The sequence below is a fragment of the Chryseobacterium sp. DZ-32 genome, from assembly GCF_059587025.1.
In genome coordinates this window covers 115,343-313,054 of the sequence record NZ_JCAIOM010000004.1, presented here as the reverse complement: position 1 = coordinate 313,054, position 197,712 = coordinate 115,343, and the positions used below count along the sequence as shown (strand labels likewise).

The 197,712-nt window shown below is 37.0% G+C and carries 173 protein-coding genes, 1 tRNA gene and 2 pseudogenes (1 of these 176 running past the window's edge); 49 read left to right on the top strand and 127 right to left on the bottom strand.

Annotated features, from left to right (window positions below):
- Positions 1-175 precede the first annotated feature (175 nt).
- The 5 genes from AC59HC_RS06620 to AC59HC_RS06600 all read right to left on the bottom strand — a co-directional run bounded on the left by AC59HC_RS06620 (position 176) and on the right by AC59HC_RS06600 (position 3,418).
- Complete coding sequence (locus AC59HC_RS06620; RefSeq protein ID WP_110011071.1) at positions 176-469, bottom strand: hypothetical protein; 294 nt, start codon at positions 467-469, stop codon at positions 176-178.
- Between the two features lie 49 nt (positions 470-518).
- Positions 519-1,505 (bottom strand): 2-hydroxyacid dehydrogenase, encoded by a 987-nt coding sequence (locus AC59HC_RS06615; RefSeq protein WP_496558274.1) that lies wholly within the window; start codon positions 1,503-1,505, stop codon positions 519-521.
- 77 nt (positions 1,506-1,582) lie between these two features.
- Positions 1,583-1,846 (bottom strand): prevent-host-death protein, encoded by a 264-nt coding sequence (locus tag AC59HC_RS06610; protein ID WP_110011069.1) that lies wholly within the window; start codon positions 1,844-1,846, stop codon positions 1,583-1,585.
- Between the two features lie 176 nt (positions 1,847-2,022).
- Complete coding sequence (locus AC59HC_RS06605; RefSeq protein WP_110011068.1) at positions 2,023-2,673, bottom strand: protein-L-isoaspartate(D-aspartate) O-methyltransferase; 651 nt, start codon at positions 2,671-2,673, stop codon at positions 2,023-2,025.
- Between the two features lie 97 nt (positions 2,674-2,770).
- Entirely contained in the window at positions 2,771-3,418 is a 648-nt protein-coding gene (locus AC59HC_RS06600) for a hypothetical protein (protein ID WP_411412891.1), read from the bottom strand.
- Positions 3,419-3,552: 134 nt separating this feature from the next.
- Here AC59HC_RS06600 and AC59HC_RS06595 point away from each other — a divergent pair, with 134 nt between their 5' ends.
- The 6 genes from AC59HC_RS06595 (at position 3,553) to AC59HC_RS06570 (ending at position 9,270) form a co-directional block, all read left to right on the top strand.
- Positions 3,553-4,515 (top strand): Gfo/Idh/MocA family protein, encoded by a 963-nt coding sequence (locus tag AC59HC_RS06595; RefSeq protein ID WP_330746879.1) that lies wholly within the window; start codon positions 3,553-3,555, stop codon positions 4,513-4,515.
- 445 nt (positions 4,516-4,960) lie between these two features.
- Entirely contained in the window at positions 4,961-6,691 is a 1,731-nt protein-coding gene (locus AC59HC_RS06590; protein WP_496558273.1) for a cellulase family glycosylhydrolase, read from the top strand.
- Between the two features lie 66 nt (positions 6,692-6,757).
- Positions 6,758-7,636 carry a CGA/CIA family class A beta-lactamase gene (gene bla-A, locus AC59HC_RS06585; protein WP_496558272.1) on the top strand — a complete coding sequence of 293 codons (879 nt, stop codon included), beginning with the start codon at positions 6,758-6,760 and terminating at the stop codon, positions 7,634-7,636.
- 31 nt (positions 7,637-7,667) lie between these two features.
- Positions 7,668-8,078, top strand: a complete 411-nt coding sequence (locus AC59HC_RS06580) for a hypothetical protein (protein ID WP_496558271.1) — start codon at positions 7,668-7,670, stop codon at positions 8,076-8,078.
- Between the two features lie 10 nt (positions 8,079-8,088).
- The gene (locus tag AC59HC_RS06575) at positions 8,089-8,985 is read left to right on the top strand and encodes a 3-hydroxybutyryl-CoA dehydrogenase (RefSeq protein ID WP_170872097.1); all 897 of its coding nucleotides are present in this window, start codon (positions 8,089-8,091) and stop codon (positions 8,983-8,985) included.
- 45 nt (positions 8,986-9,030) lie between these two features.
- The gene (locus AC59HC_RS06570; RefSeq protein WP_002977986.1) at positions 9,031-9,270 is read left to right on the top strand and encodes a DUF8828 family protein; all 240 of its coding nucleotides are present in this window, start codon (positions 9,031-9,033) and stop codon (positions 9,268-9,270) included.
- A gap of 49 nt (positions 9,271-9,319) precedes the next feature.
- Here AC59HC_RS06570 and AC59HC_RS06565 read toward each other — a convergent pair whose 3' ends face one another.
- The 5 genes from AC59HC_RS06565 to dnaN all read right to left on the bottom strand — a co-directional run bounded on the left by AC59HC_RS06565 (position 9,320) and on the right by dnaN (position 15,859).
- The gene (locus AC59HC_RS06565) at positions 9,320-9,730 is read right to left on the bottom strand and encodes an META domain-containing protein (RefSeq protein WP_047433591.1); all 411 of its coding nucleotides are present in this window, start codon (positions 9,728-9,730) and stop codon (positions 9,320-9,322) included.
- Between the two features lie 528 nt (positions 9,731-10,258).
- The gene (pheT, locus tag AC59HC_RS06560) at positions 10,259-12,661 is read right to left on the bottom strand and encodes a phenylalanine--tRNA ligase subunit beta (protein WP_496558270.1); all 2,403 of its coding nucleotides are present in this window, start codon (positions 12,659-12,661) and stop codon (positions 10,259-10,261) included.
- 205 nt (positions 12,662-12,866) lie between these two features.
- A complete protein-coding gene (locus tag AC59HC_RS06555) occupies positions 12,867-13,484 on the bottom strand; it encodes a DUF417 family protein (RefSeq protein ID WP_411412887.1) in 618 nt (205 codons plus the stop codon).
- Positions 13,485-13,547: 63 nt separating this feature from the next.
- Complete coding sequence (locus AC59HC_RS06550; RefSeq protein WP_496558269.1) at positions 13,548-14,378, bottom strand: AraC family transcriptional regulator; 831 nt, start codon at positions 14,376-14,378, stop codon at positions 13,548-13,550.
- Positions 14,379-14,728: 350 nt separating this feature from the next.
- The gene (dnaN, locus tag AC59HC_RS06545; protein ID WP_034699704.1) at positions 14,729-15,859 is read right to left on the bottom strand and encodes a DNA polymerase III subunit beta; all 1,131 of its coding nucleotides are present in this window, start codon (positions 15,857-15,859) and stop codon (positions 14,729-14,731) included.
- Positions 15,860-16,042: 183 nt separating this feature from the next.
- Between dnaN and AC59HC_RS06540 the strand changes: the two genes are divergently transcribed.
- Complete coding sequence (locus tag AC59HC_RS06540) at positions 16,043-16,399, top strand: diacylglycerol kinase family protein (RefSeq protein ID WP_110011060.1); 357 nt, start codon at positions 16,043-16,045, stop codon at positions 16,397-16,399.
- Between the two features lie 133 nt (positions 16,400-16,532).
- On the opposite strand, the gene AC59HC_RS06535 is transcribed toward AC59HC_RS06540, so the two are convergent.
- The 22 genes and pseudogenes from AC59HC_RS06535 to AC59HC_RS06430 form a co-directional block, all read right to left on the bottom strand.
- A complete protein-coding gene (locus AC59HC_RS06535; protein ID WP_110011059.1) occupies positions 16,533-16,991 on the bottom strand; it encodes a GyrI-like domain-containing protein in 459 nt (152 codons plus the stop codon).
- Positions 16,992-17,323: 332 nt separating this feature from the next.
- Entirely contained in the window at positions 17,324-17,656 is a 333-nt protein-coding gene (locus AC59HC_RS06530) for a gamma-glutamylcyclotransferase family protein (protein WP_110011058.1), read from the bottom strand.
- On the bottom strand, positions 17,656-18,285 hold the full coding sequence (locus AC59HC_RS06525; RefSeq protein ID WP_496558268.1) for an SGNH/GDSL hydrolase family protein: 630 nt from the start codon (positions 18,283-18,285) through the stop codon (positions 17,656-17,658). The genes AC59HC_RS06530 and AC59HC_RS06525 overlap by 1 nt, the downstream gene beginning before the upstream one ends.
- A 434-nt stretch (positions 18,286-18,719) precedes the next feature.
- A complete protein-coding gene (locus tag AC59HC_RS06520) occupies positions 18,720-19,133 on the bottom strand; it encodes a barstar family protein (RefSeq protein ID WP_343638932.1) in 414 nt (137 codons plus the stop codon).
- Entirely contained in the window at positions 19,114-22,809 is a 3,696-nt protein-coding gene (locus tag AC59HC_RS06515; RefSeq protein WP_496558267.1) for a phosphoribosylformylglycinamidine synthase, read from the bottom strand. The genes AC59HC_RS06520 and AC59HC_RS06515 overlap by 20 nt, the downstream gene beginning before the upstream one ends.
- Positions 22,810-22,835: 26 nt before the next feature.
- Entirely contained in the window at positions 22,836-23,837 is a 1,002-nt protein-coding gene (locus tag AC59HC_RS06510) for a PDDEXK nuclease domain-containing protein (protein ID WP_342215196.1), read from the bottom strand.
- Positions 23,838-24,067: 230 nt separating this feature from the next.
- Positions 24,068-25,039, bottom strand: a complete 972-nt coding sequence (locus AC59HC_RS06505; RefSeq protein ID WP_496558266.1) for a WG repeat-containing protein — start codon at positions 25,037-25,039, stop codon at positions 24,068-24,070.
- Positions 25,040-25,067: 28 nt separating this feature from the next.
- Positions 25,068-26,093, bottom strand: a complete 1,026-nt coding sequence (locus AC59HC_RS06500; protein ID WP_496558265.1) for a hypothetical protein — start codon at positions 26,091-26,093, stop codon at positions 25,068-25,070.
- A 43-nt stretch (positions 26,094-26,136) separates the two neighbouring features.
- On the bottom strand, positions 26,137-27,564 hold the full coding sequence (gene purB, locus AC59HC_RS06495; protein WP_002977968.1) for an adenylosuccinate lyase: 1,428 nt from the start codon (positions 27,562-27,564) through the stop codon (positions 26,137-26,139).
- Between the two features lie 2,095 nt (positions 27,565-29,659).
- On the bottom strand, positions 29,660-29,803 hold the full coding sequence (locus AC59HC_RS06490) for a bacteriocin-like protein (protein WP_156121528.1): 144 nt from the start codon (positions 29,801-29,803) through the stop codon (positions 29,660-29,662).
- A 250-nt stretch (positions 29,804-30,053) separates the two neighbouring features.
- Positions 30,054-31,718 (bottom strand): annotated as a pseudogene (locus AC59HC_RS06485) (RHS repeat domain-containing protein); the annotation flags it as partial.
- Positions 31,719-31,977: 259 nt separating this feature from the next.
- Entirely contained in the window at positions 31,978-32,430 is a 453-nt protein-coding gene (locus AC59HC_RS06480) for a hypothetical protein (protein WP_202839420.1), read from the bottom strand.
- Complete coding sequence (locus AC59HC_RS06475; RefSeq protein WP_496558264.1) at positions 32,430-35,828, bottom strand: DUF6443 domain-containing protein; 3,399 nt, start codon at positions 35,826-35,828, stop codon at positions 32,430-32,432. The genes AC59HC_RS06480 and AC59HC_RS06475 overlap by 1 nt, the downstream gene beginning before the upstream one ends.
- 5 nt (positions 35,829-35,833) lie before the next feature.
- Positions 35,834-39,088, bottom strand: coding sequence for a hypothetical protein (locus AC59HC_RS06470; RefSeq protein ID WP_496558263.1), 3,255 nt, complete (start codon positions 39,086-39,088; stop codon positions 35,834-35,836).
- A 2-nt stretch (positions 39,089-39,090) separates the two neighbouring features.
- Positions 39,091-40,665 (bottom strand): T9SS type A sorting domain-containing protein, encoded by a 1,575-nt coding sequence (locus tag AC59HC_RS06465; protein WP_496558262.1) that lies wholly within the window; start codon positions 40,663-40,665, stop codon positions 39,091-39,093.
- A gap of 264 nt (positions 40,666-40,929) precedes the next feature.
- Entirely contained in the window at positions 40,930-41,340 is a 411-nt protein-coding gene (locus AC59HC_RS06460; RefSeq protein ID WP_062671818.1) for a hypothetical protein, read from the bottom strand.
- Between the two features lie 112 nt (positions 41,341-41,452).
- On the bottom strand, positions 41,453-41,851 hold the full coding sequence (locus AC59HC_RS06455) for a hypothetical protein (RefSeq protein WP_496558261.1): 399 nt from the start codon (positions 41,849-41,851) through the stop codon (positions 41,453-41,455).
- A 93-nt stretch (positions 41,852-41,944) separates the two neighbouring features.
- A complete protein-coding gene (gene bglX / locus AC59HC_RS06450) occupies positions 41,945-44,272 on the bottom strand; it encodes a beta-glucosidase BglX (protein WP_496558260.1) in 2,328 nt (775 codons plus the stop codon).
- Positions 44,273-44,352: 80 nt separating this feature from the next.
- A complete protein-coding gene (locus tag AC59HC_RS06445) occupies positions 44,353-45,060 on the bottom strand; it encodes a carboxylesterase family protein (protein ID WP_482399229.1) in 708 nt (235 codons plus the stop codon).
- Positions 45,061-45,160: 100 nt separating this feature from the next.
- The gene (locus tag AC59HC_RS06440) at positions 45,161-46,552 is read right to left on the bottom strand and encodes a glucoamylase family protein (RefSeq protein ID WP_496558259.1); all 1,392 of its coding nucleotides are present in this window, start codon (positions 46,550-46,552) and stop codon (positions 45,161-45,163) included.
- Between the two features lie 78 nt (positions 46,553-46,630).
- The gene (locus tag AC59HC_RS06435; RefSeq protein WP_411412881.1) at positions 46,631-48,082 is read right to left on the bottom strand and encodes a RagB/SusD family nutrient uptake outer membrane protein; all 1,452 of its coding nucleotides are present in this window, start codon (positions 48,080-48,082) and stop codon (positions 46,631-46,633) included.
- Between the two features lie 4 nt (positions 48,083-48,086).
- Complete coding sequence (locus AC59HC_RS06430; protein ID WP_496558258.1) at positions 48,087-50,936, bottom strand: SusC/RagA family TonB-linked outer membrane protein; 2,850 nt, start codon at positions 50,934-50,936, stop codon at positions 48,087-48,089.
- A 366-nt stretch (positions 50,937-51,302) separates the two neighbouring features.
- Here AC59HC_RS06430 and AC59HC_RS06425 point away from each other — a divergent pair, with 366 nt between their 5' ends.
- The 3 genes from AC59HC_RS06425 to AC59HC_RS06415 all read left to right on the top strand — a co-directional run bounded on the left by AC59HC_RS06425 (position 51,303) and on the right by AC59HC_RS06415 (position 52,855).
- Positions 51,303-51,974, top strand: a complete 672-nt coding sequence (locus tag AC59HC_RS06425; RefSeq protein WP_110011034.1) for a DUF4197 family protein — start codon at positions 51,303-51,305, stop codon at positions 51,972-51,974.
- Positions 51,975-52,014: 40 nt separating this feature from the next.
- On the top strand, positions 52,015-52,320 hold the full coding sequence (locus AC59HC_RS06420; RefSeq protein WP_047433612.1) for a DUF493 family protein: 306 nt from the start codon (positions 52,015-52,017) through the stop codon (positions 52,318-52,320).
- 61 nt (positions 52,321-52,381) lie between these two features.
- Positions 52,382-52,855: a hypothetical protein gene (locus tag AC59HC_RS06415; protein ID WP_411412879.1), complete on the top strand. Its 474-nt coding sequence runs from the start codon at positions 52,382-52,384 to the stop codon at positions 52,853-52,855.
- 100 nt (positions 52,856-52,955) lie between these two features.
- On the opposite strand, the gene AC59HC_RS06410 is transcribed toward AC59HC_RS06415, so the two are convergent.
- The 15 genes and pseudogenes from AC59HC_RS06410 to AC59HC_RS06340 all read right to left on the bottom strand — a co-directional run bounded on the left by AC59HC_RS06410 (position 52,956) and on the right by AC59HC_RS06340 (position 64,307).
- A complete protein-coding gene (locus AC59HC_RS06410; protein WP_110011032.1) occupies positions 52,956-53,306 on the bottom strand; it encodes an arsenate reductase family protein in 351 nt (116 codons plus the stop codon).
- An 86-nt stretch (positions 53,307-53,392) separates the two neighbouring features.
- Entirely contained in the window at positions 53,393-54,007 is a 615-nt protein-coding gene (locus tag AC59HC_RS06405; protein WP_002977952.1) for a deoxynucleoside kinase, read from the bottom strand.
- 27 nt (positions 54,008-54,034) lie between these two features.
- Positions 54,035-54,997, bottom strand: a complete 963-nt coding sequence (locus AC59HC_RS06400) for a hypothetical protein (protein ID WP_343638975.1) — start codon at positions 54,995-54,997, stop codon at positions 54,035-54,037.
- An 89-nt stretch (positions 54,998-55,086) separates the two neighbouring features.
- Entirely contained in the window at positions 55,087-56,109 is a 1,023-nt protein-coding gene (locus tag AC59HC_RS06395; protein WP_202839397.1) for a glutaminyl-peptide cyclotransferase, read from the bottom strand.
- A gap of 35 nt (positions 56,110-56,144) precedes the next feature.
- On the bottom strand, positions 56,145-56,528 hold the full coding sequence (locus tag AC59HC_RS06390) for a VOC family protein (RefSeq protein ID WP_395974153.1): 384 nt from the start codon (positions 56,526-56,528) through the stop codon (positions 56,145-56,147).
- Positions 56,525-57,031 carry a GNAT family N-acetyltransferase gene (locus AC59HC_RS06385; protein WP_202839393.1) on the bottom strand — a complete coding sequence of 169 codons (507 nt, stop codon included), beginning with the start codon at positions 57,029-57,031 and terminating at the stop codon, positions 56,525-56,527. Before AC59HC_RS06385 ends, AC59HC_RS06390 begins: the two co-directional genes overlap by 4 nt.
- A gap of 3 nt (positions 57,032-57,034) precedes the next feature.
- Complete coding sequence (locus AC59HC_RS06380; RefSeq protein WP_395974156.1) at positions 57,035-57,460, bottom strand: SRPBCC family protein; 426 nt, start codon at positions 57,458-57,460, stop codon at positions 57,035-57,037.
- A 221-nt stretch (positions 57,461-57,681) separates the two neighbouring features.
- On the bottom strand, positions 57,682-59,295 hold the full coding sequence (locus AC59HC_RS06375; protein ID WP_202839391.1) for a Na+/H+ antiporter: 1,614 nt from the start codon (positions 59,293-59,295) through the stop codon (positions 57,682-57,684).
- Positions 59,296-59,415: 120 nt separating this feature from the next.
- Complete coding sequence (locus tag AC59HC_RS06370; RefSeq protein ID WP_496558257.1) at positions 59,416-60,420, bottom strand: bestrophin family protein; 1,005 nt, start codon at positions 60,418-60,420, stop codon at positions 59,416-59,418.
- Positions 60,421-60,496: 76 nt separating this feature from the next.
- Positions 60,497-61,174, bottom strand: coding sequence for a DUF2490 domain-containing protein (locus AC59HC_RS06365; RefSeq protein WP_411412873.1), 678 nt, complete (start codon positions 61,172-61,174; stop codon positions 60,497-60,499).
- A gap of 131 nt (positions 61,175-61,305) precedes the next feature.
- Positions 61,306-61,647 (bottom strand): annotated as a pseudogene (locus AC59HC_RS06360) (DUF1398 domain-containing protein); the annotation flags it as partial.
- 190 nt (positions 61,648-61,837) lie between these two features.
- Positions 61,838-62,527, bottom strand: a complete 690-nt coding sequence (locus tag AC59HC_RS06355) for a response regulator transcription factor (RefSeq protein WP_062671771.1) — start codon at positions 62,525-62,527, stop codon at positions 61,838-61,840.
- 11 nt (positions 62,528-62,538) lie between these two features.
- On the bottom strand, positions 62,539-63,315 hold the full coding sequence (locus tag AC59HC_RS06350) for a sensor histidine kinase (protein WP_496558256.1): 777 nt from the start codon (positions 63,313-63,315) through the stop codon (positions 62,539-62,541).
- A 21-nt stretch (positions 63,316-63,336) separates the two neighbouring features.
- Positions 63,337-63,969 (bottom strand): hypothetical protein, encoded by a 633-nt coding sequence (locus AC59HC_RS06345; RefSeq protein ID WP_496558255.1) that lies wholly within the window; start codon positions 63,967-63,969, stop codon positions 63,337-63,339.
- A gap of 11 nt (positions 63,970-63,980) precedes the next feature.
- Positions 63,981-64,307, bottom strand: coding sequence for a hypothetical protein (locus AC59HC_RS06340; RefSeq protein ID WP_395974165.1), 327 nt, complete (start codon positions 64,305-64,307; stop codon positions 63,981-63,983).
- A gap of 315 nt (positions 64,308-64,622) precedes the next feature.
- Between AC59HC_RS06340 and AC59HC_RS06335 the strand changes: the two genes are divergently transcribed.
- Positions 64,623-65,468: a T9SS type A sorting domain-containing protein gene (locus AC59HC_RS06335; protein WP_202839376.1), complete on the top strand. Its 846-nt coding sequence runs from the start codon at positions 64,623-64,625 to the stop codon at positions 65,466-65,468.
- 77 nt (positions 65,469-65,545) lie between these two features.
- Here the strand turns inward: AC59HC_RS06335 and AC59HC_RS06330 are convergent, their stop codons facing one another.
- The 10 genes from AC59HC_RS06330 to AC59HC_RS06285 all read right to left on the bottom strand — a co-directional run bounded on the left by AC59HC_RS06330 (position 65,546) and on the right by AC59HC_RS06285 (position 79,064).
- Positions 65,546-65,992: a VOC family protein gene (locus AC59HC_RS06330; protein WP_110011019.1), complete on the bottom strand. Its 447-nt coding sequence runs from the start codon at positions 65,990-65,992 to the stop codon at positions 65,546-65,548.
- A gap of 32 nt (positions 65,993-66,024) precedes the next feature.
- Positions 66,025-66,573 carry an SRPBCC family protein gene (locus AC59HC_RS06325; protein ID WP_238349601.1) on the bottom strand — a complete coding sequence of 183 codons (549 nt, stop codon included), beginning with the start codon at positions 66,571-66,573 and terminating at the stop codon, positions 66,025-66,027.
- Between the two features lie 17 nt (positions 66,574-66,590).
- Complete coding sequence (locus AC59HC_RS06320; protein WP_202839374.1) at positions 66,591-66,962, bottom strand: VOC family protein; 372 nt, start codon at positions 66,960-66,962, stop codon at positions 66,591-66,593.
- 69 nt (positions 66,963-67,031) lie between these two features.
- A complete protein-coding gene (locus AC59HC_RS06315) occupies positions 67,032-67,502 on the bottom strand; it encodes a hypothetical protein (RefSeq protein WP_411412867.1) in 471 nt (156 codons plus the stop codon).
- Between the two features lie 11 nt (positions 67,503-67,513).
- Positions 67,514-67,969: a DUF1569 domain-containing protein gene (locus AC59HC_RS06310; protein WP_110011016.1), complete on the bottom strand. Its 456-nt coding sequence runs from the start codon at positions 67,967-67,969 to the stop codon at positions 67,514-67,516.
- A gap of 291 nt (positions 67,970-68,260) precedes the next feature.
- On the bottom strand, positions 68,261-69,469 hold the full coding sequence (locus AC59HC_RS06305) for an ABC transporter permease (protein ID WP_202839370.1): 1,209 nt from the start codon (positions 69,467-69,469) through the stop codon (positions 68,261-68,263).
- A gap of 66 nt (positions 69,470-69,535) precedes the next feature.
- Positions 69,536-70,492 (bottom strand): HlyD family secretion protein, encoded by a 957-nt coding sequence (locus AC59HC_RS06300; RefSeq protein WP_343639013.1) that lies wholly within the window; start codon positions 70,490-70,492, stop codon positions 69,536-69,538.
- A gap of 11 nt (positions 70,493-70,503) precedes the next feature.
- Positions 70,504-71,922 (bottom strand): TolC family protein, encoded by a 1,419-nt coding sequence (locus tag AC59HC_RS06295; protein WP_202839369.1) that lies wholly within the window; start codon positions 71,920-71,922, stop codon positions 70,504-70,506.
- A gap of 583 nt (positions 71,923-72,505) precedes the next feature.
- Complete coding sequence (eco, locus tag AC59HC_RS06290) at positions 72,506-72,994, bottom strand: serine protease inhibitor ecotin (protein WP_110010523.1); 489 nt, start codon at positions 72,992-72,994, stop codon at positions 72,506-72,508.
- Positions 72,995-73,139: 145 nt separating this feature from the next.
- Positions 73,140-79,064: an alpha-2-macroglobulin family protein gene (locus AC59HC_RS06285; protein ID WP_429813731.1), complete on the bottom strand. Its 5,925-nt coding sequence runs from the start codon at positions 79,062-79,064 to the stop codon at positions 73,140-73,142.
- An 18-nt stretch (positions 79,065-79,082) separates the two neighbouring features.
- Between AC59HC_RS06285 and AC59HC_RS06280 the strand changes: the two genes are divergently transcribed.
- From AC59HC_RS06280 to AC59HC_RS06265, 4 genes are all read left to right on the top strand, one after another.
- Entirely contained in the window at positions 79,083-79,838 is a 756-nt protein-coding gene (locus tag AC59HC_RS06280; protein WP_202839367.1) for a UbiA prenyltransferase family protein, read from the top strand.
- Between the two features lie 3 nt (positions 79,839-79,841).
- Positions 79,842-80,921, top strand: coding sequence for a DNA replication/repair protein RecF (recF, locus tag AC59HC_RS06275; RefSeq protein WP_110010520.1), 1,080 nt, complete (start codon positions 79,842-79,844; stop codon positions 80,919-80,921).
- A gap of 122 nt (positions 80,922-81,043) precedes the next feature.
- Positions 81,044-81,337 (top strand): hypothetical protein, encoded by a 294-nt coding sequence (locus AC59HC_RS06270; RefSeq protein WP_202839365.1) that lies wholly within the window; start codon positions 81,044-81,046, stop codon positions 81,335-81,337.
- A gap of 71 nt (positions 81,338-81,408) precedes the next feature.
- Complete coding sequence (locus tag AC59HC_RS06265; protein ID WP_157885754.1) at positions 81,409-81,576, top strand: hypothetical protein; 168 nt, start codon at positions 81,409-81,411, stop codon at positions 81,574-81,576.
- A 50-nt stretch (positions 81,577-81,626) separates the two neighbouring features.
- On the opposite strand, the gene AC59HC_RS06260 is transcribed toward AC59HC_RS06265, so the two are convergent.
- From AC59HC_RS06260 to AC59HC_RS06250, 3 genes are read right to left on the bottom strand one after another with little or no spacing between them, the layout of a single operon-like run.
- On the bottom strand, positions 81,627-83,657 hold the full coding sequence (locus AC59HC_RS06260) for a transporter-like protein (protein ID WP_496558254.1): 2,031 nt from the start codon (positions 83,655-83,657) through the stop codon (positions 81,627-81,629).
- 13 nt (positions 83,658-83,670) lie between these two features.
- Positions 83,671-84,315 carry a monofunctional biosynthetic peptidoglycan transglycosylase gene (gene mtgA, locus AC59HC_RS06255; protein WP_110010517.1) on the bottom strand — a complete coding sequence of 215 codons (645 nt, stop codon included), beginning with the start codon at positions 84,313-84,315 and terminating at the stop codon, positions 83,671-83,673.
- 43 nt (positions 84,316-84,358) lie between these two features.
- The gene (locus AC59HC_RS06250; protein WP_496558253.1) at positions 84,359-85,405 is read right to left on the bottom strand and encodes an ABC transporter substrate-binding protein; all 1,047 of its coding nucleotides are present in this window, start codon (positions 85,403-85,405) and stop codon (positions 84,359-84,361) included.
- Positions 85,406-85,464: 59 nt separating this feature from the next.
- On the opposite strand from AC59HC_RS06250, the gene AC59HC_RS06245 reads away from it, so the two are divergent.
- Positions 85,465-85,538, top strand: a tRNA-Arg gene (locus AC59HC_RS06245).
- Here AC59HC_RS06245 and AC59HC_RS06240 read toward each other — a convergent pair.
- From AC59HC_RS06240 to AC59HC_RS06095, 30 genes are all read right to left on the bottom strand, one after another.
- A complete protein-coding gene (locus AC59HC_RS06240) occupies positions 85,504-87,078 on the bottom strand; it encodes a recombinase family protein (protein WP_496558252.1) in 1,575 nt (524 codons plus the stop codon). The two genes, AC59HC_RS06245 and AC59HC_RS06240, sit on opposite strands and share 35 nt — an antisense overlap.
- 81 nt (positions 87,079-87,159) lie before the next feature.
- On the bottom strand, positions 87,160-87,312 hold the full coding sequence (locus AC59HC_RS06235; RefSeq protein ID WP_172617134.1) for a hypothetical protein: 153 nt from the start codon (positions 87,310-87,312) through the stop codon (positions 87,160-87,162).
- Positions 87,313-87,748: 436 nt separating this feature from the next.
- Positions 87,749-88,981, bottom strand: coding sequence for a type II toxin-antitoxin system HipA family toxin (locus tag AC59HC_RS06230; protein WP_496558251.1), 1,233 nt, complete (start codon positions 88,979-88,981; stop codon positions 87,749-87,751).
- The gene (locus AC59HC_RS06225; protein ID WP_419486640.1) at positions 88,978-89,250 is read right to left on the bottom strand and encodes a helix-turn-helix domain-containing protein; all 273 of its coding nucleotides are present in this window, start codon (positions 89,248-89,250) and stop codon (positions 88,978-88,980) included. The genes AC59HC_RS06230 and AC59HC_RS06225 overlap by 4 nt, the downstream gene beginning before the upstream one ends.
- Positions 89,251-89,381: 131 nt before the next feature.
- A complete protein-coding gene (locus AC59HC_RS06220) occupies positions 89,382-93,833 on the bottom strand; it encodes a helicase-like domain-containing protein (RefSeq protein WP_496558250.1) in 4,452 nt (1,483 codons plus the stop codon).
- A complete protein-coding gene (locus AC59HC_RS06215; RefSeq protein WP_496558249.1) occupies positions 93,773-94,105 on the bottom strand; it encodes a hypothetical protein in 333 nt (110 codons plus the stop codon). The genes AC59HC_RS06220 and AC59HC_RS06215 overlap by 61 nt, the downstream gene beginning before the upstream one ends.
- Positions 94,106-94,163: 58 nt before the next feature.
- Positions 94,164-94,520 (bottom strand): toprim domain-containing protein, encoded by a 357-nt coding sequence (locus AC59HC_RS06210; RefSeq protein ID WP_496558248.1) that lies wholly within the window; start codon positions 94,518-94,520, stop codon positions 94,164-94,166.
- A complete protein-coding gene (locus AC59HC_RS06205; protein WP_496558247.1) occupies positions 94,513-95,196 on the bottom strand; it encodes a hypothetical protein in 684 nt (227 codons plus the stop codon). The genes AC59HC_RS06210 and AC59HC_RS06205 overlap by 8 nt, the downstream gene beginning before the upstream one ends.
- A 65-nt stretch (positions 95,197-95,261) precedes the next feature.
- Positions 95,262-96,779 (bottom strand): hypothetical protein, encoded by a 1,518-nt coding sequence (locus tag AC59HC_RS06200; RefSeq protein ID WP_496558246.1) that lies wholly within the window; start codon positions 96,777-96,779, stop codon positions 95,262-95,264.
- A complete protein-coding gene (locus AC59HC_RS06195; protein ID WP_343658783.1) occupies positions 96,779-97,312 on the bottom strand; it encodes a tRNA (adenine-N(6)-)-methyltransferase in 534 nt (177 codons plus the stop codon). Before AC59HC_RS06195 ends, AC59HC_RS06200 begins: the two co-directional genes overlap by 1 nt.
- A 20-nt stretch (positions 97,313-97,332) precedes the next feature.
- Positions 97,333-98,034 carry a hypothetical protein gene (locus AC59HC_RS06190; RefSeq protein WP_496558245.1) on the bottom strand — a complete coding sequence of 234 codons (702 nt, stop codon included), beginning with the start codon at positions 98,032-98,034 and terminating at the stop codon, positions 97,333-97,335.
- Positions 98,035-98,045: 11 nt separating this feature from the next.
- On the bottom strand, positions 98,046-98,888 hold the full coding sequence (locus AC59HC_RS06185; protein ID WP_496558244.1) for a M23 family metallopeptidase: 843 nt from the start codon (positions 98,886-98,888) through the stop codon (positions 98,046-98,048).
- The gene (locus tag AC59HC_RS06180; protein WP_496558243.1) at positions 98,885-100,879 is read right to left on the bottom strand and encodes a type IV secretion system DNA-binding domain-containing protein; all 1,995 of its coding nucleotides are present in this window, start codon (positions 100,877-100,879) and stop codon (positions 98,885-98,887) included. Before AC59HC_RS06180 ends, AC59HC_RS06185 begins: the two co-directional genes overlap by 4 nt.
- A 43-nt stretch (positions 100,880-100,922) precedes the next feature.
- On the bottom strand, positions 100,923-101,789 hold the full coding sequence (traN, locus tag AC59HC_RS06175) for a conjugative transposon protein TraN (protein WP_496558276.1): 867 nt from the start codon (positions 101,787-101,789) through the stop codon (positions 100,923-100,925).
- A gap of 4 nt (positions 101,790-101,793) precedes the next feature.
- On the bottom strand, positions 101,794-102,996 hold the full coding sequence (traM, locus tag AC59HC_RS06170) for a conjugative transposon protein TraM (protein WP_496558242.1): 1,203 nt from the start codon (positions 102,994-102,996) through the stop codon (positions 101,794-101,796).
- A 31-nt stretch (positions 102,997-103,027) separates the two neighbouring features.
- Complete coding sequence (locus AC59HC_RS06165; RefSeq protein WP_496558241.1) at positions 103,028-103,381, bottom strand: hypothetical protein; 354 nt, start codon at positions 103,379-103,381, stop codon at positions 103,028-103,030.
- 1 nt (position 103,382) lies between these two features.
- Positions 103,383-103,997: a conjugative transposon protein TraK gene (traK, locus tag AC59HC_RS06160; RefSeq protein WP_496558240.1), complete on the bottom strand. Its 615-nt coding sequence runs from the start codon at positions 103,995-103,997 to the stop codon at positions 103,383-103,385.
- A gap of 3 nt (positions 103,998-104,000) precedes the next feature.
- Positions 104,001-105,245: a TraJ family protein gene (locus tag AC59HC_RS06155; RefSeq protein ID WP_496558239.1), complete on the bottom strand. Its 1,245-nt coding sequence runs from the start codon at positions 105,243-105,245 to the stop codon at positions 104,001-104,003.
- A 2-nt stretch (positions 105,246-105,247) separates the two neighbouring features.
- Entirely contained in the window at positions 105,248-106,078 is an 831-nt protein-coding gene (locus AC59HC_RS06150; RefSeq protein ID WP_496558238.1) for a hypothetical protein, read from the bottom strand.
- A 5-nt stretch (positions 106,079-106,083) separates the two neighbouring features.
- Positions 106,084-106,749 carry a hypothetical protein gene (locus tag AC59HC_RS06145; RefSeq protein ID WP_142726032.1) on the bottom strand — a complete coding sequence of 222 codons (666 nt, stop codon included), beginning with the start codon at positions 106,747-106,749 and terminating at the stop codon, positions 106,084-106,086.
- Positions 106,750-106,751: 2 nt separating this feature from the next.
- Positions 106,752-107,438 carry a hypothetical protein gene (locus AC59HC_RS06140; protein WP_496558237.1) on the bottom strand — a complete coding sequence of 229 codons (687 nt, stop codon included), beginning with the start codon at positions 107,436-107,438 and terminating at the stop codon, positions 106,752-106,754.
- A 10-nt stretch (positions 107,439-107,448) separates the two neighbouring features.
- The gene (locus AC59HC_RS06135) at positions 107,449-108,102 is read right to left on the bottom strand and encodes a hypothetical protein (RefSeq protein ID WP_343658795.1); all 654 of its coding nucleotides are present in this window, start codon (positions 108,100-108,102) and stop codon (positions 107,449-107,451) included.
- Complete coding sequence (locus AC59HC_RS06130) at positions 108,089-111,166, bottom strand: TraG family conjugative transposon ATPase (protein WP_496558236.1); 3,078 nt, start codon at positions 111,164-111,166, stop codon at positions 108,089-108,091. Before AC59HC_RS06130 ends, AC59HC_RS06135 begins: the two co-directional genes overlap by 14 nt.
- Complete coding sequence (locus tag AC59HC_RS06125; RefSeq protein ID WP_496558235.1) at positions 111,138-111,449, bottom strand: DUF4133 domain-containing protein; 312 nt, start codon at positions 111,447-111,449, stop codon at positions 111,138-111,140. Before AC59HC_RS06125 ends, AC59HC_RS06130 begins: the two co-directional genes overlap by 29 nt.
- A 3-nt stretch (positions 111,450-111,452) precedes the next feature.
- A complete protein-coding gene (locus tag AC59HC_RS06120) occupies positions 111,453-111,773 on the bottom strand; it encodes a DUF4134 domain-containing protein (RefSeq protein ID WP_496558234.1) in 321 nt (106 codons plus the stop codon).
- A gap of 113 nt (positions 111,774-111,886) precedes the next feature.
- Complete coding sequence (locus AC59HC_RS06115) at positions 111,887-112,471, bottom strand: hypothetical protein (RefSeq protein ID WP_496558233.1); 585 nt, start codon at positions 112,469-112,471, stop codon at positions 111,887-111,889.
- A gap of 20 nt (positions 112,472-112,491) precedes the next feature.
- Positions 112,492-113,142, bottom strand: a complete 651-nt coding sequence (locus AC59HC_RS06110) for a ParA family protein (RefSeq protein WP_433985729.1) — start codon at positions 113,140-113,142, stop codon at positions 112,492-112,494.
- 14 nt (positions 113,143-113,156) lie between these two features.
- Positions 113,157-114,596, bottom strand: a complete 1,440-nt coding sequence (locus tag AC59HC_RS06105) for a relaxase/mobilization nuclease domain-containing protein (protein ID WP_496558232.1) — start codon at positions 114,594-114,596, stop codon at positions 113,157-113,159.
- 11 nt (positions 114,597-114,607) lie between these two features.
- On the bottom strand, positions 114,608-114,973 hold the full coding sequence (locus tag AC59HC_RS06100; RefSeq protein WP_433985731.1) for a hypothetical protein: 366 nt from the start codon (positions 114,971-114,973) through the stop codon (positions 114,608-114,610).
- On the bottom strand, positions 114,970-116,061 hold the full coding sequence (locus AC59HC_RS06095; RefSeq protein WP_496558231.1) for a phage tail-like protein: 1,092 nt from the start codon (positions 116,059-116,061) through the stop codon (positions 114,970-114,972). Before AC59HC_RS06095 ends, AC59HC_RS06100 begins: the two co-directional genes overlap by 4 nt.
- Positions 116,062-116,826: 765 nt before the next feature.
- On the opposite strand from AC59HC_RS06095, the gene AC59HC_RS06090 reads away from it, so the two are divergent.
- Together AC59HC_RS06090 and AC59HC_RS06085 are read left to right on the top strand one after the other, a co-directional pair.
- Complete coding sequence (locus AC59HC_RS06090; RefSeq protein ID WP_496558230.1) at positions 116,827-117,693, top strand: DUF6597 domain-containing transcriptional factor; 867 nt, start codon at positions 116,827-116,829, stop codon at positions 117,691-117,693.
- Between the two features lie 80 nt (positions 117,694-117,773).
- A complete protein-coding gene (locus tag AC59HC_RS06085) occupies positions 117,774-118,256 on the top strand; it encodes a DUF6265 family protein (protein ID WP_496558229.1) in 483 nt (160 codons plus the stop codon).
- A gap of 53 nt (positions 118,257-118,309) precedes the next feature.
- Here the strand turns inward: AC59HC_RS06085 and AC59HC_RS06080 are convergent, their stop codons facing one another.
- From AC59HC_RS06080 to AC59HC_RS06050, 7 genes are all read right to left on the bottom strand, one after another.
- Positions 118,310-118,852, bottom strand: a complete 543-nt coding sequence (locus AC59HC_RS06080) for a DUF421 domain-containing protein (protein ID WP_496558228.1) — start codon at positions 118,850-118,852, stop codon at positions 118,310-118,312.
- 109 nt (positions 118,853-118,961) lie between these two features.
- Positions 118,962-119,315 carry a bleomycin resistance protein gene (locus tag AC59HC_RS06075; protein WP_496558227.1) on the bottom strand — a complete coding sequence of 118 codons (354 nt, stop codon included), beginning with the start codon at positions 119,313-119,315 and terminating at the stop codon, positions 118,962-118,964.
- 52 nt (positions 119,316-119,367) lie between these two features.
- Entirely contained in the window at positions 119,368-119,907 is a 540-nt protein-coding gene (locus AC59HC_RS06070) for a Crp/Fnr family transcriptional regulator (RefSeq protein ID WP_496558226.1), read from the bottom strand.
- Between the two features lie 191 nt (positions 119,908-120,098).
- Positions 120,099-121,013, bottom strand: coding sequence for an alpha/beta fold hydrolase (locus tag AC59HC_RS06065; RefSeq protein ID WP_496558225.1), 915 nt, complete (start codon positions 121,011-121,013; stop codon positions 120,099-120,101).
- A 10-nt stretch (positions 121,014-121,023) separates the two neighbouring features.
- Positions 121,024-121,446 carry a DUF1330 domain-containing protein gene (locus AC59HC_RS06060; protein WP_496558224.1) on the bottom strand — a complete coding sequence of 141 codons (423 nt, stop codon included), beginning with the start codon at positions 121,444-121,446 and terminating at the stop codon, positions 121,024-121,026.
- 1 nt (position 121,447) lies between these two features.
- Positions 121,448-121,792, bottom strand: a complete 345-nt coding sequence (locus tag AC59HC_RS06055; RefSeq protein WP_496558223.1) for a GIY-YIG nuclease family protein — start codon at positions 121,790-121,792, stop codon at positions 121,448-121,450.
- Between the two features lie 15 nt (positions 121,793-121,807).
- Positions 121,808-122,224, bottom strand: coding sequence for a MarR family winged helix-turn-helix transcriptional regulator (locus tag AC59HC_RS06050; protein ID WP_496558222.1), 417 nt, complete (start codon positions 122,222-122,224; stop codon positions 121,808-121,810).
- 185 nt (positions 122,225-122,409) lie between these two features.
- On the opposite strand from AC59HC_RS06050, the gene AC59HC_RS06045 reads away from it, so the two are divergent.
- On the top strand, positions 122,410-123,567 hold the full coding sequence (locus tag AC59HC_RS06045) for a serine hydrolase domain-containing protein (RefSeq protein ID WP_496558221.1): 1,158 nt from the start codon (positions 122,410-122,412) through the stop codon (positions 123,565-123,567).
- Here AC59HC_RS06045 and AC59HC_RS06040 read toward each other — a convergent pair.
- Entirely contained in the window at positions 123,539-124,153 is a 615-nt protein-coding gene (locus AC59HC_RS06040) for an alpha-ketoglutarate-dependent dioxygenase AlkB family protein (protein ID WP_496558220.1), read from the bottom strand. The genes AC59HC_RS06045 and AC59HC_RS06040 overlap by 29 nt on opposite strands.
- 39 nt (positions 124,154-124,192) lie before the next feature.
- The gene (locus AC59HC_RS06035) at positions 124,193-124,969 is read right to left on the bottom strand and encodes an XRE family transcriptional regulator (RefSeq protein WP_496558219.1); all 777 of its coding nucleotides are present in this window, start codon (positions 124,967-124,969) and stop codon (positions 124,193-124,195) included.
- Between the two features lie 61 nt (positions 124,970-125,030).
- On the opposite strand from AC59HC_RS06035, the gene dinB reads away from it, so the two are divergent.
- Positions 125,031-126,176: a DNA polymerase IV gene (gene dinB, locus AC59HC_RS06030; RefSeq protein WP_496558218.1), complete on the top strand. Its 1,146-nt coding sequence runs from the start codon at positions 125,031-125,033 to the stop codon at positions 126,174-126,176.
- Positions 126,177-126,182: 6 nt separating this feature from the next.
- Positions 126,183-129,236, top strand: coding sequence for a DNA polymerase III subunit alpha (locus AC59HC_RS06025; RefSeq protein ID WP_496558217.1), 3,054 nt, complete (start codon positions 126,183-126,185; stop codon positions 129,234-129,236).
- Positions 129,237-129,258: 22 nt separating this feature from the next.
- Here AC59HC_RS06025 and AC59HC_RS06020 read toward each other — a convergent pair whose 3' ends face one another.
- The 12 genes from AC59HC_RS06020 to AC59HC_RS05965 form a co-directional block, all read right to left on the bottom strand.
- Positions 129,259-130,794 carry a SulP family inorganic anion transporter gene (locus AC59HC_RS06020; protein ID WP_496558216.1) on the bottom strand — a complete coding sequence of 512 codons (1,536 nt, stop codon included), beginning with the start codon at positions 130,792-130,794 and terminating at the stop codon, positions 129,259-129,261.
- Positions 130,795-131,032: 238 nt separating this feature from the next.
- Complete coding sequence (arsB, locus tag AC59HC_RS06015; RefSeq protein ID WP_496558215.1) at positions 131,033-132,070, bottom strand: ACR3 family arsenite efflux transporter; 1,038 nt, start codon at positions 132,068-132,070, stop codon at positions 131,033-131,035.
- 5 nt (positions 132,071-132,075) lie between these two features.
- The gene (locus AC59HC_RS06010) at positions 132,076-132,567 is read right to left on the bottom strand and encodes a GNAT family N-acetyltransferase (RefSeq protein WP_496558214.1); all 492 of its coding nucleotides are present in this window, start codon (positions 132,565-132,567) and stop codon (positions 132,076-132,078) included.
- 1 nt (position 132,568) lies between these two features.
- A complete protein-coding gene (locus tag AC59HC_RS06005; protein ID WP_496558213.1) occupies positions 132,569-133,180 on the bottom strand; it encodes an arsenate-mycothiol transferase ArsC in 612 nt (203 codons plus the stop codon).
- Positions 133,181-133,286: 106 nt separating this feature from the next.
- Positions 133,287-133,760, bottom strand: a complete 474-nt coding sequence (locus AC59HC_RS06000) for a DUF6428 family protein (protein ID WP_496558212.1) — start codon at positions 133,758-133,760, stop codon at positions 133,287-133,289.
- 61 nt (positions 133,761-133,821) lie between these two features.
- Positions 133,822-134,151 (bottom strand): ArsR/SmtB family transcription factor, encoded by a 330-nt coding sequence (locus AC59HC_RS05995; RefSeq protein WP_496558211.1) that lies wholly within the window; start codon positions 134,149-134,151, stop codon positions 133,822-133,824.
- A gap of 389 nt (positions 134,152-134,540) precedes the next feature.
- Positions 134,541-135,395: a DUF8464 domain-containing protein gene (locus AC59HC_RS05990; protein ID WP_496558210.1), complete on the bottom strand. Its 855-nt coding sequence runs from the start codon at positions 135,393-135,395 to the stop codon at positions 134,541-134,543.
- Between the two features lie 442 nt (positions 135,396-135,837).
- Positions 135,838-136,932, bottom strand: a complete 1,095-nt coding sequence (locus AC59HC_RS05985) for a hypothetical protein (RefSeq protein WP_496558209.1) — start codon at positions 136,930-136,932, stop codon at positions 135,838-135,840.
- Between the two features lie 41 nt (positions 136,933-136,973).
- Positions 136,974-137,678: a hypothetical protein gene (locus AC59HC_RS05980; protein WP_496558208.1), complete on the bottom strand. Its 705-nt coding sequence runs from the start codon at positions 137,676-137,678 to the stop codon at positions 136,974-136,976.
- A 2-nt stretch (positions 137,679-137,680) separates the two neighbouring features.
- Entirely contained in the window at positions 137,681-137,938 is a 258-nt protein-coding gene (locus AC59HC_RS05975; protein WP_346985976.1) for a DUF3853 family protein, read from the bottom strand.
- A 251-nt stretch (positions 137,939-138,189) separates the two neighbouring features.
- Positions 138,190-139,035 (bottom strand): RteC domain-containing protein, encoded by an 846-nt coding sequence (locus AC59HC_RS05970; RefSeq protein WP_496558207.1) that lies wholly within the window; start codon positions 139,033-139,035, stop codon positions 138,190-138,192.
- Between the two features lie 49 nt (positions 139,036-139,084).
- Positions 139,085-140,794, bottom strand: a complete 1,710-nt coding sequence (locus AC59HC_RS05965) for a helix-turn-helix domain-containing protein (protein WP_496558206.1) — start codon at positions 140,792-140,794, stop codon at positions 139,085-139,087.
- Positions 140,795-141,062: 268 nt separating this feature from the next.
- Here AC59HC_RS05965 and AC59HC_RS05960 point away from each other — a divergent pair, with 268 nt between their 5' ends.
- The 4 genes from AC59HC_RS05960 to AC59HC_RS05945 are packed head-to-tail and all read left to right on the top strand — an operon-like array spanning position 141,063 to position 143,324.
- Positions 141,063-141,314, top strand: a complete 252-nt coding sequence (locus tag AC59HC_RS05960; RefSeq protein ID WP_496558205.1) for a hypothetical protein — start codon at positions 141,063-141,065, stop codon at positions 141,312-141,314.
- A gap of 31 nt (positions 141,315-141,345) precedes the next feature.
- The gene (locus tag AC59HC_RS05955; RefSeq protein ID WP_496558204.1) at positions 141,346-141,510 is read left to right on the top strand and encodes a hypothetical protein; all 165 of its coding nucleotides are present in this window, start codon (positions 141,346-141,348) and stop codon (positions 141,508-141,510) included.
- A 21-nt stretch (positions 141,511-141,531) separates the two neighbouring features.
- Positions 141,532-143,040, top strand: a complete 1,509-nt coding sequence (locus AC59HC_RS05950; protein WP_496558203.1) for a MauE/DoxX family redox-associated membrane protein — start codon at positions 141,532-141,534, stop codon at positions 143,038-143,040.
- A 23-nt stretch (positions 143,041-143,063) separates the two neighbouring features.
- Complete coding sequence (locus AC59HC_RS05945) at positions 143,064-143,324, top strand: hypothetical protein (RefSeq protein ID WP_496558202.1); 261 nt, start codon at positions 143,064-143,066, stop codon at positions 143,322-143,324.
- A 51-nt stretch (positions 143,325-143,375) separates the two neighbouring features.
- Here AC59HC_RS05945 and AC59HC_RS05940 read toward each other — a convergent pair whose 3' ends face one another.
- From AC59HC_RS05940 to AC59HC_RS05930, 3 genes are read right to left on the bottom strand one after another with little or no spacing between them, the layout of a single operon-like run.
- Entirely contained in the window at positions 143,376-145,784 is a 2,409-nt protein-coding gene (locus AC59HC_RS05940) for an alpha/beta hydrolase family protein (protein ID WP_496558201.1), read from the bottom strand.
- Between the two features lie 46 nt (positions 145,785-145,830).
- Positions 145,831-147,228 carry a RagB/SusD family nutrient uptake outer membrane protein gene (locus AC59HC_RS05935; RefSeq protein ID WP_496558200.1) on the bottom strand — a complete coding sequence of 466 codons (1,398 nt, stop codon included), beginning with the start codon at positions 147,226-147,228 and terminating at the stop codon, positions 145,831-145,833.
- Between the two features lie 4 nt (positions 147,229-147,232).
- The gene (locus AC59HC_RS05930) at positions 147,233-150,226 is read right to left on the bottom strand and encodes a SusC/RagA family TonB-linked outer membrane protein (protein WP_496558199.1); all 2,994 of its coding nucleotides are present in this window, start codon (positions 150,224-150,226) and stop codon (positions 147,233-147,235) included.
- Positions 150,227-150,908: 682 nt separating this feature from the next.
- Between AC59HC_RS05930 and AC59HC_RS05925 the strand changes: the two genes are divergently transcribed.
- The 12 genes from AC59HC_RS05925 to AC59HC_RS05870 all read left to right on the top strand — a co-directional run bounded on the left by AC59HC_RS05925 (position 150,909) and on the right by AC59HC_RS05870 (position 164,320).
- Complete coding sequence (locus AC59HC_RS05925; RefSeq protein ID WP_496558198.1) at positions 150,909-151,166, top strand: helix-turn-helix domain-containing protein; 258 nt, start codon at positions 150,909-150,911, stop codon at positions 151,164-151,166.
- Positions 151,167-151,203: 37 nt separating this feature from the next.
- A complete protein-coding gene (locus AC59HC_RS05920) occupies positions 151,204-152,232 on the top strand; it encodes an HNH endonuclease family protein (protein WP_496558197.1) in 1,029 nt (342 codons plus the stop codon).
- Entirely contained in the window at positions 152,232-152,597 is a 366-nt protein-coding gene (locus tag AC59HC_RS05915; protein WP_496558196.1) for an HIT family protein, read from the top strand. The genes AC59HC_RS05920 and AC59HC_RS05915 overlap by 1 nt, the downstream gene beginning before the upstream one ends.
- Before the next feature lie 179 nt (positions 152,598-152,776).
- On the top strand, positions 152,777-153,115 hold the full coding sequence (locus AC59HC_RS05910) for a hypothetical protein (RefSeq protein ID WP_496558195.1): 339 nt from the start codon (positions 152,777-152,779) through the stop codon (positions 153,113-153,115).
- Between the two features lie 305 nt (positions 153,116-153,420).
- Positions 153,421-154,050, top strand: coding sequence for a hypothetical protein (locus AC59HC_RS05905; RefSeq protein WP_496558194.1), 630 nt, complete (start codon positions 153,421-153,423; stop codon positions 154,048-154,050).
- A 176-nt stretch (positions 154,051-154,226) separates the two neighbouring features.
- The gene (locus AC59HC_RS05900; protein ID WP_496558193.1) at positions 154,227-156,428 is read left to right on the top strand and encodes a CHAT domain-containing protein; all 2,202 of its coding nucleotides are present in this window, start codon (positions 154,227-154,229) and stop codon (positions 156,426-156,428) included.
- 319 nt (positions 156,429-156,747) lie between these two features.
- Positions 156,748-157,692, top strand: a complete 945-nt coding sequence (locus AC59HC_RS05895) for a hypothetical protein (protein WP_496558192.1) — start codon at positions 156,748-156,750, stop codon at positions 157,690-157,692.
- A 346-nt stretch (positions 157,693-158,038) separates the two neighbouring features.
- Positions 158,039-159,226 (top strand): AAA family ATPase, encoded by a 1,188-nt coding sequence (locus tag AC59HC_RS05890; protein ID WP_496558191.1) that lies wholly within the window; start codon positions 158,039-158,041, stop codon positions 159,224-159,226.
- 3 nt (positions 159,227-159,229) lie between these two features.
- Positions 159,230-161,716 (top strand): S8 family peptidase, encoded by a 2,487-nt coding sequence (locus AC59HC_RS05885; protein ID WP_496558190.1) that lies wholly within the window; start codon positions 159,230-159,232, stop codon positions 161,714-161,716.
- A gap of 343 nt (positions 161,717-162,059) precedes the next feature.
- Positions 162,060-162,761, top strand: a complete 702-nt coding sequence (locus tag AC59HC_RS05880) for a multiubiquitin domain-containing protein (protein ID WP_496558189.1) — start codon at positions 162,060-162,062, stop codon at positions 162,759-162,761.
- Positions 162,736-163,917 carry a ThiF family adenylyltransferase gene (locus AC59HC_RS05875; RefSeq protein ID WP_496558188.1) on the top strand — a complete coding sequence of 394 codons (1,182 nt, stop codon included), beginning with the start codon at positions 162,736-162,738 and terminating at the stop codon, positions 163,915-163,917. Before AC59HC_RS05880 ends, AC59HC_RS05875 begins: the two co-directional genes overlap by 26 nt.
- A complete protein-coding gene (locus tag AC59HC_RS05870; protein ID WP_496558187.1) occupies positions 163,895-164,320 on the top strand; it encodes a ubiquitination-like system serine protease family protein in 426 nt (141 codons plus the stop codon). Before AC59HC_RS05875 ends, AC59HC_RS05870 begins: the two co-directional genes overlap by 23 nt.
- 319 nt (positions 164,321-164,639) lie before the next feature.
- Here AC59HC_RS05870 and AC59HC_RS05865 read toward each other — a convergent pair whose 3' ends face one another.
- Complete coding sequence (locus AC59HC_RS05865; protein ID WP_496558186.1) at positions 164,640-165,896, bottom strand: DUF3945 domain-containing protein; 1,257 nt, start codon at positions 165,894-165,896, stop codon at positions 164,640-164,642.
- Between the two features lie 259 nt (positions 165,897-166,155).
- Positions 166,156-166,599: a JAB domain-containing protein gene (locus AC59HC_RS05860; protein ID WP_496558185.1), complete on the bottom strand. Its 444-nt coding sequence runs from the start codon at positions 166,597-166,599 to the stop codon at positions 166,156-166,158.
- Between the two features lie 747 nt (positions 166,600-167,346).
- Between AC59HC_RS05860 and AC59HC_RS05855 the strand changes: the two genes are divergently transcribed.
- Together AC59HC_RS05855 and AC59HC_RS05850 are read left to right on the top strand one after the other, a co-directional pair.
- On the top strand, positions 167,347-171,906 hold the full coding sequence (locus AC59HC_RS05855) for a sacsin N-terminal ATP-binding-like domain-containing protein (RefSeq protein ID WP_496558184.1): 4,560 nt from the start codon (positions 167,347-167,349) through the stop codon (positions 171,904-171,906).
- Positions 171,907-172,163: 257 nt separating this feature from the next.
- On the top strand, positions 172,164-172,505 hold the full coding sequence (locus AC59HC_RS05850) for a DUF2511 domain-containing protein (RefSeq protein ID WP_496558183.1): 342 nt from the start codon (positions 172,164-172,166) through the stop codon (positions 172,503-172,505).
- A gap of 75 nt (positions 172,506-172,580) precedes the next feature.
- Here the strand turns inward: AC59HC_RS05850 and AC59HC_RS05845 are convergent, their stop codons facing one another.
- A complete protein-coding gene (locus AC59HC_RS05845; RefSeq protein ID WP_496558182.1) occupies positions 172,581-173,837 on the bottom strand; it encodes an exodeoxyribonuclease VII large subunit in 1,257 nt (418 codons plus the stop codon).
- A gap of 394 nt (positions 173,838-174,231) precedes the next feature.
- Here AC59HC_RS05845 and AC59HC_RS05840 point away from each other — a divergent pair, with 394 nt between their 5' ends.
- The gene (locus tag AC59HC_RS05840) at positions 174,232-175,242 is read left to right on the top strand and encodes a S41 family peptidase (protein ID WP_496558181.1); all 1,011 of its coding nucleotides are present in this window, start codon (positions 174,232-174,234) and stop codon (positions 175,240-175,242) included.
- A 411-nt stretch (positions 175,243-175,653) separates the two neighbouring features.
- On the opposite strand, the gene AC59HC_RS05835 is transcribed toward AC59HC_RS05840, so the two are convergent.
- Positions 175,654-176,655, bottom strand: coding sequence for a hypothetical protein (locus AC59HC_RS05835; protein ID WP_496558180.1), 1,002 nt, complete (start codon positions 176,653-176,655; stop codon positions 175,654-175,656).
- Positions 176,656-176,831: 176 nt separating this feature from the next.
- A complete protein-coding gene (locus AC59HC_RS05830) occupies positions 176,832-177,518 on the bottom strand; it encodes a hypothetical protein (RefSeq protein ID WP_139297281.1) in 687 nt (228 codons plus the stop codon).
- 1,482 nt (positions 177,519-179,000) lie between these two features.
- On the opposite strand from AC59HC_RS05830, the gene AC59HC_RS05825 reads away from it, so the two are divergent.
- From AC59HC_RS05825 to AC59HC_RS05805, 5 genes are all read left to right on the top strand, one after another.
- Positions 179,001-179,945, top strand: a complete 945-nt coding sequence (locus AC59HC_RS05825) for a T9SS type A sorting domain-containing protein (RefSeq protein WP_496558179.1) — start codon at positions 179,001-179,003, stop codon at positions 179,943-179,945.
- A 223-nt stretch (positions 179,946-180,168) separates the two neighbouring features.
- The gene (locus AC59HC_RS05820; protein WP_496558178.1) at positions 180,169-180,390 is read left to right on the top strand and encodes a YodC family protein; all 222 of its coding nucleotides are present in this window, start codon (positions 180,169-180,171) and stop codon (positions 180,388-180,390) included.
- Between the two features lie 379 nt (positions 180,391-180,769).
- Entirely contained in the window at positions 180,770-182,206 is a 1,437-nt protein-coding gene (locus AC59HC_RS05815) for a serine hydrolase (RefSeq protein ID WP_496558177.1), read from the top strand.
- Positions 182,207-182,307: 101 nt separating this feature from the next.
- A complete protein-coding gene (locus AC59HC_RS05810) occupies positions 182,308-183,117 on the top strand; it encodes a helix-turn-helix domain-containing protein (protein WP_496558176.1) in 810 nt (269 codons plus the stop codon).
- A gap of 70 nt (positions 183,118-183,187) precedes the next feature.
- Positions 183,188-185,305, top strand: a complete 2,118-nt coding sequence (locus tag AC59HC_RS05805; RefSeq protein ID WP_496558175.1) for a M13 family metallopeptidase — start codon at positions 183,188-183,190, stop codon at positions 185,303-185,305.
- Between the two features lie 319 nt (positions 185,306-185,624).
- On the opposite strand, the gene AC59HC_RS05800 is transcribed toward AC59HC_RS05805, so the two are convergent.
- The 3 genes from AC59HC_RS05800 to AC59HC_RS05790 form a co-directional block, all read right to left on the bottom strand.
- Positions 185,625-186,527: a helix-turn-helix domain-containing protein gene (locus AC59HC_RS05800; protein ID WP_496558174.1), complete on the bottom strand. Its 903-nt coding sequence runs from the start codon at positions 186,525-186,527 to the stop codon at positions 185,625-185,627.
- Positions 186,528-186,613: 86 nt separating this feature from the next.
- On the bottom strand, positions 186,614-187,450 hold the full coding sequence (locus tag AC59HC_RS05795; protein ID WP_496558173.1) for an SDR family oxidoreductase: 837 nt from the start codon (positions 187,448-187,450) through the stop codon (positions 186,614-186,616).
- A 294-nt stretch (positions 187,451-187,744) separates the two neighbouring features.
- Positions 187,745-188,086: a winged helix-turn-helix transcriptional regulator gene (locus AC59HC_RS05790; protein WP_074234333.1), complete on the bottom strand. Its 342-nt coding sequence runs from the start codon at positions 188,084-188,086 to the stop codon at positions 187,745-187,747.
- A gap of 88 nt (positions 188,087-188,174) precedes the next feature.
- Between AC59HC_RS05790 and AC59HC_RS05785 the strand changes: the two genes are divergently transcribed.
- On the top strand, positions 188,175-188,969 hold the full coding sequence (locus AC59HC_RS05785) for an SDR family oxidoreductase (RefSeq protein WP_496558172.1): 795 nt from the start codon (positions 188,175-188,177) through the stop codon (positions 188,967-188,969).
- Positions 188,970-189,371: 402 nt separating this feature from the next.
- Here the strand turns inward: AC59HC_RS05785 and AC59HC_RS05780 are convergent, their stop codons facing one another.
- A complete protein-coding gene (locus tag AC59HC_RS05780) occupies positions 189,372-189,713 on the bottom strand; it encodes a winged helix-turn-helix transcriptional regulator (protein ID WP_496558171.1) in 342 nt (113 codons plus the stop codon).
- A gap of 81 nt (positions 189,714-189,794) precedes the next feature.
- On the opposite strand from AC59HC_RS05780, the gene AC59HC_RS05775 reads away from it, so the two are divergent.
- A complete protein-coding gene (locus AC59HC_RS05775) occupies positions 189,795-190,604 on the top strand; it encodes an SDR family oxidoreductase (protein ID WP_496558170.1) in 810 nt (269 codons plus the stop codon).
- A gap of 638 nt (positions 190,605-191,242) precedes the next feature.
- Here AC59HC_RS05775 and AC59HC_RS05770 read toward each other — a convergent pair.
- The 4 genes from AC59HC_RS05770 to AC59HC_RS05755 all read right to left on the bottom strand — a co-directional run bounded on the left by AC59HC_RS05770 (position 191,243) and on the right by AC59HC_RS05755 (position 196,771).
- Positions 191,243-194,203 carry a glycoside hydrolase family 98 domain-containing protein gene (locus tag AC59HC_RS05770; protein WP_496558169.1) on the bottom strand — a complete coding sequence of 987 codons (2,961 nt, stop codon included), beginning with the start codon at positions 194,201-194,203 and terminating at the stop codon, positions 191,243-191,245.
- A gap of 302 nt (positions 194,204-194,505) precedes the next feature.
- Positions 194,506-194,988, bottom strand: a complete 483-nt coding sequence (locus AC59HC_RS05765; protein ID WP_496558168.1) for a cupin domain-containing protein — start codon at positions 194,986-194,988, stop codon at positions 194,506-194,508.
- 24 nt (positions 194,989-195,012) lie between these two features.
- Positions 195,013-195,432 (bottom strand): Dabb family protein, encoded by a 420-nt coding sequence (locus AC59HC_RS05760; protein WP_496558167.1) that lies wholly within the window; start codon positions 195,430-195,432, stop codon positions 195,013-195,015.
- 10 nt (positions 195,433-195,442) lie between these two features.
- Positions 195,443-196,771 carry a hypothetical protein gene (locus tag AC59HC_RS05755; protein ID WP_496558166.1) on the bottom strand — a complete coding sequence of 443 codons (1,329 nt, stop codon included), beginning with the start codon at positions 196,769-196,771 and terminating at the stop codon, positions 195,443-195,445.
- 212 nt (positions 196,772-196,983) lie between these two features.
- Here AC59HC_RS05755 and AC59HC_RS05750 point away from each other — a divergent pair, with 212 nt between their 5' ends.
- On the top strand, positions 196,984-197,673 hold the full coding sequence (locus AC59HC_RS05750; RefSeq protein ID WP_496558165.1) for a response regulator transcription factor: 690 nt from the start codon (positions 196,984-196,986) through the stop codon (positions 197,671-197,673).
- A 1-nt stretch (position 197,674) separates the two neighbouring features.
- Positions 197,675-197,712: the 5' end (the start) of a HAMP domain-containing sensor histidine kinase gene (locus tag AC59HC_RS05745; protein ID WP_496558164.1), read on the top strand. The gene runs 1,354 nt beyond the window's last position; 38 of the gene's 1,392 nt are visible here — the first part of the coding sequence; its start codon is at positions 197,675-197,677; the stop codon falls past the right edge of the window.

Here is a 197,712-nt window from a genome sequence, read left to right as displayed (position 1 = left end):
GGACGTAAACCCTTGATTATTTCAAAATCTTTCACAAAACAAATTTAAGCTTATTTGAAAACTCCTACAAGATTAGCTCCGAGGGAGGGGAATTGCCCTTACCCATATTAGTCGTTATTCAGCATAAAAAAACCTTACTGAAATTCAATAAGGCTGGTTTTTGTATCGTTAAAATTTAAGTTAAAACATCATCGTTTTCTTCTTCATGGTCATCTTCATTATCGCTGAGACTCCAGTAATTATTTTCTTCATCTTCTGCACCTATTTCTTCCATTTCATCATCATCCTCGGCTCCAGGGATATCCAGGCCTTTATCGATTTTATCTTCATCAAAGTCTTCATCCAGAATAGGATTTCCGTCGCCATCGAGCGAAATATGTTTTTCTCTCTTAAATATATCTTCATTAGGGCTATAATCCATCTGTTCTAATCTCTTGTTTTGCTCATTAATATTTTTCTCTGGTGCCATAGTATTTAAGATTTTAGGTTTATATCATCAGAACAAAAATAATTCCAAGTTATGATGATTGATGAGAATAAACGTCAGGATTTGCACAATTCGGCATTTTTTCATTTTTTGAAAAAGCGATAATATTTCCTGCAGCCAGTCTGGCCATTCCATTTCGGGCTTCCAAAGTCGCAGAACCGATATGTGGCAGAATACAGACACTTGAAAGTCCCAGAATAGGATCATCTGCAGACATTGGTTCCGGATTGGTAACATCCAGACCCGCTCCCCAGATTTTTTTGTCAACAAGTGCCTGATAAAGATCTTTTTGACTATGAAAACCTCCTCTGGCTGTATTGATGAAAATCGAGTCTGGCTTCATTTGTTCAAATATTGAATAATTAAACAATTCTTTCTGTTCAGGGGTAAAATTAGCATGTACACTCAATACATCTGAGTTTCTGATCAATTCTTCAAAAGAAACATAAGCTGCCCCCAGCTCTTTTTCTGCTTTTTCATTCTGATGGCGGTTGTGGTAAATGATGTTCATACCAAAAGCCTTTTTTGATTTTTCAGCCATTTCATACCCGATTCGGCCCAATCCAAAAATCCCCAGTGTTTTTCCATATAATTCCTGGCCCAGGACGTGTAGAGGATCAAATGCTCCCCAGTTATCATCTTTTACTTTCTGAAAATTATAGCTTGCTCTTCTGGCAACAGACTGCATCAGTAAAAAAGCAACATCTGAAGTAGCTCTGCTCAAAACATCAGGAGTATTCCCTATCGGAATATTTCTTTGCGTAGCTTCTTTAATGTCAACGTGATCAAATCCTACAGAATATAAGGCAATGGCTTTGACATTCGGGCAGGCATCAAAAAAATTCTTATCATATTTGAAATCTCCGCCCACATTGAGTATGGTGTCAGTGTTTTTACAGTAATGAATCCATTCTTCGTAAGAAAGGGTTTCCTTTTCCGGAAATATAAGTTCCAGACCGGCCTCATTCAGCATTTCAATTCCTGTTTCGGGAATTCTTTTATTGATAAAAACTTTCATTGTACTGTGGTTTGATTATTTTAAATAAAAAACCTCACTCGCAAAAAGTAAGGTTATTGAACTTTAATATTAAAAAATTATTTCTCTTCATCCGAATGGTCTTTGTTTTTCTCCCAGGCTTCAGAAGCAATTTCCTGAATTTCTGTCCAAACTTCTTTTGCAGATTTCTGAGCCTGCGCCATAAATCCTTGTTTGGTAGCTTCCTGATTCCTGCTTTTCATGTCATGAAGGTAATCTTTCACCTGCTGGGAATAGCTTTCTATACTGTATCCCGGATTATTGTGCAGATTTTTCTGAAGATTACTAAAATCATGTGACGCCTTGAATCTGTTCGTGTCCATAATATTAAGATTTTAGTGATTGGGTTCTCATGTGAATCCAATTTTTATTCCGAAACAGATTTAAAATGTATTAAAAAAAATTAAATCTTATTAATTATCGAATTTCAAAAACACAAACTATGGCTAAGAACAGGTATTTGAAACCAGCAGGTTGACCAGTCCTTGTCTGTAATACATTATTGATTTGTATTTCCAAGCATCGGAACAAATTTATAAGCTCCGAATTCTTCTTTTTCAAATTCTGTAGGGCCTACTTTTGTAAATCTGTATAAAACCTGTTCATCCGTTGGACCTAATGGGATCACCATTATTCCACCGATGTTCAGTTGTTTTAAAAGCTCTGTGGGTAATGTAGAAGCGCCACAGGTTACGATGATTTTGTCAAAAGGAGCAAAAGTTGGAAGCCCGGCAAAACCATCTCCAAAACTCTGAAATTTTGGAAACAGATGAAGTTCTCTGAGTTTCTTTTTGGAAAAATCAAAAAGGTCTTTCTGCCTTTCCACCGTATAGACATGAGCTTTCATCGCCATTAAAACTGCGGTCTGGTATCCACATCCTGTTCCGATCTCCAAAACTTTTTCACCTGGTTTTACCTTCAGCAATTCAGACTGTTCCGCTACCGTGGACGGATGGGAAATGGTCTGATGGGCGAGAATAGGAAATGCCCTGTCTTCATAGGCAAAATCTTCAAAAATACTTTCGATAAAAAGGTGTCTTGGAACTTCATTCATTGCCGAAAGTACATTTTCATCCGAAATACCAATTCTGTTTCGAAGGTAGTCTACTAAAATCTTTCTTTTTCCTTTATGTACAAACGAATCCTGCATTTGACAAAAGTAAGAAATTAGAAATTAGATTTCAAATCGGAACAAAGAATATCCCAAAAATAAAGCAGCCATTATTTTGACTGCTGTGTTTTTATTTTTAATTCCATTGTATCGGATAAGGACCATAAAAATCACTGAAGGTATTATCAGCACATCTTTTTCTCACAAAAAAGTTATAATTCACTGTTTTACTTAATCCTACATAAACAGCTTTTTGGCCTGCAAACACCAAATCTCCACTTGCAGGAGGAGCAAAACTAGTTGTCAGAACAGTTTCATATGCAGAAACTCCATCATTTTCCCAGGATACTGTAGCATCAAAAATAGAAGAATTCGCAGAAGAGGTTGTTTTCGAATAGGTTGCATATTCTGGTTTTACGCAGGTGGTAGTAGTGCCGGCCAATACGGTGACAGGTCCTGCCCAGTTGCTCCGGCCGTTGTCAATTCCGCAGTTTTTTCTTACATAAAGATCATATTTGTTATCTTTATATAGAGGGAGATTATAGAAGTTCTTATTGGTGACCACTGTGATTCCCTTTCCTAAAGAGAAACCCTGTTCCCCATACTGTACTTCATAATAGCCTTCTCCCATACTGATAAAGCTCCAGGAAAGTCGATTATTTGTTTTCTCAAATATCAGATTTGTAGGAGTACCACATTTGGCCTGCGGGTCATATGGGCTATCTCCTATACATCCGGCAGTGCATAATCCAGAGATGATTACAATCGAAATTATTCTTTTCATAGCTATTTTTCTAACCGTGAATTTAGTATAATTTCTTTAATGAATGAAGACTTTCATTCCTGACTATCACCAAGTGAAAAGTCATGTATTTTATAAATGTACATTCACTATCTTTACAAAAATTTAATACAGCTATGTTAAAAGCAGGTTTGGTAGGTGCCGGACACTTGGGAAAAATACATTTAAAACTTCTTAATCAGTCAGATAGATATGAATTTGTAGGTTTCCATGATAAAGATGTTGAAAACGGAAAAAAATTAGAAGCCGAATTCGGATATAAATATTTTGAAAATTTTGATGAATTGCTTGAGCAGATTGACATGCTTGATATTGTCACTCCAACTGTTTATCATTATGATTATGCTTTAAAAGCTATTGAAAAAGGCCTTCATTTCTTTATTGAAAAGCCGGTAACCCAAACTCTTGAGCAGGCAGAAGAAATTCTTCGTTTGTGCCAGGAAAAAGGAATCAAAGCACAGGTAGGACACGTTGAGCGATACAACCCAGCGTTTATTGCTACGAAGGAATACATCAGTACTCCGATGTTCATTGAAATCCACAGGCTGGCTGAATTTAATCCCCGTGGTACAGATGTTTCTGTGGTATTGGATCTTATGATTCACGATCTTGATATCTTATTAAGCATTGCGAAATCCAAAGTGAAAAATATCCACGCAAGTGGTGTTTGTGTAGTCAGCAAAACTCCGGATATTGCCAACGCAAGAATAGAGTTCGAAAACGGATGTGTGGCCAACCTTACGACTTCCAGAATTTCTATGAAGGCGATGAGAAAAAGCAGATTCTTCCAGAAAGATGCTTATATTTCCGTTGACTTCCTTGAGAAAAAGGCTGAAGTGATCAGAATGAAAGATGCTCCCGAAAACCCTACTCCATTTGATATGATCATTGAAAATGCAGAAGGAGAAAAGAACCAGATCCTGTTTGAGTATCCGAATATCCAGCCCAACAATGCTATTCTGGACGAATTAAATTCTTTCGCTGACGCCATTACTGACGACAAAAATGTAGAAGTTTCTCTTGAAGATGGTACCGAAGCGTTGAAAGTGGCTTTAGAGATTATGAAACTGATCAGTTAAAAATACGCTGACTCTTAATCAGCAATAGTACAAAGCTATCTTATAATCAGAATAATTGGTTATGAGATAGCATTTTTTTTTATTATTAACGCAAAGGTTCATTCTCAGCTCTGCATTGTATTGAGTGAGCAAAGGTTGAATCGATTAAAAATCGATTTGATGAAGCGATATTATTTATTCTGTTAATTTCTGCTTTGTATTTTTTAAAACTTTTAATGAAATAAAAACTTTTCATCAATAATTACTGATTTATCAATAAAAAAATCCTTTTCAAAACAAAAAAACAATATATTTGAAGAATAATTCAATAAAGCATTGAAAAATTTTGTTTTACATATATGGATATCCGGCAAACGCGAAGATGTGAACTTTGATTCATCTCGTTTGACCACCATTCCGTATTATTTCTAATATTTTTCCTATTATTTTAAACATTGCAATTACTATGAAAAGAGCCATTCTATTATCCGCACTTTTATTGTCTCAATTTGGGACATCACAATTACTGAAGACTTCAGGACAGAAAATCGTTAATGATAAAGGTGAAAATATTCAATTGAAAGGCCTTGGGCTGGGCGGTTGGATGCTACAGGAAGGTTATATGCTGAAAACTGCCGATTTTGCAGGCCCTCAGTATAAGATTAAGGAGAAAATTGCAGAACTGATTGGTGAAGACGGAATGAATGAGTTCTACAAAGCGTACCTGAAAAACGGAATCACAAAACAGGATATTGACTTTCTTGCCAAGGCAGGATTCAATTCTATAAGGCTGCCCATGCATTATAATCTTTATATGCTACCGATTGAAAAGGAACCTGCCAAAGGAAAAGATACGTGGCTGGATGAAGGTTTTAAAATGACTGATGATCTTCTTCAATGGTGTACCGATAACAAAATATACCTGATTCTCGATCTGCATGCAGCACCAGGAGGCCAGGGAAATGATGCGAATATATCTGATAATGACAAATCTAAGCCTTCACTTTGGGCCAGTGAAGAAAATCAGAGAAAAACAATTGCCCTCTGGAAAAAACTGGCTGAGAGGTATAAAGATAATCCATGGATCGGAGGCTATGATCTGATTAATGAACCCAATATCAACTTCACAGGTAAAAACGCGAATGGTACAGATGAAATGTCCAATGCTCCGCTCTGGAAACTTCAGAAAGATATTACAGCAGCCATCAGAGAGGTGGACAAAAAGCATATTATTTTTATTGAAGGAAACGGATGGGGAAATAATTATAACGGGCTTCCGGAGATCTGGGATAATAATATGGCCTTCAGTTTTCATAAATACTGGAATTACAATGATGATCAAACCATTCAATTCGCGCTGGATCTCAGAGAGAAACACAATATGCCGATATGGCTTGGAGAAACGGGAGAAAACTCTAATGTATGGTTTACTGAGTTGATTCAGCTTTTAGGCAAGCATAATATAGGATACGCCTTCTGGCCGATGAAAAAGATTGATAATATCGCGGGAATTACCAATGTAAAAATCACTCCTGAATATGAAAAGCTGTTGGATTACTGGAAAAACGGAGGTGAAAAGCCTTCTAAAGAGTATGCAAGAAAAGCTCTATTACAGATTGCCGACAATTATAAGCTGAACAACACGGAAATTAAAAGGGATGTGATTGATGCGATGTTCAGACAGATTACAGATGCTTCTACAAAACCTTTCAGAAATCACCAGGCTCCGGGAAGAATATTTGCTTCAGAATATGATTTGGGAAGAATGGGTGCTGCCTATCTGGATAAGGATTTTATCAATCTCTGGGTAAGTGATCCGGCAAAAAGATCGGAATGGAACTCCGGACAGCAGATGAGAAATGACGGGGTGGATATTTATCAATGTAATGATAAAGTTACCAATCAGTATTATGTAGGAAAAACAGAAACCGGAGAATGGCTTCAGTACACAGTTCAGTCCAAAGGAGACAAAAGTTATTCGATGGATATCAGATATTCTGCGGCCAACGATTCTAAAATAAGAATTGAAACGGCTTCAGGAAAAGTTTTAGCTACAGTATCATTGGCATCCACGGGTGGAAATGAAAACTGGAAAACGGTATCAGCAAAAAACATCAGCCTTCAAAAAGGGGAAAACAAGATCAGAATTGTCTTTGAAAATGATGGTGTTAATCTGAATTATTTTGAATTAAAATAGTAATAATTGTCTTAAATTGCAGCTCTCTTCCGGTCTTTGGAAGAGGGCTTTTTTAATGATCATATTATGAAAAAAACAGCGCTCTTTTTCCTTCTGATTTCAGCATTTACCTTTGCTCAGACTTCTCTGCTGGAACAAAAAATAAACTCAATTCTCAAAAACAAAAAAGCGACGGTAGGCGTTTCTGTTTTAGGTTTTGAAAATGGTTTTACATACAATAAAAATGCAGATAAAAAGCTGCCAATGCAAAGTGTATTCAAGTTTCACATTGCCGCAGCGGTTCTGAATGCTGTAGACCACGGAAAGCTTTCTCTGGATCAGAAAATCAAACTGGATCAGTCAAATTTACTAGAGAATACGTGGTCGCCGCTTCGTGATCAATATGCAGGAAAAGATGTTGAAGTTCCGTTAAGTGAAGTGATTGAATATACCGTTGCCAAAAGTGATAATAACGGCTGTGATATTCTTCTCAGATTATTGGGAGGAACTCAGACTGTTCAAAAATTCATGGATTCCAAAGGAGTAAAAGGTTTTCAGATCAAATATAATGAAGAGGATATGCATAAAGACTGGAATGTTCAATATGAAAATTACAGCACGACAAAATCAGCAGTCGATGTCCTTAAAAAATTCTATGACGGGAAAATACTTTCCAAAAAATCTACAGATTATCTGATGAAAGTACTATGGTCTACTTCCACAGGATTGAATAAAATGGTGGAACAACTTCCCAAAAACACTCCCGTGGCAAGAAAAACGGGAGCTTCCGGGAAAAATAAAGCAGGTTTGACAGGTGCGGAAAATGAAATAGGAATCATTACTTTACCGAATGGAAAACATTATGCATTAGCCGTATTTGTCAGTAATTCAACGGAAACGGATGCAGTCAACTGCAGGATGATTTCAGATATTTCCAGGGAGGTTTGGGAATATTTTAATAAGTAAAATTTTAAGCTTATTTTTAAAGCGATTTAACATGAAAAAAATAATACTAACAACGGCTCTGTTTGCTTTCACGCTCTTTTACGCACAGAAGAATCAGAATTATTTAGAGATCAGCTACGGAAGTGTATGCTGTGGCCCTGCCTCTGATAAGCCTGTGATGAGCTTTCTGAAAGAATTTAAGAACAAAAGCCAGATCAAAAGCCTGGAAGTCCTGATCCAAAAAGGGATGGGAAGAGAAGGCGAATATACATTGTATGTTGGCACCGATTTTCTTACAAAGAATCAGAAAAAACGATTGATAAGAGGTTTAACGGCTACTGTTTCCAATCAGAATAACAGTAAAAAAAGCCAGAGTGTAGGAAATGTTACCTTTGACTCTACAGCTGTTGTCACACAATCGGATCTTACAGACGCAAAAAATTTAACTATCTATAAAAAATAAAGGAAAAATGATTAAAAACATTGTAGTTATCGGAGCGGGAACCATGGGGAATGGTATTGCACATACTTTCGCACAAAGCGGTTTTAAAGTAAATCTTGTAGATGTATCCCAGGAAGCTTTGGACAGAGGTTTAAAAACCATTACTACGAATCTTGACAGAATCATTGCAAAAGGAAACCTTACAGAGGAGCAAAAAGCTGAAACTTTAGGTAACATCACTACTTTTACAGCATTGAATGATGCTGCAGGTTCTGCAGATCTTATTGTAGAGGCAGCTACAGAAAACCTGGATCTTAAATTAAAGATCTTTGGTCAGATGGATGAACTGGCTCCTGCCAACTGTATCCTTGCAACTAATACTTCTTCTATTTCTATCACAAAAATTGCTGCGGCTACCAAAAGAGCTGATAAAGTAATCGGAATGCACTTTATGAATCCGGTTCCTATCATGAAACTGGTAGAAATTATCAAGGGATACTCTACTTCCAAAGAGACTTTTGATGCCATTTATGAAATGAGTAAAACTTTGGGTAAAGTTCCTGTAGAGGTAAATGATTATCCAGGTTTTGTGGCCAACAGAATTCTAATGCCAATGATCAATGAGTCTATCGAAACCCTTTATAACGGAGTGGCTGGTGTAGAAGAAATTGATACGGTAATGAAACTGGGAATGGCTCATCCAATGGGTCCGCTTCAGCTGGCAGACTTTATTGGTCTTGATGTATGCCTTGCTATTCTGAACGTTATGTATGACGGTTTCAAAAATCCTAAGTACGCTCCGAACCCACTGCTTGTGAATATGGTGACAGCCGGAAAACTGGGTGTAAAATCAGGAGAAGGGTTCTACGATTATTCTGAAAGCAAAAAAGCTGAAAAAGTTTCAAAAATGTTTTTGAAGTCATCTTAAATCAATAATTTTATTTATCTTTGAGAAAGTTAAAACATTAAAAAAATGAAATTACCAAAGTTTTTATTAGCAGATAATTCGGAATTTCCAGAGGATCTATTCGTAGTTCATACAGAATATCCAAGATTTATCTTAAACGTTGAGGAAGAAGAAGTTGAGTGGTTAGATGATCTTGAAGGTGATGATGAAGAAACGATGGCAGACGAGGCTACTAAAGTAGTAGAAGCAGCATTCAAATGGTGCGATGAAGAGTTGGCTAAGTACGACGAAGAAGAGGAAGATTAATAACACTCTAAACATAAAAAAGGAACTCAATTGAGTTCCTTTTGTTTTTTTATTCTGATTTAGTGAATTTCAATAGCAAAAGATTGTCTTTGTACAATTCTAAAGTATTTCCGGAAACCACATATTTGTTAGCTTTCCCCATCATATCCATAAAGTTCTGTTCTACCCCGATGTTGCTGCACATCATTTTTGTAGATCCCATCTGTCCGGCTGTAAAACTTCCTGTAGACGGATCTATGGTAGCCGTTCCGAAATAGTTGTTACATCCTGCATTTCCGGTGATCTTTTCTCCTTCAATATTCAATGTAGGAACTTTACCTTTTACCGTTTCAGCCAATGTCCATTTTGTGCTGGCAAGAGCAGGCTGAGCTTTTCCTACTTTAGATGCAGACGGGCTTGTCATAGATCCACATGAAGCCAATACTGCAGCTGTACATATACTTAAAAAAAGATTTTTCATTTTTTTCTTTTTGAATTAACCCAAATTTACGGAAATTATATTATTTAAACGGGCTGCCGTGAATTTTATTATTCTTTAACATTTGATATTTTGAATATTTTTCAGAGCAAAAGATCTTATTATACAGTCATAAGTTGGAAAACGCAAAGGCACAAATTTCTTAATATACAGCAGGTTTAAGACGCAAAGATTTTATCTCCGATAAAATTTTAATACTATACCCTTGTCATTCCGAGCAAAGCAAGGAATCTATACTATAATTGGTTTATAAAATATATTGAGACTCTTACGGAGTGATAAAGACTGTGGATAGATTGTTTTTATACAAAATTTCCATTTTAAACACGAATAACATTAATATTTTCACTAATATCACTAATGCAATTCAATAGGAACGGGCTTTAGCCCGTTTTTCTATCCACAAAAATTCATTTGGCTTTAGCCCAAGCCTAACAACAACGCAATAAAACAAAAAAACGGACTTAAACAAGTCCGTTTCTATTATGTTGAAATATATATTTTCAATGATTAAGATCTCAACTCAGCGTTGAATTCTTTCTGGAAAGCTTTGATCAGAGAATCCATTACCTCTGTAATCTCTTTTTCTTCCAGTGTTTTTTCTTCGTTTAACAGTTCGAAGCTCATTGCATAAGACTTCTTACCTTCAGGAAGATTTTTACCTTCATACACATCGAACAGATTAATGTTTTTAATGAATGGAGATTTGTTCTTCTTAGCCGTCTGATATAGATCCTGATAGTTAACTGTTTTATCAATCAATAAAGCTAAGTCTCTTCTGATTTTGTTAAACTTCGGAATATCTTTGAATTTCAATTCATTTTTAGAACGTAACTCCTGAGCAAATTCCAGTTCAATTTCTGCATAGAAACATTCCTGATCAATATCAAAGTCTTTCAATAAGGCAGGCGCTACTTTTCCGATTCTTACCAATGCTTTACCATCCGCTTCATATACCAATGCATCAGAGAATCTGTCATCAGTTAGAGCTACTTCTTTGTAATCTACAGCCAATCTTTCCAATAAAACTTTTACATACGCTTTAAGGTTATAGAAGCTTACCGCAGATTTTGGCTGAAGCCAGTTTTCTGCAACGTCTCTTCCGGAAACCAGTAATGCCAGTTGTTTTCTTTCTTCGTATTTATCTTTTTTGTGATAAATTTTTCCTAATTCGAAGAATTTGATATCCTGATTTTTTCTGTTGATATTGTATACTGTATTCTGAAGAAGTCCTTCCAATAAAGACTTTCTCATGAATGCTAAATCTCCGCTTAAAGGATTCAATAGTTTTACAGCATCTGTTTCATCTTTTACAGAAGTTAAAGAGTTGTTCATTACTTCATTGAAACCAAGGCCTTGTAAAGTTCTTGCCCAGCTGTTTTCCAGTTCATCCTGATCGTTAGCACTTAGCTTAACAGGAGTAAATGAAATCTTCTGTGGAGCATCAATTTTATTGTATCCGTAGATTCTTAAAATCTCTTCAATCACGTCAATTTCTCTTGTTACATCTGCTCTGTATGCAGGAACTGAGATTTCGAAACCGTTTGGAATTTCATTTAAAACCTGAATTTCCAATGCTTTTAAGATTTCCTTTACTTTTTCTCTGTGGATTTTTGTTCCTAAAATCTGCTCAATTTTAGAGAATCTAAGGATCACGTAATTGTCCTCTATTTTCTTAGGATATTCTTCCAATAAGTCACCTACCAATTTACCTTCAGCAATTTCCTGAATCATTTTAATAGCGTGAGTGATGGCTGTTCTGGTAAGATTCGGGTCTACTCCTCTCTCAAATCTGAAAGAAGCATCTGTATTCAAGCTGTGCGCTTTTGCTCCTTTTCTCACTGCAATCGGGTTGAAGTAAGCACTTTCAAGGAATATTGTTTTTGTAGTTTCAGATACTCCTGAATTCTCACCTCCGAATACTCCGGCAATACACATCGGTTTATCTTTACCGTCTTTGATCATGATTTCAGAACCATTCAATGTTCTTTCAACACCATCTAAAGTTGTAAATTTTGTTCCCGGTTTTACTACACCTACTTTCACTTTTTTATCTGCAATTTTATCTGCATCAAATGCGTGAAGCGGCTGTCCGTATCCGTGAAGAATATAGTTGGTAATATCTACAACGTTATTAATCGGGCTTAGTCCGATCGCTCTCAGTCTGTCTTTCAACCAGGATGGTGATTCTGCAACTTTTACATCTTCAATCACAGCGCCGATATATCTTGGACACAATTCTGCATCTTCAATTTCCAGTTTGAAATCATGAGTTCCTTCATTATTCAAAACTTCAGAGGCTACTTTATTAAATTGTGACTTCAGTTGGTTCGTAGAAAGATAAGCGTGTAAATCTCTGGCAACACCATAGTGAGACATAGCATCTGTTCTGTTCGGTGTCAATCCGATTTCAAAAACCTCATCATTGGTCAACTCAAAATAGTCTGCAAAGTTTTTCCCTACTTCATATTTTGTTTCATCCAGCACCATAATTCCTCCGTGATCATCGCTAAGACCTAATTCGTCTTCTGCGCAGATCATCCCCTGAGAAACCTCACCTCTGATTTTTGCTTCTTTAATTTCAAAAAAGTTTCCGGTCTTGTCATAGATTTTTGTTCCGACAACGGCTACAGGAACAGTTTGCCCCGCTTCTACGTTAGGAGCTCCGCAAACAATGTTCAACACTTTTCCGTTTCCTACGTCTACAGTTGTCTTCTTCAGTTTGTCAGCATTAGGATGCTTTTCGCAGGTAAGTACTTTACCTACAACAATTCCTTCCAGGCTGCCTCTTACACTTTCAAATTTATCTATCCCTTCAACCTCTAGACCTATATCTGTAAGGAATTCACCGATTCTTTCAGTTTTTGATTCCGTTTTTACAAAGTCCTTCAGCCAGTTGTTTGATATTTTCATTTGTTAATCTATCTACTTATTTAATTCGTCAGATGAGTTCTAGATTCCACCTGCTCTATTTTGAAACTTTTATTTGAAATCCCACTCCTTTTCCGGTGTGATTTTTCGAGCTACAAATGTCGTGTTTTTTTGAGAAATAGAGAAATTTACAAGCGATTTTAAGATAATAAATTTTCGTTAATCTTTGTGCTGCTGATTCATGAAACTATTGGTCCAATGGTTTCACCAGCTTCTTCAGGCTATCAGAAAATAATACCAACCCTCCGGCCATCATGATAATATCCTTCAATACGAGACGTCCTGCTCCTGACAGATACGGAAATCCATATTGAGGTGTCACTCCATCTCCGCCCAGATTGGGGACGTAAACTTCAGGAGTAGTGATCAGGAATGACAGGGTAACCAATGACATTAAAAATGTTAAAGCACCTCCAATTGTTCCAATTTTAGGAAACCAAATCCCCAGTAATACCATAACTCCTATTACAACGATCATTGTCCCTAAACCGTAGGAAAAGGCATATGTTCCGTTTTCCTGATGCCAGTCAATATTTTTCTGAACCACTTTTCCTTCAGGATTTTTATACAAAGTGTATTCTGCAACCCGTTTTTTATCTTCCTTAATAACTTTATGGTCTGCATTTTTGTAGAAAAAACTCATCAAAGGGCTGTTGGCAACGAAAGGCACAATTCCATCAGCTTCATAATGAAAGGCTTTCAAGCCTCCAATCCAGGCCATAACGATGAAAATTGAAATTCTGAGAAAATTGAAAAAGTACGTATCCCATTGTAATAATTGGTGATAAAGTCTGCTGTTTTTCATGTGATTTATTTTTTACCAAAGGTATTCACATGCCTGCAGCACCAACATAGACATTTCAGGACATTACATGGACATTTTCGCCACCACGGAGATCCCCACTTTTTCTCTGTAATTTTTAGGAGAGCAGCCTACTGACTTTTTGAAATACCTGCTGAAATAAAATTCATCTTCAAATCCCAGTTCAGAAGCAATCTCCTTTACAGATCTGTAAGTTAAATGCAACAATTTTTTGGCTTCCAGAATAATTCTCTCATTGATAAGCTGATTGGGTGTTTTGGAGAATTCTTTCTTTACTGCCTTGCTTAATGTACTATTGGTAATGTTCAGTTTATCGCTGTAAAATGACAGTTCTTTTTCTGTTTTAAAATACGTTTCCAGAAGTTTCTGAAATTCTGCAGCATTTTTATTAGAAAGCTTTTCATTAGAAATTATGCTGTTTTCAATACTGCTTTTCTGTTTGCTTCCAATGGCAAGAATGAGCTGGATATAGGTTTTGATAATGGATTCCGAAAGCGGATGCTTTTCACGTTCTTCTTTTTTAATATGATTAAAAAGCTCAAGAATATAATGATAACTCTCTTCCGAAAGCTCAACACTCGGATTCAGATAAATATTATTGAAAAGAAGTCCGTTACAAGCCACTTCTTTTTTATGATATTCTATACAGTAATAATCTCCGTGAAAGAAAAGCACGTGGATATTTTCATCAGATTCCGAAACCAGTTTCACCTTTTGATAAGGAGAAAGAAAGAGAATATTGTATCCGCTGTAAGAATAATTAATACCATCTACTGAGAAAACACCGGAACCTTTCCATAGAAACACGCTGTAATTTTCAGTTGTGAACTCTGCGGAAAAATCTGAGGTTTGGGAAGACTGTATTTTTATTTCCATGATGAGTTGATTTAAACACTAATGACGCTAATGATTCACAAATAACACTATTGATTTAATATTCTTTTGAATACGCCTTTCTCTTATTATACTTTTGCCTTGAAGCAAAAGTATACAAAAGTTCAAGACGGGAATCATCCGCTAAAAATTTGAATGTACTCCTAAAATTTCCAAACTCGCATGGATCATCTGGTTCTTCTTCGGTTCAATAGTATATCCCATGCTCAGACAATGGAATTTTTTTGGCGGATTACATTTAAATTTTCTTAACGCTCCTGATTCCTAAGTCGATTAGACCCTACAAAAAAAGCCGGAAAATTCCGGCTTTTTATTTGTATACTAAATCAATATTACAATCCGATTACCGGCATTGATAACATTAAGATATTTTCATTTTCTTCAAGACCATCAAGAGGTTCAATGATTCCTGGTCTGTTAGGCTGGGACATTTTCATGGTAATATCATCAGATCCTAAAATCGTAAGCATTTCTGTTAAGAATTTTGAACTGAATCCGATATTGATATCTTCTCCGTTGTAGTCGCAAGGAATCTGCATGTCAGCTTTATTTGCATATTCAGTATCTTCTGCATGAAGGTGAAGAATATTTCCGGAAAGCTTGAATCTCACCTGATTGGTAGATTTGTTGGACATGATAGACGCTCTTTTGATTGCTCCCAGCAACAGGTTTCTATTGATGGTCAATACATTTGGATTTTCTTTTGGAATTACCGCAGTATAGTTCGGATATTTTCCGTCAATCAGTCTACAGATCCAGATATGCTTACCAAAAGTAAATTTAGCCATATTCTCATTGAAGTCAATGGTAACGTCTTCATTGGAACTTGCCAGGATATTTTTGAAAATGTTAAGAGGCTTTTTAGGCATGATAAACTCCATCGGCTCAGCATTCATCAGGTCTGCTCTTTTGTACACCACCAATCTGTGGGAGTCTGTAGAAACGAAATTGGTTTCATTTTCTCCAAACTGGAAAAGCACTCCTGTCATTACCGGACGAAGAGAGTCGTTACTTGTAGCAAATAGTGTGTTTGTCAAAGCTTCAGACAAAACTCCTGCCGGCATCGTTACACTTTGGGAAGCGTCAAATTCCGGTAATTCAGGATAGTCATCAGCATTGTCTAATGCTACTGCGAAATTATCTTTTTCATCTAAAATCTCAAGCTGGCTTCCGGTACCTTCGGCATTGTCTTTTACAACAAATGTCAGAGGCTGTTCACCATATGTCTTGATAAAATCCTGAAAAATTTTAGCAGGAACAGCAAATTTACCTGTATCATCAGACTTTACTTCCAGGGAAGTAACAAGAGTTGTCTCGCCGTCAGATGCTGTAATGGTAACATTATTTCCGTCTAATTCAAAAAGATAGTTTTCTAAAATCGGTCTCGATTGAGAGCTTGATATTACGCCACTTACAGTTTGCAAAGCCTTCTGCAGTTCACCACTTGAAATAATAAATTTCATAGATTTATAAAATAAGTTTCTACAAATATAATAAATACATACAACAAAGAAAAGAATAATATGGAGGAGTTTTTAACAAAGATCCTTAATTTGTTTTGAGCCTTGATATTATGCTTATATTTCTTCGGGGAACTCTATTTTATCAAAATACAAAGACTATCTTTGTCTCAAAAGTTTAAATTTATGCAAAAACCTCCCATCCATAAAAGTTTTCTCAATGCTTTCCGGGGTGTTTTTATGATGATTAAAACAGAAAGAAATTTCCAGATTGAACTTCTGGTATTCTTTGTCAATCTCTTCCTTATTTTTTATTTCAACCTGAGCAACACAGACACCGCTTTGGTTCTTATTGCCTCATTCGCTGTTTTAAGTGCTGAAATTTTTAATACCGCTATTGAAAAGATCTGTGATATCATTCAACCTGATTTCGACAAAAGAATTGGCTTTATTAAGGACATTGCAGCCGGAGCTGTATTGCTGACAGCCATTGCATCTGTGATTGTCGGAGTCTTGGTGTATGGGAAATATGTTTTCAATTAAAATTAGGGAATTGTTGACAAATATTGTTTAACCACCCCGTCAAAAATTCTTTGAATTTTTGACACCCCTCCGAAGGAGGGGAATATCACGTCTTCAGTTCAAAGGTTGTGAAGGCAGGTTCTTTCACTTTTTGTTATTTTACAGCGATGAAAATATCTACTTCGGCATCTGAAGGATTTTGTGCTTTTTCTCCATACACTTCAAAATCGGCGGTAAATGTTCTGTTCAAACCCATTTGCCAGATTTTTATCCATTCGTTGATAACCAACCCTTTTGAAAGGTCTCCTTTTGGGACAAATTTCAGATAATCTCCTCCATCAAAAGAATAGCCAACCATTCCTTCCGGGATGTTATCAAGGTTTTCGACTTTACATCCAAGAACCGTTGTATAAGGTTTTGTATGGTCTTTTTCGTAATCTGTATAGATGGAATAAATGGTATTGTCTATTTTATTTGGAATTGAATTGACAATATTCTCGCTGATCATTTTCTCCCATAATACCGGAATATCTTTTCCTGCCTGTCCATTTTCATTGGTTGTTCTTACAGAGATCCCGATCACCTTAAAAGGTTCTATTTTTACGTTATTCATTTATTGATTTTTTGTTAGCACAAAGATAAAAACAGGTTGTGACAAGGGTATGTCAGTAGTTTTTTAAATTTAGGCTAAAGCCAATGGATTTATTTATAAGATAAGTGGGCTAAAGCCCAATTCCATTGAATATTAAATTGGTCATATTAGTAGAAAAGCACCTATTAAGTCTAAAAGTTACTTCATTTGCGAAATCTGCGAGAGAACATTCAAGCTTAGATTCCTTGCTTTGCCCGGAATGACAAAGACCTCGTTGAAACTTTATATGAGACAGTGGGATTGCTTCGCTTTGCTCGCAATGGCAGTATGGGGATGTTTTAAAAGATGAGAAACTATTTTCCGACATAGATAAATCCTTTTTTCCCGGATTTAAAGACTGTTTCTATTCTTTTATAATCATCTACTTCGTATTCATCTGCCTGAAGAATTTCTTCTTCTCTCACCTCAAAAAGTACTCCTTCTACCTGATCATTATCATTCCCTGAAAATTCAAGTACAGGATGGTATTTCTGACCGCTTTTCCGAAGTACTTCAGGATCTGTAATTTCAAGCATACTTAATTTATAGCCTGATAAGATATCTTTTTCACCTTGTAAAATTCTTCCAAAAGTTTCAAGCTGTACCTGCTCTTTCTGCAGGGTTCCATAAGAAAATAAATTAGGCATTACAGATACTTTTCAATGATTGGAATTGCGATTTCGGCCATCATTCCATAGCCTTTTTCATTAGGATGCACACCGTCTGCAGAAAGCAGAATTTCTTTATCATCCAGGAAAGCAGAATAAAAATCTATATATCCCAATGAGTCTTCTGCTGCAATATTTTTCAAAATTTGATTGTAAACAACCACATCCTCGTTGATTCTTTTCTTCCCGGAGCTGACTACTACTCCATCTATTTTTTGAGAGAAAGGGAGAATGCTTACAAGATAAATGGTATTGGAAAACTGCCCGGCATGTGCGACAGCTTCTTTGATATTGGTTTTAAATTTGTCAGGATCTACAATCTGTACTCCATCTTTTACTGCAAGATCATTGGCTCCATAGCTTAGAAAAACGATATTTCCATCAGCAGAATTTCTTGCAGCCAGTTCATGAGGAATTCTTTTGAGCAATCCTTCTGTGGTTTCTCCTCCTATTCCGAGATTGAACAGGATCAGTTCATCTCCGTTTCCTTCATGAAATTTCTGCAGGGCATATCTTTTCAGAATATCTACCCAGCCGCCAAAAACGCCGTCATATTCTCCATAGGTAATGCTGTCACCGAAGAACAGCCCGTAAATAATTTTCTTCATTGAACTTTATTGTTTCCTGTTTTGTTGAAGTAAAAGTATTAAGAAAAAATCGTTTAAGGGAAATAATTCTCCTCAATTTTATGTGATTTTTAACGCAAAAGACGCTCATGGTTTAACTTTTATGTTTTCGTTCGCAAGGGCGTTTCACTTAGCTATAGACCAATTTGTACCCTGGTTGAATAAACTTAGTTGAACCATTAAGATTTTTGAAGGAATAAAGAATTATTAAGGCAACAGCTAAAGCTATTATGAAGCAGAATTCCCTATTCATCGGCGATGAATCTTAACTTTTCTTACAATCTTTATTATTCTTAATGGTTAAATTTTTGACGCAAAGGTTTTATTGTGAGTATGTTTATCCAAGGAAGCAAAGAATGAATCAACAAGTTGATTGGATGAAGCTGATATAACAAAATTACTTATTACTCATTACATCATTCTAATGTCAGCGTAATATTCGTATGTGATTCTATAATTTCCACCAGAATTTCAAAAAGCGTCTGGCCTTTCCCTTCAGTCAATTCATCTAATTTTCGCTGAATTAATTCTATATTGAAGGGTTTTCCCTGTCGGATTTTGTTTTCGTAGAATTCACGGGTAGCCTTAAAGCCTAAGTCTTCTTTTGACTTTTCTGCTTCTTTCCAGATGATTTCAATTTTTTCTTTGCCTTCAATCACTCCGAAACCTCCGTAGAGAATATCATCAAAGCCATCTAGTGTTCCTACTTTCCAGTCTGTATCCTTCATGAGAACGTTGGAAGCTTCTTCGTAGAAACCTCCTAAAGACGAAAAATGACCGCCATGGATGACGATCATTTTTCTTGTATTGTTATTTGAAGTATTCAACACCGTTTTTGAATATATTGTGATAATTCGCGGTTGGTATATTCTTCATGAGACCTTCTGCAAAACGTTCCGGGTGCCCCATTCTTCCGTAGATTTTTCCACATGGACTAGTGATTCCTTCGATTCCGAATAAAGAGTTATTAGGATTGAATGGCATTCCGTGAGCAATGTTTCCATCAAGATCAATATATTGAGTAGCAATCTGCCCGTTTTCATACAATTTCTTAATCTCTTCTTCTGAAGCCATGAAACGTCCTTCTCCGTGGGAAATCGGAATTGTGAAAGTTTGTCCTTTCATTCCTTTTAACCAAGGGCTTTCGTCATTCACTACTTGTACTGTAACCATCTGAGAGATGTGTCTTCTGATGGCATTATGAGCTAACGTTGGAGAGTTTTCATCCAGATCTTTGATTCTTCCGTAAGGTAACAATCCTGATTTCACCAATGCCTGGAATCCGTTACAGATCCCGATAATCATCCCGTCTCTGTCTAATAATTCGTGTACTGCATTTTTCATTTTTTCGTTTTTCAGAACGTTGACAATGAATTTTGCAGAACCATCCGGTTCATCACCCGCAGAGAAACCTCCTGAGAAGGCCAGAATCTGAGAAGTTCTGATCTCTTCTACCCAGGCATCAATGCTTTCATCCAATAACTGGTGATTGATATTGATTAAAGGCAAGCTGCTAACTACGGCACCTTCTTTCTGGAATGCATTCAGTGTGTCATACTCACAGTTAGTTCCCGGGAATACAGGAGCAAATACTTTCGGCTGTGCAATTCCGTGTTTTTTAATGATGATATTTCTTGGATGGATTGAGTTTGATTTTTCATCAATTTCAACCGTGATCTTTTCTTTTTCTAGTGTTGGGAAGAGATTCTCAAATGTATTGGTATATGCGGCTTCGAGGTTCGTGATTCGGGTTTCGAGATTATTAATCTTTAAAATCCCTGAATCTTTTACTTCTCCGATCAACTGAAGAGCAGCTGAGCTTAATTCTTCTTTAGCTTCAATGATCAGGCTACCGATATTTTTAGCCAATAAAACAGCTTCGTCAGCATTGATTTCAGCTCCTAATCTGTTACCGAAGCTCATTTTTGCTAAAGCTACTGCCAAACCTCCTTCTTTCACTGTTTTTACAGAAACAATTTTTCCTGCTTTGATGTTTTCGAAAATGAATTCAAAAGCTTCTTTTAAAGCATCATAGTTTGGAAGTCCGCTTTCCTGAGCAACGTGATTGAAGAAATACAGTTTGTTCCCTGCACTTTTCAATTCAGGAGAGATGATATTTTCTTTATCTCCGTTGGCACATGCAAAAGAAATCAAGGTCGGCGGAACATTCAGATCCTGGTAGGTTCCACTCATGGAATCTTTTCCTCCAATGGCTGCAAGACCTAAATTGATCTGCGCATTGTAAGCTCCTAAAAGTGAAGCTAGAGGTTTACCCCATTTTTCAGGATTTTGCCCTAATTTTTCGAAGTATTCCTGAAAGCTTAGTCTGATGTTTTTATAATCACCTCCCATCGCCACAATCTTCGCCACACTCTCTACGACAGCATAAGATGCTCCTAACAGTGAGTTTTGTTTTGAGATTTCAGCATCGAATCCCCAGCTTGCCAAAGAAACGGTTTTAATATCTTTTGCACCTAAGATCGGTAGTGTCTGTACACTTCCTTCCATAAGGGTCTGCTGGTATTTACCACCTAAAGGCATTGCTACCGTGGTTGCTCCAATTGAAGAGTCGAACATTTCAAGCAGTCCTTTCTGGGAAGCTACATTTTTATCTTTTAAGATGTTCAGGAAGTTTTCTGCTGTGAAAGCTTTTGTTTCTTCTTTTACTTCTTCAAGGTGAGTGATTTTCACTTCCTGAGATTTTGAACATCCATTGGTATCTAAGAAAGCTCTTGAAAGGTCCACAATTTTATCTCCTTTCCAGAACATCTGCATTCTTCCTGAATCTGTCACTTTTGCTACTTCTACCGCAACAATGTTTTCAGCTTCACAGAATTTAATGAATTTTTCTTTATCCTGAGGATCCACAACTACCGCCATTCTTTCCTGAGATTCGGAAATAGCCAGCTCGGTTCCGTTTAATCCTTCATATTTTAATGGTAATACATCAAGGTTTACTTCTAAAGAGTCTGCAATTTCACCGATTGCTACAGAAACTCCTCCTGCTCCGAAGTCGTTTGATTTTTTGATCAGCTTTGTTACCTCAGGATTTCTGAATAATCTCTGGATTTTACGCTCTTCTACAGCATTTCCTTTCTGAACTTCCGAACTCATGGTGTGGATAGAAGTTTCGTCCTGCTCTTTTGAACTTCCGCTTGCTCCTCCTACTCCGTCACGACCTGTTGCTCCTCCTAAAATGATGATTGAATCACCGTTAGCAGGTTTCTCACGTCTTACCCAATCTACAGGAACGGCTCCGGTTACGAAACCAACTTCCATTCTTTTAGCTTTATAGCCTTCGTCATAGATTTCAGAAACCATTGTGGTAGCAAGACCAATCTGGTTACCGTAAGAAGAATATCCGTTGGCAGCCTGCTTTGTAATCGTTTTCTGAGGTAATTTTCCTGGTAATGTCTTATCTACAGATTCCAAAACATCTGCAGCACCCGTTAATCTCATGGCCTGGAAAACAAAAGATCTTCCGGATAACGGATCTCTGATTGCCCCTCCCAAACAAGTAGATGCCCCACCGAAAGGTTCAATTTCAGTTGGGTGATTGTGCGTTTCGTTTTTGAATAGTAAATACCAAGGTTCTTTTTTACCGTCGTATTCTGCTTCGATCTGAATGGTACATGCATTGATCTCATCAGAAATAACAAGGTTATCAAGATTCCCTGTTTTATGGAAATATTTACCGCATACTGTTGCCAGGTCCATTAAGGAAATTGGCTTCAGCTCACGGCCTAAGAATTTTCTTTTTTCGATATAATCATTGAAAATAGTTTCCAATGTGTGTTTGAACTGACCTTCAAACTGAATGTCTGACAATTCTGTCTCGAAAGTAGTGTGACGACAGTGGTCGCTCCAATACGTGTCTAATACTTTTAATTCTGTTTCCGTAGGATTTCTTTCTTCAGTTTTGAAGTATTCCTGAATGAATTTCAGGTCATCCAACCCTAATGCAAAGCCGTGGTTGTTATAGAAGTTCTCAAGTTCTGCATCATTGAAATTGATAAAATTTTCGTGGATGATTACTTTTGACGGGGTTTCATCTGCAGGAATATCCAGAATGGATAAGTCTTTTTCCTGAGATTCTACTTTGTTGATCAGAAGGTCTTTGATTTTAATCAAATCAGCTTCAGAAACTCCTTCAAATTCGATTAATTTTCCACTTCTTACTTTTGATTTTTCATTTTCAGTCAGCAAAGCGATACACTGCTGCGCAGAGTCTGCTCTCTGATCATACTGTCCCGGCAAAAATTCCATTCCGAAATGAATAGCCTTTGCAGGGTTTTCTGTATGTAAAATATCAGTAACAGGGTCTACGAAAGTGTTGTTTACCACTTTTTCAAATTCTCCGTCGTTCAGATTGAAAATATCATATACATTGTATACTTTCACACTTTGAACTGCCGGGACAACCGCTTTTACTTCATCAAAAATTTTTGGACTTTCAACATCGAAAATTCCTCTTTTTTCTACGAAAATTCTTTTGTTATTAGACATTAGATGTCAGATTTTTAATATTAGATTTATTTTTTATTTTCAAATTTATTTCTTGCTATCTCTATTGAACGATGCAATTTTTCAAGCAAAACTTTTTCTGAAGGTAAGATAAGTAAATATTCTGCTACTTTTATATTATCCCCTTCCAGATTCATGAGTTCTATATGTTCGGAATTTTTCCCGGAACAAAGGATTAAACCAATGGGAGGGTTTTCACCTTCTACTTTTTCATATTTATTAAGGTATGAGAGATAAAGCTCCATCTGCCCTTTATGGCTGGCTTCAAATTCACCTAATTTCAGTTCGATAACGACTAAAGATTTTAGTTTCCTATGATAGAAAAGCAAATCCAGGTAGTAGTCTCTATTATCTATTGTGATTCTTTTTTGTCTTGAAAGAAATGCAAAATCACTTCCCAACTCAGAAATGAATTTTTGAAGTTCCACGATAATGGCTTCTTCTAAATCTTTTTCAGAAAATGTATCTTTCAATTCCAAAAAATCAAGAAAATAGGGATCTTTAAAAACCAAATCAGGGTTTAAAATATTATTTTCAGACCATTTTTTCAGTTCTTTATCTATTATTTCCTCAGGCTTTTTGCTTATTGCTGTTCGTTCAAAAAGCAGAGAATTGATTTTTTCTCTCAAGACTCTGACACTCCAATTTTCAATTTTACAAACTTCAAGATAAAAGTTTCTTTTAGTATCTTGCGAAATAGGAATAAGAAGCAGAAAGTGAGTCCATGATAATTGTCGCATCGCTGATGCGACAATATTAAAATCACTAAAAACAGACGCAAACTGCATCATTTTTCGGATATTTTTTTCAGAAAATGAATTTCCAAATTCTAACGTAAGTTGTTGAGAGATTTGTACAATAACTTCTTTACCATACTCTGCCCTCTTATTATCTAAAACATCTTCATTTATTCTTTTTCCTATTTCCCAGTACAAAACCACCATTGCCGAGTTTACCTGAGCAGCGACCTGACTTCTTGTCTTGTCTACCAGCTCCTTAAGATCGGCCATTAATTGTTGATGATTTTGATTCTGTAACATTATTAAAAATTAGATGTCAGATTTTTAATATTAGATTTATTTTTATTTTTTACTTTTTCTGAGTTAAAGTTTTTTTCTTTAAACCCATCTATATTGGAAATTTTTGAAAGAGATTTTCTCCCCAATCATTATTCTGTACAAATTTAAAGGAATAAGTCATATGTTCTTCAAATTTGAACTGCCGAATTTCCAATTTTATATTATTTATTGATAAATTTATTCGGATTATCCTTATGTTCTTTCTGAAAGTCTTCTGCATTTTTTATTTCTTCTTTCAGCCAGTTTTCAAAAGGAACTTTCTTTTCATTAAAATCCTCAATGGCATAAAATGTTTTTCCATCTTCTGAAACCAGGAATTTGAAACGGTACAGCATATCCAAATCTTTCTTCTTGTGATTATAGGTATTCACCTGATAATACGGAAAGTTTTCTTTTGGTCTTTCTACGATTTCAAAAAAAAGATTCTTTTCTTTTTCAGACAGTTTACTGTAAAAATTTACATAATAAAGATCTGATAATTTTTTCTTCTGCTTTTCAAAGAACTGAAGGATATTCTTCTCCTTTTCATTATACTGAAACTGATTAGGATAATATTTACCATCTATTTCAACATCCTTTTCTGATGGTTTTGCCAATGGCTGAACCGTTTCTCCTTTGACATTCATCACGCCCCATTTTCCGCCTACAATGGATCTGTGCTCGTCATTTGTTTTTTCCCAGTCGCAGCCGTCACAAAATGCAGCATATCCATAATTAAAAGGAAATGCAAAATCGTGCTTAGCTACAATAACAGTATTCCCGTTTCGGTCTGCAAATCCTACTTTACCATTTTTAACCAATCTTCTCAGTCCTTCAGAGAAATAATCTGCTCCATTGTCATAAAGGAAAGGCTGATACAGGAATTTCCCATTTCTGTCATACACATAGCCCCATGCATTTTTCTCCGGTTTTTCACCTTCTTTACTGCCATCAAAAAGAATGGTTTCCCCTTCTACAGGATCTCCATCTTTTAGAAATGAAAAGATTTTGAACTGTGCAGGAACAATTATTTTTCCTGCTTTATCTTTTACTCCTACTAAAGAATCTTTGGATTTGAAATAATGTAAATCTTCTTTAGCCTGAGAAAAAGAAATGATTGGTATCAGTATGATGGTTAAAAGTATTTTTTTCATTGAATTGGAGATGGTTTCAAAGCTTAATTTACTCGTCTTTAGTGAGATCTGTTTTCTTACGCGAATTTACAATAATATAATACTTATTAGCAACATCATAGTCTATAGAATTGTTTAGCTTCCACTTTTGATAACCTTCATAATCAAACTGATGATTTTCTGGCGGACTTAATAAATAGTTATACTGCTCCATTAAATATTCGTCTGTGAAACCATCATTTCTAAGTTTTGTGAAGAACGAAATCAATTTATCTACTGTGAAATTACCTTCTTTAATTGGTGTGGAATTTTTTTTCGTCTTATAATCTATAAAACCATTAATTCCCGCCATGTGAAAATCTAAAAGGGTTCCAGGAATTCCTGAAGCTCTTTCATATTTATCAATATTCTCATATATCCATTTCATCTTATTTGTAGCACTACTCATGGTGATTCTTAATAATACCGTGTCACGAGCAGCAACAGGTGCATAAATAATATTCGAATATCTTGTTAAAGGATTATTTTGTACAATTTGTGCTGGTTGTAAATTCTTTAAAAATTCGTCATGCATTTTATCCAGAACTAAAGTATCATTCCCTTTTTGGCTTATTTCTGAAATAAAAACCCAAAAACCTGCATCATAAACTCTTACATTAATCAATCTGTTAAGATGGTGAAAATAGCTGCTGATTCCGTGAAGCTTGAACTTTCCTTCTTTAAGGGTTACTCCTTTATTTACTTTTTCATTTTCTTTAGGAGTATATTTTCTTTCAGCTAAATCTCTATAATAATGATTTAAAAGTCTTTCTTCATCAAGAAAAGCCGGAATAATTTTGAATTTAAATAACGCATCGTTACTCTTATTTTCATATTCTGCAGCAAAAACACTATCATTTTTAGAGTTTGTAAACAATGCCGTCCTGGAAAAGTCACCTAAACTAACAGGAGCGGTCATCCCTGAAACCATATGGCTAAAATCGGCATCGGATCTGATTTTTTTATTCGGTTTTAAATCCTGAGAAAATATCATCACAGGAAATAAAGATAAAATAAAAAACAGGTAAATCTTCATACGAATTAAATAAAATATGCAGCCCAAAAGACTGCATATTGTTTTATACTTTAAGATCAGCTTCCAATCCTATTAAGTCCTTGTTTTGGTCTATAATCGGCTGCACTTCATTTTTGATGAATTCCTCCGTCTGGATCGGCGCGAAACCAATAAAGTTTTTAGGATCTAAAACTTCTTTCAGTTTTGATTTGTCTAGTTTTAAAGAATTATCATTCAGGATTCTTTCAATAAGGTCGTTTTCTTTTCCTTCCTCTTTCACTTTCTTGGAAGCTTCCATAGAGTGAACTCTGATCACCTCGTGGATTTCCTGACGGTCACCACCTGCTTTTACTTCTTCCATGATGATATATTCTGTCGCCATGAAAGGAAGCTCTTCCATAATGTGCTTGTTGATTCTGTTTGGATATACTACAATTCCGTTCAGAATGTTGTTCCAGATCAAAAGAATAGCATCCACGGCTAAAAACGCCTGAGGAATGGTTAATCTCTTGTTGGCAGAGTCATCCAATGTTCTTTCAAACCATTGTGTAGAGGCCACCATTGCAGAACTTGTCGTCAGAGACATTACATATTTTGCCAATGCTCCGATTCTTTCGCTTCTCATTGGATTACGCTTGTAAGCCATCGCCGATGAACCAATCTGGTTTTTCTCGAATGGTTCTTCAATTTCCTTAAGGTTTTGAAGTAGACGTAAATCGTTTGTGAATTTATGCGCAGATTGTGCAATATTTCCTAATAAAGCAACTACTTTCGCATCGATTTTTCTATCGTAAGTCTGTCCGGAAACTCCGAACACTTTATCGAAGCCGAATCTTTTTGAAAGTTCTTTATCTAGGTGTTTTACTTTGGAATAATCACCGTTGAAAAGCTCAAGGAAACTGGCAGCTGTTCCTGTTGTTCCTTTTACTCCTCTGAAACGAAGGGTTTCAAGGAAGAAATCCAGTTCTTCGATGTCAAGAACCAAACTCTGTAACCAAAGTGTAGCTCTTTTCCCAACTGTTGTCAGCTGAGCCGGCTGGAAGTGTGTAAACCCTAAAGTGGGAAGGTCTTTATACTGAATAGCAAAGTCTGCTAAGTTCTTCATTACGTTAACCAACTTTTTCTTTAAGATTAAAAGTCCGTCACGGATTTGGATTAAGTCTGTATTGTCTCCTACAAAAGCCGAAGTAGCTCCCAGGTGGATAATTCCTTTTGCTGAAGGCGCCACATCCCCATAAGCGTGAACGTGAGCCATTACATCATGACGGAATTTTTTTTCATACTCTGCTGCTTTCTCATAATCGATGTTTTCAGCATTAGCTTTTAACTCAGCGATCTGCTCGTCTGTAATTTCAAGTCCAAGGTCTTTTTCGATTTCAGCAAGAGCTATCCAAAGCTTTCTCCAATTCTGGAATTTGTTATTGTGTGAGAAGTTAAATAACATTTCTTCACTGGAGTAGCGCTCTTCCAATGGATTTTTGTAGGAATTCATTCGTTCTTTTACTTTTTAGATGTACAAAAATACGGTTTTTCATTGAGAGTTGAAAATCCAGATCTGATGATTTTCATTCATAATTTATACTTATACTTTTGTCTTGAAATCGAAGATTCGACATAGCCAAACAAAAGTATACAAAAGTTCAAGACTGGAATTATCCGCTAAAAATTTAAATGGAATCCTAAAATTTCCAAACTCGCATGGATCATCTGGTTCTGCTTCGGATCTGAGCAAGTCCCATGCTTAAACAGTGGAAATTTTTTAACGGATTACATTCAAATTTTCTTAACGCTCCTGATTCCTAAGTCAGATATTATTGCAATAATCTACCTTTAGCATTGAATTGTCATCATCAGAAAAACCAGAAAAGTTCCTAAAACAGCGACAACCATTCCTAATATGTTCAGTGCTAACATTATAAATTTACTTCTTAAGTTTTTGAAAAATGTTGCAGCTGCAGGAAAGATAAAAACATTTGAAATCATTAACAGGGTAGAAAAATTTAAGCCTCCTTCAAAGAGACGAAAACCATTTCTTATTATGTATATATTTACCAGTAATATTATAACATTCAAAAAAATGATACCAACAGCAAGAATATAATTTGTTCTGGATCGCACGAAAGTTCTGTAATTAAGACTGCAAAATAACATTTTTTTCATTTATACTTTTGTCTTGAAACAAAAGTATACAAAAGTTCAAGACTGGAATCATCCGCTAAAAATTTAAATGGAATCCTAAAATTTCCAAACTCGCATGGATCATCCGGTTCTGCTTCGGTTCTGAGCAAGTCCCATGCTCAGACAGTGGAAATTTTTTAACGGATTACATTGAAATTTTCTTAACGCTCCTGATTCCTAAGTCGTACATTAGTACATACTACTTTTTAAATGACTGGCGGTTAATACCATGAATAAATAAGTGACATATACAAAAAAGAAGTAAAACAATAACTTGGGAAATATTTAATATGATTTTCATTTATACTTTTGTCTTGAAACAAAAGTATGCAAAAGTTCAAGACGGGAATCATCCGCTAAAAATTTAAATGGAATCCTAAAATTTCCAAACTCGCATGGATCATTCGGTTCTGCTTCGGTTCTGAGTAAGTCCCATGCTCAGACAGTGGAAATTTTTTAACGGATTACATTCAAATTTTCTTAACGCTCCTGATTCCTAAGTCAGATATTAATAAGTAGCATGTTAATTTTTAATACTAGAAACTAATACTATCTCTTGTTCTATTTATAACCATGCTCTAGGTGAGACTAGCTGCCGAACCTTTTCTTTTTAATATATCGCAGATAGAAATATAGGATTATAGAAATTAGAATTGCAATGACTATTTTCAGATATACACGAAGAGGAATGTTGTGACTGCTGGCTAATACCATTAATAAATAAAAGACACAGATTAAAAAAGAAGTAAAACAAATAATTTGTAAAATATTTAATATGATTTTCATTTATACTTTTGCCTTGAAGCAAAAGTATGCAAAAGTTCAAGATGGGGAATCATCCGCTAAAAATTTAAATGGAATCCTAAAATTTCCAAACTCGCATGGATCATTCGGTTCTGCTTCGGTTCTGAGTAAGTCCCATGCTCAGACAGTGGAAATTTTTTAATGGATTACATTGAAATTTTCTTTACGCTACTGATTCCTAAGTCGGACATTAATGAGTAATATACTACTTTTTAAATGACTGCTGGCTAATACCATCAAATACACAGATTAAAAAAGAACTAAAACAAATACCCTGTGAAATATTTATTATGATTTTCATTCATAATTTATACTTATACTTTTGCCTTGAAATCGAAGATTCGAAGTAGTCAAACAAAAGTATACAAAAGTTCAAGACGGGAATCGTCCGCTAAAAATTGGAATGTACTCCTAAAATTTCCAAACTCGCATGGATTATCCGGTTCTGCTTCGGTTCTGAGTAAGTCCCATGCTCAGACAGTGGAAATTTTTTAACGGATTACATTGAAATTTTCTTTACGCTACTGATTCCTAGGTCAATTGGTGAGAGCACATAAAAAGCTGTCCCATTTCTGAGACAGCCTGTTTTTACTATTTTTAATTAGTTAATCGATAATAAGTCCGCATGGTGACCCTACCGGAATACATTTTCTTTCCAATGAGCACCAGAAGTATCCTGCAAGACACATTGGGATACCTCCCTGAACTGTTTTCAATTCTCTTTTTGAAAGTTTTCTTAAATTTTTCATAGTAACGTTTTTTTGATTTTTCTCCTACTCTACATGCTTTTCGGATTGCGCTTTAATTTGGTAATACCAATATACAGATTTTTGGAATACAAAAACATAACCTGTTCATTTTATATAATTTACAAAGACAGTTGTTTATTAACTTTTGATGATCATTATATATATCAATAGAGCTTCTTAAGACAAAATAAATCAAAACCTCCGCTGTTGCGGAGGTTTCGTTTTATTTGTGGAGGTTTGTTATAGATTTTTAAAATCCTGAAGTCCATAAAAGATCATTTAATTCTACCGTGTCAATAATAAAATCGTCTGGATATTCTTTAAATCCAGGTTGCTTTTTTAATTGCTCAATAACTTTTTCAACTTTTCTCAAATCTGAAAAAACACCTATTATTCTTTCATCATCCAAAAAAGGGTTAATAGTATACACATGGCTAATATTGTAAACAAGTTTTAAATTTTGTATTAAACAAGCTTCTTCACTTATTATATCTATCTCAGGTAAATAATCTCTCCCTATCTCACCTACTTCTGTATTAAATCCTGTCTCCCAATGTATTTTATCTAATTCTTTTTTTTTAATTATAAAACCATCTGGATAATCTTTAAATCCAGAAAACTTAGATACAACATCTATAGTTTTTTCTAATTCTTTTAAATTATCAAAAAAACCTAAAAGTTTACAATCTGTATGTGATTCATCTGTATAGACATGTTCTAAACTATATAAGAAATATTTCATCAAAAATTTATTTTTTAGGTTTAGGTTTTTCAAAGCCTCTATCTCCCCATTTTTTATTTTGTTAAAGTCGGAACCTGGACCTTTACTCGCTTTTCCTTTATTCCAAACTCCTTTTCCATATTGTTGATCCAATACCCTCTCTGCAAAAGTTTTACCATCTTCATCCACATAAGGAGCTTCTCCTTGTTCTTTCACCCACGAAGGGACATCCTTGGCTGCTTCTTTTCCAGTTTTACCACTAACAGGAACTTTTTTTTCTTTTGGAACATCAACCCCATTCACATCTTTATCCTTATCCGCTGCATCTTCCGCTTTCAGATTCCTCATTCCTGCACCAGGATCTGCAATAGTTGTATAGCCTGTACTTGGTGTGGCAAAGTAATCATATGTCCACCAAACTCCTGCTCCTATCAACATCAACCCACCAATAACATCTCCAGGACCAGGCACAGGAGAATCTGCCTGAGAAACAATGAATGCTGACATTGCCAAACTTCCCGGACCAAAACTTTTATCTGCTGCTTTCCCGGTAAGGGTAATTTCCTGTATTGATGTTTCTGTCTGACCACTTGGAAGTATATTTATCGCAGACACACCACTTGGGCAATTCGGAGGACATTTTCCTTCCTCTCCTTCCATTCCTGTAGGATCATTAAATTGTACCGGATTATTCCAAACATAGCTATAAGCTTCATGAGTATATTGACTTCTAGGATCTACTGTTCCAAACCGCCCTATATCTGGCATATAAAATCTCGCTCCATAATCATACATTCCAGTCTCTTGGAGTTCCTTACTATTATATTTGTACTTATAACTTGGATTTCCTGTTAATACATTATATCCCTCATGCTTCAGTCCAAAAGGATAATAATTACTTTCTTCAATGATCTCTAATCCTGCTCCATTTTTAGCATAGCTTACTCTAACATTTCCAAGGTGGTCAGTATAATTGTACACGTACTTTCCAGTTTCAACATTAAAATATCCTTCTGCGGTTGGGAAAAACTTTAATATCGAATTGGTATACTGAAAACCATCCAGATAATCGGTTGTTTCTGTTCCGAAAACCTTTTTTTGTTTCACTCCGTCTGCTCTGTAAATATAATCCATTACTTTTGAGTTCTGGGTAATCTTTCGTGGTAAATTTAGATAATTATATTGAATGGAGGAATATAATTATTTGAACCTGTTTATAAACACAAAAACCACTGCAAAAGCAGTGATTTTTATTACTTCCCACACGATGCAATCGTGCGGCAGCGAGGGTTTTTATATCCCTCTAAATCATTATTCTTAATAGCAGTCCAATATTCTCTTATTGTATTTTTAATTTGCTCTTCATCTTTTTGTTTCTGATTGACACAGCAACTTATACTTAATAACATTAAGATTAATGAAATATATTTAATTATTTTCATTGAAATCATTATTATTTATCCCAACCAATGTGATTATCTAAAATTACTGGATCTGAAATTTTATCAAAACCTATTGGCTTATAAAAAATTAATGTTATAGTCAAAGGTTTTTTTATGTTGTTAGAATCTCCCTTTTTTTTAAATGTATATTGTACATATTTCATCTTTATATCTGGTGATAAACCTATTGTATCTTTAATTTTTATTTCGCCTTTTAGTCTTTCTTGTATATTTAAGGCTTTGTAATGCTTGTGTAAAAAGTATAAATCACCTGCTGTGACACCTGGAAAATTTTCAGATTCGTAGATTAAACCATTATATGCTTGTAAATCATTATTTTTAACTGATTTCCAAAAATTCTGAACCGTTGCTTTGATTTGCTTTTCATCTTTTTGTTTCTGATTGACACAGCAACTTATACTTAATAATATTAAGATTAATGAGATATATTTAATTGTTTTCATTACGGTAAAACTTTTTTATTGGTGTTTAATTGCTGGTTAAGAGGCTGTACAGGCAAATTGTTATTCCTAAGAATCTGGGTTCCGTTTTGGATGATTAAAGAATTGGGCATCAATCCTGCTCCAGGATTTGGTAAAGTTCCATCAAATACAAAATTGATAACATCATTTTTCGTTTGTTGGTTCATTTCAATTCCACTTTCATTTACCAAATCTATAACTCTATCCATTGTTTTAGCTTGAGAATTAATAAGTTTTACATCTTTAGCAGCTTGTGTATATGCTTTTGTACTTTTTATGGCATCAGGAATGTTAGAAGCTAAATCCATTAAGCCAACCAACTCTTGCGCTCCTCCTGCAGCAGTATTGAGTTTATCATAATTCTTGATCATTTTGTTGGTCATTTCCAAACCTCTTTTTGTAGTGGTAAACTTTTGGCTATCCATACTTTCCGGCGTTTCCTGTACATTTTCCATTGTTGCGCCATTTGGTGTAGGACCGCTATAAGCATGAGATTTTAATCTTAAACCTGATGAACCATCCGATATTCTTGCGCCACCTGGATTATATCCTTTTGTGGTCAATCCAATACCGGCAGCAGTAAAGGTTGCTTGTCCGTTACTCATCTGTGATCCCGGAGCTCGGACAACTCTCATTGCGTTCCCATGAATTGCAAAAAATCCGGTATGATTTTTCAGTAATTCCAATCCTTCCAATTCAACACCCATTCCCAATTTATTTTCCTGGAATGCATAGGTAGAATTATATGTGAATTTTTCAGCCAAAGGATCAATATTAAAGAACCTTCCTACATCGGGCATATAATTTCTCCACTTAAAACTGTAAAAACCAGTCTCCTGCAACTCTTGTCCTTGGTACTTATACTTATATGCAGGATTTCCTACCAATCCATTATACCCCTCATGCTTCAATCCAAACGGGTAATAGTTACTTTCTTCAATGATCTCTGTTCCTGCTCCATTTTTAGCATAGCTTAATCTTGTATTTCCAAGGTGGTCCGTATAATTGTACACGTACTTTCCAGTTTCAACATTAAAATATCCTTCTGATGTTGGGAAAAACTTTAATACTGAATTGGTATACTGAAAGCCATCCAGATAATCGGTTGTTTCTGTTCCGAAAACCTTTCTTACCTTCACTCCGTCTGCTCTGTAAATATAATTCATTACTTTTGAGTTCTGGGTAATCTTTCGTGGTAAATTTAGATAATTATATTGAATGGAGGAAATTCCTTTATCCAATTGGGTGGTCATATTTCCGTTATCGTCATAGCCTATTTCATTTCCTCCTACAGGATATCCTAAACTGTTAAGATAGGCATCGGATACTTTGGTAAGCCTGTTTCCCGTGTAGCTGTAGATCAGATTATCGATCACCATGGCCTCAGTACTTCCCGGGAGAAGTCCCTGGGTTCTTACCAGATTCAGAATATTCCCGTTCAGGTCATAAGCAAAGAGTTCATTGTATTCTTTCCCGGAAGGATTAGTGTCTTTTTGATAGAAACCTGCTGTAAGCCTGTTCAACGGGTCATAAACATATCCGTATCTTCTCACATTATCATTCGCTCCTGTAGAGGTTTTCCAATCAACTTCAGCGATATTGCCGTTGTATTTCGGTTTTACTTTGTGGTTTGGGTAATTGGTATTGGGGACTTCCAGACCTTGTACTTCATTATATTTTATTTTATATCCAAACAGGTCATTTCCAAGGTTGGCAGGATCGTTAATCTGGGTCAGCCACCCACGGATATTATATTGGTAATCTATCTGCTGAAGCGGAGAAGAAGCTGTAACTCCTCCCACTTTTTTATTCGTAACCTGGGAAATTTCATTATAGGTATTATGAGCCAGGATTTCTTCAGCATTATTATCAATCTTATGTTTATGGGTAACCAAGCGGTTCTGACTGTCATAATCAAAGGTTTCCGTAATGACCCTTTCGGTATCCGTACTCAGTCTCTTATGCCTTGTTACAGTCTGTTTCGTGATTCCTGCAAAATCCAGTTTGGATTCTGTTCTTGTATATCCTCCCAAATGATTCACAGAATGACTGCCAATAGCTCTTCCTTTCTGATCGTAATAGGTATAGTTCCTGGTCCAGTTGTCATCCTCAATATTCTTTACAAAACTCATTACAGGTAGTCCTTTGGTACTTCTTCCGTCAGCTGCAGGAGTTTCAGTCAATACAGGTTCTCCCTGAATTGTTGAAGGGAAGGCCGGATTAAAACTGTAAGCAGGATAAGAGTCGTAATAATTAACCGACAAAATACTTTCAGGGATAAAATAGACAGCCGTATAATAAATATTCATTCCATTTCTTACAATACCTGTAGAATGGCGCGCATCATAAATAACCAAATCCTTGATCTGATCCTGTATTGTCGCCCTACTGTCATTTGAACTGAATATTCCTGTATAGGCAACTCTTCCAAACTGGTCATACTTGGTCATCAGCCATTTTCCAGATCCTTTCATATTGGCATCCTGGCTAAGCATCAGCCTGTCGGCTTTATCATACACCATAAACTCCCAGCCTTTGCCGGGAAGCTTTTTTTCCACAAGTCTTCCCCTGCCGTCATAATGGTACTGATAGCATAAGGTATTGAGAAGATCATCCGTAATAGGCTTATGAACAGCCAGAGGAGAAATGACAAAAGCCAGCTGGTCATATTCATTGTAAACATAATAGGTATCCACATTTTCTGCGGGGCTCATGACTTTCCTTACCAACACAACCTGTCCTCTACCGTTTTTAAATTCTATGGTTTCATTACCATCCTCATCTTTGACAGAGTTTTTATAAAGCTGGTTAGGGGCATAAACTGTGGCAGGCGATAAGCTCAGTACACTTTTTGTCGCTCCATCTACCCAGCTTGTGCTCGTGGTAAACTGATAGACTTCATTCAATCCGTTGGTGTCATAGCTGAACTTTACAGATTTTCCGTTCCAGTCATTACCTACCTGTTTCTGTTCCAGAACCCTGTCCAATGGTGAGCTTTCCAAAACTTTTTCAGAATAGATCTTTTCATTACCATACGTGTTAGGATAAACACCCAAGGGTCCTGAATAATAGTTTCCATTGCTGGTAGAAAGCTGGGGAACAGGTAAATAATCTTTTACCTGTCTTCCGAAAGGATCATATTCTATATGAGTAACTACATCACGTCCCAGTGGTGATGCTTTGACATTCACTACCTGTTTTGGTCTTCCCAACCCGTCAAAATACTGTACGGTTTCTGAGGATTTGGTAGCAGATGTTCCATTATAATCCAGATACGTTTTGGACTGAATATAGTTTTCATTGCTTGAAATCGTGGAAAGCTGCGCATAGGCTATATTGGATAAGAGCAACGCTCCTATTGGTATTATTATCTTTTTCATCAGTTTTAGTTTTTATAGTTGTATTTCATTTCCTCCAACACTTTACCATTCACATCGATCACTTTCTGAAGCCTGTTTGCGGAATCATACACATAGCTTTCTCTGATTCCGGATGGCGGCGTGATGCTTCTTACTCCAATTAATGGGTCATAAGTATAGGTGGTAATCTGATAGTTTGGCAAACTGTTTCTAAAGGTATTTAGTACAGATAAAAATGAAGTTTCATCATTATTAGCTGCAGCAGATGCATCCGTATTAGAAGCATTAATAATGGAATCAATCAGTGACTGCTGGATATCTGATAATTTAGCTCCTTCTATTTTGGCAATGGGCTGGGTCTGGTTGTAACCCCAGATGATTACTGTGGAAACACCTGATTTTGTAGTGTACTGCTGTAAGTTTCCTTTGTTGTCATATTTATCATAAGTCACTTTAGTAGAAACAGCATTTTGTAAATCAGTAGACACAACAGAGCTGGGAAGTAAGTTCAAGGGATTATCATATTTAGTTTCGGATCTTGAAATTGTTTTACTATTTTTCTTAACCTCACTCTCCAAAGGAATACCAATCATATTGGCGTTAATTAACTTCTGGTTAGCCTTTTCATGGGCATAGCTATAGATCGTTTCATTTACCGTTAAATCTGGATGCGTAATTTTTTGTAGTGTGGGTTGTAAGTGCTGAAGGTTTCCATAGGTTGTATTGGACTTTGTTTCCAATATATTTCCATTAATATATTCTTTTAAAATAGTTTCAATTAATTTAGAATATCCATAATAATTTTGATAAAACGTATATGATATATTAGGAATTGGTCCATCATTAGGATTATAAAGATAACCAGTATTTAATGAAAAATTCTGTCTGAAAATAAATGAGGTTATGGCATTTTGTGCAAAACTATATTTGTTATAAGTTTCCTTAAAAATACTAAAATCATTATTTCTAAAGCTATATTGCTTTTCATTCTGTAACAAACCTCTTTCTAATTGGCCGATATTACTGTGGGGTGCATCAAAAATTGGTGGATCATATGCATATGAATCTAAATCAGATTCGTATAAATAATTTCTTTCAATAGCTTTATTCCCATCAACTAATTCTGTTATTGATTGATAGAATATTTTATTCGATCTATCATTGAAATCACTCAAAATATTATCTTTATAAAAACGATATACAGGAATTGGAGTTACTGATATTAATTCGCCTCCCTGACTGGTAGAGTTACATTCTAATTGACAATTTCTTTTTGTCATTATATAATCAAATGATTTGAAGGTGGGTGCATTTACTATAGTTGTTCGCCCTGATAATCGATTTTCTAGTTTACTGTAATAAAAGAGACGGCTGTATGATCCATTTTCAGTATTATTTTCTTCAATTTTTTTTACTCTACTTCCTCCAAAATGCTTTAATACATCTTCCATTTCAATTCGGGAATTATAGCTTACAGATGCATATCCGTCTATTCTTCCAAAATAAGATGTTACTGAGTATTTTACCTCATACTGATGACCTGATGTTGTTTGAACGGGACAAGTTAGATCGGTAGGAAGTGCCGTTGGGCATAAATCTTTGCTTGCTCTAATACTCTCATAATATTTTCTATTTTCACCTCTTACTACTGTTCCAGTTGTTATATCTCTAATTTGTATACCATGGATCTCATGAAGATTATCAGGCTCTCCACAATTAGAATAATCTGTTGAAGCATATGCAGCATAACTGATTGGAGAACCATTGGAAATAAAAGTAAATGAATCACTTACTGTTTTAGCTCCTGAACAATTTCTCGATACCTCAAGTCCTGTACCACTAGATTTCTCAACAGGAACTGTTGCTATTGAACTATTAGATTCGTAAGTTATCTCAGAATATCCACCCGTAGGATAATAGATCCTCTTAAGATTTCCCAGATAAGTTTTTGCTGGATCGACTTCTTTATCTGCAGAAGCATAGCCAGATGTTTTAGTGAAAATGTAATTAGGAACCTGTCCTGATATATTTGCAAAAGGAGTCTGATTAATCTTACCATTCGAGTATCCATAGAAATCTGTTCCGAGACTGAATCTTGCCGGAATACTTTCTTTTGAATAGTACTCGAATCTGAATTTTTGATTGGAAACAATATCATTAATACTATTTAAGAAATGACGGTTAACCGTACTTTGTTCTGTTGAAGACAAACCATAAAAAGTTACAGAGGATCCAGCATTAACATCGTCATAGCTTAGCTGATAGTTTTTAATTTGTTGATTATTTTGCTTAGCAAGAATGATAACAGAAGTAAGGAGTTTTCCACCATCGTTAATTAGATCTTTTCTTTGTTTATCATAATTGAAATTAATTTTAATTTTATCATCATCAATAGCTAAAAGTCTGGGTTTCAAAGAAACCATTATAGTTTTGCTTTTTGTAAGACCGCTGTTTTCATATGTATTAGGCACACAGCAGCTTTCCGAAACGGTAAAAGAAGCACTCATTGAAGAGTAATAACTTAGTGTTTCAATAGAATAATCATAATTTATGATCTCATTTTTATTAGTTATTATTTTAGCTAAATACCATCCTGAAGTATAAAACTTATTAGGTCCTTTATAATTAATTTGGTTTCTCTCCATAAATTTTTCTTCACCTCCGAAATAATATTTATTTCCTTGATTATCTACAAGTACAAATTCTAAATTTTTACCATATTGGGTGACCATAATAGTTTTATCAGTTATTGATAATTTTGAGCCATCACCGCTATTATAATGAACATTTAGGTTTTTATCAATATAGAATTGCCCTGAAAGCCCATTTGAAAGGGAAAAACTAAACCAGTCATATTCTGTATCAATTGAATTATCGGGATGTGCTGCTCCTTTTATCTGATCTGCATTGGCTGTTTCATCTATGGTCTGAGGAAACCAAACTGAAGATGATGTTTCATCCTGTTCGTCTCTTACTATTCTTGAAATTGCTCCTCCAGCAACCAATTGCCAAGACATTCCTGTATTCCCTCCTATATCGTCAACTTTAATACTGCTATTATATGCCAAACTTACAGGCATACTAATAGTATTTCCTACACTGTAAAAAGGAAAACTATAATTAAATTCTCCTGAAGGAGAATTGTTGAAATCTAAACCATATAAACTGAATTTATATGTTTCTGCCGAAGGAGGCTTAATATTGGGTAAGGATTTATCGACGTCACTCTGCCCTTGAACAGATATCGATATTAGAGTAAAAAGAAATAATATTTTTTTCATGATTATTTTTTTATGATTTTGACATTCGCTGTTTTGCTGGTATCAGTTTTTATAGTGATCAAATAAGCTCCCTGCACCAAAGCCTGGGTATTGATCTTAGTCACTTTGTTTTTGGTTTTTATACTTTGAAGCTGTCTTCCGCTCATATCATATAACAGAATATCTGCATCCTTAAAACCCTGTCCTGAGCCTGTCGAAAGATCAAAACCGATTTCTACGTAAGCATAGTCTGAAACAGGATTCGGATAAATTTTGATGTCATATTTTTCAATGAGCTGATCAACCTGCTTGTCTCCCAGTTTCACAATCTTCCAGTTTTCTTTGCCCAACTCTTCCGCACTGGTTCCTGCTAAAACAATAGAACCGTCTCTGTTCAGCTTTAAATCAGAAAGTCTTTCTTCTTTCTTTCGTGATTCTCCTTTCACATGCTTTCTCCACTGTTCATTTCCGTCTTGGTCCAGATATAGCATCCAGAAGGTTTCATCATCAGTTTCTATTCTTCCTTCTGCCTGGGTATAGCCCCCCAATAAGATTCCTTTTGAAGATTTATCATCTGCTGAATGAAGAACGCTCATTCCCATCAGGATATCACGGTTTTTAAAATTGTAAGATTTCTGCCACTGTTCATCTCCTCTTTCATTTAAAGAAATCAGCCAAAGATCTGTTCCTTCCTCTAATCCGACGGTTTTGTTTCCTGACCTTTCTGATCTTGATTCCCCGCCAATGATAAAACCATTTGAAGTTAAGGCCAGAGTTCTCAAATGATCATCTCCTTTGCCTCCGAAGTTCTTTTCCCATTCTACTTTTCCGTTTTTGTCCAATTTGATAATGTAAAAATCTCCTTCACCATAGTTCTCTGTCTGTTTTGATCCTCCAATACCACTTCTGGAATAAATTCCCAGTAATGCCCCACCATCTTTCGTCGGAATCATCTTCTCTACTTCGTCTAATCCTTTTCCACCTAAAATTAATTGGGAAAGTTCTTTTCCGTCTTTATCCAGTTTTGTGATCAAAACATCTTTAGATCCATAACCTTTTGCAGCGTTCTGTAAGTTACCGGCCATAAAGAATCCTAAATCTGTCGTTTGAATCACAGCTCTGGCTTCTTCATCGGAAGAACTTCCTAAGGTTTTCTGCCATAGTTCATCCCCAAATTCATTGATTCTGATCAGCCAGATATCTGAGCCTCCTTTAGAATCCTCTTTTTTATCGAGTCCTTTTCCTGAATGAGATGTTCCGGCTAAAAGAAATCCGCCATCCTGCGTGGTAACAGTAGCAGACAGATAATCGTGGTTTTGCCCTGAGAAATATTTCTCCCATGATTCTTTCCCTTGCTGGTCAAGTTTAATTAAGTGAAAATCGTAGCCGTTATTCTGCTTTTGGCCGCTGGCTGCTGGCGACTGGCTTTTAGACTGTATAGAGCTTCCCGAGATCAGGTATTGCTGATCAATGGTTGTGGTGACCTGGCTTAGAAAATCCTGGGTAGAAGATTGTATATCTTTCTGCCATATCACTTCCTGAGCAGATACACCCAGGGCTGTGCATAAAGTAAATGCACCGAAGTAGAATTTTTTCATCCTATGTTTTTTTGAGTTAGTAATTAGTTTCTTAAAACTTCGCGAATTTAACACTTTTTAAGATATGGAAATCATTTTTGTGTGGTATCCTGTAAATCATACTATTTTTAATTAGATTCTCTCTATTTATACCAGTTTTTATTTTATTATGATGTAAAAATATTTATCCACAACGTCAAAACATGTCGTATTAAACCGAATTAATTTTAATTATTGACATAAAAAAACCACTCTTGCGAGTGGTCTGTTATTTGTGGTTTTATTTTACTGATAAATGACTTCATCATTCTTCTTGATCTGATAGCTTTTTTTATAGGGAGTTAAAACATAGCTGTCTTTCACGTGAGCTCCGCTTTTCCATATTTTTGCTTTTCCCTGCTTATCCAAAATAATGCTTTTTGCAGCTCCATCCGGAATAAATACTTCAGCTTTAGTCATACTTTTATTAAAAATAACTGCCGTCATTGAAGTATAGCTTTTGTCTGAATTTACTTCTTTGAGTTTTATTTTCTGATTGAAAGTCTGTATACAATTATTTCTTAATTGTGAATACGTATATCCTGCTGAACCAATACAACCGTGAACATCTCTGTCACCTCCCAGAACAGGAGTACTTTTTTGCGCAAAAACGAATGAACCAAGGAACATGGTACTGAGTAAAATTATTTTTTTCATAGGTAAAATATTTGTTTTTTTGACTGGTTACAATATCCCAGAAATGTGATATTAATTAATTTCTCTAAGGTACAAAAAACCACTCTTTCGAGCGGTTTTTTTTAACCGGATCTTACTGATAGATCACGATATTATCCTTTTTAAGCTGATATCCGTGCTTTTTGTAAGGAACCAATACATAACCATCCTTTTTCCATGCTTTGGCTTTACCTCCTGCTCTGGTAAGGATAATGCTTCTTTCACCGGCATCTTTTACAAAAACCTCAGCTTGTTTCATGTCTTTACTGAAAATAACTGCAGCTATTGAAGTATAGCTGTCTTTCGGAGCTACTTCTGTTAACTTGATTTTCTGCTCAAACGTTCTTATACAGTCTTTCTTAATTTGAGAATAAGTATATCCTGCAGAACCAATACATCCGTGTGCATCTTTGTCTCCACCTTTTACTGTTCCTTTTTGTGCAAACAGTAAAGAACCCAGGAACATTGTGCTTAATAAAATTGTTTTTTTCATGTCGATTTGTATACTAATAATTACCCGAGGTATTATTAAAAATCGTGCCAAAAAAACATCATAACACAATCCGGTGAATTACTTTTCCGGATATTACTTAGTCCAGTTAATCTTTGAATGCTGAACATTGTCAGAACTGGTTCCGATCATAATATCAAATTCACCTGATTCCCAGTCATATTTCAAATCTCCGTTATAGAACTTAAGGCTTTCAGGAGTGATATCGAAAGTTACTTTTTTAGATTCTCCTTTTTTCAGAAATACTTTCTGGAAGCCTTTCAACTCTTTTACCGGTCTTGTAATACTTCCCACCATATCTCTGATATACAACTGAACCACTTCAGCTCCGTCATAATTTCCTGTATTTGTTACAGTAACGGATGCCTGAACCGTCTGATTTCCTTTTGCAGTAGTAGTGGAAACTGCCATATCAGAATAATTGAATTTCGTATAGCTCAATCCATATCCGAAAGCATATAAAGGAGTATTGCACTCGTCCATATAGTTTGAACGGAATCTTTCATAAGTACATTTATCTACTTTATCCTGGCTTAGCGGACGACCTGTATTTTTAGCATTATAATAGATTGGCACTTGCCCAAGGCTTCTTGGGAAAGTCATCGGAAGTTTTCCGGACGGGTTTACTTTTCCGAACAGAACATCTGCAATGGCATTTCCTGCTTCAGATCCTGCAAACCAGGCATTCAATATAGAATCCGGAGTATCTTTTACATTGGTTAAAGCTAAAGGACGTCCTGTGAAAAGAATCATTGCAATTGGTTTTCCCGTCTTCTTTAACTCGTTTAGCAGATCAACCTGAGACTGAGGAATGGTAATTTCTGTTCTTGAAGAAGATTCTCCGCTCATTTCAGCAGATTCTCCGATAGCCAGAACAATCACATCTGCTTTGTTGGCAACCTCTACAGCTTCTTTTAACAATTCTTCTTTCGAGCGGTTGTCTCTGTCTGTTTTTTTACCATGAGCTGCATAGATTTCTTCTAATTTGGCATCGTAATCTATATTGGCTCCTTTTGCTGATAAAAACTTAACTTCTTTTCCATAGTTTGACTGTAATCCCTGCATCAAAGAAACTGAAGCAGCATGTTTTGTAGCAACACTCCATGTTCCGGCCATATTCATTGAGTTATTCACCAATGGGCCGATTACAGCCACTGTTCCTGATTTCTTTAAAGGCAATACCTGATTGTCATTTTTCAATAACACCATGGATTGAGCAGCTGTATTTCTTGCTATATTACGGTTTTCCATATTATAGACTTCTTTTGCCGCTAACTTCGCATCTCCATGTTTGTATGGATTATCAAATAAACCAAGATCATATTTTGCTTCAAGAATTCTCCTTGCTGCCATATCAATTTCAGCTTGCGTAACTTTTCCTTCCTGAAGGGATTTTTTTAATGTTGTTAAAAAACCTTCTCCCACCATATCCATATCAACCCCAGCTTTTAAAGCCAAAGCAGATACCTGCTGAAGATCTCCCATACCGTGGTCTACCATTTCATTGATACCGGTATAGTCTGTTACTACGAAGCCTTTGAACTTCCATAGATTTCTTAAAACTTCTGTCTGAAGCCATCTGTTTCCTGTCGCCGGTACTCCGTCCACTTCATTGAAAGAGGCCATTACAGAAGCCACACCAGCATCCACTGCAGCTTTGTAAGGAGGAAAATATTCGTTGAACATCCTTACATGGCTCATATCAACCGTATTGTAATCTCTTCCGGATTCCCCTGCTCCATATAAGGCAAAGTGTTTCACGCAAGCTAAGATATTGGTTCCATTAGCCAGGTCTTTCCCCTGATAGCCATACACCATATTTTTAGAAATTTCACTTCCTAAATATGGGTCTTCACCAGAACCTTCTGATACTCTACCCCATCTTGGTTCACGGGAAATATCTACCATGGGAGAGAATGTCCAGTTGATCCCGTCGGAAGCAGCTTCTCTGGCAGCTACTTTTGCTGACTGCTGGATAAGGTTCATATCCCATGAAGCGGCTAACCCTAAAGGAATCGGGAAAGTAGTTTCATAGCCATGAATAACATCCATTCCGAAAATCATAGGAATCTTCAGACGGCTTTTTTCTACTGCCACTTTCTGAACTGCCTTGATCTTATCTGCTCCTTTTATATTGAATAATCCGCCGACTAATCCCTGCTCTACTTTCTTTCCGATATCAGAGCTCTGTGCCTGTCCTGTAGTGAAATCTCCGGAAGTCGGAAGGTTCATCTGGCCAATTTTTTCATCCAATGTCATTTTAGATAAAAGATTGTCTACAAAAGCTTTCTTCTTAGCCTGATACTGAGCTGTCTGGTAAGACTGAACGGGCTTCGTTACCATTTCCTGTGCGGAAAATACAGGTGCCAATGCTAAAGTGGCGATTACAATTAACTTTTTCATAAATCTATCTTCTTAAATTATTGTTTTATATTTTTTGCTTTAATTTGATGGGTTTATTTTTCAATCATTGGTTTCTTGGATTACTTTTCTTTCTTTTTGGACAGCATCCATTCATACAAAGCGGGATTTGAGTATGCCGAATCCCATGAATTATGATTATCATTCGGGAAAATAACCAACTCTGCTGAAGGGTTTACAGGATGCAGCTTCTGATAAAAATTAAAAGCATTGGCCGGTAATACAATATCATCCATTCCGCCATGAAAAATCCTCATATTCAGATCTTTAAACCGATGAATATTGGCGGTCATAACCTGATCTGTAGGGGCACACACTGAAGCCACTGCAGCAAACATTTCCGGATGCTCCATGGCCAGCTTTAAGGTTCCCCATCCTCCCATAGAAAGCCCTGTAAGATAAATACGGGAAGCATCAATTTTATATTTCTTCTGAATTTCCTTGATCAGATGATATACGGTAACCGTATCCCACCAAGTTCCTTCCGGGCATTGGGGTGCGAGAATAGCTACAGGTCCTTTGATCAGGTTTTTATAGGTAAACGGACTGTGAGCCTTTACCAGATCAAGATTGGTTCCCCGTTCTCCTGAGCCATGAAGGAAAACAATTAATGGTACATTTCCTTTAACATCCTGTGGGTAATCCAGAATGTATGACATTTTCTCCTGTCTTTTAATTTCTTTATTGAGTTCCCCTTTTATCTCCTGCGCATTCATTGGTATTGAAAACGGCAGCAATAAAAGAGGAATATGTTTCAGTTTTAGTTTCATATTGTTATTTAGGTTTTAGCTAGAGCCAACGGATTTGATCATTTTTATGTAAACGGGCTGCCTTCGGATAAGCTCAGGATAATGGCCCGTTCCTGTTGAGTTATTTTATTCCATATTTGGCTGACCGGAAGCTTAGTTTTTTTAATCCCTGCTGAATTTCCGGTGCATTCATAAATAACTTCCACAGGAATCCTGATCTGTAATTTTCAATCATAGGTGCTATCGTTCCCTGATCTATCGCCAGATATCTTGGGCTAAACCAATTATTATAATTAATGGAGGTCGCATCATAAGGTCCTGCAGATCCTATGAATTCAGGTTTTTGGATATACATGAATCTCAGGAAAGCCATTGATTCTTTTGGTGTATAGGGAAAACTGCTCAAGGCAGCTGTAGGAGTAATCACTCCATTATCATTGCCAGGCATATGGGCGGTATATCCTGTGCTTCCATCTTCATTTCTGGTATATCCGGCTGTAAGCCCCCAATAGTTGGGGCCATACCCTTTCCATTGTTTTGGATTTTCAACACAGTATTTGTAATCGATAAGGGTTTGATTTTTATTGATGTCAAAGTAGTTTTTGACAAGCTTATCGGATAATCCCGTAGGATCAAGCCCGATATATGAATATTGTGCCCAGAAAAGCGGGCCGCCGTATTCTTCGGCATAGTTGTGTTTTACATAAAGGGGTAACCCGTATTTTGTTTTATCTGTAAGGTAAGTTCCGTTTCTGGTCCATCCTTTATAATAGGTTTCTGCATCAATGGAATAAGTAGGTGAAGAGGCTGCTAAAATATAAGTGATCAGGCATTCATTATATCCCTCAAGAGGAAAATTCATTTCCCATTGGTAATCCGGTGACCAGTGCCAGTATAGAACTTTCTCACCTCCTTTGGTATACCAATTCCATTGGATTCCTTTCCACAGTTCATCACATTTTGCTGCCAGGGCTTTTTCTTCTGCATTTCCGTTTTTAAAATATTCACGGACCATCAGTATTCCTGAGGTAAGAAATGCCGTTTCTACAAGATCACCGCCATTATCCTTTTTTCCGAACGGGACTGTTTTTCCGGTTTCTCCATTGATCCAATGTGACCATGCTCCTTTATGGCGGTCTGCTTTAGCCAGGAAATCCATGATGTGAGTAAGCCTTTTTACCGCTTCTTTTCTTGGAACAAATCCTCTTTCTACCCCTACCAGAATAGTTGCCAACCCGAATCCTGAGCCTCCTGTAGTAATCACGTGTTTATCATTATCAGGATAGATATTATCTTCATGGTAACGTTCTCTTCCCAGCATTGAGTTAGGTTCTGCATAGTCCCAGAAGTACTTTAAAGCATCTTTCTGCACTCTGTCCATCAGTTGTTCATCCGTGATATTGCTTTTTACTGCTTCAGTTTTTCCGGTCTCCTGTTTGGCAACGGGCGCATTTTTACAGGAATACACAAAGAATAATGAAGTAATAGCTATTGATAATACGTTCCTTTTCATGAGCTCTCTTTTTATAGGGTTTCTTACTAAAAGAAGAGGAGAACTTTCATTCTCCTCTAAAGTTTTTATTGATTAAATTTAATAGCCGGGGTTTTGTGCTGACAATCCACCTGCTTCCATTATAAAGTCTTGTGGAAGTGGGAATAGTTCATGTTTTCCAACGATGAATTTTTTACCACCATCAGCCGCCATGGCTGCCTGGGCTTGTCCGGTTCTTACAAGATCAAACCATCTGTCATGTTCGAAAGCAAGCTCTAATCTTCTTTGTTTCCAGATATCCAATCTTACGTCTGCTTGAGAAGAAGCAGTCGTGTTTCCGATGTTTGCTCTGTTTCTTACCTGATTCAGGAAAGGAATAGCTGCAGATGTTTGTCCGAGCTCATTCATTGCTTCAGCTCTGATTAATAGTACTTCAGCATATCTCAGATAACGAATGTTTACGTCTGTTGAAGCCTGATCTCTATAATTGGAAGAATAAGCTTTATAATTATAGAATTTATTTTCTGTATTTGGACCTACGTAATATCCATCATATAAAGTCATATCTCTGTGGATAATCGTAGCATCTCTTCTTGAATCTGTTGCAGAATAAGCATCATACAATCCTTGGGTTGGCGTAGCAAATCCCCAACCCCAGCCTGTAGTACCTCTGGCTCCCTGAACCTGGCTGTACTGTTGGATTGCTCTTCCTGCTGTTCCTCCACTACCATTAATTTCGAAGATAGATTCAGCATTATTTTCTCCGGAAACTTTATAAATATCCTGGAAATTAGTTGTCAATGAATAACCTGTCACCAAATTAGTCTCATCTACTGCCAGCTGCCATTTCTTCTGATATAAATACACCTTAGCTAAAAGTGCATGGGCTGCACCTTTTGTAGCTCTTTGTCCCCCGGTTCCAGAAGGCAAAACTGCTGCTGCATCTTTAAGATCTTTTTCTATAAATGCATAAATCTCTTCTTTGCTTTTTCTGGTTAGTGTCATTTGCTTGTCAGCTTCAACTCCTGTAACGGGAACATGATCTACTAACGGAACACCTCCAAAAGATCTAACTAAAGTAAAGTACATAAATGCTCTCAAAAACTTTGCCTCTCCCGCTAATCTCTCACGTAATTGCGGGTCTGCTTTATCCAACTGAGGAAGATATTTCAACGCCTGATTACATCTGTTAATACCTTGATAATTAGAAGCAAACAATTCTTTAAATGACGGTGTTGATGCTGTAAATGTCAAAGCATCTAAAATATCTTTATCTGAACCTGAATCACTTGCACTTGAACCTTTATCAGCATCATCAGAGACAATTGATGTAACCCCAATCCATGCAAATGTACTCATATTCCAGTCTAAAAACTTAGCATAAATAGCCGTAACTAAACTATTGGCTCCTGCATCATTATTGTATATTTCACCCAATGCACTCTCAGGAATTGCTTCCGTAGGTGACACGTCGATAAAGTCATTACTACAACTTTGGTTAACAGCTCCTAAAATCAAAAATGCCGCTGCTATGATATATTTTTTGTTCATTTTTTTAAAAATTTAGGTTAACACCAAATACAAAAGATCTTAATGTAGGGTAAGCATCTAATTCTACCCCTGCACGTTTGTAAGGATCTCCTTCTGCAGTAGGATCCGTAGGGTTGTATCCTGATAATTCTGAGGAATATCCTGAGTATTTCTGGAAAACAAAAGGATTAATTGCACTTACATAAAGCTTAATTGATTTCATATAATCCGTTACATTTTTAAATGTATATCCTACTGAAATATTATTGATTCTGAAATAATCTCCGCTTTCCAAATAGAATGTAGATGCAATTGGAATATTTGCAGGATTTACAGGATTTGCTGCATTAGTGTTTGTAGGAGTCCAAAAATCATTCGCTACAGAGGCTTCGACATTTTCTCCGCCATTTCTTTGTGCTTTTTTACCGTTGTACACTTTGAATCCGAAAGCTCCATAACCACTTAGGGCAAAATCCCAATTTTTATAGGACATTGAAACATTAACACCTAATGTTGACTTTGGTATGTAAGAGTCGAAGAATCTTCTGTCTCCAGGATCTGCACTTCCTGTAATTCCGTTACCATTCAAGTCTTTAAACTTCAGGTTACCATTTGCATCATAACCATCAGCTTCCCATAAATAGAAACTTCCTAATGCGTAACCAACTGCATTAGCGTTAAAAAGTTTTGTATCTTGTCCGTTTCCAAGATTTCCCCCAACAATTTGAGAAACAGGCTTAGAAAGATTAATGCTGGCAAGCTTGTTCTTATTATAAGAATAATTGGCACCAATTGAATAGGTAAAATCCTCGCCTACTTTATCAGCCCAGTTTAGGCTTACCTCAGCACCTTTATTAACAACACTTCCCATATGAGAATAATTCAAATCAGAAATTCCAGTTGCCATATATGGAACAACTCCCAAAATAAGATTTTTGGTTTTTCTGTTATAAATATCAAACGTACCTGTCAATCTTTTATCCAGGATTCCAAAATCTAATCCTAAAGAAGATTCTTCTGTAACTTCCCATCCTAAGTCCGGATCGTAACCTTTATTAACAGTAACTCCATTGCTTACCGGCGAACTTCCAAACGCATAATTATAAGTTGCTCCCATTGAAAGTGGTAGATAATTCAAAGGAACATTTTGGTTTCCGATTTTACCCCATCCACCTCTAAGCTTCAAAAGGTCAAAGAAGCCATCTTTCATGAAGTTTTCTTCGGAAATAATCCAACCTGCCCCAAATGACGGGAATGTACCCCACTTATTACCAGCAGCAAACTGAGAAGAACCGTCTCTTCTGATCGTTCCACTTAATAAGTAACGATTCATAAATTTATATTGGAATCTTCCGAAATAAGAAATTGTAGTATTTCTGTTTCCTTTTATTGATTCAAGGGCTTTTGTATCACTATCACTATACAGATTACCATAGTAATCAACTCCGCTAAGATTCCAGTAATCTTTTGCAATAGGAACATCTTTTCTGTTAATAATTAAAGTCTCAAGCCCATTCTTTACTGAAGCTTCTGTACCTACAACAACTTCAATATCATGGTTTTCAATTTTCTTTGTATAGGTTAAATAATTATTAAGTAACCAGTTGAAATAGTTCTGACTTTTATTGGTTAACCTTGTTAGTGGTGACGTAGCTGAGTATTGGTTTTCCGTTCTCATAGGATCACTATCTAACCAGAAAGATTTTGAATTTACAAAATTATAGTATTTATAGTTACCATATTCTCCACTAAATTGAGAGGTAAATTTTAAATCTTTATAGATATCTATATCCAATTTTAATCCACCTTGTAATAAGAAATTTCTACCTCTTTGATTGTCATAAGCAAGCTGCATCACCGGGTTGCCTACGTTATTAAATCGTCCTCCTTCATAATCGATATTCCCGTTGGTCTTATTATAAATAGGCTGACCATATTTTCCATTCGGATAATATACAGGGACTAATGGTGATTGTTTATAAGCATTTGTAAAAGCACCATACGATTTAGGAGTATCATTAGTAAATGTTGCGCTTAAAGTCTGCGCCAATCTGATTCCTTTGGTAATTCTGAACTCGTTATTGGTTCTTACTGTAGTCCTGTTATAATTTGTTCCTTTAAGGATAGACTGCTCATCATAATTACTTAAACTTAAAAAGTACTTTGCAGCTTCTGAAGATCCTGAAATTGATAAGTTATGCTGGTTGTAAATTCCCGTTCTTGTAATTTCTTTGAACCAATCTGTATTATAGGGTTGATTAGGATTCAAATAATTACTTGCTTTACCAGCATTATTATAATTTGCAAATTCAGACCCGTTAGCCATTTTAATGGTTTTTAAAGGGGTTCTAAATCCAACCAGTCCATCATAGGAAACGCTTAATTTTCCTCTACCTGACTTTGTCGTAATGATGATTACTCCATTAGCAGCTCTGTTACCATAGATAGCCAATGCTGCAGCATCTTTCAATACATCATAAGTAAGAATATCATTAGAGTTGATATTATTAATGTTATCAGTAAACATTCCATCAACTACATATAAAGGTGTTCTTCCACCCAATACAGTACCAAGTCCCCTGATCATCACTGTCGGAGTAGATCCTGGTGCATCGGAAGCTATTACCTGTACACCGGCTGCTTTACCCTGAATGGCTTGTGATGCATTCAACACTTTAGTTTTAGTTACTTCTTCCGCACTGATAGAACTAATAGAAGTAGTGTTGTCTACTTTTTTACGGCTACCATATCCAATCATAACGACTTCGTCAATCTTCTGGACTTTAGCAGAATCCTGCGTAACCTGTGCATTCACGTTCATCCCGAAATATAACACGGCAATGAGACCTGAATACTTTAAATTACTTTGTTTCATATAGTTTCAATTTTATTCAAATAAATTCAAATTTGCACCTGTCTCTAAATAGTGGAGTTATTTAAAATCTCAAAAAAAGACATTAGCCAAAAATATAAAAAATATCCAACACTGTTAAACTATCTTAAATATTTAAAAATAACTATACTTTATTAAATGAAAAATGCCAAAAATATAGATTTTATAATTTTTAATTTAAAATCAAGATCCTTTATTCATCATATTTACAAATGAAATTTTAACATTTTTGACACAATATTCACCAAAACATGTACTCAATTTAATATTTTGTTAAATTGGGAATAGTAATTACCTTTGGTGCAGTTTTTGACAAATGCATCTTAGAAATACATAATAAAAAAATCAATGAAAAAATATATCATTGCAGCCGCTCTTCTGATTGGAACCGGTGCTGTTATTACCACCACTGTACAATCCTGCACTTCATTGGCAACATCAGACATGGGGCTTTCTATTATCAAAAGAATTCTGCTCAATGGTATTGATAAGGGAATGAGTATCTATGGCAACAAAGAAGCGTTCCTGCAGAATAATATGGTTGATAAAGCCCTTCCCAAAGAGTTGAGAGATATCAATTCCACACTGGAGAAAATTGCTCCTTCACTGGTAGCCAAAGAACGAGATTATATAGCACAGGCAGCAGCTTACACAGTGAATACATCAAAACCTATTTTGCAGGATGCCGTAAACAGCCTGAATGCTCAGGATGTAACGCGAATTATGCAGGGAACCACTGCTACACAGATTCTGAAGGAAAAAACATCCCAACAGCTTATTGCGGCCATTGCTCCTAAAGTAGATGAAAAACTGAATGAATATGGAATTGTAAAAACCATTAATACAGCGCTATCAGGCAGTAATTTTTTGGGCAGTCTTTTAGGGGGAAATAACAACACTGTCAATTCAGGAGGATTGAGTAAACTTGCTTCTGAACAGCTGGTGAATGGATTATTCAATATCATTGAAGATTATGAACATCAGAACTCCAAGTCCCTGCTGGGACCGTTTGGAAAATAGGAAAATTTTCGCTATTTTTATATTATATTAACAATTGCAGATGGATATATTACAAGGAAATCAACACGCAAGCCCTGAAGACTTTTATCAGTCTTTGAGGGAGAAACTGGAGGATCATCATGATTTTCCGGAGGATTATTTATTTAAATTTATTATTCCTACAGACCAGGCAAAACTTACTGAAATTTACAGAGTTTTTGATGGTATTAAATTTACACTGGGAAACCGCGAAAGTAAAAATGGAAAATACACGGCCTGCAATATCAATGCATTTGTTCTGGATGCCAATCAGGTAGTGAATATTTATAAAGAAGTAGCAAAAATAGAAGGCGTTATTCTATTGTAAAAACAAAGGCCGTTTCATCATGATGAAGCGGTTTTTTATTATTAATACATAAAAACAGAATATGATGAACATCCAACTGATCCTATTTAATGTCATTTTAGCAACCTCTGCTACAAACTGTATGCACAAAAATAACAGCGAAAATAATACCCCAAATATCTCTTCTGCAGTTCAGCAACAAAAGATTGAACAGATCCGGTTAACAGAAAGAACAAGAGGGTTCAGCAGAGATATTGTTTTCACTCCTTCCTCAAAAGAATCCAATATCAATGAAGAGATTATAAATACCAAAATCTCCACCGCCGAATGGCTGGCAGTTTCCAGGCTGGCTCAGAACATTGACCTACCGAAGATATCTGAACTCAAATCTCCAACTACAGGCAGATATTCTGACCAGGCAATGATATCATCTATGATCATTACCGCTGGCGGAAAAGAGTATACCTCCTCAGAATTTGATTCCGGACGTCCTCCAAAAGAACTGGAAGCTTTATATAAGGCGATAAATGGCCCGGTTACTACAAAAACCCCATAACATAAAAGATCCGCTCTTTCATGGACTGCCCCTAAAAAGTGTCTAAACTTTTGGGTGTAGTCTACAACAGAACGGATCTTTTTTATTTATTAAATTTCGTTTATTTTTCAATAAAGAATTTTACATTTTCAATAGGTCTTCCCAGCATTGCTACTGAACCTTTTACCAGAATGGGTCTTTGTATTAAAGATGGGTTTTCGGAAAGGATCTTTATCCATTCCTCTTCCGAATAGTTTTTATCTGCATAGTTCTCAACGTAAAGCTTATCGGTTTTACGGATAATATGAAAAACACTCTGATTCAGTTTCTTCAGCACCGTTCTTATTTCAAGAGGACTTAAAGGATCTTCAACAATATTAATGATCTCAAAAGGCACTCCGTTTTCGTCAAGATACTCCAGTACAGCGTTTGACTTTGAACAGTTTCCGTTATGTAAAACTTTAACTACCATGATATATTTTTCAAAAATTAAACTTGGTCTTAACAAATTTAAAAAGATTTACCCTGAGTCTGTCTTAATGTTCTGATAAAAATATGTTAAAACAATCCGTGTAGCTCTGCTTCAATCTTCTCCAGAATAAACCCGAAATCTTCAGGTTTTTCAACGAAATCAAGATCATCCACTTCTACAATCAGAAGTTTTCCTTCTGTATAGTTGGAGATCCATTTTTCATATTTCTGATTCAGTTTGGAAAGGTATTCAATACTGATGGATGCTTCATATTCACGGCCTCTTTTATAGATTTTTTTAACCAGGTTAGGAACATCAGATTTCAAATAGATTAAAAGATCCGGAGCAGATACGAAAGACTTCATCAGATCAAATACTGATGAGTAGTTATTAAAATCCCTGTCTGAAAGAAGGTTCATATCATTCAGGTTTTCCGCAAAAATATGGGCATCTTCATAGATCGTACGATCCTGAATAATGTTTTTCCCGCTTTCCCTGATCTCCTTTACCTGACGGAATCTGCTCCCCAGGAAATACACCTGCAGTGCGAAACTCCACTTGCTCATGTCTGAATAAAAATCTTCCAGATAAGGATTATGATCTACATCTTCAAATTGTGCATCCCATCCGTAATGCTTGGAAAGCATCGTTGTCAAAGTTGTTTTTCCGGCTCCGATGTTTCCTGTAACTGCAATATGCATAATATTCTTTTTCCTTGTATTTACCGATTAGTTGATAAGTTTTTCGACAGCCTCAGTCTGAACCTGAGAAATATCTTCAATCAATTTCTGTAAAGTATTGTCTGAAGGTTTCTCTACTGTATTCTCATCTGGCTTTTCTTCCGTCTTTTCTACTGGTTTTTCTGTAGATGGCGGAGGAGATTCCGGCTGAGCTTCGAGCTGTTTTTGCTGTTGGGCTTTCTTTACTTTTTCAAGGCTGTAAAGATAGAGTTTGTTCCCTTTGATTGCAAAATAAGAGAGGATGTTTTTATCCACAATTTGCGCTTCCTGATCTTCGAAAACAGTTGCCATACCTTTTTCAGGGATGTATTGTGAAATGAAATTACCCGCGATAACCATGATCACATCATTTTCTCTTCGAAACCGTTTTCCGTTTTCCAACGGGGCTTCAAAAAGTTTTTCAAATTTCAGACTATAGATTCTGATATGTTTTCTCGTTAAAATATAGACCTTATTTTCATAGACCAGCATGTCCATTAAATCTTCAAAACTGATGTCAAAAGGATATGAATTGATGGTGGTATCATTCCTGAAATTATACTGTATCAAACGTTTTGTACTGTCGTCCAAAAGCCAGAGCTGCTGCAGATCTTCTGCATAAGCCATTCTGATAAAACCAAATTTTTGTTTAAAATCCAATCGTTGAATCTCATTCATATTCTGGTCTACAAATTTCATTTCCTGGGCATTTTCTGAAAATAATGGCACATTCAGAGGATTTTGTACGGTCTGTACTTTGTACGGAACAGTGAGCATCATTTTTCCGATCTGTTTTCCAAGGGAATCATATTTGGTAAAACTAAAATCTTTGTTTTTATAGATATACAGATTTCCGTAGTCATCGGCAAGCATATCTTTTGCCTCCTTCAGTTTTAAAGTATCTAAAGGAAGCACATCCTGCGCAGAGACTGAGCAGAAAACTAAAAGCAGTATCAGATATAATAATCTCAAATTCTTTTTTACTAAGATAGCGCTCCTGAGGGAACGCTACCAATTTACATACTTTATTTTATTCAGAAAGAAATTGTTATTAACTTTTCTTATTTAATAACAACTTCATAAATCTTCGACCAGTTTTTTCCTGTCACCAGCATATTATCCCCTTTGAAGGCAATTCCGTTCAGTACATCATCACTTCCTTTGGTATTCTGTTTTGCGATTTCAGTAAAGTCAAAAGTTCCCACAACTTCTCCATTGGCTGGATTGATCTTTAAAATAATCGGCTTCTGCCATACGTTGGCATAAATAAATCCGTTGTGGTATTCCAGTTCGTTCAACTGGTCGTATGCCTGAGAACTTCCTGCAACGGCAATATACTTAATCAGTTTTGAAGGATCGTTTGCATCAAGGAAATATAACAGCTTACTTCCGTCAGAAGCGATCAGGTTCTTCCCGTCATACGTTAATCCCCAACCTTCACCTAATACATTTGGATAAGCAAATTCTGAAAGCAGCTTTAAAGAACTTTTATCATAAACATATCCTTTTTTACTCTGCCACGTCAACTGATAAACTTTATCACCTACGATGGTGCTCCCTTCAGAAAAATCTTCCTGAGCCTGTTTCGTAGAAGCCAGCGGAGTTGTTGTTCCCAGCGTATATTTTAAAATCTGTGAAGATCCGTTCTGCCCGTCACTTTCATAAATCGTGTTTCCTTCAATCTGGAAGCCCTGTACAAAGTTTTTAGGATCGTGAGGATATTCGGCTACAATCTGATAAGGAATATTCTTTTCAGGATTTTTTGCAAATACATTGATCGTTGCATCCTGGTTCAGAACTTCACCTCCCTTAGTTTTAATATTGAATGTAACGGCATTGTCACCTAATGTGAAAAATTTAGGATCAATTGTTAAATCTGTTGTTTCTTTATCTCCAAAGCTGATTGTTACGCTTTCTGCATTTTCCGTTACCTCTTTCGGAAGCTCAAGCTTATCTCCGAAATGGTATCCCTTCGCCTCCATTGAAGTATTATAAGTGTTTAATGTATTAAGAATTTCTTTATCCTTATTACAAGACGCCAATAATAAAATCGCTGCGAAACCCGCTATTATACTTTTTTTCATTGAATTTCTAAATATTTCTCCAAAAATAGCAAATTTTATTCCGTATTCCCAATATTATCTGCAGGTTCACCAAATTGTAATAGGTAACCATTATTGTCATATATCGCAAATTCTCTCATTCCCCACTCAAAAGTTTCGATTTCATAGCAGACTTTGGCTTTCGTTTTAAGGTCTTCCCAAAGATCATTCACTTTATTTACATTGAAATAAAACGAACCGGAAAAACCAATGGAAGTATTTTTTTCATGTTCGTTAGGCTGAGACAGCATGATGTATATGTCATCTTTACGAAGGGAAGCCCATTGCCATTCGTTATTCCTGTCCATAAGGCTAAACCCAAGAACACGCATATAGAATCCTATGGTTTCATCAAGATTTTCAGTCCATAAAACAGGGCGAAGTGCGGTAAATTGTGTCATGATTCCTGTAATTCAAAACTATTTCTGTGAATTTTCATATTCAGGGAAACCCATGTTTCCTGATCAATCTTTGCTTCGCTTTTAACGTATGGGTCAAAAGCAAAACCTACTTTTCTGTAACATTCAATAGCTCCGGTATTCCAGTCGTAGACATTCAGCTCTGCTGTTTCTTTATCAAAATGACTGAAGCCATATTTCAAAAGCTCCTGCATCACCTTCTTTCCATAACCTTTTCCCCTGTTGTTCTCATCCCAGATCAGAATTCTTCCCAACAGGAATGTTTTTTCTTTCAGAAATATCTGGGCATGCCCGATTGTACGTCCTGTCTCATCTGTAATTTTAAAAAGAGTTCTGTTTTCATTGAACAGATCAGTTTCCAGCTGTTCTTCTGTGAGAGGAAAACGATATGCCGGACCGGCAAACTGAAGAAGCATTCTTTCGTCTTTTATCTTTGAAATCAGTTGTGGAGCATCTTCTATCGTAAAAGGGTGTAATGTGATCATGATTTATTTTTCTAAATATTCTTTTAAGCTTTGTCCCAAAATCGTATTCCAGCCCTTTACAAAATTTTCTCTTGAAAAGCCTTCTCCTAAGTCTTTAAAGTTTTCAATATCTTCATGGGTCAGCTTTACTAAAGTTTGACCGTCTTCTGGCAGCAGTTCCCAGGTTACAATGGTCTTCATGGCTGAAAAATCAGGATAAGACCATGTATGCTTTAATTTTTCATTGGGTATTATTTCTAAAATCTGTGCGTGGTGATGGTATTTATTCTCACCTCCCGGTTCATAGAAGTTGAATTCCTTACCTGTTTCCAAAACAAAATCCTGGATATCAAAATACCAGGATTTCATCTCATTTTTATCGGTTAATGCTTTCCAGACTTTTTCAGCCGGAGCATTTATGGTGTACTGAACAGTGATGGGTGTACTCATATTATAGGTTTAATATGTTTAAATGTACACATTTTACCTATAATCTTTAACCACAAAAGTCACAAAAGTTTTTATCTACTAAATTATTTAAGTTTAAATTTCTACTCATGAGAAGTACACGTAAGCCTTCAAAATTTCAGAATTTTCCTTTTGTGAACTTTTTATTCCTGCAAGTTCATTTTAACTTTTATCTTTTGTGACTTTTGTGATTTATTTTGTAATTACCCATGTGAAAAACCTGTGATCTTGGCTTCGTCAAAATCCAGCTGCATTTCAATGGTTCTCATCACATGATCATCAAAGATCTTTTCTCTTTTCATTCTGTGCAACTCATTTCTCTGTGCCTGAATGATCTGTCTCAAAACATCTTTGTTTTCGTTGATTGCGGACACATAATCTCCTGTGGAAGCCATGCATTGGGCTTTGTCTGCCATCAGCATCATTTCATTTTCCAGCTTGTGTTTTTGATGACGTACAAGGCTGTTCGTTACGGCTAATTCAGAAAAATCGTTATCCAGTTTGTGCAATGCTGTTTCCTTCAGTTTACGCATAAGGATTACCTCCTGTTTTTCTTCCGGCAATTCGCTTCCGGCATCCTGAATATTTAATAATTTCAAGATGGGCGCCAACAATAAACCTTGCCCTACCAGGGTGATCAATATGATCACGAAGGTTACAAACAAAATAATATTCCTGTGTGGAAACGCTTCTCCGTTAGGTAAAAAAGCAGGGATCGATAATGCTGCAGCCAGTGAAACCACTCCTCTCATTGCTGCAAAACTGATGATAAAAGGCTCTCTCCAATCCGGTTTGGGAACTTTTAACCTTAATTCTTTAGAGCAGATTCTTGGGAAGTACATTAATGCGTAACTATACAAAATTCTTGTTCCGATAATAGCTCCACCAATCACTACACTGTAGAAAATACCTTCAGAAATGGTATATTCTTTCATCCCTTCCACTACAATGGGAAGTTCAAGACCAATCAGGATAAAGATGATGGTATTCATCAGGAATATCAGTACACTCCATACATTCCCCGACTGAATCCTGGAGGTATGGCTTAAATAGCAATGTGAATTATAAGACATCAATAAACCTCCGGCAACTACAGCCAATACTCCCGAAAAATGGAAATGTTCTGCTCCCACATACATAATGTAAGGTACGATAAGGGTAATAATGGTATCGATATTGGAATTGGTCGGAATAACTTTTAATAAAGCACCAAACAGAAACCCAACCGCCACTCCTACGGCAATTCCACCGATGGCCATGGTAAAGAAATCCTGAACGGCATCTCTCCAGATAAACTGTCCTGAAATAACGGCGGCCAGTGCAAATTTAAATACAATTAAACTGGAAGCATCGTTGATCAAACTTTCTCCTTCCAGAATATTAGTGATCTTTTTAGGAATTTTCATATGCTTCAGAACCGAAGTAGCAGCTACCGCATCCGGCGGTGAATTGACGCCTCCCAACAGGAAACCCATTGCGACTGTAAGTCCGGGAATGATAGAAGATGAAAGATAAGCAACGACTATGGAGGTTAAGAATACCAATCCAAAGGCCATTGAAAAAATCTGTTTTCTCCATTTATGAAAATCCTGCCATGAAGTAAACCATGCGGCCTCAAACAAAATTGGCGGAAGGAAAATCAGAAAGACAAGGTCAGGTTCTATTTCAATACGCGGCATTCCCGGCACAAAGCTTATCAGTAATCCTGCAATGACAAGAAAAATCGGGTAAGCTACTTTTAATTTCTGACCGATCATTACCAATATCATCACAGACAGCAGGACTGCAATGGATATTATAACATAGCTGTGAATCATTTTGAGTTCGTTTTTTTAAGTATTATTTTTATTTTTGGGTATCTATTTCCCAAACCTGATAGGTTTAGATATATTCGAAGTCTGTCATTAATCAATATCTGAGATCATAAAAAGATCAATCTAAAGCACGATATTATTCTTCGGAGTAATGGCTGGCGGAAGATCAGATTCATCCAGCATATCTCTCATATCGATTTCAATTGTACGGCTGATCTGGGTGATGGGAACGTCATTGGGACTTCCTTCAAAAGGATTTACCGAAGCCTCCCCCACGCTGTCCAAGGTATGGAAGCACCATGTTACCAGTAAAGAAAACGGAATATTGAACCACAATGTCCAGCCTTCTACCGATGTTCCTTCACCTAATTTATCAAACTCCTTCAATAATCCAAAAGGCACAAAAACAATGAATAAAAGCAATAGATATGTTGTAATTGAAGAGAAATTTCTCGGATAGGGAAAGTTTTTAATTCTTTCAGCTTTTCCCTGATTATCGGTAAACTTCACCAATTGCTGGTTGATCTGTGTCCATTGAAAATCATTGATTTCTCCTTTTTCGTAAGCTTCGGATAAAACTTTACTCTGGCTGGCTATGAGTTGAGTCGCTCTGTTTTTTTTGCTTACAGTGTACTGGAGCTCAGATTCAGAAAGATATTTTTTCAGTTCTTCGTCCAGTGTGGTCAGTCTTTCCGGAATGTCATATTTTTTAGCATATTCATCAAACTGATCTGACCCCATATTTTCCCATGCTCGCGGTTCACGAAGCTGAAATCTCAATGCAGTAAGCCATGCATAATGACGAAGGAACATTTCTTTTACTTTACCGGAGTCTTTGGAAAGAAGTGCATCTCTCAGAATATACCCAAAACTGCGGCTGTCATTAATAATGGCTCCGTAAATCTGTCTTGCTTCCCAGAGTCTGCTGTAGCTGGCATTGTTTTTAAATCCAACAATAAAGGCAACCGCTGTTCCCATGATCGCAATCGGCTGCCATGGAACGGAAAGGAACTTCCAGCCTAAAAAGTACAGGACTGTAGGAATAGCTGATAATATAACCAAAGCGTAAATGCTCCGTCTGGTCCAGATAATGAACTCCCGGGCTCCGAATCTTTTTCCTGAATGCATAAGTGTTTATTTTATAGTGTTTATTATAATCTATTTTCAAATAATGGTTTTCCTCACAGCATTCAGAATAATTTTATTAGTTCTTAGTGAACGGGATATTATTATAAAATCCAATCTGAATCTGTCCGCGGTTTCTGTTCTCCTGAATCTGGTTCATATAGCCTGCTTCAATCCTCATATTTTTGTTGATGACATATCCTAAGGCTCCATAGACTCTGTTTCTGTCGAAAACCGGATTGTCAAAATGCAGAAAAATTTCGTTATATACTGATGCGTAAAGGGTTTTCGGAAGTAATTCTTTTTGAGTAATCGGAATATTGACTCCCAGCATATAACGGAATCTCATTTTGAAATCATCCTCAAGAAAACGTTCTTCCAAACGGTAACGGTGCTGAAGATAAAAACGTCCGAATTTCTGCTTGGTAATATACTGCTGGAAAATCCTATGTTCAATATTTTCTTTTTTTTCACCGTTTACATAAGGCTGGCTGAGAATGAAGCCGTATCCCAATAAAACATTATTGTTATTTTCAGTAAGATCGTACCCGACCCCCGTACGGATCAGTAACTGCTCGAGATCTCCCAGGGCATCGAAATTACGGTATTGAATTTCATTGTGCCAGTTCAGTTTCTTGCTGATCTTATTATTTCCAAAATACATATACCATGCTCCAAGATCATTTTTTTGAGCAAATGTCAAAATGGATCCCAAACCTAATACTGTGAATGCCAACTTCGTAAAAACCTTTCTCATATTTACCAATTACTATTATCTATCGTTTTAAACAAAATTAATATTTTAAATCAATAATAACAAACAATATTTTATAAGTTAGTTTAAAGAAGTACGGATGCAAAATATCTGAAGCCGTTTTTTGTAAAAGATTATCCTGGAATCTGTTCAGTCAGCACATTAGTTTCGTTCCGGTCAAAATAAACACAGGTCATCGTCTGTAGATCCATCGTCCAACCTTTGATTCCGTTTTCGGCACAGTCTTTACAGAAAGTTATATAATCTGTTCCTCCCTGTTGATGAAGCTTCAGTTTTATTTTAAAATTTTCGAGCTTCAAAACATCGGAAACAGGAAGAGAATCATATTTGCTTCCGGTATGTACAGATTGTTTTTCATGATTAAAGTATTCGGTATTTCCATCCGTGACATATGCTTTGTAGTGAGAAACACCCAGTGTTTTCAGCGCCTGGATATATTGCGGAAAATCGGCCCCGCTTTTTACTTTTTAGTGCTCTGCTTTAATGTTTTCAATAGTAAATTTCATCTTTTGTATTTTCTGTTTTAACTATAAATTATTGTTTTTCAGAAGCAAACCATCGGGCTCTGCTTATCAAAACAAAGGCTAATTTAATCAGAAAATATAAATTTTATTTAATTTTTAATAAAAACAGTTGTAGGGATAGTTATTCAAATCTGTCTTTTAAATAATTCATATCTGCAATTTTACTTTCTATGGCATAGACTACCAGGCCTGCAGTATTTTTAGCTCCTGTTTTAAGCAGAAGGCTGTTACGGTGTCCTTCAACCGTTCTGGAGCTTATAAAAAGCTGATCTGCAATCTCAGAAGTGTTGTATTGTTTGCAGATGAGTTCCAATACTTCTTTTTCTCTTTTGGAAATGTGATTGGCATCAAAAATACTGGAAACTTTCTTTTTAGGTTCTGTAAGGTTTTGATGTAAAGCTTCCATGACCTCATTGTTATAAAAGAAACCTTTGCTGTGCACTTCCCTTATTGCCGTGAGCAATTCTGCAGGGCTTGAGTTTTTTTTAAGAAAGGAGCAGGCCCCGGACTGTATCATATTGACAATAAATGCTTTCGTGTTATAGCTCGTTAAGGCAATAATTTTAATCTGGGGATATTTGATATGGATCTGTTTGGTAGCTTCTACTCCGTTAATTTCCGGCATATTGAGGTCCATCAGGATAATATCAGGCAGTTTTTCCAGGGTTACAAGCTCATCCAGCAGCTCTTTACCGTTGCTGAAATCACTTACCAGTTCAATATCTTTTTCTCTCTGTATCAACAATGAAATTCCCTGGCGAAAGAGTGCTTCATCGTCTACAATTATGACACGAATTATATCCTTTTCCATTTTATAATGATTTAAAATGTAAATTCTACAGTGATTCCTTTATTGTTTTCACTTTCAATTTTCAGTGTTCCATTGATCAGTTCTACCCGGCTCCTGATATTTCTTAAGCCTAATCCTTCTTTCAAAGTATTTTCATTCAGATCAAATCCTTTACCATCATCTTTGTAGAGACAGGTATTTTTTCCGTCTTTCCCAAAAAATTCTATATCAATATGCGTACTTTCTCCGTGTTTTATGGAATTGTTAATGAGCTCCTGAAGTATTCTAAAGATATGTAAATTTTTTTCTTCTTCTGTTTTTGCAAAGTATAAACTGTTGGAATAAGTAACCTGCAGGGTTTTGGATAAGTTGATTTCTGAACACAATGCATCTATTGCAGCATGAAGCCCAAACTTTTCTAATATCGGAGGAAGGAGATCATGCGAGATCTGTCTGGCACTTTCTGCAGTTTTATTAACCAGATGTATGATTTTATTTTTCAGATCGTTGTATTCTTCCCTGGCCAGATTATCAAAATCCAGAAGGTGGATATTTAAAGAAACCACACTGAGTTTTGAACTGATGTCATCATGCAGATCCTGGGCAATTCTCAGTCTTTCTTTTTCCTGGGCACTGATAATGGCGTGGGTAAGCTCTTTCTCGTATCTGACCTCCAGCTCCTTTTTCTGAATAAGGTTTCTTGTTATCTTCTTATTAGAAAAATAATAAAATATAATCAGGGTAACGGCCAGTAAGGTAAATGCCAGAAAGGTATAAACGATAGTGGAAATAATTGTATTCTCATTCATTTTGTAAAGTCATAACAGTGATTACACATTTTTTTTGCGGGAAGACAGATAGTCTGTCAGAATAAAAATCTGATACACAATAAACATAACAACATTGAAAACCCATATCTCTTTATGCAGTTTTCTGTTCATCACCGTATACAGGTTTCCCGACAAAAATATTACGGTACTGCTTATCAGATAAAGTAAAAGTCCCAGGCTTATATAATTGTATTTCTTTTGGGTATCCAGTATATTATATAAATGAAATAATGCCAGAATTATGATTGAATAAGATGTGACAAAAATTTCAAAAAGATTAAAAACATAATACTTTTCGGGGTATATGATATACTGTATAACAAGAGCTACGGGAATGATAATTAAAAGTGTACGTGCTGTTTTTTTCTGGTATTTTTCCGTTACAATTTCATGGAAGAATAACCCCAGTAACAAAAACTGACCTATCAGATAATAATGTGAGAAAAACAGATTATTGATCTTCTGTGAGTTCAATACATAAAAAACAATTTCACACAGTAATATCCAGGCCAGATAACCAATGAAGAATGTATAGGCTTTTCCGGCTCCGGAAAAACCTATACAGTATACTGCCAGGTTAATCAGCAGAATGCCTTTTCCAATTAATGACAATATTTCAATCCAGTGATCCAATGATCTCTAGTTTACAGGTTCCACCATTTTGCAGCAGAGCATACGCTCGGGCAGGGTGTTGTCATGTCATATACATAATACCCTTTATCATAATCCACAATATCATTGTTATCTGCATCTACTCCTACCAGAAGAAATTTAAATTCTCCTTCATCGGTAATGGCATTATAACCCCGGTATCTCTCAAATCCTTTGTCATTAATAAAAATATCATGAACGTCCTTTGCCGGGATAAGGTGGGCCCGGATAGATGTTCCATCGATAATTTTTGTATTCTGCCAATTGCTGATCCATTTTTTAGCGTCATCTAATAAGACTGCATGTTTAGGTAATTCCATAGTTTTTCTCGTTTTAAATTATATAATAGGTTTAGAATAAGTGACTTCAGCTACACATTACAAGTTATGAAAAAAAACTAACCATACTGTGAAATACATTCATTTTAATTAACATAATATCCTTTTTTCAAAATTATAATAATAAAAACCACCAAAATTGCGTATTTCTACCTGTTTTTCAATTCGGCATTTAATACGCTGTTGTCACTTTGTATTTCTCGGTTACTTTGTGGTATCCTTTACAGAAAAAACTCATGAGCACATCAACAGTACGGGAAGCTTATGATCTTCTTTAAACATTAAAAAATCTGTATCATGAAAAAAATTATCTTTTTTGGAATCTTTGCTTTCTTAAGCAATATTACAATGACCAGTGCACAGACAACTACTGTGACTTTTGAAACTTCATCTGGCGGCAGCACAAGCTTTACCAGCAACGGATATACTTTCAATATCATATCACAGGCCGGAACTTTCAGAATTCAGGGCAATTATCCAAACACCGGCTGGAACGGAACAGCTAATGATAATTTCTATATCGACAATACAGGTACAACCAATATCAGCTCTCCCTCTTTCAGTGTTAAAAGCAATTCTGCATTCACTGTATCAAAGTTTTGGGTATTTTTAAGCAATACTGCTTTAAACCAGTCTACCTCATCAGGAACACTTATTATTACGGGAAAATTAGGGGGAGTTACAAAGTTCACCACCACAAAAACATCCGGATTTAATACTACATTTAATGCAACTACGGGAACGACAGGTATCAACAACGGATTTACCCTGATTGATCTTTCCTCCCTAAATAATCAGAATAACAGCAATACTACCATTGATGAAATCCAGCTGCAATCCACCGGAGGATATGTCTATATGTGCCTGGACGCATTTACATGGACAAAAATTTCTACGCTGGGCACTTCAGAAAAATCTATCAAAGACAAAAAGAATATTTATCCTAACCCAACTTCCGGTATCTTCTATATGGATGACCTGAAGAAAAATGAAAATGTTTCTTTATATGATCAGTCCGGAAAACTTATGAAATCCACAACAGCTGAAAAAGATAAAAATAAGTTTGATATAAGTGAGTTCCCTGATGGTATCTACCTCATCACAACAGCATCAGGAAGCTACAAAATCATTAAAAAGAAATAATAGCTCAGCAACTTATCAGTAAAAAAACCGACAGGCTCCTGTCGGTTTTTTTATTATTTTGAGTGCAAAGATAAATTTTATGAGTGCTGCATTTTAGCTGGATCGTCATAATTTACCATCCAGTTGATTCCGAATTTATCGCTGAACATTCCGAAATAAGCTCCCCAGAAGGTATCAGCCATTGGCATTGTTACCTGTCCGCCTGCAGAAAGACCACCGAATAATTTGTCTGCTTCTTCTTTAGATTCAGCGTTCACAGAAATAGAGAAGTTGTTTCCTGCCTTGAAGTTGGAAGACCACTCTCCTCCTGTATCGCTTCCCATCAAAATCGTTTCTTTAGAGATCGGAAGAGAAACGTGCATGATTTTGTTTTTGTCTTCTTCAGGCATTTCTTTTCCTTCCATTGGAGGCATTTCGCCAAATGTTCCGATATAAGGATATTCTCCTCCGAAAACAGATTTATAAAAATCGAATGCTTCTCTGCAGTTTCCGTTGAATGTCAGGTAAACGTTTACTGTTGCCATAATTGTTTTGTTTTTTTAAGTTCAATTTGTTTTTATTGAGGTTTTTCAGACAGTGCTTTTAATCGTGAAAGCCCTTTCTGATAATCTTTTCCGATAGCATTCTCCATATTCATAAATAACTTCATCAAGGTAAACGGATAAGGAATCTCAGAAGTAAATCCCCATGTTGCCCTACTTCCGTTTCCTTCCGGAACTACTGTTACGTAAGCATTTGCTTCACTTTCATAAGGGGTAAGAAATTTGATTGCCGTATCTATTCTTTTACCAGCTTCATCTACTTTTTCCAATTCCTGGCAGCCTTTTCCTGCCTGTTTATTTTTACTATCCCAGCAAACTTTTTCTCCGTGCTGGCCAGTTGTTCCCGTCCACTCTTTTTTCATACCCGGATCAAGATCATTCCATGGACTCCATTGATCCATTGCTTTGAGGGTATTGGTATTCTGCCATACTTTTTCCACCGGTGCATTAATGGAAATCGATTTTTCATATTGACAGTCACCCGGAATAAAAGCAGCCCAAATCAGCAAAATGATTAGTAATGTGGCTAATAGTAAAAAAATACGTTTAAATGTTCTCATCATCAATGTGTTTTTAATTATTATCTGTGTTGATCTATAAGAATCATATTTCCATCCGGATCTTTCAGATAGATATGTTCTGGCCCGGAGGTGGTTTCATCGGCTTCTCTACTGATTTCAACTCCGTTTTCTTTTAATCTTTTCTGAATTTCACGCACATCATCAAAAGATTCCAGATTCTGTGCATTTTCGTCCCATCCCGGATTGAAGGTAAGCATATTCCCATCAAACATTGCCTGAAAAAGTCCTATCAGCGTAGAACCGTTTTTCATGATCAGGTAGTTTTGTGCTTCTGTTCCTGCCATAGTTGTAAACCCAAGCTTCTCATAAAAGTCTTTTGATTTCTGAAGATCTTTTACGCTTAAGCTGATTGAAAATGCGCCTAGTTTCATAATGTTGGTAAGTTTTTAAAGTAAGCCCCCGAGGTCTGGGGTATTGTTAAGTCGAATAATGAGGTTGTTTTACTGATTTTTAAGATGGGTCTTAAATTCAATGGTTCCGTCATAACTTTTCCAATCGCCTGTAAGTTCGATGTGCTGCTCTTCAATTTTCTCTGTCTTTCTATTCCATTTGAAATTGTAGACAAACTTCCCTTTGAAAAGTCCGGAATGTTTTCCTTTATTCTCTTCCGCCAGCTCATACTCCCCGTATACGGTTCCCTGTTTTTTGGAATCTTTATATTTTAAAATGGTAATTTTGCCTTCAAATTTCGTGTAATTGGTATCCACAAGGGAATATCCTGAAACAAAATATTCCTGATCATTTTTTTTATTCTGCTCAGAGATATTGATCTTCAGTTTCAGTTCCTGACCTTTATTTCCAATGGTTCCTATATAAGGTTTACTGTTATTCAGCCATGTATTGGAAATATCAGGCATCTGACCCCATACAAAATTGGCAGCCAGAATGAAAAGTAATAAAAGTTTTTTCATACAAAGTGTGTTTAAACGCCAAATTGTGCCAGGTGATGGTTCAGGTGCTTGGCAAACATATTGTTCCATTCCTGGGAATTCAGTTTACCAAAAGAAAAAGATTCTTTACCATCGAACGCATCTGCTCCCAGCTGCTGAGTCTTCTGGATAAAACCAATCAGTCTTGTTTTTTCTTCATGAAAATTCTTTCTGGTGGTAATCAAAAACTGTGGAGCGGTAGGTGAATCTCTTGGATATGCTTTTTCTCCCACTACTTTAGGTTTTACAAAAGTTTTTAATATAAATTTTGCAATCGCTCCCGGTTTTTTGTGTTTTTCCGGTTCATATACCATTTCATAGGTAATACAGCAGTGTGCCAGCATCTGGTCTACTGTCATTTTTCCCCACAGACCGTGTGTATCTTCCACCAACTTATTTATTCTATCAATATAGTTTTGAGCATCTTTTGCATCAAATACATTTTCCATATAATTTCTATTTTACTATGGACAAATATATCAGTTTTTTTGTTTGATTTTATCGTTGGCTGAAAAAATTGAGGGGTGCTTGTTATGAGATACGAGTTACGGGGTACGGGATTCGAGTTCGAAAGTTTTTCGGCTATTTTTCGATTATTTTTTACGTATTTTTCCCTGCTCTTTAATTTGTCGTCGGGTATAGATACTGATCATCTGCCAGCCTATATACTACAAAAGTAACCAGCAAACCAGCATCATATCAACCTCTAACTTAAAAACCAGCAACAAATTAACCAAAAACTACTCTATCTCTTCCCGAGAAGTATCCTCAATTGTAATTTCCTGGGGTGCAGATTTTTTGAAAATAAACCATAGTTTGATCTTTAAAGCAATCCAGCCGATAACAGCATATATTACTAAAAGGATACTTAGATGTTTCAGATACGGGAAAGTAAGCTCTACCGAACCTTTTTGAATCAATAAGATCTTGAAAGCCTGTAAAAAGGGAGTCAACGGAATAATATTCGCGATAAACTGTACAAAAGCAGGCATTGCATTCAAAGGCCATGTAAAACCACTGATAATGAAAGCCGGCGAAGCAATGACCATCAGGATTTGTGTCGCCTTCAAAGCATCCGGAATCAGAATACTGATGAATACTCCCAGAAATGAAACCGATCCTACAAAAACAGCGGTCAAAAGAATAAAATTAAAAATTCCTTCCGGCATCGGAACATGGAAAATCATGTGCATAAAGTAATAAATACCTACAATAAGAACAGAAAACACCCAGATCGGAATGACTTTTATCAACATGGTCGGGAAAGCCCATTTTTTCATTTTAAGATATTCTTTCACAAAAGATCCTCTTTCAAATTCAGAGGCAAAACTCACTGCCATTGCCAGCAGAATGACCTGCTGTAATACCACTGCCAGCATTGCGGGCCACATGAAAATCAGATAATTTCCGGTAGTGTTAAAGAGGGTGATATAATTGGCTTTGAAAGGTTCATATTGTGTTGCAGCCTTTGCAGCAGGCATTCCTGCTTTCTGAAGTGCTTTAATGGAAGCTCCGGCAGAAAACGTTCCTATGGTCAGCTGAAGTGCTTTTGATGCAAAATTTGCCGTTAAAACATTTCCTGTATTGATATACACATTCAGTTCAGGATATTTTTTCTGCAGCATATCTCCTTCAAATCTTGAGGGAATAATAACCACAGCAGCTGCCTCATGCCTGATTACCTCATCTTTTATGCTTAAAGGTTCCTGCAGATATCTGATAATTTTGATGCTTTTATTATCATCCAACATTTCCGTCAGTTGGTTGGATAACGGTGTATTGTCTCTATCAACAACCAAAACAGGAGTATTTTCAACTTTTCCGCTTTTGTAGACAAACCCCAGCAAGGTGGCATAGAAAACCGGTGCCAAAAAGAACACCGTCCTTAAGGTGGAATTGCCGATAAAAAGTTTGAACTCACGTTTCAAAAGACGGAAAAATTCTTTCATCTGTATATTTTTATAAGTGGAAGAACGAAATGAAATTTTATAGAAGCTTCATCTGTCCTTTTCAATTTATTTCAGGATTACGTTGGCATTGACTAAAATATTTTTAGCCTTATTCATGTCTTTGGGTTTTACTTTGATCTCGTAGATAGCGTCTTGTAACTGATAGTCCGGGTAAGCCGTGGTGATATCCGCATACTTTGTCAGCTGTTTAATATACACGATAGTTCCCGTAAGGTTTTCTTTGTTATAGACTACCTGCATGGTGACCTCCTGTCCTTTTTTATATTTTGAAATAGCACTTTCCGGGATGGTAAATCTGAAAAAAGTACTCTCAGGAATATATCCGTTGAACAGAGCAAAACCAGCGGTTGCCAACTCGCCAGTATTCAGGCTGATGGTTTCGATCTCCATATCATTGGTGGCAATAATATATCTTTCGGAATAGGCTACATTTGCTTCCTGCAAAGCGCCTTTAGCCTGTGATGCCTGTCCGGCCGCCATTTCTACTTTTTCGAAACGGGTTCCTCTTTTCACATCATCAAGTTCCGCCACTACAGCATCATATTGTGCCTTTGCTCCCTGCAATTTTGCGTAGATTTCGTCATGAGCCTGTGGAGACATTAAACTGTCGCGGAACATATTATTGGCTCTTCTGTATGATTTCTGAGCAAATTCATATTGTTCCTTCAATCCTTTATATTTGGCCTGAAGCTGTCTCATCTGATCGGCTGTTGCTCCGTTTTTTGCCATTTGCTCCTGAGCCGTAGCCGCACTTACTGCTCCTTGCGCCTGTGCAATTTTTGCAGAAACTTCCGGTACATCAAGCTGTGCCAGGGTATCTCCTTTTTTCACAGTCTGACCTTCGGAAACATATATTTTCAGAATCCTTCCGGTAACTTTAGGGGCAAAAGAGATCACATCCTTTTTGGTTTTTCCTTCCGGTTCTTTGATTTTCTCGTTTTTTTTGTCACAGCTCCCCAATAAAAACAGAGCAGCGAAGAGTATAGATATATTTTTATGCATCATTTAAATTTTTAAGGGATTAAATAAAATTTGGTGATATCCAGTTCCTGGGTAGATCTCATCAGTTCTATCCCCGCTCTTCTCTGGTTGAAAATGGCATTCTGATATTCCAGTTCTGCAACTTCAAGATCATTTTCGGCATCAATAAGCTGTGAAGATTTGCTCATTCCGTACCTGAATTCTTTTTCTGCCTGTACGAGTGCATTTTTTGCCAGTTCTTTTTCTTTGGCTTTCAGGGCAATTTGTGCAGAAGCAATATCATAATTGGTTTGATTATTGGCAAGATTCAATGTCAGCTTTTTCAAAGCGTCATCTTTCTGATTTTGCAATACTTCTTTTCCGACTTTGGCGGTTTCTTCAGCATGTTTTCCTTCTTTCCCGTCAAAAATTTCCCATTTAAAACCAACCCCTGCAGTAATCAATGGAAATACATTGATGTTATTCGGTCTCCAGTCTAGTTTTTTCCCTTCATATCCAAGAATTGGCACAGCAGGAATGATATTTTCGGATGACTTTATTCTGTTTCCGTATAATCCGATATAATAGGCGGAAGCCATCAGTTGTACTTTTGGAATCATCCACGTTCTTTCCGCTTTTATTTTATAGTCCGCCGCACTGATTCCATGTTCCAGTGCACGGATTTCTGCTCTCTGTTCAATCCCTTTTTCTGCAGCCAGCAATTCTACAGGAGATAATACAGGATCAATCATTCTGAGCCTTTCTCTTTGAATCCCTGTCAAAATATAAAGCTGGGTAAGAAGAAGTTCTTTTTTCCCTTCATATTCTACCATTTTAGCATCCAGAGTAGCCTGGGCGAGTTCAATTTTCTTATGGTCATAAGGCGTTATCAAACCATAGCCAAGCGCTTTATCAGCTGTTTTTCGGTTGATATCCAATCTTTTTTTACTTTCATCCAGAACCTTTTTAGACTGATGAATCAATGCTAACTGATCATAGGCTTTGGAAATGGTGGCAATCACCTCATCTTTTGTTTTTTCCAGAAGGATATCTTCAGACTTTTTCTTTTCTTCCACCGCTTTTTTCATGTACTTCACCTTTCCTCCTGAATACAGCAGCATTTTGGCATCTGCCTTGGCAATACCTGAAAATCCGGATACATTGAAATTATTGTTGAAAGTCCCTTCGGGAATATTGATAAAGGGAGCGAGATTGAATTCCGGGGACGTCAGTCTTGCTGTTCCGTTAAGATAACCGGCCTGACCGCTCAATTCCAGGGTTGGAAGAAAGATATCCTTCAGTTTGTGCTCGTCAAGATCGGTAAGCTTATTTTGGGTAATCTGCATTTTAAGGTTCGAGTCCCGAACCATAGCACTATCCAGAAGTTCTTTAAAATCCGGCGCAGACTGTGCCCAGCCAAAAGCGGGGAAAGCAAAAAAACTAAACGTAAAAATCAATAAATTGTTTTTCATGGTTTATGTTTACAACAAATATAATGCAAAAATTATTAAAATCTTTAAAGATAATTCTACAAGATGGTGAATTTAAAGTAAGTTTAAAATATGTTTAAGTTTAAAACCTTATAAAATAAAGTTTTGTCGGAGTCGTTTAAATATTAATTAAATACTAGAAAACCTGAAAAAAATTTTAACTCTACTTTTTCTGTATTATTTTTACGACACTTTTTTCAGGAAACAAAGGAAGAAAAGAACATTTTCTGAAAAAAATCATTCTGAATTTGGAATTTGGATTCCTTCGGAATGACAAACTGGATGGATAGGCTTGTATAATAAATTTCTTAATCTATAAAATCTGTGAAAAACAATATTTAATAGGAACGGGCTTTAGCCCGTTTAATAAAAAACAAAACTTCAATTGGCTTCAGCCGAAACCAAAAGTACAACGCAGTCTTCGCAAAAGCATTGTTGATAGCTTTGAATTCGTTCGCAAGGGCGTTTCACTTAGCAAAGACATGACGAATTATTTTACCCTGAAAAAAACGAAAACTCCCCACATCGCTGTGAGGAGTTTTCTATATAATTATAATAAGCTGATTTATTTTTGAACTGCTTTTTTCATGGCAGCATCAGGACGTAAAATTCTGTAACGGACTTCAATGTCTTTCGGTACATAGAATACCAATGGAAGTTTACTGTTGTATCTTACAATTTCAGGCTTTAGGGTAACAAACTTTTTAGTCAGTTTTTTATCCAGACAAGCCATCAGCGTTCCCGCTGTTTCTCCTTTGGATTCTACTTCATAATAGTTGTATCCCCATCCCTGAAGATCCTGGGTTTTCATTTCTCCCATTAAGAAATAATTGTTACAGTCTAACATTTTTTCAGCACCTACAAAAAGCTCAACTTTTAAATCGTTTTCGTTTTTTGCTACAGGAAGCTGAATATATACTTGTTTATAACCTTCTTTTGCTTTCGGGAACATTTCAATCTGTAGTTTTTCAAACTTTTCTGCTTTCTTTTGTGCAAAAGCATTTACTCCGGCCATCAATACCAATCCTGTAATTAAAGTTTTAGAGAATTTCATCTTTTAATAATTTTTTTAATTGATATTACCTTAATTCCAAAAACCATTCCAAATTAAACAATTGTTTGATTTTTCGATTTTATTCTATTTTGCTTGAAATTATAAACAAAAAACTGCAGTAACAATTACTGCAGTTTTTTATAATTTAGTCTGAAATCGCCACATTAGTTCCTTTTGTATGGGCATTCATCTGTGGTGCGTAATAATTCTGCATGGTGGTAATTCCGTTGGAGAACCTACCAGATGCATTGGCAACGACGTCATATTCAAATACATATTTTCCTTTCGGCATATACTGAATATAGAAATTGGTAGAAGCATCTTTGGTTGACTGATAGTAGCCCACATTATTTTTCCATTGATATCCGGATAATACATCTGCAGGTTCGAACCCTGCTGCACGCATATCTTTAATATGAATAAATTCCATGGCTCTGTCTGTATTCAGAATCATCCTTACGGTTACTTTATCTCCTACTTTCAGTGGGGTTTCTGTTGAAATTTTCTGAAGCTCTTCTCCGTTTACCGTTTTCACTTTTTTATACAGTTCTTTCGTTACAGAAATATAATTTTCAGAAGATTTGATTTTATCGAGATCTTCGTAATACTGCCAGAACAATCCTCCCTGAACAATTCCGGGACCAGGTTTTGTAACCGTTACGGTCGCTAAATTTTTATCTATAGCTTCCGGTTTCACGGTTGATTTTACATAACCAGTTGCCTGTGTCTGAGGAGCCAGTTCTTTTCCTCCCCAAACAATTGTTGCTTTATCACTTTCAGCCCCAGTCCATGATTTTCCTGAATTCAAAATGGTAAAGATCACCTCAGCTGTTCCTCTTGAGCTTCCCCATGAGTTGACTTCTTTTTGGGTTACCAGCCATATCTTGATATCTTCAATAAAAGATTGATCATTAGCTTTCAATTTGTTGAAAGCTTCCAGTGCTCCGGCATGGTTAACTACTTTTGAACCAAACCATCCCCAATCATTCAGGTTTTGTTTCCAGTAGACTCCTTGTGTTTTGGTATCTGTGGAAGTTTCTTTAAAGTAAGTCATTAACTTATCTGACACCTCTTTCAGACCATAATCGTTCATCAATAATGCCGCACGGTGAAGTCCGAAGAATGTAAAATCTGTGATCTTAGCTGTCTTGGCTTTTTGCTTTACCAGCGTTTTCAGGGTAGCTCCTTTTCCTTTTAAAGGATATTGCTGCTCCCAGTAGTTTCTGGTATCAAGATAATCCATCGTCCAGTTGTTCCAGACATTTCCTTTTTTTGCATCAAAATATTTATTCACCTCATTATCTACATACTGGATCAATTTAGCAACAAGTACTTTTTGATCTACATTTTGATAATCCTTCACATTATCTTTTAACCATGAATTAATTTTTCCTAAGTTTTTAAGGATATACAATGACGTTCCGTAAGAACTTGGATAGCCGGGATACCATGAGAAGCCACCATCAGGATTCTGTAGTTTTTTGAAATCATCCCAATCCTGATTGATAGAATTTTTCATCGTATTGACATCAAATAACAACGCTAATTTCTGCATCTGCTCACCCTCATTTTTACTTTCCAGCACCCACGGAGTTTCTTCAAGCAGCAACTGTTTCAACTCCTGATTTTTTTCCAGATTTGATTGTAATAGCCCTTTGTTCTGATATTCTTCAAAAACTGTTTTCATTTTCGGATTGGCTTTGAAAATTTCCGAAGCCAAAACATCTGCAAACCATTTGTTAAAGATTACGTCTGCAGAGTTATTCTGGTCATTTTTCAGACTTGGAAGGGCAAACATGATCTCCCAGATCGGATTGGTTGTCAGTTCCAACGTATTGGAAACATTGGAAGCCGTTGTGGATCTATTATTTTTAAGATTATCTAATACAAATGTTTTGGTTTCGCCTTCTTTCACAAAAACCGGAACAGCATCCGTCACAAGCATTCTGTTAGGCAATACAGCAATGGCTTGCTGTTCTCCGTCAGAATAAGCTCCCGCTTTGGCCACCACTTTGAAAATAACAGAAGAAACATCATCCGGAACCTTTAATTTCCATGTTAACGCACTGCTTCCGTTTTCATTAAGATTGAAGTTTTGTACTCCGGAAGTGACCCCAAACTTCGAAGAAATATTTTCATTGGTAAAGGCATCCAGAATCTGTAATTCGGCAGAACCATTCAATTTTTTATCGGTAAGATTGGATAACTTCGACTGTAGATTCAACTCGTCTCCTTCTCTCAGGAATCTAGGATAGTTTGGCGTTACTGAGAATTCTTTCTGCGTTACCACTTCTTTTTCCAACGTAGCTGCTCTTGCATCTTTGGTGTGGGCAAGGAACATCAGTTTCCACTTGGTCAATGCTTCCGGAGAGGTGAACACGAAGTTGACATTTCCTTCTGAATCGGTTTTCAAATCCGGATAGAAGAATGCAGTTTCATTCAGATTCTGGCGGACAGCTACTTTATCCAAGTCTTTCTCTACATCAACAGAGCCAGGAACGTCTGTATATCTTTTTCTCTCCTCTTCCGTCAATTGTCTTCCTGAATCAAGGAGATCAATCGCACTATCATTCAATACCACAGCTTCTTTTGCCACGGCAGATCTTGCTGTTTTAAATTTGGCACCAGCAATTGGTGATGGGGGTAGTGCAATTCCTTCCTGATTGCTAACTCCTACAATGGTTTCTCTTGAAATTGAATAATAATTTCCATCAAACCAATTAAACTGTGGCATCTGCACATATCTGTCTTCAAAATATCTTAATCTTTTATAATAGCTTTGCTGTTCCAGAAAATTTCTTATTCCATAAGAAGTTACCATTACAAATGGTGTATACAATTTCCTCCAGCTGTAACTGTTCGCTGCAAACTGATCCAGAGACATGTCATACATATTGGCCAATACTTCAGCATTGATCTTTTCCTTGTCATTTCCGGTTACTTTTACCGTCCATTTTTCTTTAACGTTAGGTTCCAGCTTATCTCTGAAAGTAATGGTTTCTATTTTCAAAGGTTTTTCTGTGTCTTTTATTTTTAAAGAAACAGATTGTGTATTCACATCATTAAATGCTACCAGCTGAAACTGAAGGTTAAGATCCGAAACACTTTTATCTTTAGGAATTTCAGCCGTGTATTCTAATATTCCCTTTTTCATCTGATGAACTTCGGAAACGGTTTTTCCGGATCCATCCTGCACAAAAACATTCACCAGTGCATCAGGAATTGCCGAGAACACATAAACTTTAGCTTTTTCACCTCTTGGCAATTCTTCTTTCGGAGCAATCACTGTAAGGAAAGTTTTCTGATTGGGTTTTAAAGCTGTTTTATCCCAGACACTGAAATACTGTGAAGTTTTGATAGTATCTTTTCCTTCAATATTGAAAAGTTCAAGTTGATAATCCCCTGCTTCCAGTTTTCCTAAATCAAGACTGGTTGCTGCCTGAGAATTATCAGCGGAAGGCTGCTGCTGTCTTTCAATCAGTACTTTTTCGGTTTTCCAGTTTTTCATCTCATCGTTTTTATCAAAAAGATCATGTGGAAATTTGCTGATAAATTCTTCTTTTGAATATTTCGGAAGATTCTGAATATCAGATTTGAAATTATCTCTGAAGATCCTGTCCGGAGCAGTCAGCTTCGATAACTTAACCTGATAAGGTTTCTTTAGATTCTGATCGTTATAATTTTTGGTTTCCACCTTTACTTTTACATTTTCGTCTGTAAAAGTATTGCTGATATTTTCTGCCTGAATGTAATGAGAAACAGAAGCCACTTTCAATTGGGTATCAGCCGTCTGTGTTTCTCCATTGATATCTGTAACAGATGCATTCACTGCATAGTTATCAATCTGTATTCCTTCCAGCTTTTCATCTTTTTTAAGTTCCAAACGAATCGTAAACTCTCCTTTTTCATTGGTTTTTGCTTCGCCCAGAATCGAGTTTTCATTATCATCATTCTGCGGATACCAGCTGAAATATCTCCATCGGATATTCTGTTTTTTGATTTCATAGTTTACGGCCGTATTACTCAGCGGAACACCGGAAAACATAACAGCTTTTCCTTTCAGTTCTATTGTCTGGCCATATTTGTATTCCTCTTTAACAGGAGCAAAGGTTACTTCAAATTTTGGTCTTTTGTATTCTTCTACCCTGAAATTTTTATATCCCGTGCTTTCCCCTTCTATTCTCAGATAAAAGTTACCGTTCAGTTTTCCTTTCGGAAGAATGAAACTTCCGTGATAAGAACCGAATTCATTGGTGGTAAATTCCTGGGAAGAAACCTCTTCACTATTGGTGTTCAATAACGTTATTTTTTGTTTCAATCCTGAAAGAACAGCTTCAACTTCCTTATTCATTCTGGTATTCACCACCTTAAAATAAACAGTCTGTCCGGGACGGTAGATTCCTCGGTCAATAAAGATCTGGGCAGTTGAACGGGTTTGTTTGTTAGGATTGTAATCTTCAACAAATCCTCTGTTTCCATACACCTGCATGATCTGGAAATCATTGGTTTTAGGCTGCTGGATCAGGAAAGTTCTGTAATATTCTTTACTGTCTGTGGAAGGAAACTTAAATACTCCGTTGGCATTGGTTGTTCCTTCAATCTTATTTAATGTTGTATTAGAAACAAATTCATAAAACCGAAGACTTTCATTAGCCAAAGGCTTACCATTCTCGCTATTAACCAGTTTCAATTCATCCGAAAGAGGGTTTCTGTCTGTTTTGGACTGATAAATAATTCTGTTTCCGGAAACCAGAAAATATAAATTATGTCTGGAGTCTGTATCTTTCATATCTGCTCCCGCCACCGTAAATTCTGCTACATATATTCCTGATGGAAAAGGTTTTACTTCGAGTGAAGTGGTATGATTCTGATAATCCTTTGGATCCGGAAGCTGGAATGTTTCTTTTCTTACCAGATTCTTTTTCAGATTTCCGAAAGTATTGGAATAAGAATTCTGAACGTATTGAAGGAGTGATGTAAAATCATCCTTTACTTCGTAAATATTCAGGGTAAATTCTGATACATTCTTATACTGCGCAACAAAATGAACCGGCAGATCATTCTGGGTCTGGGATTCATATTTTAAAGTCAGATAAGGATTGACAATCTGGGCTTCTTTACTTTTAATATTCTCCAGGAAAGCAGATTTCGGATAATCACTTTTTGCCTGTGCCGCTAATGCAAGAGCTTCTTTAGGCTTCTTACCCACAAGCTCATCCATGATGTCTCCCATAATAACCACTTTATAATCTCCCTCTACATTGGATTTCAAAAGATTCTGAAGCTGCTGAAGTTTATCCTTGCAATGATTGAAATTACAGTTTTCCGTTATCTTTTCTTTCATGAAATACAACTTTGGATTTCCCGTATTCTGTTCGATCAGTTCATCATACATTGCATTGATTGCTGTACGGTTGGCTGTCAACTCATTTTTGGTAAAAATGTTGTTTTCAGATAGAAACGTTATTTTTTTAACGGCATACCAATCCGCCAATGTCGGAAAATAGGCAAAGTCTCCTGTCTCTGAAAAGATATTCTTATACTTTTCCAACGAGATCTTTCTCATTTCAGGTTTTTCCTGATCAAGCTCCTGAAAATTTTTAGTCAGGTAATTTTTAAAATCAAGTTTACTCCAGGTTTCAATCTGCGAAACATCCTGAGAGTTGATATTGGTTCTTCCGTTTATTTTCCATGAATTCTGTTGATAATAATCCATAAAAAAGCCATTCAGCAGAACTTTGTACACCAGTTTACCTTCTCCGTTTATTTTTCCTTCTGCCTCTTTAAGTTTTTTAAAAAACTGAGAAGCAGCATCATTCTGGTCATCGTCAACAGTTTGGTTTACAATACTGAATTCCGCTTTCAGAGAACGGATCAGCTCGAAGGCATTATTTTCTTTCATGGCTTGTTTTTGTATGTCTAAAATAATGGGAAGATTAGATTTATAAGCTCCTTTTGAACTATTTTCAGCCACTTTTTTCCATTGGGTATCGTAATATTTCTGTGCGGATACCGTTGAAAAGCTCAGCATTACAAGCAAAAGCAGAAAAATCTTGGAAAATCTTTTCATATATATTAATTTTGATAAATGAACATCTTAAAAATACTGAAAAAAACCGTTATAGACAGCCAGCTTTATGTCTCTCTTATGGGAACTCTTTTTGCAGTATTTTTCATGAAAGAGCAAAACACATTCCGTTTCCCTACCTTTGCACTTATTTTCATCACTTATTTCAGTGGTTATCTGTATACTAAATACCAATATACCAGGCACTTTTTAAAAATACTTGTTCTCAATGCAGCAGCAGGAATTGTCTGTGCTTTTTTAATCATTCATAATCACAATGAAATAAGACTGCTTAAATGGTTTATCATTGTCATATTGGGATTGCTTTACAATAGTTTTTTTCTTGATGTTTATATCCGGAAAATTCCCTTACTGAAAGTTTTTTACGTAGGATTAGTATGGGCATTGGTTAATTGCTGGCTTACCCTTCCTGAATTTAGTATTCCTATTTTTCTGATCAGCTTTTTCTTTATCACCGCACTTGTTCTTCCTTTTGATATCCGTGATATGAACAGCGATACCGTAAAAACCTTTCCTATGCTGATTGGGGTACAAAATACCAAGTACATTGCTTATGCACTTGTTTTCATCAGCAGTATCATTTCTGCTTTTTATCTTGATTTGGAATATGCGCTTGCTTTTTTTATGGCCAGTATCACAACTTATATTCTCATCTATTTCTCTGAAAATAAAAGAGATGACGCTTATTATTCTTTCGGGGTGGAAACTTGTTCGGCACTTCCCTTTTTATTTTTACTAATAATGAAGTATTTTTGACGAATGATTATCAAAAAGCTTTCCCTCTATAATTTCAAAAACCACTCTGAGAAAAAATTTGAATTCTCTCCGCAAATCAACTGTTTTGTAGGTAATAACGGCGTTGGGAAAACTAATATTCTGGATGCTTTGCATTATTTATCCGTAGGAAAAAGCTTTTTAGGAAATACGGACCTTAACAATATTAAACAGGAGGAAGACTTTTTTACCATTGACGCGGAAATTCAGAATGACGACAGCGAAGATATCATCAGAATTACCCAGCCTAAGGAAGCTAAAAAGGTCATCAAAAAGAATGATAAAAACTACGACAGGCTTGCTGATCATATCGGTTATCTTCCAAGTGTTATGATCTCGCCTTATGATTCTAATCTTATTTCGGATTCCGGGGAAAGCAGACGAAAGTTTCTGGATGCAATGATCTCTCAGACGGATTCTGAATATCTTTTTGATCTTATTCAGTATCAGAAGACCATTCAGCAGCGAAATGCGTTACTGAAATATTTTGCAAAAAACAGAACCTGGGACAAAGATTCTCTGGAAATCTATGATGATCCGATCACCAGATCCGGAACAAAAATATTTAAGAAAAGAAAAGAATTTGTAGAACAGCTCAATCCAATTGTTCAGAATTTCTATCGTATTATTTCCGGTGGCAAAGAAACGGTATCTGTTATTTACGAATCTCACCTATTGGAGGATTCTTTTGACAATCTTTTAAGGGAAAGCCTTGAGAGAGACCGTATGCTCACGTATACTTCAAAAGGAATCCATAAGGATGATCTTCTTTTTGAAATGGATGATGTGTTAATCAAAAAAATCGGATCTCAGGGACAGCAGAAATCGTTCCTGATCTCTTTAAAACTGGCTCAGATGAGTCTTGTAAAAGAGCTCACCAAAAAGACTCCTATCCTGTTGCTTGATGATATTTTCGATAAGCTTGATGATACCAGAGTTTCGCAATTGATTGAACTTGTCAACAAGGAAAGTTTCGGACAGATTTTCATTACAGATACTCACAGAGAGCGTACGGAAAGTGTTGTGAAGAAAATTAATGAGGAAAGTATCATTTTTGAAGTTTAGTTAAAAAAATATTTAAGCCGATTTATATATATCATAGTATTTTTTATCTTAACTTATCATTCTAAACTCCATCCTGAATCCCGAAACACCAAACCCGAATCACGCAATCCCGAGCCCCAACTATGAAGAAGAAAAAACGTGAATATCAATCCTCCGAACTGGTAAAATCTTTTGCCAGGATTTATGGTTTTGAACATAAACTTGTTGCTTTTGACATCAAGGACTTCCTTGAAGAGTATCTTGATGAAAGTCTTTTCAATGAAATCAGAAGTGTCAATATAGAAAAAGAATGTATTATCATTAAAATTGATTCTCCTTTACTGAAACATGATTTTACGATGCGTAAAAGCTTTTATCTTAAAAAGTTCCAGGACAAATTTGGGGCAGATAAATTTAAAGATTTACAGATTTTATAGTTTTTTTGATATCGTTTTACATTATCATTCAATATTATTGATATATTTATCATACAAAAAAAATTAATCTCATGAAAAAATCAATTGCATCAAAAAAACTGACAAGAAAAACTTTAAAAACAATACAGGGAGGAGGCGTTGGACAGATCTGCTGTGCTGTAAGCTGCGCTAATGAAAACGAATGTGCTTATTGGACAACATTGCCGACAAAATGCCCATTACTTCCTATTTGTCTTTAATAGCTATAACAATAGAAAAATGCTACCCTGGGGTAGCATTTTTTATGATATTAATGTTCTTCTGATTTATTAGAAATGGTACTGCTCATCAAATCGTCTGCTTTCTTGTCCAGACCTGAGCTAAGCGGCAGGAAGAATTTCAGCGGATGTTTCGTAAAGTATCTGAAAATCTCTTTATAGATTTCACTTACCTGCCCAAAGTTCATTTTTCTTGACCTGAAGGCCAAAAACATGGATAAACTAAAACTTACCAGGAAGTTGAAGAATCCGATTAAAAAGACGGTAAAAAAGGATATCCAGAATGTATAGGAATCTACTGAAAAATCTTTTCCGTACAGTCCTAATGCAAAGTTTCCGGCGGCAAAGGTAATGTGTCTGATATCCAGATCCAGCCCGAAAAACATTCCGACAGGTGCAGTTGCTCCAAGGAAAACTCCAAACCAGAAATTGGAAATAATTCCCGGCCAGTTTTTAGCATAATATTTTGAAAGTCCTTTTGCGAATTTCTTTCCGAAAAAGCTTCTGATTGAAAGGTTTTTGGCAATTCTTTCCGGGATCTGATAAAATACCGAGTTGTTCCCGATATTTCCCGAAATAATTCCGGAAATAAAGAGATAGAATCCGGCAATACTTGCGTGCAGGATAGCTTTTGATTTAAAAGGATCGAGGTCTTTTAACAATTTATCAGAACGTTCAACGGCAAGATTTTGTGAGAAAAAGACATCCAGTCCATAAATAATGGCAAGCGCTACCGGAAAAGCAAGCAACACATTCCCTACAAAGGCAATGAACTGACTTCTGAATAATTTAGATACCAAATGGGCAAATTCTGTATTATTTCTTTGGGCATTCCCCTCTTCGGATAATACTTTTGTCATCGTAGCGGCAGTCATGGCCGGCTGTTTTGTAGCAAGGGTAAAACCCATCAGATAGATCATCACGAATCCCATTGCATAGTTCATGGAGTATAGGAAAGCGTGTGAAAAATCACTTCCGGGAATATATCCATACAGCATTTTCAGAACACAGAGCGCTCCTACAATTATTCCACCGCCGCTTGCCTTGTAGAACATGGTCATATACTCTTTCCGGTTAGAAGTTATATAGTGAGTTCCGGCTTCTGCAGTATGGTTGGTAATAAGATGGGAGATCAGCCTTGTACTGTCGTTGATAAGATCTGAAATGTTATTTTTATGGGATTTATAGCTCAGGATATTAAAGATCAGCTGTTTTGATTTGATCTGAACATCTTCTTCGGAATCAATTACCAGTAATTGTACGATCTCATAAATTCTTTCTGTCTGCTGACGGATTTTTAACAGGGATTGATTAATCTTTCCTGAAATACCATATTTAGCGGAATTTTTAAAAGAAATATTCACAAACTCCTGGCATTGTTCTGCGTAGATTTTTATCTGCTTATATCTGCTGTCTTTTGAATGCAGCTGTACTTCCGGATCTTTTACAAGATCATCTGCCAATGTCTCCAGCTCATTCTGTAGAGCCAGAAAGGGATTGTCTAAATTTCTGTATTGAGGTGCCATTCTCACTACTTCCACTTCCATCGCCATTCCGGTTACCCTCCAGGAAAGGATGTTCATAGAGAATATAAGTTCTTTTTTCACATTAGGACGGATAATAAAATCCGATGCTCCCAATAAATGTAAAAATTCATTGATCTCGTTTTCAGGAAGATTATGGAGATATTTCAAATCTTTTTTCGGCCACATACTGACATTATCGATCATGTACCAAACCGTATTTTCGTTTTCAACGGGTGGCAGAACCTTGTTCAGTATTCTTTTTTTAAGCTCAGGTAAAAAGGCATTTTCTGAAAGAATATTCGCTTCTGTAAGGGAAAGGTTGAAAGGTCTTCCTCTAAAAATATTATGAATGTAATATTTAAAGTTCTGAGCAAAATCAGGATTGCTTCTGAAGAAATTAAGCACATCTGTAAAGTCCGCCTCTTTTATGGTCTCCAGAAACTCTGCAAAGGGTTCTAAAGAAAGAGTTTCGTTCTTAAAAGAAAAATATTTTTTAAGAACTGACTCAAAATTTGTGCTGGAATTAAAGAATTTCATTAGTACAAAGATACTATTTCAAACTCACATTCCTCATCTGTCTCATAATCCAATTATGTTTCTTTCTCAGATATGGGGATGGATTTTTAGGATCATACTTCTTTGGATTAGGCAATACAGCAGCAATCCACGCTGCATCTGAGACACTTAAATCTTTGGATGATTTGCCAAAATAATATTGTGCCGCAGCTTCCACTCCAAATACTCCCTGCCCCATTTCTATGGAATTCAGGTATCTTTCAAGGATAATATCTTTTGTCCATACTTTTTCGATGATGAAAGTATACACCGCTTCCAGTCCTTTTCTTACCCAGCTTCTGCCCTGCCAGAGAAATACATTCTTTGCCGTCTGCTGGGAAATGGTGCTTCCACCTCTTATTTTTTTGCCTTTCTCATTATATTTCATCGCCTTTTCAATGGCTGTATAATCGAAACCGTCATGAACAAAAAATTTCTGATCTTCTGAGGCAATTACGGCTTTTTTCACATTGTTTCCCATTTCGTCATAGGAAATGTAATCCCTGTGCAGTTTTCCATATTCAAAAAGTCCTCCAATCTGGGTAAGAGTGATGGGAGGATTAAAAAATCTACCCCAGATGATAAAAACTACATTCAGAACAAGAATGATGAAGATAAGCTGTTTAATTTTTTTCCACATAACTTGATAAAAAGGAAAGGCAAAAATAAGCAAATAGTACGAGTTACTGCAATTCTTTCATATAAGTAAGCTGATAATCCGGTAAAAGTTCCGGATGGAAGATCTTAATATAATCTTTAAGGATCAGATCTGCCCTTATCACACCGCTTTCAAAAAAATCATTGGCTTTCAGTTTTTCTTTTCCGGCAATGGTATATATTTTCCCTTTATTGAATACATCCAGTTTCCCATAGAAAGGATTCATGCCAAGCATTTCTTTTTTCGAAGCATGGCTTCCTGCATTTACCCAGTACTGAACACCACCGGCTTTGGCATATACTTCCTCAAAACTCATTGTCAATGCTTTTTCGTCTTTATTATCCTTCATGATATAATTCGCATGGGCATCTGAAATATAATGAGCCACGGAAGTATTTCCTCCCGGAAGATACCAAACGTCTCCATACATCTCATTGGCAAGTACAACAGGTTTTTCTTTTGCTTTTGATGCAAGCTGCTTCAGATCGTTATAGTTTTTCTCCACTTCCTGATATTTGGTTGCTGCTTCTTTTTCTTTTCCTAAAAACTCTCCGAAAATCTTGATGTAAGCCGTTTTTTCCAAAGGTTTCTGTTCCATATATTCATCCAGAAATATTACCTGGATACCGTTATTCTTTAAAAGCTCATAAGTATTATCAAAACTGGCAATATGATTGGTAAAAATAGCATCCGGTTTCATAGAGATGATCTTTTCCACATCATACTTTTGTTCGCTTCCTACATTCTGAATTTTTCCTTCTTTAATCAGATTCTGAATTTTTTCTGAATAAATATACTCCGGACTGGAAACTCCTATGATTACATTTTCCGCTCCAAGCTCCGAAATATATCCGGTCATACTTGCATTCAGCAGGATTATTTTCTTGAAAGGAGTCTGATTTTGCTTAAAATTATAAGTAAAATTCCCCGATTTTAGCTCCAGGACACCATCATGTTCCTTAAATTGGGTGCGGTTTGAGATATTTGTCCAATCTGAGGACGAAATTTTTGATTCTCTTTTACAGGCAATTAGCGAGAAGACCGTAAATAAAAGTAAAATTTTCTGTTTCATGTTTCAAAGAACGGAAAAAAGTGGTATATTTGCAACCGTTAAACAACAAGATAACAAAAGGCCTCGTGGCGCAACTGAATAGCGCATCTGATTACGGCTCAGAAGGTTACAGGTTTGAATCCTGTCGAGGTCACAAAACCGACATTTGAAGATTTTTCACTTCTTTGTCGGTTTTTTTTATTTCCTAATTCCTTCTTTATCAGAAAGATAGTATGTACAAAAGTATTGATTTTTGCGGTTTGAAAATTCTCTCCGTCAAAGGTTAACTTTTCAGGATATATCAAACCAATTATAGCTCTTTTGTCTACTGAATCTGCTTTTTTATATCTCTCAGAAATTTTCGTAACAGCCTTCAAAGCCGCGTCCAGCTTAAGTTCTACGTTATTATCCTTCTTGGTTTGCTTTATCGAATTGAGTTTGAATAAGAGTCGGTCAAGTTCATCCTTATTTTTTGTCTTCACTGCTCTAAAATCCTCTTCATCTAATTTATCTTCCAGATATAAATCTCTTGCTTTTGCTATCTTTTGTTCAATTCTGGTGACTTGCTCGGTCAGTATTTTTCGCTCATCATCAAGGCCGTCCGAAACACTTGAAAAATTTTTCATCATTATAGTTTTTAACAAACTTGCAAATGCTGGAATAAACTCAAATTTTGAAAGTTCTGCCTCAAATAGTTCATTAACTATTTCAGAGTTGTGACGGAAGCCACACGCTAAAGTACAATGGTAATAGTAATAATGCTTTGACCTTCCTTTAGCACTACTTGCAGTTAAATTTTTTCCACATTTTGGGCATAGCAGTAATCCGCGCAGAGGATACCTATCTTCATTGATCACCCTACCTCCCGGTAAAAAAATATCTTTATTGCTTTTCCTTCTGAGTATATGTTGAACTTTCATAAAAAGCTCTTCTGAGATTAAAGGCTCATGTTTGCCTTTAATAACTCTCTCTTCTTCATCACCATGGGCTTTTAGCACAATATTACCACAATAAACCACATTGCGAAGAGCCTCAAGAAAAGAATTACGTGTGAGTTTCCTACCCTCCCTTTTATTCATTAGCTCTCTAACTTTTGCACTTGGCAGATGTCCTTTCGCTACTTCCTTAAAGGCCCAGATGATGTTAGAGGCCTCAGGTTCTTTTACTGCCACATATTTTCTGCCATCTTCCGTGCACTTATTGATATATCCGTAAGGCGCAGTTCCCATCATTCTGCCTTCTTTAATGGCTCTGCGCATTCCATAAATAACATTCAATGCACGACGATCATTTTCTACTTCAGGAGTTGAAAGATATATAGCCAATAAAAGTTTATTTTCAGGAACTCTCAAGTCTAAAGGCTGCTCAATAGCCTGAGGAGAAATATTTAACTTAGTAAGTTTAGAGATCATCTGGTAAGCTTCGCTTGTATTACGGCTAAACCTATCCCATTTCGTAAACAAAAGAAGTCTAACTTCTTTAGCAGGCTTGCCTCTTCTGAAGCTAAACATATATTTCTGCCACTCTGGTCTGTCGAAAGTTTTTGCAGAATGATCCTCAAAAATTACCCGATCGATTTGAATATTTTGACTATTGCAATGTTTGCGAAGGCGCTCTTCCTGATCGCGCTGTGAATAACCTTTATCAGCTTGTTCATCCGTTGAAACTCGGATATATAAATCGGCGATTTGCATAAAGTTTTCATTAGTATGTTAGAAGGTGACTAATATTGAGATCAATTTGATTATCAATATTATATTCACTAAAATACGAAATTAATTTTTAGCAGAGATGAGCTCTTTGAGGGTCATCTTTACTAGAGTATGGAGTAAAGCCAGCACATCTGAAATTTCTTTTTCAGACATATTGATGTTTGATCTTTTCAATATTTTATCGGCCTCACTTACCGACATTTCGTTAAACTTCATAAGCGGTTCGAGCTCGAATTCCTTCAAATCTCTAAGTTGAGAATCTTTTTGTTTTCTTTTGCTACGCATCGCCCCTGAATACTTATCGCGTTAACTTATAGATTAATTGATCATTTTGACTCAGTATATTTTTTACAATAACTGTTATTTTAATAATCAAATATTATCAGCTAAAATCGCAATAAATATGGTAGAATATGGCATCATAAATTGATCAAAGTCTATTTAACCACTCAATGGGTTACTAACGAATTTTGATTTGTAATAAAGGATTAAAATAGAATAAACTACAAGAGCAAATCTTATAGTTCTTATCATTTAAATTGTCTAGCCAGTAAAACATTATATAAAACGAAAGCAGATATTTGGAAAAGCTTTCTGCTAAACATCTCCAGTCCAAAAAATACCCAATCAATCTTTATTCACCGGATAATAGCTAGAGCTTTGTAATCATACGATTGATTACTTCTGCATTACGCTTGTCTACATCGAACTCTTTTGACAAATCTTTCCATTGGTTTAATGCATATTTAGTCTGTTCAATAACATTATCGATTAGACTCTGTGGGAGTTTAGCTTCCTGACCTAACTTTGCCAAATGTTTTATGCTTACATTTCTGCCCTCTCCTAGGACCATTGTACTCTGCTGTCCACCAGGACCTGTCGAAAATGTTAAATCGTATGCAGGCGAAAGTTTCCAGTTACCTGTTTCGTCCATTAAAAAGCTAAAGTTCTTTGCATGGTCATCCCTATTGTGAGCCATAACATTGAAAACCGCCAATCGATACATTTTTTCGACTTCACGAATATCTTTTGTCAGGGTCGCAGTCAAATTCAGTAAATCTTCGTAATCAAGCGAAGGTAACCTGAAATTGCTATGCAACAATCCGCTTACGGTATGCATATGTATTCTCCTATTACCGTCCCTGTCGAATCTCTTCACTGCGAAATAACCGCTCCCACCATTTTGAGAAGGAAATAAATGCACATCCGGCATTGCGATACCCGCTTCTGCAGCCATCAGTGCATAGACATATTCAATAGCTCCGGAATCCGGACCGTCCTGTGAATTGGAAAACTTAACCAACCAATGTTCAAAAGTTTCGTCTAAGTTCTGGGCTCCGTATAAAATATTTTTACGTTCGCTATCTACGCCAATAAGTGCTTTAGGCCTGGCACCTGCTGATGAACCATTTAAAGCTAACAGCTCAGTAATTACCTCTTCCGAACTTCCTTCCAGGACTTTTTCAGTTTGTACAGCCAGCACGTCCAGGTCAACTTTATCTTGCGGCACTTCAGGACTATTATCCGGCTCGTAGACTAATGCTCCCATTCCGTGCATACCTACGTGAGCAAGGCGGTCCAGTGACGAAACATCTGAAGGCATCAATCCAAAGGTTCTGATCATTCTGTCAAACAGCAATCTTCCCCAGCCATCCGGCAAGCTGTCGCTGAATACTCCTGCCAATCCGTCAAATGGATGCAGAGGCAATTCACTAACGCCCCTTTTCAGAGGCAGCCTGAAAGGAGATATTTCGATTCCTGCGTCAAAAAAATTGTCATCGTATTGGAAGTAGATGACACCATCACGTATTGCAAGACGTCCAACAGGCTGGACTGCCAAGCCAAAATCTAACCCCACTTTTATTTCTGCAACAGGCTTAATCATTTTCTTCTACCTCTTTTTTTAATTATACTATCATCTTGTTTTAAAACATCATCTATTGAATTGAAAGCTGGCTTATCTGGCTTAAGAGCATCTAGCAATTCTTCCAATCCTCCAACCACCATCAAGATCTTTAGAAAAGAGTCCAGAGAAATCAATCCTTTTTGCTCAAACTTCCTAAGGGTGGAAAGTGCTACACCTGAACGTTCAGCAAGACCTTCCTGAGTAAGCTCCATCAGAAGCCTACGGTCACGAACGTGAGTAGCAATCATCTTTTGCGTCTTAGACAATGACATAAGTAACATAACTGTATTATTTAAATATCTTTACAAGCAATAATTATCATTATTGTATTACAAATATATAAAATTATAAGCGATCCAATCAGTTAAGGTAAGATATATTATCTTTTTCTTTTCATTTCGATTTGTACATTAGTTTCATTTTGATATTTCATTCCAGACGTCAAACTTTTTTCAACAAAATCTGTTGTGAATATAGATCTGAATAAATATTTATTTTCATCTGCTCGCTCTTGTATAATATTAAATGCTTTATAAGTTTTCATTTGTTCATCTTTCTCCTGCTTATATTGCAGAATCAGCTGTATTTTGGTTTCTGAAAGTTGTTCTAATCTTTTATCCAGTTCAGCAATTTTCGCTTCTGTATCCTGTGTCTGTCTTTCGATTTCATTCACATTAACACCTTTCATTGCCAAATCTTCTATTGCTTGAGAGACCAATATCTTTGCCGCATCAATGGTTTTTTGATAATTGGGAATCTGACCTGACCAGTACTCCGCATTCTCTCCTTCTTCTTTAGCATAACCCTCAATTCTTTTATAGCTCTGCTGTGCTTTAACTACCTCCTGCTGAACCTTTAAGAAACCCTCGTATTTTCTCAATATAAAAGCAGAATCTGCCAAATGCTTATTTTTTTCACTTTCAATTCTTTTTTTCAACAACTCGATTTCGATATTAGCCCTAGTTTCCGGATTTGTAATGATCGAGGTCTTTAGTTCCTGCGTACTGATATCGGATATGTCCAGTACATCCGCTCCTTTCTTCATCGCTTCCAGGTATCTCGCCTGTTTCGATTGTAACTTTTGCAGCATAAATACATCAATACTGTCATTGGTGAGCATAAAGTTTATCCTGACGTTTTCGTGCTTATTTCCCTGCCGCCAGGCACGACCTTCCACCTGTCTCAATGTTGTAAAGTTGTATGGCAGTGAAAGAAGGTACAAATCTGTAGTATTCTCCTGGAGGTTCATTCCCTCCTGAATGGCTTCACTGCCGATAATGATTTTAATTTCCCCGGAATTAAAGTTGTTTTGAATGGATATCCTTTGAGCCTTGGATGTTGCACCAGTGATGATCCCAATTTCATTAGGATTGTAACCAATGTTTGTCACAAGGTATTCTTTGATCCTTGGAAATTCCGAAACAGCTAATTCGGAATAAATAATCTGCCCTGCTTCCGGGATGTCTTTTTTATTCTGCCTAATGAGGTTCATCGTCTCGTTCAGCTTCGGGGAGTTCTCAATAAATTCATCTAAGGATGGAAACTCCCCGTCGTAATAAGGCGACAAATACGGAGAAATAGCAATTAACCTTGCATTTAGAATATGGGTGAGAATTGCCCCTTTCTCTGTTTCGCTGAAGTTTTCCGTCAATACATCATATTGCTCGCGCGTCAGATCATTTTGCTCAATCTTGAACTCTTTGTTGATCTTATTAGGACGGATGAGTTGAGGATTATCCTCTTCGCCTTTGATGTCAATAAATTCTGATAATAGCTGCTGAAACAGAGAATTGTTCTTGAACCGACGAACATTGGCTTTGAACTTCACATCCCCTTTCGCATCAATTTCCATATCTGTATCCGCTTCCATAAAAGTCTCAAAGAATGTATTGACATTGAAATAGCCGGATTCTTCCAGCCGTTTATTGGCGATCAGGGACAATATGGAATAATATTCCAGCGGTTTGTTGGTGAATGGTGTTGCGGAAAGCAGGGTAACATTTCTACCGTCATATTTTTTCTGAATGTACTGCGCCGCCATCCAGGTATTGATTCCCAGCTTGGATGTCTGTTGATTCTGGCTTCTGAAATCTGAAGAAAATCTTCGGTCTTCAATTCTGACCTTACCCACAATATGATTGGCATTATGCACTTCGTCAAAGGTCATATGGTCAAAACCGAAATCTTCCCAGTCGTAGATTTTACCACGCTTCATTTTACCCTCCAACTCTTTGGTTTTTTCCAAATCTTTCTGGAAGTCCCTTTCACTGATGGAGTTCACGCTGCGCAGTTCGCTTTCGGAGATGTAAGAGAACTTTGCGGCCAGATCCTGGGTAATATTTTCAGAAAAACCAATGTTATTAAATCCTTCATAGGTAACAATGGTAATTTCTCCATCCTTGTTGTCGAATTTTGAAAGGTCATAATCTTTGCCCAAATTGCCCAGCACATTGACTTTAGCATCGGGAATGGTTTCAAAGATGGTTTCTACCCACTGCCTGAGGATACTGTCATTGGGAACGACAACCAGTGGCCTCTTGGAATTTCCCCGCTCCATTGCTTCGTGCATTGAGAGGATTCCGGATAAGGTTTTTCCGAAGCCGACCTCGTGCGCCAGCAAGCCGACACCTTTCGTCGTCAGTCTTCCGATTCCCGCTTTCTGAACCTCGGTTAATCTTAACTCCTGTCCTTTGAAATTTCTATAAATTTTAGAGAACAGCGGAAACCTGGAATAATCCGGAACATGGATATTGTTGTACTTTCTGTTAAAGTCGTTAACAAAACGTTCCCGGAGTTCAACCGATAATTCTTCTCGGATAAATTTTTGAAAAAGATCACTGGCAGCGGCCTTTCTCCTGTCACGAACCAAGGCATTTCTTTCTTTATCACTTCCCGTCACGGTCTCATTATCCACAAACTGTCGGACCTCCCAGGCTGAAGAACCCTGAAAGGCATCACTCGATAAAGTCCCCACAAAATCTTTGAATTTTTCAGCCAGGTTATAATCAACTAGAACGACTTCGCTTAGTTTTGTGTTATAGTTGTACCTTTCTTTTTCCACTTGCCCCAATGCGAACTTATGAACGAACTCGTGGTTAGGACTTATAAAAATTTCATCAAAAGTTTTTGGTTTGGGAAGCGCATTAAGAAGGAGATTCAGCTGCTTGTTATATTGTTCTTCAGTTCCCCCGACAGCAAATTTATCCTTAAAATCTATTTCGAGCTGTTCCAGCTTGGCATATATATTTCCCTCCGTATAATAAAAGTCGTGTACCCATCTTCCATCTATAAAATTGGCAAATTCGTAATGTTTCCCGTAGTTGTTCAAGGTGCCATTATAAGACGTATCCCGAAATGCTTCTATCTGCGGTTCTAAAATACCTGAACTATTCTGTAGCGAAGAGTTGACAATATCATCAGGTTTGGAGAACCGATATTTTAAAATTCCTTTTTTAAGCTCCGGTTTGACCAGAAGCCTGTACTCACTATTTTTACCTTTGTGAGTAAGGATAATCTTTTCTGCTTTTTCCAGAATTTCATCGATTCTGTCTTTTGAAAATTTCTTCGGTTTATCTGATATCTCGGCCTGAAGCTTTTTGTATTTATTAATTTCTTTAAGAACCGAAGGTGATTTGAATTTAATGGCCTTCAGCATTATGAGCACCGTTTCAATTTTTTCCCGTGCTTCCTTATAATTAACCGCATTACTTTCTTTCCCATCAATTTTATCCCTTTCGTTTTTAGCCAAAGCTTTCGGTTGTAACGATGACGTTTTATTTGTGGCCAATGATTCTTCAATTTCAAGAGACAAATCTTCAAAAAGATTTCCTATCCTTTCAGTTTCTTTCCTGTTTTTTAATTGTTCGATCTTATGCAGGGCTTCATCTAAATTGCCGTATACATATTTTTCCAAACGTCCGAAACGATTGGTTTTTTCCTTTATTTCACCAAGAATTTTCGTAGGATTGATCTCAAAATAGTTGGAGATGTCCGTTGAAATATTACGGCTGCTTTTTTCCAGAATGATGATATCGGTTCCGATTTTCGTCCCGGCAAAAGAGCCGACCGGCAAACGGAAAGCTTCAGCAAGCACAGCATTGTCAAGATTTTTCTGCCGGTTCAGCCAGCCGGACGGAAGGACCATCGCCAGGATTCCATCGTCTTTCAAAACATCCAGGCTACGCTTGACAAAATAATCTTCGTACTTTGATAATTTTGGTTCTTCTCCCAAACCTTTATAAAAACCACGATGCTCCCCGTAAGGCGGGTTTCCGATGACAAGGTCATATTTTTCAGAATAATTCTTTTTAATACCTTTATCGTCGATGAACTCAGTTTCAAAAGAGCGGAGATTGACCTCGACGTCAGGATATAAGATCTTAGCAATTTTTGCAGTCGTATCATTGATCTCAAATGCCGTTATAATAGACTTTATTCCAAGTTCTTTTGCGGCGGACAGAAAATTACCTGTACCTGCACTGGGTTCCAAAACCGAAATATCATTATTGCCTTTAAATCGGTCTTTGATAAGATTTCGGACAGCACCCACAATTCTGGGATCGGTATAGTATTCATCTAAAATCCCTCTGCCTTCCTTTGCCATTCCGCCACTCCTGAACTGATCGCAGATGTTTTTCAGATCATCTGAGATGTTAAGATCTTCCTTAAGAACTATCTTGTTATCACCTGAAACAAAACAAGCTGCTGAAACGACTTCTGCAACTTGCTCGTTGGTCAGCTTGTGACCTTTATATTGTTCGATAAGGTTTTCTACATCGGAAACCGCTCTTCCCCGATCGGATCTATTTCCCCGGGGTAAGATTCTGCCCACGGAATGTTTTCCTCCCTCATTCTTTTCATCATCTTGCGGTTGTGCTCTGTCATAGGGTCTTTTTCCTCGCTCTCCAGTTCCCAAATTGCTCCGTTCTGCTCCTTCAGGTCCATTTCGAACATCGTTGCCGCCCATAGCTTGTCCTCTATCGTAATCTCTGTGTTGTTTGGATTGGCTTCTCTGGAAAGGGTCTCCAGAACTTCGTTCAGAAAATCCTGGTCCCAAGTACTGAGTGTCGGAAAATCGATTTTGTCCAGGTGTAGTGTCTTCATCTTCCGGATATTTTTGCTGGTCTAAATTACTATTTTTATTGAGATGATTTAGTTTGTTCTAAAGATATTGGTTGAGATCTTTATTTCCGTTCCTATCTATCTTGTACATTGGCCGGATGTCTTTGATATTCTTTTCCTTAAGATCCATCATAATTTTAAGCGTTATGGCATCGCCTGCTCTGTTTCCTTCAAGACACAGAAACATTTTGCCATTATAATACTGAAAGCGATTGATGAATTTCTTTGTGTTAGTAGCAGAATTTAAGCTAACAATGGTCCTGCTATTGTTCTGTTGGCTTTGCCTAACAAGTTCAAAAAATGAATCCACATCCTCCTTTTTAGAAAAGACAATCAATTCCATTTTATTCCCATCGATAATTGAGATGTCATCTGCGTTGTATAACGGGTCACTCATCTTTTCTGCTTTTTACGAAATGATTAAACTCAAATAATTCCTTAGCCAGTTGATCCCAGTTTTTTCTGGGAATCAATTGAAGGGTAACGAAAATGTCATCTTTCTTATTGTAGGAGTCAATACGTTCCAGTCTGCCTTGATAATCGGTTTCAGCGTGTTTATATAGAGAATAAGGAAGAATAGTATCTGTGGGGAAGATATAAAACCGGTTATAGTTCCAGGGCGAATTGATTTCGAAGCGTTTGAATTGTTTTCCAAACAGAACGGTATCGGAAAGATTTTTTCTGTTCCTGTAATTGGGAATCAATTCCTTTGAAAAGACGGCACCTTCACGCTTCGCCCACACCAATAGTGGCTTTTGTTTTAGAACAATATCAGAAAGCAGGAAGGTTTTCCTTTGGAAACCCAATGGATAGCAAAGAGAATCGGTCATATAGTAAAGCTGCTTGTTCATTTCCGGGAAGCTTCGGTCGGGAATGATCTCGATCAACTCATCTCCGGAATAGCTTATTTTAGAAATATGGAAACTCTGCATCTGCTCCAATCCTTTAGAAGCGTTGAAATATACATTTGAAACGAGATCGATCCCCCCTTTTTCGGATTTGATTTCCTTATTGCAGGAACTTAAACCGAAAGTCATTGCAAAGGATAATAATGTGAATTTTAATTTCATCATGTTGGTTTTTAAGAAAAGCGGTAAATCGTTAGACCTACCGCCTTGGAATAATAGTCAGGTAAAATTTATCGTTTGATACTCTGTTCTTTCACGTTATTTTTTTCGTGCTTGTTATCCTGTTCCAGCCCTTCCAATGGTTTATTGCTGTTCAGCCTGTTCATCTCGTTGTCATAGAGTTTAAGGTTTCTGTTCTGTGGGTCCAGAACTGCTCTTCCTTCGATAATGGAATCGTCCTGTTTAAATTTTACTTTAACGATATTTCCTTTTTCCAAAGATTTTATAGCATTATCCTTCCATTCTGGTTTATCGAAGACCAAATTTGCTTTCTCAACGATCTTATCCGTGTCGACACCGTAATTTTTGTAGAAGTTTTGAAACATATAGTTTCCTTTTTCTGTTTTAGGCTCATTGAAATCAAATTGCGCAAAGGCATTTTCCCGCTGCCCGCTTTTCGGATTATCGAATTCAATCTTTACACTGCGTCCTTCCAGAAGATTGATGGCCTCTTTTGCGGTAAAACTGTTATCCCTGCTGACAGGAAAATTATGGGAACGTTCCTCATTTTTTTCATTAGTCAGTTTTGCATTGAATGAATTGAGAAAAACGCCGCCGCTATCGGTTTTGTTGAATTTTAGCGTAAAATCAGCTTTGTTTCCGGGTAAAGCTTTATCGGAACCCGTCTGAATTTCAAAATGTTGCTCTGTAGATTGAAGGCCCTTTTCTAAATCTCTGTGAAGTTGTTCACTTTCGCCGAAGCCAAGATATTTCATCTGGTCTTTCAGGTATTGTACCCTGTCGAATTCTTTTTCTGTTTCCATAATTTGTGGATTTTGATTGTTAAACTTTATATCATTGTTTGTTAGTGTTTTATATGAGGGCAAATTATTTTCATCCAAATAAGTTTTTAATATTTCACCATTATTTAAGACGGTGTAAAACTCACCATATTCGCGTTTTTCCAAATAACCAAACGCCAATGCATATTTATCACTTGGTGTTAAAGAATGACCGTCGAGGATATCAGGGATGGTGTCCATTTGCTTTGCTGTCAGTGAATAATCGCCGTTAGTTGTTCCAAATTCCATTTCTTCCGCAAAAGCCTTTCTTTGGCTCGCTGTAATCATTAAATCTTTCAGTTTATATTCGTTTTCTTTTTTCAAGATTCTGTAATCTAGTAGCCCCTTTATCTCTTCTTCAGATAGTTTTGGATAAAGATTATTTTGTGCCGCTGATTCTTTTAAGGCTTCTTCAGAATCGCTTTTAAATTCATCCAAACTTTTAAAATCACCCATATTTTTCCATTCATTTTTTCCATAAGGTGATCGGTACTCCTGGGTTTGCAGATCATAGCTGTAATAGGAATGACCATCCGGGCTTCTCAAAGAACCGCTTCCATCGTCATAATCATACCACACCCACCCCTCCGGAAGGCCGGACGCAGCAACCAAATTCTCTTTTTCGTCATATCGAAAAAATAATTCAGATGATATGCTTTCCAGTTCATTTATAAAATCTTTATAGGCTGTGGTTCTGGAACTAATCATTCTTTCGAACCAAGATAATTCCTTTCCATTGCGTTTCATTATTTCTTGTGACAGTTATTTATCGTTCGATTAATTTTTTCCATAACTATTTGCTTTGGCAGGAAATTCCAGCAATAATAACTGCTGCTGTAAGTAATCTTATTATTGACGAGTCCATTACATTTAAATTTGATTCTTTGATCGAACATCAGTAATTGTAACTCTTTTTGCATAAAAAGTTGTTTCGGTGCGGCATCATTTAACCAGGTATTGGACATTAACAATGCAAAAGGCTTATTGAAATTCAGACATCTTTCAAAAATTTTTCTTTTATTGGTAAAAGGAGGATTTGATATGATGATATCCCAGCTTTCAGGTTCGTACCTGTAAAAATCCTTACCATCGTCGATATGCGAAAACACAACTTTATTTGTTTTGCTGATTTCTCCTACAAATTCGCTTTTTTGTGTATCAAAGGGGCACCAGACAATAGCATTTTCCGGTATATATCCAAGGATTGGTATTACTGCGTATTTAGGAGTGTGACATTCATCATTATTGCCAGCGGAATATAAAATTTCATGACTTTTCATAATCGTTGATATATAAAAAATTATCTTCCTCTAAGTTTTGCCTTTTGTAACTCTTCTTCCTGTCCTTCATATTCCTCGCTCATTCTGCTAGCCTGGTCGTATAGATCTGAATTGATCACATCAAACAAAATATTAGAATCACCATTCCGAAACCTTTCATCTTCGATGGAGATTCTCGCAACGGCATCGAGTTCCCTGGAAACTATTGTGATATCATTTGAGATTTCTTTAGCAATTTCCGGGTATTGGTCGATTTTGTCATAGATATAATTTTTCAGCTTTTGTAGTTCAGCTTTGTAGCGGTTTAGTTCCTGCAGATTCTTTTGATCGGCTATAATAGCGGTAAGCTCAGTAGCATTTTTAATAAAGTCAAATTCAACTACTTTTCCATTTTGCTTATCAAAAATGAAGGCTTTCTTTTCGATACCCCAATCTTGTTGAGATTTTGAAAGATCTTTAATGTCCGTATACTGGAATTTTTCTTTGCTTTGTTCAAGAATTTCTGTAAGGTTCTTGTCCCTCTCAAGAAATATGACTTTCAGCTGGGTGTTATTATCAGTAAGTTGGAAGGTTGCCCTGTTTCTCTCATTATCTGCAACAATTGTATAACCCTGAAGAAATTTCTTAATATCGTCAGAACTTAATTTTTTGGAAAAAGTTAGATCATCATTAATAATTCCATAGTTTTTCAAATCTTCTGTAGGTAAATTTTGATGTTTCATAATTGTATTTTTTATTTTTGGAAATAAGAAGTTGGTTCGTTACCATAAGATGCTATTAGCAAATGATTCGCTCTGATCAGGTCATTAAGAAAATGCATAGGATCGATAAATTTTTCATTCTTCTTCACCGCAAAGTGCAGGTGAGGTCCGGTAGAGTTCCCGGTATTGCCACTTTTTGCAATGATGTATCCCGTTCTTACCAACTCTCCCACTTTGTAATAGCTTTCTGAAAGATGTAGGTAAGCCGTTTCAAAACGGTTGAAATGTTTTACTTTAATATAATTTCCGCCACCTTTGGGATCCCAGCCACTGGCTGTAACTATCCCGTCCATTACAGCATACACATTCTCAAAGTAGGCTTTAAGGTCAATGCCATTATGCATTCTCACTGTTCCGGTAATGGGATGTATTCTTTTTCCGTAGGAAGAAGATATTTTAAAAGCATTGCTCAAGGGCATTGCGATCTTTGAGAACTTTACTTGATCATTCATATTCTCAAAGTCTCTCTTTTGTTGATGGATAAGTCGTCGGCTCTGTAAGTCTAAAATCAGTGAATCCTTAACTTCTTTCACATCCCATTTTTTGTCTTTTTTATCTGAATTCTCCATAATCCATCTTTTCAAAGAGTCCAATTCTTTTTTCAGCTCAGCTTTGGATGTCGCATTAAAAATGTCTTTCCAGAATTTTTTATCCGTTTTCTTTTTAAGATCCTTGGCCTCTTCAGTTTTTTCCAAGATTCGAACGTTTTCTGTTTTCTTTGGCATTGCAGGTGTAAGCGTATTAAATTGTCCATAAAGCGACGAATGAAAAGAAAAGAGCAATCCGATCAGAAAGTATGTTTTAAGTGACTTCATGATGCTGATTTTATAAATTCATTCACAATGAGTTCGACTTCCTTGTTGATCTTCCGGAAATTGCTCATCAGTATTTCTTCTTTTCGGTTAATTCCCCGTTTGTCAATAAATGAATAATAGACCGGCATCTGAGGGTATTGCTTCTCTTCTTCCTTTAGGACTTTCATATCCAAATTGATCTTTCCATGAATTGCAGATGTTTTATATTCATCTGCGTCGTTTTCTTCTCCTTGTGCAATCATTCCAACCATTTCACCTGTCCTCAATGCTGCTATTTTTCCAGCCGGGATCATATAATCCATTTTTTCATTGATGCTCGTTGTCGTTCCTTGCTGTGATATGGATTGGGAATAGGATTTCTGCTTGATCTTTCCGAACAGTTTTTCCAGCCATTCTAGTGTATTTTTATCCCTTGCCGAACCGGAAAGAATATTTCCGACAATGGCAGAAATGGTATCTGCCACCTCCTTTTTATAAAACTGCCGAAGCTGAGGAATCTCCTGAAGGCCAAGCAACACGGCAACCTTGTTGCTCCTTGCTGTGGCGACTACATTGTCAATCTTATGGATATAAATAGTTGGAAACTCATCCGCAATAATACCACCCGGCAGATTGTGCTTGGAATTGATCAGTCGTAGGGTTCGGTTTAACACGGACGAATACAAAGCTGAATTAATATCCTGTGTTCCCGGATCTGAGGCTAAGATCAGGATTGACGGATTTTCCCTGTCGGTAATCTTTAGTTCAACTTCATTGCCGGAAAACACCCAGAAACTTTCTTTGGTTGCTAACCTGGACAGAAATATCTTTAATGTTCCGATCTGCCCTTCCAATTGGTCAAAAGCTCTGTTGTCATAGGCCGTTTTGAATGGTGATAGAAGGGAGCCTATCTCCTCATTAGTAAACAACGTATCAAAGATCTCCTGGTAGCTACGGTTCATAAAGGAAAGGATATGCGGCAGGTCTGAGTATTTTCCGTTTTCCAGGGTGGCAAAGAAGTAGATACAGGATGAGAGGAAGTTGATTGCGGATTGGGTAAAGAACGCATCCGATCCTCCCCCTGAACTACTTCCGCCTTTCTGTAGTGAGGATACCATCGATTCCGCCATTTCCTGTGCTTCTGCTAGTGTTTGGACATACTTTTTATGAAAGGGATTGACCCGCTTTGATCTTTCAACCTCATTGAGGTTGATCACATAGAAGCTGTAATTATATTCAGACGCTTTACTTTTTTTCAGTAGATAATGATAATAGGCGATCTGCGCCAAATCCGGAAACTTAAAATCATAAATGCATAAACAGAAGCCTTTTGCGATCATCTGGCGGATAGCCGGATTGATTACACCGAATGATTTTCCGCTTCCAGGCGTTCCGATCACCGTTGTTCCTCGGAAGGGATTGATGTTGATCCATCCTTTGTTGATCTTGCCATTATAACGAAACAGGTAGGGAATATTAATGCTGGTGTCGGTATTGACAAGCTCTTTGTTCTGGTCAAAGGATTCTTCCTCCACGTTCCATCGGTCTTTCCCCATTTTCTGCTGCATCAGCTTAGAGATGCTGTCTGCACCCATCTGAAGAATTACAGCACCCAGAAAAGAGAGAACCGCATAAATGACCTGGTACAGGTTCATCCCAGGGAAGACTTTTGGAAGTTCCGTGTTTCCAGCCTCATTCTGCCATAATAGGGAACAGAACATCATTACCAGTCCCAGAACCATTGGAACAATGATCTCCTTTGCTACATTAAGGTCTTTCTTTTTCTTAGCCTTCGTGCCGATAGCAACCAACCCGATCAAAAGGAGTGTGGCAAACTTGGCATTAATGGGTGGATAAATAAAGCTCATCTTCGAGAAGTTCTTTAATAGATTGGAGATTACCGGAACTTGAGCATTCAGGTAAAAAAGAGCAGCACAATCCAATGCAACCACACCATAGACTGCCTTTTGCAGGAATCCATAGATCTTTATCTGATGTTGTTGTTCTTGCATTTCTTTTTATTTAAAGTTTAGAAAAATGGAAGCGGAACTTCCGCTAGAAGGTATCTGCTCTAAGGATATCCGAATAGTTCACTTTCATTTCGATGGTCCTTCCTGAAAGCTGTTCCTCGATTAGCCGTATCATCATCACCTTGGAATTCGGATAGGTAAATTTTTTGAACACGTAAATATTTCTGAAGTTTTTTCTGAAGTGCTTTTGAGGGTTCAGCTGGAACACCGGTGTCATTTCAATACTTTGATTGTTGGTTGCTTTATAGATCTTCTTATCCTCAATTGAAAACTTGAGGGCTTCCAGGCCGTAGCTCAGGTGAGACGCATTTTTAAAAGTAAGATCCAGAAAAATGTAATCACCCATCACATATACATTGTTAAGCTGCATACTGAGATTGAGGTTGTTTTCCGTTCTGACCGGCTTTTTATCGGCTTTATTCTCAATAATTCGCAAGGCGAATTGTCTGAGTTCACGGTTGGAGAAGCCCATCTTATCAAACTCGATGGGCTGCATCGCTTCGGGTTGAATATGGATATTGGTAACCGTATTGAGATTGTCCGGGTTTCTGTAGACCGCTTTGTACTGCGCAATGAAAGATTGCCCGACAACCGTGATGATACCCACTGTATCTCCGGTGAAAAAAGGCGCGGACTGTTTCTTTTTATCTTTCTCAGAGCTTGGGTTATCGGTAATTTTAATCCTTGCGATATTGTTGGCTGGAAGATCCCCGGTCAGTTTATCAGTGGAAAGGTCTACATACTGAATCGGTTCCGGTGATATCATATGCAGGTTTATTACTTCCGTGATCTCAAGTTCCGGCAGATCAGAAATGATTTGTTCAGGAGTAGCGGTTTGTGCGGTTAACAAGTTTACTGTAAACAGCATCAGACTGTATAATAAATTTCTCATCATTTTATTTATTTTGCTGGTTTTGTGATTCTTTAAGTTGTTTTTCGTCGATCAGGAATACATAGGAATTGTACTTCAGTTTGGCTTTATTGGTTTTTATCAGATTGGCTATAGATTTTGAAGTGGAAGTGAACAATTTGGAACCGATGCTAGTGAAGAAGCCCTGTCCGCCCATATCCATTTGCGTACCCTGAACCGAATTGCTTCCCATTTCCCGGATCATATCCCGGAACACGCTCTGGGGAACATATAGCCCTTTCATCCCGTCCACATCATAGATGGAGAGGTTAACAGGAAAGATCTCTCCCTTGGTGAATACCGAGACGATCTTCAGATCAACCCTTTGCATAGAGAATCCGGAAATCTGCCCATAGAGAATGGAACCTTTGCTGATCTTTCTGTTTCCGACGAATATATCTTCTAATAAACGGAACCTGATCCTGCTGCCGAGGAACCCTTTATTATTCTCATCAATGACCGCTTTGATAAAGCTGTTTTCCTGTTCTTTATAAAAGGCATTGAAAACATTGTTGATTCCTGATTTGCTGACATTGAATGTTGAGTTCAGAAACTCGTCCATCTTTTCCTTATTGGCTTTGAGCCGTTGTTCTGCCGCCAGTTTGCTTTGGTATTCCGGATCTCTTGCCTTTTCCAGGGAATCCATCACTAGCATCTGTTGCTTCAGATATTTGACCGGGTCAGGTTGGACATTTTGTGTCTTTTCCTTCGGTGTCCCGGCGAAATTGTTTCCCTTATCCCCGTATGATTTCTCATTCAGCATCCGGATAATCTCAGAAGACCTTTTGTAGTCTTTGTCTTCATTTTGCTGCTTTGGATTATAATAGGATGAAGAATTTCCTTTAGCCTGGTATTGATTCTGTCTTGACGATACCGCTTTCAGCGAATCAATTTTTCTCTTTTGAGCCAGTGATAATTGATCGTCATAACTTAACAGGCTGTCCCGTTCCTTATCCAGTCCTTCCAGCATCGTACGGTTGTCATCTTTTTTGAAAAATGCATCATAGGCATCATTCTTATTCAGTATTGAATCCTTCGTTTCTCCCAGTGAAAGGGACAGCTCTTTCGGCTTTTCTTTGGGCTTATCCTCTTTGGTGAACTCCGCACCGACGTAACCGAATAGAAGCAGGAAAGGCAGAGCCAGAAGAGGCAGCACATATTTTTTCTGTTTGAAATTAATTCTCTTCATTGCATTTTAATTTTTATTACATTCTCCGGTACTACCGGCTATTTTTCAACTGCTGGAATCGGTTAAATAGAAACTCTATTCTCAGGCTGTCTTCTTTTTGCAGAGCATTCCGGTCTCTTTTGTCTTTCAGCAATTTCAGCTCGCTGACGATCTTTTCCATTTCCGTGTCCTGAACGGAAGCCGTATTCTGGCTGATCCTACTATTAGAATAAAGAACAGGCGGTTTAATGGTAAAGGTCTTTTGGGAAGGAAAGAAGATTCCCTGTATCAGCGATCCGATAAATGAGACCGAAAGAAAGATCATAGAATAGGTAAAGAACCTTTTCGGAGTTTTTGCCACACGGTCCAACCACTTTTTGCCGGTTTGTTTTATAAAAGCATTCATCTTAATACGAATTTTTGGTTTGATTAGAAAGTTCCTCGTTATCGATGATGCGCCAGTTCTTCAGCAGCACACCATGTGGATTATTGGTGCTTCGGATAATGTCCTCGAAGAATCCTTCAGTAATCAGCTTTCGGGTGATGACCGATGATTTCCTCGTGATCATCTGCTTTCCGAAGAATTGAAATTTTTTTCGATCCATATTGAGCGTGATTGAATCAGCATGGATGCTGACCATTGAGCTGGAAGCAACGATCTGGTTATAAAATCCTTTTTCCCGGAGATTGGTGTATTCCTTTTTCCCGCTGTCGTCAATCAGATAGAGTGACTTCTGAATATTCTCCTTGATATAAGCATCGTCCGGAGCCAGTGTGAAAAAAAGGCGGTGAAACAGTTCAATCTGGGCTTTGTATTCTACCGGGCGGTTCAAAAGGACATCAGTCTGCTTAGCCAACACCGGAACGCCATTATCGAGAATGTAAATGGATCTTCGAGAATCCTGGATTATCCGATAGGAAAAGAAAAATCCGGCAATAACGATGAATACGGCAAAACCAATGGCAGATAGAGAAACGATCTTATTGATTCTAATTCGCTGTTCTATATTTTTTATCAGCATATTTTATTTCTTTTTGTTATTCATTGCACTGTTAACCCTACCTGAAGCGGAACCTGCTGCGGCTGATTTGGCAGCTGACGCCGCTGCAGCAGCTCCGCCTGTTTTCACAGTCAGTACGGCTGTTTTCGCACTGCTTGCCACTTTTCCGGCGGCTTGTTTCATTTTCGTCATAGCACCGGCCCCGCCTGCTGAAACAATACTGTCTGCTATTGTTGGAGTCATCAGAACACCAATACCGGTTACTATATATGCAACACAGGTAAAAAGTCCATTATAGATCATTCCTGAATTACTAACATAGACCATTAAGGCATCAAGGTTGGTAACAGTTCCGTTGGTCAGTAAGCTATCATACCGTTCGATTTCCATCGTGTAGCCTGAGGCGATAAGCTGTTGTCCAATGTTGATGACAGTATAAGCGACAAATGTGTACAGATTAATATTGATGAACTTGGATACCCAGCTGTAAAGCGAGTTTTCAAATCCCGGTACAAGGGCCATTCCAATAGCGATCGGACCTAAAATGATTAGAATGTATGCCCATATTTTCTGGATAAAAAATATCAGGTAAACACAGATCCTCAGAATGGAAAGACAGACAAACTCGATCACTTCAGCAACGAGTTTCTGCATTTGGAACTGCATCCTGATCTGCCATTCCTTGATGGGCTGCAGCAGCTTATCGATCCCGTCGCTGATATCAAACCACGAATCATCTGCATCTTTTGAAGTATTGTTAATCACTTCCTGCTTCGCATCTTCCTCCGCATTAAGCTTAATGACGGCATCCAACAATTGCTGTTGTTTTTTGAATCGCTGAACCCGCAGATCATTGACCTCAGATTCTATATCGCTGAAAATCGCAATGCCGGGTTCCGCAATAGCTTCAAAGGGTGCCTGTATAAGATTGACAAACCCCGTCCAATACACCAAAGTAAAGCCAATCAAAATCGGCTTAAGCATCGGGGTAATTTCCCATTCCCTGTCTCCGGCAGCCATCTGCCAGCCCATATAACCGAGGTACATCAATGCACCCAATCCTCCGATCGCCCTTCCGACCAATGCGGAACCTTGAGCACTGTCCTGAATACTGGTGTCCAGCTTGGTAAAGACCTCCATAAACCACTTTTCAAAAGCGCCATCACCCTTCAGAAACTGAAGCAGATTGCTGTAATCGCCATCGGTTTGTGCAAGGGTGATCACCGGTAGTAATATTGCCAAAAGGCAAAGCGTTAGTTTTTTATTCATCTCTAATATTTGTGTTTATATTGCTGCATCACGTTTTGAACAATTCCTTTGTCTGAGGTAGGTGTCCATTGTGTAGGCAATGCAGTTGGCAAATGGCTGTTCAGGATACTCCTATAATCCAGAAGCAATGTCGTTCGGTTATTGTACCTTCTCAGTTCCTGCACAAATATCCGCCACCGGATCAGCGTTTCGTGGAACATAATGAAGCGTTTTCCTCTCGGCATATCCATCGTCCGGGACCATGTGTATTTCTCTTTTATAAGATCAAGTTCTTCCTGAAGCCGTTTTAATGTTCCCGTACTATTAAGCGTTTCGAAGGTCTGCTGGTCTTTCAGTCGCCATTCCATAAAATTCTGTGGGTTGTCCGGAAATTCCGTTATCGGTTTGAGCATTCGTTTGTAGTACAGTAACCATAGCGGGTCCGCATCGACTGTAGCAGAAGTCCAGTGTGCAAGGTCCTGCACGCTTCTTTTATAGATCGTATCGGATGCAGCCTTGATCTTCTTAACTTCCTCGTCCTGGAATTTCAGCTGTGCGAACCGCAGATTTTGTTCTCCTGTAGATTTTAATGGACGGATATCGTCACCGTCCTTATAGTCCCTGTTGATCTTGGGTGCCCACATTCCCCAAACCGTTGCATAGGCAAAATTGGTCTGGATACCCAGGAAATATTTGGGGTATGGCCGCCAGTCTCCCCAGCTCTCAAAGGTCATACGTTTATGTTGGGCAACAATTGCTGGATCATTCAGTCTTTTGACACTTATTTGTGCTGATGCCAAAATAGCGACACATAGAAAAACCAAAAATGTCCCTTTTTTCAATACTATTTCCATAATTCTTAATTGAAGATGTATTTATATTTGGTGATGATATCTCCGACAATAGCTCTGTCGATATTGATATAATTCCTGAGGATCGGAACCTGGTACAGGTATGGGATCTTTTTGGCGTTTTCAAGTCTCATAATAATGTAGAGGATGTTGCCGTGAATATTCCTCACCCAAGTAAAAACTTTTTCGATCAGCATTTCGCGATCCATGGCATCCATCAGGAAATCATTATCCTCTTTCAGAATATCCTGCGTAACCTCCTGCTGGAGCTTTATGACCTGTTTTCCGATTTCAACATAATATTTGGAGACCAGGGAGGCGTATTCAGGATGCTGCACAGAAAGATCCAGCATCTTGTTAGAATTGCTGACGATCTTTCCCAGATATTGATACAGATAGATCAGCTTTTTGCTTTGGCTAAGTGCGGAATTGACATTCTTCAGCTGCTGGTAGATATACTCCTGAATGGCGATCACCTGCATTGTTTTATTGTTGATCTCGTCGTAAAGTTCTTTCTGCTTTTTGTAAGAATCCAGGAATGCCTGCTCGCTGGCCAGACGTACCCCGTGATTGACCGTGATCTGTGAGAGCAGTTTATCGTTGATTACGATCTGCTGGCTCGTAGCAGGAGTTACACCAAATAGGAATGTTCCAAAGATTATTATTTTCTTCATCGCTAAAAGGATTTAATGTGATTCATAATGTTTTCCACCACCTGGCGGTCCCTGTTGACATAATACTGGAAGGCTCGTTTGTTACGCAGTACCTTGGCTTTGATATCCCGTATTTTTAGAAGCATATGGGTTGAATTTCTACTGAGCGACTTAACCTCGCGCAATGCATAATCCAGTAATACCTTGCGTTCAGATTGTTCCATCTGGTTGATTGCACCGTAAGACAAAATAATTCCGGTGAGTAGCCGTAAGGTCATTTGCAGGTCATCCACAAACTGTACTTGTGCCGGAAGAACAGTAATGATGGAATAAGGCGCTGTATTAATTTCATTGATAATGGCAGTTTGATTATCCGTTATTTTGGTTATTTCCCTGCTCATTGCTATGCCTGCAGGTATTACCTGGATTGCAAATGAGACAACACGCAGCCTGTCCTGGATCTTGGTCACCTTGTCTTTGAAATTCTTCCATTGGGACTCATTGGCCGTTTCCACAGAGGCATTGAGCGTTTGCTTTTGCCGCATCTCTTTTTGCCGGTCGTGTTCTTTCATGGTAGCATTGATCTCAATATCCATCATTGGGAAAGAAACATTTTCCTGTTGCCAGGCCGGTGTAGAACTACCGCCGGATGAAGTCAGCAGGAAATAGGCTGCCACAACGAAGAGAAAAGTGATCAGTTTCTTTTTCATCACTTTTGATTTAAAAATTTCTTTTATAGCGGTTCATAATGTCATTCACAATGGCCTTATCGGTATTAATGTACCCTGCAAAAGGATTGATGGAATTCCAGAATCCCAGCCTGTTGGCTTTCTCCAGTCTCAGCTTGATGGCCAGAAGCCAGAGCTTGAGGCTTTTCACATTTCCCGAAATGTTATGCAGGATCTTGTAACGATCTCCTGCTGTTGCCAGGTTTAATTCTCCAGATGTCAGGATATCCGTAACATCCGTCACGATCTTCAGGCTTTGCTCATACATTTTCTGCGAAGCCCTAGTACCGAAAATCGCATAATGCGGATGCTGTGATGCCAGCTGCACCACCTGTGAGGAATACATGTAGCACTTATTCAGTTCGGAATAGATCTCCTGTACCTGGATTCCATTCTGTAAGGTTCCCGAAACCTCCTTCAATCCTTTCAATATCTTATTTTGAATATCATTGGCAGCGACCATCTGGGTTCCCACCCAAGTCTGCGCATCCTTCAGTTTGGACGTTTCATCAATAACCTCGTTCTGTTTAGCTTTCAGATTTTCCGAATAGAGGATCATCGCAGCGGTTACTGTCGGGTCGATGTAGGTATTCTGAGCAGATAGCAGTCCGCAGAATCCTAAAAATAACAGGCTAAGCTTTTTCATACTGATATTCATTTTTATTAATTAATTCAGGGAAATTGATGTTTCGTTCTTCCAGTTCCTGGGCGATAACCTTGAAGATATTTTTCCCGGGATGATTGTTCTTCATCTTTTGGTAGTAGGAAACGACCTTCTGATCCAGAGGATGCCGGCAGAGATTTACCAAAGACACCAGGTTTTCAAGACTATCACCAAAAGCTTTTAGGTCCGATACGATTTTTATCAAAGCCTCGTCATAGTTGCCATACTTTTGTACATAATACTCCACGGCTGATTTTTCAGGCTTTTCAGTAGTATAGGTCAGGTATTGTTCAAGGGAGACTTCATTTCCATATACCTCACCCTTGGAACCCCTCTTCAGATAAAATTCCTTGAACCGGCTCCTGCCAAGTTTGTTGTTAAGATTATTGATCGTGAAAATCTTGTTTTGCTCCACTTTATTCAGCGATAACAGCGATGCTATCCGGTCAAAATTGTCCTTGAACTTGGTCTGGTCTAACAGGATGAAGGTGTCGGAATTGTTGATGATAGAATCCTTCACCACAGCATTTCCAATGATGTCATCCAGTTCCTGTGTCACGACCACCGCCTCGCCCCAAAACTTACGGACCGTTTTATACAGGTACAAAATGTAACCTCCCATCAGCTTACTCGCAATCGCTTTCCAGGCTTCCTCAATGATGAGGGCCTTTCTTTGGTCTTTTCTCAGACGCATTTTCTGAATGAACGTGTCCATAATGATGAGTGTCACAATCGGAAAGAGCTTTGGATTATCCTTTACATTGTCGATCTCGAAGACAATGAAGGATTCATCGAACAGTGTATTGTCGGCAGACTCGTTCAAAGTCGTTCCATATCTACCGCCTTTATAAAAATCCCTTAGCACAAACAAAAATGTTCTGAGATTAAACTCTTTTTCCGTGATGCTATGCTTCTTGTTGTTGAGATAAAGAGGCAGAAATTTTTCGCAGTAATCATAAAATCCGTTGAACGAAAGCTCTTTGATTTCAAGTTTTTGTTCGAGTTCCTTAATCTTTTTAATAATGGCTTTTCGGAAGTTTTGATCCCAGTTTGCTACAGATTCCGGACGCTCTACGATATCTTTTGATTTAATAAGAATCAGCTGCGTTTCATTGTATATCTTTCTCCGCTGCTCATCACTAAGGGTTTCATATGCTTCATACACTCTGTAAAACCTTTCGCTGTCGTAGTCTGGATTATTCAGATTTTTATCTGGATGGTAAGATTTCAACAATTTTCTTCCTGTCTCTTTAATCTGATCTGCAGATGCATCAAATGATATCCCAAGAATATCGTAATAGCTGGTTTCAGAACGACCACCTGTCGCTGATTTAGCAGTAATGATATCTTCTTCGTGAATATTATACTTTGCCAGGTACAAGACCAATTCTTCTGATGTTTTACTTTCAAACCAATTGGTTCCTGAATTGAAATACTGATGGTAATAGGACATCAACACATTATCAAGGATTGATTTCTGCGCGGAGGACACCATTGCATCCGGTCCCTGCCAGATCAGGAAGATCAGGTTGGTCAGAAACTCAATTTTCTCAATATTGAACTCTTTTTTGTCCATCAGAAAAGGATTCATCGTAATCGGTTTTTCTTCGGTATATTGAATATATCTTCCTCCTTTATATTTACAGGTTCCCGAATAAGAATCTCCCGTATCAACAATGACTACATCATAATTGTAAGTAAGATACTGCTCAATAATATTGTTCATCAGGAACGACTTTCCGGAACCAGAGGGACCTAAAACAAATTTGTTACGGTTGTTGATCCGTCCTGTCTTCATCGGCAGATCAGCGGGGTCAACCTTTAAGGGTACTCCCTGCCGGTCGGTGAATCTCAGATAGAAGTTGGATTCTTCATTCACAGGATAGCTTTCTTTAAAAAAAAAACACAAGGCCGCTTCGCTTGTCGTCATAAAAAGATCATACTCCCTGAGTTCTGTTGCATTGCCCGGAATTGCTGCCCGGAATAGCTCCATCTGGTTGTAGGCATTTTTGGAAACAATGATCCCTTTAGTAAACAGCTTGTTCTCAATCATGGACTGGACCCCTTCCATTTCTTCCAGCGTGTTTGCTGAAAACAGCAGCGAAAAATGGGCATTGACCACCAGCTGGCCATCAATAGCGATATTAAGCAGCAGGTTTTGGATCTCTTCTGCGATAATGGCATTGGAGGGGGAATTGTTGGCGGCACCTTCGTGCTTTTTCTTTTTCTTGTCCAGTTCTCGTTGCTGTTGCGCTTGCAGTGGAATGGTAATGACCTGATTGTAAACAATGGTTTCATAATCTTCCAATTCATTGATGAAGGTAAAATTATCAACCGCTGTTTCCGAAGCGGCTCCATTTCCGCCAAGTATTGAATAGGGTTCTATTTCTGAGGGCAGATCGATATTTTCGACATCGACATAGGCGATACTCTTGACATACCGATTGCCAACTTTTAGATATTCACTGGTACTTTTGATATTGTCAAATAACGGCACTTCTGAAAACTGCATTGACAAAACGCCTGAGATGTAAAATTCAAAATCTTTCTCAAAGAGAAATTCCGGTTCGCAGCCACTCTGATTCAACAACATAAACACCTTCTGGGACTTATCACGAAGCTCCTTAAAACCCTTTTCGGAAAAGCTGTAATGCTTGCTTTTCTTTTTCAGCTTGTCATCCACGATGTCGGTAAAGAGCAAAACAGTCTCAATAGTTTTAAACAATCTTCCGTCAAAATGCTCTGAATATTTTTGCTGCAGGAATTGAGGTGATGGCTCGGCGGTGTATTTCTTCTTCGTGAATATATCCAGTTTTTGAATGATCCTTCCCTCTCCTATGATCGACACGACCTGATTAAGTACCGTATGGAAGTTTAGGTAGTTATCCGGATCAGCAGAATACTGCTCAACGATGTTTTTGATCCTGATTCCGATAATGGGATTGCCGTACTGTCCAAACAGCACATCAAAATCCCAACTGAAATCCTTTCCGTAATCGTAACCGATAAACGGAATATCAAATGGGTGTTTTTTTGCTGTTGCCATTTTTTAAAATTTTGTTGTTAAACCTTTTTGGAAAAATGAAGATCTGATTGAAGTTTTTGGTCTTGTCGTAGAGTCCATATTTGTCCTGTCTTCTGAAGATCAGGTAAACGCCTCCTGCCGTAGCTGCCAATCCCACCAACGAACCGAGCAATCCGAATTTGGATAATATCAATGCGGCCACAACACCTGCGCCAATCACGCCTACTGCATAGATGATATACTTTCCTTTGAACCCGAAGAATACAAGAGGCTTTTTCAATCCTTTGTATAAATAGAAACCCATAACTTAGGCAAAGAATGAGGTTACGAACTCGGGAACAACGATTAAGAAGATCATCGCTCCGCCATACCCCAGGATTTCCTTGTTGACATCCTGATCACCGTTAGTCCATTTGTTATATACTCGAAGTCCGCCGATGAATCCAACTAGTCCTCCGACAGCTTTTAAGATCAGCTTAATCGGATCCCAATAGTCTTTAATGTCATTGGCTGCATTGGAGATAGCCGTAGCGCCACCCTGTGCCATTATAGGCGTGACCGCCACAAGAAGAAGTGCCACTGTAAATAATTTTTTCGTCGTTAAGTAACGTTTGCATTTGTGTTTCATAATACGTGAGATTTTATATTTGAATTGTGTTTTTGTTCAGAAAAAGGCATAGGACGTATGCTATCCGGCTAATGAAGCGGATCATTTGAAGATTTTTATATTTCGGTTTTCTTCTAGATCACTGAATGATAGACCTTGAATCCTTCACGGTCTGAAAGGACCTGCACCTGGGTTTCTGCAAGGCTTAGGAATCGGTTGAATTGCTGTTTTAGCTTTAAATTAATATCCTCTTTCTTATAGTCAGAATGAACATTCTCTTCTTCAGAAGGAGCTGCTAACAACTCTTTTATTTCATCGATTTGAATATTTTCTTGTTCAACCGAACGGTATTCCGGAATTTCTTGTGGCTCTTTTGAATGCCTAGTATTTTCAGGTGTAGTCTGAAATGCATCAATATCCTGATCCGATTCGAATTTTATGCGCCAGTAGTCGAGATCACGCGGTTCAATCGGCTCGTCTTCCATTGAAGGAAACAGCTCTTTTGCGCTGAATGAACGCGGTGTATTGAGATGCTCTACATCATCGATGCTGACTGATTTTATTTCGGTTTTGTTCTGCTCTGTAAATTCAGTCAGGGCATATTCTTCCGCTTCATTTTCTTTTAATGCAGCATCCTTTTTCAGAAAAAGGTCATAGACAATATTTCCTGCATAGTACAGCAGATAAACAGCCAGAATGGTTAGAAATATTTTGATCATTGTAAGTGTTTTTAAAATCGTTATATATTAATTTCAAGCATTTGATTAATGTGACCGATCAGTTCATTGAAAGGATTTTTGACCGCATATTTCTGCTCGTAGGTCAGTTTCCTTGTATCAATGGTTTGAAGACAGTTTCTTTTGAATACAGGACTTTTCAGCAGAATTCCGTATTTACTGATCTCAGCATCCATTCCTTCCTGGTTTTGATATTTATACCCCTTATCGTATTTAGACCTAATGAATATTCGCTCTGCCTGGCTTTCCAGCAATCCCAGAAAATTGATGAAAACCAGCGTTGATTTTGCGGAAACATTAGAATACTCAAAAGGGATCACGATAAAATCACTGTAAATCAGCAGATCACTATACCTGGCATCCAGCGTTCCGGCAAGGTCAAAAACATTGACCTCTTCACTTTCTTTCATTTCGATCAGATGTTCAAAATCAGAGAAAGGCTGCTCATTGTCCTCATCAATGATCTTGACCTCATATAGTTTCGGCAGTTCTGATTCTTCATCTTCGATCCATTTTTGATAAAAGGATTTCTGAAAATCAAAATCGAACACGTTGACCTTCCTTTCAGATATTCCCGAAATATAATTGGCAAAAGCAATGGCAAGCGTGGTTTTGCCCGTTCCTCCTTTTTGTGTTCCAAAGGTGATAATCATTTTTGTTACCGGTTTTATCTTTTTTTTCGTCGCTTTTTCAATTCGTTCTCAGATGGGTCTTTTGCTGTACTGGAAGACCTCATCCATTTAAACAGCATTTCGTTAACTGCTTGCTTCAAATCGTTTCCGGTATTGTTTTCCAATAGCTTTTCATTTTTCATTTCCGGATTTAGAAACTGCTGATATTGCTTTTCTCCGATCAATGGTTGCAGCTCTCCAACGAAGTGAAACCTGGAATGGATCGCGTAATATTTTCCTTCCTCGGATTTTACAAGGCTTACATCATCTCCACCTTGACTTTTGAGATATTCCTTTACATCATTTCTGATGGCATTGAATACTTCCCTGTTCTTCATCTTTTTATTCTCAAACAACATAAAATCCTTCAGCTCATTTTCCGGATATCGTTCTTTAAGATATTGTAGCATCACCATCCTGGTTTCCGCATTGTGAATGCCATAGTCTTTCAACTGCTCAAAAAACCTTTTATCCATCATGGTTGATGTGAATTCAAACAATTCTCCCATCTTCATGATCTCACTGCCTTTATGAACTGTTGCGGTCTTGTGATCGATCAACGTGTAGCCGAAAGGCATTTTATCATCCTTATGATGAAACACGATATCGATACCGAAAGAATCTCTCAATTTTTTCTGAAGTTCGCTTTCAAATTCAATCTCTGGTTTCCAATGGTCTTTATGCTTTTCTTCAGGGAGCATCGCCTCCTGTTTTCTGTAATCATCCACTCTGAAAACTTTGTTGGCATAAAGCTGCCTGTATTTTGAAAAAATGGCTCTGATCTGCTTAATTCGTTTCTCACTGTCTTTATTGCTAAAAACGATCTGATTCGCTAATAGCCTTCGCCGGACAATGCCGTTTTTTAAAATGGTAATGGATTTTCCATCATTTGTGTTTTCGGTAAGTTGGTAACCATTTCTGTTAAGCAAAGTTTTCAGCTGCTGAAAAGAGCCAATTTTGTAATTTAAAAGTTGATTTAACTTTTCCTCTTCATTTATTCCGTAACGTTTTTCCATCACCTGGGCCATAGCTTTTTGGGCTTTTAGCTTTTCGTAGCTGTCATAGATCTTTTTTCCGGTTTGTTTATTGACCCTTGTGGAAACTATATGGATATGATTATTCTCAGTATCCTTGTGAAAAATTACAATGTAGGGCTGTTGTCCGTATCCCATTTGCCCCATAAAGTCTGCGCTGATTATTGTAAGTTCTTCCTTGCTGTGCTCCTGGAATTTGGTAGAGATCACTGCGTGGAATTGTGGCTTTTGTATCTTATTGCTTTTGGATATCGCTTTCAGATAATTCTTGACTTGCTGCTTATTGCTATTTTCATTAATGAATGGCGGAAAATTCTTCATCAGCATCAGCTCTCCCTTTCCCTTCTCGATCTTCTTATCGTTGTACTCAACTCCGGGAAAGTTTGATCCCGCAGGTTTCATTAACTTGACGATCATTTTGAAAGCAGTCGACAGATGTTTTCAAATATTATATTTTGCCTAATTTTCAGTTTTGCTATTTCTGTGAGCTGTGCGGAAAATACTTCTAATTGACTTTCCGAGATGAACTTCTGTCCGTTAACCACTCTTGCCAACTGATTGACATTGGTTTCGATTTTTACAAAGATATTATCCTGCTTTTCAATGAACTCAAGAACTTTTCTTCTTTCATCATCCATTATCCGGCGTTCAACACAATCGATAATCAGACTGGTCAGAGAAATATTTTTTTCTTTGCACAATTCCTTCCAGTTTTCCTTTCGCTCCTTTTTGATTCTGAAAACAACCACAGAAGATTCTGTACTATCATCTTTATTCATGGCACACTCCAACTGGCAATTCCATTGACGCTTTTTAAAATATATGTTCCTGTCGAAGGAGGTGCCGGAATTATTTCTGATGCGAAACCAAATGAACCATCAGCTTTTGCCACAACTTTTTTTGTATATGATGCGTCGCCGTCTGCGTTTGGCATCTGGGAAGGTGTAACGCTTAATTTACCATTAATATTTAACCACCTTTCGGAAAAATCCCCCGAGATAAGGGCAAACTTGTAGTCGGTATAATTGGTTGTGATACTATCCCAAAAAGCGTTTGCATTTGTGTTAACCGGTGTCGAATGAATGGCCAGCTTATTACTGACGCTTCTGTCTCCGACGGCAGGACTTCCAGCACCAACGCCAATAAAAATATTATTAGAGCCTGTCCGGTTTCCGGTTCCTGAAAGGTAACCGATTGATATATTGTCATTGCCTGACGTGATATATGACATGGCGCCTGGGCCTATACCGATATTCCTGTTACCGGATATAGTTCCGTTAGCAATACCGTTTAATGCCGAAACACCCATTCCGTAATTTAACTTACCGGTCACCTTTCCCTGTGACATTGCGTAGGCAAATGCTGAATTTCCTTTACCGGAAGTGATGTTGGAATCTGTCGCCACGATGGTATTGTATTCACCTGTGATCGGACTTCTTGATTTTCCCAGGATATAATTTTCTTTCTGGTCAAAATCGAGCTTAAGAAAGTCCTTTACGATAATTTCAACCGTAGAAGTATTGCCTCTAAGTGTAACCATTTCCAAAGAGTCATCCTTAGTCAATGCATTCCATTGCTGACCGTCAAAACAATACAATCCCGATTTCGTTAGTTGAGCTGCCTGTCCTGTTGGGCTGTTTGCAGGCGAGGTGACGTACACAATGGCCCCTTTTTGTGCGGTGGAATATGTCTTTGCAGACAATTCATCGCCGGTAATTAGTGGCGGAATGATTCCGTCAAAATGATTCATTTCACCTGGTTTTCCAACCACTTCAAGTGTTGCTTTCGGAAACTGAGTATTAATGCCGACCTGTCCTGAGACCGATATCGACATAAGGCTAAAGAAAAAGTAGACAAGTGTTTTCATCTTTTTTTGATTAAGATTTCTGTTGCAAAGTTGGAACATCAAATCTCTCAAAACAATAGCTTTGAAGGGACTTGGGCTATTTAAAGTCAGTCCGGATTAATCTGAAATCTGTAAAGATTAAAAAAGAATAATTTGGAATATTATACCAGATTTTAGAATAACAAAAGACGAGTTCCGAAGTCTTTCCCCCTTTTGCAAAAAGGCAAGATCGTCTTGGATGTCCAACTTGAAAAGTGTATATACAAAGACACATCTTGCAAAGTAATACTTCTGATTTTTTCAGAGCTCTTAAAAAGATTTTATTTGACTGATTATTAATAAGTTGCAATAATTACTATTGAAAAGAAAAGAAAGCGGAACGGTAACGAATTCAAGGTTGCTTAATTTTTGAGCAGCATTGACAATACTCTGCTCAATTTTTACGCAGGTTGTGAAAGAAGCTGCTTAATTTTTGAGCCAGGTCGGCGTTTTCTTGTAACATTTTTGAGCTGGTTTTTGAAAAGGTGGCGCAATTTTTAAGCAGGAGTATGACGATCCGCTTTACACTTGTGATAAAGTTATGGAATCTGGATGCTCAAATTTTGAGCACGCACTTAAATATCCTGCTCAATTTTTACGCAGGATTAGTGTTGGGTTGCTTAGTTTTTGAGCAGGTTTTAAAATAATCTGTGCACTTTTTACGAAGGTTTCCAGTTGACCTGTATTTAAATCACGCAGGTTGATGATAGATGATCCATCAATCTCTTATACGAAGATTGATTATATTTGAATTACTTTGAAGTTTTAAAGTGGAATAACTTTCAGCAAAAGAAGCCGATGAATTACCAGACATTTGAACCGGATCAGAACTTGACAGCATTTATCAAATGTTATTGGACATTGGAAAGCCCGAAAGCGGAAACGCCTGAAAAGCAAATCGTCGTTCCTGACGGATGTATGGAGATGATCTTTCATTATGGCGATCTGTACAAACAATATTTAGATAATGGGAACAGCATTATCCAGCCCAGATGTTTTGTTATCGGGCAATTGACTCGACCACTTGAGATCGAGCCGACTGGCGAAACCGGAATTTTCTCCGTTCGCTTTCATCCGGAAGGATTTTTGCCTTTTATCGCCATTCCGATAAAAGAGATGGAAAATACCGCCGTTTCATTGGAAAAGCTGTTTGGAAAGGATGGACAGGAAATTGGGCAACAGGTCCTAAATGCCAATTCCACTTCGGAGAGAATAAAGCTTATTGAAATATTTTTACTTAATCGTCTGACTGATACAGAAACCATTGACCGCATTGTAAAATCAACCGTTGAAACCATTATAACAGCCAACGGACAAATCCCGGTTGACGAACTGTCTAAACTTAACAAAGTCAACCGAAGACAATTGTTACGCAAATTCTCTTCAGCCATCGGTTTGAGTCCCAAACAACTATCCAGGACTATTCGATTGCAGACTGCCCTCAAAATGTTGCTGAACGATCAGTTCTCCAACCTCGCAGAACTGGCTTACGAAAACGAGTATTACGACCAGGCACACTTTATCAAAGAGTTTAAAGAATTTACAGGATCTACACCCAAAGAATTTTATGGTAATCAGCTCAAGATGTCCTCGCTTTTCTACGGAACGGGTTAGACTTGTCCCATTTTTACAATTTTAGTTTTCAAAAACATCGCAACTTTGCGAAATGACAATTCATTTAATGAGCTAGAATTATGAAAACAGGAGCAAAATTTTTTATTACGGTTGTTAGTCTGGCTATTCTTTATGCCTGGACAATAAAAAGTACAAACGATATTCAAAAAGCTGAATGGCTCATCGGTACGTGGGAAAATAAAACACAAAGAGGCAGCATCTATGAAACCTGGACCAAGGCTCGCAATAATGAATTTTCGGGAAAAAGTTATAGCATAAAAGACAAAGACACGATCGTTTTTGAAAATATCCGACTACTGCAGGAAAATAAAAAGTTGTTTTATATTCCGACTGTTAAAAATCAAAATGAGGGTTTACCTGTCCGTTTTGCTGCCAAGAGCATTTCAGAAAATCAATTGGTCTTTGAAAATCCACAACACGACTTTCCCCAGATCATCGCTTACACCAAAATCAATTCCGATTCGTTGATTGCAGAAATTTCAGGAAGAAAAAACGGACAGAATCGCAAACAAACCTTTCCAATGAAAAGAGTGAAAAGGTAAAAACGTAGATAAGCTTGGTCAATTAAAATTCAAATATATAACGGCAAAAGTTTCTATAAATCACCACCTCCTTGACCGTCAGGGATATCAAGATCTTCTAAAGAACTTTTACCGCCTGGAGTATCTGATTTTTTGATGACACTGATCTCTCCATTGAGCTCGATGACAATTGCCAAAACATCATCTAACTTTTCAATTCCGTCCTGACGCACTACAGCGTTGATCTCATCAACCGTTATGGCCTCGGTGTTCATATTGTCTTTGAGGTATTTGCCTTTATAGAACAGTAAGCGTGGAGAGGAATTGATCAGGTGCTCCATTTTGTCCGATGTACTTGCCAATTTTGCGAACAGGTATTGTAAAGCTATTATCAGAAATAAGACCATTACACCTTCTGCCAATGGAACCATCGCAAGCATCATATAAGCCAATGTGGAACCCAGAGCGACCGTGACCACAAAATCAAAAGCATTGAACTTAGCCAGGGTTCTTTTTCCTGAGATCCTGATGAAAAGGAATAGAATGACAAAAGAGGCAATGGTCATCAATGCGACCTGTCCAAGCTTTTCCCAATTTTCGAACAACAAATTTTTCATTTCCCATTTTTATCGTTAGTGTTGATAAAATAATGCCAGAAATGACTAGGGACGAAAATGGTCTTCACACAAATGTTTTATGGTGTAATCTCTTCCGTCAAAGTTGTTTTTAATTCAATGTTTCTCCAAATGTGATTAAATTACTATCGGGGTCAAGAATAGAAAATTCCTTTTGTCCCCAAGGTTTTTCCGTTAAATGACCATTGGGATGTATCGGAACTTTATTTTCAATGAAAATATTGTACAAATTTTCGATAGATGTGGTGCGGATATAAATCTGTCCATAATTTTCGGCCGGAACAAGGTTTTTAAATTCAAAAAAATGCAATTGCAGATCATCTCTTTGTAGCATTAAGTAATGATCAAATTCATTTCCGAAAACGGTGAAGCCTAATTTTTTATAAAAATCTAAAGTCAATTCTTTTTGCCTCATTGGTAATTTTGCAATAATATCAGTAATCATTTTTTTTCTTTCAAATTTCCATAATTAATCTCGAAGCAACACTTGATTGAAATCAAAAAATCACATTAGCCCTTACCCGGCTCAAAGTTTCCTGGCGCATTTTCAGATAAGAAGCAATCATATTCAGAGGGAAAATTTTAATGATCTGAGGTTTATTGTTAAGGAGGTGATTATATTTTTCAGTCGGGTTCAGATTGCTGTCATAAATATGAATTTTAGCAGACAGCGAATTAAAGATCTTGTTGAGCTGCAAAAAGTTTTGAGAAATCGAAATCAGTTTGTGTAAACTTTCCAGTTTTAGCTCTACAACTTCAGATTTAGCGAATGCCTTTATGAATGTATTGGATGGAATATGATTCGTCAAACTATCAAAATTGAACACCCAATCATTCTGAATATTTAAATCAATAATTTTTTCTTCATCATCGATCTTTTGGACTTGAAAAAGAGCTCCGGCCTTGACAAAGAAAATCGATTTTGAAATTTCACCTTCGGAAAGAAGGATTTCATTTTTTTCGATGGTTTTGATTTCAATATTTTGATTAAACAATTGAACTTCAAAATCCGAAAAAATGCCCAGGCTTCTTAGCATATTCTATAATTAACGATTAGCTATCAAATTTACATAATAATCGCTACTCTTCAATTTCATTCAATCTTTCTCTTTAGAAAGTCGTTCGGTATTATATATGGAATATAATAGAACCATTATGAAAGTTTAACGACTACCAACAGCAACTAACAAGGTATTGCCCAAAACGGAGTGATGTTGCGATGTGCTGATTACACATGCTCACCTTTATCACATTGTGCAGCGATAAAATTTGAGATATCCTGCATTAATGATGGAAACAGTGCCTGTGGTATCGAGTGCCCCATACCTTTTTTGATGATAAGCTGACAGTCGGGTATATTGTTTTTTAAATCAATCGCATGTTCCATATTAAATAATGGATCTTCGTCCCCATGTATAATCAGTGTAGGTGCCTGAATACCCATTAGAACATTTGGATTAAATATATAAGTTACGAGGGCGATTATTTGGTGATAAGGTCTTACTGAAAGAGATTGTCGAATTTCATCTTCAATAATTAGCTCACGCTCCCTTTCCTCACTAAGGATATATCTGCTGCCGTAAATAGCTTTCATAAAGCCTATTTTTTCTTTCAAATAGGCTTCCCGGTTACCTTTGAAATTAACAGATGAGCTGGTCATTTTTTTTACCAATGCATCATCAGGCTTTGGAAGAGCAGGATTAAAGCTTGAAGACATCAATAAAGTCAGTGTCTGGGTCATTTCCGGATACCGTGATGCAAATAACTGTGCTATGATGCCACCCATTGAACGCCCTACAATATTCGTGCTGCGGATGCCAAGTGAATGCAATAAATCTTTTATATCATCTGCCATATCCAATAAAGAATAAGGGACAGGATATTTTTCTGGATGCTGTAGAAAATCATTCAGGGAAAAACTATACCTATCGTCGCTATCATAGGTAGTAAAAGTACTTTTACCACAGTCTCTGTTGTCAAAGCAGATCACGCGAAATCCTTCTTCCACAAGCTTATGACAAAACGGAAGTTCCCAACGGGTCATTTGTGTATTTAACCCACTGATAAGTACGATAGTTTTGTTGTTTTCAGCTCCAAATATTTCATAATAGATGGTAGCATTTTTTAGCTCGATATACCCCATAAATAATTTACTACAGTGCAATTTCTAAAGGTAAAAGCCTTGAATCCAATATGGCAGCTGAGCGATGTCCTGTGATTTTCATATAATCCGGATTCTGCTCGAAAGCAAAAAAATCTGATACACTTCTTTGTCTAATCAACATGCAGACATCCCATTTTTCGTCCTGAGGACCTATCAAAAAGCGGTCTCCTTTTCCAATGAAAAGAATCTCTCCGCCACTCTGCTCTACAAAAGGTTTGGCAAGGTCTACATAGAGCATAAAAGCTTCGTAACCAGAGATTCCCCTTGCGGGTGCAATTTCAGGAAACTCGGAATAATCAGCAATTTCCTTTAAATGTATCAGATTTAAATTTACGATTGACCCTTGAATATTTTTTAACATAAGATCCCGGCCGGCTTCGTAGGTTGGATATAAATAGGTTTTGCTTTTCATATCAATATATACTTTTTATTCTACTTTGCTCCTCCTTCAGATCATTACCGGCTTTCAGCACCTTCTTTTTGTAGTCTATGATTTTGTTCTCCTCCAATGGAACAATAATCACATTTTCAAAAACAAAACTCTCCTCTCCTAGCCGATTCCAATCGTCCTGTAAGTTCCTGTTATCAAATTGTCCGTTGTTCAGCTCAAATTGGATTCTGTTAGAAAGTGCTCTTAAATTAGTACTCTCTTTGATAAATATTTTATTTTCTGCATTATTCAGAATAGTTAATACACCCATTAATGGTTTCGTCCCCAAAAACTCAGTCTTTAATTTTTTTCTGTATTTTTTGTCCATGCTTATTTATTAGATTTAAAGATCGCCTCCTAATATTTTCAATTGTCCGGCGAAAGCACTCAAGTTTTCTGTTGCAATTCCGTCTAATAGCTTTTTGGATATGTGCTCCGCCGTAGTGGTAGCTTCTGTAAAAATTCTTTCTCCGGCAGAAGTGAGTTTTACATAACTCACCCTTGCATCTCTATCACTATTTTCCTTCGCTACAAGTCCCATTTTTTCCATTGGTAAAATAATCCGCGTAATGCCAGAGGCAGTTAAGCCCGTACGCTCTGCAAGATCAATTCTTTTTAAACGATTACCGGGTGCATTACTTAAAATATACAGGATCATATAGTCAGTAAGGCTAATACCATGTAGACTTAAACCGTCAAACTTTTTTGTAATGACGGATTGAACTTTTAAAATATTGAGAATTATACTTATTTCTTTCATTTTATATTTGTATTATATTTGATTAATCAAGTATTTTGCAAATATAGCTATAATGTTTATTATTGCAATAGCATAAGCAAATCATTTCAGATATATGTTTACTGTGTCGTGTTCATTTAGTGATTATCATGTAACAGATTGATTATTACGATTGTCATTAGTATATTAACCACTAAATATTTCAGATGAAAAAGTCATTTCAGATCATCAAGTTGGTATTGCTCCTCTCTGCAGTGTTATTTTCAAACCAGGCGATTGCTCAATTACCAACTGATAATCGTTTAAAGACGCCTTTGGATTCATTGGTACAGCGTTCGGTTTCTGCCTTTATGCAAAATAATTCCAGAGTCGGTATTTCAGTCGGTATCATAAAAAATGGGAAGAAGTTTATTTATAATTACGGCTCGACTGAAAGAGATAAGCAGGATCTTCCGACAGAACATACCGTATACGAACTAGCTTCCATCACAAAGACATTTGGTGCTACGCTACTGGCAAAGGCCGTTCTCGACAAGAAGGTAAAAATGAATGATGATATAAGAAAATATCTGAAAGAAGATTATCCTAACTTCGAATATAATGGAACACCGATCACTTTGCTGAATTTGGCCAATCTTACTTCAGGACTACCTAACTGGATGCCTGATAAGGATCTATTTGGAAAGGCAAACCCGGACGATATACCTTACATTTTGGATTCTGTCCATACGGTATATAGCAGACAGGATTTCTATCGGGATCTGCATCAGGTGAAACTTAAAGCTTTGCCGGGAAGCATTTCGAGACATTGCAATACTGCAGCACAATTGCTTGGATTTATAATGGAGGATCTTTATAATGACAGCTATGAAAATCTTCTAAAAAAACATTTTGTAAAACCATTAAAAATGAAAAATACTTGTCTGCTGAAATCCGGAGAAGTCTCATTAAAGATGGCAAAGGGCTATGACGGTAAAGGGCGAATAATGCCGATAATTGATTGGGAAGATCTTAGAGTAGCAGCCAGCATTGCATCTTCCACTTCGGATATGTTGAAATATATGGTTTTCCAGTTGAATGAAAAAGATCCTGTTGTAGCCCTTAGTCATCAGCCTACTTTTGGCAAGATTGAGGATGGTGCCATTGCACTGAACTGGAAAGTAAAAATAACAGAAGATGGCAGGAGAAGTATCTCACATACAGGTGGAAGTCTGGGATTCAGCAGCTATATGGTCTTTTATCCTGACTTGAATTCCGGTATTGTTCTCTTATCAAATGAGGCAGATCCAGGCACCCAAAATGAACTGATAAATTTGGCAGATAAGATAATGATTCCTATAACGCACGGATCAACCGGAAGGTAAGGTTTATCCTTGGCCCCATTTGCAATTTGGATTTAGCAATCCTATGCTCCCAATGTTCCTGAAGATCTCCCTTCATAATAAGCAACGAACCGTGAGGAAGAGGCAGACTGTATTTACTTTGATGATGATCTTTTTTCCTGAAATCAAAATTTCTGGTTTGTCCGAGACTGATCGATGCGATAACAGGTCGTTTACCATAACGGCTCTCTTTATCCCTATGCCAGGCTACTGAATCATTATTGTCACGGTAAAGATTCAGGAGAACACCATTGAATTGATAGCCGAATTCTTTCTCTATCCTTTCTTTTAGTGAAAATAACTCAGGAGTCCAGGAATTGGTACTTGAGGTATTGCTGTCTGCTGCGTCATAAGTTTTTCTATCGTCTCTATACCAGGCTGTTAATCGGGGTGTTATTACTGTTTTGTCATACATTTTCTGAGTACGCTGTTCCCACGGTGCAGAATGAAGCAATTTATCTTTTAAAAGATCAGCTTCTTCCCTATTTAAAAAATGTTCCCTGAACTCCAAAAGGTCTTTTGGAAATTCATATAATTCTTCGGAATTGAATAAGGTTAACTGCTTCATAATCTATAATTCTTTTTATGTTACCTTCTGCTCTAAAGCTCAATTCTTATCTCCGATTTTTTCTTTGATCTGTTTTATATCAGTTTTGATCTCTGCAATGAAGCTTTGAATATTACGTTCCGAAAACTCATCAGGCGCATATTCTTTTGTACTGATACTACAGGCAAATTCCCAGATCTCTCTGATCTCAGCAAGAGGAATCTTATAAGGCTCATAAAAGCTATTGTCAGCCTTAACCCAGATACCGTCTGCTCCATGAAACTGGAATCTTTTATAACTGATTCCATCATTAATAGTGATGAAAACGTAGGTTCTGTCCGTTTTCAGATCTGAAAGATTTTCGACATACTTGCCTACAATATAGGTTCCGTTCTTATACGGTGGCATTGAATCTCCGTCAGCCGGAAATGCCCTGAACTTTCCTCCCTTTAAGAATGGTAATGATATAGTATCCAAACCTTCTATATACTCCGGATCACTATAGCCGTTCAGATATCCCATGGAAGCTTTTTGGGGGATGATCTCGATCTGATCGTTGCCTTCATGATCTACTTTAATTGGTAAAACAATCCTGTTATCGGGAAGTTCCACAAGCTCATCAATGGAATATTTGCTGATATTAATGCTCAGTAGTAAGTCGATGCTGACATTGTAATATTTTGATATTTTAAGCAGGATCTCAAGGGGTGGCTCCGTTGCACCATCCTCATATTTCGCATATCTGCCGCGGGTGATCGAAAGATGGTCCGCAACCTTCTGTTGTGAGAGATTCAGCTTCCCTCTCAGATACCGCATGTTTTCTGATAAAATTGACATTGCTATAATTTATAGCAACAAATATAAGCATTTTTGATCCAAAACGTAATAATTTTGCGGTATGAATCGCGCAATTGCCCATATGGACCTGGACACATTCTTCGTCTCCTGTGAGAGACTGAAGAACGCTGACCTTGTTGGAAAGCCGCTTATAATCGGCGGTGGCGACAGGGGCGTTGTCGCATCATGCTCTTATGAGACCAGATATTTTGGGGTACGAAGCGCCATGCCGATCAAGATGGCGCTTCGGCTTTGTCCTGAAGCAAAAGTTATTAAAGGTGATATGGAGATGTATTCCAATATGTCACATATGGTGACAGAGGTTATCCAGGAAAAGGTTCCTGTATTGGAAAAGGCAAGTATCGATGAGTTCTACCTTGACCTTTCCGGTATGGACAAGTTCTTTGGCTGTTATCAATGGACTACCGAAATTGCAGAGGCTGTTAAAAAAAACACAGGACTACCTATTAGCTTTGCATTATCCACCAATAAGACCGTTTCAAAGATCGGGACCGGGGAATCTAAGCCTATAGGGAAACTTGAAATTCCGGAACAGAATATCAAACCCTTTCTGAATCCGCTTTCCATAAAGAAGATTCCGATGGTTGGAAATGTCACTTTTCAGCTACTATCCAGATTAGGCGTTAGAACCATTGAAACCCTATCGGAAACACCGGTTGAAGTTTTGCATCAGCTGATCGGAAAAAATGGAGAGGAACTCTGGAAGAAAGCCAACGGCATCGATGAGTCACCTGTTCTACCCTACTCGGAAAGGAAATCCATTTCAAAAGAAAATACTTTCTCCCAGGATACCATCGATATCAACGGAATAAAGAGCATATTATCAGGAATGGTTGAACAGTTATGTTTCCAGCTCCGTCAGGAGAAGTGGCTGACCTCTACTGTGGTGATAAAGATCCGTTACTCCAACTTTGATACGGAGATCAAGCAATACAGGATCCCCTACACATCGTCCGATCATACATTGCTCAGGTATGCATTAGAATTATTCGATAAAGTGTATTCCAGAAGGATGCGGATCCGACTTATCGGTGTCAAGTTCACCGGCCTGGTACACGGCTGTCACCAGATGAACCTGTTTGAAGATACGGAAGAACTTATCAGTCTTTATCAGACGTTGGATAAAATTAAAATGAGATTCGGTTCAGACAGCGTAGGAAGAGCTTCAGGATTTTTAAACCAATAAATTCCAATGTTTATCAATTGTCATTCATATCATAGCCTGCGATACGGCACCATCTCTGTTAAAGAATTGGTTCAGAATTGCGTAGAACTCGAGATCGGAGTAGCTGCCCTAACCGATATCAATTGCATTTCCGGCATCTATGATTTTCATAGGTTATGTGAGAAGAACAATATCAAACCTTTAATCGGAGTAGATATCAGAAACGATAACAGGCAGCATTACATCTGCCTGGCAAAAAATCAATCAGGCATCGGAGAGATCAACAGGCTTTTGACAAAACACAATTGCGAAGGAATCGATCTCCCACTTCATCATCCTAATCTGTCAAATGCGTTTGTCATTTATCCACTAAGCAATTATCCGGATAAGCTGAACAGAAACGAATTCATCGGGATACGCCCTGAAGAGATCAATCTTTTGATCAATCCGATTTTGAAAAAGTATCTGCCCAGAATGGTCATTTTACAACCTGTGACCTTTACGACAAAGACAGAATATACGCTACATAAGATCCTGCGCGCCATCGACCGGAATACGCTGGTCACAAAGCTTGATGAAAATGACATATGTGGACAAAATGAAAAACTGATTCCAACCGATGCGCTGTTAAGAAAATACCAACATTATCCTCAAATCATTGAAAACACCAAACATTTGCTGGAACAATGTCAATTTGATTTCGATTATAAAACTCCAAAAAACAAAAAGAATTTTACAGAAAGTAAAGACAGCGACATAAAGCTTTTGAAAGAACTCGCCTTCAATGGGTTCACCAAAAGATATTCTGATGATGACGGAAAGGCTAAAGCCCGGATGGATAAGGAGCTTAGTGTCATTGACCAACTGAACTTCTGTGCTTACTTTCTCATCACCTGGGACATTATCCAGTACAGCAACCGGATGGGGTTTATGCACGTCGGTCGCGGAAGTGGCGCCAATAGCATTGTGGCCTACTGCCTTGGCATAACGGACATCTGTCCGCTAGAGCTTGACCTCTATTTTGAACGATTCCTTAATTTAAACCGTAAGACACCGCCGGATTTCGACATTGACTGGAGCTGGCAGAACAGGGATGCGATCTTACAATACATTTTTGATAAATACGGAAAAGACCACGTGGCATTTTGCGGAACGAACGTTGAGTTCAAATACAGATCTATTTTCCGCGAAGTGGGTAAAGCATTCGGTCTTCCCAAAGAAGAGCTTGATGAACTGGCTACCAAATCCGTAGAGCAGCACGACATCAATTCCATATCCAGATTGGTCCACAAATACGGGAAATTATTGGAAAAGTTTCCCAACCAGAGAAGTATGCATAGCTGCGGGATTCTAATTTCCGAAGAACCCATCACCAATTATTCAGCATTGGAAATGCCTCCGAAAGGATTTCCGATCGTCCAGTTCGATATGCACGTGGCCGAGGAAATTGGTCTTGAAAAATTCGACATTCTTTCTCAAAGGGGTCTGGGAACCATCAAAGATACCGTAAGCTTAATTGAAGAAAAACGAGGCATCAAGGTCGACATACGTGACGTCAGCTTGTCAAAGGACGAAGAGAAATGCAATGAATTTCTGAGCCGTGGAAAAACGATAGGCTGTTTCTATATTGAAAGCCCGGCCATGCGCGGGCTGCTCAGAAGATTGAAATGCAACAATTATAAAGTATTGGTGGCGGCGTCATCAATCATACGTCCGGGTGTAGCACAAAGTGGAATGATGAAGGAGTACATCTTCCGACACAATAACCCTGATCAATTTGAATATTTCCATCCTGTTTTTGAAAAAGAACTGGGAGAGACTTACGGCATTATGGTTTACCAGGAAGATGTTATAAAAATAGCTCTTCATTTCGGAGGCCTGTCCCCTGCCGACGGAGATGTCTTACGTCGTGCGATGAGCGGTAAAGGGCGTTCGCTCTCTGCGCTGCAAAAAGTCAAAGACCACTTCTTTGAATCCTGCAAAATGCTGGGCCACCCTGAGCAGCTCTCCAAAGAGGTCTATCGGCAGATAGAATCCTTTGCCGGCTATTCATTCTGCAAGGCCCACTCTGCATCCTATGCCGTAGAAAGCTACCAAAGCCTTTATCTGAAAGTGTACTATCCTATTGAGTTTATGGTTTCAGCGATCAATAATGGCGGCGGCTTCTACAGAACAGAGGTATATGTCCACGAAGCGAAAATGTCAGGTGCAAGTATATTAAACCCCTGTGTCAACCTAAGTGAATACCAGACCACGGTTTACGCAACTGATGTTTATTTAGGGCTGATGCATATTGAAAAGCTTGAAAGCAAAATTGCAGTTTTAATTCCTGAAGAAAGAAAAAACAATGGTTATTACACATCATTGGAAAACTTTGTCAAGAGAATCCCCATTGGTATCGAGACCTTACAAACTTTGATATTCATAGGCGCATTCCGGTTTACCGGTAAGCAAAAGCACGAATTGCTGATCGAAGCCAGATTTCTTTTAGCAGGAAACAGGCCGATCTTTAAAGACGTGACGTTGTTTGAAGAACCGCAAAAAGAATATGCCCTACCAAAAGTACAAAGACATCACTTGGAAGATGCATTTGATGAAATTGAAATTTTAGGATTTCCGGTTTCGGTAAGTCCATTCGACTTATTACAAACGAAATACAGGGGCAGCGTGATGGCCAAAGATCTGACGAAATACCACAAAAGACAGGTCAAGATGCTGGCCTATCTGATCTCCAGGAAACACGTTCCCACCAAGAGAGGCACCATGTTTTTTGGAACGTGGATCGATGCGGAAGGAGAGTATTTTGACACGGCCCACTTCCCGGACAATTTACAACAATATCCTTTTCAGGGAGGTGGATGCTACTTATTGTTAGGAACCGTGGAGGTAGATTTTCACTTCCCCACCATTACCATATTAAAAATGGCAAAGATGCCATTCATTCCGGATCCTCGATACACTTTGGATAAAGACAAAGCATATGATGCATACAATAATATCCGGGAAGATGTCAGTATGACTTCCAGAAAGCCTTATCCCCAGGAACATGAGATAGGGCTGCCTAGAAGAAAGATGAGCTAAATTATTAACAATGAATTTTATTTTATTTATTAGTCATTACATTGTAGGTAGGATCTTCAATAATATTGACGTCAATTACACTTTCTGCATTTTTAAGCAATTGTCTGCAATCCCTGCTTAAATGTTGAAGATGCAATTTTTTACCTTGAGCATGATATTTTTCTGTAATTTTATTCAAAGCTTCTATGGCGGACATGTCCGCTACCTTACTTTCCTTGAAATCTATCACTACTTCATCGGGATCGTTGACCACATCAAATTTTTCAAGAAAAACTGCAGTTGAACCAAAGAAGAGAGGTCCGAAGATCTCGTAATGTTTCACACCCTTATCGTCCACATATTTTCTTGCTCGGATACGTTTAGCACTTTCCCAGGCAAATACAAGTGCCGAAATAACAACTCCGATCAAAACAGCCAGTGCAAGATTATGCAGAAGGATCGTAATGATAGCTACTAAAATACCTACCAGGATATCGGATTTGGGCATTTTTGTTACAATTCTGAACGATATCCATTCAAATGTCCCGATTGCCACCATCATCATTACACCGACCAAAGCAGCCATTGGGATCTGTTCAATAACCGGTCCGCCTACCAGAATGATAACCAGGATCGTCACAGCTCCGATAATTGCCGAGATCCTTGTTCTTGCCCCGGCATCGATATTGACCAAAGTCTGTGCTACCATTGCACATCCGCCCATACCTCCAAAAAAGCCATTGGTGATATTTGCAATTCCCTGTGCGCAAGCTTCCTTATTAGAGTGTCCTTTGGTATTGGTAATTTCGTCTACCATATTTAAAGTAAGCAGTGATTCAATGAGTCCTACACCTGCCATAATCGCTGCGTAAGGAAGTATTATTTCCAAAGTTTCTATGTTAAATGGAATGTTGGGAATGTGAAAAGACGGTAAAGATCCGCTTACTGATGCTATATCAACCACCTTTTTTGTATCTATATCTAAAAAATAGACCAGGGCAAAAACAACAATAATCGCCACCAATGAGGCCGGAACCGCCTTGGTGATCTTTGGAAAAACAAAAACGATAGCTATGGTCAGGACGGTCAAACCTGCCATTATTGCCAACGCAGAACCTTCCATCCATGAACTTACTCCGTTTTCGACCACTTTAAACTGAGCCACCTGTGCCATAAAAATGATCACTGCCAGGCCATTTAGGAATCCGTACATCACAGGTTGTGGTATCAGCCTTACAAATTTGCCGAGTTTTAATACCCCTACCAAAAATTGGATAATTCCCGCCAAAACAACGGCCGCAAAAAGATACTCGACCCCATGAGAGGCGGCTAACGCAATCAAGACAACTACAGTAGCTCCGGCACCACCGGAAACCATTCCCGGTCTGCCGCCAAGAAACGCAGTAACGATTCCCATTAAAAAAGCGGCATATAAACCCGTCAAAGGAGATAACCCGGCCAGGATGGCAAATGATAAAGATTCGGGAATCATCGTCATAGCAACGGTTAATCCTGCTAAGACCTCATTTTTGATATTGACGTTTCGGAATGATTTTAAATTTAAAAGAGTAGTCTGCATAATATATAATCTATGTGTTATCCCAGAGAAAATTATGGGATCAAATGATTTAAAGTTTATTTTAAAGGTGTACGAAAGAATATCCAAAAAGAATTTCGGATAATAATATGAATTAGAAGCCTGCTAAATTAAGGCGGTGTAACTTGAGAAGATGTAGTTCTGAATAATGTCATATTGTTTGCAAACGTACGAAAAAAGCAGGCTTCTTGCAAGCCTGCTTTTTCTCTTCCGACAACTTCTATTTATATGGATAGTATTTTTTCTTCAGCCAGAGGCTTGCCCGCACCAATAATATCAGAACCGGAACTTCTACCAAAGGGCCAATAACACCCACGAAAGCCTGTGCCGAATTGATTCCAAAAACAGCAATGGAAACGGCAATCGCAAGCTCGAAATTGTTGCCGGTAGCTGTAAATGCGATGGATGCATTTTTGTCATACGGTACTTTCATCGATCTATTGATAAAGAAACTGACAAAGAACATCAGTACGAAATAGACCACAAGTGGTATCGCAACTCTGATGACATCCAGTGGCAGTTCTACTATTTTTTCACCCTTAAGGCTGAACATCAAAACAATGGTAAATAGTAAAGCATATAAGGTGATCGGAGATATTGCCGGAACAAATTTTCTGTTGTACCATTCCAGACCTTTTGATCTAATTAAAAAATATCGGCTTGAAAAACCGGCCAGAAATGGGATTCCTAAATAAATGAGAACACTCTCCGTAACATCTTTCATTGATACACTGACATTGAAATTTGCCAATCCTAATTTTCCAGGTAAAACATTAATAAATAACCAGACAAAAAAACTGTACGTGAATATCTGGAAAATACTGTTTAACGCCACCAAAAGAGCAGCATATTCTCTGTTTCCTTTGGCAAGATCGTTCCATACGATGACCATTGCAATACATCTTGCCAATCCGATAAGTATCAATCCTATCATATAGTCCGGTTCGTTTCTCAAGAAAATGATAGCAAGCACAAACATCAATATCGGACCGATGATCCAATTCAATATGAGTGAAATGCCGATTATTCTTTTATCCTTCAAAGCGAGTGGCAACAATGAATAATCAACCTTTGCAAGCGGAGGGTACATCATTAAGATCAATCCAATTGCCAATGGAATATTGGTAGTTCCCACAGAAAGTGAATTGGTGATATTTGTTATTTCCGGAAATATATATCCTATGCCTACACCGAACGCCATTGCAAGAAATATCCATAACGTCAGGTATCTGTCGAGAAATTTTAGTTTTGGTTGCATACTGTTTAATTAGTTCCTACGGTTTCACTTCTTCTTTCCATCAAAATGGTATCCCGCCATTTACTTCTCAAATTCCCTATCTTTTCACGGTGACCGATGATCCTGAAACCTGCGCTTTTATGAAGGCCTACCGTTGCTTCATTTTCAGGAAACATTCCGCTTTGCAGCGTCCATATGCCATTACGTTCACTATCTTCTATCAGTTTTAGCATTAAGTCTTTTCCGATTCCTTTGCCTTGATGATCATTGGAAATATAGATGCTTACCTCTGCCACACCGCCATAGACGCAACGGTCACTCACGGACGAAAGTGCGGCCCATCCAACAACTTCATCATTGATTACGGCTGCCAATCGGCTATGCTTTAGCTTAGCTCTGTCCCAATCTTCCCAGGTCGGAACAGTGGTTTCAAATGTGGCATTACCTGTTTCAAGACCCTGTCTGTATATTTCAGCTATTTCGGAAAAATGGTCCTTGCGTATTGATATTATTTCCATATTACTTTTTTACCTGTGAGAAAATATAAAACATTTCTGTAGCGATCTGAAGGCTTCTTTCTGCGTAAACTTTGGTTTGTTCCGGTGTGCTGTCCGAAGCTTTTGGGTCATCATACCTGATAGGAAATCTAGCTTCCGCCCCTATTACTAGAGGACATCCTTCATCGGCGTTGTCACAGGTCATGATTGCACCAAATTCATTTTTCGGATTAAATCCATTGCTGTATTCCTTCGAAAAGCAAATGATAGGAGCTTCATTGTCCGCATACTTAACTGCATAGACAGGATTTGGATGTTCAGTCAGCATCTGGATCTGAAATCCCTGCTCTTTTAATGTTTCAGCTATCTTGGGAAACATGGCAGTTGCTTCTGTTCCGCCGGAATAGCAGAATACATTTTTAATATTAAAATGGTAAGCCATCGTCTGTGCCCAGACCTGGGACAGATGACTTCTCCTGCTGTTATGGGTACAGATAAAATTTAGTCGAACAGGATGGTCAGCGATCGATTTACTTTGAATGTACTCCGCCAATGTCCGAAGAATAGTTTTTCTCTCCTCTGTAACAGATTCCAGTGATAGCGATTCTATTATAGTACGAATGTTTTTTTTCATTATTCTGAATTTATTGCAATGCGATTAAAGTTTTTACAAAATTGAGGACCCGATAAACCAGCTTAGTTTTAACTGAGTCAAGTGATCTTCATTTTTAAAGAATTTTTTAGCAACATCCGCCACCTGATGTGCAAGAACTACCACTATTTTTCGGAACCACAGATATATTTCTCTTTTCCTTTTCCGAAGGAATTCCACACGCATCCTGTGCCAGACAGGCAGTAGTTTTACTCTTCAGTACGAAAGTTTTCCCATTGAAATCCAGATCATACCTACCGATAGTGCTACTTTGATATTCTACTTCAACCACGTTATTCTCTATGCCTAACATCTCCTCAGAAAGCTTGATAATACTCAGCAATTTGCCGGGTTTTAACCGATGCTCATAGTCGTCTGCATTCCACAGTTGGAAATTCACTACTGATTCCTCGCGAACCACTCCACCACAATCAATAAATTTTTTACTGATCTGCCCGATCTCGGTGACATGGAAATGCTCCGGTACAAAAGTCCCGTCTTCTAATTGAAATTCAACATTTTCCAATAACAGCAAAAGCTGTTTAATTTCTGAAAGTTTCATTATTATACGATTTAATAATTATATATTGCAATATAACGATATTGAAATGACAAAAAAAAGGTTAACAACAGTCTCCAACCTTTACATCCTGCTCAAAAAACTGATTGAATAAACTTTGCATTTCGTTCCATTTTTTCTCGTCGATACAGTAGCAAACTGATTTTCCCTCTATCGTCCCCTTTATAATTCCGATACTTTTTAATTCCTTCAGATGCTGAGAAATTGTTGCCTGTGCTAATCCAAGTTCATCTACAAGATCATTACAGATACATGCTTTTTGATCAACGATATGTTGCAGGATAGCGATTCTCGCAGGATGTGCCAGAACTTTAAATAAAGCCGAAAGTCTATTGTGCTCGTCTGAAAAAATCTCTGTTTTGGTTAGTCCCATAATGCTAATAATATAATCGCAATATTACGATAATAAAATACATCAGCCAAAGATTATTATTAAAAATTACGTGGTCAGCAGAAATATAATGTCTCAAGGAACAATATAAAAAAAAATTCCGGCGTATTTGCTGGGATTTGATAATCAAACTGTAGTATGATCATTTAGAATCTGTGGGCTTATGCTTGTGCGGTATTAAGTCCGGATGCTTCGGTTGATTGGGAGGATTTACATTAGGACTTCGGTCTGGTGTGCCATCTTCCTTCTTAGGTTATGGTCCGGGCTTGATCAATTTAATAGTTTCCATCAAATAATTATAAATATTGAGTATATAAAAATACGGTAGTAATATTTCTTCTGGTTACGGAAACCGCAACCTGCATTGAAAACTATTTTTTAAGACTGCCCTCTGCCACAAACCATTCATTCAGATCTTTAAAATTATGATACATTAAAGAACAGTCTTCCACATCATGATATTCGTTTTTAATTTTTACTGCGACAGATTTTCCGTTTTTATCATTATCAAGAAAAAGTAACATCTTCTGGTAATTCATTAATAATTTTTCAGCTTTAAAAAGCATGGCTGTAGAATTTAAAACCAAACAATCGCATGCTGGTTCTGACTGACTTTCAAGATTCATGAACGTCAGATAATCAAAGAATCCTTCAAATACTGCAATGTCTGAGGTTCGGTCTTTTCCGATTTGAATAAACGTAATGTCTTTTGCTCCCAAACAGACTTTAGCATACCTGTTCCTTATTTCAAAACCATCGGAATCATTTTTAAATCCGATCCCGAAATATTTCCTGCCTTCCAGCTCATAATGTACTTCCCATACCCGTTTCTTCTGGTCAGCAACTTTTCGTAATTCCAGATATTGAATCAACGCAGGATGCCTGATCTCATTTATTTTTAAGATTCGCTGTTGATTTTCTGAGATTATTTCTTCGCTTAGACGTTCAGGATAAGAATGAGTTTCCAACGTTGAAAGATATCTTAATGCTTCCGAAACGGAACATTTCTTAATTTGCTGGACAATGGAAATTACATCGTAACTCTTCCCTGTTCCGAAATCAAAAGCCGCGTTCTTGATAAAATCCACGCAGAGACTCGGAATTTTTTCTTCCCTGTCCAGCGCAAAGTAAAAAGCGGTTCTGCGATTTTCTTTGGCAGGAAAAAGTCCGAATGACTCCAAAACAGCACGGATGCTGAAAGTTTTCTTGATCTGTTTGCAATTCATTTTTTTTCTTTTTTAAAGCACATTTCTATTAACCAAACCCTTTTAAACAAAAAATAACTTTTCCATCCTTTTCACTCTACTTTTAGCTATTTGGTGTGCTGCAGTCTTGGAAACCGTTTGGATGATTTTCGGAATGAGTCTAATTCCGACATAGAGATCAGTTCATTTCCGAAATTAAAATGAGTTGAAATCCGAAAAATCAGCTTTCCTGAAATGAGCGCAAATCCGTTTTCAATTACAATCAATTCTTCAGATTAGAATCTTATCCACAATCTTGAAATATAATTAACAAAAGCAAGCTTACCAGACTTTCCGGAACGAGTCCAATTCAGATATCTGATTCCTGATCCTTGTTCTTTTAACACATCATTAACATCAGCGAGTACAAATCCGAAACAGGAATGAGCGCTATTACGAAATACGGATGAGTGCTAATCCGAATTCATAAAATAACCGGATATCCATTCGGCAGCAGCTTCCCAACTTTAATTTCACGATAGAGCTTTATGATGTTGTCCTGAATTTCCATCAAAAAAAACTTCCCCTGGAATTCAGTGGATGGTTTACCCTTTAATCTGTTTGTCTTAATAAATTCCCTGAATGCTCTTTCGATGAGTTCCCGAGTCTGATGAATATTTCTATACTGATAGGAAAACTGTTGCATTTCATCCTCCCGTAAGCCATATCGCTTCCTGAAATACCGCAGTCTTCTGGTAATATCAGTGGTAGTAGTATCTGCATTTATCTTTTTTCCCGGAACAGCATCTATAAAATATGGTATGATCGAGATCATATCACCCTTATATTTGAAATGAAATGACAAATTATTATAGCGGTCAAGATGTAATCTCGCAGGCTTCAGAAATTTAAAGCACAGGTCATTGGCCGTCTTATAATTGAGCCCAAACTTTCTGTTCAATGTGGAAAGCTTCAGGATTGTCCCGGTCTGCGGTATTTTTGCCAACCATATCGCAAAGATGATATGCTTGTTGTTCCTGATGTTATAGACCAGATTATACAGCACATAATTATATTCAGGAATGACCATTAGTTTTTTAAGCCAGTAACTGCTGATCAGAAAGCTGGTATAACCACGGTCTTCATAGCTCGGTGTAGAAATAAGTCCTCCAAAAGTCCTGATCTCCCTTCCTTTTGAGTTCAAAGACGTATACCATCCCATTCTGAATTTCGCCAGAAACTCGTAGGCATCGATCACCTGCCTGCTGGAACCACTTGGTGAGATCTTCAGGTTTCTGATCTTCATCGAGGTAAATATGTTATTCTCAGTTTCAAACTCTTCCTCAAACAAACACAACTGCTGTGGACGGTCTTCCGGCCTGAACTGCTCGCTGCTGATAGTAGCTATGATATTAAAGATGACCCGAAGCGCATTGATCGGAATATCGGCCGCTTCCTGATCTTCAAATATAAAATCATCTACAAAACCATTTCCCAGCCTGATTCTTTCCGGCTCCTTCCCTGTCCTTGCTGTATAATCCTTTTTGACAAGTCTTCGGTCCTTCTGAGGAAATATCATAAATTTTTTATTTTTAATCACTTACTACATTCTAAAATTCACTATTGCTCTTTCGGATGTCTGATCTGAGGTATATTGTGTACGGTCAGCTTATCTGGAACAAGCTCGGAAGTGAGAAAAGGCAAAACATTCTTCAGGGATGACTGCCAATTGATTATGGGTCTTCCTGAAGCGCTTTTCCATTTATTTTTAAGCCAGCCTGAATACTTTGCCATAATAAGATTATCGAGTTCGAGATGATAAGCATCCAACGTTCGGGCATAGTCTAAGAACTCTTCCGGACCCGGCACCACTCTGCCGTCTATTAAAAGACTGGTAGGTTCTACAAGTATATTTTCATCAACGGTTACAGATAAATTATCCTTCTCATCAATTTCCACAATTTGTAAAACGTTCTCAGTCCGTCCAAAGAAATCGATAATACTTGATGCAGGTTCATTTTGAACCTTGTCAAAACCTGTTGGCTCTAAAGGGTAATTGACCATCAGCCTGCAAATTCCAGCGGCACCTTGCTCGCGATAATATTCGATCAAGCCAAATTTGCTGAGCTTTTCCCTGGTTCTTTTTACAGTAGCCCTGTTTAGGCCCAGCCTTTTTGCCAATTCGATATCAGAGATCGTAAACTGATACGCATCTTTTTGTTTAGCAACCTGAAGTAAATACAGATACAATGAGATGGCAGCCGTGCCGGGTTTCGTCTTTTCAACGAAAAGCCAGAACCTGTCGATGAGCTCAATATAGTACATCGTTATTTCTTTCCGAAAAGCTGTAAAGCCTTTTCCTTATCAATTATGATGATATTGCCGTTCTGGATGATCGCCTTGTCAAGAATGCCTGAAGATTTCACTTCCGATGCTTTCGAGACCGAGCATCCCAGAATCTTTGCCAGGCCTTTCAGCCCGTATTCATATTTCTTCTCAAAGCTCAGATTTTTCGATACCTCAAGGAATTCAGCCACGGTCAGCTGCCAGATCGGTGTTTTGGGGTCAATGGTTTTCTTTTCCATAGTTTTGATATTGAATGTCCGGTTATAAAATAGTAACAGTGCAAAGTTTCAAAATCAAAGAATGTAGTTTTCGGTAGTTCTTCGGTACTACCGAAAAATATCATTGCAAAACGTATGAATAAACACTCGATCAATAATGATAACTGTGGAATCAAATAATTTTACATCAATTTCACTGAAAAACACAAATAATGCATCCTGAAAACATCATTAGGACAAAAAAAATTATAAAATATGAAGAAAAAGATCAATTACTCATCAAGATCATCCAGATATTGATTAAAATTTTGTTGCAGCAAAGAAAGAAATTTACTCCTGTCCGTTTTCCGCAGACGAAGCTCCGCAAGAGTCTTATGATAATTCCCTAAATTAATATTCACCGAGCTTTCTGCCCATCTGAAAATTTCTGCAAGGTCGGAGTGACCGCCATTGAAACACTTGGTGAGATGAAGCGCATACAGCAGTTCGGTCAGTGCCACCTTAGGGGCTGTCCATTCGATCTGCTTAGGAATTTCCACATCTTTTCCCGGATAATCGCCGGAATTTATTTTGCTGCTGAGAAATTGCTCCAGCATATCATTGGCAATAATCTGCGAAACAAGGTGATCATGCGATGTTGAAAATTCCTCATCATAGCTGTATAGTTCAGGGCTGAGCTTCAGCTTGAAGTCAAACTTGAATCGTACAAAGTATTTCTTATCAAGATAGGTTGATTTCCGACGGTAATAGTTGATGAATTCCTTATACTCATGATAAAAATGCAAGAGGCCGGCTCTCTCATTTTCATAGTATTCCTTCAGAACTTCAGGATCCGCAAAAGGCTTTGAAGCTTCAATAGACAATACTTTAGAATAATAGATATAGATCGCAATAAATTTTGGCTTGGTCATCTTGAAGAACCAGATCTCTTCGCTCCAGTCGGCGAACTCGTATTGACGAAGCAGTTCTTTCAATTGCTTTATTGCCGAATCGGTTTCCATCAATATTTCTTCTGCCCGGCCTATAATGCTGTTGTCGCTCCTGTTGATCTGATCCAAAGCTTTGTTGAGATCTGACCAGATCTGGTCTATCCTTTTTCTAAAATGCTTTCCGTTCATACGTTTATCTTTAATGTTCACGTAAAAATCGGGTTAAAAACAGATAAAATCAATTGTCCCCTAGTTCCTGTTGCCTTTTTCTTATGAAATCAGTCGGTCTCATGCCGTTGATCTCAAGGAAATGGGAAGAGAATTTTTGACGGTTCGTCATGCCGCATTCAACTGCCAACGCGTCGATGCTGTAGTTCAGATATTTGCCATCCTCCAGCAAAAGCTTGGTGATATAGTTGATCCGCAACTGTTTAAGATAAGTTGGAAACGTAATACCCATATGGACATTAAGAACGTAAGACAGATGGGTGCGGTTACTCCCCATCATCTTAGCAACCGTCGGTACGGTCAGATTCTGCTCAAGAAACAGCTTCTGATTCTCGAACTCCTTCAATTTGTTCAGTATGTCTTTGATGATCTCAGCGCTGTAAAGACTTTTCTCATCTGTATGCAACGGAAGGTCCTGTGCGGGCTGCTGCCTTTCAGACTCCTGCAACCTGGTGAGCAGGTGCCGGTACTGAAGTGTGAGCCTCCTCTCCCTTTTCCGAGACCTCACAATGATATAAGACATGGAGATCATCCCGGTTCCCACTGCAATATATATCAATGCCAGGTCCTTGTCATGTTTTTTTTCAAGCTTCTTTTTCTCTTCCACCAGGGTATCGGTATCGTACTCACGGTAAAGTTTTGCAGAAAGCATTGCAAAATCAGCATTGATGATCGAATCCGCCTTCAGCAGCTGCCCGGTATAGTACAATTGACTGTCTTTATCTTTTTTGCTTTTTGCATCATTGATCAGGATCTCGTAATTGGATCTGATCTCTGGTGTAATAAAACGAAATTTGTTGACCAGTGAGTCCACTTTTTTAAAATAATTGATCGCATGAGTCCTGTCATTCTTTTGTAGATATGAATTTCCTATGTAAAAATAGACGTTCGTCAAAGAGGCGTGATCTTCGACACGGCTGAGAATATCCCTGGCAGCCGTCAATTCTTCCAATGCTTCCGCAGGCCTGCCCTGCCGAAGGAGCTGAATACCTTTACCTTTTCTGAATAATCCCAACTCGGGCAAAAATTCGCTTCTTTTTTGAAGCCCGGCCAGTCCAATATTAATCAGTGAATCCTCCTTCTGATAAAGATGTAAATGCTTGTAACAGGTGCTAAGCCTGTAGATACTGTTAAAATATCCTCTTTCATTATTGATCTTCACTGTTGTATTTTCATCTTCTTTTGCATATCTCTCAAAATAGTTAGCGGTTTCAATAAAATGCTCAACGGCTTGCTTGTAATAGCCCAGATAACTTTTGACCATCCCCAGGTGATACGTGATCTTGTTTTTGAGGTAAAGGTCCTTTGAATTCTTTGAATATTTAAAAGCAATGAGATACTCATCAAGGGCGGGCTTGTACTGCCTGAAGTTGTAGTAATAAACAATTCCTTTCCCGAGATATGACCTGGCGATCTTGTCATGATCACCATATTTTACAGCGAAGACGATCGCGCTATCGGCATATAATAATTTTCGTTCAGGCTTTTCACTGTAGTATATGGCCTCTTCGTAACCTCTGATCAGCTTCTTGAGATTATTTTCACTCTTTGCTTTATTCAGATAGAGGTTTACAAAGATCATTGCTCTTTCGTCATTTTCCTTATAGCCATTAAATAAAGCAGCAATTTCCTTATACGATCGTTCCTGTAATTGACGACCGTCAATAAAACACCAAAACAGATTAAATATCAACAGTAAAATCCTTTTATTACAGTCCATAACGATGATATATATCCAAATTTACTCAAAAATCAACAATTAAACAGCTGTTTCAAAACCTCTTACCGTCAAAGTATATTACTTTCTGATTATCAGGAATATAAACTAAAAAATACAGGGAACAATGTACCAATCATTCCGTAACAATGTATATTTCGTTACCACATTCGCTTTTTTTTCTGTGTCGACACATCTAATTTCGATGTCAGAATTCTACTAAACCCCGGCCGGGATAACTTTTTTAAAACCATCAAAATTACAAACCAAAATGAAAAAGTATATCTCAATTTTAATGCTGGCACCGGTACTAGGTATGGTATCGTGCGACAGGGAAACCACTAACACTGAAATGTCTGAGGACAATGTGCAACGCATCCAATACAAGAGCAAGCAACACAAAGCCGAATCCGAAAGAAGCCCGGAAGCGCAGATTGATTCCGCGTCAAAGGAAACAGGTGATGATGATGAACCGCAAGATGACAAGCAACATTGGAAAGTACCGATCGATTCAGTGTGGTAGCCTAAACTAAATGCAGACGATAAGTTTCAGTATGGAAGACCAGAAGATCACCCTGGCAACAGGTCGAAAATGCACCGTCAGCGGCGAGTGGGAAACACAGGGAAGGCTCAGCACGATCATATATATATCAAAGGGAGAGATCATGCCGGCCTACTGCGGCAGGAATGTCAAATGGATATTGATTAGAAAAGGATAAAGCATATATAAAAGCAGACCAATGAAAACCTTCAAGTCAAGATTTGTAGAATACGTCAGTTATTTTTTTATACTGCTGTTTTGCTATGCCAGTATAAGTAAGATATTAGATTTTGAGAATTTTCAGATACAGATAGGGCAATCACCCCTAGTAAGTGCCTATGCAGGCTTTGTGTCATATTTCACCATAATTTTCGAAATAGTAATTGCTTTTTTACTAGGTATTCCCACGACCAGAAGGATCGGGCTGTATTTATCAATAGGACTGATGGCAGCATTCACAGCTTACATTTATATTATTTTGAACTACAGCGAATTTATACCTTGTTCATGCGGTGGTATATTGGAAAAAATGGATTGGAATACACATTTTATTTTCAACATATGCTGTATTTTATTAGTCATTATCTCCTATTTTCTGGTAGAAATGGACAGAAATCAAAATTATAAAAGGACTATCTCGGTAGTTCTTTTTATATTGGTATTTAGTAATGGTGTAGTGGTATTATTGTATTATACCTCTGAATACATGATAAAAAAAGAAAACAATTTTATCAGGCGTTTTCCTCATCATGGCGTGGTTCAGATAGATAGTTATGACCTTAAATTCAATTCATTCTATTTCGCAGGACATGATAATGATAAGATCTACCTTGGAAATTATACATCGCCATTTCTTCTAACTGCACTCTCTAAAGATTTAAAATCTTATGAACAGTATCTACTTGAACCTGAAGATTATAGGTCATTCAAGTGGTCAAGTACGAAGATCAAAGTTGCTCCTCCGTATGTATTTTTATACGATGGGAAGATTCCTATAATTTACAAAGCTTCAATTGGGCAGACTCAAATGAAGATCATTAGTGAAAACGACGCTTATTTCAGTGATCTGGAAAATATCGACAATGATCATATCGCTTTACGATCCAAAAGCAGTGCTAGCGGTTCTAATACACTGGGAGTATTAAATCTTTCAGAAGATAACCGGGTAAAATTGAACGATACCTCGTTGGATGGAAACGGACTGTTTGAGACCGATGGACAACTATTATACAGTCCGTTCAGTGAGTCATTGATCTATGTTTATTACTACAAAAACCGTTTTGATGTTTTTGATAAAACCATAAGTCAAAAATTGATACATCATACCATTGATACGATTTCAAGGCCTAAAATCAAAGTGGTCGAAATGAAAAATGGTATAAAGAAAATGGCTGCACCGCCACAGATCGTCAATGCTTATGCAACTGTTCAGCAGAACATTTTGTTTAATAAATCGAATTTGATCGGAAGATATGAGCTAAGAAAACACTGGAAAAAGAATAGTGTTGTAGATATGTACAACATCAGTAAAAGAGAATATCTGGGAAGTTTTTACGTCGAAAACCGCGGTGACAATAAGATGACCCAAATGTTGGCAACCGATCAGTTCTTCTATACATTGATCGGAAGCGAAATTGTCAGATACCGCTATGCGCAAGTGATATCAAAACAATTTACTAGGGAAAGCCCAAAACCTATAAAAGAGTAGGCAAAAACTAAAATTACTTTATTATGAAAAAATTCATTTTACCTGTATGTATAGGATTACTAGCTACAGGAGCAGCATTGACAACTCAAAGTTTCAAAGCGCATAACAGCGCAATTGTAGATGGACACATGCTGGATGTCTCAGATCCTGCCAATCCAAAATGTGTCAATACATTTATTGAATGTTCAACCATTCCTTCGGCTTTTGCCTGTCAGGATGGAGACGGTAACGTTTTGCGTGAACTTCAGGGAACCAGCTGCCCTGAGTCACTTTACAGACCATAATAAACAATAAAAAGAGCTGTCTTATGGCAGCTCTTGATTGTATAATAGGTTCTACTTAAGATAATGGTTAAACCAATTCAAGAAATATCGAGTGGCTCTCTTTTGATTTTCAGGTTTCATCAGCGTATGCCCATCCTGTGGAAACAACATCAATTTAACAGGTTTATGAAGGCTTCTTAATCCAACAAACATAGCAATACTCTGCTCAAAATCTACGTGACGATCTTCTTTTCCCGTCCACAGCAAAAGCGGGGTATTTATTTTATCGGCATGAAAGACCGGATTATTATTATAATAGACGTTTTTATTATCATAAAAATTACCGGAAAATCTAAAACTCTGATCTGTATATCTCCAGATGTTCGGTCTAAAATTGGTCTTACTGACCGAAAAATAAGAAGCTGTAATATCTGATAAGGAAGCACCGCTTATTGCCGCTTTAAACAGATCAGAATGTGCAATGATGTAGTTGGTCTCAAAACCCCCGAATGACTCTCCTATAATTCCTAATCTGTTAAGATCTACACCGTACGATTCAGATACGATCTCGATTGCCTTTTTAACTGATCTGAGAGCCGATTCACCAGGTTCATCAATAACATAACTTATTCTGGGCAAAATAATGATATAACCTTCTGCTGCAGTCAAAGAACGGTTAAATCCAGGCTGATTGAACAAGCTGGGAAAATAAAAGGTTTTGTAGGAAGCGGCTTCATTTTCGTAGACACATATTATGGCAGGATACTTTTTCTTATTATCGTAGTCAGGAGGTAAAATGACACTTACATATGTCGTATGTCCGTCAATGTCATTAAAATGATTCAATTCTGCTTTTGGAAATTTTTCTTTCTGAAACATTTGCCTGTTGGACTCATAGACAACTTTCAAGGTCTTTTCTCTAACGTTGTAGTCTTCCAAGATATAAGGCGTGTTGGCATTTTCTTTGGTAAAACTGATATGGTCTTTAGAACAAACAAACTGATCAAGCTTATAGAGATCCAGGCCCGAAATAGTATCAATTTTCTGCCCGTTATATACGGATAGCCCCTCCCGGATATCATCTTCGTGACTTAGTTTGATTAAAATATAATCTTCTTTGATCTTCCGATATCTCGTCCATCTTAGAGGTGCACTTGTGATCACTGATCTATTTAATATCTTAAATGATACTCGCGGATCAGAAGATCGGGTGATATTTTTATAGATCTTAGAATTCAGATCATATTCCCACAAATTACTGACTGACGTCAGATAGATCTTCCTCATATCATTTGAAAAAAACAGATCTCCTGCTGGATTGATGTTGTTTTTATTTTGCCTGTTAAATCGATAAAATCTTTCTTTAATTCTATTCGTCAGATTTTCTTTTTTCTTAGAATATAGATCATAGATCCACCAATCCCGATCCTCAAAGTAGATCAACGACCCAGCCCCCACCGGATAAAACTGTTTAGCCTTTCGAACTTCAAATTCAACCTGACCACTATATACATTTCTAATTCGGATAGAAGGAATTAAAAACTCAGTTTCGGAATCACCATTGGCAAAATCCAGAACCTCTAAAATATACCGATCATTAAAGATTAGATAACGATTACTCACATGCGGATCACTTTTATTAGATATCTGTTCCCCGGTTGACAGATCAAGCAGTAATGCTTCAAAATCACTATTTGCCCTTGCATCGAGATTGGGTTTTAGAGCGAGATCATTACCGTACCAGTTTTCAATGCTGTCTTTATAGGAAATGGGTTTGTTTTTCCTTGATGCGACAAGCATGCAATGGTCACCAAATCCGAACCCGGTAAAATCATTAAACTTGTTGTCAATATATTGATCTAATATTTTCTCCCCATTCCATTTGTAGGATAAGACCTTAAGTGTTCCACTATCCTTTACAACAAATTTTGACAATTTACGTGAGATGTCAGGTGTGTGATTAATCAAATTTTGCGATTTTATACTGTCAAATCTCGTTATGACCTTACCTGTTCTATAACTGACTATAAAAGAAAGATCACTGCCCAGAATCAATGACAGGTCGTCATCAAGGGGCTGAATTTTTGTGACCGCTTGAGCGATACCATATGATTTAAAGGATGGACCAATGCAAACAAGCTGGTTTGCACGCGTTAGGACAAAACCATATTCAAAATCATCTTTAAAATTAAAATCAGACACATCTTTGATCGCTTTTTTTTCTTTAGTTCTTAAGTTGATCATTAATAGGCTATTGTCTGATTGAAGAACTACAAAGAGATTATCATTGAGAAAACTTTTAACTACATTTTTAAAGGAGATCGTATCTTTGGTTTTTGTATTTAACAGGACCATTCTTTTTTCTGAGTTGTCAAAAATCTTTGTAAAAGTATTCCAATGACCATTATTACTGATATCCGAATTAACGATCTTATACCATTTATCAAATCTCTGATCATCTAAAATCCTTTGTCCAGACATATTTCCGCAACAAAAACACAATAAAGCAAATAATAATGCAGAAGATCTAGTACCCATCATTCTGAGGTTTAAGAGATGGATTGGCGATCAATTCATTTTCAGGCAACGGCAATAGGGACATATGGTTTTTCCATGAGGATTTAACCGTCGGCATATAGGTATTAAGCAGACCTTTTCTTTTAAGATCAAAGAATCGATGTCCAAACTCAGTAAACAATTCATGTCGCCGTTCATCCATCACAGCAGTTCTTACCTGTTGCTGATTTAAACTGCCAAGACCTGCAAGCCCTGCTTTCTGTCTTAACTGATTTAAACGGTTTATTGCAGTCTGAATATTTCCTAGTTCATTTTCAGCTTCAGCAGATATGAGATACGCCTCCTCCACTCTCAATACTACTGAAAACTCCAAGGATGATGAGGTTTTATTATTCTGGGTATATTTATACGGATAGGAATAGCTCATCGTTGCATTAGATAAAGCCTTTGTCCATTTTTGCTTCCTTTGATCACCAGGTTCAAATGAATCCAGTAAATTTTGGGATAAAACGACATTTTGTGGAGGTAGGGTGGAAAAAATATAATACTGTCCTTCCAAGGTATTGACCCCCGCTTCCAATGGCATAAATTGCCAGATCGCACTTTTACTGTCCTTTAAAAACGTCTTTGAAATATCCTGCTCCATTGTATAAAGCGGATTTTGAATAATCAGATCAGCCATTATTTCGGCTTTTGCCCATTCCTGTTTGTATAGATAGAGTCTTGCTAAAGCCAGTCTTACTCCCGACCTGTTAATTCTTGTACGATTGGCAGTAGGATACTGGTCTGTCAGGTACTGGTCCGCTTTCTGATAATCTTCCTCAATATGTACATACACATTATCCAAGCTTTGTCTTGAAACAGATTGATTTTGAAGATAATCAGTAGTAGTGATATACGGTATATCACCATAAAGATTAACCAGGTAAAAATGTAAGAACCCACGAATAAAGTAAGCTTCACCCAAGATCTGATCAACGGTCTGCTGATCGAGATAGGCTGTACTTTTTCCAACGCCTTCAATGATATTATTTACAGCATAGATCTGCTTGTAGGCATTGACCCAGATCGTATTTAAAACCGTGGTATTTTGTTGGACACTAAGATCGAAAAAGGTTTTAAAATCCAGAGACTGGTTACTTACAGAACTGAGTTCATCCGTATAACAGCCCATCAATGTTCCTGCCCCGTAAAGGGAACCGTTTAAAAGCGTATTGGACCTCAAATTAGAGTAAACATCCGACAAAGCTGCATAAGCAAGACCTTTGTCTTTAAACACCATGGACTGGGATATCTGATTATTCGGATCATCCACTTCAAGAAACTTCTCACAACTGATCAGATAAAAACTACAAAATAATATGATGGACGTTAAAAAAAACTTTTTACTATGATATGAATTTCTCATTTTGTTAAAATTTAATATTAGCAGAAAAGGCGAATGTTTTTGCCAAGGGTAGAAATAACCCCTGCACTTCAGGATCAATACCTTTGTACTTGGTTAAGGTCACGAGATTCTGTGCATGCAACTGCAGGGTCAGACCATTGACCCTGGTTCCCGACAAAGGAACTTTGTAGCCTATCTGTATATTATTCAGCCTTATAAATGACGCATCCACTATAACTGCATCACTGGCCTGATACTGCGCAAAAGCTCTGGATGCACTGATATTCGATCCGGTACTGGGTCTTTGAAAACTTGCATCAGGATTTTCAGGGGTCCAATAATCCAGCATATATGTTGGAACGTTGGACATAGAGCCCAATAACGGCAGACTATAGTCCAGGTTAAACTGTCTCTGTTTAACGAACTGAAAAAGAAAATCCAGTGACCAGTTTTTATATGAAACCTGACTTCCTATTCCACCGAAATATTTGACACCTATATCAACCACCTTCGTTCTGTCATTGGAATCTATCTTGCCATCACCATTCAGATCGGAAAACTCAAACAACCCCGTAGTTGGATTGACCCCTTTAAGTTCATAGACCTTTTTAATGTTTAAGGATCGTCCCACCTCGTAAGTAGAAGAATATGATGATGACTGCAAATTGTCATATTCGAGAAGCCTGCTCTTTGGAAGTGTCCAGTTTCCAGTCATTCTCCATTTAACATTTTGTCCCCTTATAATTGAAATACTCAGATCCGCCTCAGTTCCCGAGTTCTGAACTTTAGCAGAAAAATTACTTTGTATCGTTGCAAAACCTGTGGTAGCCGGCAAAGGAACCCCTACCAATTGGTTGGACGATCTGTTTCTGAACCAGCCTACAGAAAGATTGATCCGGTCTTTCAAAAATCCAAGTTCCAGGGCATATTCAAGCTTTGTCGTTTTCTCCCAACTGAAATCAGGATTAAATAATCGTGAAGGATAGATCCCTATTGTACCGTCGTAAGCCTGTGATGTGGTCGTATAGGTATTCAGATACTGATAATCCCCTATAAGGTCACTTCCGGAAGTCCCCAAACTTGCCCTCAACTTTCCAAAGCTCATCCATTTTAAATTTTGCTTAATAAACCTTTCCTCGGAAAATAACCACGCTGCACCAACAGCACCAAAGTTGGCAAATCTCTTATCAGGACCAAACCTGCTGGAACCATCTCTCCTACCTGTCAGATTAAAAATGTACTTCCCTGAATAATTGTAATTAAAGCGTCCGAAGAAAGCAGTGTAGCGGTAGTCTATATTGGTATCTTCAATGATCTTCTGCACCTTGGCATTGGACAAATTATCTATAAATTCGTTCGAAGTAAAATCAGAAGCCTGTAATCTTACAACATCATTTTTTCTATCCTCAAATGTAGAACCCAGGAATGCGCTGAAAGAATGGTTATTCCATTTTGTATTCCAATGCAGTTGAGGTTCCATGATCCAACTTGTCTTAGAGACCAAGCCTTCGTACCGTGCAGAAATACTGCTTGTATAGCCTAAACTTGGATTGAATGCGGACGAGGGGTTAATCCTTGATTCATTTTGCTGCGTCTGCGTATATCCTGCATTCAATTTTAAAGCCCAATGTTCCGAGATCTCATAAGAGGCATTAACGTTGGTTACCAATGATCTGATAGCGTTCAGATACTTATTTTCAAGTTTTGCCAGAGGATTGGTAAACGTATTGCCTTCCCAGTTCAGACCGCCGTCAGCCTGATATAGCATGGGGGCATCAGGAGCCAGCAAGATCTGCCGGGTAAGGTCTGCATCTGTCTGATCGTTGTTTTCCTTCGTATAAAAGATGGTCGGACTTATTTTAAGCTTCTTGTCGGGGCTTGAAATGACGGTGCTAAAATTAAATCCGGAACGTTTGTATTTTAAACCATGACCAAAAGCACTACCCTGCTCCAAATTGGACAACCCCAGATAATACCGGACATTTTCCGATCCTCCAGAATAAGCAAGCTGTTGCTGCTGGCCTATAAAAGTCTTGCCGATGAATTCCCTGTACCAGTCCGTATTTCTGCGTTGGTCCCATTTCCCGTTAATATCGTATGCTGTTACAGGATAGGTTGTTATTCCATCATTGGCATAGGCATCTCTTCTCAATTGGAGATACTGCTCAGTATTTGCCATTTCTACCAACTTATTAGTTCTAGATACAGAAGTAATGGCACTGAACTCCAAAGAGGATTTTCCTTTTTTTCCCTTTTTTGTTGTTACGATTACAACACCATTTGCTCCTCTGGAACCGTAAATTGCCGTTGCATCCGCATCCTTGAGAACTTCCATACTTTCAATATCATTGGGGTTGATGGAATTGAGCGGACTTGATTCTCCCTTGGAAAGAATATTGTTCGATAAAGTACTTAAAGAGTTGGATTGTGCATTGAGGGGTACACCATCAACAATGATCAAAGGATAATTGCCATCAAACCTCAGGCTGTTTTTTCCTCTGATCTGAATATCAAACCCACCACCGGCAGTACCGGAGTTCTGAGTGATCGAAACACCCGACATCCTTCCCTGAGCAGAAGCCAGCACATTCGTCACAGGCTGGTTCTCGATCTCCTTAGCAGAAATCCTAGCAATACTCCCAGTCCTTTCTTTGCCCTTAACCTTATAATATCCCGCATTGACGACCACTTCCTCAATGTCCTGCTCCTTTTGACCCAGCTTAAGATTGACAATTGTTCTGCCGTCAATAGCGATTTTCTTTTCCGCATATTCAGGATGCCGAAAAATTATAGAGGGATTTTCTCCTGTTATTTCTAATTGATATATTCCTTTTGAATTGGTTAAGGTAACCTGGTCACTACCTTCCTGAGAGACAACAACTCCCGAAAGCGGTGACTGATCCTCTCCGACAGTAACAGTTCCCGTTACTGTTCTGGTCTGCGCTTTAATGTTGCCGCATATAACGGTAAACATAAACACAAGACCGATGCTTCCTATGTTAGAATAGGATTTTTTCATAGTTTTGTATGGGTTTTAATTTTATTAAAATCCTCGAATAAACTCCAGCTCTTTCCCGGGTCTGCAAACTTATGGGAGGAGCTTTTTATATTTTGAGGATGATTCTATTTCATTTCTTCTTTTTTATTATTACTACTGGATTCAGGTATTTGAAAACAAAACTTTCGCAGTGCCCTTTGGTAAAGGATTTCGCCTAAGATAACCGCTAGGCACCTGAAAGCCATTTAATATGAATGAAATTGTGTCCCGTGAAGAGCTTTAAAAAGCCGCAATGAGTTGTACACCCCATTGTATCGTACAGTCTGATACTATATCTTAAGGAAGCGGCTTAGAGATTAACGTAGAGAAAAGCGGACTGCACTGGAAAATAAAACGGCGTGAAACTCACTACATCATCGCTTGTACTAGAGGCATCGCCAAACACCTTGCAACAAACTACGTAATGAGCTCACGCCTAGGTCGTGAGCTACTTTACTTATGGTCTCGTTGCATTTGTTTTTGAAAATTGGCGATTTTCTAGTACGAGATTCTAAGCAATAGCTTCTATGATTAAATCTGAAGTATCGCAAAATTACTTTAATAAGTAATTTGTTCCAAATATAATAAAAAAAAACAAAAGTGGGGATAGTTACCCACTATTTATTTTAAGTTTCTATTGAACTTGCTTGGAATTAACATTTCAATGGCAAAAAATTCTGAAAAAATAAAATTCTTAGAAAGCTTTGGAAATAGAATTCAGGCATTAAGAGAAGAAAAAAAATTAAGTCTAAGACAGTTGGCCCAAAACTGTGAAATTGATTACAGTGATATTGCTAAAATAGAAAAAGGACAAAGAAACATTCAGATGTCTACTATTTTAGAATTAGCAAAAGGTTTAAATAATTCGCCTAAAGAACTTTTTGACTTTGACTTTGATATAACAAAACACACGATTGACTAAGCTAAACCTTTTCAACACACTTTTAAATTGATTGTAAATGTCAATTAATTTTTATGAAAACGATTTAAGTTTAGAGTCGCAATGGCGTTCTATTATTCTATTTGGGAAAAATTCTGCGAGTTATAAATTTGCATTTGGAAAGAGCTTACTACAATTAGTTTCAGAAGAACAAAATACTGTCTCACTGAAAGATCTCTCCCCTATTTTTGTTAATAGCATTTTAGAGCATTTAAAAAAGAATGATAAGCAAGGGAATTCCAATTCAAGTAAATTTCTGAATGCTTGCCGAAAATACATTAAAGGTGAAATTGATTACGATAATCTTCTAAGCGTTACTGAAAAATATGGATTTGTAAATGTTGTAGATGCTTTTCAAAATGTAAATGGAGGAAGTTTACCACGTAAATTTTATGAAAAGGATTACAATGTAGCCAATAAAAACATTATAATAACAGATGAACTGCTGAAGCTAAAAGAAAGTTTTCAATTCACTAATTTTAATGAAGAAGTCGAAGCACGTTGGAACCTTGTAGAAACTGCTTGGAATTTAGAAATTAACCCTAATTTACTTGAGGTAAAAATTGATACCGATTTGCAAACGCTATTTATCGAAAGTAATGTTATGCGAAGAAAAGATATCTCCTCGGCAAAAGCTTCGTTAAACGGATATCAGAAAGGCAAATGCTTTTACTCTTTTCAGGATATCTCAATCAACTCAGGAGATAAAAATGTATGTGCAATTGATCATTTTTTCCCGCACGTTCATAAAATTAAAATGAACGATTCAGGTGCTAATGTGAATGGAATTTGGAATTTGGTTTTATCTGATAAACTTGTAAATCTTTCAAAGAGCGCAAAAATTCCTGAAATAAAATATCTCGAAAGACTTTACAAAAGAAATGAATTCTACATCGCAAGTAAACATCCACTAGGAGAAACAATAATTAACCAGACTGGGAGAACTTCATCAGAAAGAAAACGTTTTTTGCAAAAACAATACGATTTATCGGTAAATTTAGCGATACAAAAATGGAGACCTATAAATGAGCTTGAACCTCTATTCTAATGAAAGATTTCACTACAATACCAAACGACAAAATTTTATTTAAAGGAAATTATTTCTTCATAATAGAAGACGGTTTTCCTGTATCACCGGGTCATTTACTAATAATTTCCAATGAAGTGAGAACTGACTTTTTTGACCTTACCGAAGAAGAGAAAAACGACCTTCCAAAAATGATTGAAAAAGCTAAAGAAATTATACTAGCTAAATATCAGCCTGATGCTTACAATATAGGAATGAATTGCGGAGCTGACGCAGGACAAACAGTTTTTCATTTCCATTGCCATATTATTCCGAGATATAAAGGTGATATGGAAAATCCTAGAGGTGGGATTCGTCACGTTATTCCGAGTAAGGGAAATTATTAAATTTCAAATAGAAATTCAGTGAAAATACTGAATGGAAATTATGACATCATTTTTATTTTTGTTTTTGTATTGATACAATTATAATATATTTCAGAAAATTCTTTGACTTTACGGAAAACCGTAATTTCCATCACCACTTAGTTTGTATTTTTATATTATTAATTTAAATACATAAAAATATGGAATTATTTATTTTCTCTAAAACTAAAAATCCTACTGATGATCAAATTAAATCATTTAGAAAAACTATTGTTGAGAGCTTAAGTAAAGATGCATCTACGTGGATTCAACTCGATAGAAATATAGATATTGGGGATAATGTAAAACTCCCATTATTTACTCACATAAAAGAACAATATAAAAACGAACCTTTCTATTTTAGATTTCGCAACCAATCTGTCGTTCTTAAATTTGAAAATGATGAAGATGAAAATTCCAAATCGATGATTATTGGAATGCTAACTTATTATCTTATTTATAATCTACATAAAATTGTCGAAAAAATTGAAATTAAATAATTTACACAATTACAAGTTCTAGTCTATTTATTTTTAATTTTAATAATCCTTAAAAACACTCATACAATGCCTCTAAAACCAGGACCAAAAAGAATAGCAACCTCAACAGGTGAACCAGATCGACGTCAACGTGATAATAAAGAAACACCAGGCAACACCCCTTCTTTAAAACCACCAAAGAAACCGAAGGGAAAATAAAACTTATGATTAGAATCATTTTAAAATCCTGACATTGTTGGGATTTTATTTTTTTGGAAGACAAAAATAAAATGCTATATCTGTATATTTGGGTAAATATAATTGTCATGACTAACCACGAAAAACTTGAAAAAGGTATAGGAGCTATATACCATGAAATTGGACATGTTTCCGGATACTGTTTAGCTAACAAGGATGAAAATTTGAGACTCGGTAATATCACTTCATTGTGTATAGGCTTCGAGCGCAACTATGTTGGGTGCGATTTATCGTTATATCATTTTGATGGTCCAGTTGAAGGAAAAACAAAAATCAAAAAGAACACTGAAAACTTTGAAAGAACCATCGCTTGGATAATTGAAGTTATTAGTGGTTGTACGTTTCAAATTTTATTTGAAAACTTTAGTTTTAATAAATGTTTTGGCCCTGAAGATAGAAAATTAGGACAATTTGATGCTTTCAATATTATTGCAATAAAACCATATTCATCGTACATATTCACATATGATACGGTTCTTGAAATACAAAATGCATATGAGAAGCTATTAATCAAATATAAAATTATAGAAAAGGTAAGCCCAATAATTAATGACATAAAAAGCCAAATATCAAGATCACCAAAATTTCAAATAGATTTTGATAAGGATCAAATTGAAATTTATGTGAATAGATGCAATGAAATATTATCTAACGAATTTTATTTAGAATATAGAAAACTTATAAAAAGCTTTTGCTGATACAGTATAGAAAATGGGAGGGAAAGTAAATTAAAATAACTTGAAATATCTATCAATTGAGACTCCTTCTGTAGTTTTTTTCTTTTATTTGGAAATCTCATCAAATATCTCCTTATTTTTGAGTCATGCACTTACCCTACACTTTTGGGTAGGTGAAAACTAATTAAACCACAACTATGTTAGAAACAAAATCTAATGTGAAATATACTTCACCCCTCAGTATTCAATACATTTTAATTTCAGACGTTCCTAATTATACTGATAATGAATTCTATGTAAAGTCATTTAATCTACTTAGAAACTTACCTACAGAATTGGTACAGCTTGAAAATTGTATACAACATTTTGAATTTTGTTTTAAATATAAATCGATAAAAGGTTATGAATTATTTACTCTACCTAGCGAATTCTTTTCTGTTAAAGAAGAAATTGCTATACAAAATATTGAGGTTTACTCAAAAAGTTTCGGTGTTCAATCAATAATAAGAATTTTTATCGTAGATGATTCTCTTAAAAATCACGCAAAAATCGCAAAGGTTTTAGAAAAAATGGATTTTTCTTACTATACATTGATTGGAGGTAATAACCATATTTTAAAAGAATATCCAGCTACAAATTTGTTCAAAAAAGTTGATGACTTTATCTTAATCATAAATAGAGATATTGAAAAAATAACGAAAAAAGTATCTAATTTTTACACAGAAAAAGGAGAATCTATAGATTTAAATTTTAAATTAAATATTAATCCACATAGAGCTTTTATAAAAGAAAATATTGTTCCAGGTAGTATAATAGCATGGAACAACTATTTTTTATTAAATCAGATAATAGGAAATAATTGGCTACAAATCAATAATGAAATGGCTAGTATTGTGACCTTGCCTACAAAAAGAGCAGACGAAATTATTGAGCAATGTGAGAAAATAGATAGCATTTCGTCAATTATGTATAATCAAGTTGGAGTCAGACCTACAGATCCTTTTCAGCCAATTTTCCCATCATTAATTATAATACAACCATTCCATTATCCTCAAACAGAAAAATTATATGGAAAAAAGTTTTCAAAACAAGAGAAAAGTTTTTTAGCTGTTCAAAATTCCGAACAAGATTTGACATACCAACATCAAATTTCTGAACATCTTGTTAAAAAAATTTCAAAAGATGGTATTACTTTTATGATGAGCAAAAACGCTTTAAGATTAATGTATTTGGATAATGCAGCATTTTTACATTCGATGTTTACTTATTCACCAGTAATTCGTCTACCACAAATTGGAAAATCAATCAATTTAGAATTATCTCATTTAGAGAAAATTACACCAAAAAAGGAATCTACAATTTCCAATATTGAAAAATTTGGAAAAAAATTGAGCAGGCTAACCTTGAATGACAGTTCTAAAAATTATATAAAAGGCAGAAATGGACAGATTTTTACTATTTCTGATTTGCCAATGGAATGGTTATATCTCGAGGAATATCCTTTATGTTACACACATGATGTTTGCAGATTACCTGAGCACAATTTAAATTCAATTGTTAATAATGCTATTCATTTACAGAGAAATTTGTATCAAATTCCGAAAGACTTAATAAAAAAAACATTAGTCGTGCATTGTGCTTCAAAAAATGATACAGCAATGCATCAAATGTTTGATTTAATTGATTCACAAAAACAAAACTTTGGCTTTTCATCTGTAAGATGTTCTACCTTAAACGAAATTAAAACATCGATAGAAAAATATAAACCAGAATTACTAATATTTGATTGCCACGGAGCATCTAACAAAAGTGATTTATCTTCATTTCTAATAATTGATAGTGAAAATAATGAATTTTTAACTGGAGACGACATAGTTAAAAATAAAATAAGTGCTCCTTTAGTATTTCTTTCAGCTTGTGAAACTTTTCCAAATTATGGTTATGTGAGATTATTATCTGATGCCTTTATGCAAGCGGGAGCTTTTAGTGTTACTACCACGTTTTTACCGATAAAAATTGTTGATGCTGCAACAATTATTATAAGATTGTTAAATAATCTTAACCAACAAACAACAAATGCTTATCATTTAAACTGGCTTAATTTTTTGTCACACATTTTAAGAAGCTCTTTGATTTATGAAACGATTAACAAATCTAGAAAACATTTAAATGAAGAAATATCTAATGAAGAAATATCTGAAATCATTACAAAATCAATGAGATTTGAAAATAGGCTTGAAGCTCTTGAGGATCTTGATAAATTAATTGACCAGAAAACTAGTAAAAAAGTTAATTTTAAACAACTTGACAATGAATGGCTTTCATATTCAATAATTGGAAGAGCTGATCTAATATATTTTGAAAATTGGCTAGATAGTTATAGAGAGATTAATTTATAATTACTTTGATGATGATTATACCTTACTAATATCAATTATAGTTTAAAGAGTTTTTCTTTCCATTTAAGATTATTATTTATTTTAAGTTATTTTCAAAAAAATTTACAATACTCTCACCTGAGCAATTGCTCTCAATATTTGCATTTTCAAGTGTACTGGGAATCATTGCGTGCGTATTTGTAAGTTTTGCAATTTTTGATATTACAGAAACCATAGTCCAACTAGGCTAATATCTGTAGATTACCTTTAAAATAATTTACCGTAATTAAAAAGTAATTGCTTGAGGCAAAATAAATTCTCAAAATTGCAAGAAAAAATTATGATTACAGATAATATTTACTTTACACAAAAAACTTATCCTATTATTCAGCAAATAGAAAATGAAATGGATGATGCTATAATTGCAGAAAAATTTTTATTTAGAAGCTTTACCAGAGAAGAAATGTATAATGTCTACCGCTCTATTTTCTATGAATTCCCATATAGAATAATTCCTAAAAATGAATTTATTGGTATTTCTATAAATGCTTTAGAAACTTTGGATGGTGGCGCTTCATTTGATGAGCACGAAGATAAAAACAAACTATTTGACTTTCAGATTAATGGTTTTCTTGAAAGGAGAAAATCTTTTGATCCTAAAAACTGTTTAGAAACCGTCGAATGTTTTATTGACGAATTTTTCAATAAACTGGTCTTTCACTTTGATAAGTTTATAAATAATGCTAAAAAATTTCCTTTCTTTCTTGGTATAGATGATGAACAAATCATATTATTAAATCTAATAAAACATTACAAATCAACACTTTCAAACCAAAACATTCAGATAGATTTTTTCTGGGCAATACAATTGCCTAAGAAAATAAATGATCAGTTAATAGTTTTATTAATTGAATATTTAGAACAAAGAGTTGCAATTTTAAATGTAAAACTAACTGATGTAATTTTTGAGAATAAAATTAGTGTTTTACAGGAGTTTCAAAATAAAATAATATGGAATGGAAATCAGCAGCAGCTTTGTGAATTATTTCTAAAATTGAAGGACAATAAGTGGATTGAAGATTTTGAAGTAGGTAACTTAAAACTATTTGTTAGCTCACTATGTAACTTATTTGATATAAAAAAAACCAAGAAGAAGGATACATCGGACGAAATAAACTCTCTATATCAAATTTTTAAAGGTGAAATAATTGATGGAAAGAAGATCTATCCTTTTTTAGATAAACCTCGATATAAAAGTGTTGTTGAGGAGATGAATAAAAAGTAAAATATTCATCTTAAATACGGCACAATATAAAGTTGAAAATCTCAATAATATGATATTTTTTATTTTCAGGGTAAAGCCCCCTCTTCACTATCAAGAAAAATTTATTCGAAAGAATCAAGAAGTGATTAGGAAATTATAAAGACGTTTGTACTATTTGCAAAGGGTAAAATAATTAAAATCTTAAAGTAAAAAGGAGTATACACCAAAGATTCAACAGGTTAACATTTAATCAAAATGGAATTTTAAGATATCATTTTGGAAATTAATTTCAAATTATGGAAATTTTATTTGCATTTATGGAAATTAAATAACTATATTTGTCAATAGATATAATGAAAGAATTACAATGATTAAATATTTTAGCATAATCCAGGCTCTTTGCCGATCTTCTTTAGCTACACCAAACGATGCAGTCCTACATCAAATCAAAAGATTACAGGAGAGTTTCGAAAAAGACGGATACAGCAAGGAAGCTAAATCTTTAGAGGGAATTTTGTCCTCTTCACAGGCAAGTAGTGAGATGTCGCCAAGTAAAATGCAAAAATCTTTTATTGTTAGCACCGGAGAAGAAATAACAAAGAAAACTACAATTCCAGTTGATAAAGAAACGTCTACCCCTTTAGCTGAGATTTTTTTCGCGGATGAACTTCCAATAGAGGAACCATTATTTGATAAAAATATACAACTAGCTATACAATCTGTAGTTGACGAATGGAATAAATTTGATCAATTAGTTGAAATTGATGCTTACCCTGCGAGTTCATGCTTAATTTATGGAGCTCCGGGAACCGGCAAAACACATTTAGCGAAGTGGATTGCCAAACAAATTGGATTACCCGTAGTTTTAGCCAGATTAGAAGGATTAATGTCGTCATACTTAGGAACAACATCACGAAACATTGGCAATTTATTCACATTTGCAAATCGGTATAATTGCGTTTTATTACTTGATGAGTTTGATGCAATAGCAAAATTACGTAATGATCCACAGGAGGTCGGTGAAGTAAAAAGAGTAGTTAACACACTTTTACAAAGCTTAGATACAAGAAGAGGAAAAGGATTTACTATTGGTATTACCAACCATGAAAGTCTATTGGATCCTGCGATTTGGAGAAGGTTTGACGTTCAAGTAGAAATACCTAAACCTAATCCTGAAGTTATGATTCATTTATTAAAGAAATTCGTTGCTCCATTACAGTTTAATGACAATGAAATTAAGTTCTTAGCATGGTGTCTGGAAGGATCTTCTGGTGCGGATGCTCAAATGCTTGCGAAATGGATAAAAAGATCTTTCGTTCTAAACAAAGACAATAGCTTCGTTGAAATGATGAAACAATTTACTTTATTAAATTCCGGCAGAGTGGAAACGGCAAAAAGAAATGTTATGATGCATAGTGATGATCAATTTATAAATATGTTACTAACTGATAAGATTTACTCCTTTAAACAAAAGGACATTGCTCCGCTATTCGGTATGACAGCCTCTAATCTAAGCAAGCAATTATCAAAACATAAAGACCCCGAAAAAATTTAAGTTATGGCAAATAGTCCTGTTCAAATAGTTTTAAACTCCAGCGACTTTATTGAAGCACTGGAAAATATCGGAGGTGGTCCCGCTAAAGATTTCTTTGCGGGAAGCGATGCCGCATTTATAGAACATCGTCAAAACCTTCAAGATCAGCTTAATGAAATCAAAAACATGCAAATGGTCAGCAGCTTTGCCAAGGTTTCGTATGCAAAAGTTAATTTGAAACAGGCTGCCTTAGCAAAAAGCCACCGTCCTACTGCAAAATTATTCAAAAAGGATGTTGCCCCAGTTATAGGAGCAGGTGATTTAGGTGAACTGTTTGTAGAATTGAATCCGGAAGTAATTGATTCAATAAAATTTTATGTTGGTCAGGCGGAACCCGAAACTAGATACAAAGAAAATATAAAAACAGGAAAGAATGAACCAAATCCAACAAGGCTAAGAAGTGAAGTTGGAGCTATTCAGGAAATCCTCCCCTATACAGCCAGCGATAAAAGAAACTTTTCAGCAAAAGATGCTGTAGAATGGCTTTCTGATCCTCAAACCGGCGGTTCTTATATCATCGAATTATTTGAATCTATTCCTTTAAGAAAAGACTGGGATTTATTACAGCCTTACAAGTTTGATCTATTTCAATCTTTTGTATTTGGACTAAGGAATATTTTAAAAGGACTTGTGTTCACCAAAATTACTACAGGTGATAACTCTGCGGTTTACGGAGTGAAACTGGAGAAAAGTGATTTACCAAATGTAATCCAACTAATTTCTCCAAGCTCTTCGTACAATAAAGCAGATGAAAAAAACGAAATTGATCTAAGTTTAGAAAAGCACAATACTCTATTGACATTCCTCGGAAATCATCCGTTGGTAAAAAAGATTATTTTACCGCCGATTGTGAAACAAAGTCAGTCAATAGAGCCTTGGGAAAAAGGTGAGCATTTTCCTGTTCCAGAATTCTACGAGGATGAAGTGTACCCTAAGATTTGTATTGTTGATGGTGGAGTATCTGATGTATATGGAGATTGGATTGAAGAACGATGGGGTCTAATAAACCCAATTGACAAGGATGAAAATCATGGGACTTTCATTGCCGGTCTTGCAATAGCCGGCCAAACATTAAATGGAAGTGCTATTTGTAGAGAGATTGATGGATGCAGGATTATAGATCTTGATATATTACCGAAACCAGATCGATATGACACCTATTTTTCAAGAGCAATGGAATTCTTTGACGAATTAGAAAATGCGGTACAGGATCTGAAGGCAAGAACAGGTGTAAGAATATTTAATTTCAGTTTAAATATAGAAGAGCATGTCTCAACAGCCGGCTATAGTTTCCCTGCACAGATACTGGATAGGATTGCAGAGGAAAACGATGTGATTTTCGTTATTTCCGCAGGCAATACTCACCCTAGGGATATGCGGAAAGAATGGCCTAATGATCACTTTGAGGCATTGAAAACATTGGCTTCTTCTAGAAATGACGCTATGAAAAAACCCGCAGAAAGCTGTAGGAATTTAAGCGTGGCAGCATTAAATCCACCACACCTCGACAATGTTGTACCATATGCACTAAGTAATTATAGTTGTCGCGGACCAGGATTGAGAACAGGGCTCAAACCTGACCTTGCCCACGTCGGAGGTTCCGGAACAAAACATTCTGTTTTAGGTCATGGGTTGCTCTCGCTAGACCCAAGCGGTTCGATTGTGGACGGTTGCGGAACTAGTTATGCAGCTCCTAATGTAGCAAAAACCTTAGCAAGTCTGGATCACAGCATTGAAGGTACGGTTTCCAGAGAAACCCTTATCGCCTTAAGTATTCACCATGCGATGCTACCTGAATCCATGAACGAGAAAAATTTGAGGAATGTTACAAAAGATCTGGTAGGTTTTGGCATTCCAAATGGTTCTAACGAGATATTAAATGGAGACCCGTCAGCAATCACACTGGTTTTTGCAAACAGAGCAGTAAGTGGACATAAAATGAGCTTTAAGTTTTCTTGGCCACCTAGTCTTGTGCAGAATGGCAAATGCATTGGACATGCCAAGCTTACGATTGTAAGTACACCACAGCTCGACTATAATTATGGTTCTGAGTTTGTTCGAATTAATATAGATGCCGCGTTAAGACAGATGCAAAAAGACGGAAGATACCTTGGTCGTCTAAATGCCATCTATACTCCCGAGGAAGGCGAAGGAAGTTTGTATGAGAAGGATCTTATAGAGCATTCCTTTAAATGGAGTCCTGTTAAGGTTTACGAGAAGACATTCCCGCGGGGTGTCGGACCGACAACAGAATGGAAGTTAGATGTAGAATATTTAGCGCGCGATGGTGTAACAATTCCTCGGGAAGGCGTCCCATTTACCGCAATATTGAGTATTTCAGATCCAACTAAACAAAAACCTGTTTTCAATGATATGAGACAGATGCTGCAGTCATTAGGTGTCAGAGCAGTTGATATAAAAACAGCAGCTCGAGTTGTACCAAGAGTATAATTTGCTTGAAAATTGAAAAAAATTATATTAAATAAAGAAAAAAGAAATAAAAAACCAGGCGAAAACCACCTGGCTTGATTCCTTAAAGGAAAAAATAGCCCTTGCAAGGCTATCGGTAGAATGTTTTTTGCACTTCAAAACTACCTCCTTTATTTGGAATAAACAAGCTTTTTGTGATTTTAAATCTGCAACTACTACTAATTAGTTTGTGGAGCCTGGTATTAATTAAATAAAATTTTAATTGCATCTCAATTCATAACTATCATAGGGCAAACCCTATTTATTGCTGAAAAGATAGGCAATAAGCAATTATTCAATAATTAATACTAAAATTTAATTTCCGATGAAAATATATAATCATCAAGGGGATTCACATCCCCATACTCCAGAAGTACCTCTGAATTTTGTAATAGATGGCAAAGAGTATGAAACTTTTGACCAATACAAAACAGGGGCAGAATTAAAACAACTTGCAGGTATACCTTTGGATACCGAGTTGTTTTTGTCAATTAGTAAACCTTATCAGGATGAGCTCATTGAAAATGAAAAACAAGTAAATCTGGCTCGACCTGAAACGGAATATTTCTTCGTAAAGAGAAAGCTTGAATTTTTCATTAACAACAAGCCTTTTACCTGGTATAAGCAATACATCAGAGGTATTCAAATCAGAGAATTAGGCAGCATACCTCCCGAGGATGATATCTTCCTTGACATAAAGGAAGGCTGGCAAGACGATCAAATATTAGATGATGAAGTGGTCGATTTAGCCCGTCCGGGTAAAGAGAAATTCTTTTCTAAGCCAAGACCAACTGAAGTAACCATTATTGTAAATGCTCGTCCACATGTATGGAAAGAAATAAGCATTTCTTTTGAGCAATTGGTTGTTTTAGCCTTTGGATCATATGATAGTAACCCAAACAAAGGTTATACGGTAACTTACAGCAGAGGTTGGGAACCTAAAACAGAAGGAACTATGGTTAAGGGTTCGATTGTTCGTGTTAAAAATAAAATGATCTTCGATGTCACAGCAACTGATAAATCATAGTCCCGACCTTAAACGTCTAAGGGACGAAGGTTATGAGATCGAGGTACTTGGTGGATATTTACTTATCCACCACATACCCTTTGTCGATCAAAACAGACAGATACAATATGGTGTACTGGTAAGTACACTTACGCTAAGCAGTAGTAACCGGACAACCATTCCAGATAATCATGTTATACATTTTATCGGGGATAATCCATGCGATACTGATGGTGTAATTATCACAGCCATTCAACATATTAATGCGAATTCTGTACTGAACCATCAGATTACGGTAAACAGATCTTTTTCAAATAAGCCTGCTGAAGGATATTCGAACTACTATGAAAAGGTGAAAAGGTATGCGGACATCATTTCGGCGCCAGCCAAATATCTGGATGCGTTAGTAACGGAAAAGACTTTTAAGGTTATAGCAGATAGTGCTAATGAAACAGTTTTCCAGTACATTGATACCAATTCGAGTCGAGCTAACATAGAAGCAATCAATGCAAAACTGGAAGGACAGAAAATTGCAATTGTTGGTTTAGGAGGAACTGGAGCATACATCTTGGATATGGTTGCTAAAACACCGGTAAAAGAAATCCATATTTTTGATGGAGACAGCTTTGACCAACACAATGCATTCCGTTCGCCTGGTGCAGCATCAATGAGTGACCTTCATGAAAATCCGAGAAAGACTATATATTATAAACAGCTATATTCAAAAATGCATAAATTCATTCATGTCCATGACTACTATGTGAAGAAAGAGAATCTGCTAGAGCTAGATAAAATGGATTATGTATTTATATGTGTTGATAAAAATGCTATTAGGAAGATGATAACAGATTATCTTGCCAATGTAGGTATTCCGTTTTCTGATGTCGGTTTAGGTGTGAATGTCGTTGATGACAAGCTTACGGGTGCTGTAAGAGTTACTTCTGCCACCCGTTACAAAAACGACCATTTATCTCTTAGAATTTTTTCAGATGATTCCGATAATAATGATTATGCTACAAATATTCAAATTGCGGAATTGAATGCACTAAATGCAATTTTTGCTATCCTGAAATGGAAGAAGCTATCTGGAATTTATGTTGATTTGGAAAATGAGCATCATAGCTCATATGCTATAAGCACATCTAAAATTTTTAATGAAGATGTTTTTACAGCATAAATTCGTTGAGTTCATTCCCGATAAGGTTGAAGAAGGTGTTTTATACGTATCAATCGAATACTGTACTGCAATACATAAATGTGTATGTGGTTGCGGAAATGAAGTGGTGACTCCATTGTCTCCGACAGATTGGAGGTTGACATATAATGGTAAATCAATTACGCTTTATCCATCTATAGGCAATTGGAATTTTGAATGTCAGTCCCATTATTGGATAAGGAACAATAACATTGAGTTTGCTGGTCATTGGACAGAAAAGGAAATCCGTCTAGGCAGAGAAAATGATTTAGGACGTAAGGCCAAATATTATGAAATGTCGGATATTCCAAAAGAAAAGCCAATTATTCAAGAAAGTCAAAAATCTACAATTTGGCAGAAAATCTACAAATTCTTCCGATTGTAAAATTTTGATTTCACTTCTACATAGCCGAAGAATTCTCTTCGGCTTTTGTTTGCCTATGTAATATAAAGTAAAATTGCTTATGTATGTTATTTTAAATTTTGAACTATTTCGCAACTTTTTTCAAAACCATAGCCAAGCCTAAATCAGGAAGTGTTTTTGAAATAGGGTTGCTCAAAACAATGCAAAAATGCGATTCCGACCAGCGAGAGGAATTGCATTTTTGCCGTAACTTTTTCCAGAAAAACTAAGAAACCTGCAAAGCTCTAATCTTTGCAGGTTTTTAATTTAATATTCAAGATCATTAAAACCTTAAAAAATATTACATAATCGTTCTCTTAAAAGAAAACACAATTCTCCCAACCTCCTTATCAAACAAAATATACCCCTGATACGTCTTTCCTTTCTTACTTGTAAGCCCCCTGATATAAGCCGTCTCTCCTGCCTTTAGTTTCTCGAGCTGCCATCTTCTAAGCGTAATACCTCTGAAAGTTGCAGGAACACACCACTCAATACCATCTTCTTTAAATTTCCGGTTAAAGAAAAATTCCAACCACTGTCTTTCAGCATTGAATTGAACAGTCGCATTAAAAAGCCTGTTATGTTTAGACACTAAATTTTCTACAAACAATGGTTTTCCCGAACGAAGAGCCTCCTTCTGTTCCGAACTCAAAATCACGCCACAGACCACCTTAGGAACTCTGACAAAATTGATGGGCAAAGAAAACAGTTCGTTGGTCAGCTTATCCCTGCTAATCAATGACGGAATAACCTCACCCGTCACAGGATTCACAAGAGCCACCACCCTGCCCATATTTCCGATATTCAAAAGATTCAATCGATCCTGCTTTGAAAACTTATGTCCTAAAAACTTCTTCCTGAAATCAGGCATTTTTTGTGATTGGTGAACGTGAAGTACCACTTCCCCACTGTCATTTAATTTCAACTGTAATCTGGCATTAACAGTACCTTCCTTTTCCCCGTCATCACATCGTACAGGAACCAATACCGAAGACTTAAATCCTTTCAGTAATTCATCCAAAACATTACACTTTTCCAATATCTCCCGATCAAGTCCAATCTTAGCTACCGCATTCCAGTCTACATCTTCGATCTGATAACGGTATCTTGGGTTAATTACTTCAGCAGATGGTCTCTTAGAATAAGAAATACCATTCAAGCTATCGGTCTTCAAACTCTTTTTATTCCTCAAAACACCCACTGCATCAATAGAAACCTCATACTGTTTCAAATCTTCTCTGTCAATAGATGAAGAACTGTCAATATAATCTTGTAATCCTATCGCAGTTTCAATGGCTTCAAATTCTGTCACCTTAAAAAATGAATAGGCTTCCGGATTTTTAAGCTGACTATAAAAATCCGTATAGAATTCGGTAAAAGACTCCGCTGATGAATCGATTCGTATCATGGAATCGACACTGTCATAACTAGGCTTAACATCGATAAGATGTCCATTTTCACTGACATTCTGAACCATTTCAACGGAATTATTACTGTGGTGAAGTACCAATAAGGTATTGGCTTCTGAAATTGATGTGTTATTGATCGTATTATTCATGACGTTGATGTTATAAGTTGTTATTATTGTCTTTAGTCTTTAATTAAAATTGATGTACAAACTTGTTTGAAACACCTACAATGGATTAATACCTCCTTCAACGGATAGGATTTGTGTATTTCAACAACATTGTAAAATGAATCTTTCAAAAAGCTGTCTTAAGAGAACCCTGTTTTAATAAACTTCCAAGTTTTATAATTTCATGGCGTTGCAAAAGCCTGAGAGCTTTGCTTGACATTTCAAGACAGCTTTTTAGAATCTACATTAACCCCTCATCCGCAAAGGAAAAATGAGAATCTGAGGTCAGGATCACATGATCCAGCAGGGAAATATTGAGAATCTTTGCCGCCTCTTTGATCTGGGACGTCATTTTAATATCGCAGGAGGATGGTTTCAGATTTCCGGAAGGATGATTGTGAGCAACAATGATTGCCGAAGCATTGCAAAGCAGGGCTGCCTGCATCACGATCCGTACATCCACCAGTGTGGAAGAGATCCCGCATACGGAGATCTTCTTAATGCCCAGCACCTTATTTGCCTGGTTCAGATACAGCGCAAAGAAAGATTCCCTGTAATCCATTTCATCCGCATCAAAATGCGCCCTGAAAACCTCCACCGCATCCGCTGATGACGATATCGACCTTTCACAATTTCCCTTTCTTGAATAGCTCAGTTTAATTTCGTTCACAATATTGAATCTCATCTGATTTGCTCCGTGTGCGGCGGAGACCTGTTTTCCCGCACCTGCTGTTAAAAAACCTGTAGATTGCAGCTTGAAGGAAATCTTGACCTTTCTATTTTACCTGATCGTATCATTCATTTTACTAATGGGTATTTTATATTTTACGGATCGGATCATCTGATCTACCAATCTTTTTACGATATCTGATGAGAATGCTCTATCATCATTTCAGACATACGGACTGATACCAGGGGTAATCATAAGGATCAAAATTTCAATGAACTGCATTTGCATCTTGTGAGGTTTCTGACTTTTCTATGCGGATCAACACATTCAGGCAGTTCCAATGAAAAGCGGAATCAATTCCAAAAAAACAATAAGAAGAAATATTGATGCAGGCCTGAAATCTTTTTGCGGAGGCTCCGGGATCTCCGGTCACGGATACCCAAAAAGATTTTTTTCAGCAGGGACAACGGAATAGATTTGCTACAGAAAATCGGATAAGCCTGCAAGTAACATTGAAATATGATCTAGTTATAAATTGCATAAGATATTGCACATTTCAGAGGGAAAACCAATAGATGTTTATATTACGATTAAAGAACATTTTATTCTGATATTCTAAGCAATAAATTATAAATTTGTAAAAACGACAAATATCGAAAGCAATCTAATAATAGAGTGTTTAAACGATATAAATAACCAGTAAACTAAAGTTTCTGAAAAAACTTTAAGAAAATCCTATTAATAATAATTTCCCTATTTCACATGAGTTTTAAAGACGAAATAACAACAATAATCAAAAGCAATTTAAAAACTTATCTAAACAATTCAGACAGATTTATAGCTGACTATAACCGTGAATTAGAACTTACTAAAGAATATAATGGAAGGCAATTATTAGAATTGCTTCAAAATGCTGATGATGCCGGTTCTAACGAGGTATTAATTATCTGGGATAAAAACAATTTGAAATTGACAATATCCAATAAGGGCGAGCCATTTGAATCAGCAGGCATTAAATCATTGATGCTAGCAAATCTCAGCACAAAAACTAAAATTAGTTATATCGGAAATAAAGGCTTGGGATTTCGTTCGATACTGAACTGGGCTGAAAAAATAGATATTAAAACCAATGGTTGTATAATTTCTTTTTCTGAAAAAATAGCTGAAAATGTTTTTAATACTCAGCTAAAACTATCAGATAAGGATAAAAACTTACTAAGATTAGAAAGAAACCTATCTCCCCAAACAATTCCATTTCCGGTATTAGCGATACCCAAGATTAAGGAAAACAAGAATTTAAGCGATTGGACGACATCTATCGAAATCACATACCGTCAAGACTTTGAGTCTGATATTGAAAATCAGTTACTAGAAATACGGGAAGAAATATTGTTATTTCTCAATAATATTCACAAAATTAAAGTACAAAAAGGTTCAGAATCGCTGGAATTGAAAAGTTCAAAGCAAAAAATTGAAAATTATGAGCAGGTAACCATTCAAGATAAGCAATGGAAAGTATTTTCTAAAGAAAATGTACTGCCAGAGGAGCATCAAGACATAAGTAAAAATGAAAAACAATTCTATAACTTAAAAGTAGCTATAAAGGAAGATTTATCGGATGATTACAATAAATTATTTAATTTCTTTCCTACTCAACTTACAATTTCACTACCGTGTATCATTCATGGGACTTTTGAATTGAACAGCAGCAGAAATCATCTAAATGAATCTAAAAGAAACGAATTTATCATAAAAGAATTAGTGCTGTTAATGAAGGATTGCGCGTTATATCTAACCAAGCAAAATATCGACTGGCGCCCATTAAAATTGATAAGTACATCATCTAATACTTCCGACTCAAAACTAATAGAAACATTTTATAAAGATCTGGAAAATTTAAAAAACACAGAAAGTATTTACCCATGTATTAATAATCAATATAATAAATTAGATGAGGCAGTCTACTACAGTGATGAATTTAACCGATTTTTCAAAGATAACTTTCCAGAAGTATTACCTGAATTAATTATTCCAATAGATAGACAAATAGCCAATACTTTTGAAGATGACACTTATGAACGTTGTTATCTCGTAAAAGAAATTGATACACTTGCCTCACGAAAATTAAGTTTAGAACTTCGTGCAGAATTAATAAGACAACTTGCAAAAGTTCTTCCTAAAGATGACAAAGAACTCTTTTCGCTTTTAGTGAATGAATCAGACAAACTCATTTCAAAAGATGATTTAGCATTTACACCTGTTATGCGTTCAGGTGAAGAATTTAAAATTCCCAACCCTGTAAAGGTTGACTTTATGAACCCTGAATTGTATGATTTATTAATTTCAAAACTTGAAAGCGAATTTGATAAGAAAGAACCAAAATCGAGGGAACTACAAAGAAGTATAAAATCCGTTGTTAACTTACAACCATATGACAGCAACGCCGTTATAGATAGAATAATAACGGGTACAAAAGACACCTTAAAGACGAACGATTCTCTTGATAATAAAATACTCCGTATCAAAGAAATGATATCGGCTCTTTATGTCAATTTTAAGAATATCGAAAATCGACAGGAAAAATTAAAAATTTCAGTACCGCTAGTCTCCAAAGCAAACCAAATTAGTAATTCAGATGAATTATATCTCAGCAAATCTTATCCTAGCGGCGAGCTGACAGAGGTTATATATTCAGACATGCTCACAGAAGAAGATTATGTAGCTGCAATAGATTTTTGGGAGCTGGTTGATGATGATCATGATTCTATTGAGAGTTTTTTTCTATGGATAGGCGTAAATAAATATTCAAGAGTAACCCAAATAAATTTAAGTTACAATTGGCCAGAACAAGATTATATGGATTTTGTTTTTACCAATGGAACAGACAAACCTGATAACTTTGATATGAGCAGAATACAAAGAACTGCAACTGTATCAAAAATTGAGTATTTTCATGAGATTAAAAATCTACCGGCTAATAAGATTATTCTACTTGTATTAAAGGATGATTTACTCAGAAGACTGCTTGAAGCCAACGATGAAAAGATAAATTGGTCATATGTTACTTGGCGACCTGCCATTACTACAAGCTTTTCATATGTAAGGTATCAGTTTTATAATTCTGCACTTTTCACTAAGTATATTCTGGAAGATGGCAGTGAAGATTTAAACAAACTCATAAACGATGATTTTGAAATCGATTATGAGTTTTTAGGAAAATACGGAATTAATAAGACTGAAGTTAAATCTATTCTTATAAAGCTTGGCGCAAAAGAATCCTTTAATGACATAGCGCCAGAAAGCGTTTATGAAATTCTAAAATCAATTCCTAAAAAAGACAAACTTCAAAAAGGTAAAGCAACTCAGAGTATATATAAAATGGCACTGGAAAGCTTGGTAAAACAAGAATCGATCTTTGAGGTGCCTGATGATATTCAGTATTTCTCTCGAACATCTGATGTTGAAGAATACAAACCACGCACAGAAGTGTATTATTCCGACAATTCAATTTTACCTCAGAAAATATTAAATACATTACCACTCTTGAACCTCCCCAAAAGAGTAGGTGAAGACAATGTAGAAAAATATTTTGGTGTAAAAAGTTTAAAAGATTTTAAAATTCAGATTATTGAAGAAAAATTAAAGCTGAATACATTATGTAATACTGAATTGAACAATTTTTTTGAAAGTATTAAACCATTTATACTTTCCTACAGATTAGATTCGCCGCAACTTAAAAAGAAAGTCGTTGATATTGATACTAAGCGGAAAGAAGCAAGGAAAATAAAGGAATGTAAAATTAGTATTGTTCTCGATTGCCATTTTAAATTTGGTGACAAAGAGAGCACAATTGACGAGAAGGAATTTATCAATTCGAAAGATACATTCTATTACAAGGAAGGTTCAATACAAAACATCGACGGGCTTAAGAAGGATTCTCTTTTCTGCGATGCATTTGCGGAAATGATGTGTATCGTTTTCAAAGTTAATGATCTAAAAAATGATTTTAGGCAAATTTTCAAAAACGATATTCAGGACACCATTCATTTAACGAATCATGATATTGGAGCAGAAAAATTGGAGGAATCATATAGATTACTGGGGGTTTCAAGGATTGAAATTGATTTTTGGAAAAGAATATTTGAATACCAAAACCAGCAGCTTATTGAGCCAATTGAAACAACTGCGGTACTAAAAGAAAAAATCTTTGATAATATAGCCGTGAGAATGCCTGATGAATATTCAAAAGTGGATTTTGATAATTTTGGAAATAAAGAATCGTATGAGCTCATTAAATTATTATGTGAGCAATTAAAACTATCCGTTGAACAAATCCTACCGACAGGACTTTTTAACTGGCATAAAAAAGAGTTCGAAGTTTGTATAAAGAATAACTCTTATAATTTCAAACAGCTACTTTGGTCAAATTTTAATCATAATTCCGATAAACAGGATAAATTCATTTCAGTTTTACACGATTATAATTTGAATTCAATAAATAAGCTAGAACAGAAAATCCTTAAAGCGAAATATCTATTAACTGTAGATTATAATTCAATTATAAAAGAAGAAATACAAAAAAAATTTCAGATTGACTTAAATGAACAATCTTCTGATGTAGAAATTAAAAACAATTATGAAGAAATCCTGAAAAGATATCAGATTGAGGAAACAGACCTAGCAGAGAATATCCGCAGCCTTTTGTATTTTGAAAATAATAGTGAACAAATAGAAGACCATCTTAAAGAACAGTTTGGCTCAGATGAGGAGGAAATGAACTCCTGCAATTCTGATTTAAAAATAACCGGAACGCTGACTGATGCATCCCTTAGCAAAAATGGAAGAATCTTACAAACGTCATCTTATAGCGGAAATGGGAAAGGAAGCTGGGTTCATTCATCATTTGGTGACAGAGGAAAAAAACGCAGAGGAAAAGCAGCAGAAGAAATGGTTTACAACACATTAGTGAACAAGTTTGGAATTGAAAATGTCAGATGGGTCTCAGGAAATTCAACTACGCCTAACAAAAATGATAAATTACATTATGATATTGAATATAAAAACGAATCAGATGTATGGAAATTTGTTGAAGTAAAAGCAATATCCGACAATCAATTTATAATTTCCGGCGCCGAAAAGGACAAAGGAATTTCTGAACCTGACAATTTTGAAATGGCACTGGTTAAAGATGATATTATTTACATGGTTAGAGACATATTTAAATTTAAGCATGGTGAAACTTTTGAAAATAATTCAAAGTTTACGGCATTTCCAAAAGACTACGTTTTTGTATTTGACGTAAAGTCTTCTAATGCAAATTAAATAAAATTTATATTGAAGGAAAATTGAAATTAAATGGGAAATTATTGTTTATCAAAGTTAACCTTTTAGAGTAATCTACCGATGGACAGATAATACAATCCAGGAAAACCTGGTCTAAAACTAAGAACATACTGTTTTTCCAGTTTATGATTATTCAGTGATAATAAAAATCTATAAAACTTTATACTTTCATTTTACGGAAACCCGTAAATAACGATCTATTAGTTTTTTTACTTTTACAGCTCCACATTTCAACTATGAAAAATCTAGCCCTGCTTTCTATCTTATCATTAATTTTATCATGTAGTGCACCTGCTACAAAAAACACGCTTAAATTCACCAAACAGGATTACATCGGTGAATGGCCATTTTCCGTCAATGAGATCGAAGTCTACTGTTCCGGTTACAAAGAGATCTATGGCAGAACGAGTAACGGAAAGGTCTATGCCCTGAACGGAGCTGCGAAAGGAGCCTCACATAATGACGTCTCAATTAGCAAGATTGAAGAGATCTGGCTGGATGATCCGAAATGGGCCGGGCTAAAGATTTCCTATGGAGATTTTATTACGAAAGGTCTGACGATATGCGAGAATAAATAACAAATCGGAAATTAATTTGACGGCTATCTATATAGATAGCTTCTCTATTCTTATGGAAAAAATAATATTGAAGGATCAAAGTAACTTTGCCAAAACAAGTCCGATGACTAAAGCCAGTATAAATGCAAATATGATCTTTACATAATCAATCTTGCTGCTTTGTAATTCTTGATTCAGTCTGATATTATCCTGGTTCAAGGTTTCCAACCGTGCCTGCATAGAGGCCGTTTTTTCATTGATGGCGGACTGCATATTCCTTTCATTAAGAGTATGCATTTCTTTTTTGTAGCTTTCCATTTCTTCTTTACGTTGCCTCTCCTGTTCGGCGAAATTCTTCTGCGTATCCTGAAGCTGTTTGACGGACGATTCCTGAAGTTTTTGGAATTCTTCGTTTCTTTTAGACAACTGTTCGGTTAAAGTTTTGACCTGCTCGGAAAACTGTTTTGAAACATCTTTCTTGACCTCATCAATTAAAAGAGCTCTTGAGTTGGATCGTTCGTGAGAGAGTTTTTCTGCTATGGCATGTAATCCAGCACCATAGTCGTGAGGTAAATGAAAACGTTTATCCGCAAGTTTATCAAGCAATGTTTCATCGATCGTATGTCCGATTGCCGTGACAGTTAATGTATTAAGTTCAATGAACAACTCAGAAAGCTGAATATTATTAAAAGTCTCCATGCTCTGACGGTCGCCTCCTCCCCTTACCAAAGCAACTATATCATACTCCATCGATGAGATTTCATTTAATTTGGAAATGATTGCCGTTGAGGAGGTAATACTACAACTATGATCATCGATCTCAAAATATTGCCCTGAAACATCCATCCCTTCCGCAAAATCCTTTTGAACAATAGCGTTGTTCCCGTAAATGTTGGCAACCCTTACCTTTTCATTTTTGAGCATTTTATTTCTGACCAGGGTTTCAAGATCCTTCGAACCAAGCTCGAGTTTTTTCTGAATAAGTTCATATCTATGCAATTCCTCTTCCGATATAGACCTTTCTTCCTTCTGGATGATCTCGTCCACCACGAAACGGAGTTCAATAGACGAATTCTTGATGCTCTTTTCAATAAACCCTCTAAGTGTATAAAGTTCATTGTTGATCATCTTACTTCTGAGCAGAGAAGAGATGCGAACCCCGATGGAAACGTGGTCACCCTCTGAGAACAGAAGGTCATAAAAATAATTACCATAGACTTTACCCCCACCAAAGGAATACCTACCTTTCAGATAGATGATATTGACGGTAGCATTCAGCTTCAGAGCATTGCTGAAAAGTCCGATGACTGATGCGGGAGAGTAAACGGGATAAGTTACTTCTTGTTCTGACATAGACGAAAATCGTTCAAAAAAATTCTTAACAAAGATATTGTTATTTGCTAGGAATAAAGTATGATCGTTTTACAGAAGTTTCAAGTTTTTTATCGAATTAAATTAATTATCCTCGATAGGCTTCAAGTAGCCTAAATTGGGTTAAATCAATTTGCCAACTATATATTTTAGTTTACTAGGTCAAAAAACTAGAATTCTAGATGCCTGAATCCAATCTAAATTGTTTATAGCTAGTAGTAACTTTATGTTCAGATAAAAGTTATATCTGGTAGTATATCAGCACCATAATCCTAAACCTGCCTGTAAATAGTAAGTACCATTACAGTTGTACAAATGCACAGTTAAAGGTAATTCCTTATATTTGGACTATTGCTTTGTAACCATTACCAAGACCATGATCAAATCTTTTCTTTTCATTACTTTTATATTCTTTTACACTTTTTCATTTTCCCAAACTTTAAAAAATGACAGCATCAGATCATTTGTAGAAACGTCCATTAAGCTCATCAGATCAAATGCGGTCGATACGTCCAATGTCGAATTGATCGAAAGCAAATTGTATGATAAAGCTAAAGACCTCAACTTTGTCTCTGATTTGGTTCCTTTATACACCGAGGTCTTCGAACTGCTCAACGACCATCACGGAGGTTTGAAATACAAAGGAAAGACCTATGGATGGAACAAGCACGCAGCTTCTGCCAAAGCTTATTTGAAAAGCAAATTAAAAACTGAAAAGACCGTGGTAAGCCAGCTAATCGATAAAAAAACAGCCTACATCAGGATACCGGGAAATGATGACTTTGGCTTTAAGAAGGTGGACAGTATTGCCAATGATATCACAACTCATATCAACAAAGTCAATTCAGCCAAGATCAAAGGCTGGATCATCGACCTGAGAGTCAACATCGGTGGCAATATGTACCCTATCCTACTGGGTTTAAAAGAATTCATCGGCAGTGACAATATTGTTTTCGGAGGCTTCAGGAATTCGAAAGGTGAATCTTCAGGAAAGTGGGAAATCAAGGACGGTAAAATGCTTATTGACGGTATCGAACTGGATAGTAAAACACAACTGAAAATTCCGCTTAAAAAAGATATTCCAATCGTTATCCTCACCAGCTGTTACACGGCCAGCGCCGGGGAAATGACGGCCATATCACTGATCGGAAGAAAGAACACCTATATTGTCGGTGAACCTACAGCAGATTATACGACTGCCGTGCAGGGTTTCAGGATCAATAAGGATGCGGGGATCAATTTGTCGACCGATTATGTTGTCGACCGGAATTTAAAAATTTACACAAGTAATATTCAACCTGACATAGAAGTGTTGCAGGGTGATAACTTCGAAGATCCCAAGAAAGACAAGAAGATCATGAAAGCAATGCAGCTACTTAAAAGATAAAATGAATGCTTCCAAGGCTCACTACTAAAAAAAACACATGCATAGACATCTGGCAATTTCTGACAGATTTATAACCAAAAAAAATATTCCATGAATACTTTTCCGGCAACAGCAAGCATATTATCAGAAAAAGAACTATGTCAATTTATCAAGGACAGGTATGATTTAAGTGGTGAATATAGTTGCAAATTATTCAGGACGGGTGTCAATCATAGCTACTTCATATCATGTAGTGTGTTGATATAAGTTAAGCTGCATTTTGATAGATATTGTCTTGATTATTAAATTCCTCGATCTTTTTGTAAGTTAGGGTACTTTGCTGTTTTTTTTATTGTACAAGATCTCGATGTATTCAAAGATCTCAAGCTTCATTTTTTCTTTTGTGATAAGTTTATTAAAAGTCATTCTGTATCACCATACCTCAAAAGTATCTTTATCGTTTGGCATATATAGTAAAATACGTAAGAATCTCACCCTAACACCACCTTCTTTCGCATCATATTTTCCCCATAGTGAAGATCGACCTTTCAATCTAAGATCATTGGATGTATGTTCAAGGCAGACCAGCTTCCCGTCCCCATATATTTTCATGGCGTAGTTTTCTATGGGCTCCAATTTAAACGATGGGGTATTAAAATAGAAGAGGTCGTCAGCTGCAGTCTCTTTAAGCTCAGCTTTACTGCAATAGTTTGATTGGACATATCTGAGGTCACTGTTGAAGACCAGTGGAAAATATTCATCTTTCTTTTTATCGATGATAATGTCCCTAAGATAGTTATAAGCTTCAACTGTCTTTTTTTCAAGTTCTTTCTTGTCCATTTTCCTTAGGTCCTGAGCACTACTCAAATTTGCAATATCATTGTATGGCACAGTTGCATCAAACTCAATGGTGTACTCATAGTAGGGCTTTCCTGCCGCTATAAATGTTTTTCCGTCAGCTTTCTTCAGATCGGTGTGTTCGACCAGCTTCACCTGCTTATCAAAACTGGTGACAGAATCTGCGTTGTCTCTGGAGTAAAGCGTAAGGTTGAAACGAGTATAAGGCGTCAGTTCCTTGAATCCTTCTCCCCTTTCACGTTCTGTCTGCGGATATAACCTGTAGGTGATCTTTTGCTTTCCCGATCTCGCAATGTAATTATTGAGAATGACAGGAGACATCATGCCGCCATCCTCAAAATATTGAAAGGCGGGAATGTCATTGACCAGGATATCAAAGAAACACTGTTCATGATCCACATAGACATAGTATATAGGCTCTTTGGGAAAATGCCTCACATACTTTTCATAGGACGACAAAAGGTTTTTCTCAGTGACATTGACCGGATTGGAATTAGTGATAGGGGGATTTTTAGATTGTTTGTCCTGACAAGATAATATCAGAGGGATTAGGATAATAAAAAAAAGTTTTTTCATGACAGAGCTTTTTATTGAATTAAATAATGGTTACTTCTTACTATTCTAAAATTTAATAATGGTCTTGTAAGCCATTCTAGGTCCTTACAAGTTCCGGTCCATATCCGGTCAATTTTATCTTCTTACCTTTTGATCGCAGGTATATTGTGATTTAATTCACATCCTTTTATCAGCTTTTATTTAACATAATCTCTCAGGTAAAATGAATCCCGACCGTCCTCTTTTTCCTTTTCGTCCACAAAATTCCTGTAAGTATATTTCTTACCTTTATGCTCAGGCTTGTCTTTCTCGCGTAGGTAATCACCGTAATATTGGAACCCTCCCGCAATAAAATAATCGTTAAGCAGCTTATCTCCTTCTGCAACCACATGTAAACTGCAGGATTTGAATTGTTCACCATTATATTTCCCTGTATTGTTGGTTTCCAAAAGGTAGCGCTTGTTGCCCTTATTCCAGATCCTGTACGAAAATTCCGTATCCCGGTAATAGAAATCGGTCTTCCCGAATTTCTTTTCTAACATTTTCTCAAACTCCTCTGCTTTTTTTGTGGTCTTTATCTCCAGCATGAAGGCATTCACCTTATTTGTCGTTCTGTTCTCGTAAAAAGATACATAATTGTTTGACAATATGGAAGATTCCTGTTTGTTCAAAGTTCCCGAAAAGGAATTTCCGGAAAAATGAAGCAGTGCCGGGTATGTACTGTTGTAAATGATAATGCCAGAAAGATCATTGTTTCTACTGATCTCATATTTTTTCTCAAGGCCTGATATGTCTACCGGAAATGATAATTTGTCCAGATCAAAACTATTGGACTGGCAGGCCATCAGCAACGGCAAAAGAAGTAAGGTGATCATTGTTTTCATAAAAATATTTATTTAGCTCAATTCTATTTCACAGTTTTTTATGTAGCTTTATCGGAAACCTTCATATCCTTCAATTACGGCAGCGGCATGATCAACATATTCTCTTCTTGTCTTACCAGAAGTTTGTTTGACACTGATCTATGATCGATTTCAATTCTGATTCCATGTGATCAGGTCAAACTGAGTTTCCGTTGATTTTCATTTTCGCTCAAATCATGCGCCAAAGTAACATGGTCGGCACATCAACCCGAGCCTATCAAATCAAAGTAAGATATAAAACAGGAGGACCACTTTAAAAACAGATTAGGTTAACTGTAGTAATCAAATACAAATAAGTCCGGTTTCTAACCAAACGTTATTATCTATATCCTCCCATGCCGATACCATCCCGGCAGATCTTTGTCGGATGTCGGCTGGCACGTTTACTTGAAAATATACGAAGTGTACCGTCAGCTTCCACAATATTCCAATACTAGATATAAAGAACTTAAATTACATTTTTTACCCATATCCTTTATATTTGAATGTACCAAATCAAAAAAATATAATTCTAGATGCCTAAATTCAATCTATGTTGTTTATATCTTGTAGTAAACGTGATGTTTTCAGATAAAAGTTATATCTGGGACATTTAAGTATATTATCACCTAAAATCATTCAAATATATTCAGTTATTGGTACGAATTTAAATTACTCAATAGTATATTTGCATTCATAATTATGAAATTTACAGTAGAAATCACTCGACCGGAAAAAAGATCCAACCTTGGTTATAAAACGATATATTTTACCGCATTAAAATAAATATTATTGAAAGATACAGCAGTAAGGGTTCATTTAACTTTCATCACATTATTGTTAAGCTCAGAACTGTAGAAGATGAAATTATCAATACTAAAACGGGCGCCGGAAGAATAAAGATTGAAGAATAAGACTTTCCGACCTACGGTCGCTTGGTAAAAGCCTTGACTTCATATGAATTCCGGAATAAACTCATTGACAGATCAAAAACGGAAGATGAATTTGTAAATTTTATACTCAGCAGAATGGCCTGGCACTATCAGCTCTAGTTTATAATCATGTCCTGCAAATAATAGAAGAAATAGATATAAAGCTGCCATTATTATAAACAACGAACTGACTTTTTATTGGGTAAGACGAACTAGTTCATTAAAACATTCTATGAATTGACTCACAATAATATCAAATCAGCCGATTTATACCAAGAGAACAATAGGGATAGAAATTTCAATGAACTGCCTCGCATCTTGTAAGATTTATGACTTTTCTATGCGGATTCCTATGCAGGCAGGCAAAAGGAAACTGTGACCAATACCTTGAAACAATAAGTAAGCAGATTTGATTGAACCTCAAATCTTTTTACGGAGGTTTTGGAATGATATGCTCTCCAAATAGCCAAAAATATTTTTTATAAAAGCAAAATTTTGGTTAGTTTTAATACATAATTTCAAAATGAACAAAATGAACAAAATATTATTTTTTGCTGTGGCACTATTATCTAATTTATCATTTTCACAAACCTTAGATTCAGATAATTTTAATGATTACACAATCGGGAATCTTGGCACTCAAGGCTTCTGGTCAAATGATGGCGGCACTGCCGAGCAAGCTAAAGTGGCAGAAATAAATATTGCCGCGTACGGCAAATCTTTGACCCTTCCAAGAACAACTACTTCAAATATGTGGCTGTTCAAAAATGATTTTTTAAAAACACCGTGGCTAAACAGGACATCAGGTAATAATATTGCCGAAATTTCTGCTGATTTCTATACAGGGACAACTACTGCTGTAACTGCAGCCTCTAGTTTTCAATTGTATGCAGATGGTGGTGACAATTTTATGATTGGCTCTATTTTATACGATCATGTTGCTAAAGCATATAGCCTGACATATACACGAAATGGGAATTCAGCGATAGTTACCCAGCCATTAACTACTGGTGCTGCAGACAACACCTGGACACCAATTACTATATTTTATAACTATACCACTGGAGATATTCATATAAAAATAGGCGCAACTATATACGGACCTTTCGCAGGAACTCCCGCTAAGTCACCAACAGAAGTTGACATTTTTTCTGGCGGAGGCGCTTTAACTTCTGCGTTTGATAATTACGTTGCACGCGCTATAAAGACGGCGACATTGGCCGTAAATGATATTGGTTCTGTTGGTGGAGTCAAAATTAAAATTTACCCAAACCCTGCAACTGATCACATTAATATAGAGGCTGATTCTAAAGTTAAAAAAATAAAGATAGTTGATGCTTCCGGTAAGAATATAAATATTGCTGTCAGTACAGATTTAAATAAAATTGATGTCTCCCATCTCGAAAAGGGCGTCTATCTTACGGAGCTACAATTGGAAGACGGAACAATGACAGTACAGAAATTTATCAAAAAATGAAAAGTTAACAAATGGATTGATAAATTCCGCTGTCTACCACCAATGCTATTATGAAGCGTATCAAATGATGATGTACCAGCAAGAGTTTTTGCAGTCGATAAAAAAGGATATTACAAACGCCTTTAACTCGTAGAAGATAACTCTGTGTACAATTTTTAGCAGTCAAAAAACTATAATTTTTTATCATGGCGTTCTTTTTGGTAGATGATACAAAAATAGAATTATGGCAAAAGATAAATTAAAGAAAGGCGATATTGTTATGCTTAGAGAAGGCAGTCCAAGAATGAAAGTTGAAAAAGTTGTCCAAGATCTCAAGGCATATGGTACAGATGAAACCATTGATCCTGTAGTAACGTCGATTGAAACATTACACTTTCTTGATGATAAACCTGTTCACGGATTATATGCTGAAAGCCTTCTTAAAAAATTGGAGAAGCAAGGTTAAAAACTTTTCTGCAGTAAAAAAACTTTTTAATAAATCTGGGATATCTAAATGACCTCTAATCATTGCGATATGTTTACCTCCAAAAATAAACAAGAGCAGGAATAACCTATTCTCGTTTTATTAATTATTGATTATTATTTTACTTGATCATCAAAGAGTTAATATATTCATCACTAAATTTGATACATGACAGTCTATTGTTATAGCACACAGAATGAAAGAAAGGCTGTCTCAAAAGAAGCAGCTTTTTTGTTTTTAATATAAGAGCAGGATCTGTTTTTGCGCTTAATAAAACTTCGCTAAAATTGAATTAAAACAGCTTATTATTATACCGTAATTGATGATGTAATAAAAGGACCCTTGAACTTGTCTTAATAGTATGAGAATATACTTTTTACTTCTAATTATTTCAGCACAGTTTTTTGCTCAGCCAACCAATTCCAATGTTGATGAGATCATTCAAAGGGAAATGAAGGAACTAAAGATCCCTGGATTGCAGATGGCTGTTGTGCAAAATGGAAAAATTGTTTTAAGCAGATCCTACGGAATCGCCAATCTGCAGAATAATGTTCCTGTAAACAATACAACTATTTTCCCGATCAACTCCAATACAAAGGTTTTTACTGGTGTTGCCATGATGCAATTGGTTGAGCAGGATAAAATCAAATTGAATGATCCGATTGGTAAATATCTGGATAATTTGCCCGCTGAATGGCAGAAGATCACTGTCGACCAGCTATTGACCCATATTTCCGGATTGCCTGAGATCCTGAAACTACTTGATCCAATGACAGGTAATATTGGACCACTGAAGACTGAAGCCGTCATTTGGGAAAAACTCAAAACGCTTCCCCTTGAATTTAAAACAGGAGAACAGTTCAGTTACAATCAGACCAATTATTATCTGTTGGGAAAAATTATTGAAAAGTTAACCAACCGATCTTTTGCCACAAATTTCGAGGAAGATCAGTTTAATATCGCTCATCTTAAAAATACGGTATTCGGAGATTCTAGAGATATTATTCAAAATTATGCGCCATCTTATCGCTACAATAGTTACTTTGATGGAAAACAGGGTGAAGCAAAACTGACCTACACCTATACAGAATTTCCAGATTTCGTTCGGACAGGAGCAGGTCTCAACAGTACTGCTGAAGATATGGCCAACTGGCTCATCGCCTTACAAGATGGTCGTCTCTTCAAAAAACCAGGAACTTTAGATATGATGTGGACGCCAGGTCAATTTAATAACGGGACACCGACCAATTGGGCAAGAGGCTGGGGAATTACAAAGCCCCGCAAAAACCACAGTGCGGTCGGCATGTCCGGAGGAAACAGATCTGTGATAATGGTCTATCCCGATGATGATCTGGCAATTATCGTATTGACCAATCTGGCAGGAAGCAGTCCCGAAGATTTTGTTGAAGAAATTGCAGGTTGCTACAATCCTGATATCGTGAAGGCAGATCCGTTGACCTATTTAAGAAAAAATCTGAGAGCAATAGGGTTTGAAAATGCCATTGATTTTGTAAAAAAAGAACAAAAGACAAATCCTTCATTTAACCCCAACGAGTCAGAGCTAAACGATTGGGCATACCGGATGATGGCCAATAAACAGGAAAAAGAGGCCTTAGAAATTTTCAAACTTAATGTGTATCTATTTCCAAAAAGCTGGAATGTGTATGACAGCTACGGAGAGATCTTATTGAAAATGGGAGATAAAAGCAAGGCCATCGAGATGTACAGAAGATCCATAGAGCTCAATCCGGAAAATGAAAACGGGAAGAAGATCTTGGAAGGAATATCTTCTTTATAAAATTGAGAATAACAGAGCTTAAAATAAAAGTTTTTGGGGATCTTAAAAATTCGACATTAAAATTTTTAATTATATCACACTCTTTTTTATAGTTTTACAAAATGAATACTATCTATAATGAATACTTTGTCAATGGAATAATTGCAAATTTCATTAAAAAGTTATGGATTCTAGATAACGTAAAAAGTAACTCTCCGATATTAGATAAAGGTGTTCCGCCTAACGGATGTTTCACAATGGCCATTATCAAAGGAAATGGATTGAATGTAAGGCATAAAGATCAGGTCAGACATTTACCTGAAGGAATCTACTTCTGTGGTCAGATCACTGAAACATTGTCTCTTGATATTCTTTCCGCGACAAAAGCAACAATGGTCCAACTTTTCCCTTGGACACCAGCCTGTTTTGGGATCTCAGACGCTCACTTATTTACTGATAAGATTTTTCCTTCAAACGAATTAATCCATTTTAAAGAAATGAATTTAGATAGTATGATCGATGTAAACAATGAAATGGTCTGCAGCTATCTTGTAAAAACTTTCTCTGCATTGTTTACAGCCAATGCCAAGGTTGGAGTAATTACTAAAAGCACGCAATTAATTTTGGAAAAAAGAGGTGACATGACTGTTGCTTCACTGGCAAGATCAATGAAATGTTCTGAACGCCATCTGCAAAAGTTATTTAAAGATCTTATAGGCATCAGCCCTAAGCTTTTTATCAATGTTATCAAAGTACGGGAAGCCCTGGATGATATCTTATATGCAGATCATAAATCTGCAACAATGACCCAGTTAGCCTTAGCTAATGGTTATTACGACCAGCCTCATTTCAATAATGCTTTTAGTTCGTTTGTAGGTAGAAAGCCAAAAAAATTTGATGAAAAAGATTTTTTTCTTACGATAAAAAAATAATGTGTTCGCATTTATACAATTTTCAGCTATGCAAATTGTAGTAGATTCGCCACTTTACAATTAATACACGATGAATCTACTAATCTCAACTCAGGATCCTTCCCGTCTCTTTCATAAAATAAATGTTGCGTTTACAGAAATCAGTAAAACCAGGGTTGTCATATTATCGTTTGCATTATTATTTGGAGTGTTCTATATAAAGGCCCAGAAGAACGAATTCAATAAAGGAAAAGCTACGTATGGAAATTGGGGCGTAGAAACACAGTTTATCAGCAAGATGGTACAACCTGGCAATGATTTTTACACCTATGTGAATGAAGGTTGGTTAAGATCAGCAAAAATTCCGGCCGGGGCTTCGGGATTTAACAGCTATACCGAAGCAAAAGATAAAATCAATATGCGAATCAACGAGATGATCTGTGATGGAGCTAAAACCGAGCATTCTACAAATCGGTCTTTAGAACAGATCAGAGCAGTCTATCTAGGATATTTGGATACGGACCATATGGACGAGGTTGGCATTAAGCCTATTGAGGAAGACCTTAGAAGCATTCTCGCTATCAATAGTTATGAAGAGATCGCAAAATGGATGGCTGATCCAAAATCTTTCTCGATCATTGCTATACATACCGCGCCCGATCTTAATGACAGAAGCAAATTTTTAGTTGCGTTAAACGAGAGTGGCATCGGATTACCTGCACCTGATTATTACACGAAAAATGACGCAGATAAAATACGACTCCGAGAAGATTACAAACAACACATCATTCGTACCTTACAATTAGCCCACATCAATAACAATGAACAATTGGCTGGTAAGATCCTGGAAATTGAAACAAAATTAGCAACCTTACAATGGACACCTGCTCAGATGCGAGACAGCAGGATAAACTCCCATTTGATGAACACTGCCGAGCTTGAATCGTATGCTCCAGGCTTTCCATGGAAAATATTTTTAGGAGAAAGACAGGTTGACGACGTAGATCAAGTCATCCTACAGGCCGATACGGCGATCAAAGCTAAAGCGAAGTTATTTTCTGAAACACCAATTGAGGTATGGTCAGCATATCTTGCATTCCATTGGATCATAAACCATTCTACCCTATTATCAAAAGACTTCCGTCAGAACCATTTTGATTTTTATGGAACACGGCTGAACGGTGTAAAAAATGATACTTCCAGAGAGAAAAAATCAATACAATATGTAAACAATCGCCTGGGACAGCTTGTCGGAAAAATATATGTTGAAGAATATTTTCCTGAATCCCATCTCAAAAGTATAAAAGATCTGGTAGGATATATTCGCAATGCATTCCTCGAAAGACTTGAAAAATTGGATTGGCTGGATGAAATAAGCAGAAAGGAAGCCATTGACAAGCTAGATGCAGTAACAGTCAGGATAGGATATCCAGATGTCTGGAGAGACTATTCATCAATGAAATTTGACGCAAAAGAACCTGTCTTAAATGAACAGCTGATCGCAAAAGCAAACTGGGATCATGAAAGATCTCTTCTGAATAAAAAATTCACAAGTAAAGAATGGTATCAAATGCCACAGACCGTTGATGCGACGAGCAGCAAATTATATAATTCTATAGAGTTTCCCGCAGGGATCCTACAGCCCATATTCTTTGATCCCAATGCCGATGCAGCAGTGAATTTCGGAGCAATAGGCGCCATTATCGGTCACGAGTTGGGACACTGCTTCGACGACCAGGGATCTTTGTTCGACGGAAATGGTGTAATGAGGGATTGGTGGACCCCGAAAACAAGAAAGCAATTTGAGAACCGAACGCAGCGTCTTATTGCACAATACAGCAGTTTTTCGCCTTTAGAGGGAATTCACTTGAACGGAGCACAAACTCTTGGAGAGAACATTGGTGACCTTACAGGTGTTGTCGTTGCCCATGCTGCTTACAAACTCTATCTGAAAGATCATCCGGATGAAAAGAAAAAGCTTTATGGCTTTACACCTGATCAACGTTATTTTTTATCTTTTGCGCAAGTCAACCGAAGTCTCTACACACCAGAAACGTTCAGATTAATTGTAGAAAAGGATTATCACGCCCCTGCCCAATACCGTGTCAATGGAGTAGTAAGAAATATTGATGCATGGTACGAAGCTTTTAAGATCAAAGTAGGTGATAAATTTTATCTTAAGCCGCAAGATAGAGTGGCGATCTGGTAAGCAAAAATAATATACTTAAATGTGCCGGATAGTATTTTTATCTAAAATATAATACAGATGGACCGATCGATCATAGGAATTTTACTATTTTATATTTTTGAGATGGTGCATTGAAATACGTAGTTGCCGAAAATAAGGTGATGATATACTTAAATGTACAGATATAAGTTTTATCTAAAACGTCATGTTTACCAATAGATCTAAACAATTTAGATTGAAATAAGGCATCTGCAATTTTATGGTTTTGATTTGGTACACGAAAGTATATGTTGTCTAATAAAACCATCAGCTTCTAAAATTATTTTATCGATCAAAATGGTCACTCCATTTCCCGGAAACGCATCGGTGTCATCTGCATATTTTTCTTGAAGAAATTATTAAAATGCGTAGCCTCTTTGAACCCCAGTGAATAGGCAATTTCGGCAACATTCCATTCGGTATGTCTCAATAAAATCTTTGCCTCCTGTAATAAACGCTCAGTAATGATCTCCGAAGTCGTTTTTTCAGTGATCTCTTTAACGGCCCGGTTGAGGTGATTGACATGAACGGAGAGCTGACCGGCGAATTCAGAGGGTGAACGAAAGTTGATTCGCTGTCTCGCATCTTCGATAGGAAACTGACGCTCCAACAGCTCAAGGAACAGATGGGTGATCCGCTGAGAAGCATTAGCCTGTTGTTTTTCAGCTTTTGAAGCAGGTTTCATTTTAAGTGTATAATGAAGTAATTCAAACACCAGGTTTCTCAACAGATCATATTTATGGGCATAATCTGAGGCCAATTCAGTCTGCATTTTTTTGTAAATCTGCGTTACATCTTCCAACTGCTCATCGGTCAGCTCAAAGACAGGTGTCACGTCAGGTTTAAAAACTTCATAATCATTCAGGCTTCCGAAATGATGAAAAAAAGCTGGGGTAAATACGCAAAAGAATCCCGCCTTATGGTCGTCAATCCACTCAAATTTGTAAGGGATCTGCGGATTGGTGAAAAAAAGTGCCTGCTTTTGGATATCAATGACCTTGTCAGCATAATGGATCCGGTTTCGGCCGACGATCAGGGTGATCTTAAAATAATCTTTCCGGCTGTAGACCACCGGTTTAGCATTTTTACCGATGTACTCATCGATGGCAAAGACATTGAAATGCCCTACCCCGTTACGGATATTTTCAGGAACCCGGTCAAATTTCGACTTGTAAAATTCTTCCAGTGACTGCATTTTTTCCATTGAATAAATATACGAAAATCAAACAAACAAAAAAAACACTGCCACTTTCTGATGGCAGCGTTATTAATTTAGATTCAAATGGTCATTTAAAAATCGGTAGAAAATGAAATGTCCTTATTGATTTCCAATTCCTCTGATAACAAGCTTATCTTGTCCTTTGCACGGTTGTAGGCATCGCTCCCCAAATACAGACGTACGGGTGGATTCGGATTTTCAGCGAGATCGATCAAGACACGGGCCAGCTTGTCGGGATCTCCGGCCTGCGTTCCGTTCATAGCAGCGTATTTTTGGTGTGAAGCTCTGATCGCATTGTATCCTTCAATTTTATTCTCAGCGAAAACGAGGGAGCTTTCTTCAAGGAACTCGGTCCGGAAAGCACCTGGTGCTACCACCGTTACCTTAACACCGAACTCTTTTACATCTTCTGCCATGACCTCGGACAGTCCTGTTACGGCATATTTTGTTGCGGCGTACATAGCCCAACCGATTCCCGGGGCAAATCCTGCGATAGAAGAAATATTGATGATATTTCCTGACTTCTGCTCCCTGAAGTAAGGCATGACCGATTGCATCGTCTTAATGACAGCCATAACGTTAATGTCAAAACTGTCCCTGATCTCTTTTTGGTTCAATTCTTCCACAGCACCACCGATGCCATAGCCCGCATTATTGACCAAAACGTCTATTTTCCCGAAGTGTCCGACAGTCTTTTCAAATGCCTTGCTGACAGATTCTCCGCTTGTCAGATCTACTTCCAGCGGTAAGAACTGCTGTTTGTCAAATTCTCCGACAGCCTCCATTAAACTCTGCGCTTTTCTGCTTGTTGCAGCGACCCTATAACCGCTTTCGATAAGTTTTTTCACCAGTGAAAGCCCCATTCCTTTGGATGCTCCCGTTACTAACCATACTTTGTCTGTTTCCATATCTTGATCTTATTATGATACAAAATTAGAATGACTGCCGAAGTCTGTTGTAACAGAATTGAAACAATATATTACGAAAATCAAACAAGTTTAGACAGCCTGTTTGATTGTCATTTTTAAGTATACCCTACACAGGAGAAATTTTCAAATGATCAATCCAGAAAAGTATCCGGGATTTTAAGACAGACTGTTTATTCACCTCTAACAGATGATCGCCTAGAAATATAACAAAGAGTATTCTGATCAATTTCAGTTGTTGATCAAAACACCTTTGATCACCTATATTCTATATGATTATTTTTCCCTGATCTTCCTCTTGTGATCTCTTCCCCATTTTTCCAGGGGCTTTGCAATTTCCTGTAAGCTTAATCCATAATCCGTCATAGTGTATTCTACCTTGACCGGATAATCGTCTGTGACCTTTCTGTCGATCAATAGATTTTCTTCCAGATGTTTTAATTCCTTAGACAAAACCCGGTTGGTTATCTTCGGTATTGAATTTAAAATTTCATTGAATCTTGTATTGCCTTGATAGATAGAAAGGATAATCGGCATCTTCCATTTGCCACCGATGACAAACATAGTATCCTGGATGGCGTTGATCTTTTCCTGGAAATAATGTTTTTTTTCCGTCATAATAATTTAAGTATACTTTTGTATACAGGTATCAAATGTATATCTTTTTGCCAGTAATTTTGTAAAAGAACATTTAAAATTTTATAAAATGAAGACAATATTCATCACCGGAACCTCATCAGGAATAGGCAAGTCAACCGTTAAATTATTTCAACAAAGAGGCTGGAAGGTCATCGCTACAATGCGCGATCCTGAAAAGGAAACGGAACTTGAGCAATTGGACCATGTGGTCCTTTTGCCTTTGGATGTTACTGACCTGGAACAGATCAGGTCGACCGTAGAAAAAGCTTTATCGCTTGGACCGATCGACGTGGTCGTGAACAATGCGGGATATGGGCTGATGGGTGCGTTGGAATCCTTTTCCGATGAGAACATCGTGAAACAGGTGGAAACGAATTTTCTGGGAACAGTTCGGGTAACACAAGCTTTTACACCTCACTTCAGAGAAAATAAAAATGGACTGTTCATCAATATAACATCCATCGGCGGACATACCAGCTTCCCGTTCACCAGTATTTACAATGGTACGAAATGGGCGGTTGAAGGCTGGAGCGAATGTCTTTCCATAGAGCTATCGATGTTTGGTGTCGGTGTTAAGACCGTTGCTCCGAGCGCCACGAAAACGGAGCTGTTTAACCATAATTCAGATGTCACTGCACTACCGTATTATGATTCAGCGGAAGAAAAAATGCTTAGTATGATCAAACCCGATTCTTCACCTGATGAGATTGCGGAAGTGATCTTTGTAGCAGCAACCGACCAAAAAGACCAGTTGCGTTATTTTGCAGGAACAAAGGCTCAGGCAATTTACGATAGACGTCAGCAAATTGGAGCGGAAGCTTCTGTCAAAGAGATCAAAAAGATCTATTTCGACGGGTTGTAAAGAAGTAAACATCCATCAGATCAATATGAGTTATAGGCTTTGTCCTATACCTCATATTGATTGTCTGAGGATGATATAACTCGTGACACATAATCCGGGGATTAAAAAATGACGTTTTTATAACTGTGATCTGCAACAAACTTTGTAATTCAATTTAACGGATAAAAATTATAATTTGTTGGATCTCATTATAGTGTTCCTAATACTTATTGTAAGATTTCCAGTCAATATTATCTTTTGCCCATTGCTCGGCTGAGGTTGTCGGGATTCCGTTCTTCCCATTGAAGGTATTCTCTAATGGCCAAGAAACACCTTTTCCTGCTCCGAATATAGCAGTTGAAAATTTTGTTGCCTAATGTTCTATAGATATTAGGTCTAACATTGTTGTTTTATTGAGAACAATTATTTCTCTTTGATTTTATTTCGGTGTTTTTTGCCCCAACTTTCCATTGGTAATATTACCTCTTCAAGTCCGTAAGCATATTCCGTAACGGAATATTCAATTCGTACAGGATAATCATCAATTACAGATCGACTAATCAATAAATTTTGTTCCAGATGCTTCAACTCTTTGGATAAAATATGGTTCGTTATTTTCGGGATGGAATTGGAAATATCATTAAATCGCTTGTTTCCGCCATATATGGACAGTATGATTGGCAATTTCCATTTTCCACCAAGCACAAACATTGTATCCTGAATAGCCTGAATTTTTTCATGAAGTTGTTTTTCGTCTCTTTTCATATACTAAGTATTCTATTTGATACAGGTCTCAAATTTATACCTTCTATTCTTAACTTTGTACTGTTACAATAAAAAAAATATATGAAAACAATATTCATCACCGGTGCTTCGTCAGGATTTGGAAAAGAAACCGCAAAATTATTTCAATCAAAAGGCTGGAATGTGATCGCAACAATGCGTTCACCCGAGAAGGATGAAGAATTAACGCAGTTAGAAAATATTCTGGTGACGGAATTAGATGTTCAAAACGAAAAGTCCATTAAAACCGCCGTAGAGAAAGGAATTGAGAAATTCGGAAAAATTGATGCTTTGCTCAACAATGCAGGCTTTGCCGTAATGGGCGTTTTTGAATCTGCAACCGAAGAGCAAATTTATAATCAGTTTGACGTGAATGTCTTCGGAATGATGAGGGTAACAAAGACTGTATTGCCTTTCATGAGAAACAACCCAAAAGGCGTAATTGTCAATATTTCTTCGGTTGCCGGACGCGTTGGTCTGCCTTTCGCAAGTATTTATGAAAGCTCAAAATTTGCAGTTGAAGGTTTCTCGGAAGCCCTATATTTTGAACTTGGAAATTTGGGTATTAAGGTAAAAATTATTGAGCCGGGGTCATCTCAAACCAATTTCGGAAATGCCCGGGAAAGCACAAATAACGAAATTGCTGACTATAATCCGTTTTTAGCAAGCTTCTTCAGTAATTATCCCAAGAAAACGGGGCATTTCAAAACAGCGACACCGCGAGAAGTTGCCGAAACAATTTACAACGCCGCCGCAGACGACAGCCATAAATTACGATACATAATCGGCGAGGATTGTCAGTTCTTTGTGAACTCCAAAGAGAAGAGTTCAGAGGAAAATTACATCAAATCAGTTCAATCTTTTTTTGAGTAGTGGATTTGCTTTTCCATGACCCAAAAAACATCAAGTCCAACATTTAAAGCAGTTGGTTTTATAATTGACTGATTTGATATTGGATTAAGGCAATTATATATTTGAATGTACCGTTTTAGATTTTTTAGGTTATCAAATATATCGAATTGGTTCTTCATAGTAAATTTGTATTCTACCCTTTGTATGATTTATAGAGAGACTGATTAAATAATACTTATTTGGTACATTAAAGTATATTACTTCCAAAATTTTTTTCTAAATGTTTCCATCTCGGAGGAACTGATCTGAGAAGTTGCAAAATCAATATTTTTTTGAAATAAGAATCATGTCAGGCGATTGCTTGCGTATTATTTATATTTTCAATCCCTCTTAAGAGTAATCAAGAGAATTTCTATTTGGACAAATATTCCGAACAGGCAATTTGGGTTTATACATTCAATTTTTTTTGGAGCGTTAATTTTTGCTTTCGGACATTTAGACGAAAGTCAAGATATAAGTGAATTAGTGAGAATTTTCAGACACAAAACTTTCGTGCTTGCTGTACATCAAGAAAGAATCGCTTAAAATTGCAGTTCATTGCGAAAAAGAAAGAGGCCCTCCTAATCAGGACAGCCTCAATATTATATTAATGATAGCTATTATTCTTTAATAAATTTCAAGGACTTGTTACTTTGTCCAATTTTGATAAGATAGACTCCTGCCGGTAACTGTGCGATGTCCAATCTTTCAGTTTCTGAACTTATCTTTGAGCGTAGTACCAACTGTCCGCTACTGCTATAAATATTGATATCATCACCATTTACAACGCCATTCCCATATCTGATATTAAGCTCATTTTTTGCCGGATTTGGATATATGACAGTTTCAGCCCTAGATAATGCCGGAGTTTTTACAGCTAAAAACGACTGACAGTTTGTTGAATTCCCTCCATACTCTGTTGGATAATTTGTTCCGATGTACAATTTATCCAAATTGGTCCCATCTTCACGGTAACCGATCTGCAGGGTGTGGCTTCCCGCACTTAGATTTGCTGTGGCCAGCACATCCCAGGTCCATACGTTCGATGACTTCAATCCATTGATATTTTGCCAGTTTCCGTTATCGATCTTTACCCAAAAGGAATCATCATCCGCACTTGGTGCGCGCAACCTTCCCCAAACATTGTAAGTTCCGGATACAGGTATATTCAGATTATATGTTGCAATACCGTTTTGATTGGACGGCGCATTGGTAAGACTGTTATTTCCTGCAGTGATCGTAATATATCTTCCCGAGGATGCCGGGCTGCTTTGCAGAACCTGCCATAATGATCCGACAGTACCACATTCTGCCTCCAGCCAGATCTCTTGCCCTGCATTGGCCGGTGAAACTGTCATCTCATCCAGATACAGAAGATTAGTATTGGAAGAAAGCGCTCTCAGTTCGATAGAATTTGTTCCTGAATTCAACGTGATATTTTGTGCTGCATTATTCCAGGTATTTGATGATCCTGTAGATGTGAAACTCATTGTTGCCACCTGAGCGTTGTTGACGAATAGCCCAATATTATCTACCCTGCCGCTTCCAAGAGAATATCTGATCTGTAAATTATAGTTTCCACCATTGATATTGGTGATATTTTTTCGGACAGCCGCTGCAGCATTCGTCCCAAACTGGATATATCCCTGGCCGTGATAATTTCTGATATTGCCGCTATAACCACTCGTGGTGATCGGTCCTATATTTTTATATTCGAGGCATTCCATTTCGTATTGCCTTGTACCCAGATATACCGGCGGCAATGCAGGTGAGATAATATTTGAAGCAGTATATTGTGTCAGCCTTCCGGTGGCATTTCCTGAACAGTTTACAGTAATATCCAGCGGACCATTGTGAGCAATAGTTAAGGTCAGAATTCCGTTTGACCAGTCTTCTGTTACAGTACTCGGCTGGTGTGCAGCTCGGTCTGTGAATGACCATGCAGGTTTTGAGCCGCTGCCATGTATCCTGATCATATCGGTCTTTAATCCTGTATTCAAAACATTATCATAATTATTCAGATATATTTTTAGCTGGTTGGCGGTTTCCTTTATCACTCCGGATGTATACTGCGACAAGGTAAGGTCCATAGATTCACTGGTATTGTATTTAAATGGAATGTTTCCCGTTGCCTGCTGCCCGTTTCTGAACGGATTGTAAATGACCCATCCGTTTTCATGCCGTCCTGCATAAATGTTTCCTGTATATTCTTGCGGGAACAAGGCATCAAGTTCTGCCATTTTACTATTTATCGTGGGCCACCTTGAACCATAATCTGATTTATTGATCTTTACCTGGAACGAATTGGCTGCATAGTCATTCAGCTGAAAAACCGTAGGAATCGTAGGATATCTTCCGGATTTCTTGAAAAAGTTAAGGTTATCCTGATAAGTGCCGTCATTATCCATTCTGTATAGACCATCAAAAAGAGTTTGTGGCGAACTGTAAATGGCGTCGCCATTGCCGGAGCTTACGTTATTGATGATCGCTACTTTAGTACGGTTGATGACCTCCTGACGTGTGGGGATTCTCACATGACCATCAATGATCTTTCGGAACAGATCAATGCTTACATTGCTGAACTGATCGTAGGTACCCCATTTTCTCTCCCTGTACCCATCAGAAGTTAGTGCTGAAGAAAGTTCTTTAAAGCATTGGGTCCATATCAGTTCCGGACCGTCGATCACGGTCTGTCCGGTAAGCATGGCATGCTCCAGTACCGGAGCTCCTGCCGAAGCCATCGTAAAACCGGCGTGGTTGCCATTGTCATCATACCAGCCTGTATCATCATAACGTATCCCATAGTTACCACTATACCCTGACAGGTAAGCACCCAGCGTAACACTCTCCATATCGAATTTGTAGCTTCGGGTGGTATATTTCTCACACAGGATATAATTTTGCTTATATTGGGCACTTGCTGCAGCAAATTGCGGATTTCTTTTCAGCATGCCAATAGGATTGATACTCGGTGACCATTGGTTTCCGCACCAGCTCACCACCAGATAGCCTCCATATTTGTTAGACAGTTGCAGGAGGTTGGTTAAATGGTTTATCCTTGTGCTCCAGCCCGGCGAGAGCGGATCCGTGGAATCATCAAACCCCCAGAATTGCTCTGCATAGTTGAACCCCAGAAAATTTGGGTAATTTTTATAGAATTCCTCATATACCGACAGATCGGTATCGGAAAACTGGCTAAAGCCCCCACTGGCACATTGGATCATTGTCCACATTCTGTTCTCGGCGCATACACGCAGCCATGATTTTGCCACTTCATACCCATACTCTGCGACCTTGAATCTTGATGTTACCACATCATGGCTTATGGAAAGAGAAATGTTCATCACGACATAAGGTCTTATGTCGGCAGGGATCAGGTCAATGATCTGTTGGGGATTGGCATAGTTCCATGTATCGATGTGGATCATATACATGGGCTGTTGTGGAGATACTGTTCTACGTAAAGGAACTGTATTTTGCGAAAATACGGGATTTGTGGACAAAAATGCTAAAATCACGAATAGCTTTAGTGTGAATTGGCAGAGTCTTTCTGTCAGATGAAGACGGTTAACTTTTTTCATAATACATATATATTTTGGATAATGGTATGATTGAAAAATTTTTTCTCCACCATTTGGTGTTTAACAAATATAGTGATCATTATAATAAATGTATAATTAACATTTATTAATCTGGGTTTTTTAATGGAGGTATTTGTTGTTATAGTCAGTATTTACCGGCTTTCTGTTTGCGGTTGAACTATAGTGGGTTATCTAAATTATCGTACAGCACATGTTCCCTAATTTTAATCTTATCTTAATATCATGTTTCCAACCCAAACGCCTCTTTAATTGAAGAGGCGTTTGGGTATCTAAAAATTACATTAATCATTCTTGATGAAATTATCATCGGCATTTTCATCTAACGGAATATACAGCCTTTCCCAGGATTTGCTCTTCACCATATCCCAACTGTGTCCCTTTCCTTTAAGGTCTTCGGCCAACAGGACGGTTCCAGGTTTTATTATGAAGGTTGACCCATCGGTCACTTTAAATCTGATGTTTCCTTTCAGGGTGATGACGTATTGTCTTCTGGGAGCGGGATGGGCATTCTTTTCCCAATCTTCGGTCTTGTTGCTCATCCAAAATGTGGTCGTATTGAGATGTTTCAGCGTTGGGATCCTGCCTTTCTCGAAAGTGCAGGAGCCATCAGGATTATTGATCAACCTTACAGCAGGGATATAATCCTTCGATTCTTCTTTGTTTACCTTGATGCTAAGGTTCTTGTTCTCTTTGTTTTGTGCATTCATTATTCCAAATGTGCTTAAGGCCAGGGCAAAGCTAATACCTTTGATGATGTTTTTCATTGTAAAAATTATATTAATTTAGGTTTAATTGTAAACGGTATCGTAAACCAGCATTTTTTCGAACATTGGTTTATATTTTTGGACCAAGGCAAGATGTTCAGGGAGTTTTCCGTAAGCTTCAAGTGCTTCCAATGTTTCAAATTCCATTGAGGCATTATAAGTATAGGTGCTGTCCAAGACATTTCTCGGACTTGAACCTGCCGGTTTTCCGTATCGCAGGTTTTTTTGGTAAGGCAATTTTTTAAGACCTTCGAAGAAGTTTTCGAAATCTTTCACTTCTCTGTCAGAAAGGTCTTTTTTTAGCCAAAATAATAAATTGTGGGCGTACACTTTTTTAGGTTTTAAAGGGTTAAGATTTGGGAAGACCGAGGCAAACATACTTCCCGAGATCAACATCAGGGCAGAAGCCTGAAGCGATCGCATTAAGAATTTTCTTCTTTCCATTTTATATTTTTTAATTGAAATCGATTCTGTACTTCAAAACAAATTGCCATTGTCTGTCGGAAACAACACCTTTATTAAGCGCATCACCTGTAAAAATTGGTCTGTTCTGAGCATCAAAGGTCAGGCGGGAAGACATTCCGTTCATCAGTAATGAGATTCCGGCATCATAGACGATCGCATTGTCCTGAAGTCCCTTCAGATCTGACAATTGAATTCCCACAGCAGGTTGTAGTTGCAGATTCTTTTTATCTTTATTGAAGTAAGGAAGCGTTCCGCCAACTTGTACATAATAAGTATTTCCCGTTCCTATTACCGGCATTGCGTTCCCTGCTCCATTGAGGCTGGCTTGTGAGGCATTTACTGAGGTCGCGGGATTATTGGTTCCGACGTACCGGACATAGTTAGGCCCATAATCATTGTACATCGCCATTCCATAAGCGCTAATGGAAGTTCCTTTGTCTTTATTGAACGGAGCATCGTAGAACAGGTCGACCGCATAGTTCTGCATATCATCATTCTGGACATTATTGTTGAGGTCTTTGTGCCAAGTGGCATTATGGATATAATCAAAACCTGCCCCCAGACTCAGGACATTCTTTTTACCACCATAGGTCCCGGAGTTGAATGGCGTCGTGATATTTTCCTTATCCAAAAACGCATATCTGAAATAGCCTGAAAAGTCTTTACCCGGAGAATTTTTACTGAAAGTGGCAACATTTAGCTTTGGTTCCGCCGTGGCCATTGTATAAGGATCCGCAACAACCAATCGGTAGTCAAATCTTCCCAATTGACCTTTAGCATAGACACTCAACTCTCTCACGGTGTAATCTGTCGCTCCGGCATTGGATGTGGCATAAGCTGGCAGATCGTATAATAAAGTATTCAAAGGGCCTGTCGTGAATCTTGAAAGCCCCCTCCAGGTAGACCGCCCCGCTCCCACAGCGATTTTATCATTAAAGGCATATTCTGCATAGGCATCCAGAAGATCGATATAATTACTGGCTTTCGCATTCATATTCACGTTGGTAGTTCCGGTCTGTAGAACGAACATCAGTTTTTCTGTTGGTTTGTAGGTCATCTTTATTCTTACTCTTCTTAGCGAGAGATCGGAAACATCGGATTTTGCCTGGTCATTGATAAGGCTTCCCGGATTCAGTTGCGTATATCTTGCCCAAAGTTCTGCATAGCCGCTGAAAGAAAGGTAGCGGGTGTGTTCGTCATTCAGATAATGGGTAAGCTCCGGATTATTAAAGTCATTTTTTTTCTGAGCCTCCATTTTAGCTGACAGTCCAATGATGGTAAGTATTGCCAGTCCGGCCTTAAAAGATTTTTTGTTCATAATATATCGTCCGTTTTGTTGATTTCAACGGCACAAAATTAGGTTCGCAGATCGAGGAACATCGTTAGAAAACTATTAGAAGATCTTTAGAAATCCATTAAAAGACCTTTAAAATAAAAATATGAGATACCTTTGTACAGAATTTAAAATAGGTGATCGACCATTAGTCCATTGATGACGATTATCTGATATTATCCGGAAACAATTTTCTTATGAAGATTTTAATTATCGAAGATAATGCCCGTGTTTTTGCACTTTTGAAGAGAGGTCTGGAGAGCCAGGGTTATCAGGTCTATATTTCGGAAGATGCGGAAGATGCATTGGTTATGGTTGATAAGATCATGTTTGAGCTTGTGATCACAGACATTATGCTTCCCAATATGAATGGTATCGAATTGAGCAAGATCATCAAACAGAAAGATCCTGATCTCCCCATTATCATGTTGACGGCACTTGGAACAATTGATGAAAAGATCGAGGGTTTTGATGCGGGAGCCGACGATTATATGGTAAAGCCATTTGAGATCAGAGAGCTCTACGCAAGGATTAAAGCGGTTTTATTAAGGAAATCGACCTCATCGGAAAAAAACGGAAATTCTGGTCATCTTGAATATAAAGATCTTAAAGTCGATAGGAATACCAACCGTGTCTTCCGTAACGAAATAGAGATCAGCCTTACCCCAAAAGAATTCAAGCTCCTGGTTTTTCTGATGAGTAATACCGAAAGGATCCTGACCCGGGACGATATTGCAGAGAATGTATGGGGAAATCATTTTGATACGGGAACCAATTATATCGATGTTTATATTGCCTATCTCCGAAAGAAGATCGATAAAGATTTTAATGAAAAACTGATCCACACAAAACCTGGAGTGGGTTTCATATTTACAGATCAATTATAATATGAAAATTGCCACCAGAACCGCACTAAGCTATGCTTT

Bases quoted from the DNA above. Each gene is read 5' to 3' on its own strand.
- AC59HC_RS06620 (WP_110011071.1), bottom strand. From the start codon at position 469: ATGGCACCAGAGAAAAATATTAATGAGCAAAACAAGAGATTAGAACAG.
- AC59HC_RS06615 (WP_496558274.1), bottom strand. From the start codon at position 1,505: ATGAAAGTTTTTATCAATAAAAGAATTCCCGAAACAGGAATTGAAATG.
- AC59HC_RS06610 (WP_110011069.1), bottom strand. From the start codon at position 1,846: ATGGACACGAACAGATTCAAGGCGTCACATGATTTTAGTAATCTTCAG.
- AC59HC_RS06605 (WP_110011068.1), bottom strand. From the start codon at position 2,673: ATGCAGGATTCGTTTGTACATAAAGGAAAAAGAAAGATTTTAGTAGAC.
- AC59HC_RS06600 (WP_411412891.1), bottom strand. From the start codon at position 3,418: ATGAAAAGAATAATTTCGATTGTAATCATCTCTGGATTATGCACTGCC.
- AC59HC_RS06595 (WP_330746879.1), top strand. From the start codon at position 3,553: ATGTTAAAAGCAGGTTTGGTAGGTGCCGGACACTTGGGAAAAATACAT.
- AC59HC_RS06590 (WP_496558273.1), top strand. From the start codon at position 4,961: ATGAAAAGAGCCATTCTATTATCCGCACTTTTATTGTCTCAATTTGGG.
- bla-A (WP_496558272.1), top strand. From the start codon at position 6,758: ATGAAAAAAACAGCGCTCTTTTTCCTTCTGATTTCAGCATTTACCTTT.
- AC59HC_RS06580 (WP_496558271.1), top strand. From the start codon at position 7,668: ATGAAAAAAATAATACTAACAACGGCTCTGTTTGCTTTCACGCTCTTT.
- AC59HC_RS06570 (WP_002977986.1), top strand. From the start codon at position 9,031: ATGAAATTACCAAAGTTTTTATTAGCAGATAATTCGGAATTTCCAGAG.
- AC59HC_RS06565 (WP_047433591.1), bottom strand. From the start codon at position 9,730: ATGAAAAATCTTTTTTTAAGTATATGTACAGCTGCAGTATTGGCTTCA.
- pheT (WP_496558270.1), bottom strand. From the start codon at position 12,661: ATGAAAATATCAAACAACTGGCTGAAGGACTTTGTAAAAACGGAATCA.
- AC59HC_RS06555 (WP_411412887.1), bottom strand. From the start codon at position 13,484: ATGAAAAACAGCAGACTTTATCACCAATTATTACAATGGGATACGTAC.
- AC59HC_RS06550 (WP_496558269.1), bottom strand. From the start codon at position 14,378: ATGGAAATAAAAATACAGTCTTCCCAAACCTCAGATTTTTCCGCAGAG.
- dnaN (WP_034699704.1), bottom strand. From the start codon at position 15,859: ATGAAATTTATTATTTCAAGTGGTGAACTGCAGAAGGCTTTGCAAACT.
- AC59HC_RS06540 (WP_110011060.1), top strand. From the start codon at position 16,043: ATGCAAAAACCTCCCATCCATAAAAGTTTTCTCAATGCTTTCCGGGGT.
- AC59HC_RS06535 (WP_110011059.1), bottom strand. From the start codon at position 16,991: ATGAATAACGTAAAAATAGAACCTTTTAAGGTGATCGGGATCTCTGTA.
- AC59HC_RS06530 (WP_110011058.1), bottom strand. From the start codon at position 17,656: ATGCCTAATTTATTTTCTTATGGAACCCTGCAGAAAGAGCAGGTACAG.
- AC59HC_RS06525 (WP_496558268.1), bottom strand. From the start codon at position 18,285: ATGAAGAAAATTATTTACGGGCTGTTCTTCGGTGACAGCATTACCTAT.
- AC59HC_RS06515 (WP_496558267.1), bottom strand. From the start codon at position 22,809: ATGTCTAATAACAAAAGAATTTTCGTAGAAAAAAGAGGAATTTTCGAT.
- AC59HC_RS06510 (WP_342215196.1), bottom strand. From the start codon at position 23,837: ATGGCCGATCTTAAGGAGCTGGTAGACAAGACAAGAAGTCAGGTCGCT.
- AC59HC_RS06505 (WP_496558266.1), bottom strand. From the start codon at position 25,039: ATGAAAAAAATACTTTTAACCATCATACTGATACCAATCATTTCTTTT.
- AC59HC_RS06500 (WP_496558265.1), bottom strand. From the start codon at position 26,093: ATGAAGATTTACCTGTTTTTTATTTTATCTTTATTTCCTGTGATGATA.
- purB (WP_002977968.1), bottom strand. From the start codon at position 27,564: ATGAATTCCTACAAAAATCCATTGGAAGAGCGCTACTCCAGTGAAGAA.
- AC59HC_RS06490 (WP_156121528.1), bottom strand. From the start codon at position 29,803: ATGAAAAATTTAAGAAAACTTTCAAAAAGAGAATTGAAAACAGTTCAG.
- AC59HC_RS06480 (WP_202839420.1), bottom strand. From the start codon at position 32,430: ATGAAAACAATTAAATATATCTCATTAATCTTAATATTATTAAGTATA.
- AC59HC_RS06475 (WP_496558264.1), bottom strand. From the start codon at position 35,828: ATGAAAAAGATAATAATACCAATAGGAGCGTTGCTCTTATCCAATATA.
- AC59HC_RS06470 (WP_496558263.1), bottom strand. From the start codon at position 39,088: ATGAAAAAAATATTATTTCTTTTTACTCTAATATCGATATCTGTTCAA.
- AC59HC_RS06465 (WP_496558262.1), bottom strand. From the start codon at position 40,665: ATGAAAAAATTCTACTTCGGTGCATTTACTTTATGCACAGCCCTGGGT.
- AC59HC_RS06460 (WP_062671818.1), bottom strand. From the start codon at position 41,340: ATGAAAAAAATAATTTTACTCAGTACCATGTTCCTTGGTTCATTCGTT.
- AC59HC_RS06455 (WP_496558261.1), bottom strand. From the start codon at position 41,851: ATGAAAAAAACAATTTTATTAAGCACAATGTTCCTGGGTTCTTTACTG.
- bglX (WP_496558260.1), bottom strand. From the start codon at position 44,272: ATGAAAAAGTTAATTGTAATCGCCACTTTAGCATTGGCACCTGTATTT.
- AC59HC_RS06445 (WP_482399229.1), bottom strand. From the start codon at position 45,060: ATGAAACTAAAACTGAAACATATTCCTCTTTTATTGCTGCCGTTTTCA.
- AC59HC_RS06440 (WP_496558259.1), bottom strand. From the start codon at position 46,552: ATGAAAAGGAACGTATTATCAATAGCTATTACTTCATTATTCTTTGTG.
- AC59HC_RS06435 (WP_411412881.1), bottom strand. From the start codon at position 48,082: ATGAACAAAAAATATATCATAGCAGCGGCATTTTTGATTTTAGGAGCT.
- AC59HC_RS06430 (WP_496558258.1), bottom strand. From the start codon at position 50,936: ATGAAACAAAGTAATTTAAAGTATTCAGGTCTCATTGCCGTGTTATAT.
- AC59HC_RS06425 (WP_110011034.1), top strand. From the start codon at position 51,303: ATGAAAAAATATATCATTGCAGCCGCTCTTCTGATTGGAACCGGTGCT.
- AC59HC_RS06420 (WP_047433612.1), top strand. From the start codon at position 52,015: ATGGATATATTACAAGGAAATCAACACGCAAGCCCTGAAGACTTTTAT.
- AC59HC_RS06415 (WP_411412879.1), top strand. From the start codon at position 52,382: ATGATGAACATCCAACTGATCCTATTTAATGTCATTTTAGCAACCTCT.
- AC59HC_RS06410 (WP_110011032.1), bottom strand. From the start codon at position 53,306: ATGGTAGTTAAAGTTTTACATAACGGAAACTGTTCAAAGTCAAACGCT.
- AC59HC_RS06405 (WP_002977952.1), bottom strand. From the start codon at position 54,007: ATGCATATTGCAGTTACAGGAAACATCGGAGCCGGAAAAACAACTTTG.
- AC59HC_RS06395 (WP_202839397.1), bottom strand. From the start codon at position 56,109: ATGAAAAAAAGTATAATAGCGGGTTTCGCAGCGATTTTATTATTGGCG.
- AC59HC_RS06390 (WP_395974153.1), bottom strand. From the start codon at position 56,528: ATGACACAATTTACCGCACTTCGCCCTGTTTTATGGACTGAAAATCTT.
- AC59HC_RS06385 (WP_202839393.1), bottom strand. From the start codon at position 57,031: ATGATCACATTACACCCTTTTACGATAGAAGATGCTCCACAACTGATT.
- AC59HC_RS06380 (WP_395974156.1), bottom strand. From the start codon at position 57,460: ATGAGTACACCCATCACTGTTCAGTACACCATAAATGCTCCGGCTGAA.
- AC59HC_RS06375 (WP_202839391.1), bottom strand. From the start codon at position 59,295: ATGATTCACAGCTATGTTATAATATCCATTGCAGTCCTGCTGTCTGTG.
- AC59HC_RS06370 (WP_496558257.1), bottom strand. From the start codon at position 60,420: ATGCATTCAGGAAAAAGATTCGGAGCCCGGGAGTTCATTATCTGGACC.
- AC59HC_RS06365 (WP_411412873.1), bottom strand. From the start codon at position 61,174: ATGAGAAAGGTTTTTACGAAGTTGGCATTCACAGTATTAGGTTTGGGA.
- AC59HC_RS06355 (WP_062671771.1), bottom strand. From the start codon at position 62,527: ATGGAAAAGGATATAATTCGTGTCATAATTGTAGACGATGAAGCACTC.
- AC59HC_RS06350 (WP_496558256.1), bottom strand. From the start codon at position 63,315: ATGAATGAGAATACAATTATTTCCACTATCGTTTATACCTTTCTGGCA.
- AC59HC_RS06340 (WP_395974165.1), bottom strand. From the start codon at position 64,307: ATGGAATTACCTAAACATGCAGTCTTATTAGATGACGCTAAAAAATGG.
- AC59HC_RS06335 (WP_202839376.1), top strand. From the start codon at position 64,623: ATGAAAAAAATTATCTTTTTTGGAATCTTTGCTTTCTTAAGCAATATT.
- AC59HC_RS06330 (WP_110011019.1), bottom strand. From the start codon at position 65,992: ATGGCAACAGTAAACGTTTACCTGACATTCAACGGAAACTGCAGAGAA.
- AC59HC_RS06325 (WP_238349601.1), bottom strand. From the start codon at position 66,573: ATGATGAGAACATTTAAACGTATTTTTTTACTATTAGCCACATTACTA.
- AC59HC_RS06320 (WP_202839374.1), bottom strand. From the start codon at position 66,962: ATGAAACTAGGCGCATTTTCAATCAGCTTAAGCGTAAAAGATCTTCAG.
- AC59HC_RS06315 (WP_411412867.1), bottom strand. From the start codon at position 67,502: ATGAAAAAACTTTTATTACTTTTCATTCTGGCTGCCAATTTTGTATGG.
- AC59HC_RS06310 (WP_110011016.1), bottom strand. From the start codon at position 67,969: ATGGAAAATGTATTTGATGCAAAAGATGCTCAAAACTATATTGATAGA.
- AC59HC_RS06305 (WP_202839370.1), bottom strand. From the start codon at position 69,469: ATGAAAGAATTTTTCCGTCTTTTGAAACGTGAGTTCAAACTTTTTATC.
- AC59HC_RS06300 (WP_343639013.1), bottom strand. From the start codon at position 70,492: ATGCATAAAAATATATCTATACTCTTCGCTGCTCTGTTTTTATTGGGG.
- AC59HC_RS06295 (WP_202839369.1), bottom strand. From the start codon at position 71,922: ATGAAAAACAATTTATTGATTTTTACGTTTAGTTTTTTTGCTTTCCCC.
- eco (WP_110010523.1), bottom strand. From the start codon at position 72,994: ATGAAATTCTCTAAAACTTTAATTACAGGATTGGTATTGATGGCCGGA.
- AC59HC_RS06285 (WP_429813731.1), bottom strand. From the start codon at position 79,064: ATGAAAAGATTTTCCAAGATTTTTCTGCTTTTGCTTGTAATGCTGAGC.
- AC59HC_RS06280 (WP_202839367.1), top strand. From the start codon at position 79,083: ATGAACATCTTAAAAATACTGAAAAAAACCGTTATAGACAGCCAGCTT.
- recF (WP_110010520.1), top strand. From the start codon at position 79,842: ATGATTATCAAAAAGCTTTCCCTCTATAATTTCAAAAACCACTCTGAG.
- AC59HC_RS06270 (WP_202839365.1), top strand. From the start codon at position 81,044: ATGAAGAAGAAAAAACGTGAATATCAATCCTCCGAACTGGTAAAATCT.
- AC59HC_RS06265 (WP_157885754.1), top strand. From the start codon at position 81,409: ATGAAAAAATCAATTGCATCAAAAAAACTGACAAGAAAAACTTTAAAA.
- AC59HC_RS06260 (WP_496558254.1), bottom strand. From the start codon at position 83,657: ATGAAATTCTTTAATTCCAGCACAAATTTTGAGTCAGTTCTTAAAAAA.
- mtgA (WP_110010517.1), bottom strand. From the start codon at position 84,315: ATGTGGAAAAAAATTAAACAGCTTATCTTCATCATTCTTGTTCTGAAT.
- AC59HC_RS06250 (WP_496558253.1), bottom strand. From the start codon at position 85,405: ATGAAACAGAAAATTTTACTTTTATTTACGGTCTTCTCGCTAATTGCC.
- AC59HC_RS06240 (WP_496558252.1), bottom strand. From the start codon at position 87,078: ATGCAAATCGCCGATTTATATATCCGAGTTTCAACGGATGAACAAGCT.
- AC59HC_RS06235 (WP_172617134.1), bottom strand. From the start codon at position 87,312: ATGAAGTTTAACGAAATGTCGGTAAGTGAGGCCGATAAAATATTGAAA.
- AC59HC_RS06230 (WP_496558251.1), bottom strand. From the start codon at position 88,981: ATGATTAAGCCTGTTGCAGAAATAAAAGTGGGGTTAGATTTTGGCTTG.
- AC59HC_RS06225 (WP_419486640.1), bottom strand. From the start codon at position 89,250: ATGATTGCTACTCACGTTCGTGACCGTAGGCTTCTGATGGAGCTTACT.
- AC59HC_RS06215 (WP_496558249.1), bottom strand. From the start codon at position 94,105: ATGAAGACACTACACCTGGACAAAATCGATTTTCCGACACTCAGTACT.
- AC59HC_RS06210 (WP_496558248.1), bottom strand. From the start codon at position 94,520: ATGAGTGACCCGTTATACAACGCAGATGACATCTCAATTATCGATGGG.
- AC59HC_RS06205 (WP_496558247.1), bottom strand. From the start codon at position 95,196: ATGATGAAATTAAAATTCACATTATTATCCTTTGCAATGACTTTCGGT.
- AC59HC_RS06200 (WP_496558246.1), bottom strand. From the start codon at position 96,779: ATGAAACGCAATGGAAAGGAATTATCTTGGTTCGAAAGAATGATTAGT.
- AC59HC_RS06195 (WP_343658783.1), bottom strand. From the start codon at position 97,312: ATGAAAAGTCATGAAATTTTATATTCCGCTGGCAATAATGATGAATGT.
- AC59HC_RS06190 (WP_496558245.1), bottom strand. From the start codon at position 98,034: ATGAAACATCAAAATTTACCTACAGAAGATTTGAAAAACTATGGAATT.
- AC59HC_RS06185 (WP_496558244.1), bottom strand. From the start codon at position 98,888: ATGAAGTCACTTAAAACATACTTTCTGATCGGATTGCTCTTTTCTTTT.
- AC59HC_RS06180 (WP_496558243.1), bottom strand. From the start codon at position 100,879: ATGCAAGAACAACAACATCAGATAAAGATCTATGGATTCCTGCAAAAG.
- traN (WP_496558276.1), bottom strand. From the start codon at position 101,789: ATGAGAAATTTATTATACAGTCTGATGCTGTTTACAGTAAACTTGTTA.
- traM (WP_496558242.1), bottom strand. From the start codon at position 102,996: ATGAAGAGAATTAATTTCAAACAGAAAAAATATGTGCTGCCTCTTCTG.
- AC59HC_RS06165 (WP_496558241.1), bottom strand. From the start codon at position 103,381: ATGAATGCTTTTATAAAACAAACCGGCAAAAAGTGGTTGGACCGTGTG.
- traK (WP_496558240.1), bottom strand. From the start codon at position 103,997: ATGCTGATAAAAAATATAGAACAGCGAATTAGAATCAATAAGATCGTT.
- AC59HC_RS06155 (WP_496558239.1), bottom strand. From the start codon at position 105,245: ATGAATAAAAAACTAACGCTTTGCCTTTTGGCAATATTACTACCGGTG.
- AC59HC_RS06150 (WP_496558238.1), bottom strand. From the start codon at position 106,078: ATGGAAATAGTATTGAAAAAAGGGACATTTTTGGTTTTTCTATGTGTC.
- AC59HC_RS06145 (WP_142726032.1), bottom strand. From the start codon at position 106,749: ATGAAGAAAATAATAATCTTTGGAACATTCCTATTTGGTGTAACTCCT.
- AC59HC_RS06140 (WP_496558237.1), bottom strand. From the start codon at position 107,438: ATGAAAAAGAAACTGATCACTTTTCTCTTCGTTGTGGCAGCCTATTTC.
- AC59HC_RS06135 (WP_343658795.1), bottom strand. From the start codon at position 108,102: ATGAAAAAGCTTAGCCTGTTATTTTTAGGATTCTGCGGACTGCTATCT.
- AC59HC_RS06130 (WP_496558236.1), bottom strand. From the start codon at position 111,166: ATGGCAACAGCAAAAAAACACCCATTTGATATTCCGTTTATCGGTTAC.
- AC59HC_RS06125 (WP_496558235.1), bottom strand. From the start codon at position 111,449: ATGGGTTTCTATTTATACAAAGGATTGAAAAAGCCTCTTGTATTCTTC.
- AC59HC_RS06120 (WP_496558234.1), bottom strand. From the start codon at position 111,773: ATGAAACACAAATGCAAACGTTACTTAACGACGAAAAAATTATTTACA.
- AC59HC_RS06115 (WP_496558233.1), bottom strand. From the start codon at position 112,471: ATGATCAAAATATTTCTAACCATTCTGGCTGTTTATCTGCTGTACTAT.
- AC59HC_RS06110 (WP_433985729.1), bottom strand. From the start codon at position 113,142: ATGATTATCACCTTTGGAACACAAAAAGGAGGAACGGGCAAAACCACG.
- AC59HC_RS06105 (WP_496558232.1), bottom strand. From the start codon at position 114,596: ATGAAACCTGCGGGATCAAACTTTCCCGGAGTTGAGTACAACGATAAG.
- AC59HC_RS06100 (WP_433985731.1), bottom strand. From the start codon at position 114,973: ATGAATAAAGATGATAGTACAGAATCTTCTGTGGTTGTTTTCAGAATC.
- AC59HC_RS06095 (WP_496558231.1), bottom strand. From the start codon at position 116,061: ATGAAAACACTTGTCTACTTTTTCTTTAGCCTTATGTCGATATCGGTC.
- AC59HC_RS06085 (WP_496558229.1), top strand. From the start codon at position 117,774: ATGAAAACAGGAGCAAAATTTTTTATTACGGTTGTTAGTCTGGCTATT.
- AC59HC_RS06080 (WP_496558228.1), bottom strand. From the start codon at position 118,852: ATGAAAAATTTGTTGTTCGAAAATTGGGAAAAGCTTGGACAGGTCGCA.
- AC59HC_RS06075 (WP_496558227.1), bottom strand. From the start codon at position 119,315: ATGATTACTGATATTATTGCAAAATTACCAATGAGGCAAAAAGAATTG.
- AC59HC_RS06070 (WP_496558226.1), bottom strand. From the start codon at position 119,907: ATGCTAAGAAGCCTGGGCATTTTTTCGGATTTTGAAGTTCAATTGTTT.
- AC59HC_RS06065 (WP_496558225.1), bottom strand. From the start codon at position 121,013: ATGGGGTATATCGAGCTAAAAAATGCTACCATCTATTATGAAATATTT.
- AC59HC_RS06060 (WP_496558224.1), bottom strand. From the start codon at position 121,446: ATGAAAAGCAAAACCTATTTATATCCAACCTACGAAGCCGGCCGGGAT.
- AC59HC_RS06055 (WP_496558223.1), bottom strand. From the start codon at position 121,792: ATGGACAAAAAATACAGAAAAAAATTAAAGACTGAGTTTTTGGGGACG.
- AC59HC_RS06050 (WP_496558222.1), bottom strand. From the start codon at position 122,224: ATGAAAGAAATAAGTATAATTCTCAATATTTTAAAAGTTCAATCCGTC.
- AC59HC_RS06045 (WP_496558221.1), top strand. From the start codon at position 122,410: ATGAAAAAGTCATTTCAGATCATCAAGTTGGTATTGCTCCTCTCTGCA.
- AC59HC_RS06040 (WP_496558220.1), bottom strand. From the start codon at position 124,153: ATGAAGCAGTTAACCTTATTCAATTCCGAAGAATTATATGAATTTCCA.
- AC59HC_RS06035 (WP_496558219.1), bottom strand. From the start codon at position 124,969: ATGTCAATTTTATCAGAAAACATGCGGTATCTGAGAGGGAAGCTGAAT.
- dinB (WP_496558218.1), top strand. From the start codon at position 125,031: ATGAATCGCGCAATTGCCCATATGGACCTGGACACATTCTTCGTCTCC.
- AC59HC_RS06025 (WP_496558217.1), top strand. From the start codon at position 126,183: ATGTTTATCAATTGTCATTCATATCATAGCCTGCGATACGGCACCATC.
- AC59HC_RS06020 (WP_496558216.1), bottom strand. From the start codon at position 130,794: ATGCAGACTACTCTTTTAAATTTAAAATCATTCCGAAACGTCAATATC.
- arsB (WP_496558215.1), bottom strand. From the start codon at position 132,070: ATGCAACCAAAACTAAAATTTCTCGACAGATACCTGACGTTATGGATA.
- AC59HC_RS06010 (WP_496558214.1), bottom strand. From the start codon at position 132,567: ATGGAAATAATATCAATACGCAAGGACCATTTTTCCGAAATAGCTGAA.
- AC59HC_RS06005 (WP_496558213.1), bottom strand. From the start codon at position 133,180: ATGAAAAAAAACATTCGTACTATAATAGAATCGCTATCACTGGAATCT.
- AC59HC_RS06000 (WP_496558212.1), bottom strand. From the start codon at position 133,760: ATGAAACTTTCAGAAATTAAACAGCTTTTGCTGTTATTGGAAAATGTT.
- AC59HC_RS05995 (WP_496558211.1), bottom strand. From the start codon at position 134,151: ATGGGACTAACCAAAACAGAGATTTTTTCAGACGAGCACAATAGACTT.
- AC59HC_RS05990 (WP_496558210.1), bottom strand. From the start codon at position 135,395: ATGAATTGCAAACAGATCAAGAAAACTTTCAGCATCCGTGCTGTTTTG.
- AC59HC_RS05985 (WP_496558209.1), bottom strand. From the start codon at position 136,932: ATGATATTTCCTCAGAAGGACCGAAGACTTGTCAAAAAGGATTATACA.
- AC59HC_RS05980 (WP_496558208.1), bottom strand. From the start codon at position 137,678: ATGTACTATATTGAGCTCATCGACAGGTTCTGGCTTTTCGTTGAAAAG.
- AC59HC_RS05975 (WP_346985976.1), bottom strand. From the start codon at position 137,938: ATGGAAAAGAAAACCATTGACCCCAAAACACCGATCTGGCAGCTGACC.
- AC59HC_RS05970 (WP_496558207.1), bottom strand. From the start codon at position 139,035: ATGAACGGAAAGCATTTTAGAAAAAGGATAGACCAGATCTGGTCAGAT.
- AC59HC_RS05965 (WP_496558206.1), bottom strand. From the start codon at position 140,794: ATGGACTGTAATAAAAGGATTTTACTGTTGATATTTAATCTGTTTTGG.
- AC59HC_RS05960 (WP_496558205.1), top strand. From the start codon at position 141,063: ATGAAAAAGTATATCTCAATTTTAATGCTGGCACCGGTACTAGGTATG.
- AC59HC_RS05955 (WP_496558204.1), top strand. From the start codon at position 141,346: ATGGAAGACCAGAAGATCACCCTGGCAACAGGTCGAAAATGCACCGTC.
- AC59HC_RS05950 (WP_496558203.1), top strand. From the start codon at position 141,532: ATGAAAACCTTCAAGTCAAGATTTGTAGAATACGTCAGTTATTTTTTT.
- AC59HC_RS05945 (WP_496558202.1), top strand. From the start codon at position 143,064: ATGAAAAAATTCATTTTACCTGTATGTATAGGATTACTAGCTACAGGA.
- AC59HC_RS05940 (WP_496558201.1), bottom strand. From the start codon at position 145,784: ATGTCTGGACAAAGGATTTTAGATGATCAGAGATTTGATAAATGGTAT.
- AC59HC_RS05935 (WP_496558200.1), bottom strand. From the start codon at position 147,228: ATGAGAAATTCATATCATAGTAAAAAGTTTTTTTTAACGTCCATCATA.
- AC59HC_RS05930 (WP_496558199.1), bottom strand. From the start codon at position 150,226: ATGAAAAAATCCTATTCTAACATAGGAAGCATCGGTCTTGTGTTTATG.
- AC59HC_RS05925 (WP_496558198.1), top strand. From the start codon at position 150,909: ATGGCAAAAAATTCTGAAAAAATAAAATTCTTAGAAAGCTTTGGAAAT.
- AC59HC_RS05920 (WP_496558197.1), top strand. From the start codon at position 151,204: ATGTCAATTAATTTTTATGAAAACGATTTAAGTTTAGAGTCGCAATGG.
- AC59HC_RS05915 (WP_496558196.1), top strand. From the start codon at position 152,232: ATGAAAGATTTCACTACAATACCAAACGACAAAATTTTATTTAAAGGA.
- AC59HC_RS05910 (WP_496558195.1), top strand. From the start codon at position 152,777: ATGGAATTATTTATTTTCTCTAAAACTAAAAATCCTACTGATGATCAA.
- AC59HC_RS05905 (WP_496558194.1), top strand. From the start codon at position 153,421: ATGACTAACCACGAAAAACTTGAAAAAGGTATAGGAGCTATATACCAT.
- AC59HC_RS05900 (WP_496558193.1), top strand. From the start codon at position 154,227: ATGTTAGAAACAAAATCTAATGTGAAATATACTTCACCCCTCAGTATT.
- AC59HC_RS05895 (WP_496558192.1), top strand. From the start codon at position 156,748: ATGATTACAGATAATATTTACTTTACACAAAAAACTTATCCTATTATT.
- AC59HC_RS05890 (WP_496558191.1), top strand. From the start codon at position 158,039: ATGATTAAATATTTTAGCATAATCCAGGCTCTTTGCCGATCTTCTTTA.
- AC59HC_RS05885 (WP_496558190.1), top strand. From the start codon at position 159,230: ATGGCAAATAGTCCTGTTCAAATAGTTTTAAACTCCAGCGACTTTATT.
- AC59HC_RS05880 (WP_496558189.1), top strand. From the start codon at position 162,060: ATGAAAATATATAATCATCAAGGGGATTCACATCCCCATACTCCAGAA.
- AC59HC_RS05875 (WP_496558188.1), top strand. From the start codon at position 162,736: ATGTCACAGCAACTGATAAATCATAGTCCCGACCTTAAACGTCTAAGG.
- AC59HC_RS05870 (WP_496558187.1), top strand. From the start codon at position 163,895: ATGAAGATGTTTTTACAGCATAAATTCGTTGAGTTCATTCCCGATAAG.
- AC59HC_RS05865 (WP_496558186.1), bottom strand. From the start codon at position 165,896: ATGAATAATACGATCAATAACACATCAATTTCAGAAGCCAATACCTTA.
- AC59HC_RS05860 (WP_496558185.1), bottom strand. From the start codon at position 166,599: ATGAGATTCAATATTGTGAACGAAATTAAACTGAGCTATTCAAGAAAG.
- AC59HC_RS05855 (WP_496558184.1), top strand. From the start codon at position 167,347: ATGAGTTTTAAAGACGAAATAACAACAATAATCAAAAGCAATTTAAAA.
- AC59HC_RS05850 (WP_496558183.1), top strand. From the start codon at position 172,164: ATGAAAAATCTAGCCCTGCTTTCTATCTTATCATTAATTTTATCATGT.
- AC59HC_RS05845 (WP_496558182.1), bottom strand. From the start codon at position 173,837: ATGTCAGAACAAGAAGTAACTTATCCCGTTTACTCTCCCGCATCAGTC.
- AC59HC_RS05840 (WP_496558181.1), top strand. From the start codon at position 174,232: ATGATCAAATCTTTTCTTTTCATTACTTTTATATTCTTTTACACTTTT.
- AC59HC_RS05835 (WP_496558180.1), bottom strand. From the start codon at position 176,655: ATGAAAAAACTTTTTTTTATTATCCTAATCCCTCTGATATTATCTTGT.
- AC59HC_RS05830 (WP_139297281.1), bottom strand. From the start codon at position 177,518: ATGAAAACAATGATCACCTTACTTCTTTTGCCGTTGCTGATGGCCTGC.
- AC59HC_RS05825 (WP_496558179.1), top strand. From the start codon at position 179,001: ATGAACAAAATATTATTTTTTGCTGTGGCACTATTATCTAATTTATCA.
- AC59HC_RS05820 (WP_496558178.1), top strand. From the start codon at position 180,169: ATGGCAAAAGATAAATTAAAGAAAGGCGATATTGTTATGCTTAGAGAA.
- AC59HC_RS05815 (WP_496558177.1), top strand. From the start codon at position 180,770: ATGAGAATATACTTTTTACTTCTAATTATTTCAGCACAGTTTTTTGCT.
- AC59HC_RS05810 (WP_496558176.1), top strand. From the start codon at position 182,308: ATGAATACTATCTATAATGAATACTTTGTCAATGGAATAATTGCAAAT.
- AC59HC_RS05805 (WP_496558175.1), top strand. From the start codon at position 183,188: ATGAATCTACTAATCTCAACTCAGGATCCTTCCCGTCTCTTTCATAAA.
- AC59HC_RS05800 (WP_496558174.1), bottom strand. From the start codon at position 186,527: ATGGAAAAAATGCAGTCACTGGAAGAATTTTACAAGTCGAAATTTGAC.
- AC59HC_RS05795 (WP_496558173.1), bottom strand. From the start codon at position 187,450: ATGGAAACAGACAAAGTATGGTTAGTAACGGGAGCATCCAAAGGAATG.
- AC59HC_RS05790 (WP_074234333.1), bottom strand. From the start codon at position 188,086: ATGACGGAAAAAAAACATTATTTCCAGGAAAAGATCAACGCCATCCAG.
- AC59HC_RS05785 (WP_496558172.1), top strand. From the start codon at position 188,175: ATGAAGACAATATTCATCACCGGAACCTCATCAGGAATAGGCAAGTCA.
- AC59HC_RS05780 (WP_496558171.1), bottom strand. From the start codon at position 189,713: ATGAAAAGAGACGAAAAACAACTTCATGAAAAAATTCAGGCTATTCAG.
- AC59HC_RS05775 (WP_496558170.1), top strand. From the start codon at position 189,795: ATGAAAACAATATTCATCACCGGTGCTTCGTCAGGATTTGGAAAAGAA.
- AC59HC_RS05770 (WP_496558169.1), bottom strand. From the start codon at position 194,203: ATGAAAAAAGTTAACCGTCTTCATCTGACAGAAAGACTCTGCCAATTC.
- AC59HC_RS05765 (WP_496558168.1), bottom strand. From the start codon at position 194,988: ATGAAAAACATCATCAAAGGTATTAGCTTTGCCCTGGCCTTAAGCACA.
- AC59HC_RS05760 (WP_496558167.1), bottom strand. From the start codon at position 195,432: ATGGAAAGAAGAAAATTCTTAATGCGATCGCTTCAGGCTTCTGCCCTG.
- AC59HC_RS05755 (WP_496558166.1), bottom strand. From the start codon at position 196,771: ATGAACAAAAAATCTTTTAAGGCCGGACTGGCAATACTTACCATCATT.
- AC59HC_RS05750 (WP_496558165.1), top strand. From the start codon at position 196,984: ATGAAGATTTTAATTATCGAAGATAATGCCCGTGTTTTTGCACTTTTG.